Annotated in this window: 183 protein-coding genes, 1 tRNA gene, 22 pseudogenes and 1 other annotated feature (2 of these 207 only partly in view); of the genes and pseudogenes, 122 read left to right on the top strand and 84 right to left on the bottom strand. The window is 59.1% G+C overall.

The features are described 5' to 3' along the window. The 3 genes from AYM40_RS29980 to AYM40_RS29965 all read left to right on the top strand — a co-directional run. Positions 1-303: the final stretch of an IS630 family transposase gene (locus AYM40_RS29980; RefSeq protein ID WP_063499670.1), read on the top strand. Its footprint begins 792 nt before the window's first position; the window shows 303 of its 1,095 coding nt (coding positions 793-1,095); its start codon lies off the left edge, out of view; its stop codon occupies positions 301-303. Further along, a complete protein-coding gene (locus AYM40_RS29975; RefSeq protein WP_063499669.1) occupies positions 300-542 on the top strand; it encodes a DUF6429 family protein in 243 nt (80 codons plus the stop codon). Before AYM40_RS29980 ends, AYM40_RS29975 begins: the two co-directional genes overlap by 4 nt. A 94-nt stretch (positions 543-636) precedes the next feature. Continuing rightward, a protein-coding gene (locus AYM40_RS29965) for an IS5 family transposase (RefSeq protein ID WP_420488524.1) occupies positions 637-1,387 on the top strand; the annotation gives its coding sequence in 2 pieces (ribosomal slippage) (positions 637-965 and positions 964-1,387; 753 coding nt in all). Positions 1,388-1,559: 172 nt separating this feature from the next. On the opposite strand, the gene selD is transcribed toward AYM40_RS29965, so the two are convergent. Continuing rightward, positions 1,560-2,624 (bottom strand): selenide, water dikinase SelD, encoded by a 1,065-nt coding sequence (selD, locus tag AYM40_RS29960; RefSeq protein ID WP_063500804.1) that lies wholly within the window; start codon positions 2,622-2,624, stop codon positions 1,560-1,562. 256 nt (positions 2,625-2,880) lie between these two features. On the opposite strand from selD, the gene fdnG reads away from it, so the two are divergent. The 7 genes from fdnG (at position 2,881) to AYM40_RS29920 (ending at position 12,177) form a co-directional block, all read left to right on the top strand. Beyond that, a complete protein-coding gene (fdnG, locus tag AYM40_RS29950) occupies positions 2,881-5,949 on the top strand; it encodes a formate dehydrogenase-N subunit alpha (RefSeq protein ID WP_082855515.1) in 3,069 nt (1,022 codons plus the stop codon). A gap of 9 nt (positions 5,950-5,958) precedes the next feature. After that, entirely contained in the window at positions 5,959-6,891 is a 933-nt protein-coding gene (gene fdxH, locus AYM40_RS29945) for a formate dehydrogenase subunit beta (protein WP_063499666.1), read from the top strand. Further along, positions 6,878-7,552, top strand: a complete 675-nt coding sequence (locus tag AYM40_RS29940) for a formate dehydrogenase subunit gamma (protein WP_063499665.1) — start codon at positions 6,878-6,880, stop codon at positions 7,550-7,552. Before fdxH ends, AYM40_RS29940 begins: the two co-directional genes overlap by 14 nt. 118 nt (positions 7,553-7,670) lie before the next feature. Next, a complete protein-coding gene (fdhE, locus tag AYM40_RS29935) occupies positions 7,671-8,669 on the top strand; it encodes a formate dehydrogenase accessory protein FdhE (RefSeq protein WP_063499664.1) in 999 nt (332 codons plus the stop codon). Positions 8,670-8,685: 16 nt separating this feature from the next. After that, complete coding sequence (selA, locus tag AYM40_RS29930; RefSeq protein ID WP_181448440.1) at positions 8,686-10,116, top strand: L-seryl-tRNA(Sec) selenium transferase; 1,431 nt, start codon at positions 8,686-8,688, stop codon at positions 10,114-10,116. After that, on the top strand, positions 10,113-12,026 hold the full coding sequence (selB, locus tag AYM40_RS29925) for a selenocysteine-specific translation elongation factor (RefSeq protein WP_063499662.1): 1,914 nt from the start codon (positions 10,113-10,115) through the stop codon (positions 12,024-12,026). Before selA ends, selB begins: the two co-directional genes overlap by 4 nt. Positions 12,027-12,081: 55 nt before the next feature. Further along, positions 12,082-12,177: transfer RNA gene (locus AYM40_RS29920), tRNA-Sec, on the top strand. Between the two features lie 241 nt (positions 12,178-12,418). Here the strand turns inward: AYM40_RS29920 and AYM40_RS42015 are convergent. The 11 genes and pseudogenes from AYM40_RS42015 to AYM40_RS29875 all read right to left on the bottom strand — a co-directional run bounded on the left by AYM40_RS42015 (position 12,419) and on the right by AYM40_RS29875 (position 28,353). Then, the gene (locus AYM40_RS42015) at positions 12,419-12,562 is read right to left on the bottom strand and encodes a hypothetical protein (RefSeq protein WP_181448439.1); all 144 of its coding nucleotides are present in this window, start codon (positions 12,560-12,562) and stop codon (positions 12,419-12,421) included. A gap of 301 nt (positions 12,563-12,863) precedes the next feature. Continuing rightward, positions 12,864-13,175: a DUF4148 domain-containing protein gene (locus tag AYM40_RS29915; protein ID WP_063499661.1), complete on the bottom strand. Its 312-nt coding sequence runs from the start codon at positions 13,173-13,175 to the stop codon at positions 12,864-12,866. A 426-nt stretch (positions 13,176-13,601) separates the two neighbouring features. Beyond that, the gene (locus AYM40_RS29910) at positions 13,602-15,650 is read right to left on the bottom strand and encodes an FUSC family protein (protein ID WP_063499660.1); all 2,049 of its coding nucleotides are present in this window, start codon (positions 15,648-15,650) and stop codon (positions 13,602-13,604) included. 328 nt (positions 15,651-15,978) lie between these two features. Then, entirely contained in the window at positions 15,979-17,490 is a 1,512-nt protein-coding gene (locus tag AYM40_RS29905; RefSeq protein WP_063499659.1) for an acetyl-CoA hydrolase/transferase family protein, read from the bottom strand. 701 nt (positions 17,491-18,191) lie between these two features. Next, entirely contained in the window at positions 18,192-19,376 is a 1,185-nt protein-coding gene (locus tag AYM40_RS29900; protein WP_236720992.1) for an IS110 family transposase, read from the bottom strand. Continuing rightward, positions 19,367-21,151 carry a group II intron reverse transcriptase/maturase gene (gene ltrA / locus AYM40_RS29895; protein ID WP_236720991.1) on the bottom strand — a complete coding sequence of 595 codons (1,785 nt, stop codon included), beginning with the start codon at positions 21,149-21,151 and terminating at the stop codon, positions 19,367-19,369. The genes AYM40_RS29900 and ltrA (AYM40_RS29895) overlap by 10 nt, the downstream gene beginning before the upstream one ends. Before the next feature lie 213 nt (positions 21,152-21,364). Next, the gene (locus AYM40_RS39270; RefSeq protein ID WP_236720990.1) at positions 21,365-21,835 is read right to left on the bottom strand and encodes a tyrosine-type recombinase/integrase; all 471 of its coding nucleotides are present in this window, start codon (positions 21,833-21,835) and stop codon (positions 21,365-21,367) included. Positions 21,836-21,866: 31 nt separating this feature from the next. Next, positions 21,867-22,736, bottom strand: coding sequence for a tyrosine-type recombinase/integrase (locus tag AYM40_RS29890; RefSeq protein WP_063499658.1), 870 nt, complete (start codon positions 22,734-22,736; stop codon positions 21,867-21,869). Beyond that, complete coding sequence (locus AYM40_RS29885) at positions 22,733-23,977, bottom strand: tyrosine-type recombinase/integrase (protein WP_063499657.1); 1,245 nt, start codon at positions 23,975-23,977, stop codon at positions 22,733-22,735. The genes AYM40_RS29890 and AYM40_RS29885 overlap by 4 nt, the downstream gene beginning before the upstream one ends. Before the next feature lie 150 nt (positions 23,978-24,127). Next, positions 24,128-25,831 carry a group II intron reverse transcriptase/maturase gene (ltrA, locus tag AYM40_RS29880; RefSeq protein WP_063499656.1) on the bottom strand — a complete coding sequence of 568 codons (1,704 nt, stop codon included), beginning with the start codon at positions 25,829-25,831 and terminating at the stop codon, positions 24,128-24,130. Between the two features lie 1,395 nt (positions 25,832-27,226). Then, positions 27,227-28,353, bottom strand: a pseudogene (locus tag AYM40_RS29875) (IS110 family transposase). A gap of 215 nt (positions 28,354-28,568) precedes the next feature. Between AYM40_RS29875 and AYM40_RS42010 the strand changes: the two are divergent. Next, positions 28,569-28,682, top strand: a pseudogene (locus AYM40_RS42010) (IS6 family transposase); the annotation flags it as partial. A gap of 7 nt (positions 28,683-28,689) precedes the next feature. Here the strand turns inward: AYM40_RS42010 and AYM40_RS29870 are convergent. Next, complete coding sequence (locus AYM40_RS29870; protein ID WP_063500800.1) at positions 28,690-29,664, bottom strand: LysR family transcriptional regulator; 975 nt, start codon at positions 29,662-29,664, stop codon at positions 28,690-28,692. Positions 29,665-29,775: 111 nt separating this feature from the next. Between AYM40_RS29870 and AYM40_RS29865 the strand changes: the two genes are divergently transcribed. Continuing rightward, the gene (locus AYM40_RS29865; RefSeq protein WP_063499655.1) at positions 29,776-30,690 is read left to right on the top strand and encodes an intradiol ring-cleavage dioxygenase; all 915 of its coding nucleotides are present in this window, start codon (positions 29,776-29,778) and stop codon (positions 30,688-30,690) included. Positions 30,691-30,751: 61 nt separating this feature from the next. On the opposite strand, the gene AYM40_RS29860 is transcribed toward AYM40_RS29865, so the two are convergent. Continuing rightward, a protein-coding gene (locus AYM40_RS29860) for an IS5 family transposase (protein WP_420488524.1) occupies positions 30,752-31,502 on the bottom strand; the annotation gives its coding sequence in 2 pieces (ribosomal slippage) (positions 30,752-31,175 and positions 31,174-31,502; 753 coding nt in all). 130 nt (positions 31,503-31,632) lie between these two features. On the opposite strand from AYM40_RS29860, the gene AYM40_RS29850 reads away from it, so the two are divergent. After that, positions 31,633-32,588 (top strand): IS5 family transposase gene (locus AYM40_RS29850; protein WP_063494433.1). Its coding sequence is split into 2 segments (ribosomal slippage): positions 31,633-32,217 and positions 32,220-32,588, totalling 954 coding nucleotides; the frame shifts between segments, so codons are not numbered across the junction. Between the two features lie 382 nt (positions 32,589-32,970). Here the strand turns inward: AYM40_RS29850 and AYM40_RS29845 are convergent. Further along, the gene (locus tag AYM40_RS29845; protein WP_063499654.1) at positions 32,971-33,489 is read right to left on the bottom strand and encodes a Dps family protein; all 519 of its coding nucleotides are present in this window, start codon (positions 33,487-33,489) and stop codon (positions 32,971-32,973) included. Between the two features lie 632 nt (positions 33,490-34,121). Between AYM40_RS29845 and AYM40_RS29840 the strand changes: the two genes are divergently transcribed. Both AYM40_RS29840 and AYM40_RS29835 read left to right on the top strand, forming a co-directional pair. Further along, a complete protein-coding gene (locus AYM40_RS29840) occupies positions 34,122-35,120 on the top strand; it encodes an HlyD family secretion protein (protein WP_063500798.1) in 999 nt (332 codons plus the stop codon). After that, on the top strand, positions 35,117-36,541 hold the full coding sequence (locus AYM40_RS29835; protein WP_063499653.1) for an efflux transporter outer membrane subunit: 1,425 nt from the start codon (positions 35,117-35,119) through the stop codon (positions 36,539-36,541). Before AYM40_RS29840 ends, AYM40_RS29835 begins: the two co-directional genes overlap by 4 nt. Before the next feature lie 190 nt (positions 36,542-36,731). Here AYM40_RS29835 and AYM40_RS43875 read toward each other — a convergent pair whose 3' ends face one another. The 4 genes and pseudogenes from AYM40_RS43875 to AYM40_RS29820 all read right to left on the bottom strand — a co-directional run bounded on the left by AYM40_RS43875 (position 36,732) and on the right by AYM40_RS29820 (position 39,774). Then, positions 36,732-37,046, bottom strand: a complete 315-nt coding sequence (locus tag AYM40_RS43875; RefSeq protein WP_420488523.1) for a DUF3331 domain-containing protein — start codon at positions 37,044-37,046, stop codon at positions 36,732-36,734. Between the two features lie 240 nt (positions 37,047-37,286). Further along, positions 37,287-38,420 (bottom strand): FAD-dependent monooxygenase, encoded by a 1,134-nt coding sequence (locus tag AYM40_RS29830; RefSeq protein WP_082855389.1) that lies wholly within the window; start codon positions 38,418-38,420, stop codon positions 37,287-37,289. 155 nt (positions 38,421-38,575) lie between these two features. Further along, a pseudogene (locus tag AYM40_RS40805) lies at positions 38,576-38,689 on the bottom strand (cytochrome ubiquinol oxidase subunit I); the annotation flags it as partial. Positions 38,690-39,078: 389 nt separating this feature from the next. Next, positions 39,079-39,774 carry a dienelactone hydrolase family protein gene (locus AYM40_RS29820; protein ID WP_063499651.1) on the bottom strand — a complete coding sequence of 232 codons (696 nt, stop codon included), beginning with the start codon at positions 39,772-39,774 and terminating at the stop codon, positions 39,079-39,081. Positions 39,775-40,384: 610 nt separating this feature from the next. Here AYM40_RS29820 and AYM40_RS29815 point away from each other — a divergent pair. Then, a complete protein-coding gene (locus tag AYM40_RS29815) occupies positions 40,385-40,663 on the top strand; it encodes a YciI family protein (RefSeq protein WP_063499650.1) in 279 nt (92 codons plus the stop codon). 430 nt (positions 40,664-41,093) lie between these two features. Here AYM40_RS29815 and AYM40_RS29810 read toward each other — a convergent pair whose 3' ends face one another. Beyond that, complete coding sequence (locus AYM40_RS29810; RefSeq protein ID WP_063495529.1) at positions 41,094-41,900, bottom strand: IS5 family transposase; 807 nt, start codon at positions 41,898-41,900, stop codon at positions 41,094-41,096. A 466-nt stretch (positions 41,901-42,366) separates the two neighbouring features. Next, complete coding sequence (locus tag AYM40_RS29805; protein ID WP_063499649.1) at positions 42,367-43,518, bottom strand: IS110 family transposase; 1,152 nt, start codon at positions 43,516-43,518, stop codon at positions 42,367-42,369. 110 nt (positions 43,519-43,628) lie between these two features. Between AYM40_RS29805 and AYM40_RS29800 the strand changes: the two genes are divergently transcribed. From AYM40_RS29800 to AYM40_RS29785, 4 genes and pseudogenes are all read left to right on the top strand, one after another. Further along, a complete protein-coding gene (locus tag AYM40_RS29800; RefSeq protein ID WP_063499648.1) occupies positions 43,629-44,255 on the top strand; it encodes a c-type cytochrome in 627 nt (208 codons plus the stop codon). A 487-nt stretch (positions 44,256-44,742) separates the two neighbouring features. Further along, positions 44,743-45,810, top strand: coding sequence for a porin (locus AYM40_RS29795; RefSeq protein WP_063499647.1), 1,068 nt, complete (start codon positions 44,743-44,745; stop codon positions 45,808-45,810). A gap of 303 nt (positions 45,811-46,113) precedes the next feature. After that, positions 46,114-46,290, top strand: coding sequence for a hypothetical protein (locus AYM40_RS41580; protein WP_158515353.1), 177 nt, complete (start codon positions 46,114-46,116; stop codon positions 46,288-46,290). Further along, positions 46,259-46,714 (top strand): annotated as a pseudogene (locus tag AYM40_RS29785) (MFS transporter); the annotation flags it as partial. The gene AYM40_RS41580 and the pseudogene AYM40_RS29785, both read left to right, overlap by 32 nt. Positions 46,715-46,751: 37 nt before the next feature. On the opposite strand, the gene AYM40_RS29780 reads toward AYM40_RS29785, so the two are convergent. After that, positions 46,752-47,986 (bottom strand): IS3 family transposase gene (locus AYM40_RS29780; protein ID WP_420488449.1). Its coding sequence is split into 2 segments (ribosomal slippage): positions 46,752-47,698 and positions 47,698-47,986, totalling 1,236 coding nucleotides; the frame shifts between segments, so codons are not numbered across the junction. Further along, positions 47,592-47,708 (bottom strand) — a sequence feature (AL1L pseudoknot). It overlaps the preceding gene by 117 nt. A gap of 48 nt (positions 47,987-48,034) precedes the next feature. Between AYM40_RS29780 and AYM40_RS29770 the strand changes: the two are divergent. Then, a pseudogene (locus tag AYM40_RS29770) lies at positions 48,035-48,745 on the top strand (MFS transporter); the annotation flags it as partial. Between the two features lie 291 nt (positions 48,746-49,036). Further along, positions 49,037-49,342 (top strand): BON domain-containing protein, encoded by a 306-nt coding sequence (locus AYM40_RS29765; RefSeq protein WP_158515352.1) that lies wholly within the window; start codon positions 49,037-49,039, stop codon positions 49,340-49,342. A 91-nt stretch (positions 49,343-49,433) separates the two neighbouring features. Here the strand turns inward: AYM40_RS29765 and AYM40_RS29760 are convergent, their stop codons facing one another. Then, positions 49,434-50,351: a LysR family transcriptional regulator gene (locus AYM40_RS29760; protein ID WP_063499644.1), complete on the bottom strand. Its 918-nt coding sequence runs from the start codon at positions 50,349-50,351 to the stop codon at positions 49,434-49,436. Between the two features lie 15 nt (positions 50,352-50,366). Between AYM40_RS29760 and AYM40_RS29755 the strand changes: the two are divergent. The 6 genes and pseudogenes from AYM40_RS29755 to AYM40_RS29730 form a co-directional block, all read left to right on the top strand. Continuing rightward, positions 50,367-50,627 (top strand): annotated as a pseudogene (locus tag AYM40_RS29755) (transposase); the annotation flags it as partial. 231 nt (positions 50,628-50,858) lie between these two features. Continuing rightward, complete coding sequence (locus AYM40_RS29750; RefSeq protein ID WP_063495238.1) at positions 50,859-52,214, top strand: IS110 family transposase; 1,356 nt, start codon at positions 50,859-50,861, stop codon at positions 52,212-52,214. A 15-nt stretch (positions 52,215-52,229) separates the two neighbouring features. Continuing rightward, positions 52,230-53,153 (top strand): annotated as a pseudogene (locus AYM40_RS29745) (IS3 family transposase); the annotation flags it as partial. Between the two features lie 664 nt (positions 53,154-53,817). Then, positions 53,818-55,878: a winged helix-turn-helix domain-containing protein gene (locus AYM40_RS29740; RefSeq protein WP_158515351.1), complete on the top strand. Its 2,061-nt coding sequence runs from the start codon at positions 53,818-53,820 to the stop codon at positions 55,876-55,878. Positions 55,879-55,974: 96 nt separating this feature from the next. After that, complete coding sequence (locus tag AYM40_RS29735) at positions 55,975-56,445, top strand: hypothetical protein (RefSeq protein ID WP_148662347.1); 471 nt, start codon at positions 55,975-55,977, stop codon at positions 56,443-56,445. Next, positions 56,429-57,394, top strand: coding sequence for an AraC family transcriptional regulator (locus tag AYM40_RS29730; protein ID WP_063499641.1), 966 nt, complete (start codon positions 56,429-56,431; stop codon positions 57,392-57,394). The genes AYM40_RS29735 and AYM40_RS29730 overlap by 17 nt, the downstream gene beginning before the upstream one ends. A gap of 141 nt (positions 57,395-57,535) precedes the next feature. Here the strand turns inward: AYM40_RS29730 and AYM40_RS29725 are convergent, their stop codons facing one another. Beyond that, a complete protein-coding gene (locus tag AYM40_RS29725; RefSeq protein WP_063499640.1) occupies positions 57,536-58,570 on the bottom strand; it encodes a helix-turn-helix domain-containing protein in 1,035 nt (344 codons plus the stop codon). 184 nt (positions 58,571-58,754) lie between these two features. On the opposite strand from AYM40_RS29725, the gene AYM40_RS29720 reads away from it, so the two are divergent. Both AYM40_RS29720 and AYM40_RS29715 read left to right on the top strand, forming a co-directional pair. After that, entirely contained in the window at positions 58,755-59,576 is an 822-nt protein-coding gene (locus tag AYM40_RS29720; RefSeq protein ID WP_063499639.1) for an alpha/beta fold hydrolase, read from the top strand. Between the two features lie 53 nt (positions 59,577-59,629). Further along, entirely contained in the window at positions 59,630-59,959 is a 330-nt protein-coding gene (locus tag AYM40_RS29715) for a DUF4148 domain-containing protein (RefSeq protein WP_063499638.1), read from the top strand. A 298-nt stretch (positions 59,960-60,257) separates the two neighbouring features. On the opposite strand, the gene AYM40_RS29710 is transcribed toward AYM40_RS29715, so the two are convergent. Together AYM40_RS29710 and AYM40_RS29705 are read right to left on the bottom strand one after the other, a co-directional pair. Further along, entirely contained in the window at positions 60,258-61,472 is a 1,215-nt protein-coding gene (locus tag AYM40_RS29710; RefSeq protein ID WP_063499637.1) for an MFS transporter, read from the bottom strand. A gap of 95 nt (positions 61,473-61,567) precedes the next feature. Then, on the bottom strand, positions 61,568-62,221 hold the full coding sequence (locus AYM40_RS29705) for a DsbA family oxidoreductase (protein ID WP_063499636.1): 654 nt from the start codon (positions 62,219-62,221) through the stop codon (positions 61,568-61,570). A 119-nt stretch (positions 62,222-62,340) separates the two neighbouring features. Between AYM40_RS29705 and AYM40_RS29700 the strand changes: the two genes are divergently transcribed. From AYM40_RS29700 to AYM40_RS29675, 6 genes are all read left to right on the top strand, one after another. After that, positions 62,341-63,273 (top strand): LysR family transcriptional regulator, encoded by a 933-nt coding sequence (locus tag AYM40_RS29700; protein ID WP_063499635.1) that lies wholly within the window; start codon positions 62,341-62,343, stop codon positions 63,271-63,273. Positions 63,274-63,595: 322 nt separating this feature from the next. Continuing rightward, positions 63,596-64,285: a hydrolase gene (locus tag AYM40_RS29695; protein WP_063499634.1), complete on the top strand. Its 690-nt coding sequence runs from the start codon at positions 63,596-63,598 to the stop codon at positions 64,283-64,285. A 256-nt stretch (positions 64,286-64,541) separates the two neighbouring features. Continuing rightward, on the top strand, positions 64,542-66,410 hold the full coding sequence (locus tag AYM40_RS29690) for an amidohydrolase (RefSeq protein WP_063499633.1): 1,869 nt from the start codon (positions 64,542-64,544) through the stop codon (positions 66,408-66,410). 39 nt (positions 66,411-66,449) lie between these two features. Beyond that, complete coding sequence (locus tag AYM40_RS29685; RefSeq protein WP_063499632.1) at positions 66,450-67,949, top strand: mechanosensitive ion channel family protein; 1,500 nt, start codon at positions 66,450-66,452, stop codon at positions 67,947-67,949. A gap of 179 nt (positions 67,950-68,128) precedes the next feature. Further along, entirely contained in the window at positions 68,129-68,770 is a 642-nt protein-coding gene (locus AYM40_RS29680) for an HD domain-containing protein (RefSeq protein ID WP_063499631.1), read from the top strand. 104 nt (positions 68,771-68,874) lie between these two features. Next, entirely contained in the window at positions 68,875-69,126 is a 252-nt protein-coding gene (locus AYM40_RS29675) for a DUF1427 family protein (protein ID WP_063499630.1), read from the top strand. 108 nt (positions 69,127-69,234) lie between these two features. Here AYM40_RS29675 and AYM40_RS29670 read toward each other — a convergent pair whose 3' ends face one another. From AYM40_RS29670 to AYM40_RS42835, 6 genes and pseudogenes are all read right to left on the bottom strand, one after another. Continuing rightward, on the bottom strand, positions 69,235-71,499 hold the full coding sequence (locus tag AYM40_RS29670) for a xanthine dehydrogenase family protein molybdopterin-binding subunit (RefSeq protein WP_063499629.1): 2,265 nt from the start codon (positions 71,497-71,499) through the stop codon (positions 69,235-69,237). Then, positions 71,496-72,008 (bottom strand): (2Fe-2S)-binding protein, encoded by a 513-nt coding sequence (locus AYM40_RS29665; protein ID WP_063499628.1) that lies wholly within the window; start codon positions 72,006-72,008, stop codon positions 71,496-71,498. The genes AYM40_RS29670 and AYM40_RS29665 overlap by 4 nt, the downstream gene beginning before the upstream one ends. Continuing rightward, positions 72,005-73,288, bottom strand: coding sequence for a c-type cytochrome (locus tag AYM40_RS29660; RefSeq protein ID WP_063499627.1), 1,284 nt, complete (start codon positions 73,286-73,288; stop codon positions 72,005-72,007). The genes AYM40_RS29665 and AYM40_RS29660 overlap by 4 nt, the downstream gene beginning before the upstream one ends. A gap of 316 nt (positions 73,289-73,604) precedes the next feature. Beyond that, the gene (locus AYM40_RS29655) at positions 73,605-75,194 is read right to left on the bottom strand and encodes an MFS transporter (protein ID WP_063499626.1); all 1,590 of its coding nucleotides are present in this window, start codon (positions 75,192-75,194) and stop codon (positions 73,605-73,607) included. 506 nt (positions 75,195-75,700) lie between these two features. Next, positions 75,701-76,108 carry a DoxX family protein gene (locus tag AYM40_RS29650; RefSeq protein ID WP_063499625.1) on the bottom strand — a complete coding sequence of 136 codons (408 nt, stop codon included), beginning with the start codon at positions 76,106-76,108 and terminating at the stop codon, positions 75,701-75,703. 24 nt (positions 76,109-76,132) lie between these two features. Beyond that, positions 76,133-76,333, bottom strand: a pseudogene (locus AYM40_RS42835) (amidohydrolase); the annotation flags it as partial. 407 nt (positions 76,334-76,740) lie between these two features. Between AYM40_RS42835 and AYM40_RS29645 the strand changes: the two are divergent. Beyond that, a complete protein-coding gene (locus AYM40_RS29645) occupies positions 76,741-77,724 on the top strand; it encodes a hypothetical protein (protein ID WP_063499624.1) in 984 nt (327 codons plus the stop codon). Here AYM40_RS29645 and AYM40_RS29640 read toward each other — a convergent pair. The 8 genes and pseudogenes from AYM40_RS29640 to AYM40_RS29610 form a co-directional block, all read right to left on the bottom strand. Next, the gene (locus AYM40_RS29640) at positions 77,655-78,914 is read right to left on the bottom strand and encodes an efflux transporter outer membrane subunit (protein ID WP_082855387.1); all 1,260 of its coding nucleotides are present in this window, start codon (positions 78,912-78,914) and stop codon (positions 77,655-77,657) included. The two genes, AYM40_RS29645 and AYM40_RS29640, sit on opposite strands and share 70 nt — an antisense overlap. A 248-nt stretch (positions 78,915-79,162) precedes the next feature. Then, positions 79,163-80,284: an HlyD family secretion protein gene (locus tag AYM40_RS29635; protein ID WP_063499623.1), complete on the bottom strand. Its 1,122-nt coding sequence runs from the start codon at positions 80,282-80,284 to the stop codon at positions 79,163-79,165. 64 nt (positions 80,285-80,348) lie between these two features. After that, positions 80,349-81,965 (bottom strand): MFS transporter, encoded by a 1,617-nt coding sequence (locus AYM40_RS29630; RefSeq protein ID WP_236720989.1) that lies wholly within the window; start codon positions 81,963-81,965, stop codon positions 80,349-80,351. A gap of 143 nt (positions 81,966-82,108) precedes the next feature. Further along, positions 82,109-83,101, bottom strand: a pseudogene (cydB, locus tag AYM40_RS29625) (cytochrome d ubiquinol oxidase subunit II). Positions 83,102-83,107: 6 nt separating this feature from the next. Next, a complete protein-coding gene (locus AYM40_RS29620; protein WP_063499622.1) occupies positions 83,108-84,520 on the bottom strand; it encodes a cytochrome ubiquinol oxidase subunit I in 1,413 nt (470 codons plus the stop codon). Next, positions 84,517-84,690 carry a hypothetical protein gene (locus tag AYM40_RS41575; RefSeq protein WP_158515349.1) on the bottom strand — a complete coding sequence of 58 codons (174 nt, stop codon included), beginning with the start codon at positions 84,688-84,690 and terminating at the stop codon, positions 84,517-84,519. Before AYM40_RS41575 ends, AYM40_RS29620 begins: the two co-directional genes overlap by 4 nt. Positions 84,691-84,978: 288 nt before the next feature. Further along, the gene (locus AYM40_RS29615; RefSeq protein ID WP_063499621.1) at positions 84,979-85,959 is read right to left on the bottom strand and encodes a helix-turn-helix domain-containing protein; all 981 of its coding nucleotides are present in this window, start codon (positions 85,957-85,959) and stop codon (positions 84,979-84,981) included. Between the two features lie 191 nt (positions 85,960-86,150). Continuing rightward, positions 86,151-89,213, bottom strand: a complete 3,063-nt coding sequence (locus AYM40_RS29610; RefSeq protein WP_082855384.1) for an ATP-binding protein — start codon at positions 89,211-89,213, stop codon at positions 86,151-86,153. A gap of 330 nt (positions 89,214-89,543) precedes the next feature. Here AYM40_RS29610 and AYM40_RS29605 point away from each other — a divergent pair, with 330 nt between their 5' ends. The 8 genes from AYM40_RS29605 (at position 89,544) to AYM40_RS29570 (ending at position 106,074) form a co-directional block, all read left to right on the top strand. Beyond that, complete coding sequence (locus AYM40_RS29605) at positions 89,544-89,930, top strand: response regulator transcription factor (protein WP_063499619.1); 387 nt, start codon at positions 89,544-89,546, stop codon at positions 89,928-89,930. A gap of 460 nt (positions 89,931-90,390) precedes the next feature. Further along, entirely contained in the window at positions 90,391-90,873 is a 483-nt protein-coding gene (locus AYM40_RS40800; RefSeq protein ID WP_148662346.1) for a hypothetical protein, read from the top strand. 959 nt (positions 90,874-91,832) lie between these two features. Beyond that, positions 91,833-92,507, top strand: coding sequence for a response regulator transcription factor (locus AYM40_RS29595; RefSeq protein ID WP_063499617.1), 675 nt, complete (start codon positions 91,833-91,835; stop codon positions 92,505-92,507). 871 nt (positions 92,508-93,378) lie between these two features. After that, positions 93,379-95,844, top strand: coding sequence for an ATP-binding protein (locus tag AYM40_RS29590; RefSeq protein ID WP_158515348.1), 2,466 nt, complete (start codon positions 93,379-93,381; stop codon positions 95,842-95,844). 126 nt (positions 95,845-95,970) lie between these two features. Further along, positions 95,971-98,922 (top strand): ATP-binding protein, encoded by a 2,952-nt coding sequence (locus tag AYM40_RS29585; protein WP_063499615.1) that lies wholly within the window; start codon positions 95,971-95,973, stop codon positions 98,920-98,922. A 289-nt stretch (positions 98,923-99,211) separates the two neighbouring features. Beyond that, positions 99,212-104,737: a trifunctional serine/threonine-protein kinase/ATP-binding protein/sensor histidine kinase gene (locus tag AYM40_RS29580; protein WP_236720988.1), complete on the top strand. Its 5,526-nt coding sequence runs from the start codon at positions 99,212-99,214 to the stop codon at positions 104,735-104,737. Positions 104,738-104,961: 224 nt separating this feature from the next. Beyond that, positions 104,962-105,636, top strand: coding sequence for a hypothetical protein (locus tag AYM40_RS29575; RefSeq protein WP_063499614.1), 675 nt, complete (start codon positions 104,962-104,964; stop codon positions 105,634-105,636). A 51-nt stretch (positions 105,637-105,687) separates the two neighbouring features. Further along, positions 105,688-106,074 (top strand): BON domain-containing protein, encoded by a 387-nt coding sequence (locus AYM40_RS29570; RefSeq protein WP_082855383.1) that lies wholly within the window; start codon positions 105,688-105,690, stop codon positions 106,072-106,074. 168 nt (positions 106,075-106,242) lie between these two features. Here the strand turns inward: AYM40_RS29570 and AYM40_RS29565 are convergent, their stop codons facing one another. Then, entirely contained in the window at positions 106,243-107,049 is an 807-nt protein-coding gene (locus AYM40_RS29565) for an IS5 family transposase (protein WP_063495529.1), read from the bottom strand. A 150-nt stretch (positions 107,050-107,199) separates the two neighbouring features. Between AYM40_RS29565 and AYM40_RS29560 the strand changes: the two are divergent. Further along, a pseudogene (locus AYM40_RS29560) lies at positions 107,200-107,922 on the top strand (VacJ family lipoprotein); the annotation flags it as partial. A gap of 118 nt (positions 107,923-108,040) precedes the next feature. Here the strand turns inward: AYM40_RS29560 and AYM40_RS39240 are convergent. The 5 genes and pseudogenes from AYM40_RS39240 to AYM40_RS29540 form a co-directional block, all read right to left on the bottom strand. Further along, positions 108,041-108,340: pseudogene (locus AYM40_RS39240) on the bottom strand (heme-binding protein); the annotation flags it as partial. 30 nt (positions 108,341-108,370) lie between these two features. Then, positions 108,371-108,928, bottom strand: coding sequence for a porin (locus AYM40_RS29555; protein WP_063499612.1), 558 nt, complete (start codon positions 108,926-108,928; stop codon positions 108,371-108,373). Further along, positions 108,921-109,859 carry a tyrosine-type recombinase/integrase gene (locus AYM40_RS39235; protein ID WP_082855382.1) on the bottom strand — a complete coding sequence of 313 codons (939 nt, stop codon included), beginning with the start codon at positions 109,857-109,859 and terminating at the stop codon, positions 108,921-108,923. Before AYM40_RS39235 ends, AYM40_RS29555 begins: the two co-directional genes overlap by 8 nt. Beyond that, on the bottom strand, positions 109,856-111,103 hold the full coding sequence (locus AYM40_RS29545) for a tyrosine-type recombinase/integrase (RefSeq protein ID WP_063499610.1): 1,248 nt from the start codon (positions 111,101-111,103) through the stop codon (positions 109,856-109,858). The genes AYM40_RS39235 and AYM40_RS29545 overlap by 4 nt, the downstream gene beginning before the upstream one ends. A 183-nt stretch (positions 111,104-111,286) precedes the next feature. Then, positions 111,287-111,838, bottom strand: a pseudogene (locus tag AYM40_RS29540) (reverse transcriptase domain-containing protein); the annotation flags it as partial. A gap of 139 nt (positions 111,839-111,977) precedes the next feature. Here AYM40_RS29540 and tnpA (AYM40_RS29535) point away from each other — a divergent pair. The 9 genes from tnpA (AYM40_RS29535) (at position 111,978) to AYM40_RS29495 (ending at position 119,995) form a co-directional block, all read left to right on the top strand. Next, on the top strand, positions 111,978-112,391 hold the full coding sequence (tnpA, locus tag AYM40_RS29535) for an IS66 family insertion sequence element accessory protein TnpA (RefSeq protein ID WP_063499609.1): 414 nt from the start codon (positions 111,978-111,980) through the stop codon (positions 112,389-112,391). Then, complete coding sequence (tnpB, locus tag AYM40_RS29530; protein ID WP_201788172.1) at positions 112,385-112,732, top strand: IS66 family insertion sequence element accessory protein TnpB; 348 nt, start codon at positions 112,385-112,387, stop codon at positions 112,730-112,732. The genes tnpA (AYM40_RS29535) and tnpB (AYM40_RS29530) overlap by 7 nt, the downstream gene beginning before the upstream one ends. A gap of 65 nt (positions 112,733-112,797) precedes the next feature. Then, positions 112,798-114,321 (top strand): IS66 family transposase, encoded by a 1,524-nt coding sequence (gene tnpC, locus AYM40_RS29525; RefSeq protein ID WP_063499608.1) that lies wholly within the window; start codon positions 112,798-112,800, stop codon positions 114,319-114,321. Positions 114,322-114,335: 14 nt separating this feature from the next. Then, complete coding sequence (locus AYM40_RS29520; protein WP_063499607.1) at positions 114,336-114,827, top strand: hypothetical protein; 492 nt, start codon at positions 114,336-114,338, stop codon at positions 114,825-114,827. A gap of 140 nt (positions 114,828-114,967) precedes the next feature. After that, entirely contained in the window at positions 114,968-116,500 is a 1,533-nt protein-coding gene (gene istA, locus AYM40_RS29515; RefSeq protein ID WP_082855380.1) for an IS21 family transposase, read from the top strand. A gap of 9 nt (positions 116,501-116,509) precedes the next feature. After that, a complete protein-coding gene (gene istB, locus AYM40_RS29510) occupies positions 116,510-117,268 on the top strand; it encodes an IS21-like element helper ATPase IstB (RefSeq protein WP_063499605.1) in 759 nt (252 codons plus the stop codon). A 78-nt stretch (positions 117,269-117,346) separates the two neighbouring features. Then, complete coding sequence (locus tag AYM40_RS29505) at positions 117,347-118,069, top strand: tyrosine-type recombinase/integrase (RefSeq protein WP_201788171.1); 723 nt, start codon at positions 117,347-117,349, stop codon at positions 118,067-118,069. Beyond that, a complete protein-coding gene (locus tag AYM40_RS29500; RefSeq protein WP_063499603.1) occupies positions 118,066-119,007 on the top strand; it encodes a tyrosine-type recombinase/integrase in 942 nt (313 codons plus the stop codon). Before AYM40_RS29505 ends, AYM40_RS29500 begins: the two co-directional genes overlap by 4 nt. Beyond that, positions 118,973-119,995, top strand: a complete 1,023-nt coding sequence (locus AYM40_RS29495; protein WP_236720987.1) for a tyrosine-type recombinase/integrase — start codon at positions 118,973-118,975, stop codon at positions 119,993-119,995. The genes AYM40_RS29500 and AYM40_RS29495 overlap by 35 nt, the downstream gene beginning before the upstream one ends. A gap of 73 nt (positions 119,996-120,068) precedes the next feature. Here the strand turns inward: AYM40_RS29495 and AYM40_RS42830 are convergent. Next, positions 120,069-120,296, bottom strand: a pseudogene (locus tag AYM40_RS42830) (IS21 family transposase); the annotation flags it as partial. Between the two features lie 148 nt (positions 120,297-120,444). Here AYM40_RS42830 and AYM40_RS29490 point away from each other — a divergent pair. From AYM40_RS29490 to AYM40_RS29480, 3 genes and pseudogenes are all read left to right on the top strand, one after another. Continuing rightward, complete coding sequence (locus AYM40_RS29490; RefSeq protein WP_063499601.1) at positions 120,445-121,689, top strand: tyrosine-type recombinase/integrase; 1,245 nt, start codon at positions 120,445-120,447, stop codon at positions 121,687-121,689. Then, positions 121,686-122,645 (top strand): tyrosine-type recombinase/integrase, encoded by a 960-nt coding sequence (locus AYM40_RS29485; RefSeq protein ID WP_063499600.1) that lies wholly within the window; start codon positions 121,686-121,688, stop codon positions 122,643-122,645. Before AYM40_RS29490 ends, AYM40_RS29485 begins: the two co-directional genes overlap by 4 nt. Further along, positions 122,638-123,435, top strand: a pseudogene (locus AYM40_RS29480) (tyrosine-type recombinase/integrase); the annotation flags it as partial. The gene AYM40_RS29485 and the pseudogene AYM40_RS29480, both read left to right, overlap by 8 nt. Positions 123,436-123,555: 120 nt before the next feature. On the opposite strand, the gene AYM40_RS39225 reads toward AYM40_RS29480, so the two are convergent. Genes AYM40_RS39225 through AYM40_RS29460 form a run of 3 tightly spaced genes read right to left on the bottom strand, consistent with a single transcriptional unit; the run spans position 123,556 to position 126,613 of the window. Further along, positions 123,556-124,554 carry a site-specific integrase gene (locus AYM40_RS39225; RefSeq protein ID WP_063499677.1) on the bottom strand — a complete coding sequence of 333 codons (999 nt, stop codon included), beginning with the start codon at positions 124,552-124,554 and terminating at the stop codon, positions 123,556-123,558. After that, on the bottom strand, positions 124,551-125,495 hold the full coding sequence (locus AYM40_RS29465) for a tyrosine-type recombinase/integrase (protein ID WP_063499596.1): 945 nt from the start codon (positions 125,493-125,495) through the stop codon (positions 124,551-124,553). The genes AYM40_RS39225 and AYM40_RS29465 overlap by 4 nt, the downstream gene beginning before the upstream one ends. Continuing rightward, positions 125,492-126,613: a site-specific integrase gene (locus AYM40_RS29460; RefSeq protein ID WP_201788170.1), complete on the bottom strand. Its 1,122-nt coding sequence runs from the start codon at positions 126,611-126,613 to the stop codon at positions 125,492-125,494. The genes AYM40_RS29465 and AYM40_RS29460 overlap by 4 nt, the downstream gene beginning before the upstream one ends. Positions 126,614-126,887: 274 nt before the next feature. Between AYM40_RS29460 and AYM40_RS29455 the strand changes: the two are divergent. Then, positions 126,888-127,103 (top strand): annotated as a pseudogene (locus AYM40_RS29455) (tyrosine-type recombinase/integrase); the annotation flags it as partial. Positions 127,104-127,225: 122 nt separating this feature from the next. Here the strand turns inward: AYM40_RS29455 and AYM40_RS29450 are convergent. Further along, positions 127,226-127,705, bottom strand: a pseudogene (locus AYM40_RS29450) (IS21 family transposase); the annotation flags it as partial. A gap of 209 nt (positions 127,706-127,914) precedes the next feature. On the opposite strand from AYM40_RS29450, the gene AYM40_RS41570 reads away from it, so the two are divergent. Genes AYM40_RS41570 through AYM40_RS29425 form a run of 5 tightly spaced genes read left to right on the top strand, consistent with a single transcriptional unit; the run spans position 127,915 to position 133,714 of the window. Then, positions 127,915-128,205 carry a hypothetical protein gene (locus tag AYM40_RS41570; protein ID WP_063499595.1) on the top strand — a complete coding sequence of 97 codons (291 nt, stop codon included), beginning with the start codon at positions 127,915-127,917 and terminating at the stop codon, positions 128,203-128,205. Next, the gene (locus AYM40_RS29440) at positions 128,189-129,601 is read left to right on the top strand and encodes a site-specific integrase (protein WP_236720986.1); all 1,413 of its coding nucleotides are present in this window, start codon (positions 128,189-128,191) and stop codon (positions 129,599-129,601) included. Before AYM40_RS41570 ends, AYM40_RS29440 begins: the two co-directional genes overlap by 17 nt. Then, positions 129,598-131,478 (top strand): hypothetical protein, encoded by a 1,881-nt coding sequence (locus AYM40_RS29435; protein ID WP_063499594.1) that lies wholly within the window; start codon positions 129,598-129,600, stop codon positions 131,476-131,478. The genes AYM40_RS29440 and AYM40_RS29435 overlap by 4 nt, the downstream gene beginning before the upstream one ends. Continuing rightward, complete coding sequence (locus tag AYM40_RS29430; RefSeq protein WP_063499593.1) at positions 131,475-133,355, top strand: hypothetical protein; 1,881 nt, start codon at positions 131,475-131,477, stop codon at positions 133,353-133,355. Before AYM40_RS29435 ends, AYM40_RS29430 begins: the two co-directional genes overlap by 4 nt. Beyond that, complete coding sequence (locus AYM40_RS29425) at positions 133,352-133,714, top strand: hypothetical protein (protein WP_063499592.1); 363 nt, start codon at positions 133,352-133,354, stop codon at positions 133,712-133,714. The genes AYM40_RS29430 and AYM40_RS29425 overlap by 4 nt, the downstream gene beginning before the upstream one ends. 651 nt (positions 133,715-134,365) lie before the next feature. On the opposite strand, the gene AYM40_RS29420 is transcribed toward AYM40_RS29425, so the two are convergent. Next, positions 134,366-134,887 (bottom strand): reverse transcriptase domain-containing protein, encoded by a 522-nt coding sequence (locus AYM40_RS29420; RefSeq protein ID WP_063499591.1) that lies wholly within the window; start codon positions 134,885-134,887, stop codon positions 134,366-134,368. A gap of 581 nt (positions 134,888-135,468) precedes the next feature. On the opposite strand from AYM40_RS29420, the gene ltrA (AYM40_RS29415) reads away from it, so the two are divergent. Together ltrA (AYM40_RS29415) and AYM40_RS42825 are read left to right on the top strand one after the other, a co-directional pair. After that, a complete protein-coding gene (gene ltrA / locus AYM40_RS29415) occupies positions 135,469-136,875 on the top strand; it encodes a group II intron reverse transcriptase/maturase (RefSeq protein ID WP_236720985.1) in 1,407 nt (468 codons plus the stop codon). A 174-nt stretch (positions 136,876-137,049) separates the two neighbouring features. Continuing rightward, positions 137,050-137,205: pseudogene (locus AYM40_RS42825) on the top strand (transposase); the annotation flags it as partial. Between the two features lie 426 nt (positions 137,206-137,631). On the opposite strand, the gene AYM40_RS29405 reads toward AYM40_RS42825, so the two are convergent. After that, on the bottom strand, positions 137,632-138,783 hold the full coding sequence (locus AYM40_RS29405) for an IS110 family transposase (RefSeq protein ID WP_063499589.1): 1,152 nt from the start codon (positions 138,781-138,783) through the stop codon (positions 137,632-137,634). Positions 138,784-138,870: 87 nt separating this feature from the next. Here AYM40_RS29405 and AYM40_RS29400 point away from each other — a divergent pair. After that, positions 138,871-139,131, top strand: a pseudogene (locus AYM40_RS29400) (alpha/beta fold hydrolase); the annotation flags it as partial. 13 nt (positions 139,132-139,144) lie between these two features. Continuing rightward, positions 139,145-139,258, top strand: a pseudogene (locus AYM40_RS42820) (cytochrome b/b6 domain-containing protein); the annotation flags it as partial. A gap of 130 nt (positions 139,259-139,388) precedes the next feature. Here AYM40_RS42820 and AYM40_RS29395 read toward each other — a convergent pair. From AYM40_RS29395 to AYM40_RS29385, 3 genes are all read right to left on the bottom strand, one after another. Next, on the bottom strand, positions 139,389-140,249 hold the full coding sequence (locus tag AYM40_RS29395) for a fumarylacetoacetate hydrolase family protein (protein ID WP_063499587.1): 861 nt from the start codon (positions 140,247-140,249) through the stop codon (positions 139,389-139,391). 84 nt (positions 140,250-140,333) lie between these two features. Then, positions 140,334-141,290 (bottom strand): AEC family transporter, encoded by a 957-nt coding sequence (locus AYM40_RS29390; protein WP_063499586.1) that lies wholly within the window; start codon positions 141,288-141,290, stop codon positions 140,334-140,336. 102 nt (positions 141,291-141,392) lie between these two features. Beyond that, positions 141,393-142,268, bottom strand: coding sequence for an alpha/beta fold hydrolase (locus AYM40_RS29385; RefSeq protein ID WP_063499585.1), 876 nt, complete (start codon positions 142,266-142,268; stop codon positions 141,393-141,395). A 770-nt stretch (positions 142,269-143,038) separates the two neighbouring features. On the opposite strand from AYM40_RS29385, the pseudogene AYM40_RS29380 reads away from it, so the two are divergent. The 3 genes and pseudogenes from AYM40_RS29380 to AYM40_RS29370 form a co-directional block, all read left to right on the top strand. Then, positions 143,039-143,425: pseudogene (locus AYM40_RS29380) on the top strand (isochorismatase family protein); the annotation flags it as partial. A gap of 9 nt (positions 143,426-143,434) precedes the next feature. Further along, the gene (locus AYM40_RS29375) at positions 143,435-143,650 is read left to right on the top strand and encodes a DUF1427 family protein (protein WP_063499584.1); all 216 of its coding nucleotides are present in this window, start codon (positions 143,435-143,437) and stop codon (positions 143,648-143,650) included. 80 nt (positions 143,651-143,730) lie between these two features. After that, on the top strand, positions 143,731-144,372 hold the full coding sequence (locus AYM40_RS29370; protein ID WP_236720982.1) for a carboxymuconolactone decarboxylase family protein: 642 nt from the start codon (positions 143,731-143,733) through the stop codon (positions 144,370-144,372). Positions 144,373-144,375: 3 nt separating this feature from the next. Here AYM40_RS29370 and AYM40_RS29365 read toward each other — a convergent pair whose 3' ends face one another. Next, positions 144,376-145,197: an alpha/beta fold hydrolase gene (locus AYM40_RS29365; RefSeq protein ID WP_063500790.1), complete on the bottom strand. Its 822-nt coding sequence runs from the start codon at positions 145,195-145,197 to the stop codon at positions 144,376-144,378. Between the two features lie 514 nt (positions 145,198-145,711). After that, positions 145,712-146,665 (bottom strand): IS5 family transposase, encoded by a 954-nt coding sequence (locus AYM40_RS29360; RefSeq protein ID WP_063494433.1) that lies wholly within the window; start codon positions 146,663-146,665, stop codon positions 145,712-145,714. A 405-nt stretch (positions 146,666-147,070) separates the two neighbouring features. On the opposite strand from AYM40_RS29360, the gene AYM40_RS29355 reads away from it, so the two are divergent. From AYM40_RS29355 to AYM40_RS29320, 8 genes are all read left to right on the top strand, one after another. Continuing rightward, positions 147,071-147,766 (top strand): gluconate 2-dehydrogenase subunit 3 family protein, encoded by a 696-nt coding sequence (locus AYM40_RS29355; protein ID WP_063499583.1) that lies wholly within the window; start codon positions 147,071-147,073, stop codon positions 147,764-147,766. A gap of 75 nt (positions 147,767-147,841) precedes the next feature. Further along, entirely contained in the window at positions 147,842-149,620 is a 1,779-nt protein-coding gene (locus tag AYM40_RS29350) for a GMC family oxidoreductase (RefSeq protein WP_063499582.1), read from the top strand. A gap of 13 nt (positions 149,621-149,633) precedes the next feature. Further along, a complete protein-coding gene (locus AYM40_RS29345; protein ID WP_063499581.1) occupies positions 149,634-150,950 on the top strand; it encodes a cytochrome c in 1,317 nt (438 codons plus the stop codon). A gap of 39 nt (positions 150,951-150,989) precedes the next feature. Beyond that, on the top strand, positions 150,990-152,123 hold the full coding sequence (locus tag AYM40_RS29340; RefSeq protein ID WP_063499580.1) for an NADH:flavin oxidoreductase/NADH oxidase: 1,134 nt from the start codon (positions 150,990-150,992) through the stop codon (positions 152,121-152,123). Positions 152,124-152,297: 174 nt separating this feature from the next. Beyond that, positions 152,298-153,293, top strand: coding sequence for an LLM class oxidoreductase (locus AYM40_RS29335; protein ID WP_236720981.1), 996 nt, complete (start codon positions 152,298-152,300; stop codon positions 153,291-153,293). A gap of 66 nt (positions 153,294-153,359) precedes the next feature. Further along, on the top strand, positions 153,360-154,079 hold the full coding sequence (locus AYM40_RS29330) for a DsbA family oxidoreductase (protein WP_236720980.1): 720 nt from the start codon (positions 153,360-153,362) through the stop codon (positions 154,077-154,079). 186 nt (positions 154,080-154,265) lie between these two features. Then, entirely contained in the window at positions 154,266-155,522 is a 1,257-nt protein-coding gene (locus AYM40_RS29325) for an NAD(P)/FAD-dependent oxidoreductase (RefSeq protein ID WP_063499578.1), read from the top strand. A 35-nt stretch (positions 155,523-155,557) separates the two neighbouring features. Next, positions 155,558-156,250, top strand: coding sequence for a DsbA family oxidoreductase (locus tag AYM40_RS29320; RefSeq protein WP_063499577.1), 693 nt, complete (start codon positions 155,558-155,560; stop codon positions 156,248-156,250). Positions 156,251-156,280: 30 nt separating this feature from the next. Here AYM40_RS29320 and AYM40_RS29315 read toward each other — a convergent pair whose 3' ends face one another. Beyond that, on the bottom strand, positions 156,281-157,213 hold the full coding sequence (locus AYM40_RS29315) for a lactate/malate family dehydrogenase (RefSeq protein WP_063499576.1): 933 nt from the start codon (positions 157,211-157,213) through the stop codon (positions 156,281-156,283). Positions 157,214-157,642: 429 nt separating this feature from the next. Between AYM40_RS29315 and AYM40_RS29310 the strand changes: the two genes are divergently transcribed. After that, positions 157,643-158,614: a helix-turn-helix domain-containing protein gene (locus AYM40_RS29310; protein ID WP_063499575.1), complete on the top strand. Its 972-nt coding sequence runs from the start codon at positions 157,643-157,645 to the stop codon at positions 158,612-158,614. On the opposite strand, the gene AYM40_RS29305 is transcribed toward AYM40_RS29310, so the two are convergent. Further along, positions 158,615-159,565: a substrate-binding domain-containing protein gene (locus AYM40_RS29305; RefSeq protein ID WP_158515346.1), complete on the bottom strand. Its 951-nt coding sequence runs from the start codon at positions 159,563-159,565 to the stop codon at positions 158,615-158,617. It abuts the gene before it with no gap. Positions 159,566-159,765: 200 nt separating this feature from the next. On the opposite strand from AYM40_RS29305, the gene AYM40_RS29300 reads away from it, so the two are divergent. Further along, positions 159,766-161,853 (top strand): ATP-binding protein, encoded by a 2,088-nt coding sequence (locus AYM40_RS29300; RefSeq protein WP_063499574.1) that lies wholly within the window; start codon positions 159,766-159,768, stop codon positions 161,851-161,853. A gap of 166 nt (positions 161,854-162,019) precedes the next feature. After that, entirely contained in the window at positions 162,020-162,406 is a 387-nt protein-coding gene (locus AYM40_RS29295; protein WP_063499573.1) for a response regulator transcription factor, read from the top strand. Between the two features lie 644 nt (positions 162,407-163,050). Here AYM40_RS29295 and AYM40_RS40785 read toward each other — a convergent pair. Next, complete coding sequence (locus tag AYM40_RS40785; RefSeq protein ID WP_148662340.1) at positions 163,051-163,329, bottom strand: hypothetical protein; 279 nt, start codon at positions 163,327-163,329, stop codon at positions 163,051-163,053. A gap of 139 nt (positions 163,330-163,468) precedes the next feature. After that, entirely contained in the window at positions 163,469-163,750 is a 282-nt protein-coding gene (locus AYM40_RS29290) for a hypothetical protein (RefSeq protein ID WP_148662339.1), read from the bottom strand. Positions 163,751-164,083: 333 nt separating this feature from the next. Between AYM40_RS29290 and AYM40_RS40780 the strand changes: the two genes are divergently transcribed. Further along, positions 164,084-164,596 carry a hypothetical protein gene (locus AYM40_RS40780; protein ID WP_148662338.1) on the top strand — a complete coding sequence of 171 codons (513 nt, stop codon included), beginning with the start codon at positions 164,084-164,086 and terminating at the stop codon, positions 164,594-164,596. A gap of 361 nt (positions 164,597-164,957) precedes the next feature. On the opposite strand, the gene AYM40_RS29285 is transcribed toward AYM40_RS40780, so the two are convergent. From AYM40_RS29285 to AYM40_RS29275, 3 genes are all read right to left on the bottom strand, one after another. Next, positions 164,958-165,404: a hypothetical protein gene (locus AYM40_RS29285; protein WP_148662337.1), complete on the bottom strand. Its 447-nt coding sequence runs from the start codon at positions 165,402-165,404 to the stop codon at positions 164,958-164,960. 196 nt (positions 165,405-165,600) lie between these two features. Continuing rightward, complete coding sequence (locus AYM40_RS29280; protein ID WP_158515385.1) at positions 165,601-166,242, bottom strand: HAD domain-containing protein; 642 nt, start codon at positions 166,240-166,242, stop codon at positions 165,601-165,603. Continuing rightward, positions 166,175-166,633 (bottom strand): hypothetical protein, encoded by a 459-nt coding sequence (locus tag AYM40_RS29275; RefSeq protein ID WP_063500786.1) that lies wholly within the window; start codon positions 166,631-166,633, stop codon positions 166,175-166,177. The genes AYM40_RS29280 and AYM40_RS29275 overlap by 68 nt, the downstream gene beginning before the upstream one ends. A gap of 507 nt (positions 166,634-167,140) precedes the next feature. Here AYM40_RS29275 and AYM40_RS29270 point away from each other — a divergent pair. After that, positions 167,141-168,292: an IS110 family transposase gene (locus AYM40_RS29270; RefSeq protein WP_063499569.1), complete on the top strand. Its 1,152-nt coding sequence runs from the start codon at positions 167,141-167,143 to the stop codon at positions 168,290-168,292. A gap of 430 nt (positions 168,293-168,722) precedes the next feature. Here the strand turns inward: AYM40_RS29270 and AYM40_RS29265 are convergent, their stop codons facing one another. Then, positions 168,723-169,529, bottom strand: coding sequence for an IS5 family transposase (locus AYM40_RS29265; protein WP_063499570.1), 807 nt, complete (start codon positions 169,527-169,529; stop codon positions 168,723-168,725). Between the two features lie 466 nt (positions 169,530-169,995). Continuing rightward, positions 169,996-171,147, bottom strand: coding sequence for an IS110 family transposase (locus tag AYM40_RS29260; RefSeq protein ID WP_063499569.1), 1,152 nt, complete (start codon positions 171,145-171,147; stop codon positions 169,996-169,998). Positions 171,148-171,371: 224 nt separating this feature from the next. Here AYM40_RS29260 and AYM40_RS29255 point away from each other — a divergent pair, with 224 nt between their 5' ends. Beyond that, a complete protein-coding gene (locus AYM40_RS29255) occupies positions 171,372-171,632 on the top strand; it encodes a hypothetical protein (RefSeq protein ID WP_063499568.1) in 261 nt (86 codons plus the stop codon). 251 nt (positions 171,633-171,883) lie between these two features. Here AYM40_RS29255 and AYM40_RS39210 read toward each other — a convergent pair. From AYM40_RS39210 to AYM40_RS29240, 4 genes and pseudogenes are all read right to left on the bottom strand, one after another. Next, positions 171,884-172,141 (bottom strand): annotated as a pseudogene (locus AYM40_RS39210) (transposase domain-containing protein); the annotation flags it as partial. Positions 172,142-172,229: 88 nt separating this feature from the next. Further along, a complete protein-coding gene (locus AYM40_RS29250; RefSeq protein ID WP_063495242.1) occupies positions 172,230-173,225 on the bottom strand; it encodes a tyrosine-type recombinase/integrase in 996 nt (331 codons plus the stop codon). Then, positions 173,222-174,169 carry a tyrosine-type recombinase/integrase gene (locus tag AYM40_RS29245; protein WP_063495243.1) on the bottom strand — a complete coding sequence of 316 codons (948 nt, stop codon included), beginning with the start codon at positions 174,167-174,169 and terminating at the stop codon, positions 173,222-173,224. Before AYM40_RS29245 ends, AYM40_RS29250 begins: the two co-directional genes overlap by 4 nt. Then, the gene (locus AYM40_RS29240) at positions 174,166-175,254 is read right to left on the bottom strand and encodes a site-specific integrase (RefSeq protein ID WP_236720895.1); all 1,089 of its coding nucleotides are present in this window, start codon (positions 175,252-175,254) and stop codon (positions 174,166-174,168) included. The genes AYM40_RS29245 and AYM40_RS29240 overlap by 4 nt, the downstream gene beginning before the upstream one ends. Positions 175,255-175,700: 446 nt before the next feature. Here AYM40_RS29240 and AYM40_RS29235 point away from each other — a divergent pair, with 446 nt between their 5' ends. Together AYM40_RS29235 and AYM40_RS29230 are read left to right on the top strand one after the other, a co-directional pair. Continuing rightward, the gene (locus tag AYM40_RS29235) at positions 175,701-176,579 is read left to right on the top strand and encodes a tyrosine-type recombinase/integrase (RefSeq protein WP_063499036.1); all 879 of its coding nucleotides are present in this window, start codon (positions 175,701-175,703) and stop codon (positions 176,577-176,579) included. An 8-nt stretch (positions 176,580-176,587) separates the two neighbouring features. Continuing rightward, positions 176,588-177,793, top strand: a complete 1,206-nt coding sequence (locus AYM40_RS29230; protein ID WP_063499035.1) for an IS91 family transposase — start codon at positions 176,588-176,590, stop codon at positions 177,791-177,793. A gap of 382 nt (positions 177,794-178,175) precedes the next feature. On the opposite strand, the pseudogene tnpC (AYM40_RS29225) reads toward AYM40_RS29230, so the two are convergent. The 3 genes and pseudogenes from tnpC (AYM40_RS29225) to tnpA (AYM40_RS29215) all read right to left on the bottom strand — a co-directional run. Then, positions 178,176-179,537: pseudogene (gene tnpC, locus AYM40_RS29225) on the bottom strand (IS66 family transposase); the annotation flags it as partial. Between the two features lie 92 nt (positions 179,538-179,629). Then, the gene (gene tnpB / locus AYM40_RS29220) at positions 179,630-179,983 is read right to left on the bottom strand and encodes an IS66 family insertion sequence element accessory protein TnpB (protein WP_063499567.1); all 354 of its coding nucleotides are present in this window, start codon (positions 179,981-179,983) and stop codon (positions 179,630-179,632) included. Beyond that, positions 179,964-180,455: an IS66-like element accessory protein TnpA gene (gene tnpA / locus AYM40_RS29215; RefSeq protein ID WP_063499566.1), complete on the bottom strand. Its 492-nt coding sequence runs from the start codon at positions 180,453-180,455 to the stop codon at positions 179,964-179,966. The genes tnpB (AYM40_RS29220) and tnpA (AYM40_RS29215) overlap by 20 nt, the downstream gene beginning before the upstream one ends. Positions 180,456-180,694: 239 nt before the next feature. Here tnpA (AYM40_RS29215) and AYM40_RS29210 point away from each other — a divergent pair, with 239 nt between their 5' ends. Then, entirely contained in the window at positions 180,695-180,907 is a 213-nt protein-coding gene (locus AYM40_RS29210; protein WP_063499565.1) for a hypothetical protein, read from the top strand. Between the two features lie 983 nt (positions 180,908-181,890). Here the strand turns inward: AYM40_RS29210 and AYM40_RS41565 are convergent. From AYM40_RS41565 to AYM40_RS29195, 3 genes are all read right to left on the bottom strand, one after another. Then, positions 181,891-182,046 (bottom strand): hypothetical protein, encoded by a 156-nt coding sequence (locus AYM40_RS41565; protein ID WP_158515345.1) that lies wholly within the window; start codon positions 182,044-182,046, stop codon positions 181,891-181,893. A gap of 99 nt (positions 182,047-182,145) precedes the next feature. Continuing rightward, a complete protein-coding gene (locus AYM40_RS29200) occupies positions 182,146-182,424 on the bottom strand; it encodes a hypothetical protein (RefSeq protein WP_063499563.1) in 279 nt (92 codons plus the stop codon). Positions 182,425-182,963: 539 nt separating this feature from the next. Continuing rightward, positions 182,964-183,575, bottom strand: coding sequence for a hypothetical protein (locus tag AYM40_RS29195; RefSeq protein ID WP_063499562.1), 612 nt, complete (start codon positions 183,573-183,575; stop codon positions 182,964-182,966). Between the two features lie 248 nt (positions 183,576-183,823). Here AYM40_RS29195 and AYM40_RS40775 point away from each other — a divergent pair, with 248 nt between their 5' ends. Then, the gene (locus AYM40_RS40775) at positions 183,824-184,249 is read left to right on the top strand and encodes a hypothetical protein (RefSeq protein ID WP_148662336.1); all 426 of its coding nucleotides are present in this window, start codon (positions 183,824-183,826) and stop codon (positions 184,247-184,249) included. A 151-nt stretch (positions 184,250-184,400) separates the two neighbouring features. Here AYM40_RS40775 and AYM40_RS29185 read toward each other — a convergent pair whose 3' ends face one another. Both AYM40_RS29185 and AYM40_RS29180 read right to left on the bottom strand, forming a co-directional pair. After that, positions 184,401-186,053, bottom strand: a complete 1,653-nt coding sequence (locus tag AYM40_RS29185; protein WP_063499560.1) for a hypothetical protein — start codon at positions 186,051-186,053, stop codon at positions 184,401-184,403. Positions 186,054-186,284: 231 nt separating this feature from the next. Beyond that, positions 186,285-186,986 carry a hypothetical protein gene (locus tag AYM40_RS29180; protein WP_148662335.1) on the bottom strand — a complete coding sequence of 234 codons (702 nt, stop codon included), beginning with the start codon at positions 186,984-186,986 and terminating at the stop codon, positions 186,285-186,287. Positions 186,987-187,672: 686 nt separating this feature from the next. Here AYM40_RS29180 and AYM40_RS29175 point away from each other — a divergent pair. After that, the gene (locus AYM40_RS29175; RefSeq protein ID WP_148662334.1) at positions 187,673-188,212 is read left to right on the top strand and encodes a hypothetical protein; all 540 of its coding nucleotides are present in this window, start codon (positions 187,673-187,675) and stop codon (positions 188,210-188,212) included. A 106-nt stretch (positions 188,213-188,318) separates the two neighbouring features. Here the strand turns inward: AYM40_RS29175 and dcm are convergent, their stop codons facing one another. Further along, positions 188,319-189,665, bottom strand: a complete 1,347-nt coding sequence (gene dcm / locus AYM40_RS29170; RefSeq protein ID WP_063499557.1) for a DNA (cytosine-5-)-methyltransferase — start codon at positions 189,663-189,665, stop codon at positions 188,319-188,321. 1,197 nt (positions 189,666-190,862) lie between these two features. Here dcm and AYM40_RS29165 point away from each other — a divergent pair. From AYM40_RS29165 to AYM40_RS29125, 12 genes are all read left to right on the top strand, one after another. Continuing rightward, a complete protein-coding gene (locus tag AYM40_RS29165) occupies positions 190,863-191,141 on the top strand; it encodes a hypothetical protein (RefSeq protein WP_148662333.1) in 279 nt (92 codons plus the stop codon). A 344-nt stretch (positions 191,142-191,485) separates the two neighbouring features. Next, positions 191,486-192,193, top strand: a complete 708-nt coding sequence (locus AYM40_RS29160) for a site-specific integrase (RefSeq protein WP_063499555.1) — start codon at positions 191,486-191,488, stop codon at positions 192,191-192,193. A gap of 438 nt (positions 192,194-192,631) precedes the next feature. Continuing rightward, complete coding sequence (locus tag AYM40_RS29155; RefSeq protein WP_063494433.1) at positions 192,632-193,585, top strand: IS5 family transposase; 954 nt, start codon at positions 192,632-192,634, stop codon at positions 193,583-193,585. 575 nt (positions 193,586-194,160) lie between these two features. Beyond that, positions 194,161-194,394: a hypothetical protein gene (locus tag AYM40_RS40770; protein WP_148662332.1), complete on the top strand. Its 234-nt coding sequence runs from the start codon at positions 194,161-194,163 to the stop codon at positions 194,392-194,394. Between the two features lie 704 nt (positions 194,395-195,098). Beyond that, positions 195,099-195,581 (top strand): hypothetical protein, encoded by a 483-nt coding sequence (locus AYM40_RS29150; RefSeq protein ID WP_148662331.1) that lies wholly within the window; start codon positions 195,099-195,101, stop codon positions 195,579-195,581. Positions 195,582-197,841: 2,260 nt separating this feature from the next. Continuing rightward, positions 197,842-199,251 (top strand): TniQ family protein, encoded by a 1,410-nt coding sequence (locus tag AYM40_RS43870; RefSeq protein WP_148662330.1) that lies wholly within the window; start codon positions 197,842-197,844, stop codon positions 199,249-199,251. Positions 199,252-199,294: 43 nt separating this feature from the next. After that, on the top strand, positions 199,295-200,959 hold the full coding sequence (locus AYM40_RS39205; RefSeq protein ID WP_148662329.1) for a TnsD family Tn7-like transposition protein: 1,665 nt from the start codon (positions 199,295-199,297) through the stop codon (positions 200,957-200,959). Positions 200,960-201,018: 59 nt separating this feature from the next. Continuing rightward, positions 201,019-201,528 carry a hypothetical protein gene (locus tag AYM40_RS40760; protein ID WP_148662328.1) on the top strand — a complete coding sequence of 170 codons (510 nt, stop codon included), beginning with the start codon at positions 201,019-201,021 and terminating at the stop codon, positions 201,526-201,528. A gap of 59 nt (positions 201,529-201,587) precedes the next feature. Continuing rightward, positions 201,588-202,967 (top strand): hypothetical protein, encoded by a 1,380-nt coding sequence (locus AYM40_RS40755; RefSeq protein WP_148662327.1) that lies wholly within the window; start codon positions 201,588-201,590, stop codon positions 202,965-202,967. Positions 202,968-203,131: 164 nt separating this feature from the next. Further along, entirely contained in the window at positions 203,132-203,980 is an 849-nt protein-coding gene (locus AYM40_RS40750) for a hypothetical protein (protein ID WP_148662326.1), read from the top strand. Further along, positions 203,935-206,223 carry a hypothetical protein gene (locus tag AYM40_RS29130; RefSeq protein ID WP_063499550.1) on the top strand — a complete coding sequence of 763 codons (2,289 nt, stop codon included), beginning with the start codon at positions 203,935-203,937 and terminating at the stop codon, positions 206,221-206,223. Before AYM40_RS40750 ends, AYM40_RS29130 begins: the two co-directional genes overlap by 46 nt. Positions 206,224-206,294: 71 nt before the next feature. Then, complete coding sequence (locus AYM40_RS29125; protein ID WP_335341212.1) at positions 206,295-207,422, top strand: MFS transporter; 1,128 nt, start codon at positions 206,295-206,297, stop codon at positions 207,420-207,422. A 56-nt stretch (positions 207,423-207,478) separates the two neighbouring features. Here the strand turns inward: AYM40_RS29125 and AYM40_RS29120 are convergent, their stop codons facing one another. Genes AYM40_RS29120 through AYM40_RS29110 form a run of 3 tightly spaced genes read right to left on the bottom strand, consistent with a single transcriptional unit; the run spans position 207,479 to position 211,401 of the window. Then, on the bottom strand, positions 207,479-209,542 hold the full coding sequence (locus tag AYM40_RS29120; protein ID WP_063499549.1) for an ATP-binding protein: 2,064 nt from the start codon (positions 209,540-209,542) through the stop codon (positions 207,479-207,481). Further along, complete coding sequence (locus AYM40_RS29115) at positions 209,529-211,016, bottom strand: ATPase domain-containing protein (RefSeq protein WP_148662325.1); 1,488 nt, start codon at positions 211,014-211,016, stop codon at positions 209,529-209,531. Before AYM40_RS29115 ends, AYM40_RS29120 begins: the two co-directional genes overlap by 14 nt. Before the next feature lie 25 nt (positions 211,017-211,041). Then, entirely contained in the window at positions 211,042-211,401 is a 360-nt protein-coding gene (locus tag AYM40_RS29110; protein ID WP_063499547.1) for a HigA family addiction module antitoxin, read from the bottom strand. 337 nt (positions 211,402-211,738) lie between these two features. Between AYM40_RS29110 and AYM40_RS29105 the strand changes: the two genes are divergently transcribed. The 15 genes from AYM40_RS29105 to AYM40_RS29035 all read left to right on the top strand — a co-directional run bounded on the left by AYM40_RS29105 (position 211,739) and on the right by AYM40_RS29035 (position 223,264). After that, complete coding sequence (locus AYM40_RS29105; protein WP_063499546.1) at positions 211,739-212,704, top strand: LysR family transcriptional regulator; 966 nt, start codon at positions 211,739-211,741, stop codon at positions 212,702-212,704. Between the two features lie 173 nt (positions 212,705-212,877). After that, positions 212,878-213,369, top strand: a complete 492-nt coding sequence (locus tag AYM40_RS29100; RefSeq protein WP_063499545.1) for a hypothetical protein — start codon at positions 212,878-212,880, stop codon at positions 213,367-213,369. 37 nt (positions 213,370-213,406) lie between these two features. Beyond that, positions 213,407-214,399, top strand: coding sequence for a hypothetical protein (locus AYM40_RS29095; protein ID WP_063499544.1), 993 nt, complete (start codon positions 213,407-213,409; stop codon positions 214,397-214,399). Between the two features lie 95 nt (positions 214,400-214,494). Further along, positions 214,495-215,958 carry an aldehyde dehydrogenase family protein gene (locus AYM40_RS29090; protein WP_063499543.1) on the top strand — a complete coding sequence of 488 codons (1,464 nt, stop codon included), beginning with the start codon at positions 214,495-214,497 and terminating at the stop codon, positions 215,956-215,958. A 6-nt stretch (positions 215,959-215,964) separates the two neighbouring features. Further along, complete coding sequence (locus tag AYM40_RS29085; protein WP_063499542.1) at positions 215,965-217,023, top strand: maleylacetate reductase; 1,059 nt, start codon at positions 215,965-215,967, stop codon at positions 217,021-217,023. A 61-nt stretch (positions 217,024-217,084) separates the two neighbouring features. Beyond that, complete coding sequence (locus AYM40_RS42005) at positions 217,085-217,282, top strand: hypothetical protein (protein WP_181448437.1); 198 nt, start codon at positions 217,085-217,087, stop codon at positions 217,280-217,282. An 8-nt stretch (positions 217,283-217,290) separates the two neighbouring features. Continuing rightward, positions 217,291-217,644, top strand: a complete 354-nt coding sequence (locus tag AYM40_RS29075; protein WP_063499540.1) for a Rieske (2Fe-2S) protein — start codon at positions 217,291-217,293, stop codon at positions 217,642-217,644. Positions 217,645-217,655: 11 nt separating this feature from the next. Continuing rightward, positions 217,656-217,829 carry a hypothetical protein gene (locus AYM40_RS29070; protein WP_181448436.1) on the top strand — a complete coding sequence of 58 codons (174 nt, stop codon included), beginning with the start codon at positions 217,656-217,658 and terminating at the stop codon, positions 217,827-217,829. A gap of 229 nt (positions 217,830-218,058) precedes the next feature. Then, complete coding sequence (locus AYM40_RS29065; protein ID WP_082855510.1) at positions 218,059-218,901, top strand: dioxygenase; 843 nt, start codon at positions 218,059-218,061, stop codon at positions 218,899-218,901. Positions 218,902-218,915: 14 nt separating this feature from the next. Beyond that, positions 218,916-219,665, top strand: a complete 750-nt coding sequence (locus AYM40_RS29060) for an SDR family NAD(P)-dependent oxidoreductase (protein WP_063499537.1) — start codon at positions 218,916-218,918, stop codon at positions 219,663-219,665. Positions 219,666-219,682: 17 nt separating this feature from the next. Then, positions 219,683-220,564 carry a 3-keto-5-aminohexanoate cleavage protein gene (locus AYM40_RS29055; RefSeq protein ID WP_063499536.1) on the top strand — a complete coding sequence of 294 codons (882 nt, stop codon included), beginning with the start codon at positions 219,683-219,685 and terminating at the stop codon, positions 220,562-220,564. After that, positions 220,561-221,100: a gamma carbonic anhydrase family protein gene (locus tag AYM40_RS29050; protein WP_063499535.1), complete on the top strand. Its 540-nt coding sequence runs from the start codon at positions 220,561-220,563 to the stop codon at positions 221,098-221,100. The genes AYM40_RS29055 and AYM40_RS29050 overlap by 4 nt, the downstream gene beginning before the upstream one ends. A gap of 11 nt (positions 221,101-221,111) precedes the next feature. Further along, positions 221,112-222,089 (top strand): quinone oxidoreductase family protein, encoded by a 978-nt coding sequence (locus AYM40_RS29045; RefSeq protein WP_063499534.1) that lies wholly within the window; start codon positions 221,112-221,114, stop codon positions 222,087-222,089. Then, positions 222,086-222,436, top strand: a complete 351-nt coding sequence (locus AYM40_RS29040; RefSeq protein ID WP_063499533.1) for a cupin domain-containing protein — start codon at positions 222,086-222,088, stop codon at positions 222,434-222,436. Before AYM40_RS29045 ends, AYM40_RS29040 begins: the two co-directional genes overlap by 4 nt. Before the next feature lie 60 nt (positions 222,437-222,496). Further along, positions 222,497-223,264 carry an AraC family transcriptional regulator gene (locus AYM40_RS29035; RefSeq protein WP_063499532.1) on the top strand — a complete coding sequence of 256 codons (768 nt, stop codon included), beginning with the start codon at positions 222,497-222,499 and terminating at the stop codon, positions 223,262-223,264. Between the two features lie 18 nt (positions 223,265-223,282). Here AYM40_RS29035 and AYM40_RS29030 read toward each other — a convergent pair whose 3' ends face one another. After that, a complete protein-coding gene (locus AYM40_RS29030) occupies positions 223,283-224,596 on the bottom strand; it encodes a LacI family DNA-binding transcriptional regulator (RefSeq protein ID WP_335341210.1) in 1,314 nt (437 codons plus the stop codon). A 96-nt stretch (positions 224,597-224,692) separates the two neighbouring features. Here AYM40_RS29030 and AYM40_RS29025 point away from each other — a divergent pair, with 96 nt between their 5' ends. The 5 genes from AYM40_RS29025 to AYM40_RS29005 all read left to right on the top strand — a co-directional run. Continuing rightward, a complete protein-coding gene (locus AYM40_RS29025; RefSeq protein ID WP_236720979.1) occupies positions 224,693-225,691 on the top strand; it encodes a sugar ABC transporter substrate-binding protein in 999 nt (332 codons plus the stop codon). Between the two features lie 95 nt (positions 225,692-225,786). Further along, positions 225,787-227,298, top strand: coding sequence for a sugar ABC transporter ATP-binding protein (locus AYM40_RS29020; protein WP_063499530.1), 1,512 nt, complete (start codon positions 225,787-225,789; stop codon positions 227,296-227,298). Between the two features lie 3 nt (positions 227,299-227,301). Further along, positions 227,302-228,273, top strand: a complete 972-nt coding sequence (locus AYM40_RS29015; RefSeq protein ID WP_063499529.1) for an ABC transporter permease — start codon at positions 227,302-227,304, stop codon at positions 228,271-228,273. Then, entirely contained in the window at positions 228,270-229,277 is a 1,008-nt protein-coding gene (locus AYM40_RS29010; protein ID WP_082855374.1) for an ABC transporter permease, read from the top strand. The genes AYM40_RS29015 and AYM40_RS29010 overlap by 4 nt, the downstream gene beginning before the upstream one ends. A 536-nt stretch (positions 229,278-229,813) precedes the next feature. Further along, positions 229,814-230,686, top strand: partial view of a porin gene (locus tag AYM40_RS29005; protein ID WP_063499528.1) — the 5' portion only. 246 nt of this gene lie beyond the right edge of the window; the window shows 873 of its 1,119 coding nt (coding positions 1-873); the start codon lies at positions 229,814-229,816; its stop codon lies off the right edge, out of view.

The following is a 230,686-nucleotide window of genomic DNA, read 5'->3' as shown; positions in this document are numbered from 1 at the left end:
CACAAGACGGCCTCGATCAAAGCCTGGTTCGCTCGTCATCCTCGCTTCCATGTTCACTTCACGCCCACCTCGGCGTCGTGGCTTAACCAGGTCGAACGATGGTTCGCTTCGCTCACTGAAAAATACCTTCGACGCGGTACGCATCGGTCGACACGTCAACTCGAAGACGCGATCCGTCATTACCTGGATGTCTATAACGCGAACCCCAAACCGTTTGTCTGGAGCAAGTCGGCCGATGAGATCCTGGCCAGCCTCGAACGGTTTTGTGTGCGGGTCCGGAAGGCTGCGGCAGGAGCATCATGAATATCAATACCGATGCAATTGATGAAGTTTCCCTGGCGCTTCTCTACCTGACCCTGCATGACCGATACCGTGCATGGAAGGGCTTCGACCGGGACGTGCTGAACCGACTCCATGAACGAGGCTTCATCGAAGACCCTGTCAACAAGACGAAGTCCGTGATCTTTACGGAAGAAGGACTGCGCGAGTCCGAGCGACTTTTTAATCAGCACTTTGTCATTCCGGAAAGAACAGGGAATTGATTCAACGAACTTCTAACTCATGACACTAGTTGTGCAGAGCTTCCTTAACTTTGCCGGAAAGCTGTTTACATCCTGTCTTTTGGGCGAGACAGAGATGGTGCGGAAGATGTTGCGAGACGACCAATATGAGCGCGTTGCATTACAGCTACCGGGTAAATCCGGCGATCGAGGACGAACCGCTGCCGACAATCGGGATTTCGTCGAGGCGGTGCTGTGGATCGCCCGTACCGGTAGCCCGTGGCGCGATTTGCCTGAGGAGTTTGGCCTTTGGAACAGCGTGTACAAGCGCTTCAGTCGATGGTCACGTGCCGGGGTATGGCACACGGTATTTGCCGAGCTGGCCGCCGATGCAGATTTCGAGGAAGTCTTCATCGATAGCACCATTGTTCGCGCTCATCAGCACGCTGCTGGGGCTCCCAAAAAAAGGTGATCAGGCGCTGGGTCGCTCGCGAGGTGGACTCAGTACGAAAATTCATGCGCTGGTTGACGGCCTGGGCATGCTGGCGAAATTTCGTTTGACGGGTGGTCAGGCAGGTGACAGCCCTGAAGCTCTGCCATTGCTGGGCGATCTGAAGCCCGATAGTGTGGCGGCCGACAAGGCATATGACACGGATGCACTGATCGAACATCTGCACACGTTCGATGTTCAAGCGGTCATCCCGAGTCGCGCAAACCGGCTCGTGCAACGCCCTCTGGATAAGCATCTCTATCGGTCCCGTAACCTGGTCGAACGGTTCTTCGCGCGCATCAAGCAGTTTCGCCGCGTCGCCACGCGATACGACAAACTGTCTGAGCGATTTGCTTCGTTTGTCGCCTTGGCTGCAGCCTTCATATGGCTCGTCTAATGTCAACACACCCTAGGCTGATAAGTAGGTTTTTCAAGGGGTTACGGACGAAACGGAGCGGCGGGAAAAGCGAAATTATCGCATGCGCCGTCAATGCCGGCCGGCGAGCCGTTCAGCCCCGCTTCCAGGACCTGCGCCTCGCCCCGCCCCGCCGATGAAACCCGCCCGCGACTCAGATAACCTCGACTCGCTTGTCTCCGCTGACCATTTCGCCGATCACGCACGCCTCGTCGAAACCGTCGGCGCGGAACAGGGCGAGCACCTCGTCGACTGCCTCCGGCGCGCACGAAACCAGCAGGCCGCCCGAGGTTTGCGGATCAGTGAGCAGGGTCCGGGCCGTCGACGGCAATGAGGAAGGCAAAACAATGTCCTTGCCATAAGCGTCCCAGTTGCGCCCCGAAGCGCCGGTAAAAATGCCGGCTTCCGCGAAGCCGACCACGTCCGGCAGCCAGGGCAGATCCGCATAGCGCACGCGGGCGGTCAGATTCGACCCGCGGGCCAATTCCAGCGTATGACCCAGCAAGCCAAAGCCGGTGATGTCCGTGAGGGCATGCACGCCGTCGAGCGCGGACAGCGCCGCGCCCGGCCGGTTGAGCTTGGTCGTGGCCGCGATCATCGCGGCATAGCCGTTTGAATCGAGCCGGTCTTTTTTCAGCGCGGCCGACAGCACGCCCACGCCCAGCGGCTTGCCGAGGATCAGCACGTCGCCCGCCCGCGCATCGGCATTCCGTTTGACACGCCGCGGATCGACCACGCCGATCGCAACGAGGCCGTAGATGGGTTCCACCGAATCGATCGAATGACCGCCGGCGAGGGGAATGCCGGCTTCGGCGCAGACGGACTCGCCACCCTTCAGCACTGCCGCGATCACGTCGTGCGGCAGCACATTGACCGGCATGCCGACGATCGCCAGCGCCATGATCGGCTTGCCGCCCATGGCATAGACGTCGGACAGCGCATTGGTGGCGGCGATGCGGCCGAAGTCGAACGGGTCGTCGACGATCGGCATGAAGAAGTCGGTGGTGGCGACGATCGCCTGCTCGTCGTTGAGCCGGTAGACGGCGGCGTCGTCGGCGGTATCGTTGCCGACCAGCAGGTCGGGAAAGAACGGCAGCGGCGCGCTGCGCTTGAGCAGGTCGGCAAGCAGGCCGGGGGCGATCTTGCAGCCGCAGCCTCCGCCGTGCGACAGGCTGGTCAGGCGGGGCGAAGGGTTTGCGGTGGGAAGGGTGTCGGTCATGTGTGGCGCGGATTCCAAGCTTCGAATGACCACATTATGGCGGTTGTGCGCGCGCGGCGCAGGACAGCGGCCGCCCGCGGCGTTGGTCGTTGCAGACGCAATCAACTGACGCAAAAGGATTAATGCATGGTTCCGTCTAAATCGGCTGTAGTACTTCATATTTAACGACGTGAATGGGATGGATAGTCTCGCTGCAGAACTTCATATGGGCTTCTATAATCGTTATTGGTATCCCAAAAAGAGCCGAGGCCATTACATGACCCACATGTCCCGGCGACAATTTCTGAAGGTCTCCGCCACCACGCTCGCCGGATCAAGTTTGGCCCTCATGGGCTTCTCTCCGGCACCCGCGCTAGCCGAAGTCCGTCAGTACAAACTGTCGCGCACAACTGAAACCCGCAACACCTGCCCGTACTGTTCGGTGGGCTGCGGCATCCTGATGTATGGACTTGGCGACAACGCCAAGAATGCAAAGTCCAGCATCATCCATATCGAAGGCGATCCCGATCACCCGGTAAACCGCGGCACGTTGTGCCCGAAGGGTGCGAGCCTGATCGACTTCATTCACAGTCCGAGCCGGCTGAAGTATCCGGAGTACCGCGCGGCTGGATCGAATGAATGGAAGCGGATTGCCTGGGAAGACGCGCTCGATCGTATCGCCAGGCTGATGAAGGAAGACCGCGATGCCAATTTCGTCGAGACGACGGAAGACGGCAAGAAGGTCAACCGCTGGCTGACCACCGGCATGCTCGCCGCATCGGCCGGTAGCAATGAAGTGGGATATTTGACGCACAAGACTGTCCGCAGTCTTGGCATGCTCGCATTCGATAATCAGGCACGTGTTTGACATGGCCCGACGGTGGCAGGTCTTGCCCCGACGTTTGGCCGTGGAGCGATGACGAACCATTGGGTCGACATCAAGAACGCGGATGTGATTCTCGTGATGGGCGGCAATGCGGCCGAGGCGCACCCGTGTGGATTCAAGTGGGTCACGGAAGCGAAGGCGCACCGCAAGGCAAGGTTGATCGTGGTCGATCCGCGCTTTACGCGCACGGCCTCGGTCGCGGACTACTACGCGCAGATTCGGACCGGCTCGGACATCGTGTTCCTGGGCGGGGTGATCAACTATTTGCTCACCAACGACAAGATTCAGCACGAGTACGTCAAGAATTACACGGATATGCCGTTCATCGTGCGCGAGGATTTTTCGTTCACAGACGGCCTGTATTCCGGTTACGACGCGGATAAACGCAGCTACGACAAGAGTACGTGGGACTACGAGCGTGGCGACGACGGCTACGCCAAAATCGATCCGACGCTGCAGCACCCGCGCTGCGTCTATCAGCTGATGAAGCAGCACTACTCGCGCTATACGCCCGAGCAGGTCGAGAGGACCTGTGGCACACCGAAGGAAAAATTCCTCAAGGTGTGCGAGATGCTGGCATCGACGGCCGTCCCCGGGCGTGCCGGCACGATCCTGTATGCGCTCGGCTGGACGCATCATTCGATCGGCGCGCAGATCATCCGCACGGGCGCGATGGTGCAATTGCTGCTGGGCAACATCGGCATTGCGGGCGGCGGCATGAACGCGCTACGCGGTCACTCGAACATCCAGGGGTTGACCGACCTTGGTTTGATGTCGAACCTGTTGCCGGGCTACATGACGCTGCCGATGGAAGCCGAGCAGGACTTCGACGCCTTCATCACGCAGCGCGCGAGCCAGCCGCTTCGGCCGAATCAGTTGAGTTACTGGCGCAACTACCGCGCCTTTCATGTCAGCTTCATGAAGTCGTGGTGGGGCGATAACGCGACCGCCGAGAACAACTTCGGCTACGACTATCTGCCGAAGCTCGATAAGTCATACGACATGCTGCAGGTCTTCGAACTGATGAATCAAGGCAAGATGACCGGCTACATCGCGCAGGGCTTCAACCCGCTCGCCGCGGCGCCGAACAAGGCGAAGATCGGCGCGAGTCTGGCCAAGCTGAAGTGGCTCGTCATCATGGATCCGCTCGCCACCGAAACCTCCGAGTTCTGGAAGAACTTCGGCGAGTTCAACGACGTCGATCCTGTGAAGATTCAAACGGAAGTTTTCCGTCTGCCGACCACCTGTTTCGCCGAAGAACGCGGCTCGCTGGTCAGTTCCAGCCGCGTGCTGCAGTGGCACTGGCAGGGCGCGGACGGCCCGGGCGAAGCGAAGAGCGACCTCGAAATCATGTCGGGTCTGTGGCTGCGCATTCGTAAGGCTTATCAGGAGAACGGCGGCAAGTATCCCGATCCGATTCTCAAGATGAGCTGGCCGTACTCCGATCCGGAAAGTCCGACGCCTGAAGAAATCGCCATGGAGTTCAACGGCAAGGCGCTCGCCGACGTGACCGACGCCACCGACAAAACCAAGGTGCTCGCCAAAAAGGGCGAGCAGCTGGCGAGCTTCGCGCAGTTGCGCGACGACGGCAGCACGGCAAGCGGCTGCTGGATCTTCTGCGGTGCGTGGACTCAGGCGGGCAACCAGATGGGCCGCCGCGACAACTCGGACCCGACCGGCATTGGCAATACGTTGAACTGGGCATGGGCGTGGCCGGCGAACCGGCGGATTCTGTACAACCGTGCTTCGTGCGACGTCAGCGGCAAACCGTTCGATCCCACGCGCAAGCTGATCGCGTGGAACGGTAAGACGTGGAGCGGTGCGGACATTCCCGACTTCAAGGTGGACGAGCCGCCTGAAAACGGCATGAATCCGTTCATCATGAATGCGGAGGGCGTGGCGCGCTTCTTCTCGCGCGACGGTCTGGTGGAAGGTCCATTCCCCGAGCACTACGAACCGTTTGAAACGCCGCTCGGCTATAACCCGCTACATCCGGATAACAAGGCGGTCGTCAGCAGTCCGGCGGCGCGCGTGTTCCCGGACGACCGGGCCGCCTTCGGCACGCATGAGAACTTCCCGCATACGGCCACCACGTATCGTCTGACCGAGCATTTCCATTACTGGACCAAGCACGCGCGTTTGAACGCGATCGTGCAGCCGCAACAGTTCGTGGAGATCGGCGAGGATCTGGCGAAGGAGGTGGGCGTGGTCGCGGGGGATCGCGTGAAGGTGTCGTCCAACCGCGGACACATCATCGCCGTGGCGCTCGTCACCAAGCGGATCAAACCGCTGATGATCGAAGGAAAAAAGGTCCAGACAGTCGGGTTGCCGTTGCACTGGGGCTTCAAGGGGCTCGCGCAGCCGGGCTATCTCGTCAATACGCTGACGCCCTCCGTGGGCGACGGGAATTCGCAAACACCGGAATTCAAGTCGTTCCTCGTCAAGGTCGAAAAGGCATAAGGAAAAGAGATGGCACTGCAATCACTGGATATCAAACGCCTCTCGGCCACGACCTTGCCCGAACCGCAAGTGCGTGAGCCGGTGACGGGCACAGTCGCCAAGCTCATCGACGTATCGAAGTGCATTGGCTGCAAGGCGTGTCAGACGGCTTGTATGGAGTGGAACGATCTGCGCGACGAGATCGGTACGACGACCGGCATCTATGACAACCCGCGCGATCTGTCAGAGCATTCGTGGACCGTCATGCGGTTCTCGGAGTACGAGAACACCGAAGGCGATCTCGAGTGGCTGATCCGCAAGGACGGCTGCATGCACTGCGAGGATCCGGGCTGTCTGAAGGCCTGTCCGTCGCCGGGCGCGATCGTTCAATACACGAACGGCATCGTGGATTTTCACGAGGAAAACTGCATCGGCTGCGGCTATTGCATCACCGGTTGCCCGTTCAACGTGCCGCGCATTTCGAAGAAGGACAACCGTGCGTACAAATGCACGCTGTGTTCGGACCGCGTGGCTGTCGGTCAGGAGCCGGCGTGCGTGAAGACTTGCCCGACCGGCGCGATCATGTTCGGCACCAAGGAGGACATGAAGCAGCAGGCGGCGGATCGGATTGTCGATCTGAAGGAGCGTGGATTCCAGAACGCCGGGTTGTACGATCCTGCCGGCGTGGGCGGCACGCATGTGATGTACGTGCTGCACCACGCCGACAAAGCCAACCTGTATCACGGTTTGCCGCAGAATCCGAAGATCAGCGCGATGGTTTATCTATGGAAAGGTCTGGCGAAACCGCTGGCGTTGGCAGGTATTGCGTTTGCTGCGCTGGCAGGGTTCTTCCACTACACGCGTGTCGGTCCGAACGAGGTGACGGAGGCGGAAGAAGTCGAAGCCCAACATGAAGCTGACGAAGCACGCCGTTCGCGGGAGGCATCTGATGACGCACGCTGAGCACAATGAGCACGGTGTGCTCAAAGACGTGAAAGGCAACCGCCTGATCGAGCGTTACACGCCGAATGAACGGACGAATCACTGGATCACTGCCATCACGTTCGTCTTGCTGGCGCTCTCCGGCCTCGCCATGTTTCATCCGGCGATGTCGTGGCTGTACGCGATCTTTGGCGGCGGGCAATGGACGCGGATTCTGCATCCGTTTGTCGGTTGCGTGATGTTCCTGTCGTTCCTGATTCTTGCGTTGCGCTTCTGGCATCACAATTATCTGGACAAAGCCGACATCCAGTGGATGAAGCAGATCGACGACGTGCTCAACAATCGTGAGGAAAAGCTCCCCGCGATCGGAAAGTACAACGCCGGCCAAAAGCTGCTATTTTTCACTATGGTGATTTGCCTGCTGCTGTTGCTGGCGAGCGGCGTTGTGATCTGGCGGCGCTATTTCTCGTTCTATTTCCCGATCGAGATCATCCGCCTCGCGGCGCTGGTTCATGCTGCAGCTGCGTTCGTGCTGATCGTCGGCATCGTCGTGCATATTTATGCGGCGCTGTGGATCAAGGGCTCGGTCGGTGCGATGACGCGCGGGACCGTGACCTACGGCTGGGCGAGAAAGCATCATCCGAACTGGTTCAAGGAAATCATCGGCAAGCAGGATCGGTAAAGGATAGGTAAAAAAAGCGCGGCACAACTTGCCGCGCACCGCACCCCGAGCCGCCGCCCTTGTTCGACGAACAGCGGCGGCTCTTCAGTTTTCAGCGCAGTTTTCAGAGGTCGATACTTTGGTTCAACGCATTCTTGAAGCCGGCGATATCGAATCGCTCGATCACACGGCGATTCCCCGTGTCCGTACGCCGGAACGGCTGGCGGTCTTTTCGGCGCGCGCTGCGCGGCTGCGTCAACTGGCGGCGCTCAGTAATCCGATCGCCGGCTATTTGCGCCTGATGGCCGTGCTGGCGGACGCGCAGCAAGCCGTGATCACCGGCTTCGAGGCGAAGCCGCCTGGCGCCGAGTTGATCGCGAGTGCGCAGCAGCATTCCATGCCGCTGATTCCGGCGCTTTCCGGCGTGCGCGATCCGGCGTGGCACGACGTTCTGCTGCAGTTGGTCGACAAGGTGCAAGCCGCCGGCCCGCTCACACCGCCGCTCGAAGCACTGATTGAAAAGCTGCGAACGCTGGACCAGGCCACGCTCGAATCCCAGGCCGACGCGATTTTCGCGCAGCGCTTCGAGGAAGTCGATCCCGCGTGCGCGCCGTTCATCATGGCCGCGCTGCAAGTCGTATGGACCGACCTCGCTGCCGACATCGATAAGCGTGAGGTGCCGTACCTCGAGACGCTCGGTCTGTGTCCTGTATGCGGATCGCATCCGGTGGCGAGCATGGTGCGTGTGGGCGGTACGTATGACAATTACCGCTACCTGCAATGCGGTCTGTGTGCGACCGAGTGGCACATGGTCCGCGCGAAATGTTCGAACTGCGACTCGACCAAGGGCATTGCCTATCACGCTGTCGGCGCGCAGGACACCGACGAGGCCACCCGGGAAGCCGATTCCAGGAATGCAGTCTTGAAGGCGGAGTCGTGCGACGAATGCCATACTTACCGGAAAATCGGCATTCAGTCGAAGGACTACGATTTCGAACCGTTCGCGGACGATCTCGCCAGTCTCACTCTGGACTTGCTGATGGGAGCGGAGGGTTACCGGCGCGCGTCGCCGCATCCGTGGCTCTGGCCGGAACCGGCCGGCACCGCGGCTGATGACTCTTCCGACGAGTCAGACTGAGAAAGAGGATTGCCTCGTGAGCGATGTGACCGGCTCTGAATTGCGGGCGTTGATGGCGCGTGTGCCGTCGGTGGAAAGGGTGATGGCGTCGGCCGAGTTTGCGGCGTTGCTGACTGAGTTCGGCCGTACGCAGGTGTTGGGTGCCTTGCGTCACGCACTCGACACGTGGCGCGCCGACGCGCAGTCGGGCGATGCGTCGGTGAGCGCGCTCGATATCGCGCAACTGCAGGTCTCCGTCGAGGCCACGCTGCGCCGGCGCAACGCGGCCCGCTTGCGCAGCGTCTTCAATCTGACCGGCACCGTGCTGCATACCAATCTCGGCCGCGCATTGCTGCCCGACGAAGCGGTGCAAGCCGTCATGAAGGCGCTCACGCAACCGGCTAACCTCGAGTTCGATCTCGGCACCGGCAAGCGCGGTGACCGCGACGATCTGATCGACGAACTCATCTGCGAACTGACTGGCGCCGAAGCGGCGACCGTCGTCAACAACAACGCTGCGGCGGTGTTGCTCACGTTGTCCGCGTTGGCGTCAAAAAAAGAGGTGATCGTGTCGCGTGGCGAACTGGTTGAAATCGGCGGCGCGTTTCGCATTCCCGACATCATGAGCCGCGCGGGCGCCAGGCTGCGCGAAGTCGGCACCACCAATCGCACGCATCTGAAAGACTACGACGAAGCCATCGGTCCGCAAACCGCGCTGCTGATGAAAGTCCACACGAGCAATTACGCGATCAGCGGATTCACCAAAGAGGTCGGGGTCGACGCCATCGCGGCGCTTGCCCACGCGCGCGGTATCGCCGTTGCGGTGGACCTCGGCAGCGGCACGCTGGTCGATCTGACGCAATGGGGCTTGCCGCGTGAGGCGACCGTGCGCGAAACCGTCGAAGCCGGCGCCGATCTTGTCACGTTCAGCGGCGACAAACTGCTTGGTGGCCCGCAGGCGGGGTTGATCGTCGGCCGGCGTGATCTGATCGCAAAGATCAAGAAGCATCCCCTCAAGCGCGCGCTGCGCGTCGGCAAACTGACGCTCGCGGCACTGGAGACCGTGCTGCAGATGTATCGCGCGCCGGAAAAACTCGCTGAGCGGCTGACTACGCTGCGTTTGCTCACGCGCCCGAGCGACGACATCCGGCTCACCGCGGAGCGGATACAGCCTGCGTTGCAGCGTATGGTCGGAGAGCGCTACGTCGTGGTGGCCGAGCCCATGTTCAGTCAGATCGGCAGCGGCGCATTGCCGGTCGATGTGCTGCCGAGCTATGGCCTCGTCGTCAGGACCGCCGACGGCAAGCGCGGCGGCCGTCAATTGCTCGCGCTCGAGAAGCGCTTGCGCGAGATGGCGCGGCCGGTCATCGCCCGTATCGCAGACGATGCGTTACGTCTCGATTTGCGCTGTCTCGAAGCCGCCGATGAAGCGCAATTGATCGAGCAATTGAAGGACGTGCAGGCATGATCGTAGGTACGGCCGGGCATATCGACCACGGCAAAACGAGCCTGGTGAGAGCGCTGTCGGGCGTCGATACGGATCGTCTGAAGGAAGAAAAGGCGCGCGGCATTTCGATCGAACTGGGCTATGCGTACGTACCGCTCGAAAACGGCGACGTGCTCGGCCTGATCGATGTGCCGGGCCACGAAAAGCTTGTTCATACGATGACCGCGGGCGCGAGCGGCATCGATTTCGCCCTGCTCGTGATTGCCGCCGACGACGGCGTGATGCCGCAAACGCGCGAACATCTGGCGATTGTGGAACTGCTCGGGATCAAGAGCTGTGCGATAGCGCTGGCGAAGATAGACCGTGTCGATGCGCAGCGACTGCAGGAAGCGCATGACGAGATCGCAGCGTTTCTGAACGGCAGCGTGTTGCAGGATGCGCCCGTGTTCGACACCTGCGCGACGCATGACGACGATCCTGGTGTGGCTGCGTTGAAAGCGCATTTGCACGCAGCGGCAGCAGCGTGGCGCATGAAGCGCGACGACGGCCTGTTCCGTCTCGCGATCGACCGTGTCTTCACGCTTGCGGGTCAAGGTACGATCGTGACAGGGACCGTGGTGTCGGGACGCGTGACGGTAGGCGACACGATGCTGCTCGCGCCGAAAAATCAGCTGGTGCGCGTACGCAGCATTCATGCGCAGAATCGTCCGGCCGAGACCGGGCGGGCGGGCGAGCGCTGCGCGTTGAATCTGCCGGGCATCGAGAAGAGCGCGATTGATCGAGGTGACTGGATCGTCGATCCGCGGCTGTCGCAAGCGTCGGACCGCGTCGACGTCATGCTGACGCTGCTCGCCGATGCTCCGTTGACGCTGGAGCATTGGGCGTCGCTGCATGTGCATCTCGGCACGCAGCATCAGGTGGCGCATGTCGCGTTGCTCGATGGCGAGACGCTCGGCGCAGGTCAGTCGGCGCGCGCGCAGCTCGTGTTCGAACGGCCGGTGTGCGCGCTTCCTGGCGACCGTTTTGTCGTACGCAATGCGCAGGCTAATCGCACGGTTGGCGGCGGTCATGTGCTCGATCCGTTCGCGCCTTCGCGCAAGCGTCGCTCCGCAGAGCGGCTGGCGTGGCTCGATGCGATTCAGGTCATGCTCGACACCGGGGCGCTGGATTCGCTCCTCGCAAGGGCTCCGCATGGATTGTCCCGTTCGTTGCTGGAACGACTGACGGGCATGCGGGCGGCCGCGTTCGCGTTGCCGTCCAACACACGCGTTGTGGAACTCCCCGGTAACGATGCGTTATTGATCGCAGATGAGTCATGGCGGGCCTTGAATGCGCGGCTGACTACGACGCTAAAGCAGTACCACGAGCGCTCGCCGGATGAACTCGGCCCGGATGTATCGCGCTTACGGCGGATCGCGGCACCTCTCGTCGACAATGCATTGTGGCGCGCCGTAATCGACGATGCGGCGGCGCGTGGCGAGATCGTCAGACGCGGACCGTGGCTGCATCTGCCGGACCACTCGGTGACGCTCGACGACGCCGATCGCGCGCTCGCAGCGGCACTGCTGCCGGCGCTGAAAGAAGGACGTTTCGATCCGCCCTGGGTGCGTGATCTGGCAAACGCACATGGCGTATCCGAAGACCGCATGCGACAGTTACTGCGCAAGCTCGCGCGACAGGGCGAACTTTTTCAGGTTGTGCGCGACCTCTTTTATCACCATGAGGTGATTCGCGAACTGGCTTTGATTGCGGGTTCCGAAGCGCAAAAGAATGCGGGTACGGTAGCGGCCGCGCCTTTTCGTGACGTCACTGGTCTTGGACGAAAGCGCGCGATTCAGCTTTTGGAATTCTTCGACCGGGTTGGGTATACTCGCTTCCACCGTGGCCTGCATCTGATGCGCACGGATAGTCGTTGGCTCGATCTGAATTGATTCAGGGGTTGAGTCGCAATGCGTGGTTTTTTATCACTGTAGTTCAATCACCGTAGGAAGGCATTCGTATCCGGTGGTGCGGCTGGGCTTCAAACCCAGTTGAGGGCGTCAGACGCGCTCAGGTCGGTTCGACTCCGGCTGCCTTCCGCCAGACAAGGCTTCCCGGGCTTCCCGGGCATTCCGGTATCTTCCAACTGGTTGCGGGTTTCAATCCAGCGCGAACTGGCGGCAGTGAAGCGATGTAGCGTGAGCGCGCAGGGGCGGTTCATGTTGTGAAAAAGTCGGATTTTATGTTATTTTTAGCGATGGTTTGTCAGGATTGCAGATGAAGTTGACGTGACACTTCATGGCGCCGATCGCCATCGCCACGGTGCTCGCACCGGCGCTGATGGTCAGCCGTAGTGCCGCAGGTTGATCATCGTATAAGCGAGGGTCTTGAATGCATAGTGAACCGGGCTCAGACGCTCGAAGCGAAGCAGCAGGCGCCGGAACTTGTCTTCCTGGGCGAAGACCCGATGCAGCCATCGGCTTGCCATCGCCGCAACGCCCGATAGATGCGCGTGTAGTGAATTTCAGGGCGACCTTCGGCATTCCTTTCGATCGGCAGCGCCTTCCCCCGACATCCCATGTACAGCAACTGCAGGATGTAGTTGAAAATCCTGTGCAACCCCAGCGTCGGGGCCGGACCACGCCGACCCGTGCTCAGATGCGGCAAGACAAACTGCTCGAACTGCGCAAGGCTCAATTTCGTCGGAATCGTTTGCCAGCATTGGCTTCCGCGTCATGAAACCCCCAACCAGTTGTTAGCATCCTGCCGGCACGTCCGAAATCAACGCATTACGGGTGGTTGTACATCGCGTTCCAGTCGGCCTTCGACACTGCCGGGCGTCCTGCGTCCGATGAACCAGTTACAACACCGCCGTAACCGCTTGCCGCGCCGTTTTGTGCGACCACCTTGGCTTCGGCAGCCAGGATGTCTTCCGGGTAGTGCGGATCGGAACCAGCAGCCGGACGCCAGCCAGTCTGCTCAAGCTGAGCGAGCTCGGCACGCACTTGCGCACGGGTGAGAGGTTCGTTCGATTGAGCGAATACGGCAACCGGAGCAGCAAGGGCAGCGGCAACGACAACAGCTTGAATAAGGGACTTCATGGTACCTACCTCCAGACTTCGTTTTGTCCTGCTACGAACAGCCCTGTTCGTAAATCAGTAACCGCAGTATAGGTAAGCAGGTTCTTAAGATTAAGGCCGATGCCTGGAGAGGATTGTTGCAGAATTTGGGTAAACCCTGATTCGCGTGGGTGGCCGTCTGCGAAGCTACCGAAGGGCGAAGTGCCTGCGTGTTCCGTTTCATTCGAGGTGTGCACCGCGGTGGCCGGAAGCGGACGCGCGCCATCGTCCCACGAAGAGACCACGTAACGCATTAGAAGGCTGCCGCAAGTACTCCTTCCCCCGGCTTTGACGGCCAGCCTCGGCTACTCGTATATGCGCCTGATGGGCGCGGGCCACTTCAACCAGGCCGGACGCAAGCGTCGATTACCCGTTGAGCAAGCGCACCGCCGTCTATGCACTCGCGATCTACAAGGACGCGTCGTCAGGTGTCGCGCCTGGGAACAGCGACAGCCGGAGTCCGATGAGCGCATGCAGCGCACCTTTGCGCAGCTTGTAGCTAGGCACACCAGGGTCGGCCGCGAAGTCAGCCATGACCCGCGCTATGGCGGCATCGACGTCGACCGTAAGCGTCGGCGGTACGCTTTGGCGCTCGCCCGATTCGAGGCATCGTTCATAGTACGACCGCACGTCGTCGAGCACACGATTCAATACGGCCGGCAACTCTCCAGAAAACTTGCCCGAGAGTCTGCGCAGGTCAAGTGTATTGAGCGCAATGCGCATGTCGCGCAGGCTTTCAGTGGACGGGTGCTCGTAGTCCTCGCTCGGCGCGACGCGCGGAATAAGCTGCATGAGTCGGTCGAGCATGCGTGCGTTCAGATCACGCTGATGATCAATAGATAAATTAGACCCGCTTAAAACGACATCCCTCCAGCTTGACCGGGTCAGTCGTGCCGTCGCCGCATCCGTTCCGAACGGGCGGATGACCCCCGTCATCACCGAAGCGAACGTCACGCCGGCCAGCCCCGCGAGATTGCCATTCAGGAAGCTAAGGATGTTGGCGTCATAGGCGCTGCCGATACCGAGAAAGGTTGCGGCCGTCAACGCTACGAGCGTCGATATCAACGCCCATTTCGGACGTGGCATCAACAGTCCAAGCGGAACAAACGCGAACGAGAAGAAAATGACCAGCACAACGAAGTCCTGGCCACTCGGCAACACGACAAACAGATAGAGCGCCGAAATGACGACGCCCATCGTCGAGCACTTCAGGAAAGTAATCATCATAGGCACGGGCTCGTCCAGCGCGGCGAAAAAGCAGACGCCGATAGCGCCCAACGACACCGCCGCCGCACCATCCTGCCATCCGGAAGCGATCCACAGGCACGACGAAACGAAGATGACCAGCGCCGCCGAGCTGGCGGAGAATAGAGCAAGACCACGGTCGAGAAAAACGTGCCGCGTGCCGACCCGCCAATGACGAAACCGCGGCCGCCAGTGTCCTCTTTCGTGAACGATGATAAGACGTAAGGTCCGGCAATCGGCCCACAGATCGACCAGCTGCCGCAAGCGCCAGAGCGCGCTGGATAACAATGCCGCCTGCCATGTCGTCAGTTCGTTGTGCGCCGGATCCAGTTGCGCAATACGCTTTCGGATTAGCGGCGCCTCGCGCTCGGGGTCCTCGCTGAGCGGCGCGTCCATCCAGCGCCCGATATCGCGCAGCAGTTCGCCGAAACCCGCAGGAATGCCAGGGCCTGATTGCTGCGCGGCCGCGAGCACGTCTGCGAGTGCTGACGTAATGGGCAGTATCAGTTGCATCCGGCCTTGCAGTTGCTCGCTGCGAGCGAGAATCGCCGGACTGACATGATCGTAGGCCAACTGGCTCAACAGGAATTCGAAGCCGCGGGCACTCGACGCCATCCTCTGTCGGCTTCCCGAAACGAGCGCTCCAGCGACCCGGCCCGCTAGCGACTCGTTCGCGTAAAGAACGGCGTCGCGGAACCACGAGTCCGTTCGCTCGATTAGTGTCGGCGCGAGCCGGCTCGGAAAAAAAACGCTGCCGACGATGCTCGCGCAGACGATGCCAAGCGTGATTTCTTCGGTTCGTGCCACTGCCACGTCGAAGATGCTCAACGTGTCCGACAACGCCGGCAAAGCAATGACGGACAGCGAATAACTGGCGAGCAGAAAAACGTAATTGCGTGCGGCTCGCGTCGAAATCGAAATGTAGACGAACACGCCTGTCCATAGCGCTATCAGCGCGCTCAACAGATAAGGCGTCTCCGCGAAAGGCGGCACGAGGGCGACGGAGGCGACCGCGCCAAGCACGGTGCCGATCACGCGATAAAGCGCCTTCGAGCGTGTCGCACCGACAAACGGGTTCGACACAATATAGACCGATGCCAACGCCCAGTACGGCCTCGGAAGGTCGAAGTAGAACGCGATATAAAGCGCGAGCATCCCTGCGAGGAAGGTCTTTAGCGAAAAAATCCAGTCACGCAGCGAAGGGAAATTCATCGGAGCAAATCGCTTGGGAGATCAGTCTCTCGCCCGGCAGTTCGGCCGGGCTCGCAGTGGCACGACCAGCAGTGTGCCGTGTTTCGCCGAAACTGTGTTCACAAGCTTACATCGCATGGGCGCACTTCTTACTGCACGCCTCCTGGCCTCGTGTGCATCGCCGCATATTCAGGGAGTTTGATGTTCACCCGAATCAGATCCCCTATAAGGACTTCCCCGGCTTGGCAAGCTCGGTTCATTTCCTCGCCTACCGGAATCACTGAAAGGCGCCTGCCGGTCGTGCGACGGAAGGCGCCCACGCCCTCAATAAAAGGGATGGCGGCTACGATCAGGGCTTCATACGTCCGATTTCAGTGAACCGCTGGTGCCACGACAAGGCTTCGCCAAGCAGGTGCGGGGTGTGCTTCCCCACACTGTCACGGCAGGCGCGTTCGAAATAGTCTTGCAGAAGCGGTCTGTAATCCGGGTGAGCGCAATTGTCGATGACAACACGCGCTCGTTGCTTGGGCGACAACCCGCGCAGGTCTGCCAGTCCCTGTTCCGTGACGATCACGGTGACGTCATGCTCGGTGTGGTCGACGTGGCTGACCATTGGCACGATGCAGGAGATCGCTCCATTCTTGGCTGTACTCGGCGTAACGAAGCACGCAAGAAAGCCATTGCGAGCGAAATCGCCCGAGCCGCCGATGCCGTTGATGATCGAAGTGCCGGCCACGTGTGTTGAGTTGACGTTGCCATAGATATCGGCTTCAACCATTCCGTTGATGGCGATACAGCCCAACCTGCGAACCAGCTCGGCGTGGTTTGAGATCTCCTGGGGACGCAGAACGACGCGGCTGTGGTAGTGGTCGATATTGCGGTTGAATTCTTCGACACCTTCCGGGCTCAGGGACAGGGCCGTCGCCGATGCGGTGCGAATGGTATCGGTCCTGATCAGATCCAGCATCCCATCCTGAATCACTTCCGTAAACGCAGTAAGCCCTTCAAATCCGCCGTCGCGAAGCCCGCTCAACACCGCATTGGCGATATTCCCTACCCCGGACTGCAACGGCAACAACTGCTGCCCGAGCCTTTCCTTGGCGATTTCATGCCGGAAGAACTCTACCAGGTGATTCGCAATTCGAATGCTGCTGTCATCCGGCTGAGCGAATCGGCCCAGCCGGTCAGGACCGTGGGTTTCCACAACGGCGACCACTTTCGATGGGTCGACGCGCAGGTACGGCTCCCCAATACGGTCACCGGGACGGACCAAAGGAATCGGCTGGCGATCCGGTGGCAACGCCGTACCGTAGTAGATGTCGTGCATTCCGTTCAGACCGGCAGGTTGAGCCGAATTCACTTCGATGATGACTTTGTCGGCCAGGTCAAGCCACGTCTTGTTGTTGCCGACCGATGTCGATGGAATCAAACGTCCGTCGGGCAATATGCCGGAAACTTCAATGACTGCCACGTCGATCTTGCCAAGGAACCCAAACCAGGTGTACTGCGCGACCTGCCCCAGGTGGATATCCATGTACTCAATCTCGCCACGGTTGATCCGTGCCCGCAATTCCGGATCGGACTGGTAGGGCAAGCGAAAGTCGATGCCCCCCACTTTGGCGAGCGCACCGTCCAGTTCCGGAGCAGTGGAGGCGCCCGTCAGTATGCGAAGTGCGAACTTTTCTCCGCGGGCATGCGCATCTTCGATGCGTGCCGCCAACGCCAGGGGCACCGCCTTGGGGTATCCCGAGCCGGTAAACCCACTCATTCCGACGATCATGCCCGGAAGAATTTCCGCCGCCGCCCGATCAGCTGGCATCACTTTGGACGCGAGATATGAATTCTGGATGCGCTTTTCCATATCGATTCCCCTGTCTTTGCAGATTCCGACTCTTAACGAGTCACGCAAGATCGACTGACGACTGGCAAGGGCCAATGAAGTGCGCTTGCGCAACCCGTCCCTGTGCAGCAGGATCATTCTACTCGTCGGCGATATAGGCTGCTTCCAGCAGGGGCAATGGCGCAAACATCGGCCTTGCCGCGTTCGCTGGCGGACCGGGTCCGACGTTTCGTTGAAGAGATAAAAAGTTCAGACGTTGTCGCGTACTCTCCGACCCGGAATGGCATTGTCGGTGCTTCAGTCCGTCCGCCTGATATCCGGCCCTCAACGTCCGAGTTGCGTTACAAATGTCCCTTTCACAGCAGGCCGTTTAATAGAAGGAAGCGGCCGTTTGGTTCTCTCCGGCGAACCTCTGTTGATGGCCGACGGACTGATATGACTTTCCGTGTCAATCGGGATCGGTTTTCGTCGCTTTCGTTCCATAGGCGCGAGAATTTCCTGAGGGCGGCGTAGCAGTAAGTCTCGACGGTGGATCGCACTGATATCCGCGGGTTGGTTACGGCATTACAGAGGTCCGCCCCATGAGCCTGCCGCTATCTAAAGCCGCAAATCGGATGACATCCGTTGCATAGTCCGATCGCGGGTTACTCGGGTGCCGGGCTACGCCGCCTTCAGGAAACTCCTTCAGCTTGCTATTTGTCAGTCGCTACCAGGGCCCACGGCTACGATGCCTGGGGGTGGCTCGGTACGGCAAGCGACATGGCCAGCCGGCTGATGTCCCAGATGAATCCCGCGAGCTCGCGAGCGACGGCGACAACAGCGATATTCACGTTCTTGCCGCGTGCGGCGAGCTTGCGATATCGGCGGCACAGTCGAACCTGTGCGTCCCAGGCACGGTCGATGATGGGCTTGGGGATACCTTCATGCCGTCGCTGGATGTCAGGACTCACGCGTGCGGGGTAACGGTAGCTCCAGGCCGCCTCGACGAGCAGCTTTCTTGCATAGCTGTTGCCGTTCTTCGTGATGCTGCCCTGTCGGCGGCGCTCGCCCGAAGAGTGTTCTGATGGCGTCACGCCAAGCCAGGCCATCAGCTGGCGCGGGTGTTTGAAGCGTGAGAGGTCGCCCAACTCGGAGAGCATGCCGACGGCGGTGATGAACTTCACACCGCGCATGGTCTGCAGGCCCAGTACGGCCGGATAGAACCGCCAGTGGACGACGGCCTCACGCAGCGCTGCCTCGAGGCGGTCACATTGCGCGAGCCTGTCTTCAATTGTGCGGCGGCACTCGTCGAAGGCCAGTTGCTGCCAGTGGTTTGGGAAGGCAAATGTGCTCACCCATCGCCGGTGCGCGGGCCCCCAGTTGGCATTACCTGTATAGCGAACACCGTGCGCGAGCAGAAAGGACTTGAGCCGTTGGCGTGCCTGCCGGAGATCCGCTTTCGCTGCTGCCCAGGCACGGGCCAGATCGCGGAACGCCTCATCGTTGACGTCCGGTACGTGCACCGCTGACAGGTCACCGGCGCGCAGTGAGCGCACCAGTTTGAGCGCATCACGACGGTCTGTCTTGACGCGCTCACCTGGCTTCTTCGGAATCAGCGATGGCGCGCACACCATGCAGTCGAATCCTTTGTGGACGAGCTCCCGGTAAAGTCCATAGCCACACGGTCCCGCCTCATAGACAACGTGTACGTGCCGCGCTTTCGACTGCAGACGCTTGCACAGGCGATCGATATCAGCCTTCATGGTGCCGGTCTTGCCCAGCAGTTCCACGTCGCCCATGCCGACCGCGTACGCCACCGTGATCGACTCCTTGTCGGGTAGCAGCGACGCATCACTGCGCCGCCGCCCCCTAAGAACCGGACGTGCGAGTCGCCCCGCATCCGGCTCAAGCCATTCCTTCAGCACCATTGGGTGGCACCGGGCAGGCCGGCGGAACGTTTCGCGGTTCGACGGCGAGCAAAGTAAGTGGTCCATGCCGGATCAAACGGATTTGCCAGTCCCCGGATTTTGACGTGCCGCTGAATCACAACCGTCGTTGCGCGGAAGAGTTGCAGACCGCAGGTGTCACCCTCGGTTGAACCCTTTGTCGCAAAATCCCAGAACCGGTATCCGTCACGCCGGAAGTACCGTTGCCTGACCCACCGGGCTCCTTTCATGGGGTGTCGACGCTTCGCCCATTTCCAGAGCCGTCGCCAGATGTGTGAGTCGATTGAGGAGAAGGTCACTTTCGACACGACGTGACGGTGATACTGGGCCCATCCCCGGATCACCGGGTTGAGCTGGCGTATCAACGCCTCCTGCGTGGCGCTCGCGTTGTCCTTGATGATTCCCCTGACCTTGTCAAGCAGCGACTTGATGCTCTTGTTCGCTGGCTTGATTAGCAGCTTGCCGTCGTACTTGCGTACGTTCTGGCCGAGGAAATCGAAACCCGTCGCTATGTTCGTGATCCGGGTTTTCTCTTCCGAGAGCTCCAGACCCCGAGCCGCCATGAACTGCCTGACTGCCGGAAGCACCCGGGATTCCAGCACATCTTTCGACACGCCAGTCACCACAAAGTCATCGGCATAGCGGACGACGTTGAGCTGAGCCTTTCTGCGGACAAGTGTGGATGTTCCCACACTTGCATGAACTGCTGCTTCAAGCCCATCCAACGCCATATTCGCGATCACGGGCGAGATGACACCCCCTTGGGGTGTGCCCGCCTGCGACTCGAACAGGGTTCCCTCATCGATATATCCGGCTCGAAGCCACTTGCGCAGAACCTCCTTATCCATCGGTATGTTTTCCAGAAACCAGGAGTGACTGAAGTTGTCGAAACAGCCTCGAATGTCACCTTCCAGAATCCATTCTGGCGAAGCACGCTTCGCCAGAACGTTGAAGCACTGTTCGATGGCGTCGGCGGTCGAGCGTTTGGGCCGAAAGCCGTAGGAATTGGCGTCTGCCAGAGTCTCCGCGACGGGTTCCAGAGCGAGCTTCCATAAGGCCTGCATCGCCCGGCACCGCATACACTGGATTCCTAACGGACGCTTCTTTCCGTTACTCTTGGGAATGTAGACACGCCGCAGCGGCATCGCACGATAGCCACGATGACGGAGCGACAACATCCCTTTCCATCTGGCCGCCGGTGATGACCAGATCCTGCCGTCCACCCCCGGCGTTCTCTTGCCGCGATTCTCCGTCACACGCTTGACGGCGAGCATCTTGCCGCCATGCGAGCGGGTTAGCAGACGTTGCAATGCGTTCACCTTGCCCCATCGGCCTTCCCGAACTGCCTTGGCGACACGCGTCTGAAGTCGTTTCACCTCTGCTTCGATGTGTGACCAGTTTGCATGGTCCCACATCTGCGCAGCGCGCGAGGGCGCACCAGCGTCAGGCGCTTTCGCGTCCATTGCCGTCATCTGCTTTCCCCCGTATAACGATTGGTCAAGATTATCTCGCCATGAATGACCACGCGGAAGTCTGCCCGCTTTCGCGTCGGGCAATGTCTCAGCCCGTATCCCGTCCATTACAGCCGGGCGTTCGCTTTCTCCACGATCCTCTACCCACCGCGCCAACAGCGTTCCTTGCGGTTCGCCTGCCGTTGCCGGCGGCGCGATGGGCTTACCCTGTTCCGCATGAGTTTCCGAGCGGGGCGGACCCTTCCTATTCGCCGGCGGCTTGTCGTCCATGGTGGCCCAGTTCACGAAGGCCACTCCACACCGCGTACCGTTTGTCGGGTAAGGATGCGACGTTACCGTCGCATCCTCCCCTAAGAACTGTACGTGCGACGTTAGCCGCATAGTATGTTGGTAAACTCATACTATGCAAAATGTGGCGTTCGTCCATATGTGGCGGCGATCGATTGCGTACCGTTGCGATGGGCAGAATGTCGGATCGGCCACCACATATATTTTCAACTATAGTCCACGCAGGAACTTCATCAATTCTGGCTGTTCTCGCCAGTGCTTTCTGGATTTACCGCCATCAGAGGGAGCACAGGTGGCCAACGCTCTCGCTTTGGTTTCCAGATCAATTTCGGCGTAGATGTTCGTCGTGTTAAGTGATACGTGGCCCAGCCAGCCGCGGATCGTGTTGATATCGACACCGGCCCGAAGCAGCGCCGTCGCGGAGGAATGTCGAATCGTGTGTGGACTGACACGCTTACTCTCCAATGAAGGGGCTTGCGTACAAGCTCTGGATGCGGACCGCTCGACCAACGTATGAATACCAAAGCGAGTGACTGGCTGGCCACAGCGGTTCAGGAACACATGATCGAGTTGGCTGCGCCCAGCGATTAGCGGCATGAGCTGATCGACCGTCGTCGGCCACAACGGGCAAAGGCGCTGCTTGTTTCCTTTACCAATGATCCTGACGGACAGGCCTGGCAAGTCGACGTCCCGAATCAGAAGCTGTGCTGCTTCACTTGAGGTAGCGCTGCGTACCGGCAATGTGAACGTGTCCGAGATAGGTTGCAAGCTGAGGCAACAGACGCTGGACATCGGCCCCGCTGCGATACCAGGCAATGAGCCGATGAACTGCTGCGGCGTGCCTCAGATCATGAAGGCGTGGCTGATAGCGAGCCCCGTCGTGTCGCAGAACGCCAGCACTATCTCTTACACGTCGGAAAGCGACTTCAGCTGCGTTGCGGCTCAATGCCCTGCCATCTCGGAACGGAAACAAAGGCGCGTCGGGCCGGCAGGAATAACGCCGGTTGCGTCTGACGACGAACTGCCTGAGTGTCTCAGCGAGGTCGCTCCCCAACGGTACCAGCCGTGTCCTGTAGAACTTGCTCTCGCGGATGCACAGCACTGCTTGCTCCAGATCCACGTCTGCCATCGTGAGGGTCAGCGCCTCGCTAATCCGAAGAGCGGCGCCATACAACATCAGAAGCAGCATGCGCAATACATCGGGGTCGATGCGTGCCTGGGAAGGGGGTGTGGCTGAGGCAGCCTCGAGCAGGCGTCTGACTTCTTCGCGCGAGTAGATGTAAGGCACAAAGGCATGTGGAGGTTTGGGAACAATATTCGGCAGCGGAGACGTAGCTGCGTAGCCACGCGCGAAAGCAAAACGATAAAAGCCGCGCAGAACCGAGTGTTTGTTTCTCCAGAAAACCGTGACCGGCCCAGAACCCGCCAGGAAACTGTACACACGATCGGGCCTAACCCCGGCCATCGACACGTCGCCCAAGGCCCGACAAAAGGATTTGAGCGTACGGGCCTCAGTGTTGAATCTCATGCCGAGAGAGCGTTTGTGGCGAACATATTCGTCCACTGCAGCGCTGAGCTTCATAGCAGCCCCCTGAGATCAAACTCCGCTACCTGCCGCAATCCGGCCAGATCGACCTTCGCGTACACACGGGTCGCGTATGCGCTGCGATGACCCAGATGGTCACCGACTTGTTTAAGCGTGAGGCCCGAGGCGAGAAGATGTGTAGCGCACGCGTGTCTCAGGCAATGCGGGCCGCGATATGGACCCGAGACGCCCAGCACAGCGAGACGGCTTCTCACAAGCCGATACATGTCGTTCATCGACAGTGGGCGGAACGGAGCTTTGAGTGCCAGAAAAAGCTCCCTGCGGGTAGAGCGAGGCCGAACCTCCTGAAGGTAACGCAGGATGACGTCACCCACTACTGGTATCAGCGGATAGTCCTGTGTGCGCCGAAGTTTGGACCGTGTAACGCAAAGTACTTCATGTTCCCAGTCGACATCCTCCAGTCGCAACTGTGACACCTCGCTCCTCCGCAACCCATAGATGGCAAACAGCATAAGAATTGCACGATCGCGGATGTCCCGGGCACCGCAGCCACCCGTACTCGCGATGAGTTGACGCACCTGTTGCCAGTCCAGACTGCGGGGAAGTCCTTCTTCCCTGAATACGCGCGGACCTTCAATACCAGCAGCAATTCCTGATGGGCACCATCGCCGCATTTCCGCATAGGTAAAAAAGCTGCGTAACGCACTGGCCGCGCTAGCCATCGTTACTCGCCCCCAGCCCTGATCAGCCTTCATCGTCAGATAGTCATCCACCTCTTTGAGTGACAGGCGCGCCAACGAGTGCTTTGCGGTTTGTAAGCTGTCGAGAAGGTGACGCACCTGCCAGCATCGACCCGCGATGGTCTTGGCAGACAGTCCACGCTCATCGCGCATGAAGTCCGAAAATTCGTCGATCAGATGTGCGAAGGGTTTGGTCTCCTGTTGTGGCTGCTCCAGGCAATCGAGAAAGCGCAGCCATGAGCTGGCCGTTGAAACGAATCGCTGACGAGACCAACGACAATCTTGAATCCGCTGGCGTCGACGCTGAAAGCGTACCCAGCGATCAGCGGCGGCCTCTACGTCATGTGCGATGAACGTTGATTCACTGATATCGAAGTATTGGGCGACAACCAGGAGTTCAGCAGCGGTCTGTCGAAGTGTCGCGCGGGAAAAACCCTGTTCGGCACAATGCGCAAGAAAACGCTCACGCTCCTCTGCCCATGGTCCATCACGATGACGACGCAACACTTGCGGATAGCTATAAATGGCCTCAAACATGATCCACTCTCCCGTCTGGAGGATGAGTCGATCACTATGCGCTCATTTTTATGTGGCGTTAATTTGCCGAAAGCGACGCCACAGGCACGGAGATTGTGATGCTGCGCCACATATGGACGAACGCCACATTTCGCATACAGCTCAAGCCTTTCAAAGCCCATGTGCATGAGCCGGCTTTACAACTGAGAGTCCGAGAGCACGCGCGACCCGGTGACATTCCGGATGTAACATCGTCAGGTTGCCCGTCGTGTCCTTACCGCCATCGATTTTACGAACCACGTGGCAGAGACTCCAGCCACTGGTTTTCGTGATCATCTGCTGACAGACCGGACACGACCGAGCCTGATCAAGCCACAACCGGATCAGCTGCACCCGACCTTTGAGCGAGTCCAGCATCGCGAAGCGCAGTCGCTCTTCGAAATAGCCTTCCCACTGTAGATCGAACGGGTTTGCAGCCGCCTTGATTTTCCGGTGTCGCCGGATTGGCGTGCCTGCGATGTCATATAGCGTCAGGAGTTCCGGCTTTCCTGTGCTGAGCGTATTGCCAGTCTCCGTGCCAAAGACCCAATGCTGGAGTCCTACTATCCGGAAGTACTTCTGCCGGACCCAGCGCGAGCTCTTGTTCGGATGCCGGCGCTTCGCCCAGCGCCACAAACATCGCCAGATTTCGTGACTGACTCTGCCAAAGGTGTGCTTCGCCACGACATGCCGGTAGTAGTTCGCCCATCCGCGAAGCAATGGATTGAGTTCACGTATCAGTTGATCATGTCGTACCGTCGCACTGTTCTTCACGGTTTCCCGCAGCTTGCGCAGGAAGCGCTGAACGCTTGCTCTGGCAGGCTTGATCAGCAGCTTGCCGCTATATTTGCGCACGTTCATGCCGAGGAAATCGAACCCTTCGTCGATATGCGTGATCCGGGTCTTTTCTGAAGAAAGTGATAAACCGCGCTCCGCCAGAAACAGCTCGACCGTCGGACGAACGTCATCAGCCAGCACTTCACGCGTTGCGCCGGTAATGATAAAGTCATCCGCATAACGAACGATGTTGACCTTCGACGGATTGTTACTGCCTTTGCGATACTTTGCACGTAGCATTTTTTCTAGCCCGTCGAGAGTCATGTTCATCAACGTAGGCGAAATTATTCCCCCTTGCGGTGTACCCGCCTGCGTTGAGTGAAAGACACGGTTGAGAAGGTAGCCAGCCTCCAACCATCTTCGCAGAATCGCTTTGTCCGTGGGGATGTGGGCGACCAGCCAGTCATGTGAAATTTCGTCAAAGCAGCTACGGATATCGGCCTCAAGAATCCACGTTGCAGAATCGGCTTGTGCCAATGCCCGGAAGCATTGTTCGATTGCGTCGGCCGTGGAACGGGCGGACCGGAACCCATACGAGTTCGGGTCCGCCGTAGTTTCGGCGACCGGCTCCAGAGCGAGCAGATACAGCGCCTGCTGAGCCCTGTCGACCATACAAGGAATTCCGAGGGGCCGCATTTTTGTCCCGTTGGCCTTCGGGATATATATCCGTCTCAGTGGACGCGGCCGATAGCCGCGCCGTTTGAGTGACGACACTGCGTTGATTTTGGACTTCGGTGTGGACCAGGTGACGCCATCCACGCCCGGCGTCCGTCTGCCCTGATTCTCAGTCACCCGTCTGACGGCGAGCGCCTTGCCGCTGAACGAATGGGTCAGCAACCACTGCAGGGCTTTCACCCTGCCGTGTTTGCCATCCTGTATTGCCTTCACTATTCTTGCCTGCAGCCTTCGAACCTCACGATGGCACCCGGCCCAGTTAATGCCGTGCCAGTGTCTCGCGCGATCGGAGGACGCACCCGTGCCCGGTTGCTGCACAGTCATCTGCTTCTCCTCCTTGAAAGGTTGTTCAAGCTATCTAGTGACGAAAGACCATACGGAAGTCTGCCCGCTTTCGCGTGAGATGATGTTGTCTCGCGACGCAATCCCTATCTGCCCGATTACAGGGCAGCGTTCGCTTTCTCCGCTTTCCTCTACCCGCTGCACCCTCAGCTTCCCTTGCGGGTCGCCTGCCATTCCTGGCGGCACATCGGGCTTACGATGTTCCACGTATGCAACACGAATAGGGTAGGTCCTGCCTATCCACCGGCGGTCTGCATGTCCGTGTGTTTCCTGAACCAGGGGAAACATCCGACCGCGTACCATTTTGGTTCAAGCCACCAGCGTTTTGGGCTTGTTCAGGCTAACGATGTCTTTGGCAGTTCACTTATGTTGACCATACTATCCAGCCTTGCAGCTCACCCGCATCAACGCTCGCAGGCGTTACCTCTCCTCACGGAGACAGCTAGGCCAGAGGCCCGCCACGTTGTCCCGGTGGCTTCACACGTCGTCGTTGCCAACAACGCATGCACCGGTAGGCTACGGTCGACGGAACGACCGGTTTCCTGACTAGCCTTTCGGCTGGTTAAAACAATTGCATACGCGACTTCATGTCGCACTGGTCCAAGCCTGTCAGCACGTTTGGCTTGCTACTGGTGACGACGTTTATCGGAAGTTCACATATGTTGGTCGTACCCGCCCATCCCTTGCTCCTCTCCACCTTCGTGCTGGCAGATTCCGCCTCTCCTCGCGGTTCGACGTACCGGTTACCCGGCGGCTACGTTGTCCCCAAAGCTTCACACCGAGCAGTTACCAGTTCCGCATGTCCGGGTAGGGAACGGTTGATGGAACAACCGGTTTCTTCAGGTCATGCCTCCCCAGTGAAACAGAAACTCAAGCGACTTTCAGGTCGCACGTGAACGTCCAGACCGACGTACACCGTGCTATCGTTTTCCATGCTGGCCTCCGCGCTGGAAATCGCCGGGTGTGCCCCTGTGCACACCATGCGGCTCTGGCAGTAATGCTAACCCGCGTCTGATTCCTCGTGGCGGGCCAGCCACTGACTCACGGAAAGTCATACTGCCTTCTATGAGCTTCAATTCGTCAAGGCGTTTTTCGCATTTCGTTAGTGCACAGCCGTTTCTTCTGGATTCCTTTGTTTTGAAGCCATTCATTGCGCACGTAAGACTCCAACGTCTTACCACCTTCTATCCGCCGGCGCGTCTTCGCCAGGCCTTATCCTGATGCGCGTTACGCTGGAAACCATCACCAGGAACATGCCCCATCTAAGGAATCGGTTGCCTGTGCAACCCAGTCAGTATACGGGCATGGTCACTTCAAAGCTGTTCGGTATGTACTGCCTGACTAATCCTAATCTCCCTTCCTGCCAAACCTGAAGGCTCATATGGACTTTAGCTGTGCTCCTTTGGGTATCTCGCCGTCCCTCAAATAGCGCCACAGCGCAATTGTGAGGCGCCGCGCCACCGCGACGATCGCGATACGCCGGGCACGTCGGTTCGGTCCCGTGCCCTGCGTGCGCTGGTTGAACCACTTCGTGAGTGCGCTGTTGGGCTGGTAGCGCAGCCAGTTCCATGCGATTTCGATTAGCAGCGCGCGTACTCGCCGGTTTCGCTGTTTGCTGATGCCCTGGTCGGCCTGGCTGTCGCCGCTGTCATAGGGCTGCGGCACCAGCCCGACGCACGCACCGACTTCGCGGCGGTTGTTGAACTCCCGCCAGAAGAGCTCGAGGGCAAGGCGTGACGCGCCTACTTCTCCAATCCCGTGCAGGCGCTCCAGCGCATCGCAGCGCTGGCGCGCGAGTGCTGGTACGTCCGTCTGTCGCGTCTTCTCCAGTGCTGCAAGCTGCTGTTCGACGAGTGCCAGGCGTTCGCACTCGCGCAGTAGCCGCTCGCGCAATTCGCGCGGTAATGGCGCACCGTCGTGGCAGCACACCTCGTCGCGCTGAAGTCGGCCAGCGAAGGCACGGTGATTGACCGCATCCCAGCAGCCGAGGGTTGCCAACAGCTTGCGCATCCGGTCAAGGTGCTGCAGAACTTCCTTCTGCAGTTGTCCGCGCTCGCGCATCAACTGGCGCGACGCTTCGTCCTGCGGTCGCCCTCGCCACGCAGCCAGGCGCGCAGGTTGATGACGAGCTTGATGACATCGAGCCGGTCGGTTTTGGCGCGTCGCTGATGGCGTTCAACCGGAATGCTGGCCGGATCGACGACGTAGCACTCGATGTGCCGAGCTTGCAGCGCGCGACAGATCCAGAACGCCTCCTGGCCGGCTTCATAGCTGACGGCAATCCGTACGTCGGCGGGCAACGACCACTTCTCTTTATGGGCCTCGATCAAGTCCAGCACTGCCTGCAGACGCGCCGCGGCCTGCGGCTGTGCGACCGTGTGGACGGCCGGCTTGTCGCGCCGGCCGTCGTGGAGTGCGACTTTCCACTTGGCCGCCGCCAGTTCCAGCGACACTGCCAGCACCATTACGTCACCACTACCCGTGTATGCCTGCTCGGTACGCATGATCTTCTCCCGTGAGCAACCTCAGCACGTTGATTTTAGGCGTCAGCTTGTTGAGGGCCTCGCTTCATAGGATCTAAACCGCTCGCTCGGTAGGGGCTACGGTCAAACGCTGGTTCTGTCGCAATAACGATGTCGCGGTAAAGTTCGGGCTGCACTAACTTTGCATCGGCCCACGATAAAGAAGACTGCGACACCACGAACGGCCCTTGCTGCCGCGTGTCATTCTGAGAGGCATCGAAGTCATGCACATGATCAAGAAAGGGCAGATGAATTGCTCGCGCAAAATCCCACTGTCCGCTGCACAGCAATTCTATTCGATCGTCTCATAAGCAATACTCAGCATATCGTGTTTGCTTTCCCCTCTCGCCTTACCGCGACAGAACCGGAATGCGACCACGTCTGCGTCCAGCGCCGTTCATACTCTTCATTCCTGAAGTGGTCAGCGAGAAAGTCGATGAATGCCCGTACCTTTAAGGACAGGTACTGACGGTTCTGATACGCGAGAGTAATCTTGAGCCTTGGAAGATCCCAGTCATCCAGGATGGGCACGAGTCTGCCGGCGATCACGTCGTCATGAATGATGTAGGTCGGCTGAATGAGAATTCCCAAGCCGTTAAGCCCGGCTTGGCGGATGACTTGACCTTCATTTGAATCCAGCAACCCTTCGATTTTTATGGAGCGGCATGTAGACGCCTTCGTAAAAGCGAGTTCATACGGATTGTTTGCCAACGTATATATCAGGAAGTGGTGCCCGGATAGTTCATCGAGCGTTTTTGGCGTTCCATGCCGGTCCAAATACTCTGGTGAGGCAGCGAGGATACGCCGCGTCTCCGCAAGCCGCCGCGTAACAATCCCGGAATCTGCGTCGTGCTCACGCGTTCGGATGGCGACGTCAATCCCGTTCTCAATGATGTCAAAGTACCGATTCGCCGCAGTGATCGACACCGAAATATTCGGGTGCCTCCTGGTAAATTCGGGCAGCAGCGGGGCGATGATCTGCGCACAAAACGAAACCGACGCCGTCACCCGCAACGTGCCAACAGGGCTAAGCAACGCGGAACTCACCAGCGACTCTGCCTCCTCCATTTCAGAGGAAATGTTGAGGCATCTCCGATAGAACTCTTCACCTACTTCAGTAAGGAAGAGGCGCCGGGTGTTTCGCTCGACCAGGCGTGCGCCAAGCCGCTGCTCAAGGTTTACCAGATGCCGGCTTCCGGCCGACGACGACATCCCAAGTGTTTCTGCTGCCTTGGAAACGCTGCCGAGCTCGGCCGTTTGCAGGAACAGTTGCACCTCCATCCATTTGTCCACTCTTATCTCCTGTTTCCCGTCAGGCGGCATGATGTTTCCCGCTAGCGAGCTTTTTCATCAGTTTCGGAACAGCTATATTCTGACTCAAAGAAGACATTCATTGGAGACATCATGCAGAACGTTGATGAGGACACGATCACCCAGATTGTGCTGGCACGACATGCCAACGCCGCTGACGGTCGTCTCCGGCAGATCATGACAAACTTGGTGCAGCATCTGCACAGCTTTGCGCGCGACGTCGAACTGACTGAAGAGGAGTGGTTCAAGGGAATTCAGTTCCTGGCCGACGTCGGCCACATCACCGACGACAAGCGCCAGGAGTTCATTCTCTTGTCGGATACGCTCGGTCTCTCGATGCTCGTGACAGCGCTGAACAACCGGAAGCCGAAAGGCTGTACCGAGTCCACCGTGTTCGGTCCATTCTTTGTCGAAGATGCACCAGAGTATAAAAATGGCGACAACGTCGCTAACGGCGCGAAAGGCGAGTCGTGTTTCGTAAGCGGAAAAGTGACAGGACTCGACGGAAAGGCGGTTGCTGATGCGCGTATCGAAGTGTGGCAAGCCGATTCAGACGGCTTCTACGACGTGCAGTATGAGGGCCTAGCCGGCAGTCAAGGTCGCGGAATGCTGCGCAGCCAGGCAGACGGGACTTTCCATTTCAGGTCCATCACAGCGGAATCCTATCCTATCCCGCACGACGGACCGGTCGGGCGCATGTTGCAGGCTCTCGGTCGGCATCCTTGGCGTCCTGCGCACCTGCATTTCATGATCGAGGCGCCAGGCTATGAGCGCCTTATCACGCACGTCTTTCGCTCCGGCGATGAATACCTGAATTCCGACGCGGTATTTGGCGTCCGGTCGTCATTGATTGTCGACTGGGACCATCACGAGGCAGGTCAGGCACCTGATGGCAGCGAAAGTGCGACGCCGTTCAGCTCGCTCGACTTTACTTTCGTGCTTAACCGACTGAATGCAAACGCGGCCGCTGGCGCCGCTACGTCCAAAGTCGTGTCTGCAACTGCCTGACGCTCTGTCGTCTCAGACAAAAGCGGCCAGAACAAAACCATGCCGCTAGGGTGTGTTGACATTAGACGAGCCATATGAAGGCTGCAGCCAAGGCGACAAACGAAGCAAATCGCTCAGACAGTTTGTCGTATCGCGTGGCGACGCGGCGAAACTGCTTGATGCGCGCGAAGAACCGTTCGACCAGGTTACGGGACCGATAGAGATGCTTATCCAGAGGGCGTTGCACGAGCCGGTTTGCGCGACTCGGGATGACCGCTTGAACATCGAACGTGTGCAGATGTTCGATCAGTGCATCCGTGTCATATGCCTTGTCGGCCGCCACACTATCGGGCTTCAGATCGCCCAGCAATGGCAGAGCTTCAGGGCTGTCACCTGCCTGACCACCCGTCAAACGAAATTTCGCCAGCATGCCCAGGCCGTCAACCAGCGCATGAATTTTCGTACTGAGTCCACCTCGCGAGCGACCCAGCGCCTGATCACCTTTTTTTGGGAGCCCCAGCAGCGTGCTGATGAGCGCGAACAATGGTGCTATCGATGAAGACTTCCTCGAAATCTGCATCGGCGGCCAGCTCGGCAAATACCGTGTGCCATACCCCGGCACGTGACCATCGACTGAAGCGCTTGTACACGCTGTTCCAAAGGCCAAACTCCTCAGGCAAATCGCGCCACGGGCTACCGGTACGGGCGATCCACAGCACCGCCTCGACGAAATCCCGATTGTCGGCAGCGGTTCGTCCTCGATCGCCGGATTTACCCGGTAGCTGTAATGCAACGCGCTCATATTGGTCGTCTCGCAACATCTTCCGCACCATCTCTGTCTCGCCCAAAAGACAGGATGTAAACAGCTTTCCGGCAAAGTTAAGGAAGGTCTGCAAAAGTCCTGGCATTGCGTTGCTGCTGAGCTATCCTGGAAGCAGAGCCAATTAGGTGGGGAGCAGTGTAATGACGCAACTTGGTCTTGGTCTGGATCTGTCAACGAAGCGCACGCGCAAGCGGGAATTTCTCGATGAGATGCGACGCGTTGTGCCCTGGTTGAAGCTGATTGCGCTGATCGAGCCGCACTATCCCACGGGCAAAACCGGTCGGCCGCCGTTCCCGATTGCGACGATGCTGCAGATTCATTTCATGCAGCAATGGTTCGGTCTGTCAGACCCTGCCATGGAAGAGGCACTCTATGACGTGCCGCTGTATCGCGAGTTCGCGGGTCTCGACGGCGGGATGGTCCGCTTGCCGGATGAAAGCACGATTCTCCGGTTCCGCCATCTGCTGGAAACGCACGGTCTGGCGGTGCAAATGCTGGCGCTGGTCAATGAAATCCTGACGGAGAAAGGCCTGATGCTTAAGGCTGGGTCGGCAGTCGACGCCACCCTGATCGCCGCGCCCAGTTCGACAAAGAATGGCTCCGGCACGCGCGATCCTGAAATGCAATCAACGCAGAAAGGTGGCAACTGGTACTTCGGGATGAAAATGCATATCGGCGTGGACGCCGATTCGGGCCTGGTCCATACGGTCATTGGAACGGCGGCCACAATGTTCACGACATTACCGTAGCCCAGACGTTGCTGCATGGTGAAGAAACGGATGTGTACGCGGACGCCGGATATCAGGGTATCGAAAAGCGTTGTGAGCCTGAGGCGGTGCGTTGGCATGTTGCAATGCGACCGGCAAAGCGCAGGAAACTGGATCTGAGTGATTCGTTGGACGCGATATACGATCAGATCGAACGCCTGAAGGCGGGTATTCGGGCCAAGGTCGAACACCCGTTTCGCATCCTCAAGCGGCAGTTCGGTTACATGAAGACGCGCTATCGTGGTTTGCCGAAGAACATCGCCCAGATCACCACGCTGTTTGCTTTGGGCAATTTATGGATGGCTCGCAGAGCTTTGCGCAAAGCTTGAAACACCGGGCCGATGAAGGCCATATGTCTGGTTGGAGCGCTCCGGAGCGCGGAAAACCCCTCGCAATCAGCTCACCAACAAAGATCTGAACGCCGAGGTTGCGCTCGATGTGAAAGGTAACGCTTCAAAGCTAGTTGTGCAGAGCTTCCTTAACAGTGCGGCCTGAAAGGCTGTCGCTTAATGTCAACACACCCTAGGGGATTGCTCAAAGAGATTGACATCCCAGCCGACCGCGCGAAGCGCTGTCGTGGTGAACAGGCCGCTAAGCGAGCCGCCGATAACAGTAGCCCGAGGTTGGGCTGCATGGCCCATGTTGCGCTCCTGATAGCTTTGTCGGGGGCGATAGGGTGGCGCTCGACTGATTCCCTGCCCCCGCCGTCGCCTAACCCGTGCGCCCGGATTCGAAGAGAAACCACGTGCGGCGTTCGGCCTCGTCGATCCATTGCTCCAGCAAACTCGCAGTCGCCACGTCGCCATACTCGTCACACAGTGCATGCGTGCCTTTCATGTACCGTGCTAGCGACATGTTGTCCTCGCGTAGTTCAGCGAGCATATCAGGCGGCGTGACGAAATCGGCGTCGTTATCGAGGATGCGCTGCAGTTTCACGCTATGACCCATGGAGCGGATAGTCGTGCCGCCGATCTTGCGCACACGTTCGGCGATTGGGTCCGTAGTAGCGAAAATCTGGTCCGACTGCTCATCGAGCAGCAGGTGATAGTCGCGGAAGTAAGGACCGGACATGTGCCAGTGGAAATTCTTGGTTTTCATGTATAACGCCATCGTGTCCGCGAGCAGGGCATTGAGTTCGGCGGAGATGTCGCGTGTCGCCTCTTCGGAGAGGGCACTGGGCGTGTTCAGCGGTGCCTTTCTTCGTTCGGCAACGTTCGTGAGATCGTTCATGCATGGCCTCGACAAAAATTCGGGGTGGTCCCAGGCTCGCTGCGAAACTTTTCGCCTGAGCGGATGTGCAACTGAAACTGCGTCGACGCGGAACCGGCCTTTGCCGGATGTCACCGTACGAAAGCTCAACCGGATAGGCCCAGTGTATGCCTCGGCCGGCGGAAAGAAGCGGGGTTGGCAAGGTTAATTGTTCTGAAGAAGCGCACCGTTCTAGCGAGACGTTCCGCGTGTGCAACGATTTGATTTGTATGAAACGGCGAATCCGTCCGACGCACGGCCGCTCTACGCCGCTACATAGCGTGAACTCAGTCTCGTTCTCTTAAGAGAAATTAAGCTTTGGTCAAGAATTTTTATGGCAGAACTCGGTAGTATTGGGTGCACATAACCAGGGCAGGCAATCTCCTTGGTGCAGCGCGACGAAGATCGCAATAAAACCACGTGCTGCCGAGCAGCATGCCGGCATAGTCGCTGCGGATCGGCTCGCCACGAATCGCAGCGTTCGGCATGGTCATGAGCAGGCAGCCAGCTGAGCTGTCTCTGTATATCTGTAGGAATGCAGATCATGCAGCGGCGCGGGGAAATTCGCGTATTTGAGGAGTCGTTTCACTTTGGACAAGACCAGTGAAGAGCCGATGTTGTCCGCGCGGCCAAAGGTGATCGCGATTCTCGCGCTAGTGGCGTTTGCGCTGCTGCTAGCCGCCGTTCTGGCCTTTGCATTTGTGAAGGGTGAGCGCAGTACAGACGACGCCTACGTGACCGGTCACCTGCACACCATTTCGTCCCGGGTGAGCGGTACGGTGCAAGAGGTGCTGGTCGACGACAACCAGTTTGTCCGTGCCGGTCAGGTGCTGGTGCGTCTGGATACACGTGATTTTGACGTGCAGGTCGCACTGCAGCGCTCCCGGGTGGAGCAGGCCAGATCGGAGCAGGACAGCGCGCGTGCGCAGATCAGTCAGACTGAAGCCGCAATTGCCGCCGCCACCGCCGACGCTCGCAAGGGCGACCTGAATTTTGCGCGTGCCCGCGAGCTGACTGCAGAAACACCGCGGGGCCTCTCGCAGCAGGATTTCGATGCCGCGGATGCCGCGCGTACAACAGCGCATGCGCGCGTGCAACAGGCCACCGCTCAGCTCGAAGCTGCTCAGGCAGGTTTGCTGGCGGCGCGGGCGCTGGAATCGCAGAGCGGTGCCAACCTGCGCGACGCATCGCTGCAATTGACATACACCAACATCATTGCGCCGACCGATGGATACGTGGGAAAAAAGACTGTCGAAACGGGCCAGCGCCTTGTGCCTGGCCAGCCGCTGTTGACGGTGGTCGAGGCAGACGTCTGGGTAGTGGCGAATTTCCGGGAGACGCAGTTGAGGCATGTCAAGGTGGGCGATTCGGTGGATCTGCACATCGACGCGATGCCCGACACGCCTTTCCATGGACACATCGACAGCTTCGCACCGGCCACCGGCGCGCAGTTTGCATTGTTGCCGCCGGACAATGCGACCGGCAACTTCACGAAGGTGGTCCAACGGGTGCCCGTGAAGATACGCTTTGACAGCCTGAACGACCCAGGCTATCGGATCAGACCTGGGTTGTCGGTCACGGCAACGCTCGCGTCACAAGAGAAGTTGCGATGAGCGGGCGTGTCATGCTGCTGACCTTTTGTGCGCTCGCGGCATGCAGCGTTACACCGCAATCGCACACGCCGCTTGCGTTAGGCGACGCGCCGCTTCGCCACGCTACCGTCACGCAAACGGCTGCAATCCCAGACGGCGCCTGGCCCGCACTGTTCGCCGACCCGCTGCTGGTCAGCCTGATCGATGCCGCGCTGGCGAACAACTACGAGATTGCATCGGCCAACGCGCGCATTGCCCAGGCTCGTGCGCTGGTCATGGCCAGCGACGCCTACCAGACGCCGACGGTCGGTATCAATCCATCGCTTTCGCGCAATCGTGTCTCCGGCACAGTGGACGATGCGTTACCGAAGCGGATGCTGCGAACGTGGGCGTTACCTGTCGATGCCACGTACGAGGTCGACCTGTGGGGGCGTCTCAAGGGACAAGCCGATGTGGCGCGCGAGGATGCGCTAGCAGCACAGGCGGATGCGGCCGCGGTGCGCTTGCGCGTTTCGACGGAAGTGGCGAGCGACTATCTGACCTTGCGCTTTGTCGAACAGGACAGTGCCGAGTTGCGGCAGGCCATCCAGCTCAGACAGGCCGCGTTGCGACTGGTGCAGCGCCGCGTTAAGGCAGGTGCGGCCAGCGACCTCGACGCGCTGCGCGCGGCGACCGAGATGAACACGGCAAACGCGGACCTTGCCGAGAGCGAGCGTGAACGTGACAATCTCGTCGATGCGCTCGCGGTGCTCACAGGGCGCTCCGTTAATGATCTGACGATCGGCCCCGGGCTTGCTCCGATCGCGTTGCCGGATATTCCGGTCGGTTTGCCGTCGGCGCTACTCGAGCAGCGTCCGGACATTTATGCCGCGCAACGTCGGCTGGACGCAGCGTCTTTGCAGATCGGCATCGCCCGGACCGCGTATTTGCCGACCCTTACACTCACGGCGGACGGCGGTTTTGCAAGCCGCGACCTGAGCTCGTTCCTGGACCGTAACAGCTCAGTGTGGGGCCTCGCCATTAGCGCGGCGTTGACGCTGATCGACGGTGACCGACGTCGTGCCGTGGTTGAGTCCGCGCAAGCGGGTTATATGATCGCGGACGCCAATTCCAAAGCGCTCATGCTTGACGCCCTGCGACAGGTACAAGATGCGCTGAACGATGTCGCGGCGCAGCGGCTGCGCATCGCCGCTTATGAGCAGGCGGCCTCGACGTCGGCGCAAGCAGCCCGGCTGTCGCGTAGCCGCTACGAACACGGTTATGTCGACTATTTTGAGGTGGTCGACTCCGACCGCGAGGCGCTGTCCATTCAACGTGAGTTGATCCACAGCCGCCAGGCGCAGGCGGTCGCGACTGTCACTTTGGTACGGACGATCGGCGGCGGATGGACGCCCATTAGCGGAGCACGTCCGGGAATGGAGAAAGCCGCGCGGAGCGATTAAGGATGCCAGGTGACATCGGTGAATGTTGACTGGTGGTTTCAGCGTATCCAATCGCCCTCGCCCTGATCTTCGACCTGAACCTCCTGTGAATACTTCACTGTTCCTCGCTGGTCGGAATGACAGAATTAAGCGCGCTCGCCAGAATCATCGCGTCAGCGTTGGCCGGCGTTATCTTGCACCTGTAAGGTTTTTATATCTCATCCCCGCTGAGAATTGGCTTGCCACTTAGCGCGCATTCACCGCTTCGTCGCGCAACGCACGAACGCCATATTTGTCCTCCGCAGCAGCAGGAAGTTGGGGCTCGCCATTCAAGTATTGCGGTGTCATTTGTGGGGCGCTCGGAAATGCTGATCGTCACAGGACAGCGGGGGCCATGAGCAGCAGCGGATGTCCGCCCGCGAGCAGTCGCCGACGGCGGCAGGTTTGACACTGAATTTTGATCCTCTGGGCTCGCGATCGAATTCGCCTGCAGCAGTCGAATTGTTTCTAACCATGGATCGTGCATCATTCGGCTCGATAGCATGCTGGCGCCCCATAGGATGAGGAAAGAAATCGGCGCGTGGCCGTGCGTTCGACCGGGGTGTCATTGCGCGCTCAGTGACGTTCGTGCGGACAACTAATCAGCAAACGTCAGACATGACGTGTGTGTTGGCCTCCAATAAGTTTGATCGATAGCCACGCGTTACCCAAATTAAAGCTTGTTAAATTCCAGGAATTCCCAAGGGGCGGGGCAGAGATGCTTACGTCATCCGGGAAGTGGGCTGCCAAGCCCGAATCCGGCCGCGAGCTGTGGACCTTTCTGAAGCAGGGGCGCGACCGCGATGCTCCGGGCCGCGGCCCAGTCAGCGAGGTGTTGACCGACATCGCCGCTGTTTGCGGGCAGGAACTCGGCAAGGGACACTGCGTCGTCAGCTGCTTTGGACGTGCCTGAGCCTGTGTGCGGTCGAAGCGTGCAGGCTGCGTCGCCGACCAGCGCTACCCGGCCCTCGACAAAAGCGGGGCTTAGCGCATCGAAAATGGCTTGTACGAACGGCGCTTTCGTTGCGAGCACGAGTTGGGCCAAAACGGTGGGCAAACGTCGGGACGCGAGACTGGTGAGGTCGGCCAGCGATGCCGCCGCGAGCTGTCCTGCACTGACTGATGTGTGATGCTTGCGCCCGGCGTAGTCGGTCAAATGCCGTTGCAGTTCCTCGGCGTCAGGTTCGTTGCGATACCAGAGCCAGTTGAAGCGCCGCTTGCCCGGCGCCAGCGAGCCGTCGAGAGCAGGAATCAGGAATGCCATGAAGAGCTCGCCGGGCTGCCGGTGCAACGTCATGTTTTCTACCAGCGTCGAGATATCGGCGGGGTTAAAGGTGGCTTCATCGACAATGCCACGCCATGCGATATAGCCTGCGAACGACGCGTGGTAGTCGGGAAAGAGCAGGGAGCGCAGGCGCGAGCCGGTTCCGTCAGCAGCGATCAGGACGTCCGCACGCTCTGTCTGTCCATCGTCGAAATGGAGGTCGACACCGTGCTCGTCCTGGTCAAAGCCTGCAACTTCGCGCCCGTAGCGAATCCGCTCTGCCGGCAGCGTGCTGCACAGGGAGCGATAGACCGCGTCCCACGACGAGAAGGGCAACATCTCGGGTTCGTCGTGGGTGACGGAACCGCTGACATCGATCCAACGCCGGCGATGTGTTGGCACGCTGATCATGTCGCGACAGTAGTGACCGTGATTCTCGAGGAAGCGCAGCATGCGCCGCAACACCACCACACCGCCGCCCTGACCACGTAACGCATGCGCAGAGCGCTCGTAGACGAGCACGTCATGTCCGGTGCAATTCAGCGTGAGGGCTGCGGCAAGCCCTGAAATCGAACCGCCTGCGATTGCAATCTTCATGTCGGGTATCTTGTTCAATGTCGTCGCGTTAGCCCTCGATCTGCCTTCTTGTGCGGTCTAATGATACTTCGCGCCGGGTAAGGCGTTACCTCTGAAAACCCGATACCCGACGGTCGTATAGATGAGGATGATCGGCAGGATCACGACCGCTCCCACCAACGCACGGCAAGAAAGCGGGCAAGGCCGATGCTCATCGCGGGAAAGACGATGTGGAAAGAAACCGTGAAAGCAAATTGCAGTCTCGAGAGATCGAGCGCGCCGGGATTCACCGTCGTGGGCTTCGGTGGACGCGGGCCGGCTCGGTCGTAGGAGCGATACCGTTGCGCCTGTGCAAAGTGCACCTCGGTAGGGGTGTCGATGGTACGCATTTTTAATGCCTCCAACTTTGAACGGCGAAAGCAGCGCAGCGTAGTTGAACGTTCTGAATTTTGCGTGAAACGGCCGACCGGCTTGCTGTTATCGCCAGACGTGACTGGCGATGCCGCCTGCGATCGAGCAATCACAGGCGAAGGGGTCTAGCCTCTACATGCTGCGCGCGATTCTGAGCGGACGCGGCGATGAGACTGTCGAACTGGTCAAGACCAACCTGCGCTGAGGGGCGGCTAATGGACCGAGGGGAAGCCGTCGAGGCACGCAACGCGGCTTCGACGGCGTGGCCTCATGCGAGGCCGAGATGTGTCTTGAAGAAGCTGGCGGTGCGGCCGTTGGCCAGCGCCGCTGCCGCCGCATCGTATTTGGTCCCGTTGTGCCGCGAAAAAGCGTGTGCGCTGCCTTGGTAGGTGAATATCTCTACGTTGGGCATTCCAGCGACTGAGTCCTTGATTGCTTTCTGGGCGTCTCTGGAGATGTATTCGTCCTCGGTACCGAAATGCATGATGAGCGGTGCGGTCACATTCGGCGCTTCGGCCAGGAACTGTTCGGTTCTGCCACCGTAATAGCAAACCGCCGCATCGACGTTGGATCGCGCAGCGGTCAGGAACGTCATCAGGCCGCCAAGGCAAAAGCCGACCACACCGACCTTGCCTGTTGCGCCTGGGAGCGTTCGCGCTGCCTGCACCGTTGCGACGATATCCGGAACGCCTTGATTGACATCGTAGGCCTCGTAGAGCTTGCCCGTCTTGTCCCAATCGGTCTTGTCCGATAGCTGGACATTCGGTGCCTGGCGCCAGAACAGATCAGGACAGATGCCGACGAAGCCGAGTGCGGCCAGTTCGTCAGCAGTTTGTCGCAAGTCGGGATTGACGCCAAATATTTCCTGCAGGATCACGACTGCCGGTGCGGGTTGCCGGGCAGGGCGCGCAACGTACGCTGAAAATGTGCCATCTGGAACCGTGATAGAAAGAATTTCGCTCATTCTTATCTCCACTGTCGAGTTAGATGCCGGCGCGCGCACCGAGCAACGTGGCATGTATGCGCGATGTCGCGCTGAGCAATGCCAAAAAGCAGCGCGCAGTGGGTCATGTCATCACACTGAGCTTATTCAATCGCGTCTCGTCGGGCGCGATAAAAGATCTGAATCATTCTGAACGGGCACGAGCACGACGCAGATTGGTTCACAGAAAGTCTCCAGCCTGCGCACGTCCAGTCATGGTGGATGAACAACCACCGTCATAAAGTCTGGAAGCGGTCGTAGAAGTGAATTCCCTCCATCGCGGGGGGGGCCTCTCCCTTTTCGGCGGCTTCGAGCAGGCCCCCAAAAAATCGGATCATTCGGTAAGCCATAGGACGTGTAGCGCATCAAGTTACGTCGCAAGAGACTGATACTACATGAGTTTTCCGGCCGTAGAGGTCATTTCTGTATCCACGCTATTCGGAATTTGCGGAACGCAGAGCGCGAGGCGGCGCCAAAGCCGGCCAATACATTGCCCGCTTCAGGGCAATGAAGCGATTAACCCGACGGGATTCTTTGTGCAACCCAGCAAGTGCATATCAATCCTGCCCGACTTTGATAGGAACTGAAAATCATGCATTGGATCATTTTCTGCACCGATAAGCCCGGTGCCGTGGCCCTTCGCGAAGCCAACACTCCGAAGCATCGCGCGTATCTGGAGAGCGGGCCGATCACGCTTGTCACATCCGGTCCATTAGTGGACGACGCAGGAGAGAACAAGATCGGCAGCTTCTTTCTTGTGGAAGCGCAAACACGCGGCGAAGTCGAGGCATTCAATCGCAATGACCCGCTCTTCGCAGCCGGGCTTTGGGACGAAGTCAGGATTCACCGTTTTCATCGCCGGGTGGGTTAAACGATTGACAACCGGCGTGCGCCGATGAGCCGCGAGATGCGGCGCCCCCTGTTTGACGATGTCGTCCAATCCTGTAACGGGCGCCGTGCGGTGTCGAGCGCCTCCCGTATCGATTCATACCCACCTGCCGACAGAACCGGCGCTTGATACGTCTGATCCGTATCGAGAGAGGCGGAGTGCGCCTGTATGGCGTGCCAATCGTTCAAGGCGTCCCACACCATGTTGTGCGTGACTTGTCAAACACGACGGGATTAATCGGACTCAGCGGTAAATGCGCGGGCTTTCCGGCTATGGCGCTCGAGCGATATAGACGTAGGCCTCAGTTTGAGACGGGGCGAGCAGTCATGCCGCGCGGTAGCAAAGAGGAGACAAGGGTGAAAGTCAATATTCCGTTTCAAATTCGAGGAGACACACCAATGGCTAGAGGGTGTTAGGCACTTTTGTTAAGGGTTGCAAAGTGAACAAGCATAAGCACGGAGAATACGACGAAATGCAAACCAGCCAAGGTTTCGGGCAATCGTTCGTAGTCTCTGGCCAGTCGTCGGAACCGGTTGAGCCAGCCGAAGCTGCGCTCGACCACCCAGCGGCGCGGCAACAGCACGAAGCCCTTCTTCGCCTCCGGCAGCTTGATTACCTGAAGCTCAATCCCTTCGTCGAGTGCCGCCTGCGCAGGCTCTTCGCCGGTATATCCCTGATCGGCGAACGCCACCTTGACCGTCTGGCCCGTGGCCTGCTGAACCTGACGCGCCAGTTCTCCGACCTGCGCGCGTTCCTGTTCGTTGGCCGGCGTAACATGCACAGCAAGCAACTGCCCCAAAGTATCAACCGCCATGTGGACCTTACTGCCGCGTTTGCGTTTGTAGCCGTCGTAACCGGCGCGAGGCCCACTCTCGCATGTCGACTGCAGGGTCCGCCCGTCGAGAATGACCGCGCTGGGTTGACCACGGCGCTCCTGTGCGATCCGGATGATCGAACGCAGGTCATTCACCATCGCCTCGAAACAGCCTGCCTGAATCCAGCGTTGCGTCTGCTGGTAGACCAGTTCCCACGGTGGAAAATCATTGGGCAACAAACGCCACGGCGCACCCGCACGTACGATCCAGCGCAGCGCGTTGAACATCTCGCGCAGTTCGTAGCGGCGCTGCGGCGCGTCTTTGTTCATCAAGGTCAGGTACGGAGCGGCGAAGTACCACTCTTCATCCGACACATCCGTTGGGTATGGCCTGCGGTTTTTCATTCCGCCAGGATACCAGGTCTAACTCAAAGTTCCTAACACCCTCTTCTATGGGGAACCGAAAGTCAAGCCCGGTTCACGATAAACATTCTGTTATGCGAAGTAAACCTCCTTGTCCGGTCTCTACGGCCAGCCTGCGTGGTCACCTACCATGACCAGACGCAGGCTGGCCGTAGAGACCGTTGCGTAAAGGACGATATCGACGCTCATCGCGCACACCTTGTTGCAGCCTGGCATGTCAATGTCATTCAGGTCAGGGTGTCTGTTGACCGGTCAGTGCCAGGTCGACCTTCTATCCGTGCCGGCCTGACAGGCCGGTCACCTCATGCCGCATGCGCGAAGCGCTGGAGCTACCCTGTTACCGACGCGCCCCATCTAGGGAAACGGCCACCCGCAGTGGGTAGCCCGAGGGTGTTCCGGGCGCGTTGACCTTTACATGCTGTTGCTGCATCCGATGTCATTCAGTCATTCAGGCCCTCACGGTGTTGACGTCGCGCGGCTTGAGTATCGCGCCGACGGGGATCTCGCCGTGCTCGAGATAACGCCACAGGGCGATCGCCAGACGGCGTGTGAGCGCAACGATACCGATGCGCCGCATCCGCTTGCCGGTACCGGCAAAGCGCTCGTTGAACCAGTGGCTGAGCTGGCTGCCGGGCTGCAGGCGCAGCCAGCTCCAGGCGAGCTCGACCATCAGCCAGCGACATCGCCGGTTGCCCGCCTTGCTGATACCGAGTTCAACCTCGCTGGTGCCGCTGGCGTACGGCGTGGGCGTCAGGCCCAGACAGCCGGCCACTTCGCGGCGGTTGCGAAACTGCCGCCAGCCGAACAGTTCCCTGACGAGCGTCCACGCACTGCCTGCACCGATGCCGGCAAGCTGTGCGAGCAGCGCCATGCCGGGATGTGCGCCGCTACGCACCTGCCGCTCCTGCTGCACTTCGAGCAGGCGGATCTGCTGGTGCACCAGCGCGAGCCGCTCACATTCGCGGTCGATCTCGGCGCGCAGACCGGGCGCCAGCAACTCGCGCTGACGGGGCCACCAGTGCGTCCAGATGCGGCCGCCGACAGACCGGACCCGAAGGTTGTGCAGTACCAGCAGGGAGCGGATCCGGTTGGTGTGCGCGGTCTGCTCTTTGCGCAGGCGTTCGAGCTCGCGGTGCAGGCGCCGGTCGTCCTCCTGCCCGGGCGTGGGAATGCGTGCCACCGCCCACACGCGCCGCTCGCCCGCGTAATAGCGCATGAGCATCGACAGCAGCTTGTCGCTGTCAAGCCGGTCTGTCTTGGCGCGACGCGCACGGCGGTTCACCTCGATGCTGGCCGAATCCACCACGAGATTGACGATGCCCTGTTCAGCCAGCCAGCGGTGCAGCCAGAAACCGTCGCGGCCAGCTTCATAACAGCTGTAGACGGGTGCGTCGGCGCCGAGATGGCAACGCGCCCTGGCGTTGGCGATGGCGGTGAGAACCGCCGTGGTATCACCGGCGGCGACCGTACAGCGGCTGGGCGCGCGCTGGCCATCACCCAGTGAGAGCTTCCAGTTCTTCTCGCCCAGTTCAAAAGCCATGTACAGGCGGCCACCTGCCGTCGTATTCTGCCCACGGAGGGCTGTGTCAGGCGTATCCATTTGCGTACTCCTCCGGAGAAAACGAATGTGCAAGTCCCGTTTTACTCCAGTCGGGCTTTCTGTCGCTGCCCTCCCACATAGCATCTAGAAGCGCCTTCGAACGAGGCTTTGTGGGTCCGGTAGCGCGGGCAGTACTGGTCGTCGGCGTCCTGCTGTGCGCCGCGGTGATCGCACACGCCGACGACCTGACGGCACGTGTCACAACACTCACGACACAACGCTGCGCAGCCTGTCACGGCGTCGACGGAAACAGCACAGTCGGGACCTACCCACGCCTTGCAGGCCAGTATCCGGAGTATCTGTACAAGCAGATCACACAGTTCAAGGGCGGCCCGGGTGTACTGCCGTTGCGGCACAACGAGATCATGCAGACCATGGTGAAAGACCTCTCGCTGGACGAGATGAAAGCACTCGCGACCTTCTATGCAGCGCAAAAGCTCGCGTCGGGTGCGGCTTCAAACGCAGCGCTCGTCGATGCCGGAGCGCTTGTCTATACACATGGCGGCGCGAACGGCGCGCCAGCGTGTATTTCATGTCACCGTGCAGCGGGAGGCGGTATCGAGCCTGACTTCCCGCGTATCACCGGCCAGCATGAGGAATATGTCCAAACGCAACTCCACGCCTGGAAGAGCGGAGAGCGCGGGGGTAGGGGGAAGCTGATGAGTCTGATCGTTCCGCTGCTGAGCGACGACGAGATTGTCGCTGTGTCCGCGTATGTAGCAGCACTGAAGCAATGAAAATATGGACGATCTGACAAACCGACGCTATTTTTGATAAGGTGTCCTTCTGAAGTCGGCCATATAGTGAGTTCGACGATAGATGCAGGCGACGAAGGGGCCGTTGGCGAATTCAGGCAGATCAGTTCGGCCCGGTTGTATCTCAATACTTGACTCACGCTGAGCTTGTCAATTCAACGCTGTGGGATGTCCTGATGCCATACGCACGATAGTGACGTCCCCCGATGCGGTTTTAGAGTCCGTAAGCCGGGATTCAAGGCTTGTCAAGTGTCCGTATTCGATACAGGAAAGACAGGCTCGATGACGGAGAGTGGGGGCATCGGCTGGCCGGAAGAGATGCCTCTTAAGTTGCACGACTCGGATGGAATGGAGGTTCGGCCAACCAAACAAAAGCCATTCGATAGCTGGGATGCGACTCAAAATGATTAGTATTGCAAATCAAAACGGTAATGAGACTGTGCGATTAGCAGAACAATGGAGACCAGGAATGTACAAGAGGATTATTACTGTTTTAGCAGTTTCTCTCGTGATTGGCGAAGCGCATGCACAATCGAGTGTCACCTTGAGCGGGATCATCGACGGCGGAATCAGCTTCACAAATGGCGTAGGTGCAAATGACAAGAATCAGTGGGCATATGGTCAGGCGAATCTGGTCGTCAGCCGGCTGATCTTCTCCGGGGTGGAGGATCTGGGCGGCGGGATGGCGACGCTATTCAAACTTGAATCGGGTTTCTTGCCGGGTGCCGGGAAGAGCACCAACTCGGGCCAGCCGACCTCGGCGGGCAGTTTCCTGTTCGACCGTGGTGCGTGGGTGGGATTGAGAAAGGATGACTTCGGGACGATCTCGTTTGGCCGTCACTACACCCCATTCGTCGAAGTACTTTATCGCACGGATGCCAGCGGCTTTGAGAATTTCGGCTCGGTGGCAAACACGGTCTTTCAGACCCGCACTGGCTTCAACGGCTTTCAATATACCTGGGCTAACAACTCGGTCAAATATCAGACACCGACGATCTACGGCCTCAGTGCCAGCGTGTTGAACAGCTTTGGCGGAACCGCAGGCGATTTCCAGAACCAGCGTGAGGTGTCGGCTGCGCTGTACTACGCGCTAGGGCCCGTATCCGCGAGCGCCGGTTATATCTCCGGCAACGACCCGACCGGGGCGACCGATCACACGGTGGCGAGGGCCTACACCGTATTCCTCGCCTATACAGGCAGTGCCTACAAGGTCAGCCTGAATTTCCAGAACTTCAAGGATCCAGCAACCGGAAGCAGCCAAGACTATTATTCGATCGGCGGCCGGTACGATATCACTCCGGCGTTCAGGCTTGTTTCGGACTATACGTATCTGGCGGACAGGGTGAGCTCCGAGCGCAACGGTGCATTCTTCAAACTAGGCGTTCACTACCTGCTGTCGAAGTCGACGGATCTGTACACGGAGGCCGGGCTTGCCAGAAACAACGCCCAAGGCACGCTCGGTATTTCAAGCACTTCACCAGCTAGCGCAGGCATCAACCAGCGCTCGGTCGTTACCGGCATGATTCACTTCTTTTGACCGCGAGACGGAAACCGCCGCAGATGGTATCGACGTAGCGATAGAACGGAAGAAAGCTGACTCAGTAGAAAATCGCGGCATGGCGCCTGCGCCGACTACCCGCAATATCAGTTATGTCGCTACGTAACCTGCTCCATGAATCGATCGCTTAAGAGGAATTAAGCGTTCTACCATGCTTTTTATGAAACGACGGGGTAGCATCGGGTGCGTCTTGCTGCGCACTGGTTTTCCGGAGCATTGGGGAGCGCGCTCGCACAGAGCAGTGTGTTGTTTAATAACGTCATCGATGGAGGTGTGACGTACGTGAACAAGCAGTACGGCGGACTGGCAGGCGATCAATTCGGCTCGATCGCTTTCGGCAACCAGTCCGACTTCATGTTTGAGACGCTGACGCTCGGCCTGATCCCCGAAGCGGGTCCCATCGCGTGCTGGAATCTGGAGACTTGTGATGCCTATTCCACTCTTCGCGCTAGCGATTAGCGCCTTCGCCATCGGCACTACCGAGTTCGTGATCATGGGCTTGCTGCCTGAGGTCGCACATGACCTCGCGGTGTCGATTCCGTCTGCAGGGCTGCTCGTGAGTGGCTATGCGCTCGGTGTCGCAGTCGGCGCACCGTTGCTCGCGCTGATCACCAGAAAAATGCCGCGAAAACTTGCGCTGCAGTTGCTGATGGGGGTGTTCATCGTCGGCAATGTGTTGTGCGCGGTCGCATTGAATTACAGCGTGCTAATGGTCGCGCGCGTCGTGACCTCGTTCGCGCACGGGTCGTTCTTCGGCATTGGCGCGGTGGTCGCGGCGTCGCTTGTGCCGCAGGAAAAACGTGCTGGGGCGATCGCGTTGATGTTTACGGGACTCACGCTCGCGAACGTACTTGGCGTGCCGCTCGGCACGTTCATCGGACAGTTGTGAACCGCCCCGAGAATCGTGGAGGCTGGTTGGTTTAAGTTGATGCCGGCACAGCGATGGTATTGCTGAATTGCCGGTAGTAGTTTGCCTCAGCTTCAGCGGGCGGGATATAGCCGAGAGGTTCCATCAGCCGATGATGGTTGAACCAGGCTACCCATTCCAGCGTCGCCAATTCGACGGACTCACGCGTTTTCCACGGCGCACGACGATGAATCATTTCTGCCTTGTACAGCCCGTTGATCGTTTCAGCCAGCGCGTTATCGTAGCTGTCGCCCCTGCTGCCAACCGACGGCTCGATGCCTGCTTCGGTCAGCCGTTCGCTGTAGCGAATGCTGACGTATTGCGAACCTCTATCGGAGTGATGGATCAGTGTTCCGTCATTGTCCGGCCGTCGAGCGTACAGCGCCTGTTCAAGTGCATCCAGAACGAAGTCCGTGGTCATCGACGAGCTGACGCGCCAGCCGACAATGCGCCGAGCAAATACGTCGATCACAAATGCGACATAAAGCCAGCCCTGCCACGTCGAGACGTACGTGAAATCCGAAACCCAGAGCTGGTTCGGCCGGTCAGCCTTGAACTGACGGTTGACCCGGTCGAGCGGGCGTGGAGCCGATACGTCGGGGATCGTCGTGCGAACTCGCTTTCCACGCCTCACACCGCGCAAACCCTGTTGCTTCATCAGCCGCTCGACGGTGCAACGTGCCACCGCGATACCCTCCCGGTTCAACTGCTTCCAGACTTTGTCTGCGCCGTAGACCTGCATGTTGGCCTGCCAGACTCGCTTGATTTCCGGACTCAGAAACTCATCGCGTTTCGCTCGGGCACAGCGCCGCGACGGATCGCGAAGCTGTGCGGCATGACGCCGATAGCCAGACGGGGCAATCCGCAAGACCTTGCAGATCGACTCGACCCCGAAGGTGTCGCGATGCTGATCGATAAAGGCCTTCAGGACTTCAGGCGGCGGTCGAGTTCCGCCTGGGCGAAAAATGCGCTCGCCAGCTTCAGGATCTCATTGGCACGGCGCAGTTCCTTAACCTCACGCTCCAGTGCCTTGAGGCGCTCACGTTCCGACGTCGTGACGCCCTCACGCTCACCCCTATCAACTTCTTCTCGCTTGACCCATCCCAGCAGCGTCTGGCTCGTACAGCCGATCTTGGGGGCGATGGATTCGATCGCTGCCCACTGCGAGGGATACTCGCCCCGATGCTCTTGCACCATGCGCACAGCACGCTCGCGGACTTCAGCAGAAAATTTGTTCGACTTGTTCATAGCTCCATTTTCTCAAAAATTGGAGCCTCCACCAAATCCGGGGCGGTTCAGTTGTTCGGCTGGCGCGCGGCATTCTGGGTCGTAAGCGCGCTTGGTGTTGCGTCGCTTGCGGGTATCGCAGCACTGGTGCCGAACCGGCATGACACGGGACCGGTTGGGCTCGGCCATGAAGTGCGCGTACTAAAGGACCCGCAAGTGTGGGTGGCGCTCGGGATGACCGTGCTCGGTTTCGGCGGCGTGTTTGTCGTGTTCACCTACATCGCGCCGATTCTCGAGCAGGTGAGCGGTTTCTCGCCGCACGGCGTGACACTGATCCTCGTGCTGTTTGGCGTTGGGCTGACGGTTGGCAATACGATCGGCGGAAAACTGGCGGACCGCGCGTTGATGCCTTCGCTGATGGGGATTCTGGTGGCGTTGGCGGTGGTTATGGCAATCTTCGCGCGGACCAGCCATTCGCAGATCGCGGCGGCGGTAACCGTGTTCGTCTTGGGCATCGCAGCATTTGCGACTGTGCCACCGCTGCAGATGCGTGTGGTCGAGAAGGCGGCCGCGGCGCCGAATCTCGCTTCAACGTTAAACATCGGTGCGTTCAACGTCGGCAACGCAGGTGGCGCGTGGTTAGGCGGTCTCACGATCAGTCACGGCTACGGGCTCGATTCGTTGCCGTTGGTAGCGGCGGCTGTGACGGTCGCGGCGTTGCTGCTCGCCTGGTTCGCGGCGCGGATGGATGCACCTGCCACGACGGCGCAACGGGTGTGAAAATATGAATGAAACGAAAAAGCTTTGCGGTAATAGCCGCGCTGCAAGCAGATAGCAATGTGAAGACGCGAGGAGGCTTAGAGAACTTGGGAGATCAACGAGAATGATCACATTTTTTAATAAGGATTAGTTGGTGTAAGTCCCGTGTCCCTACCATCATTTCATGCGCAGTCTGTGCCATTGTTTGGCGCAGGTTTTCTGCGAGCCACTGTTAGTCATCAACGCATTCGGGGAAATATGATGCGACTTTCCATCTTTACCGTAACGTGCGGACTCGTAGCGTTACTCAGCATGAATCTGGCTTTCGCTCAGTCCGCCAGCGATGCCAATACAGCGCAACCTGCCGGCAGCACCAGCAAATCTGCGATCCGAGCACAGAACCGGCAACTGTCGAAAGCTGTCCGCCATGCGCTTTATGCGACGAAGGGTTTGACTTCCAGCAATATCGCCGTATTGGTTAAAGGCGGCGCGGTTTCTCTGGTAAGAACGGTGCCGGATAGCTCACAGATCCAACTCGCGGGTGATGCAGCCAAGCGGGTCCCTCAAGTGCAGTCGGTCGATAACCGAATTGTGCTAGAAGAAGAGGGCGCCCAGTAATCAAACGCGCGTCGCGATCTGGCGAGCACCAGATCCGCGACGATCGCGGGGCAAGCTTTGGATGTGGGCGCACCTCCCCATTGTGGACCGGCTATAGGGTCTTGCCCTGCAACACCGGGTTCTGTGCATACAGCGCAGCTAGCCAGTCGATGAAGATCTTGAGCTTCTTCGGTGGGTGCCGGTTCGGCGTGTAAAGCACCGAGATCGGGCGCGGTTTCGTATTGAAAGACCGTAAGATGTCCTGCAAGGTGCCGGCACGCAAGTGCGGTTCCACCAGGTACATTGACGTTTTCGCGAGCCCTAAACCTGTGAGCGCACAGGCGACGTAAGCGTCGGCGTCGTTCGCCGCGACGGCACCCCTCATCTGGACGGTCTTCGCCTCTCCGTTGACCAGAAAATCCCACATTCGCGCGCGGCCGGTATCGCTGGACACATAGTTCACCGCAGTATGCTGGTCCAGATCCTCGAGGGTTTGAGGCGTGCCGTGCTGGGCGAGATAGCTGGGAGACGCGCACGTGCATGTCGTCATGCTGCCGATACGCTTCGCGACCAGACCGGAATCCTCCAACGCGCCCACGCGCACGACGCAGTCGACTCCCTCGCCGACGATGTCGACCTGCCGGTCGGTGAGTCCCATCTCAACACTGATCTCCGGATACTGGGCGATGAATCCAGGGAGCGCGGGAATCACGATCCACTTGGCCATGGCAGTCGGAAAATTGACTTTCAGACGTCCTTTCGGAGCAATCCTGGCACTTGAAAGGCATGCTTCCATGTCGTCGATTTCGTTGAGTACAGCAACGCACCGTTGATAGTAGGCATGCCCGTCATCGGTTAGCGATACCTTGCGGGTGGTCCGGTGCAACAGCTTGCTTCCCAGATGATGCTCGAGCGTTTGCAACATCTTTGAGACCTTCGGCGGAGTCAGGCCGTACGAGTCCGCTGCCCGTGTGAAGCTCCCTGAGCTTGCCCCCGAAAAACGAATCCCTTGCTGAGCAGGTAAACTCAAGCAAGGAGAAGAACGATGACAGGCAAGGCAAAGCGGGCACAGTACACGCTCGAATTCAAGCTGGAAGCCGTGCGACTGGTCAAGGCCGGACAAAGCATGGCGGCCGTGGCGGCGACACTGGGTGTTGTTGAACAGACGCTGTACAACTGGATAAAGGCTGAGCGGGAAGGCAGGCTGGCGGGCGCTGGCACGAAGCCTGTGAGCCCAGAACAGATGGAACTGGCGCGGCTGCGTGCGGAAGTGGCTCGCCTGAAGATGGAGCGGGATATTTTAAAAAACCGCCCTACGCGCTTGCGCGCGCCCCTCATGAGTAGAAACTCCCGGGGAGTACACTCGATGCACGCAGAGACAGTGGCCGTAAGCTTCTTGGAGGTATGAACCCCGTCAAAAAACCTGGCCCAGGGGAAGCTGCGGACTCATCTGTGGCGGCGTCTTCGGGCGACCCCGTTTAGGAAATTGATCTATTCCGAGTCCCCGTCCTGCGCCTGATTATCCAGGAGGTGGGTGATGCCAAAAGACCGAACACGATCCAAGCCCTCAGGGTTGCCGATCATTCATCCGTTTGCAGCCGGTATTGATATCGGTTCACGGTTCCATGTTGTCGCCGTGAGTCCAGATCTGTGCGACGAGCCGGTGCAGACATTCCAGGCATTTACGAGCGATTTGCAACGCATGGCGGACTGGCTCGTCGCGACCGGCACAAAGACGGTTGTGATGGAATCGACCGGCGTGTACTGGGTCGCCGCCTACGAGGTGCTGGAGTCCCGGGGCCTTGAAGTCGTTCTTGCCAATGCACGCGAGGCGCGCGCAGTCCCTGGAAGAAAGAGTGATGTCAACGACGCACAATGGCTGCAGCGACTGCACGCGTGTGGGCTACTACGGGCAAGTTTCCGGCCTGGGCGCGACATCGCGGAATTACGCGCATACCTGCGTTGCCGCGAAAGGCATACTGACTATGCCGCCGCGCATATCCAGCACATGCAGAAAGCGCTGACCTTCATGAATATCCAGTTGCACCACGTGATCACGGATATCACGGGCGTCACTGGAATGCGGATCGTCCGCGCGATCGTCGCCGGCGAACGCGATCCAGACCGGCTGGCGGCGATGCGCGACGTCCGCTGCAAGGAAAGCCTTGAGACCATTCGTAGTGCACTGGTGGGCAACTACCAGCCCGAGCACGTATTCGCCTTGAAGCAGGCGCTTGCGCTGTATGACTTTTACCAGCGGTGTATCGACGAGTGCGATGTTGAGATCGAACGCGCTGTCGCGATTCTCAATATCGCTCACCCGATTCCGGATGCGCCGTTGCCGAAGGCGAAGCATCGCAGCAAGCTGCCCAGCGATCCCAACTTTGATGTGCGCACGGCCATGTACCAACTGGCGGGGACCGACCTGACGCAAATTCACGGCATCGGCCCATTCCTTGCACTGCGCCTGATTGGCGAATGTGGAACGGACTTGAGCCGATGGCCAACCGCCAAACATTTCACTTCATGGCTCACGCTTTCGCCCGGCTGCAAGATCAGCGGTGGCAAGGTGCTGTCATCGCACACGCGCAAAACAAGCAGTCGCATCACAGTCGCCCTGAGGCTTGCGGCGGTGACCGTTGGAAGAAGCAATACCGCGCTTGGTGCATTCTACCGGCGCCTCGCCGGGCGCATCGGCAACGCCAAGGCCGTGACCGCGACGGCGCGCAAGATCGCTGTCCTGTTTTATAACGCGATGCGCTATGGCATGGACTATCGCGACCCGGGTGCGGATCATTACGAGCAGCAGTACAGGGACCGCGTCATCAAACAGCTTCATCGCCGCGCGGCGCAATTTGGGTATTCACTGCAACCTCAGGACTCGCCAGCGTGAAGGTGTGTTTCTTAGGAAAGCCGCAGCGTACTTCGCGAAGGAGTCGATGTGAAGTGCGCGTTCATTGACCGGAATCGACACCACTGGCCAGTTTCAGTACTGTGTGAAGCGCTCGAAGTCAGCCCCAGCGGATATCATCAGCGCCAGCAACGCAGCGCCAAGGACAAGCCGCAAAGAGGCTACATGAGCAACGATGCCCTGCTCGCGCACATCAAGGCGATTCACGCGCAGGTCAAGGGCGAATACGGCTGGCCGCGCATGTGGAAGGAACTGCTCGCGCGCGGCGTGCGCGTGGGCAAGGAGCGGGTTCGCAAGCTGATGGCGCAGCATGGCATTCGTGCACGGCACAAGCGCAAGTACATCGCGACGACGAACTCGAATCACAACCTGCCGGTTGCACCGAATCTACTGGGGCGCGACTTCACGGCGTCGGCGCCGAATCAGGTCTGGACGAGCGATATTACCTATCTGGCGACAGCCGAAGGCTGGGTGTACCTCGCGGTCATCATCGACATGTTCAGCCGGCAGGTGGTGGGCTGGTCGATGCAGCCGCACATGAAAGCGGAGTTGGTCACAGACGCGCTACGCATGGCGTGGTTCCGGCGTCGCCCCGAGGCTGGTGTAATCGTGCATAGCGACCGGGGCAGCCAGTATTGCGGCGGCCTGTTCCAGGACACGCTGAAGGCCTACGGCATGCGCTCGTCGATGAGCCGACGCGGCGATTGCTGGGACAACGCGCCGACGGAAAGCCTGTGGGGTTCGCTGAAGGTAGCTCGTATGCATGGACGACACTTCACCACGCGGCGTGCTGCAATGGATGAGGTGATTGACTGGCTGAGCTTTTACAATGCACGCCGGTTGCACTCGACACTCGACTACGTCAGTCCCATGACATTCGAGAAAAACTGGTTCGCGGCTCAGCAGGGACGAGCCGCATAATTCCCTCGGTTATGGGATTCGCGGAACGGGGGCAAGGTCACCCCGCTTCGACGATTCGTACGAAGACTTTCATTGCGTTAAGCGTGTCCATATCTCCCGATCCTATTTGTCAAAGCATGGAAGCGCGGCAACGTTGTGACGGAGGGCACCCGAGGACAGGCAGTGCAAGCACGGTTAGCGTCTAGAGCATGATGATGTTCATGCTAGCGTCGCCGTCGATGGGTGTACTTAAGCGCTTCTAAAATTTCCTTAAGTTGCATTGCCCGCATCGGTACCACGGGCGTCTTGCAGAAAAAATGCTGCGGATTGCGAGGTAGCGAAGCAAGGCGAGAATGGGAACAGCCCACGCGTTGTTCCGTCTGAGGCAACTTTCTGTGGGACTCAATACAAGTCAACGTGAACTCAGCTCGTTAAGATGCACTGGACTGGTGCAGCGCAACCGGTGTGCAATCCAGCCATTGAGACGATGAAGATTAGGGTTCCGGGTAACTTCACTTAGGCCGGATTCGACGACCGGTGAATTACTTAGCGTGTCGTCTGGCACGTCTCGTTGGTCACCGCGTATGCATACGTTTGAAGACAGGAGGTTGCCGTGTTACGCATTGGTGATCTGGAAATTGACTTCGCACTGCGCGAAGTACGACGCGACGGCGCTCCACTTCGAGTGGGCTCGCGCGCTTTCGATATCCTGGAACTTCTGAACAACGCCAATGGCGAACTGGTGTCGAAAGATGAAATCCTGCGCGTCGTCTGGCCGAGAACCGTGGTGGAAGAGAACAATCTGCAGGTTCAAATTTCCGCGTTGAGAAAGGTCTTCGGTGCCAGCAGCCAATTGATCAGAACGGTTTCCGGTCGTGGCTATAAATTATTGCAATGCACCAACGTAGTCCGCGCGGAGCATGTGCGCGATACGCAGCCTGATGCTGCGCTGGTCACGTCCTTTGACGACTCGCAGGTCATATCAAACGGTAGCAACGTGCACCTCGTCGGGCGCGATCTGACGTTGGCGGAAGTGCTGACTGTGTTGAAACACCGTGAAACGGTGACGCTAGTCGGTACCGGGGGGATCGGCAAGACACGCCTCGCGATCGAAGCCGCCAGAAAAGCAGCCCCCGCGTTTCCCGACGGTGTCGTAGTGATATCGTTTTCATCGGTAACGGATGAACGATTTGCGCTCGACGCGGCGGCCGCCGGGCTGCGCATAAAAAACGCGAATGCACCGCTCTCGATCAACACAATCGTCGATGCAGTGCGCGGTAAGCGGCTGCTCATCGTGTTGGATAACTGCGAACACGTTGTTGGCAGCGCGGCGAACATTGCGTTGGCGCTGCGAAATTCCGGGCATGTCATCCTGGCGACGAGCCGCGAGCCTTTACGAATTCCCGATGAGACGCTGTATCCCGTGCCACCACTCGTTGTACCCGAGGCGGCAAGCACAGAAGGCGCCGTGCTGCTAACCGGTGCGGCACAGCTCTTCCTTGCCCGGGTGAAGGGCGTCGCGCCTGAATTCGCGGTGGACAAGAAAACCGTTCTATTGATAGGCGCCGTGTGTCGCGCGCTCGACGGCATCCCGCTGGCGATCGAACTAGCCGCTGCGAGAGCCGCCTTACTCGGCATTGAGGTGCTTGGCAATCGTCTCAACGACCGTCTACGAATTCTTACGGGCGGTTGCCGGACTGCACCGCCGCGACATCAAACAATGAGGGCCACGCTGGATTGGAGTTACCGGCTGTTGAGCGAGATCGAGCGGTCCGTGTTGCGCCGCTTGGGCGTATTCGTTGGCGGCTTTACTTTCGATGCTATTTGCTTCCTCACAGTGGACCAGGACGCATCCACTTGGGAGACGCTCGAAGCGTTCTGCGGTTTGGTGAGTAAATCGATGGTCGCGGCCCAACTCGATGGCAATGATCGGCGTTACCGCCTTCTCGAAACTACCCGCGACTACGCTTTGCAGCAGCTTGACGACAACGGCGAGCGAAATGCGGCTTCGGCTATGCACGCACGGTATTTGCTGACACTGTTCGGCGAGGCCCCTGCGAACGGGACCGAACGAACGGATGAAAAAAGGCTGGCGGACTTTTCCTGTGAGCTCGGCAACGTCCGCGCAGCGCTTGAGTGGTCGTTTTCGTCGTCTGGCGATCCGTCTATGGGCGTTGCGCTCGCGTCGGCGACTGTTCCCTACCTCTTCGATCTGTCACTTTTGAGTGAATGTTGTAGCCGTGCAAGGCAGGCACTCGCAGTTTATGACTCGACAATGGATTGTGAAATCCCGTCGGACTCCGTACTGAAATTGCGCGCCGCCTTGGCTGCTGGACTTGTTTATACGAACGGTCCTGGCCCAGAAGCCCGGCATGAATGGATGAACCTGTATGCCGATGCGGTGTTACAGAGGAACACCGAATATGAGGCGTGCGCGTTATGGGGCCTTTGGAATGCACATCAGTATGGCGGTGAACCGAGGGCCGCATTGCTCATGGCTCAACGTTTCTGCGACCTGGCGCGTGGGCGGGCAGATGTGACGCAATCGCTGCTCGGCATGGGCATTGAAGGGATCACGCTGCATTACCTCGGCGATCAACTACAGGCTCGCGCCAGACTCGAAGAGATGCTGGCTGCCTACGATCAATCAGCGCATCGCTGGAGCGCAACCGGGTTCCATATCGAACACGGAATCGTCGCACGCGCGACGCTCTCCCGTGTACTTTGGGTTCAAGGCTCGGAGTAAGGCGCCCTGGAATTGGCTCAGTCGACCCTCCAGGCCGCGATCGATTACGACAATGAGATGGTCACGTGCTACGTCCTGGTCGAAGCGGCTATTCCGTTGGCAATCCTGTCGGGCGACCTGGTGAAGGCGCGCGAAGCGATCGCCGGTTTGCGCGAGAGGGCCTCCCGGATGTCCTTTCCTATATGGATTGCGGTTTGCGCATGCTATGAACAATGCGTTGTCGCCACGGCATCGCCGAACCCCGGTCAACTGCGGGTTTTTTCGATCGCTATTGAGCGCCTGGCACAAACGGGATTCCGTGCACCGCTGACCTTCCTGTTGTGCCGGTACGGCCAGGCGCTTGCGAAGTGTGGCGACGCGATGAACGCACTGAAAGCTGTCGATCAGGCAATTGAACATGGCGACGTGACTGGCGAGCGTTGGCTTTACGCCGAATTGTGCCGCGTAAAGAAATTGATCCTTTCGTCCCGTGAGAATGGACCGTTGTATTGGGGAGTGAAACACATTTCCCCACCACGGACAGACACATTACAGCACGGAGATTCAGTACATGCGTTCGACATTTGACCTTGACGATCTTCCGCTCTCCGAGCGGTATGGGTACTGGCGGGATGTATCGGAAAGCTTGCATGTGCCGGTGTCTGTTAGCTGCGAAAAAACAGAGACCTTCACAGCGAAGTGGGATGGACGTCCACTCGGGAGGCTCTTCGTCGGCTCGGCGTTTCTGAGTGAAGCGCAACGTGTGTCCCGTACTTCATATCACATCGGCCGTTCCGCAGTGGATCCTGTCGGCATCTGGATGCCTTTAACCGGCGGAATCCATCTAAGGCAGGATGGCAAGGAGGCGCTGATTGGGCCCGGACAACTCGCTATCGTTGATCCTGCACGTCCTTATGAAGAGTTGACACTCAGGAACTGCAATTTCCTGTGGATGCTTGTGCCCCGGGAGGACGTCGTCGCCCGAATCGGCTCGACCCAAAAAGTGACGGGCCTCGCTCACTCCGTCGATCAGCCGCATGCGCGGCTTGCGATCGAGTTCGTTCGCAGCCTGTCGACCGTATGGGATGAGCTTTCCGGTCCCCGGTCCGACCAGGTGGCGGCGCATGCGTTGAGTCTTTTGGGGCTCGCATTTAACGCGTATACCGATGCGCCGGCTCTAACGAACGACGCGGATTCGTCGGAGTTGTTACTGTGGATCCGGCTCTTTATCGACGAGCGTGTGGCGGATCGCAGTTTATCTGCAGAGACAGTCGCGACGGCACTCGGCCTTTCGACACAGGAAGTGAGCCGCCTGACGGCACAGGCCGGTCTTGGATTCCAGGATTACGTGCAAGCGCGCAGACTGGCGCGATGCTTTTGTATGCTGTCAGATGCACGCTTCGCCGTCTACAGCGTACATGACATCAGCAATATGGGTGGGTGGTCGCATATCGACTGCTTTCGCAAGGCATTTGAAGCGACGTACGGCATATCTCCCGACGACTACATGCTGCGAAAGGGCCCAACCGACTCCTAATCCGTCCATGCATGTGTCAAGGAGAGTGGGGCGCTGCTTGCGCTGTTGCTCCGCCCCCGCACTGCGCGGCTTACCACTGTTGTTCAGAACGAGAGGTAAAGGGTTGCGCTTGAGCGGGTTGAACCGGACACGCAGGTAGAACTAGCGAGATTGATTTGACGCACGGTAGTCGCGAGGCGACATTCCGTAGAACGCCTTGAATGACCGACTGAAGTGCGGACTGTCGAAAAACCCCCACCTATATGCTATTTCGGTAATGGAGCTATCCAAGTTGCAGGCGACCGTCAGATCCTTGGCGCATCGTGCCAGTCTTTGCTCGAGCACATAGCGGCGGTATTTTAGGCCTCCCTCCGAAAGCAGTCCGCGCAGATAACGAGTCGAAAGCTGCATCGCGGCGGCGATTTTCTCGAGATCGAGATTCGCGTCTCCGAGATGCTGGTCGATGAACGCCTTGGCTCGACGAAACTGCGCGGATCGATGCGCCGTACTGTGAGTTTTCACCTCGTCCATGCGTTCCCACAATGCCATGGTGAACAAATCGGCAGCTATTGCGCCGGCTTGACTGGCAGCGGTCTGCTCAAATGTGTCAAGGACGGTGGAGAGACTTCGGGCGTAATCCGCCGCAAGCCGCGCGTAGGGGCGCTCACGATCGAAACCGGTCGCCGTGATGTTTTCTATTCGGCTGATTTTCGACGTCAATATGTTGCGCGGGAAAAGGAAGTAAAGGAACGTCAAGTCTTCAACGATACTTTCCTGGTAAGGTCTGGTGGGATCAGTGACGTAAAATTCACCCGGACGGATGAGTGTATTTCTGGAGTCCTGAGTGACAAAAATTGAACCCGACAGCGGTACGATGAGTTTTACCCGGTCATCTTCAGAGCGCGCGATATGCTCGGTCCTTCTATCGACGTCTTGCTCGCCGAGAAGCGCCGTGCCGGCCGTGACTGCACCAAGGTTAGTGCCGTTGATCCAGGCATTAAACCGCTCCGGGCGATTGCATTCCACGCTGACCGGAACATAGTATGTTTCCACCAGATCGCGGTAACGCGCAAATCGCTCTTTGACTGGTACAGAGTCAAGGCTGTAGACCGAGGGCATCGCGATCTCCCTGAGCGAGGAATGCCATTTGACGGACTGATGCCCGTAATGATGCTTAAGAATAATTAATCCGTCCATCAGGACTTTTATCGTCGTTCAAGCATAACCTGCGATTTTCCTAGGCACAGGGCGGAGTTCTGCGTCGCAATGTGCTGATGACCGGCGCGATCGCGGCGGCCACCTTCTCAACGGTTTCCAACGCTGCCGGCGCCGCGTTAAGCAAAAGCTCTGGCAATCATCTGCACATACAGGAGCGCACCCCATGAACTTTGTTACCACCAAGGACGGCACGCAGATTTTCTACAAGGATTGGGGCTCAGGTCAGCCGGTCGTGTTCTCGCACGGCTGGCCGCTTGACGCGGATGCGTGGGACCCACAGATGCTGTTTCTGGTACAGAAAGGTTATCGCGTGATTGCTCATGATCGCCGGGGCCACGGTCGGTCGGCACAACCCAGCCATGGCAATGAGATGGACACTTACGCGGATGACCTTGCCGCTGTCATTGAAGCGCTGGATCTGAAGGGCGCCACCCTTGTTGGTCACTCGACGGGGGGCGGTGAGATCGCGCACTACGTTGGCCGGCACGGAACGAAGCGCGTTGCGAAAATGGTGCTGATCGGTGCCGTGCCCCCGCTTATGTTGAAGACGGAGGCCAATCCGACGGGCCTGCCAATGTCAGTATTCGAGGGCATTCGTAGCAGCACGGCGAGCAATCGGTCACAATTTTTCAAAGAACTTGCTGTACCGTTCTATGGCTATAACCGGCCCAATGCAAAGGTCGAACAAGGCGTGATCGACGAATTCTGGCGGGAGGGGATGCTGGGATCGGTCCTCGGCCAATACGAGTGCATCAAGCAGTTTTCCGAGGTCGACTACACATCGGATCTCGAGAAAATCGACGTTCCAACGTTGATTCTGCACGGCGATGCCGATCAGATCGTCCCGATTGACGACGCCGGGCGTAAGTCCGCGAAAATCGTGAAGAACGCCACGCTAAAGGTCTACCCTGGTGCTCCCCACGGCATGTGCACAACCGAAGCGGATCGCGTGAATGCCGATCTTCTTGAATTCCTCCAGTCGTGAGGCGGTACGTGTCGCTTAGCCGAGCCAGGGTCATCTAAGAGGAGATTTCGGAAATGAAGCTATTCACCGCAAAAAATATCATCGTTGGGCTTGCGATCACAGCCACGGTGGCTGGGTCGTTCGTACCAGCCATGGCGCAAGACGCAAGCGGAAATGCAGCGGCCAATGGGGCCGTGGTCGTTAAACCCGACACTGCGTCGAGCGCAATGCCGTCGAAAGCCGAGCGTAAAGCAGCGCGAAAAAAGGCGCGGGCAAAGAAGAATGCGGAGTTGAAGAAACTTGAAGATGCCGGTTATCAACCGAGTCGGAACGACCCTAACTATCCGACCGATTTGCAGAATGCGGAGAAAAAGGCCGGCGTTGGTCAAGGCGCCAGCCAATAGCTTTCTTTCGGCTTTCGCTTCGCTGGACGCGCTCGCTCACTACATGGCAGGCGCGCCTCTGGCGAAGCGAGACTGATCACAGTGTTTCGTCGGCCAGCTTGCTCCAGGCTGGATGCGAAATATCATGATAATCGGCGATGTGGAAATCGTGCCTGACAAACGCCCTGTTCTGGCCTCAAATCAACCTTTCAAACTAGGGTCGCGGGCATACGAGTTGCTTGAATTACTGGCGAGCGCGCACGGAGACGACATGAAACCGGGCCACATGCGGGCCCTGTTTCATGAATCGACCGATTGCTTAACCAATGCGAGCGGCGTGCGCGCGGCCGCTCGCCAGATAGTGAATTAACGCAATGAGGGGGAACGCGGTGGCGACCCCGGCGACCAGCGGCCAGCCACCGTGTTCATAGAGCGTGCTTGCGAGCGCAGAGCCGAAGGCGCCGCCTACAAAGATGCTGGTCATATACAGCGCGTTCAGACGGTTTCTGCTCGCGGCATGCAACGCATAGATTTCCCGTTGCCCCAGCACCATGTTCATCTGTACGGCGAAATCGAGGACGATGCCGGTCGCGACGAGCCCCGCTACGCCCCACGCCGGATGGATCAATGCCGGTGTGTAGGCGAGCGCACCCACGACGAGGGCAATCAAGGTTGCGCGCACTGTATGACCGGCGTCGGCCAGCCGCCCGGCAACCGGTGCCGAGGTCGCGCCGATCGTACCGACCAGCGCGAAGATGGCGATGGCGGTTTGCGAGAGCCCATAGTGCCGGGTCAACTCGATGGGAATCGCGGTCCAGAAGAGACTGAACGAAGCGAACATCAGCGCCTGATACAACGACCGATGGCGCAGAACCGGCATGTTGCGGACCAGGTGGCCGAGCGAACCGATCAACTCGAAGTAGGTAGCCTTGTGATCCGGCTGCCGGCGCGGAATGGTCAGCGCGAGCATGCTGGTGACGATTGTCATCACTACGGCAGCGGAACCGAACACCGCGCGCCAGCCGAAATGTCCGGCGATCATGCTGGAAATCGGCCGTGACAGCAGAATGCCGAGCAGCAGTCCGCTCATGATGGTGCCGACCACCTTGCCGCGCGTTTCGTCCGGTGCGAGATGAGCGGCGAGCGGGATCAGGATTTGCACGGCCACGGAGCTAAATCCGACCAGCAGCGAGATCAGGAGGAACCAACCCGGCTGGCGCGCGAACGCCGCGGCGGCGAGACTCACGATCGACACCAGCGCGGTGGTGATCATCAGCTTGCGGTTCTCCAGCAGGTCACCCAGCGGTACGAGAAAGAACAGGCCGAAGGCGTAGCCGATCTGCGTCAATGAAACAATCAGGCTCGCCGTGCCGCCGGACATGTGGATGGCCGGCGCGATCAGTTCGGTAATCGGTTGCGCATAGTAGAGATTCGCGACGATCGCGCCGCAACAGAAAGCGAACAGCGCGATCAGGCCGCTGGTCAGCTTTGCCGGACTTGCACTGCCGGCAGTGGTGGACGTCTGGGTTGACATGAGAACTCCCTGAAATCAGAAAATGGATAGACGTGGACTCGAACGTGAACTCAGCGAGCAGCCGATCACGACGGCATGCGGTTTTTCGAGTGGTCTCACGCTGCTCTCCGTTGGACAGCCGAACGTAGTGCATGGGCAAATACAGCGGGTGGCTGCGCACCGCTAATGAGCTCGCCCTCTACCACGATGGTAGGAACCGATTGAATGCCAAGCCTGTCTGCCTGGTTGCGCGCCGCGTTGATTTCCTGATTGCCCGTCGCGCTCAGAAGATACGCACGCACCTGATCCGCATCGAAAGCGTGTTCGGCAGCGATAGCGACCAGCGTATCGAGCGAACCAATGTCGCGGCCTTCCGAGAAATACGCGCCGTAGACGGCTTGATAAAGCGCTGCAGTCTTCTGCGGTTCATGACGATCTTGGGCGAACTGCATCAGACGATGCGCGAGGCGCGTGTTCGGCGTGCGCAGCACCTTGTCGTAGTTGAACTGCGCGCCTGCGCTCAGTCCGGCGGCCGCGACCTGCGCGTCCATGCTTTGCGAGCGGGCCCAGCTGCCGAATTTGCGGGTTCGATAGCTGCGCCGCTCCGCGCCTTCGACCGGCATCGATGGATTCAACTCGAACGGCACGTAGTGGATTGAGACGGCCGCGCCGACACCCGAATCAGCGAGCGCTGCCGCGAGATTCCGTTGACCGATCCAGCACCACGGGCATATGAAGTCGTAATTGACCTCGACCTGAATGGCTTTCATGTTGCGCCCCTCACTAGGTAACGGACACAGCATATTCGTTGCGGGAAATTTACTGAATAGGTCTAAAATGCAATCCCGCATTGCGTCTGGCGCAACCAAGCCATCGTTGAGACCATCCATTGGACAAGCTCCTCGCCCTGAATACGTTGCTGGAAGTCGCTGACGCCGGCGGCTTTTCGAAAGCTGCCCAGCGTCTGGGCGTGGCCACCTCGTCGGTCACGCGTCTAATGGATTCGCTGGAATCCTCGTTGGGTACCGCGCTTCTGACCCGAACACCGAGAAAGGTCAGTCTCACGGACGCCGGCATTGCGTACGTCGAACAGGTCGGCAAGGTGCTCGACGATCTGGCCGAAGCCGACGAGAGTGTGTTCGATAGCGGCGCGTCGCCGGTCGGCGCACTGCGCATCGCGGTGCCGTCGACATACAGCAGGCTACGGCTCGCTCCGCACCTCGCGGCGTTCCTGTCCGACAATCCACGCGTGTTTCTCGATGTTGTCGTCGCCGATCACTTTGCCGATCTCGCGCTCGACAGAATCGACGTTGCGATACGAATCGGGCTGCCCAACCGCGACGCCAACCTGATCGTCAGAAAGCTGGCGGACAATCCGCGTTATATCGTTGCCAGCCACGACTACCTCGAACGCAGCGGCGTGCCGCAAACGCCGCAAGCACTCGATGCGCACGAGTGCTTGCGCGTGGCGTACGGCGGCGGCTATCGGACACGCCAGATCTGGACCTTCCGCCGTGAGGCCGCGGAGGAGCAGACTGAAGCCCGCGTTGAGGTGCGTGGCCACCTGTTGTCGAACAGTCTCGACATCCTGCTTGAAGCCGTGCTGGCGGGACGCGGCGTCGCATTGCTGCCCGAGTGGCTGGTTGCTGCCGAGATTCGCGCGGGACGCCTGATGCGCCTGTTCGAGAACTTCGATGCGAGTCCCCATAGCGGCGATGCAACTGTCTACGCGGCGTATCTGCCTAATCGCCGCCACTCCAGCAAAGTGCGAGCCCTCGTCCAGTTTCTCGAAGCGCGGCTTCACACTTCGCAGGAAGGCTGAGCCACGGCGCACTCGCGCTTCGCAAGGGCCGCCTCCCGCCAAATACAACGCAAGCTCATGAATCCGGCAAGTTGAAGTGTAGGAATGCGGCAGACATAAAGCCCTGCAAAAAATATGAAATGTTCTGAGCAGGCGTTCGCGTTGGACTGGGGCCAGTTCAGTCGCGATGCGCCAAACGGGTGCTTCTTTTAAGAACGATTAAGGGCTTTGCCAAGGACTCTGCGAAAAGCCGTCGATAGACTGGATGTCAGCGTTTCTCGCACTTCAGTGCAAGTGCGACATGTGTCCCCATGTTCACTAAATATTTAGGACGCACAAAGCCATGGCAAATCCGAAACTTGAAGTCCTGACACCTGCAAACTCGCAGATCATCTTCATCGACCACCAGCCGCAAATGGCCTTCGGGGTCCAGTCCATCGACCGTCAGGTACTTAAAAACAACGTAGTAGGACTCGCGAAGGCAGCGCGGGTGTTTAACATTCCTACCACTATTACGACAGTGGAATCCGAAAGTTTTTCGGGATATACGTACCCCGAGTTGTTGGACGTGTTTCCAGGGCACAAAGTGCTCGAACGCACGTCCATGAATTCGTGGGACGACCAGAAGGTTCGTGACTCGCTTGCTGCAAACGGCCGGAAAAAGGTCGTGGTGGCAGGTCTGTGGACAGAGGTTTGCAACAACACGTTTTCGCTATGCGCCATGGACGAAGGTGACTACGAAATCTATATGGTCGCCGACGCGTCGGGCGGCACGTCGAAGGAGGCGCATGATTATTCGATGCAACGCATGATTCAGGCCGGCGTGATTCCGGTGACCTGGCAACAGGTGCTGCTCGAATGGCAACGCGATTGGGCGCGCAGAGAGACTTACGACGCAGTCATGGCGATTGCCAGAGAGCATTCGGGTGCGTATGGGATGGGTGTCGACTACGCCTACACAATGGTGCACAAGGCTCCCCAGCGCACGGCGGGGCCGCACGCGGTTCTGGCAGCGGTGCCTGCAAAGAAGTAAACAGTTGCATGACGTCTCGTCCGGCGGGGCGGCTCGAACATGCGGGTCGCGTCTACCTCGGATCCATTGAGCATCGACCGGCACGAACGTGCCTGTCGATGTGGCGGGATTCGAGGTCAGTGCATCGGTATCGTGAATTCCGCATGCCGGCTGCTACCGGTTTTTGAATGCTTCATGGAAGCAATCGCGATGAGCGACCCGCTCCCCATGAATAGCTCCGTGCGTGAAAAGCGGAGCGCTCCCTATGAGGATCGCCATGACTTCCCATACTTCCGCGCCGACGCCGGCTGACGTTGTCTTCTTCAACGGCAAGATTGCCACCCAGGACGACAAGCGCTCTTTTGCCGATGCGCTCGCCGTCGCGAACGGCCGCATTATCGCTTCGGGATCTCGTGACGCCGCGATGCGGCACGTGAACGACAACACGCGGCAGGTCGACCTTAAAGGTCGCACCGTCATTCCCGGTCTGAACGATTCCCACCTGCACATCATTCGCGGCGGGTTGAACTTCAACATGGAGTTGCGCTGGGACGGCGTGCCGTCGCTCACGGACGCGCTCGACATGCTGCGCAAGCAGGTGGCCCGCACGCCGGCGCCCCAGTGGGTGCGCGTGGTGGGCGGCTGGAACGAATTCCAGTTCGCAGAGCGGCGCGCTCCGACGCTCGAGGAAATCAACGCGATTGCGCCGGACACGCCCGTTTTCATCCTCCACCTGTATGACAGCGCGCTGTTGAATGCGGCAGCGCTGCGGGCCGTCGGCTACACGAAGGACACGCCCAATCCTCCAGGCGGCGAGATCCAGCGCGACAAGCGCGGCAATCCAACAGGCATGCTTATCGCGCGGCCGAACGCCGGGCTGCTGTACGCCACGCTGTCGAAAGGCCCGAAGCTCGCGCCAGATGATCAGCGAAATTCCACCCGGCACTTTATGCGCGAGCTCAACCGCCTCGGCGTGACGAGCGCGATCGACGCGGGCGGCGGCTATCAGGCCTATCCGGACGACTACGCCGTCATTATGGACATGGCGAAGCAAAACGAACTGACCGTGCGGATTGCGTACAACCTGTTCACGCAAAACGCCAAAAAGGAGATCGAAGATTTCGCGAAGTGGGTGAAGATGACGAAGCCCGGCGAGGGCGACGATTTCCTGCGCGTCAATGGTGCCGGCGAAATGCTGGTGTTTTCGGCCGCCGACTTCGAAGACTTTCTCGAACCGCGGCCGGATCTGCCGGACACGCTCGAAAACGAGCTGGAAGCCGTCGTGAAGCTGCTGGTGGCGAACCGCTGGCCATTCCGTCTTCACGCGACGTACAACGAGTCGATCGAGCGCTTCCTGAATGTATTCGAACGCGTGAACTCCGAGATTCCGTTCAACGGGCTGCGCTGGTTCTTCGATCACTGCGAAACCATCACGCAACAGAATATCGACCGTGTGCGCGCGCTCGGCGGTGGGATTGCGATTCAGCACCGGATGGCATATCAGGGCGAATACTTCATCCAGCGATATGGTGAAGAGGCCGTGAAGCGCACGCCGCCTATTCGCCACATGCTCGATGCCGGACTGCCCGTCGGCGCGGGAACGGACGCTACGCGCGTCGCGAGTTTCAATCCATTCGTTTCACTCTACTGGATGGTGTCGGGAAAAACGATCGGTGGCACGGCAATGTATTCCAGCGAGAACCGTCTGGACCGGATGGAAGCGCTGCGCCGCTACACGGTAGGCAGCGCATGGTTCTCGAACGAGGAAGAGCGCAAAGGCGCGCTGGTGCCCGGCCAGTTCGCGGATTTCGCGGTACTCAGCGAAGACTACTTTACAGTCGAGGAGAGCCGCATCAAGTTCCTGACCTCGGCGATGACGGTGGTGGGTGGGAAGGTTGTGTATGCCGATGATGAATTCGCCCCGCTCGCCCCGCCCGACCTGCCGGTCAGCCCCACGTGGTCACCGGTCGCGGAATTCGGTGGCTATAGCCGTTACAAGCCGACCGCGGTGGCGTGCGTGGATGGCTGTGTGAATCTGTGCGGCGTACATGCGCATGCACATGGTTGGGCGTGGCGTAAAAACGTGCCTGTCAGCGATTCGAATGGCTTTTGGGGCGCACTGGGTTGTAGCTGTTTCGCGTTCTGATATCCACGGGTTCGTTCCACGAAGCGAGCGAGGACCACCATGCCGACCTTGACCGACGGTGTACTGTTTGGCACGGGCATACTGATCCTCGATTTCGTTGCCTGGCGCTTCATGGACCGGAAAAGCGATCAGATGCGGCTCGCTTTTCGTGGGCTCATGTTCGGGCTTTCGAGTTACGTGCTGTTCAGCTCGGGGATGAATCCGCTTCGCGCCGCGCCTAGGGCGGACGAGCCCTTGCGCCATCTGCTCGCGCAAGTGTTGGAGTTGGTGTGGTGGCTCCAGGGTACCCGTCTTGCAACCATCTTGCTCGATCGTCTCGTGTTGCCCGAAGCGTGGCACAAAGAGCGTCTGTTTCAGGATGTGTTCGGTGCGCTGGTGTTTCTGGCAGCAGCCGTTGGTGCCGTAGCGTTTGTGTTGCAACTTCCGGTCCGTGGCCTGCTCGCCACCTCCGGAGCGCTCGCGATCGTGCTCGGCCTTGCGATCCAAAGCACCCTTAACGACGTGTTTTCCGGTGTCGTGCTTAACGCGACTCAGCCGTTTCGCCTAGGCGATTGGGTCACGATCGGCGAGGTCGAAGGGAAGGTCGTCGAGAGCAACTGGCGCTCGACGAGCCTGGTTAACGGCCAGGGCAACATCGTCGTGATTCCCAACAGCGTGGCGGCGCGGACCAATATCGTCAATGCGAATCAGCCGTCGCATACTCACGGCATCAGTGTCGTCCTGCCCGTCAAGCCGTCGATCAGGCCGGCGCTCGTGCTGGAGGCGCTCGCCAACGCTGCCGCCAGTTCAGATGATGTCTTAAGCGAGCCCAAGCCGCTCGTGAGCGTACGTCGCGCGACGAACGATGCGATCGAGTACGAGATCGTCTGCTATGTCGATGAGTTGAGCAAAAAAATCGATGTACGCAACGATCTCTTCGATCTCGCGCACCGCCATCTGCTGTCGCGCGGTGTCGTCTTGCGACCTCTGTCCGTGGCGGAACCTGCTATCGAAAGCGTGGATGAGAAACACCGCCTGCTGCGCAATGTGATGATTTTCCGGACGCTCGAGGACGGCGAAATATCGGAACTAGAAGCGAAGCTGACGAAGCATGAGTTCGATACCGCTGAGACCATTTACGCCGCAGCAGATGAGAACGGCCACGAGTTGCATATTCTGGCGCAAGGCGTGGCGAGAGTGAGCGCGCCAAAGGATGAGGGCGAGATCGAACTGCGAAGGCTCGCGCCAGGTGATTCGATCGGCCAGTCAGGCATCCTGGCCGGCGTCAGGACGGATGTGATCGTGCGTGCGCTGACCCGCGCCACCGTATTCCGGCTGGACAAGACCGCGTTGACGCCCATCCTTGCGCGACGCCCCGAGGTCGTAAAGGAAATGTGCCGTCTGCTTTCCGAACACCATGCCACCCACGAGATGCTGCTTGCATCGCCAGTCAATATGGATCAGACGTCTGGCGGGTTGCTGCAATGGATGCGCGACGGCGTGCGGCGGCTCCACGAACTCACCATTCGAGCGGATCAGCGCAAATGCCCCGTTTATTAAGAGTTTTAAATATTCGCCGCAGTCTTTATCGATGAGTTCACTACGTTGCATGGGACAGTCGGCGCGCCGCATGCGGTCTGCATCACGCACAACGGGTCCTGGACGTCACCCGCTTGCGATGCGCTTCCGGCTTGCAGATCGATGCTTGCCGCAGGGGACGTCTGACACGGAGGGGTGACATGACGACAACCATTGCCGGAGTCGAGATTCCCGACAGTGCGATGACCCGGGCAGCAACCAATCAGATTCGCGGCACGACGTCTGTGTTGATGTTCCATCATGCGCTAAGGGTGTTTCTGTTCGGCGCGTTGACCGGCTATCGTGGGAATCTGACATTCGACGAGGAGTTGCTCTACGTCGGCGCGATGTTTCACAACGCCGGTTTGAATGTGCAACACCAACGTTCTGCATACCGGTTTGAGGTAGACGGTGCGAATGCGGCACGTGAGTTCCTGCGGCAGCACGGAGCCGCCGAGAACGTGATCGCCGAGGTATGGGAGGCGATCGCGTTGCATACGACGCCGGGCATTCCCGAGCATATGTCGCCGCTCGTCGCGCTGGTCAGCGCCGGGGTGCAAATGGATGTACGCGGCGCCGGCTACGACGAATTCACTGCACAACAGCGCGACGAAATACTGCAAGCCTATCCGCGCGAATGCGGGTTCAAGATGAAGATCATCGAAGCCTATGCACGTGGCATGGAGCATCGTCCGAAGACGACGTTCGGCACGGTGAACGCCGATGTACTGGATCGATGGGACCCGAACTATCGCCGGTTGAATTTCTGCGGACTGGTGCTGGGGTCGAACTGGCCGACTTGACGCGGTGCGCCGCGAAGTACAGGCGCCTGCCTTCGCGGCGGGTACCAACAGCGGACGCGAACCGCGTGCGCGATGAAGTGGTAGTGATTAAAAGGACAATCAGAATGGGCTACATCATTTCCATGGGAGTTGGCTTCGCGGTCGGAGTCCTCTACTGGTTACTCAAGGTGCAGTCGCCAGCGCCGCCGCTGATCGCGCTGGCCGGGCTGCTCGGCATGGTGTTGGGCGAGCACGCCATTCCGGTCGTCAAGGCCCAGCTCTTCGCGCAGACGTCGACGGCCCAGATTGCCGAGCCCATGAAGAGCGCTGAAGCAAAAAAACCGGTGGTCCCGGGCGCGACGAACGAGGGCGGCTGATATTGCTGGCGCATGTCGATCGTCTTGTGGGGAATCGCACCCGGCTCCGATCGGATATTGATCATTCAAAGATGGCTAACCCTGCGGCCATCTGGTCACTGATATCGATCAAACCTCGATCTGCCTGCGCAAGCTGTCGCCACCTAACGGCATCTGACGCAGACGCTTGCCAGTTGCATCAAACAACGCATTGGCGAGCGCACCTGCGGTTGGCCCCATCGAGGCTTCGGCACTGCCGAGAAACGGCATGCCGGGTCGGTCAATCAAATGTACCTTCACGCTGGCGGGTACTGCGGAGAAGCGCAGGATCGGATAGCTGCTCCAGTCAAAGCTTCGGATCTGTTTCGTGTCGAATTGCAGTTCTTCGTATAGTGTCCAGCTTGAAGACTGGATGATGCCGCCTTCAATCTGGTTGCGGACACCATCCGGATTGACGATCTGACCACAATCGACAGCGGCGACGGCATGCTCGACGCGCACCATGCCGGTTTCCCGCTCGACGGAAAGCTCGAGCGCAATCGCGACGTAGGCCATCAGATTCTTGTACTTACCAAACGCAAATCCCACGCCACGCCCAGACTGACGCGGCGGCCTCGGCCAGTCGAATTCCTTCGCCGCGAGCCGGACCACATCCTGCGCACGCGAATCCTGAAGATGTTTCAGGCGAAACTCGATAGGATCCATATGAGCGGCAAATGCCAGCTCATCCATGAAGCTCTCGATTGCAAACACATTGGTGTGCGCCCCCAGCGAACGCATGGCCGATGTGGACAGAGGCATTGTCGGCGAGAAGTTGTTCATCACGTGCACGTTCGGCAGCGTGTATAGCGGGATCGCATTGCGGTCCCCACCGCCTTCGGGCTGCACCATCGGCGTGGAGGGAGCGGATACGAATGGTTTGGCCAGCAAGGTGGCCGGCACAAGCCGTCCCGCGTTGACGATCCGCTCGTTATGGGAGCTGCTCCACAGTGCGTAATCCCAGTTGACGATATTGTTTTGCGCGTCAAGTGACGCGCTGACCTCGGTGACCATCGCGGGCGTGAAATGGTCCCACGTATGCTCCTGATCACGCATCCATTGCACGCGAACCGGCTGTCCGGGCAACGCCACCGCGATCAGTGCTGCGTGCGCGGCTGCATCGTCGGCGCCATTGTGCCCGTAACAGCCAGAGCCTTCGGTATGGATGCAGCGGATCTTTTCCTTCGGTATCGAAAGCATCTCCGCCAACCCGTCGCGCAGTGGATATACGCCTTGGGAGTGGGTCCATACCGTCAGTGTGTCGTTCTCGAACGCCGCGACCGAACATGACGGGCCGATCGAACCATGCATCAGATAGCGTTTGATATAGGTGGCGCTCAGAGCCTTGACCGGCTGCGCCGCGGGGGAATGCGCGTTAGCGATCTCGATCTGTTGAGTGGCAATTTTCTTGAGTTCACTGTGGACGGTATTGGGATCGGGCAGTGGGCGACCGGCGCTCCATTTGCTGCCGGCCGAGAGAGTCCGTTGCGCGAGGACCGCCTGCCATTCGCCTTTTGCCACCACGGCCAACATATTGCCGTTTCTGACGACCTTGACTACACCGGGCATTTTCGCGACCTCGGCTTCATTGGTGTCCAACAGGTTCGCTTGATAGGCCGGCGGCAGCACCACGCGCGCGTGAACCATGTTCGGCAGGTGCATGTCCTGCACGTAGCTCGCACCGCCAGTAAGCTTGCCTGGAATGTCCAGACGCGGCAGCGAAGTGCCGATCACCTTGAAAGTGTGCGGATCTTTTAGCGGCGAAGTGGGTGAAGCCATCCGATGCAGGTCGACGCTTTGCACGGCCTCGCCATAGGTCACGCGGCGTCCGTCTGGCGCGACGATGACGGCGTCTTTGACGACGAGCGTTGCGCTATCGACACCGAGGCGTTGCGCGGCCGCATCGACCAGAATGCCGCGCACCTGGGCTGCGGCATTGAGCAGCGCGGTGCCACTGTCGGCGATCGTATGGCTGCCTGCCGTCAAGCCCTCGTCCGGCGAGAGGCCCGTGTCGGCGGTGAGGAACGTGATGAGCGACGGCGCCATGTTCAATTCTTCAGCGGCCACTTGCAGTAAGGCCGTGCGTACGCCCGTGCCGAGCTCTACCTTGCCGGTGAAGACCGTCACCTTGCCGTTGGGCGAGATCTTGATCCACGCGTCGAGCAACGGATTGGTCTTCAGGCTACCGGCGAGCACTTCGGTTTTTTTGCCGATATGCACGGCTTTGCCTTCATCAGCAATGACTTCCTGGGCGAGTGCGCTCACACCGGGAACTAGGCTGAAACCCACCGCGAGGGCGCCGGACAGCATGAAGCGGCGGCGTCCCTCGTCGACTTGATCGTCGTGTGCGCTCATTGCGTGACTCCTTTACCCGATGCTGCGCCGGTCGAGGCATTTGCTTCCCCGCCTTCGGGAAGTCCGGCCACCTGCCGGATCGCCGCCAGAATGCGCATATGGGTGCCGCAACGGCAAAGGTTCGGTTCCATGTGCTCGCGCAGTTGCGCTTCGGTGGGACGCGGCGTACGGTCGAGGAGCGCCTGGGCGCGCATGATCATCCCCGCGATGCAATAGCCGCACTGCGCAGCCTGGTGTTCAACAAAGGCCTTTTGTAGGGCACCCGGATGTTCGATCGTGCCCAGGCTTTCGATGGTTCGAACCGCACGATTGCCGATAGCCGATACGGGCAACAAGCACGAAAATACCGCCCGATCATCGACAATCACCGTGCACGCGCCGCATTGTCCGAGGCCGCAGCCGAACTTGGCCCCGTGCAGTTGCAAGTCATTGCGCAGCGCGTAGAGCAGTGGCGTCGACGGATCGATGTCTAGGGCGTGCTGCACGCCATTCACTGAGAGCTGGATCATCGCGTCTCATTCTCCTTTCTGACCTTCGATACGGTGTCCTTGACCGCGTCCCATTGGACGCGCGTCGAGTAACTCGAGCGTAGATAGGTCGCCAGATCGGCAAGCTGGTCGTCGCTGAACACTTCGCCGAACGGGGGCATGTAGTTCAGTGCCTCCTCACCGTGCCAAGGCACACCGCCCATCATCATCTGGATCGCATTGCGCGGGGTAGCCGCGTTGACGGCGGTACTGAACGCAAGACCGGGCCGCGTGCCGATGGTTTGCATCGGCGAGCCGCTGCCGTGACAGGACGCGCAGGAGCCGTTGAACAGGATCGCGCCGCGCTGGGCGCTCGCTGACTGGGCATCCTGCGTGGCCGCAGCGGTTCTCTCGACGGCGGCCACGGCCGGCTTCTGAATCGATAGAAGATAGGTGGCGATCGCCTCGACGTCCTGTTGCGGCACCGTGGCCAGGTCGCGAGTCACCGGCAGCATCGGGCCGGCAGCGGCGCCGTGCTCGCTGGCGCGGCCGGTGCGCAGGTAGGTCACCAGCTGTTCCTGGGTCCACGGCTTCACAGCATTGCTCAACTGATTAAGCGGCGGGGCTTCCCAGCCATCGACCTGACCGCCATCAAACGCCTGGCCGGATTTCTCACCGCCGATTACGTTCAACGGAGAATGGCAGGCGGCGCAGTGTCCCAGTCCGTCGACCAGCAAATGACCCCGGTTCCACTCGGCGCTCTGCGATGCGTCCGCTGCGTGTTCGCCGGACCGCAGGAACAGCACATTCCAGAACGCCACCAACGGCCTGAAATTGAGTGGGAAGATCAGCTTGTTGTCGGGCGTCGTCACTTTGACCGGATCGCGGCTCATCAGGTACGCATAGGCCGCCGCGATGTCGTGGTCCGACATCCTGGTGAAGTGGATGTACGGAAAGGCAGGGTAGAGTTGATGACCGTCGCGCGCGATGCCACGACGTAGCGCTCGCGTAAAGGCTTCCTGCGACCACGCGCCGATGCCCGTCTCAGGGTCCGGGGTGATATTGGTCGCGTAGATAGTCCCGAATGGCGTGGCAAGCGGCAAGCCGCCGGCAAACGGCTTTCCGCCCCTGGCGGTGTGGCACACCGCGCAGTCGCCGAGCGCCACCACGCGAGCGCCCTCCAGTTTGAGTTGGCGGTCGAACGAGGAAGCAGCAGGGGGTTGCACCTCAGCGAGGCGGGGCTCCCACATGATGCCGACTGCGACGGCGCATGCCACTACAACAGCGGCAATTGCCGCGAGAATCATCGGCTTGCGAGTCATCGCAGCACCTTCCGCAAAAAAGGAAATTCCATCAGAGTCGTTGCGGACGCCCGACGGTCAAACGCACGGATGTGCACGGACTATTTGCCCGCCGGATCTTGCCCCGCGTTGAAGTGAGTGCCGTTGTGAATGGCTAATCCGTGTGGCCCAATTGGATAAAGCATATATAGGTCGTAACCAAAAGTCCTGTTGGATGCCTTAATAAAAATTAAATCCCGTGGTCTTCTCAAAGTGACGCATAGTCAAATTCATTGGTCGCGTCAGACGGGGAGACGGTAGCATCGGGTCGTTCGGTTTCTATCCGGCGCAGATGGGTTCAAGGCGTGGGAGCTCGTCGCAACAGTAACGTCAACGCGATGCCCCCTAATGCGCAAGCCGCCGCGAGCCGGTAATTGTCCGCGAGTGAAAGGGTTGTTGCCTGAACGCGAACGGCTCGATCCAGTAAGGCGATCGCACCGGCGGGCACCTCAGCAGTATTTCCGTTTAACGTCGTACCGAATAGCGAACTCTGTGCGGCCAATCGCTCCAGGGTCTCGCTGCTGAATAAATTGACATGCAGGCCGAGCAGGTTTGAGTGGATCTGCTCCATCACACGCTGAGTCACCGCGATGGACGTGGTGCCCAATTGGCCGCTGAAGAGGCGGGTGGTTTGCACAACCGCACCGAAAGTCAGCGCGTGTTCGGCGGTGACGTGTTTGGCGAAGAAGTAAATGATCGAAGTGAGTGCCATTGTCTGGCCAAGCGCTTGCAGCAGCTGCGACGGGATGAAGTTACCTTCTGCCCAGTCGGGCGTGAGTTGCGTTCCGAGGCCAAAGGCGAGGGCGACTGTAGCAAAGCCAATGGCGATGACGCGGCGTGCGTCGAGGTGGAGCAGCATGAACGCAACGCACGGAGCGAACAGTATTTGCGGTACGGCGACCCAGCGCAGCGTGTCGCCGACCTCGAGCGGTCGCAGTCCGTGCACGCTGGCGAGAAAAATGGATGGGATGAAGCTTGTGTTCAGGACTGTGAAGCGGATCAATCCGACCAACATCACCAGGAGCGCGACGTTAGGTTTTAGCAGGTACGAAAGGGCAATGCCGGGCGCTTCCGTCACCAGTTCACGTAATACAAAAGCCGCCAGCAATACCGTACCCAGGTAAAGCATGCCGGTGATGAACAGTGATTGAAGCCAGAACAGGCGTTCACCCTGATCCAGCGCGACGAAGAGGCAAGCGAAGCCGCTTGCACCAAGCAGCATGCCGGCATAGTCGCTGCGCGCGGGAGTTTGCCGGATTGCTTCGTTGGGCACCGACATGATCAGGCATAGGATGAAAGGGATGGTGAGCGCGGCGTTTTGCCAGAACAACCAGTGCCAGCTGAGATGCTCGCTATACCATCCTTCGAGCGTGGCGGAGATGTTAAGCGACATTTCCAGGTTCATGGCGTATGCAGCAATGCCAAAAGGAATCAGCGTGGGCGGAAGACTGCGGACAATGAAGCCGACAGTAATCGGCACGAACACGCCGGAAGCGAGCCCCGCAAGCGCCTGGATAAAGATGAAGCACGCAAAATTGGTGCTGAGGGGCAGAAGCGTTTCAGCGACCATAAAGATGACCGCGCCGGTTAGTAATACACGCCTCGTCCCGAGGACGAAGGCAGCCCAAACTGCAATAGGTCCGATGAACATCTGCGATGCGGTAAAGGCTGTGTTGATCCACGCACCTTCATCGAATCCGACGCCGAGCGCGCCGCGGATATCGGCGAGGCCAAGCGACGTAATGCGGGATGTCAGTGTTGAAATCATGGCCCCGAGCAGAACGGCGGCGATCGCAGGAAAAGGGCGCGAATTCGGAGATTGCAAAGGTGCGCGCGAGGCGGTCGAATCCAGGGTGCTCGAACCGCCCGGAATGATCGTGGGATTCATCAACCGACCCGCTTTTTAATGTCAGTAGGATTCCGTATCATACAGAAAAGATAAAAATTCTGGATGTTGGAAGGAGTGGCTTCGCATTGGACAAGTTCAGTGACGAGCAGGCACCGTCTCGACCGCCAAAAGGGATCCCCCGTGCTCGGGCCGGCCGAGTTGCGTTGCTGCTCGCCGGGCTGTCCGGCAGCGGAATCGCATATTTGGAGAGCCAGGTCACCCGCGCCAGTGCGAGACCAATGGGGTAAAGCGAGCACGTACGGGCAGGCGGGATCGCCGGCCCGTACGGATGTCGATGACCAGTATTAGTGACCTTCGCTGGCGCCAAACATCCTTTTGACATAGATCAACCCGAGGCCATAGCCCCTGCCTTGTGCGATGGATGTGGGTTTCGCCGCGTACCCAGTCGCTTTGCAGTTCGACCCGATAATGGAGCGAGGTCATAGGACATGCGCCCAACGAGATCATCTGCGCCATCGCACGCTCGTGCTCCAGACTGCGTTGTCTCAGCCGCCAACCAGCGCAAACAGGGTATAGCGGCCGGGGCCCGCGATTGCGATCGTGCCGAACAGAACCAGCAGCATCCACGCAAACTGAGCTTGCTGAGGCGTCCATTCCGGATGCACGCGCACCAGCGCGATAGCTGTGAGGACCATCAACGGCAGCGCTGCAAAACGGGTGAGGAGGCCGGCAATCACAAAGAGGGGACACACCACCTCCGCGAAGATCGCGAAGCAGATCGTCAGCGTCTTACCGAGATGAAACGGGTCTTCGATCGCCGCCGCTTCGCTCGTGAAGTGCCTCAACTTGGGCAAGCCGTGGATGATCATCACCACGAGACTCGCCCCGATCCGCAAATACAGCAGACCCAGATCGGTGGCGCTTGCGGTGAGTTGAGCCAAAGTTACTCCCATTGTCGATCGTCCCCGTATCCGGCATTAAAACGCGAAACAGCTGCACCCCAGAGCGCCCCAGAAACCGTTGGCGTCGCCGGTCGGTACGTTGCTGCGCCAAGCCCACAAATGTCCGTGGCCGTGTGCGCCGCACAAATTCGTGCAATCGTTGACGCAGGCGTTCAGCGAACCAGTCGGCGACTCCGCCGACGGCCGATACCGGCTGTGGCCGCCAAACCCGCCGACTACACGCGTGCCACGAGGGTTAATGGTTCGCGAGCAGCATCTAGGCCAGAATACACGTTACTCAATTCGAACCCTTAAAGCCATGAAACTGGCCTGAAATCTTATTAAGCGCCACGGGCAAGCGGAGCCTCCGTGCGGACTGACTCCGGTCTGAAGCACGGCACGCCGTTACGGCGCCAGCGACTCAAGCCGTGCGTCGCAAGAAGGTCACCGAAGCGATTCTGATGCAATCGGTGTCCCGCTCAGGGTAATTGAACGTCGTCGAACTTTTCCAGTAGTTAGGGTTAACTGGGACACGTGGTCCAACGTATTGTCGCTGGCGATCGCCGTCGGCGATACGGACTTCGAATCCCGAGCCTTGTCGGGGGCTCTGGAATGCGCACCAGTACGGCGGTGAAGCGCACGACGTGCTTCTGCTCACCCACCGCTTCAATACGCGTGCACAGCAGCACGGCGATACGACCAATAGGGTGATCGGGCGCCGTATTGAAGGCATCGTGCTGCATTCCGCAGGAGAACAGGCAGCGGCCCGCGAGCAGCTTGAAGGAATGCTTAACACTTATGTTCCTGCCGTGCACCGCTGGAACACACTCGGTTTCCGGATTGATCATGGCATCGTCGCTCGCGCGACACTGGCGCGGGTCCTGTGGGTTCAAGGGGAGACGGAGCGGGCATTGCGGCTGGCTGAGACTACCGCCAAGGCGGCCGAGGACTACGCACATGAGATGGTGACGTGTTATGTGCTGGTCGAAGCGCTAGTGCCGATCGCGCTCTTGATGGACGAACGCGATATCGCGGCCAGAGCGCTCGCGAAGCTGCGGGACATTTCTTCCCGGGTGGGCTTTTCGGTCTGGCTGAGTGCCTGTTCCTGTTACGAGGAGTATCTGTTTTCCGTCATGGCGGGTGAGCATCGGCAACGGCTTGCCCAGTTTCGTTTGGCGATCGACAAACTACGCGAGACGGGTTTTCTGGCGCCGTTGACGTTTCTCCTTTGCCGGTTCGCGCAGGCACAGGCGGATTGCGGACGTTTTGACGAGGCGATGACGGCGATCAACGAGGCGTTGCGACATTGCGAGCGGACCGGGGAGCGTTGGTACTACGCGGAGATTTGCCGGGTCAAGGGCGTGATCGTTCAGATGACAGGAGGGGGCGGCGATGCAGGAACGTGGTTTCGGGCCGGGTTGGAATCGGGCCGCCGACAAGGTACGGGGGCTCTCGAGCTACGCGCTGCGGGCGGCCTCGCGAACGGGCTTGCCGTGGAGGGGCGGCTAACCGACGCACTCTCACTCCTGCTGCCTGTGCGCACGCGCTTTCCTGAGCTTCAGGGTTGCTGCGTGGCGACGTGGGAGGCGTCGGTTGCCTCCTGCCAGCCGCCACCCAGCGCTTTGTAAAGCGCGACGAGCGCAAGCGCCGTATCGCGATCGCTTTGCGCCAGCTTGTCGTCGGCGGCGTACAACGAGCGTTCGGCGTCCAGCACGGAGAGGAAGTCATTGAGCCCCTGCCGGTAGAGCCGCGTCGCGATACACACAGCCTCGCGGTCGGCGGTGACCTCGGCAGTCAGCCGCTCATGCCGCACTTGTGACTGCGCATAAGATACGAGCGCAGTCTCGACATCGCGCAACGCTCCGAGAACTGTCCGCTGGTATACGGCCGCGGCTTGATCGGTCCGCGCCTCTTCGGCGCGCATCTCGAAGCGGACCTTACCCGCATCGAATATGAGCCAGCTGATGTTCGGACCGATCGAGAAATAGCGGCTCGGCGCGGTGAGAAACGTCGATGCGTTCAGACTCTCCAGCCCCGCAACGCTAGTCAGCGAGAAGTGCGGATAGAGATCGGCCTGAGCGACGCCGATACGGGCGTTCGCGGCGGCAATCCGGCGTTCGGCCGCCCGGATATCCGGCCGGCGGCGCAGAAGGTCGGACGGGAGGCCGACAGGCACGTCTACGACTGCCAAAGGAATCGCTTGTGGCGTATCCAGTTGGGCAAGCAGTTGTTCCGGCGGATGCCCGATCAGCGCGCCAATGTGATAAATGGACGCGCGTTCGTCTGCCTCGGATGTCGGGACGGCGGCTTCCGTATCGGAGACTTGAGCCTGCGCACGCAGTACATCGAGGCGCGACGCGAGGCCCGCGTCGAACTGCGACCGGGTCAGCGACAGCGAGTCATTCTGAATGGACAAAGTGTTGCGCGCGACGGCCAGTTGCCGCTGCACGCCGCGTAACTCGATGTAGTTGCGCGCGACCTCCGCGAGCAATGTCAACTCGACGTCGCCAAGGTCGGCTACGGTGGCCTGATACGACGCATCGGCTGCCTCGACGCCGCGACGTTTGCCGCCGAATACGTCGATCTCCCACGAAGCATCGAAACCGGCCTGCCATAGATTGCCGTTAGCGCCCGGACCGAGGCCGCCGGGCGGCACGCCAACCGGCACATTGGCGCTACCATGCGTGCGATCGTATTTGGCGCCGACGTCGGCGGTTGGGTATTGGTCTGCTCCGGCGATGCCGCGCAAGGCTCGCGCTTCGCTTATGCGCGCCTGGGCAACGGCCAGGTCGGGCGCGGATTGCAGCGCGTCGGCCATCAACGAATCGAGCGTTGCGTCGCCAAAGCTTTTCCACTAGGCGTCGTCCGAGGTTTGCGGTCCTTTGACCGCGCTCGTTGCCGCTCCGGTATGTTCCGTAAAGCTTGCAGGCATCGCTGGCTTTGGCGGCACATAGTCGGGCCCCATGGTGCAAGCCGCGAGGAGTCCAGCCGATGCAGCGACGGTAGCAGCAAGTATGGCGATACGCCGTCGCCGCGCATGATGATGGCTCGCCGGCTGCGCTGCTGCTAGTTCCCGAAGCCGAGCCATGCCGGGCGCTCCCTGACGAAGATTTCCGTTTCGACAGACATGCCTGGCGAGATCAATTTAAGGGCTTCCCCAGGGTTGTCGAGTTCGATTTTCACCGGCACGCGCTGCACCACCTTCACGAAATTACCCGTTGCATTTTCCGGTGGTAGAAGCGCGAAGTGCGAGCCGGTCCCGCGCTGGATGCTGTCGACATGGCCGCGCAGCCGCAAATCCGGAAACGCGTCGACGAGGATCGTGACTGACTGGCCGGGTCTAACGTGGGTCAATTGCGTTTCCTTGTAGTTCGCAATCACATAGAGCTTGTCCGGGACCACCGACAATAGCGTTTGTCCGGGCTGCACAAAGTTACCCTGTTCGACGCTCTTGTTTGCGACGCTGCCGGACTCGGTTGCATAGATCTTCGTGTACGAGAGGTTGAGCGTCGCTTGCGCGAGCATGGCTTGAGCCTGAGCGACCGAAGCCTGGGCCGTTTTCACCTGGGCGCGTGCAAGCGTCGCTTGCGCCTGTGATGCATCGACCTTGACCTGGGCCGCAGTCACGGAAGCCCGTGTCCCGTCAGCGGCCGCCTTCCCCTCATCGACGCGCTCCGATGACACGGCGCGCACATCGGAGACGGATTGCAGCCGCGCCAGATTGGCGACGGCCAGTTTCGCATTCGCGCGGGCAACGTCAAGTTCCGCCCTTTGCTGGCCGATATTGGCGTCGGCCACCGCGACCTGATTGCGCGCCTCCTCCAGCTTGCCAACGGTCGCTGCGACATTGGCGCGCGCCAGATCCACCTGAACGACATAGTCGCGCGGGTCGAGTTCGACGAGGAGATCGCCGGCTGTGACCTTGCTGTTGTCGTTGACATGAAGGGTTTGCACATAAGCCGGGACCTTGGGGATGACCGAGACCAGATGCGCGTCGATATAGGCGTCGTCTGTCTGCTTCTCGTACAGGCCTGGCACCAGAAAATACGCGGCGATCGCCAGCAGGACGATCAGCGCAAGCAGGCCGAGGATCAGCCAGCGTCGATTGTCAGGCAGCGGGGGCGCCGGAGGCGCAATCGCGGAGGGCGGCGTGGGGGCCGGCTTTTGAACCGGTGGCGCTTCGCTCATCGCTGCCTCCGGTCGGGCGAGTGGATAGGGTTTGGAACAGACAGGGTTTGCATGGCCGCGCTCCTTATTTTTTGACTACCGGGGTCGGCGGAATGATGGGGACGAGGCACAGTGCGATGACACCGACCGCCGCCATGAAGGCGAAAGCGTCCGCATAGGCGAGCGTGGCCGCCTGGTGCGCGCCTGCTTCGGCGAGAATTCTTACCGCTGCGCGCTGGCTCTCGAATGGAGAATAACCGCCGCGCGCGACCAACGTTGCGCTTACCGACGCGAGCCAGTCTTGCGTACCTGGATTGTCATGGCGCAGATGTTCGAACAGGCGCGATGAATGAAGTGTCTCGCGATGCCCGATGAGAATGGTCAGCAGCGCGACCCCGAGCGACGCGCCGAACTGCCTGAAGGTCATGTAAAGGGAGACGCCGTCGAGCAGCTTGTTCTGCTCGATTCTCGCTACCGTGCCGCTGCCCACTGCGGGCAACAATGGCGACAGGCAGCAGGCGTAAAGAATCAGCGGAACAACGTAGTAATAGCCGGGTGTGTCCGTCGTCAGCAGCCGATTGAACAGGACCATCGACGCGATCAGCATGACGAGCGCAATCACGATCGTTTTGCGTTGGCCGATTCGCGCGATAAGACCGACCATGAGCGGCCGGATGGCCGCCGCGGTCAACGCATAGACGCAAATGATCTGTCCGGTCTGGGTCGCGCTATGGGTATGGGTTGAAAGATTGCGCAGAAACTCGGGCAGAACGAACAGGCTGCCCGACAGGATCATGCCGGTGAAGACAGCAATCAGCGCGGACGACAATACGTAGCGGTCACGCAGCAGACCGAGCCAGAGGAGCGGCGTTCGATTCGCCGGACTCGCCTGCCAGACAATGAAGAGAAGCAGAGCCGCACCGCCCGTCCAGGCTAGCAGGCGAATATGGAAGGATCCGAACCAGTCGTCGATTTCACCGCGGTTGAGGATGATCTGAAGCGAAATCAGCGCCGTTGCGAGGAGGACAATACCGAGCCAATCGGTTTGGATCACGCGGTCGGAGGCGGGGGGCGGAAGTGTCGGAAAGTAGCGGGCCAGCAGCCATATCGCGCCGGCCGCGTACAACAGATTCGGCAGAAAGATCAGCCGCCAGTTGAAATGGTCCGTGATATAGCCGCTGACCAGAAGCCCCGCAGCGCTGGACAGATAGAGCAACGTGGATGCCTTCATCAATGACGGACTGCGCTGGGGTTTGGGCATCAGTACGTAGATGCTCGCGCGCCACCATACGACCAGGCCGGCCCCGGCCAGCCCCTGGATGGCGCGCCAGATCAGCATCGAGTCGAGATTCGGGGATATCGCACAACCCATCGATGCGATCGCGAACACGACGATGGTCGAGATTAGGAAGCGTTTGTAGCCGTAGTGCCCGGCCATCCAGACCGAGACAGGTACGCCGAGAAACAGCGCGCAGCTGTAGACCGTCAGCAGCCAGCTTGCTTCGTCTGCCGATACGCCTAGCGTGCCGGTCAGATCGGCCAGCACCAGGTTCATGCTGTCGAACGTATAGAACTCCATCCCGGTCGCGAGACCAAGGCCCATGAGCAGAAGGCGCGTATGCGCCGGCGACATGGTGAGTGCCGCCATGGGCGGAGGCGAAGGCGAAGCCGGCATCGAGGTCGGCAGGGCAGTGTCACTCATTGCAACGGCCTATCCGTATTTGACAGGTGGCGATCACGTGACGAGCCGCAAGACCACATGCATCACCGCGGTGACGAGAAGCAGCGTAATCACGGCTGCCAGATAGAGACCGCCGAACCAGCTCAGACGTCGCGCGCGGGGGCTCATGTTTCCCATCCCGCCTCGGGCGTCTTGCCGCGAAACGTGCTGTAAGCGAAGGCAGAATAAGCCAGCACGACCGGCGTGACAATCAGCGCGCCCACCAGTAGGAAGACATGGCTGAGGGTCGACGATGCGGCAGCCCAGAGCGTGAGACGGAAAGGCACGATGTCCGGGAAGATGCCAAAACCCAGGCCCGCCAAGCCCAACACGAACAGAGCCAGCGCCAGAAAGAACGGACGTCCGTCGACGCGGCCGCCGATCGCCCGCAGAAGGGCGGCAGTCGTGGCGGCAAACAGAACGGAGATCACGGTCAGCGCGATCGTGTGCGCCGCCCAGGCCGTGCGGATGCCGGGTTGAACCCACGCGGCAGTGGCACAGGTCGCGACCGCGAGGCAAACAAAGGCCGGCGCCGCCAGGCGCAGGCAGCGCTGCGCAAATTCACGCAGCGGTGCGGTCGCCTTCAAATGGAGCCAGCCGGCGCCAAGGACAACATAGCCGGCGAGCAAGGTGATGGCCGTCAGCGCGGGGAAGGGCTGGAAGACATCGAATACGCTGCCGCTGAAATGCTCACCATCGACGGCCACCCCCTGGATGAGTCCGCCGACGATCACCCCCTGCATGAGGGCGGCCACGATCGAGCCGACACCGAACGCAACATCCCAGAAGCTTCGGCCGTGCTCGACCTGATAGCGGAACTCGAACGAAACGCCGCGCAGCCCCAGCGCGAGCAACATGACGATCAGCGGTATATAAAACGCCGGAAGCAGCACGCCATAGGCGATAGGGAAGGCGGCGAGCAGCGCCACACCGGCCATGATCAACTAGGTTTCGTTGCCGTCCCAGGTGGGCATGATCGAATCGACCATGCGGTCGCGCAGCCGTTCGTCGGACTGTGCAAGGAGCAGTGCGCCCACGCCCAGATCGAAGCCGTCCAGCAGGACATAGAGCAACAGTGCGAAGGCGGTGAACAGCGCGGAGAGCAACGGCAGATTCATGGCGGGCTACTCCACGGGTGCCGGGTTGCGGCCGGCGGGATCATCCATCACAGCGGGCTTCAACGCATGCTTGAGCGAGCCGGTGGACACCGGTTCAGACGGTGCCGTCTGCGGGCCGCGACGAATCATGCGGAAGGTGAAGATCAGGAAAGCCGTCATGAAAAGCGCGTAGATGCAGACGAACGCGATCAGCGTCGAGAGTAGCACGCTTGGCGGGACAGGCGAGACGGCGTCGGCCGTGCGCAGGATGTTGTAGATCACCCAGGGCTGACGGCCCGTCTCGGCAAGGTACCAGCCGCCGAGTGTCGCGATCACGCCGGATGGCGTCATCACCACGAGCGTGCGCAGGAACCAGCGTGTGGTGAAGAGCCGGCCCTGCCAGCGCAGCCACAGCGACGCGATACACAAGCCGAACATGATGATGGCGAGGCCATACATCGTCCGGAAGCCATAGAACACCCAGCCCATGACCGGCTGCCGGTCGCGCGGCGTGTTTTTCAATCCTTCGACTCGACCGTTCAGAGTGTGGGTCAGCCAGATGCTCCCGAGGTAAGGCGTGCCCAGCGCGAAGCGATTGCGCTGGTTCTGCTGATCGGGGACGATGAACCAGTAATAGGGCTCGGGCGATTGCGACTGTTTCTCCCAGAAGCCCTCAGCAGCCTGCATCTTGGCAGGCTGATGCTCCAGCATCTTCCCGTAGAGCATATCGCCGACGAACACCTGGCAGCCGATCAGCACGGTGGCGAAGGTGAGGCCGATCGAGACTGTCCGGCGCCCGAATGCCTGATGCTCGCCGCGCAGGAGATACCAGGCGCCCACGCCGGCGACAAGGAACGAGCCTGTGATGTAGGCTGCGATCAGCATGTGCGGCAGGCGGTAGGGCCAGGATGGGTTGACGATCACTTTCAGCCAGTCGGTGACCACTACCCGGCCATGTTCGATCGCAATGCCGTCGGGCGTTTGCATCCAGCTGTTGGCCGACAGAATCCACGATGCCGACAGCAAGGTGCCGAGCGCGACCATGCAGGTGGCGAAGAAGTGGAGCTTCGGTCCAACCCGGTTGAGCCCGAACAGCATGATGCCAAGGAACCCGGCTTCCAGGAAAAAGGAGGTGAGAACCTCCAGTCCGATCATTGGACCGATGGCCGGGCCGGCCATCTGTCCGAACTTTGCAAAGGCGAGACCGAATTCGAACGAGAGGACGATACCGGTGACGACACCCACACCGAAGCCCATGGCAAAGATGCCGAGCCAGAAACGGTAGATCTGCAGATAGAGCGGGTCGCGGGTCTTCAGCCACAGGCCTTCCATAATGGCCAGAAACGCAGCAAGTCCAATGGAAATCGTCGGAAAGATGATGTGGAAGCTGACAGTGAACGCGAACTGGATGCGAGCAAGGATGGTGGGATCGAAGCTCACGGCTGCCTCCGTTCGGTTTGGCCGTGCCGTGAGATCGCCAGGGTGAGGGCGATAAATAGTGCGAGCGCGACAACCGAAGCGAGCTGGCCGAACACGCCGATGATGAAAAAGAAAAAGGCGACGCCGAGCGCTCCCAGCAGGCGCCCCGCGGATCTGGACAGAGCGCTCATGGTTGCGTGTCTGGGCGGCGCGATCCCGCGACCACGCTGGCAACGGGCGAAAATGAGCCGTGTGGCATAAAAGACTCCTCGATGAATGGGCGCGATGCCGGCACCACAAATAAGTTCACGATGGAGTGCATGTTGACGCAGGTGGACCTTAAAAGTCCTGAGTGCTTTCTGAATCCTGCTAAAGGTGGAGCTACAGCACGGGCGAGTTTCGCGCTGCGATCGGCTCTTCAGAGGGTGATGTAGAAATCTAAACCTTCGATATGCTGCTTATTTTTTCGGTTTAACAAACTATGCGCCGTTGTGCTCGACATTCCCAGGCAGTTTCAATGCACGATAGGCACGAGGCGACATCCCAAACGCCATCTTGAACGTTCGACTGAAATGCGCGCTGTCGAAAAATGCCCATGAGTAGGCGACCGCTGTAATCGTACGATGGGCGAGGCGTGGATCGCCAAGATCTTTCGCGCAACGAGCCAGTCTCTGCGCAAGGACATAGCGGCGGTAGGAAAACCGTTGCTCGCTAAAAAGGTAGCGTAAATAGCGAGTTGAAACACCAAGTGTGGTGGCAATCATGCCGGGCGAAAGACGTGCGTCATCGAGGTGAGCGTCGATGAACGCCCTGGCCTGTTGAAATTGCGCTGACCTGTAGATGCTCTGCGGAGTATTCGTTGGATCGCATCGCTCCCACAGGGCCGCCATGATCAGGTCTGACGCAACCGAACTGAGATGCGCAGCTGATGTATCTTCGATGCTGTCCCATACCGACGCTATGCTCAGCAGGAAATCTCTCGCCAACCTGCTATGGGGCAACTCCGTCCCAAATCCGATTGCGAGTATTGAATCCAGGTCGCCAAGCCTCAACGCGACGGCATCGCGCGGAAAGTTAACCGTAAGATAGGTCAGGCTATCGATGACCCGTTTCTCGTAGGGGCGAGTCGGATCGTCGAGATAAAATTGGCCGGGCTTAACCAGCGCTTCGCGTTTGTTCTGACGAAACACAACTGAACCCGCCAGGGGTACGACCAGTTTCATATTGCCGTCGCATTCCGCGCGGACAACATCCCGCGCGGTTCGCGTGAACATTACTTTGGTCATCATCCCCGACACGAACGACAGATCACCAAGCAATTTTTCACTACGCGAGTAGCGGAACGCTTCGGGTGCTTCGCTGGTAACAGTGACCGGAACGTATAACCTGTTCACGATGTCGCGAAAATGATGAAACCGGCTCTCAGCGGGGAAATGATCAAGACTGACGTGTGTGCCCACGGCGATCCTCTTCAGTAAGCGCTACCCGCGAGCTGACGGATCATTGCATCGGCAACTCGTTGCTGATCGGAGCTCAGGTCTTTCTCTGAAGCGCGAAAGGAACCGATTGTACCGGAAGGCTTGCCTTGTTGACCACGTGGTCACAACTGGAACGTCTGCAGGCTCGCGCGTCGACGGGCGTCGCGGGCTGATTATTGGCAGGCGGAGTCCTCGCTGAATTGAGCGTTGCGCGGACGTGCGAATCCATCATGGGACCGAGCAGCTTCCGTTTCTGCGTTAATGTCCTTTAGCTTGACCAGCAGCGCACAGCCCGTACGCACGTCGAGACTCGCCCCCGGATGAGTGAACGTTGCGCAAAGCGGATCCAGGAGTTCGATTGCTTCTTTGTGGCGCTGCTGTGAGATCCAGAGTTGCGCGAGGGGAATCGCCGCACGCAATTCCCACATTCGCGCGCCTTGTTGCTGCGCAAGCTCGATCGCATGCAGAAACGAGGCTTGCGCTTCCGTTTCGTGTTCGATGGGCGACGCCCCCCGCGCGGCGGCAGCGCAAGCTTCGAGCGAAGAAACCAAACCCAGTATCCGCCAGAAGTCGGGGCTGAATAGATGATTACCGTTTTCGTTGCAATAGGCCAGCGTCTCGACGAGTACCCGCCGTGCCTCGACGGTGTCTCCGGCGTGGGCCAGCGCTTCCGCCCACGAGCCAACCATCGATATCTGCATGGTGCGGAAGCCGCGCATCTGTAACGCGGCGAGACCGGCATCGAGCATCGGCAAGCCTATCTCGGGTCGGCCGTTTAGAATGTCGAGGTGTCCCGTCAGGCAATCACAGCATTCTTGCCAGACTTCGAGCCGGTGCACCGTTGCCTGCTTGCGAAGCATGTCGAGGTAGTGGGCCGCCGTCGGCAGGTCTCCGGACAACAGTGCAAGTGGGATTGCCGACCCGCCGAGTACCTGGCTAAGCGACGGCTCCTGCATATCGCTGCTCACCCGCTTAATCGTTGACTCGATCAGCGCCATAGCCTGCTCGGGGTGACCTTGTACCCATAAGACCCTTGCGAGGGTTCCGTTTGCAACAACCATAGGATCGACGCGAAATCCCTCCGACTCGGGTTTTGTTTGTCTTCGTGAGCGGAGGTGAGCCAGTCCGCCCTCGACAAGGGCTCGCGCATCCGCGTGCTCGCCTAGCCAGCAACGCGACACGCCGACCATCTGATCAGCGAGTGTTCGCTGGGAGTCCTCGCCGCGCTCGTTGGCAAACGTCTGCAGCAACATGGCGTACCTCAATGACGTATGGATACGTCCCGAGGAGAGCGTCGCATTGAATAGGCCCCATAGTGAGTGCGCCTGAAACGGTTCGTCGTGCTGTTCAGTGGCGAGCGACAGCACGTCGATCCATAAGTTGGCCGCCTCGCTCACCGGCCCGCAGGTAAGCAGGAGTGCCGAGGCAAGCGCCGCGCGCAGTCGCAGTTCGCATGCCACGTCGACCGTTTCTGCGGGTAGTTGTTCGAGGACCGCTACGGCGCGGCCCGCGCGCGTACAGCATTCCTGTATCAGCGACCAGGCCAGCAACGGCTCGACCAACATGCCTGTCAGTTCGACGCCGAGCAGCTCATCGCCTTCTGGCGATAATGCCCAGTCAAGCGCACTACGCGCGTCGTCGAGTGCATCACGTAGATTGCAGTGTGCTTCACCCGTCAGGGCAATGGGCACGTGCCTGCGTTCCCGTCCGAAGCGCTGCTGCAGCCAGCGCGCATGCGCTGCTGCAACGCTTGGGTCCTCACCTTCATCGTGCAGCTTTTCCCTTGCATACGCTCGTGTCGATTCGGCCAGCCGGTATCGCGTCAACGCGCTTCCAAACTCTATGCCCAGCAATGACTTTTCGACAAGTTCACTAATGCCGGTCACCACCAGCGTCGGGCTGATCCTATTGTCTACTGCAATGGCACAGGCATCTTCTACAGAGAAGCTGTCGGCGAACCGACTGAGGCGGCGAAATACGGCTCGAACTGCGGGATCCAGCAGGGCATAGCTCCAGTCGAACGTGGCACGCAGGGTTTGATGACGCGGCAGGGACGTTCTGCATCCACCGGTCAATACCTTGAGCCGATCGTCGAGCCTGCGGTGCAGGCCATCGATTCCGAGCGTCGCCGCGCGTGCAGCGGCTAGCTCAATGGCAAGGGGGATGCCGTCGAGCCGGCGGCATACTTCCGCAACCAACGATATGCTAGCCGCGTCGCGGCCAAAACCGGGCTGCAACGCTCTCGCGCGATGCAAGAATAATCGAACGGCTGAGTGCGTAAGAACTTCCTCAAGCTGGGCGTCGCTCGCGGGCACTTCGAGCGGTTGCACGCGGTACACCGATTCGGCTGGCACCCGCAGCGGTTCGCGGCTGGTCGCCAGCACGCGCAGGAGCGGATTGTGGCGAGTAAGGACCTCGGTCAGATTGGCGACAACGTCGATCACGTGTTCGGCATTGTCAAGCACGACGAGGCAACGCTTGTTCGCGAGTGCGAAGGCGATGCGTGCAGCGGTTACCTCTCCGCCGGCGAACGTCAGGTGACATGCATCGGCCACCGCCACCAGGACCGCTGACGCGTCGGACTGTCCCGCCAGCCCTGCGAAATATACGCCATCCTGGAAGCGGCTCTTGAAATGCAGCGCCACGGCGGTCGCAAGGCTCGTTTTGCCGATTCCGCCAGCGCCCACCAGCGTGACTGTCTGAGTCTGCAGCAGCATCTCGGCGATATCTTGAAGCACCGCCTTCCTTCCGAAAAGTTCGGCGGCATGCAGCGGCACGTCGTCGGTAGCACACGGGAAGGAGGCCTGCGCGTGCCGGATCTCGAACTCCCCGGGCGGCAGCGTGTTCGCCGGACGGCCCGCCAATTGGTAACCGCGCCCGGTCAGCGTCACGATTAGATCCCGGTCGGCTCCCAATGCCTTGCGTAGTGCCGACAGATGCACCTGCAGGTTGTTTTCTTCGACAATCGTGTCTGGCCAGACGTGGCGAATGAGCTCGTCTTTGGTCACCAGTCGGCCACGTTTAGAGGCCAGTAACGCGAGGATTTCAAATGCTCGCACGCCGATGCATGTTCGAACACCCGCGCAACTTAGCCTGCGTAGTTCCAGATCGAGTTCAAACCGACCTATTTGAATCATCAGCGGCACCCGGGAAAGGTTGGGACTTCCGTCATGTTTCGTTTCACTGTCTCCGAGGGCGCTACGCGGTCCGTGGCGTCGCGACACCGGCGGTCCCATTTCGGCAATTGGAGTAGCCTGAACTCATTGATAGATTGGTCGGTCTCACCGGGCGGAACGTCTGTTCCGCGTGGTTCGATGTTAGGCGCGCCGCTTTGAGCAAACTTGTATTTAATGGCACAGACATTTGACTTAAACGGCAGAGCATCACTAGCCAGCCGATGGGCGTGACCGTCCTGGGTTGTTGTCATTGAAGTACGACGTCCCCTCGAGGGCCTATACATCCGTATGATTTCCGCACAACAACTCTTGAATTAGTGTTGACAGGTTAGACGCACAAGACGAACAGCCGCGTCTTCGCTTCATCATTTAAATGCTGGGGCTCCCTGCGTGAATTCCACCACGTTTGTTTCGATCGTCGACGACGACGAATCTGTTCGTCTGGCTACCGCGAGCCTGGTAAGCTCGTTAGGATGGCAGACACGCGTGTTTGCGTCGGCCGAAGAGTTCCTCCGGTCCCCACAGATCGGTGAAGCTTCGTTCCTGATCTCTGATGTTCGCATGCCACGCATGTCTGGCGTGGAAATGCACGATGAACTTCTGAAGCGAGGGCACGCGCCGCCGACCATCTTTCTCACGGCTTTTCCCACCGCCGCGCTGCAGGCGAAGGTCCACACGAACGGTGTGCTGGCCGTCCTCGCAAAGCCTATCGGCGCTGCCGCCATGGCACATTGGTTGAGCCTCGCGTTGGGTCCACCCGGTCAAACCAAGGTATGAAACGCAGAAACCTACGTGCAAGCCAAGTATCCGCTTGTAGCATGGTATGGCCGCAGTGCGTGACCTACCTTTAAGACAACGCCGCGCGGATTGGCGAAAACCTGGGCGCATCATCATCGCGTGGCGATCAAGCGGCAGCATCCGTATTCAGGCGAAACAACGACTCTAAAGGAATCAGAGAGCGTTGTTCGATAGCACGTGCCTCTTGACGTATCAACTACCTGTTGAGGTTGATGACATGTCTACGTCAATTGCACTTCTGGCAAATGGATATCTTGAGATTTTGTGCCTTGATCCATGGCTACCGAGCCTCTACCGACATTACCTGGTGCGACGGACTGTCGACTACAAGGTGATTTGTCTTCAATAGCAGTAGAAAGGCGTCTTCCGACGAAATCTGCAGGACTGGATATCAAGGGCGTCAATTGACTGACTGTTGACAAGAGGGGAGGGCTGCAACGTGACTATCGATCGATGGACCCTAGGCAATGTCAGAGAGCAGCGCGTCGAACCCTATTGCTCGGTGATATGGAATTCTCGTCGGCACACCTACGAGGCTCATGAATCCGGGCGGAATGCGAGTCCACCGCTCGGTACGCTTACCCAAACGGTTGTGGTTTTCGCAGCCATCTGGTCTCTATGCGAATTGCCGTTCGAATTGCTCTTTACCCCGACGATCCTGGAGGGGGCGGCATGCATCGCTGGAAAACTGCTTTGGCTCTCGTTAGGACTATGGGCATTGTCCGGCGCCAGACTCGCGAGATTCATTTTTGCATTTTTCTGTGCAGCAAGCGTTATGGCAATCGCGCCTGGATTTCTCGATTACCGGCGCTTTTCCACAGGGTTGATGTGCGTGTCGATTATTGAATGTACGCTCAAGGTGGCAGCATTTTCATGCATTGTTTTCGCCAGCCGCCGTGCCGCTAAACGCTGGACGGCGTAGCTGTCGAATCGTAATCGAATATTCTGGTGCTTTGCTCGAACCAGATGACGTCACCGCTCGACGCGTTCCGCCCAACGCTGTCAGTGAGGCGCAGCCTCTGCGCTTCGGTCAGGTACTGCGTCTAACTTCGGCGCAGCGGGTCCTTGGCACGCTTACGCTCTGAAATATCGTTGGTGGTCACGAGCGTCCCAAGCGGGCGACCGCTTTTGCTACGCTGCGTGGGCCAGCAGCTTGCCACCGCGACTTGCAAACTGTCGCTACCTTTATGGGGCAGATCGCCTTCGCAGCGGCCGGTGCGCAACAGGATTTCCTCGATCTCGTCACGCGGGATTGAAAAGATCCTGTATGTAAGCTGTTAGAAATATAAACGGCGGCTCGGTAAAGAAGAAGTTAAAACAAGAGGCGGCGAAGGCAGAGAAAATGGAGGCGGAAATAGCGCTGTCGAGGAAAGACAGCAGAACGACGGCAATCAAATAGACATCTCAGCCACCGCCATGCTGCAGTGAAGCTGGAAGCACACCATGGTGAGCGCGTCCAGCGCAATGCATCCGACAGTCAAAGCGCAATCAGATAACGCGGCCGGTCGATCCGGTCGACGTTCATGCTCACGCCGAAGGTGAAGACCGTCGGCGGATCCTCTTCCGCTCAGTTCCCTCGACAAGCTCCGTGGATAGCGTTGTGGTGTAGGGAGGAGTTCAATCGAGTTTGGCTCACGCAAAATTTTCGCATTTAGCGTTCTGTTGCAGGGCAGCAGCACCTCGGGCAGCAGAAGCGGCGGCTCGATATTGCATTCGCACGGACTATACTCGTTGTACGGCGCGATGGGCTGAAGACATCGGCGCAGGTTTTGGATGAAATGAAGCGATGTCCGGCGCGTGGCAGGGACGAAGCTGTAGATATCAGGCAGGAATCGTCACCTCGATTTCGCCGCGGATTTGGTCAGTTCAAAGGGAGGCGGGATGGTTTCAGGCTTGCATTCGCACGCGAACTCGGCTCAGTGTGACAGCGAAGGCAAAGTATCCGTCGTCTATGTGATCGACGATGACGAGTCGATGCGCTACGCGCTTAGCGGCTTGTTGCGCTCAACAGGGCTGCATGTCGAGACGTTTGCATCGTCGAGGGAATTTCTTGCCTTTCCGAAATACGACGCGCCCAGTTGCCTGATTCTTGATGTCCGCTTGCGTGGCGAGAGCGGCCTGACGATTCAGGAAGAGGCGGCAAAGACCGATCTGCGCCTGCCGATCCTGTTCATTACGGCGCATGGCGACATCGAAATGTCGGTCAAGGCAATGAAGGCTGGTGCGGTCGACTTTTTTTCGAAGCCCTTTCGCGATCAGGACATGCTCGACGCGGTCGCTCATGCGCTAAACCGTGATAGCGCGCGTCTTGCGGCCGAAGAATCGATTGCGCTGCTGCGCAGCTCGTACGATTCTTTAACGCCGCGCGAGCGCGAAGTAATGGGGTTTGTCGTGGCTGGTCTGATGAACAAGCAGATTGCCTCGGCAATGCATCTTAGCGAAATCACCGTAAAAATCCATCGTGGGCAGATGATGAAGAAATTGGCATCGCGCTCGGTAGCCGATCTCGTGCGAAAGGCCGAAGCGCTGGGCGTCGACGCTCACTATTCCAGGTAGCGGCGGCCGCACGAGGCCGGTGTTCACACTCGATTCAACGCCGTCGTGCTTCCTCGCGCAAGCACGCAGCGCGCGGCATTCCGCACGCCTTCCACTGTTTATTGAACGCCCAACGCCCAACGCGCAATTCGTCCAAAGGTGGTACGCGAATACGCGGTCTACCGCGTACAAGACTACTGCAATGAGACTAGCTTGCACGGTAGCGGACGGGAACCATACAAACGTATAGCTTTGAGCGCGTTATCGATTGTGCGAGAGTTGCTCGCTCGCTCGTTGCCGGTTGGATGCCGTAGCGAGACGAGCGAGGATCTCGACCAGGTGTCGCGAATCCATGGGCGGCTACGACTATACGAACGTTTGCATTGCTCAAACGATGGTTAGCGACTAGCGTCTCTTTGTAGGTTTGTATTCGCAAAGGCCCTGCTATACCTTTAATGCGTCAGGCATGTTCCACGATACTACGACGAGAGTTGAGTGGGCGACGTCGTACTACTGCATGTATCGCGCCATCCATGCACAAGCGCCCGCGCTATCCCGGTTCCCTCAATCGAAGGCAGAGACCATGCGCCAAACCCTGTTAGATCTGAAGCGCACGCGAAGCGAGCAAGTCGTGGACAGTCGCACTGGAATGTCAGGGCGCAGCGAAGCAGACCTTCTTGGTCTTCTTGTCCGCGGCCAGGAAGCATTCGTCACAACGGACGATCTCATGCTCGAATTGTTTCCTGACACAGGCGCGAATGAGAGCCGTCGACGCTTGCACCTCGCCACACTACGCAGGACGTTGCAGGACGGTGGCGAATGTGTCGATGTGGTAGCGGCGAGTGGCCGCCGGCCCAGGCAAGCCGCGCGCGGCAGATCCGAAGGGTCTGCCTTGCAACGCGACGGGCACGCCGTGGCCGAGCCACGAGGACGCACGTTTTTGACTGGAGCCATTCCCGAGCCGAACCTGCCGCTGATCGGCCGTGCGCGCGACACCGAGGCGGCGAGCCGGGGCATGTTATACGGGCAGTGCGTGACGGTGACTGGCGCCGAAGGTGTGGGAAAGACGCGACTGGCCCTTGAAATTGCTCAAAATTCAGCGTTCGCAGACGGTGTGTGCTGGGTATCCCTGGAGGCTACAAACATGCCGCAAGCCATGCTGGACGTGGTTGGCCTCCAGCTGTGCGGGGACTTGTCGGCCGGGCGCGGTGTATTTGTTCAACTGAAGGCACAGCTTGCGGACAAGGAGATGTTGGTCATTCTGGACGGCGTCGACGGTGCTCCGTTGACTGCGGCTGAGCTCGCCGAAGCGCTACTGGATGCAGGTGACGGCATTCGAGTGCTTGCTACCGCACGTAGGCCCCTGAAGACTCGAAGGGAAATGGTGGTGCAACTCGCGCCGCTCGATGTGCCTGCACGCGAGGCTTCACACGGCGAAATCCTCTCTTCCGCCGCTGTACGGCTTTTCGTTGCGGCGACACGCTCTGCCGGCTCACGATTCGCGGCGGAGGAACAAAATCTCGCCGCGGTTGCCACGCTTTGCCGAGAACTTGGCGGAATTCCATTGGCCATTGAACTAGCCGCTGTGCACGGCGATCCGATGGACGGCCTGGTACGATTCGCAGAGACCCATCAGCAGCCCCTTTCAGCGGGCGCTAATGACGACACGCCTACTCCCTGCCGCGGTGAGTTGGCGGCGATAATCGATTTGAGCGTGCGTGCACTCAACGATCCGGCGCGCATCGCGCTTCGCTGGCTGGCGATTTTCGATGCGAGCTTTTCAGCTGACGGCGCTTGCGACGTGCTCGCTGCCGTAGGACTCGACCGACCGTGCGCCGCCAAAGCGCTCGCGGATCTGGTAGCGCGCTCACTCGTCATCCGAGAGTCTCCTGCACAAGCACCGCGCTATCGGCTCCGCAACGCCGTCCGTCGGTGTGCCCTGGAAATGCTCGACGCAAGCGCTGAGCGCCCAGCAGCGACGCACGCGCATGCGAGCTATCTGTGCATGCACTTCGACCGGATGCGTAGCCACTGGCGCGATACGCCGATCGTCGAATGGTTGCTGGATTTTCAACGTGAATTGGCGGCGTTTCGCAGCGCGTCGGCCTGGGCGCGCTCCATATCGGGCGACGCAACGCTCGCGGTCAAACTGGCGGTAGTGGCGACACCTTATCTTTTCGATCTTTCGCTGGTCGATGAATGCCGGACGTGCGCGAGTGACGCATTGAATATTCTGGAGTCTGGTGCACATACACTCGAAGAAGCTTGTCAGGAGAAGTTACAGCTTCTCGCGGCCCATGGAGCCAGTATTGTCTATACGCATGGGCCCGGTCCGGATGCACGCGCCGCATGGCTGGATGTACTTGCGCTCGCGCGCAAGACGGGCAATCGCGAATTTGAACTGCGCGCCCTGTGGGGACTCTGGATCATTCATCGCTACGCCGGCGAGGTCCGCGAGTCGCTCGCCTGCGCCAAAGAGTTCAGCGAGCTGTGCGGCGAGGCGTCCACCGTGCCGCAGAAGCTGATCGCTGCTCGCATGGAAGGAATCTCTCTTCATTACGCTGGCCGTCAAGCAGAGGCGCGCACGATTCTCGAGCCGATGATTGGTGCCGACGCAAATGAACATCTACGCTGGAATATCGTGGGCCAGCAGATAGAGTGGCGCGTCGGATCGCTGGCTACGCTTGCTCGAATTTGCTGGTTGCAGGGCGATGGCGCGAAAGCACTTGAATTAGCCGAAGATGCGCTAAGGGCGGCGTTGCAGCATCAGAACGCCATCAGCGTTTGCTATGTTCTCGCCGAATCGCTGGTTCCCATGGCGCTTCTCTCGCGACAATTCGAAGCGGCGCAATGCGCTTTGACGACGTTGAGCGAGATGGCTTCCAGGTTTGGTTTTTCCTTTTGGCTGGTGTGCTCGAAGGCATACACCGAGTTTTTGGGTCTCGTTCGGGAGGGAGATGCACGCGCGATTTCGAGTGCCCAGACGACGTTTAACCAGCTCCGCGGTGTCGGCAATATGGCCGGATTTTTAACGCTGGCCGGGCAGCTAGCGCATTCGCTGATGGATGCGGGGCGTCACGCCGAGGCACTGGCTATTGTTCAGGAAGCGCTGAAGCGGGCCGAGGCGAACGGTGAACATTGGTACACCGCAGAGCTATTGCGGATTAAAGGTGAGTTGTGTGCTGCAGCCAATCACAAGGTCGATGCTGCCTGCCTCTTCTCAATCGCACAAGACCGGGCCGGCCTACAGACCTCGCATGCGTTCAGCCGGCGGGCTGCGCTCAGTCTGGCCACGCTCTGGCATGAGCAGGGCCGTACGGAGGCCGCGATCAGATCGTTAGAGCCGTTTTGTATTTGAACCGCTACCACAACCTGCAATTCGCCCGTTGAGCAGCGAACGCGTCCTCGGTGTGCAGTGCCGCCTCGTGCATTCAACCCGGCCGCACTCAATGACTAGCAGTTCAAAAAAGATTGGGAGTTGTTGATGGTTCAGATTGGTCACTTTGAGCTCGATACGGAGATGCGCACGCTCAGGTGTGGAGCGGGGCGGGTACGCATTGGTGCACGCGCGTTCGACATTCTGGCCTATCTCGCGGCCTTCAGTGGTCGTCTGGTTACCAAGGACGAACTGATCCGTCATGTCTGGCCGGATACGATTGTCGAGGAAAACAACCTGCAGGTGCACTTGTCGGCGTTACGCAAAGCGCTCGGTGTGGACAGGGACTTGATCATTACGCTAACCGGGCGTGGCTATCAACTGGCGGGACGCCAGGAACAACAGCCGCAAACAAATGCTGACATCGAAGTTCGGCCCCAGGCAATGGGCGAACTGTTCGGGCGGGACGTGGCGTTTCGGGAGATTGCCAACCTGCTAGGGCAGGCTCGCGCCGTGACGTTGGTGGGTGCGGGTGGGATCGGCAAGACAAGCCTCGCAACGGCAGTTGCCAGGAACGTCGCGGACCGGTTCGCCGATGGCGTGCACTTTGTGGCGCTGGCGGCCCATGCGGACGCAGCGACCGTGCTGGTTGCTGTCGCCGAAGCCTGTGGTCTGGTATTCGCGGGCGGCACGATAACAGCCGCGCGCATCGCCACGGCGCTTGCGGGAAAGCAGTGTCTCCTCATACTCGACAATGCAGAGCACGTGATTGACGCGGTGGCCTCTCTGACCGACGTTTTGACTCGCCATAGTCCCATCTTGCGAATCCTGACCACCAGCCGGGAGCCGTTGCGAGTAGCCGCTGAATCAATATACCGTGTGCAGTCGCTCGACGTTCCCGCGAAGGGCGACCATTGCGAGGACGTGCTGGCTCACTCTGCAGTGCGGCTTTTTCTGCACCGAGTCCGAATGTTGCAGCCGCGCATTTCCGAAGACGCAGCAAGCGTATCGCTCGTCGGGGAGGTATGCCGCCGCCTGGACGGCATTCCTCTGGCCATTGAACTGGCCGCCGCGTGTGCGGCGACGCTAGGCATCGATGGCCTGCACCGGCGGCTCGACGACCGGCTGACGGTGTTGACCGGCGGCTGCAGAACCGCACTACCACGTCACCAGACGCTTCGCGCCACGTTTGACTGGAGCTACGCAACGCTGGACCCAGTGGCCCGCGCAGTGTTTCGCCGGTTGGGCCAGTTCGCCAGCACCTTTCTGATCGACGATGCATGCGCGGTCGCCGCAGATGACGCCATCAATCCGATGCTGGTCGCGACGAGCGTCGGCGAGCTAGCCGAGAAATCGCTATTGGGGGTCGAGTTTGAAGACACCTTGACCCGCTACTGGTTGCCCGAATCGACCCGCGCCTATGCGCGGGAAAAGTTGCAGGATGAAGGGGAAACCCCGGCTATCGCCGCCGCCCATGCGCGTTGGCTGCAGCGGCGCTTTGGAGAGTCGGGCGGGCTGTTGACGACGCACGTCTTGACGCGCGAAGCGCCGGACCATCTGCGCGATGCATTGGACGATGCACGCAGCGTGCTGGAATGGGCATTCTCGCCGGAAGGCGATCAACTGCTTGGCATCGAACTCACCGGGACACTGGTCGAGGCGTTGCTGGCATGGTCGTTGATTGAAGAATGCTGTACGCGCGCCGGCCGTGCCGTGACGGCTCTTGAAACGCTGCCCGCCGGTACGGTCGATGCGGCCTGTGAGCTACGGTTGCGTTCGGCACTCGCCTCTGCGCTACTGCTTACACGTGGGCCGGTGAGCGAGGCGAACCGCCTGTGGCTCGAGGTGCTGTCGCTCGCTGTCCAGCAGCACAACGATGAGTTTCAGGCTCGCGCCCTGTGGGGTCTCTTCAATGCGACACTGGCTGCAGGACGCATTCGGGCATCGTTAAAGTACGCGACGTTACTTCAGATGCTTGCCGGCGAAAGTGGCGACGATTTGCAGGCGATGCTCGCGGATCAACTGGTTTGCGTGTCGCTTTGCTGGCTTGGTGAACATACGTATGCCCGCACGCTGGTGGAGCGGGGGCTCACGCGCCTTGGGGCACATCAACAGGAGATGTCCCATACGGTGGGCTTTCGCGTCGATACGGTGGTCGTGGCCACCGCCAACCTCGCGCGGATCTTATGGGTACAAGGCTATCCCGACGAGGCCATGGCCTTGATCGACGCGATGGTCAATTCGGTTCGCAGCGACATGGGAGCCCGGTCGCTGAGTGACCTGCTCGGGGATTCGGCGGTTTCCCTTGCTTTGTTGTCCGGCGATCTGCCAACCGCAGCTCGCTACCTTGACATCCTGCGCACGCAGGCGACCCAACATCGGCTGGAAATCTGGCAGGCGTGCTGCGATTGCCTGAGTGGACGCCTGGACATCCTGAGCGGGCGCACTGAACGGGGTTTGGAGATGCTCGAAACGGCGCTCGCTGCCCTGCGGGCAGGTGGCTTCAGCAGGATAAGTACCTCGATGGCAAGCGCGTGGGCCGAAGCTCTGGCCCATGCGGGAAGCACGACCGAAGCACGGCGGATACTCGACGAGACGCTGGCGTACTGCAATGAGGGTGGTAACCATCTGTTCACCGCGGATATCTGGCGGGTTTTGGGCGTAATTTCGATGTTGGAGGCGCGCGCGGCTGTATTGAGGCGGTCATCGCCAACCGAACATGAGACTCGTGCACAGACCGCATTGCTGCATGCTATCGAGATCGCCCAACGGCAGGGGGCGCGGATGTGGGAATTGCGCGCGGCGATCCCGCTCGCACAACTGTGGCACTCGCAGGGACGCGATGAGGCAGCACGCCAGGTGCTGGGTTCACTCTGCGCATTGTTTCCCAAAACGTCGGTGAGTCTCGACGTCCGCACAGCTCACGCGCTGCTAGGAGAACTTGATACTTCCGGTGCAAAGGGCGATTCTGATGTGCCCGACGTAACGCAGCCGAAGGTTGCCCAATACGACGGCGGGCTTACATGGTTCGCCAGCGCCGCGCAATCGGACCGCTTCTAGGAGTACTCGCTCACGGGCCAATGACGCAGCCGGCAGGCAAGCGCCCCAACGCAGGCATTCCTGCGCCCAAATCGTCTGCCCGCCGCCGGGCTGCACGCGCCGCTAGTGCGTCGAAATGGCTTCAGCTCGCTGATTAGATTGAACCGGAAGATGGCTTTTTGAGTATGATGGGCTCGCACACGTTGCGAGTCCAGCCTGCATGCCGAATCCTGGATGTTGTCCAAAGCGGCAACATTGTTACGTCAAGCCTCTGGAACGCTGCGCGGCTACTGACAGTGGAGTCGTACCAGTGAAATTCTGCGGCATTACTCTCGGCGCGGACAGCGGCTTTGAGGTGGTATGGCAGGACGGTCACCGCGTTTTCTGCAGAGGCTGGGCGGATGGCGATCACGACTGTATGCCCGCGCTGTTTGCGGCCGAAGTTCACGCGACACCCGATGACCTGCGTCGACTCGCGCACGAGTACGGGCTAAAGGACGAGTTGAAGGATGCCTGGGCGGTACGGCCCTTGGCGCTCGTGCGGGGGGCGGGCGGCCAAGCTATCCTCATACTTGAGGATCCAGGTGGGGAGCCGCTTGAACGCGTGATCGGGCCGCCCATGGAACTGGGCAGATTTCTGCAGCTCGCTATCGGCTTATCGGCCGCGCTTGGAAAGCTGCATGAGCGTGGGTTTATTCATAGGGACATCAAACCGGCTAATGTCTTCGTCAATACGGAGACTGGACAGGTCTGGCTCACTGGCTTTGGGATCGCGTCGCCTCTTCCGCGTGAGCGCCAACTGCCGGAATCGCCTGAGACCATAGCCGGTACGCTCGCCTATATGGCGCCTGAACAGACCGGAAGGATGAATCGATCGATCGATTCCCGCAGCGACCTTTATTCTTTGGGCGTCACACTGTATGAAATGTTGAGCGGAAGTCTGCCGTTCACCGCTTCTGATCCGACAGAGTGGGTGTATGCCCATATAGCAAGACCGCCTGTGCCACTCGTCGAGCACTTGCCGGAGGGTGCGGCGGTTCCGGCGACAGTAACCGGCATCGTCATGAAGTTGCTCGCCAAAACCGCCGAAGAGCGGTACCAGACGGCTGCCGGTGCCGAGGCCGATCTTCGCAAATGCCTTGCTCAATGGGAGGCTCACAAATATATTGACGCTTTCAGACTCGGCGGCCACGACGCGTCCGATCAACTTCTCATTGCAGAGAAGCTATATGGTCGCGAGCGCGAGCGAGAGGCTCTGCTCAACGCATTCGATCAAGTGGTGGCGAAAGGCACGCCGATTCTAGTCCTGGTCTCGGGATACTCGGGTGTCGGCAAATCCTCGATGGTCAACGAGCTTCATAAAGCGGTCGTGATTCCGCGCGGCATTTTTATCTCGGGAAAATTTGACCAGCACAAGCGTGACGTCCCCTACGCGACACTTGCCCAGGCGTTCCAGACACTGATACGCCAGATCCTCGCTCAGCACGATGCAGAGGTCGGCCGTTGGCGCGATGACATTCGCTCGGCATTGGGGGCGAACGCGCAATTGATTGTCGAACTGATTCCCGATCTCGAGTTTGTTGTCGGCAAACAGTCGGCGGTTCCTGAGCTTCCGCCAGCGGAAGCTCAGACACGCTTCCACATGGCATTGCGCTCATTCGTGGGTGTATTCGCACGAAAGGAGCACCCACTCGCGCTCTTTCTTGACGATCTCCAGTGGTTGGACGCAGCGACACTCAGGCTGCTCGAGGAGCTGACCAGTCACCCGGATGCACGTTACCTGCTGCTGATCGGCGCGTTCAGGGGGAACGAGGTAGGGCCGTCTCACCCGCTGACGCACACGCTCGACACCATCCGAGGTGCGGGGACGATTGTTCGGGATATTGTACTGACACCGCTGTCGATCGACGATTTGCTCGAGTTGGTCGCCGACACGCTTCACTGCGACCACGCGGTCGCCATGCCGCTTGCGCGGCTTCTGCATGACAAAACGCTGGGCAACCCGTTCTTCGCGATTCAATTTCTAAACTCGTTGTGCGACGAGCACCTGCTGAGCTTCGATGCGCAAGATGCCAGATGGAACTGGAATCTGGCAAGCATCGAGGCCAGAGGCTTTAGCGACAACGTCGTCGATCTTATGGTCGAAAAGCTGAAGCGATTACGGCCCGCGACGCTGGAAGCACTCAAGGATCTGGCTTGCCTTGGAACCACGGCGGGCATCGCGGCGCTGTCGATAGCACGCGAAAAAACCAACGATGAAATCCGGAAGGACCTTTGGGAGTCCGTGCGGTTGGGGCTCGTCACCCATCAGGACGAGTCGTTCAAGTTTGCGCATGATCGTGTCTGGGAGGCGGCGTATTCGCTCGTTCCTGTGGAATCGCGGCCCAACACCCACCTCCGCATCGGCCGGAAGCTCTTCAGCGGAATAGGGCCTGCCTCGATTGCAGAGCGAATATTCGATGTCGCCAATCAACTCAATGCCGGCATGTCACTCGTGACCGAATGGGCCGAGAAGCAGCAGATCGCCGACCTCAATCTTCGCGCCGCCAGAAAAGCAAAAGCGTCGGCGGCCCACAGTTCCGCGTGCCTGTACTTATCGAAGGCAATGCTGATCCTTGGGGACCAGGCCTGGACGCGTTGCAATGGTTTCGCCTTCCGAATCAGACTTGAAAGAGCGGAATGCGAATTTCTGAGCGGCCATTTCGAAACAGCGGAAGTACTCATCGAGGAGCTCCTGACACGCTGTACGTCGTTGATTGACAAGGCAGCCGTGTACCGCATCAAGATCGATCTCCATGTGGTGAAATCAGAGAATGCGCTAGCCATAGAGAGCGGGCTCGAATGCTTGCACCTTTTTGGCGTCGACATGCCGATGCATCCCACGCGTGAGCACGTAGAGGCGGAATACGACAACGTCTGGAAAACCTTGGGCGAAAGGCCAATTCAAGACTTGATCAATTTGCCCCTTACATCGGACCCCCAGATCGGAGCGGCCATACGCCTTCTTTCCGTCCTCTTCGCACCATCGATCTTCACCGACTTCAATCTGACCTGTCTTGTACTGTGCAAGATGCTCGATATCAGCGTGCGGCGGGGCAATACGGACGCCGCGGCGGTCGGCTATGCGTGGTTCGGCGTGTTCCTGGGACAGGTCTTTCACAGATATCCAGAAGGCTACGAGTTCGCCAGGCTAGCCGGCGCACTCGTGGAAAAGTACGACCTGACCTTATACCGGGCCCGCACGTATTTCGCTATGGAGATCGCGTCGCTCTGGACGCAACCGATCGCAACCGGGCTTCGCCATCTTGCAACGGCGATTCGTATTGGAGTGGAAACAGGAGACCTGACCTTTGTCTGTTTTAGCCGCAACCACGTCATCACCGACCTGTTCCTTCGAGGCGATCTTCTGGAGGAGGTTTGGCAGGAGTCCGTGCTTGGACTCGAATTCGCGCGTGCGGCGAGGTTTCGAGATGCAGCCGATATTATCGTCAGCCAGCAACGATACATTCTGAATATGCAGGGCAAGACATCGTCGTTCTCTACATTCAGTGACGCCGAATTTGACGAGGATACATTCGAAGCACAGCTCGATGTCAATCGCATGAACACGATGGTCTGCTGGTATTGGGTTTTGAAACTGGAAGCACGCATCATCTTTGGCGATAACCGGGCCGCGATCGATGCACGTCAGAAGGCTGAACAGCTGCTGTGGAGTTCGGCTGGCCATATTCAATTGTTGAACTACCATTTCTTCGGAGCGCTTGCTGTCGCGGCAGCGTGGGACGACGAGGTGTCTCCAGCCGGTCAACGAAAATGGTGCGAGATGTTACACGTGCATGCCGCGCAACTGCGGGAATGGGCCGAAAAAGGTTCGCCAACCTTCCGGGACAAATTTGAACTCGTGGCGGCCGAAGCCGCGCGCATAGACGGCCATCACCTGGAAGCGATGCGCCTCTATGAAAGCGCGATCCGTGCGGCGCATGATGGAGGCTTCGTCCATAACGAAGGCATTGCCAGCGAGTTCGCCGGCCGGTTTTACCTTAGTTTCGGTCTTGAGACAAATGCCTACGCCCATTTGCACAATGCACTGTCCTGTTTCGCCCTCTGGGGCGCCAACGGTAAGGTCCGCCATCTGGAGTCGTGCTATCCGCGTTTGTCGGTAGCCTATGCTGAACACGCCGGAACGACCACTGTCTCACCTGTCCAGCAACTGGACGTTGCTACTGTCGTGAAGGCGTCTCAAGCCGTTTCCGGTGAGATCGAATTACCCAGACTGATCGAGCGGCTAATGACGATTGCGCTGCAAACTGCTGGCTCCGATCGAGGGTTGCTTATCCTGCCGCAGTCCGATGAGTACCCCATTGCAGCCGAGGCACGCGCCGTCGGCGACGAAATCGTCCTGAGTCAAGGGCCGCTCGCGAGCCATGCGGCCCCCGAATCGCTGTTGCGCTACGTTGCCCACACGCAAAAGAGTGTCATTATCGATGACGCCGCCAAACCCAACAGCTTTTCCGGCGACGAATACATCACGCACCAAAAGCCACGGTCGGTCCTCTGCCTTCCTCTCGTCAGGCAGGGAACTTTGGGTGCCTTGCTTTACCTTGAAAATACGATGGCCTCACACGTCTTCACGGCTGGCCGGATCTCTCTGCTGGAAGTGCTGGCATCGCAGGCGGCAATCTCCCTGGAAAACACCCGTCTTTATAGCGATCTTCAGGAACGTGAGGCGAGGTTTCGCCGGTTGGTCGAAGCGAATATCATCGGGATATTCATCTGGAACAAGACAGACCTGATCACTGATGCCAACGATGCCTTTCTTCGTATCGTGGATTACGACCGGCTCGATCTGCTTTCCGGAAACGTACGATGGACGGAACTGACACCGGAGGACTGGCGCGATCGTGACGAAGCCGCGCTGTTGGACCTGGAGGCAACCGGATCCGCCCAACCCTACGAGAAAGAATATTTCCGTAAAGATGGTACACGAGTGCCCGTGTTGATCGGCGCTGCAGCGTTCGATCAGCGACGCGATCACGGCGTGGCGTTCGTCCTTGATTTGACCGAGCGCAGGCAGGCCGAGCAGGAAAACCGCGAAAACGAACGCCGCTATCGCGAGGTCCAGACGGAACTGGCGCACGCCAACCGCGTCGCGACGATGGGACAACTTTCCGCGTCGATCTCCCATGAAGTCAGACAGCCCATTACGGCGGCAGTGGTGAATGCAGACGCCGCGTTGCGCTGGCTCAGCGCACAGCCACCCAACTTGCAGGAGGTTCGCCAGGCGCTCAGCCGTATCAGCGCAGACGGAAAACGGGCCGCCGACGTGATTGGCCGGATCCATGCATTCTTCAAGAAGGCGCCCCAACGAAAGGATCCCCTGGATATAAACGAGACGATCATTGAAGTCATTGCGCTCGGTCGTATTGAAGCCGAGAAGCACGGCATCGATGTACAACTACGCCTCGTAGAGGGGCTGCCGCAGATCGAAGGGGATCGAGTGCAATTGCAACAAGTCGTTCTCAACCTGATGGTCAACGGCGTAGAGGCGATGAGCGGCATGGGCGAGGGCAGGCGAGAACTGCTGATTAGCACCTGCAATGCCCAATCGGCGGGTGTCGCTGTCGCCGTGGAGGATTCAGGAAATGGACTCGATCCCGCGGACCTCGAACGCATCTTCGATGCCTTTCACACGACGAAGCCCGACGGTCTGGGAATGGGTCTTTCGATCTGCCGCGCGATCATTGAAGCCCACGGCGGGCGATTGTGGGCAACAGTAAACAGGCCCCATGGGGCCACGTTCCGGTTCACTTTGCCTGCACGGGAATCCGCTTCATAGCGATTCATTGGAACAGGTGCGCCTGCCGCAGTGCCCGTCAGATACCGTTAATCGCTGAGTCGCTAGCCGTTCAGGAAGATTAACTGACAAATCAGGACTTTTATTTCCTTCCAGTCCTACTCTTTCTCACATCGAACGACTTCTCGGAATGACGAATTCGATTCGCTCGGTGATTTATCGAAAACCACCGGTTCGCCATTTGCACATTCCTCTGGAGCGGCATAGTGGAGCCGAAGGACCCATCGCAAGACGGAGCTTCGTCGCAGTGGATTAGCGGCATCGCGATACCCGAAGGTAATCTTGCATGCGGTGCCCGCGAAACTGCAGAAATATTGTTACCGGATGTGTTGAACCTCCACGCGCAACGAGTATTCGTCTTTGCTGCGCTGGCAGCGCAGCAGAAGGCGTTGGTGGTCGATGCGGAATTGCTATACGTGGCGGCGATGTTTATGAACGTTGGCCTCACTGGTGCATACGCTTTTTCCCAACGACGTTATGAGCTCGACAGTGCCAGTGCGGCCCGGCAGTTTCTCGTGAGTCATCGCGTTGCTGATGCGACGGTGTTGGAAGTCTGGTATGCGGTAGCACTGCACACGACAAGCGAAATCCCGGATCACGCATCGCCGCTCGCCGCCTCGCTCGCTGCCGGTGTGCGCACGGACCTTTTCGGCGACAAGGCAGCCAACCTCTCGCGCGAGTCGAAGGCAGAGATACTGAAGGAGTTGCCACGCGGCAAGCAATTCAAGGAACGGTTTATTGAAGCGATTAGTCACGGTGTCGCCCATCGGCCTGCGTCTACGTTTGGGACAGTGAGTGCGGATGTGCTTGAGAGAGCGGATCCCGACTACCGCCGTCTCAACTACTGCGGCTTGATCCTGGGTGCAAAGTGGAAAGACTGACAGCGCGTGGCGGCGCGGCAAAGTACGAACAATTTTTCAAGGGAGTGGAACATGAGCAAGTACCTTTGGTCGATGATTGCCGCAATTTCCCTCACCGTGGCGATGTCGTCGGCATATGCCGACGATGGCATGAAGTATCCGGCGTCCGATGAGCCGCAACAGGAGCAACCGGCGAACCCGTCGAGCCACGCTGTGGCCCACAAGGCGATGAAGTCCGCCGATCGCAAGCTCTCGCGGGACGTGCGCAAGGCCATTGCGAGTGGGGGCGCCGTGGACATGTTGCACCTGGGCATTGTTGCGCGCTCGGGCAAGGTCACCTTGGTAGGGTCGGTGCCGGAGGAGGGGCAAATTGATCTCGCAACGCAACTCGCCCAGTCTGTCTCGGGGGTGACTAAAGTGGCAAACCGGCTGAGCGTCGACGTACCGGGTGGAAATTAAGTCTGCCGATGCCTGATGAATGCCACAGCTGCCGGCCATCGAACGGACCGGCTAAATCCCGAAGCCGCGGTTTAGCGACCGCAAATACGCCGTGAGGAAAACGAGATGAGCTCACAGATAGACGAAAAATTCACTTCCGCATCGCGCCGCAACAGATGCTAGAGGGTGTTAGGCACTTTTGTTAAGGGTTGCAAAGTGAACAAGCATAAGCACGGAGAATACGACGAAATGCAAACCAGCCAAGGTTTCGGGCAATCGTTCGTAGTCTCTGGCCAGTCGTCGGAACCGGTTGAGCCAGCCGAAGCTGCGCTCGACCACCCAGCGGCGCGGCAACAGCACGAAGCCCTTCTTCGCCTCCGGCAGCTTGATTACCTGAAGCTCAATCCCTTCGTCGAGTGCCGCCTGCGCAGGCTCTTCGCCGGTATATCCCTGATCGGCGAACGCCACCTTGACCGTCTGGCCCGTGGCCTGCTGAACCTGACGCGCCAGTTCTCCGACCTGCGCGCGTTCCTGTTCGTTGGCCGGCGTAACATGCACAGCAAGCAACTGCCCCAAAGTATCAACCGCCATGTGGACCTTACTGCCGCGTTTGCGTTTGTAGCCGTCGTAACCGGCGCGAGGCCCACTCTCGCATGTCGACTGCAGGGTCCGCCCGTCGAGAATGACCGCGCTGGGTTGACCACGGCGCTCCTGTGCGATCCGGATGATCGAACGCAGGTCATTCACCATCGCCTCGAAACAGCCTGCCTGAATCCAGCGTTGCGTCTGCTGGTAGACCAGTTCCCACGGTGGAAAATCATTGGGCAACAAACGCCACGGCGCACCCGCACGTACGATCCAGCGCAGCGCGTTGAACATCTCGCGCAGTTCGTAGCGGCGCTGCGGCGCGTCTTTGTTCATCAAGGTCAGGTACGGAGCGGCGAAGTACCACTCTTCATCCGACACATCCGTTGGGTATGGCCTGCGGTTTTTCATTCCGCCAGGATACCAGGTCTAACTCAAAGTTCCTAACACCCTCTAAGCACGAAGTCAGGACCGGTTCACCGATCCGACATGTATCATCGAAAGGAGGCTCATATGAAGCCAGCCCGGGAAGCAACGCGTGCAGCGATCGAAATCGCGATAATGACAGTGGTTATCGCTATTGGTGTGACTGGCTGCGCGACCGGATCCGACCGTCAGCCCGGCGATCCATTGGAGCCGATGAACAGGGCCATATTTTCTTTCAACGACGGACTAGATAAGTATGTCGCGCGGCCTGCGGCCGTTGGCTATGTCAGGATAACGCCAAGTCCGCTGCGCACTGCGATCAGCAACTTCTTTTCAAATATCGGCGATCTCGGCAACTTTGCGAACGACCTGTTGCAGCTAAAGATAACCGATGCGACTGAAGATATCTTGCGGTTCGCGTTCAACTCCACATTTGGGTTAGGGGGGGTGCTCGATTGGGCGTCGGCCGCGGGTTTACCCAAGCACCATCAGGACTTTGGTCTGACGTTAGGACACTATGGCGTTCCGGCTGGCCCGTACCTCGTGCTGCCGTTGTTTGGGCCAAGCACGTTTCGAGATTCGACTGGGTGGGTGTTCGCCTACTTCACCACACCGACCACTTACCTGCCAGCTGACGTTAGCGTGCCGTTGTTCGGAGTCAACTTTGTCAGCGAGCGCTCGGAACTGCTCGGCGCCACCGACCTTCTGTCAGTGGCGGCTCTGGACAAATACGCCTTCGTGCGTGATGCCTATATGCAGCGGCGTCGGTCCTTATTGAACATGGGAGCCTCACTTCCGGATTACGGAGACCAGAGCCCCGGCACCGATGCGCCAATGCCCCCGCCGATGGTGCCTTCCACCCCACCGTCTTCACCCTAATCGCTGTGGCGCGAGATGTCGATGCACTGCGGAGTGCGGTGGACCGTGCATCATATCCGTTGGATGAAATGCAACTCGCTTCTAGTGCAGACCGCTTGGGTACTCCACCTTCCAAAGTGGCTAAAAGCGGGGTACTCAGAAAGGCAAATCGCCCACCATTGATCATGTCTTCAAATGCCTTCGACTCCCGGCGCCCGATCGCCGACGTGCGCGCCTTTTCAATCGCAATAGAAGCGCTGACGGGTGACGCGCCATCCTGTCGAGAGAGCCCCAGCAGGTGACCTCCGTCATCAACCACCGCGATCGTGACCGCCCAATTTTTTTTGGTCGCCCCGCTTCGTGCTGCGGCCAGGATTTCGTCAACTTCAGCGAGGGTGAGAACGTGTTTGGTTTTCATGGCTTTACTCCAAAGTCGAATTGGAATTTCCTAGAATGCATGCCTGATCCCGACACCGAAGTTGTTCGCAGTTCCCGCAGTACTTAGCTTGTCGTAAAGGTAGCTCGCGTATACGTCCGTTTTTTTGGTAAGACCATAGTCAAATGTCACGCCGGCGGTATTGCGGTAGTGCTCGGGCGTGCCACCCCCTATTCGCGTATTCGTCCTCGAATAGGCCATTTCCAGCGCCAGGTGGCCGAATGGAATCGACACGCCACCTTGATAGGTGTTGTCAATTGCACCGTTGTTTGAATCGGCATTGTGGGCGTAGGACGCATACAACTTCGCATACTGGAGATTGTAGGATCCACCAAAAAAATAGGTATCCTGACGGTTGATGGCCGGGGTAATACCGAGTCCGTATTTCACGTGCTGCACCAGGGCGGCCAAGTAGAGCGGCCCCCGGTTATATTCTACGGCCGCCGACTGGTTATGTGCGCCACTGCCTGGTGCTGTTTCCGTTACGGAAAACTTGAAGCCGTAAATCGACGGGGATTCGTAGAGGATAGAGCCGTCCCAACCCGTGTCACCCAATACAGTATCACGCATGATGAGCCTCCATGACGTAGCGCTCAAAGCGCAGACTCGCTTCGCGAAGAAGTTCGGGAGTAAGGCTCAGGTACCGTTGAGTGGCAGCGATGTGAATATGACCAAGATAGGTTGCCAACTGAGGCAACAGGAACTGTACGTCAGCCCCGCTGCGATACCACGCGATGAGCCGGTGAACGGCAGCGGAGTGCCTCAGATCGTGAAGGCGGGGTTGATAACGGGCATTATCGTGCCGCAAAACGCCGGCACGATTCCGCACGCGCCTGAAGGCGTTCTCAGCAATGCGGACGGTGATCGGACTACCATCCCGGCAGGGAAATACTGGCGAATCTGGTTGGCAAGAATACGTCCTGCCGCGATCTGCGATGAACTGGCCAAGAGCCTTGGCCAAGTCCGGTCCCATTGGGACCAGCCGCGTCTTATAAAACTTGCTCTCGCGAATGCACAACACCGACTGCTCGAGATCCAGATCAGCCATCGTCAGTGAAAGTGCCTCGCTTATCCGAAGAGCGGCGCCATACAGGAGCAGAAGCAGCGCACGCAGGACATGAGGATCAATACGAGTACGTGGATGGTCAGTAGCCGAGGCAACATCGAGCAATCGCCGCAGTTCCGCGCGAGAATAGATATAAGGCACGAATGCCAGCGGTGGCTTAGGGACACGCGGAGGCAACGGTGAGAGTGTCGCGTAGCCCCGTGCGATGGCAAAGCGGTAAAAACCACAGAGCGCCCCATGCTTGCGTTCCCAGAATGAAGTGATGGGTCCGGTGCCGGCTAGATATGCAAGTACCTGATCAGGCCGGACTTCTGCCATTGGAATATCACCCAGAGCTTGACAGAATGACTTTAGCGTACGGGCTTCCGTGTTGAATCGCATGCCCGCTGAACGCTTGTAGGTCACGTACTTCGCCACAGCGTTGGAGAGTTTCATAGCAACCCCCGCAGATCAAATTCTGCGACCTGCCGCAGTCCTCCTAGATCTGTCTTGGCGTAAATACGGGTGGCGTAAGCACTCGGATGTCCAAGATGGTCACCGATTTTCTTCAGCGAAAAGCCGGAGGCAACAAGATGACAGGCACAGGCGTGACGCAGGCAATGCGGGCCGTGACCCGGACCCTGCCAACACAACAAGTCCAGGCGGCTCTTTACTACATGGTACATACCGCTGGGCGACAACGGCCGAAGGGGAGCCTTAAGAGTCAGAAACAACTCTCTTCGGGGACACGAAGGCCTGACGTCCCGAAGGTACCGCAGAATCGCCTCGCCTACCGCGTATGTCAGGGGATAAGTCTGGATTCGGCGCTGCTTGGGACGCGTTACGCGAATGATCTCGTGTTCCCAATCAATGTCCTCCAGTAGCAGATGAGGCACTTCACCACTTCGCAACCCGTATATGGCTAAGAACATCAAGATTGCGTGGTCGCGAATGTCACGCGCCAAGTCGCTTTCGCCGGTGGTGGCGATGAGGCGCTGGACCGCCTCCCACACAGGTCCGCGAGGTAGCCCTTCTTGCCTGAACATGCGTGGGGCGCTGATTCCCTCGGCGAGCCCACCGGAGCACCACTGCTGGTGTTCGGCGTACAGGAAGAAACTGTGTAACGCGTCGACTGCTGAAGATACCGAAACCCGGCTCCAGCCATGGTCGCCCTTGCGGGCAAGATAGGTGTCAATCTCTTCCAGGGATAGGCTGTTTAACGAGCGCTTATGACTGGGCAGCGAATCGAGAAACGTCGCGAGGTGCCAGCATCGATGACGAATAGTAGCCGCCGCCAGGCCACGCTCGTCTCGCATGAATGCAACGAATTGCTCCATCTCGTCCGCGAACGGCCCCGTCTTGTGCGTGGACAGCTTCATGCGTCCAATGAAGCGCAACCATGAAGCCGCAGTTGCGATAAACCGCTGCCGCGACCATTTGCTCGTCCGAGCGCGTTTGTGCCGCGTCTGATGCCTAGCCCAACGGTCGGCGGCAGCTTCAATCTCCTGAGCACTGACCTGGCGCCTGCCCATATGCAAGCGCTGCGCAACGACCAGCAACTCACTGGCGAGGTACGCCAACGTCGCGCGAGACAATCCCTGCTCTGCGCAATGCAACAGAAACCTCTCGCGTGCGTCAGCCTGTGGCCCGTGCCGATGGCGCGCCACGACCTTGGGGTAAGAAAACAGGGTCTCAAACATGATCGGACCTCCTTGCTGGATGCGGATCCGACCAGTATGTGGATAGCGTCAAGCAGGAAGTCCGGTTTACCGACAAACATCTTGGCCGGTCGGCCGAGGTGATTGTCGCTGCGTCAGGGGGTCATGGTTGTCGCTCCGTTCGGGTTGTCAGTGGGTAATTGACGGCGGCGCTCTTTCTGTTTGTCGCTGGCTGCGCCGCCGAAGCGTGCGTCGCCATAGATCGGTGACGTGGTAGCGAAATGCACCGAGTGCCCGTGAGTTCGTAGGGACCGCGTGATACGCGAAATACCCTCGGACCACCTGCCTGAGCCACTTCCCTTGTTCAGGGATCGGTTCGTGCATGCGCTTTCGTAGTGCCTCCTTGATCTCCCTGAGCTTCGTCTGCATGCGATCACCGCGGGACTTCCTCTGTAGCAGGAAGGAACCGCGACGGGAACGGCCGCAGATAAAGATGAAGCCCAGAAACGCGAAGGTTTCCGGCCGGCCAAGGCCACGGCTCTGGCGATTGACCGCTGCGTAGCGGCCAAATTCCAGTAGCCGGGTCTTGTCCGGATGAAGCGCAAGCGAGAATTCCTCCAGCCTCAAACGCATCGCCTCCCAGAAGTGCCGCGCGTCAGCTTCGTGCTCGAAGCCGACAACGATATCATCCGCGTAGCGCAGAATGATCACGTTGCCTTTGGCTTCCTGCCGTCGCCACCGATTGGCTGCGTATTTCACACCAAGCTGGACAAGGATTTCGCGGCAAGCTGGACAGGCTTTTCACACGAAGGTGGACGCGGATTTCACGGCAAGCTGGTATCCGTCAGCGCATCCCGTCTTGAACGCACGTAAGCGCGGTGCGAAGGTGATGCCATCGTAACGACGGAGCAAGGCAATGGACGACGCAACGGGCGAAGCCGTATCGACGCGCGCACGACGCCCCCGGCAAGGCGAAGCATTCTGGCGCGAGATGGTCATGGCATGGACCACAAGCGGACTGGGCCTTCGACGTTTCTGTCGTGAGCAGGGGCTCGCCGTCAGTACCTTCGGCCTGTGGCGCAAGAATCTCTCTGGCGAGGCACGAGCAGACGCGCACCCGCTCGCTGTCACCCCGGACGCGGCATTTATCGTTTCCCATCCGGACACCGCACCAGCCACTCCTGCACCACCGTCGACGGCGGACGCTTTGTCGTCTTCGCGTGATCGGGTGACGTTGTCGCTCGCCGGTGTTCGCATTGAACTGACCGGTGCTCATGCCGAGCGCATCGTGCGTTTCGTGCTCGGACAGCTCGGCGGTACACGGTGCTGATCGCAGCCGATGTTCGTGCGTATATCTGTCGCGATCCGGTCGACATGCGCAAATCGATTGATGGGCTATCGTATCTGGTCGAACCACTACTTGCCCAGAACCCTGCCTCGGGCAATCTGTTCGTGTTCGTCGGCCGGGACCGCTCGAAAGTCAAATGCCTATACTGGGATCGCACCGGCTTCGCGCTCTGGTACAAGCGCCTTGAACGGGGCCGCTTTCCGTCACCGTTGGCGCTCGCGCAACGCGGCTTCACGCTCGCCGAACTCAACGCCTGGCTCGAGGGCATTGAGATCCCGGCGCGCGAGCCGCATCGCGCCGTCGCGGTGACGCGCGTGAGTTGACTTTGCTCTCGCCTGCGCAGATACAATGCACCCCGATCTTGTAAACGTCGCGCGAGTTGGGCATCATGATAGCCATGCCGCCCACCGCCATCACTGTCGCGGAATTGCCGGTCGAGCCCGATGCGCTGCAAGCCTTCGCGCTCGAACAGAACCGGCTGGCATGCGTGCTGTGGGAACAGCTGGAAGCGCTGCAGCACCAGATTGCCCAGGCGAACCGCGCGCGCTTCGGCGTCAGTTCCGAGCGGCTGGCGGGCCAGGCGGAACTGTTCGATGCCGCCGTGGAGTTACCTGTTCCGCCCGAGCCGGCCGAGACTCCGGTCGCGGGCCATACCCGCAAGGGGCGTCCGGCCCTGTCGAAGGACCTGCCGCGCACGCGCGTTGAATATGATCTGAGCGACGAACAGAAGGCAGCATTCGATACGCTCGAGCGCATCGGCGAAGAGCGCAGCGAGACGCTGCACTACGAGCCGTCCACGCTCACCGTTATTGAGCATATCCGTTTCAAGTACGCGGCGAAGAAAGATGGCGAGTCGACTATCGTGACCGCAAGTGCCCAGCCTTCGCCGCTGCCGAAGAGCAATGCGAGCGCGAGCCTGCTGGCTAACATCCTGGTCAACACCTACGTCGATCACCTGCCTTTGAACCGGCAGGAGATGCGCTATGCACGACGTGGTGTGCACCTGCCCCGGGCAACGCTGTGCGAATGGAAGCTGGCGGCAGCCGAACTGCTCGAAGTGCTGCTGCCACCGCTACGGGCTCACCAGTTGCAGGCCCCCCGCATGCACGTGGATGACACGACGCTGCCGTTGCTCGAGAAGGGTCGTACGGCGACGCGCACCGCGCGATTATGGGGCTATCTTGGCGCCGGCCAACGCGAAGAGAACGGTGTCTGGGTCGACCACCCGCCAGCGGTCGTGTTCGAGTTCGCGGAATCGCGCTCCGGTTCGCATCCGCTGCGGTACCTGCAGAAGTACAAAGGTTACCTGCAGGCGGACGCGTACAGTGGACATAGCGCACTCTACGAAACCGGAGACATCGTCGAGGTCGGATGTTGGGCCCATTGCCGCCGACGCTTCTTCGAAATCGCGAAGGCGCAGAGCAAACCGGGACTTGCGGCGCAGGCGCTGGAGTGGATCGCCCGACTGTATGCGATCGAGTCGCGGATCCGGGACCAATCACCTGATCTCAAATATGCGGCGCGGCAAGCCGAGGCGCTGCCGATACTTGCGCGGTTCCGGCAATGGCTGGAAGGCAACGTCATCGGTTTGCCGGCTCAGGCGCCGCTCGCGAAGGCGTTCGGCTATGCGTTACGTCATTGGCCGGCACTCATTCGCTACACCGGGAGCGGTATCCTGCTGCCTGATAACAATGCTCTCGAGCGTCAAATTCGCCCTATCGCTCTGGGGAGAGCCAATTGGACATTCGCGGGCTCGCCGCGTGGCGCCAGGGCCGCCGCCACGATGTACTCGCTGCTCGGCACGGCTCGGCTGAACGCCTTCGAGCCCTATGCATGGCTCAAGGACACACTTGAGAAGCTGCCGTCGTATCCTGTCAATCGCGTGCACGAACTGTTGCCGCTCGCCCGATAAACACCTCACCGCCTATGGACATTCTCGACTCGCTTCGGCAGGCGCCCAGCGCCGAGTTGTATCGCCTCTATCTCGCCATCGGCAAAATGCTGGACGACCCGCGACGCGTTCTCGAAGTACGTCAACGCTTGCACCTGGGAATGGAGGTCAGTTATATCGGGAGCGATCCGCTCGCACCACCTTCGCACGGAACGGTGGTGGAGCTGCGGCAAACCCAGGCGGTGATTCAGGACAACCAGAGTCGTCAGCGTTGGTCGGTACTATACGCGGCGGTTATCCCTGACACTTCGCGCGGCCCAACTCACGCGCCTCCGTCACCGCCACCGCGAGCACAACGTGAGGAATTCTTCGTTGGCGACACCGTTGGCTTCACCGACAAACATCTGAGCGAGCGAGTCGGCATCATCGTCAGGCTCAACGCAAAAACCGCGTCCATCGCTGTGAATGATTCGGAAGGCCATTGGCGCGTCTCATACGCTTTGCTGCGAAAGATTGTCGACATCTAACCGCACGACACCGTCAACACGGGTTCCGCTGACGGATACGCAAGCTGGACAGCGATTTCGCGCCAGGCTGGACAGTAAGGTCGTAAAGTAGCGACGCAGGTCAACCGTGGCACCCTTGACGATTTCGTCGGGGCGTCTACATGGCATTTCCAAAGTTGACCATGCGTAAAATTCGAGAAGCGCTGCGCCTACATTTCGAATGCGGCTTTAATCATCGGGAAGTCGGTCGGGCGTTGGGCACGTCGCCCACAACCGTTGGGCAATATGTCCGCCGTCTGGAACGGGCAGGCTTACGCTACCCGCTGCCGCTAACGCTCAGCGATGATGAGCTCGAGGCACGCCTGTTTCCGCCGCCGCCGCGTGTGGAAGGAGAACGTCCCGCACCGCACTGGCCGACCGTGAGGCGGGAGCTTGCCCGCAAAGGCGTGACGCTCGACCTGCTCTGGAACGAGTACAAGGCCGAGCACCCCGACGGTTACGCGTACACCTGGTTTTGCACACGATACAGCGAATGGGCGAATGCGCTTCCGCTAACCTTGCGGCAAACACACGCTCCGGGCGAGAAGTTGTTCGTCGACTACTCAGGCGACAAGGTTGCGATCATCAATGCGGATACGGGCGAAATCCGGGAGGCTGAGTTGTTCGTGGCCGTGCTGGGAGCCTCGAACTATGCGGAAGCGACCTGGACCCAGCAGAGTTCTGACTGGATTGGCTCTCACATTCGAACATTCGAATTTATGGGCGGTTGTCCTGAGATCGTCACGCCCGACAACCTTAAATCGGGTGTGCACAAGCCGAGCTTTTACGATCCCATTATCAATCGAACATACGGAGAAATGGCCTCGCATTATTCCCTGGCTGTCATCCCGGCCCGGAGTAAAAAGCCCCGTGATAAAGCCAAGGTCGAGCAAGGCGTACTCCTTGTCCAACGCTACATTCTCGCCCGACTTCGCAAGCACCGTTTCTTTAGCCTGGCCGAGGCAAACTCTGCGATCGCGTCACTCCTGGTCGATTTGAACAACAAACCCTTCAAGAAGCTGCCGGGATCGCGCCGCAGCACCTACGATGAATTCGAACGCTCATCGCTGAAGGCGCTTCCATTGCTGCGCTATCAATATGCTGACTGGAAGGTGGCGCGCGTCGGGCCCGATTACCACGTCGACATTGACGTTCACTATTACTCTGTACCGCATCGCTTTGCGCGTCAACAGGTCGACGTTCGATATACGAACGGGACAGTCGAGATCTTCCACCGAGGCACGCGTATCGCCGCCCACGCGCGAAGCACTCGACGTGGTCACCACACTACGGTTAATGCGCACATGCCGCCTCATCATCAAGAGGTCAGCGGATGGGGATCACAGCGCCTGTACGACTGGGCCATGCGTATCGGCCCGCATACTGCCGCCGTGATCCAGCACTTGCTCGGCGGCCGGCAGCATCCTCAACAAGCCTATCGAGCCTGCCTGGGCGTGCTTCGCCTTGGCAAAGACCACGGCAATGCGCGGCTGGAAGCCGCGTGCTGCCGCGCCATCGATCTGAAGGCGCCAAGCTACCGTTTCATTAGCTCGACGCTTAAGAACGGTCTGGACCAGTCGCCTCAGACAGAAACGGATCAGGCCAGCTTACCGCTCACACACCCCAATGTGCGCGGCCCCGACTACTACCATTGAAGAGGACGCATGCTCAACCATCCGACGATCGACAAGCTTCACGCGCTGAGGCTGAACGGCATGGCAGCCGCCTTGGCGCAACAGCAGAATAACCCCGATATCGAAGCGCTGGGTTTCGAAGAGCGCTTGGGCTTGCTTGTGGAGCGCGAAGCAAGCGAACGCGAATCCAGGCAAACCTCATCGCGCCTTCGGCGCGCCAAGCTGAAGTTCCCCGATGCCGTGGCCGAAGACATCGACTACCGCACCCCGCGCGGGCTCGATCGCGCACTCATGGGCCGCTTGCTGACCGGCGAATGGATTCGGGAGAAGCACAACACGCTGATTATCGGCGCGACCGGCCTCGGTAAGACATGGCTCGGATGTGCGCTTGCCAATCAGGCATGCCGCTTAGGCTACACGGTGGCCTATCTCAAGATGCCGCGACTCACAGAGGAACTCGCTATTGCGCACAGCAGCGGCCGATACGCGCGAGCGCTCACGCAGTGGGCCAGGACGGACGTACTGTTGATGGATGACTTCGCGATGGCACCAATGCCTGATAGCGCCCGGCGCGATCTGCTCGAAATACTTGATGACCGCCACGGTCGCCGTTCAACCATCGCGACGAGTCAAATTCCTGTTGAAAACTGGCATGGCGCGCTCGGTGATCCGACACTTGCCGACGCCATTCTCGACCGGCTTGTTCACAACACGTATCGGATCGACATGAAGGGCGAATCGATGCGAAAACGAAAAATTAGTTTGACCGAAAACCTGCAGTCAGAGTAAAAACAGAAAACCCCTGCGTCGCTGCGCTCCGACTGTCCAGCTTCGCGCGAAACACCTGTCCGCCTTCACGCGAAACGCGTGTCCAGCTTCCCCGAAATACGCACCAGAGCCTCGTTACACGCACTTGCGAGCACGCTCCGCAATTTCTTCCGGTACGTAGAAGGACAAGGGTGGGCTACCAACGTTGCGTCCGGCATTGAAGCACCGGTGGTTTATAGGGAGGAGGGTTTGCCGCTCGGGCCGGATTGGGAGGATGTGCAAAGATTCGTCGCCAGTTTTGTCGGCGACAGCACGATCGATCTGCGCAACCGTGCGATGATCATGCTGCTGGTTGTCTACGGACTGCGGCGCGGCGAGGTGGTGCGACTCCGGCTGGAGGATATAGACTGGCGCGGCGAGATCCTTCATGTCAATCGTCCCAAGCAACGTTGCACTCAGCAATACCCGCTGGTGGCAACCGTTGGAAACGCCATTCTGCGCTACCTGAAGGAAGCGCGTCCGCGAAGCGCCCATCGCGAGCTGTTTCTGTCGGTCGAGGCGCCGATCCGACCGCTATCACCCGGATGCGTAAGCGGCATTGTCCGCTCGCGTCTCGCGACGCTTGGTATCGATATCCCGCGGCGTGGCGCACATTGCCTGAGGCACGCCAACGCCCGGCATTTACTCGACGCCGGTTTTGCGCTGAAGGAGATCGGGGACCATCTCGGCCATCGCAGCGCTTCGTCGACGAGAACCTATGCGAAGGTTGACCTCACCGGACTGCGGAGGGTGGCAGAAATCGATTTGGGGAGTCTGCTATGAAGCTCTCCGAACTTGTCGCCCAATACGTGAGCCACAAACGGGCTTTGGGCATGCGCTTCAATTTTGAGGCGCAAACACTTGCCTCATTCTGCCACCGGCTGGATGGCAACATTGATGTGGAGTCGGTCACGGTCGAACAGGTACAGGACTTCCTGACTGGTAATAGACCGCTGACCAACCATTGGGGTAAGAGAAGGTCGGTACTTGACTGCCTGTTTCGTTTCGCCCTTTCGCGTGGGTATGTCACGGCTTCTCCGCTGCCTCGCCATAGTCCGAAATTGCCGCCACCGCTGACGCCCTATATTTATTCGAAGGAGGAACTAAAGCGCCTGCTCGACCTGACATCGGCGGCATGCAGTCCACACGTTCCGCTGGACGCATACGTTATGCGCGCACTCATTCTGATTCTGTACGGCGCTTGCCTTCGGCATGGCGAAGCCTTGCGGCTGACCATGCAGGACGTCAATCTCGACGAAGCCGTTCTTCACATCCGCGAGAGTAAATTTTTTAAATCGAGGCTGGTTCCGCTAGGAGCAGATCTGAACGGTGCGATGCAAAGTTACGCCCGGCAACGCAATCAGAAATTTGGGCAGGCACCAGATGCGCCATTCTTCTGTTTCCGCGATGGTCGCCCCCTGAGCCAGACTGCTGTGCGCAGGGTCTTTCAGCGACAGCGCCTCCTGGCAAATATCCAACGCGAAGGCGGTGTGTCCTGCCAGCCCAGGTTGCATGATTTGCGGCACGCAGGCGCAGTGCACCGGCTAATTTCCTGGTATCGCAGCGGCGCGGATTTGCAGCTACTGTTGCCGCATCTCGCCACCTATCTCGGGCACATCGATCTCGCCGGTACCCAACGGTACCTTACCCTGACGCCCGAGTTGTTGCGTGAAGCGAGCGCGCGCTTTGAAGCCTACGCCCTGGAGACGCATCATGAATAACTCATCCTTGCTGGGTCCGTGGATCCGGCGCTTCCTGATCGAGCATCTGGTAGGCGAACGTAACCTTGCCATCAATACCCAGAAGAGCTACCGCGACATGCTCATGCTGTTGCTGCCGTATCTGGCCGCCAAGGTCGACAAGCGGATTGACCGCCTGACTGTGGATGATCTCTCCCCGCAAATGGTACGCCTGTTCCTGACGCACATGGAAGAACAGCGCCACTGCACGGTCAGCACACGAAATCAGCGGCTCGGCGGCATTCATGCGCTGGCCCGCTTCGTCGGCGAACATGCACCGGAATACGTCGACTGGTGGGCGCAGATTCATCTGATCCCCGTCAAGAGAACCAGTCGGCCGGAGATCAGCTATCTTAGCAAGCAGGAAATGGACGCCCTGCTTGCTGCCACCGACGTGAATACGGCGCAAGGGCAACGCGAACATGCGTTACTGCTGTTCATGTTTAACTCCGGAGCGCGTGCAAGCGAAGCTGCGCAGCTCAAGATTGGCGACGTTGACTGGCACACGCGCTCGGTCAGCATCGTCGGCAAGGGGAACAGACATCGGCGCTGCCCGCTCTGGAAATCGACGCTCGATGCGTTGTGCTTACAGACCGAAGGAAGGGCCGCAACTGCGCCGGTGTTCCTCAACCGATTCCACCAGACGATGACGCGATCCGGCATTCATGCACTGGTCAAGCGCTGTGCTATCCGTGCCGCCGCCAGCGCGCCGTCACTTGCCGGCAAGAATGTGCACCCACATGTGATTCGACATACGACCGCCTCGCTACTACTTCAGGCCGGTGTCGACATCAATACGATACGCGGCTGGCTCGGGCACGTTTCGTTGGAGACGACCAACATCTATGCCGAGATCAATCTGGAAACAAAGGCGCGGGCGCTGGCGGCATGCGAAGTAGACAGCGGTGCGGGAGAACAAAAGCAGTGGCGCGACCAGCCCGACCTGATGGCCTTCCTGCGCGCTCTTTAGCCGAATAATATGTGCTGTTCGCTTTCCGCAAAGACGCTGCCTTGGCCCAGTTTGTTATCGAGCAGCACATATTTTTTACCACGCCATACTCGTTTCCTCTGGCGACTGCCACGGGACGGGGCTCGAAGCGATGATGAGCGGCGAACGCCAGAAGCGTCGGGTTGAAGCGGATCGCATCACCCTGACGCTCGAGCACGGCGCTCCTGAGATTGTCGTAGAGGAGGATCCTCGGCAATCCGAACCACGCCGCAAACGCGCCGGCGTGGCCCGCCAGGAAGCTGTCCATGCGGGCATCGAGGAATTATGCGAAGCGACGGCTTATGCGAAGTGGGGGCTCCAGCGGAGTTTCCGAGCCCTGTGCAACGCGCGATCGATGGCGGCGATGCAGCAATGGACTTCGCATTACGTAAATGGTGTCCTCCAGTGGCAATCCAACCACAGGAGGTTTTATGGATGCACTCGCTTCAATCCGTCCAGCAGCAACTTCATGGCTGCTCCGCAGCAACATCGCCGAACTCGTTCAACCGTTCCGGGAGCGACTGGTGAAGCGTCGCTATGCCTGCAAGGTTGTGCGCTCCTATACGTACTGCCTGGCCCACTTTGCGCATTGGGCGCAGCGACGTCCCGGTGGCGCAATCGCGTCAGCCGAGCGTTCCGAACTCTTCCTTGACCGACATCTCGCCAAGTGCTGTTGTCCGCCAGAGGTGTCTCGTGATCGGGGTCATCATCATGCAGCACTAGCGCATCTGAGGGCACTACTTCACGAGCAAGACATCCCGATCACCGAGGGACGCAATGACATCGTTGACGAGGAGTTGCGGCATTACGACGACTATATGCGCCTGGCAAGAGGGCTCGCTCCGACCACGCGTGCCTTGCGCCTGCGCACCTTGCGGCCATTCATTGAGCAGCGCGTGAGCGCCGATCGAACCGATCTGCTACCGCTTACTGCAGATCATCTGCGCCAGTTCTTCTCCGAGATGCTTCAGCGATGGAGTGTCGCCAGCGCCGGAACGTTGGCCGGCGCGCTGCGCAGCTACCTCCGGTATCGCGCCACACACGGCGACGCTGTGAATCACTTGATCTCGGCGATCGCTCGCCCGCCGAACTGGCGACTGGCACCGTTACCACAAACGCTTACGGCGGCCGAGACGGCCAGACTGCTCGGTGCATTCGGCCCGGGCGTTGCTTCGGCGCGGCGCGGTTACGCGATGGTCCGGTGTCTCGTGGACCTGGGTCTGAGATCCAGCGAAGTCGTTGGCCTGAGCCTCGATGACATCGACTGGAAGAGCGGCACCGTGAGGCTGTGCCGGAACAAGTCGCGCCGAGTCGACATACTGCCGCTGCCGCACAGCACAGGAAGTGCGATTGCCTCCTACCTCCAGCATGAGCGGCCTTCATGCGCAGGTCGTCACCTTTTCGTGCGCTGTCGCGCCCCGGTGGAGCAACCGGTCGGGGCGGCAACGGTGCGACGTGTCGTTCTCGAGGCTTTTCAACGCTGCGGGCTACCTCCAGTGCGGGCGCACGCGTTGCGCAACACGCTCGCGGAACGCCTGCTCGATCATGGCGGAACGCTCAAGGACGTGGCCGACATCCTGCGTCATCGCGAGCTCAACACCACGATGATCTACGCGAAGGTGAACAATTCCTGCCTTGCTGAAGTTGCCATGCCATGGCCGGGGAGCGCGTCATGAGCATTGACAACACCACCATCCTCGCTACCGTGCAACGGTATCTGGATGAGCGCCGCGGACTCGGTTTCAAGATGCGTTGCGGCAGCGAACTGCTACGATTCGCGCGTTACGCGGATGCCCGTGGCCATCGGGGCCCGTTGACACTCGACCTCCAGCTCGACTGGGCACAAGACGGGGTGCTGGCCTGCGGCCCAGCGACGTGGCACCGGCGGTTGAAGGTCCTGCGGCCGTTTTCGAAGTACTACCGGCAGTTCGAGCCAGAGTCGGTCGTTCCCGATGCTTTCACGTTTGAACGGGGCCATCAACGGCTAGCGCCACACATCTATTTCGAGTACGAGATCGGCGCCTTGCTGCAGGCAGCAGGCCAGCTGACACCGATCGGCAGCCTGCGACCCGTCACGTATCAGACGTTGTTCGGACTGCTTGCGTCGACCGGGATGAGGGTGTCGGAAGCACGCAACCTGCAAGCCGACGACGTCGACTTGCGCAACGGCTGGCTTGTTATTCGGCAGACGAAGTATCGGAAGTCGCGCCGCTTACCCTTGCATGCCAGCGTGGTGCAAGCCTTGCGGGAGTACGAGATCATTCGCGATTGCACCGTGCCACGTACTGCCGGCATGGCCTTCTTCCTGAGTCAGGCAGGAACCCCGCTTACTCAATCGATCGTCAACCACACCTTCGGACTCCTGCGCCGCAAATTGGCCTGGGTGCCTCGCGGTGGGCATCCGATGCCTCGCATCCATGACATGAGGCACACGTTCGCCGTCAGGCGCATGCAACGGTGGCATGAAGACGGCACCACGATGGACCAGTGTCTCTTCTGGCTGTGCACCTACCTCGGCCACGCCAAGATCTCCGACACGTATTGGTACCTGACCGGTACGCCACAGCTCATGGAGCAGGTAGGCATCAAGTTCGAGCGCTTCGCTCTGGGCAAGGAGGCTAACCATGCGTAAGTCTGGCTCCGCTTCCTTTCCCGCCCTCGTTCAGGAGTTCTTCACCGAGTACATGACAAATCAGCGGGCACTGAGTCCACGCACCGTCGCGTCTTACCGGGACTCGTTTACCTTACTCCTGGCATTTGCCGAGGCACGCCTGGGTAAGCCGCCTACGACGTTGCAACTGGCCGACCTGAACCACCGCCTGATCGCCGAGTTTCTCGATCACCTAGAGCAAGAGCGCGGCAACTGCGTGCGCAGCCGTAACATTCGCCTGGCCGCGATCCGGTCATTCTTGCGGTTCGCCGCGAGGCGCGATGTTACAAGCATGCACCTGGTCGAACAAGCGCTAGCCGTGCCCATGAAACGCTATGAGCGGCCGATGCTCGGATACCTCACTCGTGATCAGATGCTGGCCATCATCGACGTGCCGGCGACTTCATGGCTTGGCCAGCGCGATCGGCTGCTCCTTGCCATGCTGTACAACACGGGGGCACGCGTGTCGGAGATTGTTGGCATGCGCGTCGGTGACGTGGTTCTTGGCGAGAGTTCTTGCGTGCACCTGCACGGCAAGGGTCGCAAGCAGCGATCGGTGCCACTGTGGAAGACGACCGCTCGGGAGGTCCGCGCTTGGTTGCGCACGAACGGCGAACCCAGCGCGGATGCTCCGCTGTTGCCCACGCGCGACGGCCGGCATATGACCCGAGCGAACGTAGCCCAGCGTCTTCACCTGGCCGCGCGGGATGCAATGGCGCGAGGCACGGATCTTCAGCTCGGCGCTGTGTCGCCGCACGCCGTGAGGCACTATATGCCCTTCCGAATTATGTCGGGCGGCACGATTGAACTTCGACGATCTACCCGAACGGTGCGTGTCGAAAGCAGATGTGCCAGACGTGCCCAAGTTATTACCCGACATAATTTCAGGCCGCTAAAGACTGCTCAGAAAGTCGAGAAGCTCGTCTGTCGGCTTGAAGCGTCCAGGCTTGCCGTGTCGCGGAGTTGCCTTCTCAAGGGCCTGTTCTTTCATCGCAAGGGTCGCTTCGATATAGATCTCCGTTGTCGCAACCGATTCATGCCCGAGCCACAACGCGATGACCGAGCGACGAACGCCTTGTTGCAGAAGGTCCATGGCCATGGTGTGTCTCAAACAGTGGACGGTGACCCGCTTTTGCTTCAACGACGGGCAGACTTCACAGGCGGTCTTGCGGTGCTTGTTTAGCAGGTACTGCACACCATGGACGCTGAGGCGTTCACCCCGCGCGCTGGGAAACAGAACCGTGCCATCACCACGTTGTGGTTCTCGCAACCACGCTTTCAGTACGGCGCGTGTGGATCTCGCGATGGGTGTACAGCGCTCTCTCCGACCTTTCCCGATCACCCGCACGTGAGCGCCTGCGCCAAGGATCAGGTCCTCACGTTTGAGACCGGTCATCTCGGACAGGCGAAGGCCGGTCTGTACGGCGACCAACATAAAGGCGTGATCGCGCCGACCAGACCAGGTGCCTTGATCAGGCGCGGCTAGCAAGGCGTCGACTTCAGGGCGCGTCAAAAAGTGGACCAGTGTACGCGTGAAGCGTTTGCTAGGGATAGCAAGCACCCGCTGGATCTGCGCCGAATGAGTCGGAGTTTCGAGGGCTGCGTAGTGAAAGAAGGAATGAATTGCCGCGAGGCGTAGATTGCGAGTGCGAACGCTGACACCCTGGTGCTTCTCGAGTTCATCGAGGAACGCGACAATCAAAGGCGCATCGATGTCTTCGAAGTTAAGCCGGGACGGCGGTTTATGCAAACGCTGCTGCACGAACTTCAGAAGTTGCCGAAAGGTATCGCGATAGGAGGTGATGGTGTAAGGGCTCGCCTGACGCTGCTGCATCAGGCGCTGCGTGAAGAAGAGTTCCAGTAGTGGAGCGAACGTCGCTGAAGTAGTCATTGCACGTCCTCCCAGCGTTGTTCGAGTCGACGCATCGCCTCACGCATCAGTTCGGGCGAGGCGCTTAAATACCACTGCGTATCCTCAACGTGGACATGACCGAGGTAGGCCGACAGGATTGGTAGGCGACGCTCGGGATCCTGATCGGACCGGTACCAGCGTACAAGTGTGTTGGTTGCGAACACGTGCCTCATATCGTGCAGACGCGGCCCGTGACGGTCTGACTCACCGCGCAAGCCGATCTGCCGCGACAACGCATAGAAAGCGCGATGAATCTGACCGCTGTCCAGCCGGTTGCCCCAGCTCGACACGAACAGGTACGAGGATACCGGTCGCCCCGCCCAATGACGTTGGCGTTTTGCGATATAGTTTGCGAGCACCTCGCAGGTCGAGGCATGCAAAGGAACCAATCTCGTCTTGCCTAGTTTCGCTCCGCGGACAGTCAATATCCCCGCGGTCAGATCCACGTCCTGTAGCTCGAGATTGCGCGCTTCACCCAGACGCATTCCTGATACGCTCAGCAATCCGAACAGGCAATGATAGGTCCACGGCAGCAGGGCACCCCGTTCATAACGATATGGCATTTGGAGTGCAGCCTGCAATAATGCGCAGATCTCGCTGGTCGAATATAAGTACGGTCTAGCCCGCTTCGGTTGAAACGGTAACAAGCCTGGCGCTGGTATCTCGGTGCGAAGATCGGTAGCACTGCGATGGCGCGCAAACTGTCGTACATAGCTCAGACGTTGCGCCCATTGCGCGGGCCGGACATCCGATGGCTGTTGAGCCCACGCGAGAGCCAATGCCTGGGTAACGTAGGGAGCACGATGCCGTTCCATAAACGCGACGAAATCTGGTAGCGCATTGCCTGCCTCTCTCAGCTTGAATCCCAGGCTTCGCCTCAGATCGATGTACTCCTTAACGGCTTGTCGAAGTGTGTTCATCGCACACCTCCCGGCCAGGGCAAAGCAAGTGTGCGCAATGCCTTGATGTCTACCGACGTATAGATCTTCGTTGTTTGTGGATGATGATGTCCCAATACCTCGCCGATCTCGCTGAGCGAGGCCCCACGGCTCAACATCTGGGTGGCCAGTCCGTGGCGGAACTGATGGGCACCCATCGTGGGTGCGTCGATGCCAGCGCGCTGAAGCGAATTCCGGACGAGGGAGCCGACGCCACTTTGCCCACGAAAACCTGTGATGGGCGCCTTTGCACGCAAAAATACGCGGCGACTGGCGCTATGAGGACGCCCGTACCGCAAATATGCGGCAATCGCCTTGCCGACGTCGGCGGGTAAGGGTAGCTCGCAGCGTTGGCCGCCCTTGCCGCGGACGCTCACCTGGCCCGCGCTCCAGTTGATGTCGTCGAGTTCGAGAAAAGCCACCTCACCAGCGCGTAACCCCAATCGCGCGAGCAGGAGCAGGATGGCGTAGTCACGACGCCCAACCGAGGTCTGTCTATCGATGCTAGCCAGCAGCTGCCGCGTCTGCTCAGCAGAAATCGCTCGAGGAATTGACGGCATCGACCAGTTGGCGACGACCGGAACGGCGGCAGCCAGATCCAGCGTAACGTCGCCGCGATAGCGCGCATAGCGTAGAAAGGAGCGCAGTGCAGTGGTCATTAGCTTGGCTCGCTTCAAATGCAAACTTGGTGCATGGAACTGCACGAAGCTCACGACATCCACGGCACGTAGGCGCGATAAGTTGACCCTCCCGTCACCGAAGCAATGGTGGAGAAAATCGCGGATGAATGGCACGTAATTAATGACCGTCGTTGCGGCAAGAGCCTTAGCGTCGCGCAAGTACTCTGCGTATGCCTGTGCACAGATCTCCGCAGGTGGCGCCCGACGTGTTGCTGTCTTCTCGACGGGAATCACGCCCTCACTGCGCATAAAATCGATGAGATGACGGAGTGCAGCCCGATCTCCAAGGTAAGGTTGCACATGTCGGGCGCGATAGCGCAAATACCGTGTCGCGTGGTCGTAGCAGATGTCCTGTACGCTGACGCCTGTCTTCTTAAGCCATCGACTAAAGCATGCGGCGATACGTACCTGCTGCTTCATGGACTGTGCGCTGTATCCCTGGGAGCTGATCGCATCCGCAAACACGATACCAAATGGGCTGCAAGCGGCCCTTCTGGCGCCTGAGAGAGCGTGACCTGATCATGAATGGCGTACTTCACGATGACCTCCTTCCCCGGCGTGGGGAGCGGCTGGAAGGAGTAAAGATTATCTCTATCCGGCATCGGCCATTTGGCCTAAAAAGCGCGCCGTCACGCGATTACAAGACATAATTCGGAAGGGCATATAGTGGCGGCTATCTCTTGATAGAAATAGCCGCCATTCCACGGCAATGCACTTGCTTCAGTCTGGTGTTGACATCAGCGTGATCGCGTTGTGGCTTGGCCACGAGAGCCCTGCGACAACACACGCGTACGTGGAAGCGAATCTGACGATGAAGGAACAGGCGTTGGCCAAGCTCGAGCCGCCGCAATTCGGACGCAAACGCTATCGACCGCCCGATGCTCTGCTGCGCTTTCTGCAGGGCCTCTGATTATGCGAATCGGCCGACACGTCTTTGGCACAGGGTGTGCCGTGCCGGCCGACTTCACTGCTATACCACTTCGCATAAGCCGTCGCTTCGCATAATTCCTCTCATGCATATAAGAGCCATGAGAGGAAGAAGCGCAGATAGATCTGCCGCGACCACGACAGCACCATGACGAAGGCCATCAGTGGCCGGCGCGCGCGCCCGATCTGCAGGTGATCGAAATGGGCCCAGTCAACCTGGCCCTGCTCTCCGGGCAAGGTGCGCAGCCGCAGATAAGCCTCTGGCGTAGGACGCGGACGGTGTACCGCGATCAGGTGGCGGAAATGATGAGGGTTGCCACGGTAGCCGCGCTCGGTGACCATCGCATACAGCCGGCTGGCCGTGAGCGACGGAAACCTCTTGAGCGTGTCATGGATAAACGGCAGGTAGGCATCGATCTGCGAAGGTCTGAGCATCCCGCCGACGCGGGGCAGACCGGCCTGCGCCAGCACGCGCTGGACCGTGCCACGGTGCACGTGCAACTGCCGTGCGATGGTGCCGCAGCGCCACTTCTCGACGTGGTAGTAGCGCAAGATCTGCGCCTCCAGTTCAACTCCAATGGTCATGGGTCACTTCCTGTGTAGTAGGTAGCAGTCCGAACATCACGGAAGACCCGACGGCGAAGTGGACCCAGGCGTAGGAAGCCCGCACAGACGCAGTGGCAGAAGTGGCAATGCTCAGGCACAGGTGTGGTGTGCGTGGATACCGCTGCGGTGGCCGATGTCGTCGAAGTCGGTATCAGTAAAGCATCGGCGGCAGGCTCAGCGGAACCCTGATGCGTCACTTTATTGTTGCGGCTGCGATAGCGGCGCATCCGTTCGGCGTGCGCAAAACGGCCGTGGCGGGTGCGCTGGTAGCGTTGACCGGCCACACGCATGCTGGTTTGATGGGCGAGCAACGAACAGTCGCCGTCGCAATAGATCTGGCCTATGCGCAAGTGAAGAACGATTTTCTGGTACTCGCAGGCTGTGTTAAAGCGGACATCCCCACAAACACAGCCGAGGACCTGCATGATGACAGCAAGACGAACGACCATCCGGCGACTCCCGTTGACCGAGGTCGTTGACCGCGACACACCCGGCGCAACGCCGGTCAGTATCACCACGCCCGATGGCGGCACCATCTATCACACGGCCCCGCTCGCGGCCCCCGACACAGGCAAGCGACGCGACGCCCGCCCGCAGTGGATCGCAGACACCTTCCCTCTCTTTCCTGTTGTCCGACTCGCTGACGGTGCGCCGTGGGCCGAGGCGAACGTCTGGCTCATCGATATGATGGAGTCGAAGTCGTCGCCCAACATGCTCACGTTCGCCAGCATCGCAGACGACCTGGTGGCGTTCCGTCGTTATCTGGATGACGAGGGCGTCGACTGGCTGACGTTCCCCGCGAACAAGCGGCAACGTCCGACCTACCGCTACAGCGCCTCGATCAGGCTGGCCGTGCAGGCAGGCGAACTGTCTCCGGGCGTCGCCAGGCGTCGTATGGGCGCTGTGTTGCGCTTCTATCGCTGGCTCATGACCGAGGCAGGCTTCAGGCCTGCGAACGCGCCGTGGGTCGAATCTGACCGGCTCATCGAGTTCAGGGATCAGAAGGGCTTCAGCAGCGTGATCGCGGTCAAGACCACTGACCTGTCGATCAGCGGTCGGCGCGCCGAAGACCCGTGGGACGATCACATTCAGGACGGCGGCCGCCTGCGCCCACTGCCCTCGTCAGAGCAGTCGGTGCTGCTCGAATCGTTAGCCGCTCTCGGCAACACCGAGATGACGCTCGTTCATCTTTTCGCGCTGTTGTCAGGCGCTCGCATCCAGACAGTATTGACCGTGCGCGCGAAACACGTGATGCGCAAGCCGGGCGAGTTTCACGGTGACGACATCCGGCTCGCCTGTGGGCCAGGTACGGGCATCGACACGAAGGGCGGCGTTAAAGGCGTGCTGCACCTGCCGCGCGGTTTCTACGAGCGGCTGTACGTCTACGTGCACAGCGATCGTGCACGCAAGCGTCGCCAGCTGGCAGACGGCGGTGATCATCCCGACCAGCCGATCTTTCTGAGCCATCGCGGGGCGCCGCTCTACGAGGATCGCGCGTCGCGCGGCCCGCTCACCACTGGCCCGCGCGTGCGCCGTTACGTCAAGACCGGGCAGGCCGTGCGCCAGTTCATCAGGGACGAACTGTTGCCCATGATGCGCGTGCGGCTCGACAACCCCAGGTACGAGTTCAGCTTCCACGACCTGCGCGCGACCTTCGGGTTGAACATGGTCGACGCGATGACAGCGAACGGGACGAAGTACACACGGGCGCTCGATCAGTTGCGGCAGTTGATGTGGCACGTACAACCGTCAATGACTGAGCGCTATATCGCTTACCGCGAGAATCGCAAGCTGTTCGACGCTGTGCAGGATGGCTGGGGCGCGCACCTGTCGACGCTGGTCGCGCGCACGCTCGACACGGTGGAGGCAGCATGAGTCGCCAGTACGAGGAAGTGTGCATGCCGCTCGCGGAAGGCACGCTGCTGCTGCACCCCGAGCGCGCGCTGCTCAGGTGGGAAGGCATGAGCAGACTTTCCGATATCGGTCAGATCTGCTATCTGACGCGCGACACGTCGAACCCGCAGCGCACGCGACACACTTTCGACCACACAAGCTTCTGCAGCGAACGCGCCAGGGTTGTACGTCTGCTGGTGACGCAGCTTTCCGCGCAGGTGACCCCCGGCGTGATGCGTCCGAAGACGGTCTACGGTGCGCTACGCGACGTGCTTGACTTCGTGAACTGGGCCGACAGGCAGGGCCTGCATCAGGTGCTCTGTGACGAGAAGCCTACGACGGAGGCTGTTCATCGCTACTTCGGTGAGAAGCGCGAACAGGTCTCGCAGGGCAACCTGAGCCGCAATACCGTCGCCAGCTATCAGCGTAATCTGTTGTCGATGCTACGCGAGCTCTTCCGAAACGACGAGTTCTGCGCCGATGCGCGGGTGCTGCGCTGGCGACAGGAAGCGGCTGTGCCGACAGCTGTGCCTGACGCCGAAGCACAGGCCGCCCTGCTTGCGTGGGCTGATGCGCTCTTCAGCAGCATCAGCATGCTGGTGCTCGACTTCAAGCCGTACCCGATGCACGTGAGCACGGCGCGATGCGAGAGTCTTTGCCTTGTTCCGCACAGACACAACCGCCGTGAAGGCAACGACTCGCCTGGCCTGGCTGGCTGGAATCTGGAAACAGGCGAGCTGCGCACCCGGGAAGAACTCATAACGCGCATGGCTGAGGCTGGCGCTAAAGATCCTCTTAACCGTTCACGGGGCGTTGCCTGGTTTGCCGCTAAACATCTTGCGGCGGCGAACAAGAACGCACAGTCGGCTATCCGTCGCTTGCACGCTTCGATGGCGGTCTATTGCTTCGCCGCGCTGTTTCTGGCCGAAACGGGCGTCAACCTCGCACAATTGCTGGCCATGAAGTGGAGTCCGGAGCTTGCCGCGAGCTTGCAGGATGCGTCGGTTGCGCGTCAGAAGTTTCGCGAGGTCAAGTACCGTGCAGGTGCGAAAGAGATTACGTTCACCGTCTCGCTGGGCTTCCTGCCAAAGCTCAAGGCATACCTGGCGTTGCGCGAGTATCTGATGCAGGACGCAGACCGGGACGCGTTGTTCGTCGTAGTCGGACACCATGCCCAGCCGGGGCGGCTAACCGATCTCTCAATCAACTTCCTGGATCTACTTTACCGTCGACTCGACACGCTCGGGATCGTGCTGCCGCGCATTAGCGCACGCCAGTGGCGTGCGGCAAAGCAGGATTGGGCGGTGAGCAACCACGACCCTCTCGTCGCAGCGAGGCTGATGGGGCACTCGCTGGCCACGGCGCTGCGTTCGTACTCGACTGGCACGGATGCCGCGCACAAGGCTGAGATGGGCGCATTCCTCGCTTCAGTCGAGAAGACCGTGCTGAAGCCCGGCAACGACCCGGCGGGCAGCATCAGGAGCGCGGTGGGCATCTGCATCGGGTTCCACAAGCCTGCGCCGATCGCGGCGTCGGTTACCGTACAGCCTGACTGCCGCTCGACCGAAGGGTGCCTCTTCTGCGACCAGTACCGCGTACACGCTGACGCTGCCGACGTCCGCAAGCTGCTGAGCTGCCGCCACTGCGTCAGGCTCGTGAGCGGGCGTGCCGACTCGATCGAACAGTACGACAGCTCGTTCGGGGCCGTGCTGCGGCGCGTTGACTTCCTGCTGGATGAACTGCGCAGGCGCGACGCCGCGCTGGTCGAACAGATCGAGCAGGACGTCGATATCGAAGGGAATCTGGACGCTTTCTGGTCAGCCAAGCTCGACCAGCTTTACGAATTGGGAGTAGCATGAATAACACGTTGATCGCGCCGATGGCTGAGCGCCCCAACTGGTATCGGGTCGAAGACGATACGGTGGTTACGCACGACAAGGCCGGGAATGCCGTTTCGCTGTTTGGTGACGACGCCTGGGACATCCGGGCATATACGATTGGACCGCGCACCCATATCTACTTCAGGGGCCACCTGTCTGACGGCGTGTGCCGCGCCCGTTCAGAAGCGACTACGCGTCAGTGGAAGCAGGTGATGTACTTTCTGATGCACGAAGCGACCGATACGGTACCGGCGTTCGGTACGTTTCTATCTAGTTCAACCTGCCTGAAGGAATTCACGTTCTTTGCTGCCGAACGTCAGCTTACGCTCTACGAGGGGTTGTCCAGCGCTGCCGTTGTTCTGGACTATGTGGCGCATGCCGGGAGGGAGAGAAAGGCCAATCCTCTTCATTCGCTTCTCGTAAAGCTTCACCGTCTGGGCGTCGGGACCACGGGGCTGCGCGTACCGCTGGCCCAACTGCACAAGCCTCTGCTTGAACGCTACGCGCAACGTGCTGGAAGCTCACAACACCCTGTCATCCCGACGCGGATCTACCAGCACTTCCTGTCGACCTGTGAGCACGACCTCAGCGTTGCTGAGGGTGTCGCTGGCATCCTGTCGGACTACCTCGCACGCAGGTACGCCGGCGAGATTCCATGCATCCCTGATGAACTGGTAAGAATTGCTGAGTACTTCGCGTGCAAGAACTCCCCTTTCGTCGTGTTGTCGCTTGTGGCGTCGATCGGTGCGCTATGCCAGCTTGTCATCCTGTCATTCACCGGCATGCGTGCGATGGAAGCGGAGACCCTGCCGTACGACTGCCTGCGCGAGACCCGTCTGGATGGCGTGACCCACTACACCATCGAGGGCGTCACGACCAAACTGTCGGGAGGGCATCCCAGGCGCGCATGCTGGGTGAGCAGCCCGCTCGCCGCCCGTGCCGTCAGGCTCGCGCAACGCCTGTCGGGCGAGGCACACCGTGCGCACGGCGAGCAGGGCTACGCCGAATCGACGGACGGTTCGCACCTGCTGTTCTGCCGGATGGGTCTGCATCTTAAGTACGTGGCAAACCGGGCGGCGAGTAACGTACATCACGAAATCGAAGCCTTTCGCGAGCGCGTCTTCCCGACGATCGCGGCGGAGGATATTGCTGAACTGAAGCGTGTTGACATGCACCGCGCGTGGGAAGACGAGCCGAAGTACGCGCTCGGGCAGCAGTGGCCGTTCACTCGGCACCAGCTTCGCAGGACCCTGGCCCTCTTCGCCCATCGGAGCGGCCTCGTGACGCTACCGACGCTCAAACGTCAACTGCAGCACCTCACGCAGGAGATGAGCACCTACTATGCGCGCGGCTCGGCGTTCGCGAAGGGCTTCATCGACACCGACAGGACCCACTTCGCGAAGGAATGGGCCGAGACGCAGGGCCTGTCCGAATATCTCGCGTACGCCGAGCAGGTGCTGTTCGCTGACGAGCGGCTGTTCGGCGGGCACGCAGCGTGGGTGCAGAGCCGTGCCGTGCAGGCTTCGCCGGTGTCGGTTTATTCGCGCGAGCAGACGGTGAGAATGTTCGGGAAGGGCGAACTGGCGTACCGAGAGACGGTTTTGGGCGGCTGCGTCAGCGTCGAGCCGTGCAAGTCGACGCCACTCGACTGGATGCGTCTGGATTGCCTTGAATCGAACTGCCGCAATCTCGTCGTCGTGCCGTCAAAGCTTCAGCGCGTGATCAAGGCGCAGCAGGTTACGGTCGCGAAGCTGCGCGCGGTCGATGAGGCGAGCGTCGAATACCGTATCGAGGCCCAGACGCTGCAACGACTGCTTGACGCGCAGAAGAAACTGATCAAACCGGAGGCAGCATGAGCGACGCCATGACCGACTACTACGCCGCCCTTGAGCGGCTGAAGAAACGCAAGGGTGCACATATCAACAACGACACCGTGGCGATCGAGGCGGGCCGCAAGAAGGGCAGCATCAAGAAGTCGCGCCCGCAGTTCACCGAACTGATCGCAGCGATCGACACGGCCAACGTGGTAACCGCGCGCCCGAAGCTCGAGCTGAACGAGCGGCTGAACCGCGCGAAGGACGACGCGAAGGATCTGCAGGCACAGCTTCACGAGTCGCTGGCTCGTGAACTCGCTCTGCTGCGTCAGGTGTTCAGCCTGCGCAAGGAACTGGCCGCGCTGCGTGGCGGTAGCGTCCTGCCCTTGCAGCCGCGCTAGATCGGGGCGAGCGTCTTCGCTCCAGGCGGGCTGGCGAAGCCCGGCAAAGTGAACCCTTCACGCGCGATGGCTTGACGCGCTCCAGCATGGTCGGAGGCCCGGCTTTATCGGGCCACCGACCATGCGAAACTTGCGGCGGAAGATGGACATCAGCACAGTTGTTCTGTCCATTTTTTCGGCTAACCAAATGGACATCCTGCTGACTGCCGAACCCTGTAATTTCAAGGCGCCGGCTGATGTCCATTGTTTTTCTCTTGCGCATACTGGCCGCGGTCGCAACGGCGGCAAACGATGACCTGCGCCCGGCAGCGGGCGCACACAAACAGGCGGCCGGTGGCCGGCATCGGCAATCCCCGTCAATGCCGAAACGCTATCGACGGGACTGGTGGGCCGTGCCATACTGGACGGGCACCCGTGCCCCATACGCGTGTGGGGCTCGACATCGGAGTGAACTTGGCGGTTTGAGCCGGTGTCGGGCCTGTTTCTTCGGCGGTAAGCCTTCTTCTACCGCATCTCGACCTGAGCGTCACCACTTCCTGAAACGAGCCGCGTCGGGTCTTCGCGCAAACCATTCCCAAACCGCTCAGCAGAGCGTGACCACTCCGTATCTCTGATTGACGCCGCCGACTAGTGTCGGCTTCTCACAGCCGTTCACAGCATCCACTGATGATTGACATGAGTGAAGTATCCCCGGATATCCGCCTCGTAAACGTGGCTAACCTTCCCGGTCACGATCTGCACGCGCAGGGCCTGCAGCGCGTGGTGGGGGTTTCGCCCCGGCCGATATCCGTAACTGAAATCGCAGAAGTCCGCTTCGAAGATAGCTTCGAGAATGCGCGCCACCGCCCTCTGTAACAGGCGGTCCTCGACCGTTGGAATTCCTAACGGACGAGTCCCGGTCTTCCCCGGTCCCTTGGGTATCTCTACCCGCCGCACCGGAGGAGCCCGGTAGACGCCGGCTCTAAGCCGTGCGCAAATTTCTCCTACCCGTTGTTCCAGCTCGCTTTCAAACTGCCCGGTGCTTTCCCCGTCGATTCCACTAGCGCCACGCCGGTTCATCTTGCCCCAAGTTTGCTTGAGGAACTCCGGCGTAAGCAGGTGGGCGAGCGAGGTAAATCGCACCTTCCGATCCAACTGCGCCTTCTTGGCTATCTGAGCCAGTTGTGTTGACATCTTTGTCCGTCTCCGTGTGTACGGTTGATGTTTCCCCGACCCAGTCTCAATCTGCCCCGTCCCTTCCCCATGTACGCGGCTTTCCCGCGCTCCGAGTACGTATGGGCGAGTCCGACTTCCATCGCAGCATTTGCTTCCCTCAGGAATGATCCATTTCGGTAGGCATACTCGATCCGCTTGCGGCCAGACCAAGACCACGATGGATCTCTCAGGTTCCTCGACGCTTCCTGTTTCCGAACATGCCGTGCCCTCTGACCCCGCCGCAGTCTCCAGCCCCCATCGCCCATTGCGGTGGCCTACTGTAGCCTTCCGGGCACTACGATCCCGTCGGCCTGCGGATTTGTACCTTAACGAGGCTCCACAGCTTCACTTGCGTTACGGCCTGCTCGTCGCTCTGTCTACGCTTAACTCCTGTCGTTGCCTTCAGAAGCCCAAGACTCGATTCCCGGTGGGGCGGCTCATTCCCCTTTCCGGGGCGGGAATTTCACCCGCTGGAAGCGCCAGGCTTGTCCTGACGCACCGTAGTGCAGGTACACGTTGGCGAGCAATGGCGACGCCACTGATCCCTGGGGCGTCCTGCGGTGGCGGATGCGGTGGAGGGAAGGCGGCTGGCCAAGGGCAATGCAGTCGCGGCGCGCATGTCCCGCAGATTGGGGCGGGAATACGACATGGGAGCGGCGCTCGACGGCATACGACAGACGGCCAAAGGCCGACCGGGTGCGAAGTTCACCACCCTGATGCATCACATCTACGCGGTCGACCGCCTGCGGGCAGCCTACTTCGCGCTTAAGCGTAAAGCGGCTGCCGGGGTGGACGGCGAGACGTGGCAGTCGTACGGACTGGACCTTGAAGCGCGGCTTCTGGACCTGTCCGACCGGCTGGCCCGAGGGGCTTACCGGCCCCAGCCTGTGAGGCGCGTGTACATCGACAAGACCGACGGGAGCAAACGCCCGCTGGGCGTGCCGGCGCTGGAGGACAAGCTCGTCCAGCTCGCCACGGTCGAGGTACCCAACGCGATCTATGAACAGGACTTTGTCGGGTTCAGTTACGGCTTCCGTCCCGGCAAGAGTGCGCACAACGCGCTCGACGCCGTGAGCGTGGGTATCGAGCGCAGGAAAGTGAGCTGGATACTCGATGCGGACATCAGCAAGTTCTATGACACGATCGAACACGACTGGCTGATCAGATTCATCGAGCACCGGGTGGCGGACACGCGGGTTGTGCGGCTCATCAAGAAATGGCTGCACGCTGGCGTGCTGGAAGACGGCAGGTTGACGCAGAGCGAGGTGGGTACAGTTCAGGGCGGTAACATCTCGCCGCTGTTGCCGAACAGCTATCTCCATTATGCATTTGACCTGTGGGTGAAGCAGTGGCGTGCGCGGTACGCCGAAGGCGACATGATCGTCGTGCGATATGCCGACGATTGGGTCGCGGGGTTTCAGCATCTTCGGGACGCGGAGCGCTTCCAGCGCGAAGTGACCGAGCGGCTGGCTCACTTCGGCCTGAAGCTGCACGAGAGCAAGACGCGGCTGATCGAGTTCGGACGCTTTGCGCGCGAGAAATGCCGACGTCGCGGCGGGGGCAAACCGCAGACCTTCGACTTCCTGGGTCTCACGCATTGTTGTGGGAAGACCCGCAAGGGAAAGTTTGCGGTCCTGCGGTTGACCAGTGCCAAACGAATGCGAGCCAAGCTTCTGGCAGTCAAGGAACAACTGCGACGACGCATGCATCAGACTCTCGCGGAGCAGGGGAGGTATCAACGCGCCGTGGTGACTGGGCATGTGCGGTACTTTGGCGTGCCACGAAACGGATCGCGCCTCTGGGGCTTCCGGGGTGGTATTGCTCGCCTGTGGTACCGCACGTTGCGCCGTCGTAGTCAGAAGCATCGCCTGACCTGGCAGCGGGTGACCCGACTCGTAGCACTTTGGTTGCCCCTAGCTCATATATGTCATCCATATCCGAACCAACGTCTGATCGTTACGACCTAGAGCGTGTTAGGCACTTTCGGTCAGACCTGGTAACCTGGCGGGATGACAGAACGCAAGCCATACCCGACGGATGTTTCGGACGAGGAATGGAGTTTCGCCACTCCCTACCTGACCTTGATGAACGAAGACGCACCGCAGCGCCGATACGAACTGCGCGAAATGTTCAACGCGCTGCGCTGGGTGGTCGAGCGCAGCTTCGGCTGGCTCAACCGCTTCAGGCGGCTGGCACGCGACTACGAGCGCCTGCCCGAAACCTTGGCCGGCGTTCACTTCGTCGTCTTTGCCATGCTTATGCTCGTTCATGCCGGACCTATTATGCAAAGTTCCTAACACGCTCTTCTATGGGGAACTAAAAGTCAAGCCCGGTTATAAACATTCTGTTATGCGAAGTAAAGTTCCTTGTCCGGCCTCTACGGCCAGCCTGCGCGGTCACCTACCATGACCAGGCGCAGGCTGGCCGTAGAGGCCGTTGCGTAAAGGACGGTACCGATGCTCATCGCGTAAACCTTGTTGCAGCCTGGCATGTCAATGTCATTCAGGTCAGGGTGTCTGTTGACCAGTCAGTGCCGGGTCGACCTTCTATCCGTGCCGGCCTGACAGGCCGGTCACCTCATGCCGCATGCGCGAAGCGCTGGAGCTACCCTGTTACCGACGCGCCCCATCTAGGGAAACGGCCACCCGCAGTGGGTAGCCCGAGCGTGTTCCGGGCGCGTTGACCTTTACATGCTGTTGCTGCATCCGATGTCATTCAGTCATTCAGGCCCTCACGGTGTTGACGTCGCGCGGCTTGAATATCGCGCCGACGGGGATCTCGCCGTGCTCGAGATAACGCCACAGGGCGATCGCCAGACGGCGTGCGAGCGCGACGATACCGATGCGCCGCATCCGCTTGCCGGTACCGGCAAAGCGCTCGTTGAACCAGTGGCTGAGCTGGCTGCCGGGCTGCAGGCGCAGCCAGCTCCAGGCGAGCTCGACCATCAGCCAGCGACATCGCCGGTTGCCCGCCTTGCTGATACCGAGTTCAACCTCGCTGGTGCCGCTGGCGTACGGCGTGGGCGTCAGGCCCAGACAGCCGGCCACTTCGCGGCGGTTGCGAAACTGCCGCCAGCCGAACAGTTCCCTGACAAGCGTCCACGCGCTGCCTGCACCGATGCCGGCAAGCTGGGCGAGCAGCGCCATGCCGGGATGTGCGCCGCTGCGCACCTGCCGCTCCTGCTGCACTTCGAGCAGGCGGATCTGCTGGTGCACCAGCACGAGCCGCTCACATTCGCGGTCAATCTCGGCGCGCAGCCCGGGCGCCAGCAGCTCGCGCTGACTGGTCCACCAGTGCGTCCAGATGCGGCCGCCGACAGACCGGACCCGAAGGTTGTGCAGTACCAGCAGGGAGCGGATCCGGTTGGTGTGCGCGGTCTGCTCTTTGCGCAGGCGTTCGAGCTCGCGGTGCAGGCGCCGGTCGTCCTCCTGCTCGGGCGTGGGAATGCGTGCCACCGCCCACACGCGCCGCTCGCCCGCGTAATAGCGCATGAGCATCGACAGCAGCTTGTCGCTGTCAAGCCGGTCTGTCTTGGCGCGACGCGCACGGCGGTTCACCTCGATGCTGGCCGAATCCACCACGAGATTGACGATGCCCTGTTCAGCCAGCCAGCGGTGCAGCCAGAAACCGTCGCGGCCAGCTTCATAACAGCTGTAGACGGGTGCGTCGGCGCCGAGATGGCAACGCGCCCTGGCGTTGGCGATGGCGGTGAGAACCGCCGCGGTATCGCCGGCGGCGACCGTACAGCGGCTGGGCGCGCGCTGGCCATCACCCAGTGAGAGCTTCCAGTTCTTCTCGCCCAATTCAAAAGCCATGTGCAGGCGGCCACCTGCCGTCGTATTCTGCCCACGGAGGGCTGTGTCAGGCGTATCCATTTGCGTGCTCCTTCGGAGAAAACGAGTGTGCAAGTCCCGTTTTACTCCAGTCGGGCTTTCTGTCGCTGCCCTCCCACATAGCATCTAGGATCGGTGCTGGGCGAATATGAGTGCGTCAAGCAGTTTTCGGAGGTTGACTACACGTCGGATCTCGAGAAAATTGACGTACCGACGTTGATCTTGCAGGACGATGATGATCAGATTGTCCCATTGGACGACTCGGGGAGAAAGTCCGCGAAGATCATCAAGAACGCAACGCTCAAGGTCTACCCGGGTGCACCTCACGGAATGTGCACGACTCACTTTGATCGCGTAAATGCCGACCTTCTTGCGTTCCTGGAGTCGTAAGAAGGGCTGCCACTTGCATACGATGCTTGCGTACCTGCTGTTTGCCACCATCATGGTCCATCATGCAGCAGCGCTTTTCCATGGGCTCGTTCGGCGTGACGGGGTTCTTGAGAGCATGGCCTCTGGTGGAGAAAATGAGTTGGGACGCGTGGAGTTACATCGCCCTCAGGTTGATTCGGCTGTACATACTGATCACCCGCGAACGGTGTACCTGGAGGCAAGATTGTTCATCTACGGGCTAGTCGTGATTTTCATGGCTAATCCTTCTCAATCGGGTTGCGCAACACGCCGATCTGCTCGATTTCAACCTCGCAAACATCACCCGGTTTCATCCAGAGCGGAGGTTTTCTCGCCATCCCGATTCCCGACGGCGTACCCGTCACGATGAGGTCACCCGGTCGAAGTGTCATCGCATCGCTGATTAGCGCGATTAGCGTTGCCACGTCAAAGACCATCTGGCTTGTGTTGGCATTCTGGACCACCACATCATTGAGTCGGGTTTGAATCCGCAGGCCGACCGCACCTGGCGGCAGTTCGTCAGCGGTGACAAATTGCGGCCCTATCGCGCCCGTTTCGTCGAAGTTCTTTCCCATAGTCCACTGTGGTGTTCGAAACTGATAGTCGCGCAGGGTCGCATCGTTGAAAACCGTATATCCCGCGACATGGGCCAACGCGGAACCTTTGGGAATTCGTCGGCCCTCCCGACCCACAACGGCGACCAACTCGCCTTCATAGTCGAGCTGTTCGGACTCGTTTGGCCGCCGGATCGGCGCGCCGTGTCCGATCAGACTGCTTCGGAATCTCGCGAAGAGTGTCGGATAATCAGGCACCTCGAATCCCGCTTCGTGCGAATGATCGACGTAGTTCAGACCGACACAGATGATTTTTTCCGGTTCGGCGATGGGTGGCAAGAGGATGCAATCAGTGAGGTCGAGGGGGAAACCATGTGTTTCTAGCGACCGTCTCGCAGCAGTCAGTGCTTCACCGCCGGACTTTATGAGTGAGGTCAGATCGCCCGGAAATTTTGGGTTGGTTTGGTCAAGCGCAAGGTAGACATCGTTTTTGCTTTTAATTGCGATACCGGAAACGTTGTCACGAGCAAAGCTGATGAAACGCATGTGAGACTCCTTAGCAATGCATTCCCGACATTGGACAGATAGTATGAACCGTGGACGTCGTTTGATACGGTCGGGTAGTGATGGTCACCATCTGTGATTGAGGAGCAATATCGTGACACTTAGCGTCACGGCAGAAAGGATGCTGGAAACAACCAGTGTCGTGCCAGCCGTTGTATCTCGAACGTTGTATGAGAGGCCAAATAGAATGCCGAATGAGCCGCAAGGAATAGCAGAAAGAAGAATCGCCTCTCCGGCTATGGTCTTTGGGAGCGCTAGTGCGGATGCCATAAGCAGGGCAATCAGTGGTTGCAAGACATTGCTAAGCGCGACGTCAACCCACACCTCGCCGCACAACCGGAACGGCTGCGCGGCGAGTATGAGTCCAGTGGAAAATAATGCCAGCCCTGCTGTTGTGCTGCCGATGATGTTGAGCGACTGGGCAAGCAGGCGTGGAAGTGGCCATCCCAGAAGCGCTATGAGAATCCCGGCGATCGGGGCAATCACAACAGGCTTTAAAAACGTGTTGAGTAGCCCTTTGATAAGTTTGGATCGTTTGTCTGGGGCGACGTCGGCTGCGTCCGCTTGAACTTTGGAATGTTCGAGTAGGATCAGCGCTGCCGGAGACATGACAACCGATGCACTCGTAATCGCGAGTGCGACGGTCAGGTCGCTCTGCTCACCGTAAACCGCGTGAAGTAGTGGCAATCCAATAGCAGCGAAGTTCGGCATGCCGACGGTGACAGCCCGTACTGCAGCGTGAGCAAGATCAACATGAAATAGAAAGCGCGAGAAGAGCAAGGAGAGAAAGTATGGCGCGAGCATTACCACGACCAGGACCACAACGAGAAGAATGTGGCTAGAGAAGCTTTCGCGATGCATCTTTGCCGTGTAGACGAATAGGGCGAAAGGCAGTGCGTAATCGACGAGCATTGTGTTGATCGATGCAAGCGCCATTTTTCCCTTGTTGACCTTGCCCGAAAAATAGCCGGCTCCCATCGAAAAGAAAAAAGGGATCAAGGCGTACGAAATCTCATACAGCATCGGTTACCTCGGTATTTCCGCCGCGTGTATTCGTCGGCAATCGCGCAATGCCTTGAGACCCTATGAATCAGGCAGTCGTAGTTGCGCGTTTGCCTTTTCGCCTTAACCTCTCCATGTTTCCAGAAAGTCGAGCAGGAGGGCATTGACGCGCTCGGGCTGTTCCTCTTGCGGCAGATGTCCGCACTGGTCGATCGGTTCAGCACGTAGATGGGTGGCCATTTGTTCCCAAACGACCTTCATATCGAACATTCCGCCCACCGCATAGAAGTCTTTGCCCCAAATGGCCATGGTGGGACAGGTGATTTTGGTATCCGCATCGTCGAGGTCCTGCTTAACGTCCTCGGCATTCGCCCGATAGTCGGACATCGCGCCCCGCACTGCGCCTGGGCGCTTGTAGGCCTTGACATATGTGTCGAAGGCATCGCCGTCTATTGCATGGGGGTTGTAGCACCAGTCTGCGAAAAAATGATGCAGCCACTCCGCTTCCTTACCACTGATCAATGTTTCGGGCAGGTCCGGAACGAGATGGAACAGGAAGAACCAGTACGCGCGCGCGGTTTGGGCGTTCATGTTCTGGGCCACGACGCGTGTTGGCACGTTGTCCATTACAACCAGCCGGTCCAGGCGCTGCGGATGATCTTTGGCGAAGCGCGTGGCGACACGTGCGCCTCGGTCATGGCCGACAAGTGCAATCCTGTCAATTCCGAGGTCGTCGAGCAATGCGATCAGATCCTGCGCCATATTGCGCTTGTCATACCCGCTTGCTGGTTTATCGGTTTCACCATAGCCCCGCAGATCAGGCGCAATGACGCGGAATTTCTGCGCTAAAGCCGGAATCTGGAAGCGCCAGGCGAAGCTGGTTTCGGGAAAGCCGTGTAGTAGAACAACGACCGGGCCGCTGCCTGCTTCAAGGTAATGTTGGCGAATGCCGTTTGCCCGGCGGGTGTGATTGACGATGGTAGGCGTGGACGTTGTCATGATCTATCTCTTCCTGTTCAGCATGATGATTTGAATCGGGAAGGCCTTCGAATGAAACGCTCAAGGACCCGACCGCTTGTTTCGGCGAGCCTGATGCTTGCCGGGATCTTCGTAGTTCACCGGAATCCAATCGTAGGCATTTCCGCAGACGCGTATATGTCCGAGTCCCGGAAAGGAAATATGCGCGGCACCGATTAGAACGTGTCTCGTAGCGGCGAGATTTAGCATCGGCCGCCGTGAGCGTTGCGCGGCTTGCATATCGCTGTCGTACGCGGCCTGACGGCAATTCCGTTTAACGTGGAATCGTCAGCGTTCATTGAGCTTACTTGAGCGCATCATTTGCGGAACGCTAAATCTTATGAATCTTTGTGAAACGACCCGGCTCGTGTGAGTTTGGAAGAATCGCGCCGACGGTATCCGTTGTTCAAGTTGCCTGCAGTAGTTGAGGATCGGCCCACCTTGGGAACCGCCTGACGAAACTCGCGCGTTGTTGAGCCATTGCAATCGGTCAGGCAAGGCCAAGATCGCTGGGCGAAGAGTTGCGGTCGTTAAGAATGATTAATCCATTAATCACGACTTTTATCAGCGTTCTGCCGTAACGTTTCATCCAACGGGAGCGAAAAAATGCCCGCTGATAGCGGCAGGGACCGGATGTGTGTCTGGACATTTTGCGCCTCTCTCGCCCGTAAGCCCTTTCTTGCCTACTGAAGCTATCCATGGCCTACGAGCTATTGACCCCTGATTCATGCGCTCTCGCGTTGATCGACTAGACGCGGCGCAAGAAGATCGTGGTTGCCGGGCTGTGGACTGAGGTATGCGTCGCGTTTTCAGCCATACAGATGCGCGCCGCGGGATACGAGATTTACGTCGCTACCGACGCGTGTGGCGACATCACGGAGGAGGCGCACGAGCGGGCTGTGCAGCGGATGATTCAGGTCGGCGGGGTACCGATCACCTCGCTCCAGTTCATGTGCGAATTTCAACGTGATTGGGCGCGTGCCGAGACCTACGATGGCTGCATGGACATATTCAAGGCCCACAGCGCGTATGGCATCGGCGTGCGCCATGCCAAGCAGATTCTCGGCGAGCATGCGAACGAGGGCGGTCACCGAGCGCAGGTAGGCCCGCGTGCTGCACGCGCGACAACGAAGGTCTGACGCAGACGCATCGCGGGTCTGGTCGTGGAACTGCTTTACTCGCTCGTGCGCGTGCATTCACCTGCGCCTCCGTTGATCGCACTGGCGGGGCTGCTCGGCATCGTCATCGGCGAAGGTGCGGTGCCGTTCGTGCAGGCCCACCTGTGGCACGTCGACGGGCAAACGAGTGTCACGCCCTGCGTATGTGAGCAAAACCCGGAAAGCGCGATCGATTCGCACAAGTAGAGCTGATCGTCTGCCGCGGGCGTTGTTCAGTTTGCTTCCCAACATCTAGCTGGGTGTTCGGTGCGAAGATGAACTATGGTTTGGCGCTCGCCAGTTACTTCACACCCGAACTGGCTTCGCCTATCCAGCACTGCTTCCTGTCTTTTGGAACCAACGCCATGCGCCTTGCCCCAATTGCCCCGCAAGATCTTACGATCGACCAGCGGCCTCTGTATGAGGACATGAAATCTGGCGTCAATGCGAAGTACAGCCTCTTTACGACGATGCGCGACGATGGCGCAATGTTGGGTCCGTGGAATGCCTGGCTTCACGAGCCCGAAGTCGGCGCTGCAATCTGGAATACCACCAAGGCCATGACGCGTTTCGCCGTCATCCCCGACCGCGTACGTCAAGTCGCCATCCTCGTGGTCGGTACTCGTTTTGATGCAGGTTACGAGTTGTATGCGCACGGCGAAGTGGCAAGAAAGAATGGTTTGAGCGATCAATTCATCTCCACGCTCGTATCCGGTAACCGTCCGGAAGGAATGACCGACGAAGAGGGCCTCGCTTACGACGTAGCGCACGTTCTGAGCGCGGGCCGCAGGTTACCCGAGGAGACATATCGCCGCGCCGTTTCCCTGTTTGGACAGCGCGGCACGAACGAGCTGATCTATCTTGTCGGACACTACTGCTTCGTCTCAGTCACATTGAACGGGTTCGACATTCCCGTGCCGCAAGGTTAGGACTCAGGTCTCGAGAAAATTCAGGATTTCGGCGTTGACTTCGTCGGGCATGGTTTGCGGCAGACCATGCGGAGCACCGGGATAGACCTTTAAAGTCGAGTTCTTGACTAGCTTCGAAGCTACCATCGACGAAAGTTCGAGTGGAACAATTTGATCGTCGTCTCCCTGAATGAAGAGCGTTGGCACATCAAATTTTTTCAGATCCTCCGCAAAATCGGTTTCGGAAAGTGCCTTGATGCATTCGTATTCCGCGTTGATGGCGCCCATCATGGCGGCGGCCCAGAGCGAATCGATGAGCCCCTGCGAGACTTTGGCATAGGGTCGGTTGAATCCATACACGGGCACCGCGAGTTGCTTCAGGAAATCGGAACGATGCTGGGCGGTGTTTTTCCGGATCCCATCGTACACGGCCATCGGGACACCGTTCGGATTGTCCGCGGTCTGAGCCATTAATGGCACCACTGCACCGATGAGAACCACCTTCGAGACCCGGCGCGTGCCGTGTCGTCCGACATAGCGCGTCACTTCGCCGCCGCCGGTCGAATGTCCGATCAAGGTTGCATCCTTGACATCCAGTTTATCCAGCAAGGCGGCGAGATCGTCGGCGTACGTGTCCATGTTGTGTCCTTCGCTAGGTTGACTCGAGCGGCCATGGCCGCGTCGGTCATGCGCAATGATCCGATAGCCGCGCTGAAGCAGGAACAACATTTGTGGGTCCCAGCAATCCGCATTGACCGGCCAGCCATGAGAGAACACCACTGGTTTTCCTTTACCCCAGTCCTTGAAGAAGATCTGAGTGCCGTCGCTGACGGTGTTGAAATTCATCATGTCGACTCCTTGATTCACGAAGATTATTTGACTGGGTGATGCGCATGCCGCTGCGCGCAGCTGCTGAAGCGGACTGCGTGACAGGTGTAAGTGAGACGGCGTTTATGGCCGACCATTCCGTAAAGACACGTGGCGTGGCCACGTTCCGGGCGATTTACCGTGAGACGATCCAGGCTTTTGAATAGAGCGCGCCATATCGAGCGGTCCACTTCATGATCGGGTGACTGGCGATAATTCCTGAGCAGACTATGCCACCATAGAACGTCGCCCGGTACTGCATTCCGTCACTCAGACATGTAAAACATACTATGACGTATGCGTCTTTACTTGAGTTAATAGATGTGAAACGACGAGTGTGTTAAGGAAGCTCTGCACAACTAGCTTTGAAGCGTTACCTTTCACATCGAGCGCAACCTCGGCGTTCAGATCTTTGTTGGTGAGCTGATTGCGAGGGGTTTTCCGCGCTCCGGAGCGCTCCAACCAGACATATGGCCTTCATCGGCCCGGTGTTTCAAGCTTTGCGCAAAGCTCTGCGAGCCATCCATAAATTGCCCAAAGCAAACAGCGTGGTGATCTGGGCGATGTTCTTCGGCAAACCACGATAGCGCGTCTTCATGTAACCGAACTGCCGCTTGAGGATGCGAAACGGGTGTTCGACCTTGGCCCGAATACCCGCCTTCAGGCGTTCGATCTGATCGTATATCGCGTCCAACGAATCACTCAGATCCAGTTTCCTGCGCTTTGCCGGTCGCATTGCAACATGCCAACGCACCGCCTCAGGCTCACAACGCTTTTCGATACCCTGATATCCGGCGTCCGCGTACACATCCGTTTCTTCACCATGCAGCAACGTCTGGGCTACGGTAATGTCGTGAACATTGGCCGCCGTTCCAATGACCGTATGGACCAGGCCCGAATCGGCGTCCACGCCGATATGCATTTTCATCCCGAAGTACCAGTTGCCACCTTTCTGCGTTGATTGCATTTCAGGATCGCGCGTGCCGGAGCCATTCTTTGTCGAACTGGGCGCGGCGATCAGGGTGGCGTCGACTGCCGACCCAGCCTTAAGCATCAGGCCTTTCTCCGTCAGGATTTCATTGACCAGCGCCAGCATTTGCACCGCCAGACCGTGCGTTTCCAGCAGATGGCGGAACCGGAGAATCGTGCTTTCATCCGGCAAGCGGACCATCCCGCCGTCGAGACCCGCGAACTCGCGATACAGCGGCACGTCATAGAGTGCCTCTTCCATGGCAGGGTCTGACAGACCGAACCATTGCTGCATGAAATGAATCTGCAGCATCGTCGCAATCGGGAACGGCGGCCGACCGGTTTTGCCCGTGGGATAGTGCGGCTCGATCAGCGCAATCAGCTTCAACCAGGGCACAACGCGTCGCATCTCATCGAGAAATTCCCGCTTGCGCGTGCGCTTCGTTGACAGATCCAGACCAAGACCAAGTTGCGTCATTACACTGCTCCCCACCTAATTGGCTCTGCTTCCAGGATAGCTCAGCAGCAACGCAATGCCAGGACTTTTGCAGACCTTCCTTAACTCTTGAAAGGGCAACTCCCCCTATTTAGAAATGCGGCGCTAAAAACCAGATCACACTTCCATCGGCATTAAGGAATTCGCTTCAGTCAGTCAGTTTTCTGCACGATTGAGTGCTGTACCGGAAGACATTTACCGTGTGCACCAACTTAACAATAATTAAGCGTGGCTTCTGCGAATTCAAGGACTTTTCAGCCCCCCCGGCTCATATCATGATGTTCGGAATAGAACGCCGCGTGTGCTTCCGGCGGGCCGAATCGAAAGACGGCTTTTCTGCCAACGCAAAGCGAAACTTGCAAGGCGTGACCCAAGAGGGCAATGGCTATGAAAACTATCGGTGTCTCGCCTTCGCGGCGAGCGTTTCTGCGTACCGTGACGAGCGTTGCACCGGCCGCGGTGGCCGTGGGCGGTTCAATGATGGTATCGGTAGCCTGTCGTCAGGATGCAGGCGACGTGCCATATCGGCCAAAGTTCTTTGCCGCCGATGAATGGGACACACTGGTCGCCCTCGTGGACCGATTGATTCCCGCGGATAGCGAGGGGCCAGGCTCGGTGGAGGCGGGTGTCGCGGAGTTCATCGATTTGCAGATGAATACAGCCTATGGGTACGGTGGACTCTGGTACATGCATGGCCCGTTCATCAAAGCCCCGCCGACGATGGGCTATCAACTGCCGTTTAGTCCACGGGACATGTATCGGAACGCGCTTAGGGGTCTGCAGGAAGCGATGCGCAAACAATACGGGAAACGCTTCGAGCAACTCGAGAATGAGGAAAAGGATCAGGTCATCGGCGAACTGGAGACAGGCAAGATCGATATCGGCACAGTGCCGCCTCACGACTTCTTTACTCAATTGCTGCAGAACACGCGGGAAGGCTACTTCTGCGATCCGAAACACGGTGGCAACAAGGGGATGGCGGCTTGGCGAATGATCAATTTCCCAGGTGCACGCGCTGACTACATCGACTGGGTCGAGCAGTATGGCCGACGCTACCCCCTTGCGCCAGTCTCGTCCGCATGAATCTGAGAACCGACAACGCGGCCAGCGCGATGCCACCTGCCGCATACGCGGCCAACTGGGCGTGAGGAGTGAACTATGACCGACCGGACGATGAGACCCGTGGATGTGGTCATTGTCGGCTTTGGATGGGGCGGCGCGATCATGGCGAAAGAGTTGACCGAAGAGGGGCTGCAGGTGCTGGCGCTCGAGCGCGGCACCTATCGGGACACTTATCCGGATGGCGCTTATCCGTCGACGCTTGACGAACTGACGTACTTGCAGCGGTTCAAATTGTTTCAGGATATGTCCGCCAGTACATTCACATTCCGTTATGACGTCAACAGCGTGGCAGTGCCATACCGTCAGATCGGGGCATTCAAGCCAGGCACGGGCGTGGGTGGCGCAGGGCTGCACTGGGCTGGGCAACACTGGCGCATGTTCCCGGAAGAGCTGAGGCTGCGTTCACATTACGTTGAACGATACGGTGCGAAGTTTATTCCAGAAGGCATGACGATCCAGGATTTTGGCGTCAGCTATGAAGAGCTCGAGCCGCATTTCGACTTCGCAGAGAAGGTGTTTGGAACCTCAGGGCAGGCCTACCGTGTGAAGGGACGAATTGTGGGCGACGGTAATCCGTTTGACGCCGACAGGTCCGATGCCTTTCCATTACCTGCGCAGAAAGTGCCCTATGGACCTCACGTTTTCATGAAGGCTGCACGCGAGCTGGGATTTCATCCGTTTCGCGCGCCTGCCGCTACGGTCTCCGCGCCGTATACGAATCCGTATGGCTGCCAGATGGGACCCTGCAACTTCTGCGGTTTCTGTTCGGGCTACGCGTGCTACAACTATTCGAAGGCCTCGCCGAACGTAAACGTGTTGCCTGCACTACGCGACTTGCCGAATTTCGAGCTTCGGCCCAACTGCAACGTTCTGCGCATTCTGCTCGATAGCTCGCGTAAGCGGGCGACCGGCGTCGAATACGTCGACGCAGCGGGCAATACGGTGGTGCAGCCGGCGCAGATTGTGATCGCAAGCACCTTCGCTTATAACAACGCTCATCTGTTCATGCTGTCGGGCATTGGACAGCAATACGACCCGGCCACTGGAGAGGGAACCGTCGGAAAGAACGTGTCATATCAGATGCTGTCGAATATCCAGACGTTCTTTCCGACGGACACTAACAGCAATCCGTTCATGGGAGCGGGTGGAAACAGTGTCGCATTCGACGATTTCAATGGTGACAATTTCGATCATGGTCCGCTCGGCTTCGTGGGCGGCTCGGTGCTCTGGTGCAACCCGGCGGGTGCGAAACCTATCTCAGGTATTGCGGTGCCAACCGGAACACCTCAGTGGGGCTCCGCATGGAAGAAGGCCGTGAAAGAGAATTACACGAACACGGTTTCGATCGACTCCAACGGGGCCAACATGGTGTACCGCGATTGCTATCTCGATCTCGACCCAACCTACAAGAATAAGTTTGGGCAGCCGCTGTTGCGCTTCACCTTCGACTGGAAAGACAACGATATTCGCATGACGCGCTTTGTCACGTCGAAGCTTGAACAGGTCGCGAAGGCAATGAATCCCAAATCCTATACCATCACCCAGAAGAATTTCGGCGATCACTTTGATTTGCGGCCCTATCAAACCACTCATTGGGCCGGCGGACTGATCATGGGACCGGACAGGCCGACGAGCGCGTTAAACCGCTATCTGCAAAGCTGGGACGTTCCTAACGTGTTCGCCGTCGGATCTGGCGTCTTTCCTGTGGGGCTTGGCTACAATCCGACGGGCGCGGTCGCAGCGCTGGCGTACTGGTGCGCGAAAGCGGTCAGACAGCAGTACCTCAAAGACCCGCGGCCGCTGGTCGATGCGTAGGGGTGGCGAAATCATGAGTCGCCACTATCGCGTCGCCGTCAGCGCTAGCCTTCTTCTGTTCGCCATCCAGGCGCGTGCGGCCGATCCCCAACAGATTGCCCGCGGGGAATATATCGCGCGTGCCGGCGATTGCGCCGCATGCCACACCGCACGCATAAACGGTAAGCCGTTCGCCGGTGGGTATCCGCTAGGCACCCCCCTCGGTATCGTCTACTCGACGAACATTACGCCCGACAAGGAAACAGGCATTGGGGACTGGCGCTACGAGGACTTTGCGACGCTGATGCGCACCGGAAAGACCCGTGAAGGACATACGGTCTATCCGGCGATGCCTTACCCTTCGTACGCCCGCATTACGGATGACGATATGCGAGCGCTATATGCATTCCTGATGAACGGCGTTACGCCGGTGAAACAGCAGAATCGCGAGAACGGGATCCCCTGGCCGCTTTCGATACGGTGGCCGCTCAAAGTATGGAGCGCGATATTCGCACCGGACCCATCACACGTAGCCGACGCATTCCGCGACGAGGGTGATGGAGCTGCACAACTGGCGCGCGGTGCGTATCTGGTTCAGGGCCTGGGACATTGCGGCAGTTGTCATACGCCACGCGGCCCTGCTTTGCAGGAGAAAGCGCTGACGGACGTGGGCAACACCGTGTATCTTTCGGGCGGTGGCTCGATCGACGGCTGGATTGCGCCTTCATTGCGCAATGAGGCTGCCGACGGGCTCGGATCCACGTCACCGGAAGATATCGTCATGTTCTTGCGAAGTGGCCGTACGACGCGCGTGGCATCGTTTGGCGCAATGAACGACGTGGTGGCGCATTCGACTCAGTACATGACAGATGCTGACCTGAGGAGTATTGCTGCCTACCTCAAGTCATTGCCGCCGCACAAGACAGGAGCGGGGCCGTTCGCATACAGCGCAACCGTCGCGACAGCACTCTATAACGGGCGCGTGTCCACGTCTGGCGCGCAGATCTATCTTGACCGCTGCGCGGGTTGTCATCGGTCGGACGGCAAGGGCAACGACAAGGCCTTCCCGGCGTTAGCCGGAAATCCTGTGCTGCAAACGGCCGACCCCACGTCTGCTATCCATATCGTCCTTTCAGGCGCGTCCATGCCTGCTACGCGAACAGCGCCATCTGCGATGACGATGGGTTCTTACGAATCGGTGCTCAACGATCAACAGGTTGCCGACGTCGTGAGTTTTGTGCAAACGGGCTGGGGAAATCAAGGTGCGACAGCCACCGCCGGCCAGGTCGCAAAAGTACGCAAATCATCCAGGCCGGTCGATCCGCAAGGGTGGACTGCCAAAACCCCTTGACCCCGCTGTTTCGCCTATTTTTTCGATCAGGAGAAACGTATGTCGTCAGCACTGTTTTCCCCCACCGCGGTCGGCTTGACGCAACTGCCCAACCGGATCGTCGTGTCTCCGATATGCCAGTACAGCGCAGACGATGGTTGCGCGAACGACTGGCATCTGATGCATTTGATGCAACTCGGCATTTCCGGCGCCGGGCTCATCGTCCTCGAGGCCACCGCCATTGAGCGGCATGCCCGCATTACGCACGGATGTCTGGGACTGTACAGCGATGCGAACGAAGCCGCGTTGGCACGCGTGATGGTTGCGGGCCGCCGGGTCGCGTCGCAGGAGACCCGCTGGGGCATTCAGATTAATCACGCAGGCCGCAAGGCATCGGCACAACGTCCTTGGGAAGGACGAGTTGCACTATCCGGTTCGGAGGATCCGTGGCAGACGGAAGGGCGCTCCGCTTTGAGAGCCGGCGACGGATGGCATACCCCAACGGAAATGACGCTCGATGCCATGGCGCGCGTTCGCGAAGGGTTTGTGGCGGCTGCGCGCCGCGCGCAGCGCCTCGGTTTCGACGTCGTCGAAATTCATGCGGCTCATGGCTACCTGATACATCAGTTTCTTTCGCCTGTCGCCAACCAACGCAAAGACGATTACGACGGTTCCCTTGAAAATCGCATGCGATTTCCCCTCGAGGTTGCCAAAGCGGTGCGCGAAGCAATTTCCCGCTCTGTATCGCTAGGCTTGCGAATTACCGGATCAGACTGGATCGCTGAGGGCATTAGCGTGGCGGAAGCGGTCGTCGTTGCCTCCGCCTTGAAGGCGCTCGGTGCGGACTATGTGTGCGTAAGTTCGGGCGGAATTGCGAATGTCCGAATTCCCGTGGGACCAGGCTATCAGGTCCCGTTTGCCGCCGAGGTTAAAACGCGCACGGGGATTCACACCTGTGCGGTCGGCATGATCGTTGAACCGGAACAGGCTGAGTCGATTATCAGTGATGGAAGGTCCGACACCGTCGCGCTTGCCCGTGCGCTTCTAGATAATCCGCGCTGGGTTTGGCATGCGGCCGAAAAGTTGGGCGCGGAGGGTTCAATAAAGTATCCGCCGCAATACGAGCGCAGCAAGCGATCGTTATGGCCGGGGGCGCAACTTGCGCGTCCCGATGCAATGCCAACGGCACCGTGAAGCCCGCAACGCCTCCTTGCGGCCATCACCCATTCCGAGCAGAAGTTCGGCGCGGCAAACACGGGAAAGGCGCAGTTTGACTGTACCGCTTCGCCAGATCCGGCACCTCAGGGCGCAGGCGTGAGAGCTGCGCAGGGAGTCGCGAAAGCGGGGCTCTATTTAAAGGAGCGCATCGTGGTCACAGTACAACGCTTTGAAAATCATCCTTTTGCCGGCCTGAGCGGCTATTCCCGGGTGTTTGCTCCGGGCCAACTGACGCTCGGATTTATACTGCCGCTCGAAGGTTATCCGGATGGCCCGGCTCCCACCATGAAGGATCATGCAGTTGTCACCCGGCTAGCGGATGAACTTGGTTTCGGTGCACTATGGGCGCGCGACGTGCCGACCTATGATCCCCACTTCGGGGACGTCGGGCAGGTCTTTGACCCGTTCACCTACCTCGGCTTTCTTTCCGCGAATACGAACCAGATCGCGCTCGGAACCGGTAGTGCGGTGATGACGCTGCGCCATCCTCTGCTCCTTGCCAAACAGGCCGCATCGATCGATCGTCTGTCGAATGGACGTTTGCTGCTCGGCGTGGCGTCAGGAGATCGTGCGGTCGCGTACCCGGCTTTCGGTACCGGAAATGACTTTGAGTCACGCGGCGAACGCTTTCGCGAGGCATTCGCGATGTTCCGCGCTTCGACTGAAGAGGACTTTCCAGTTGGACTCTTCCCGCGATTCGGCGAATTGGGAGGCAGGGTAGACACCATCCCGAAGCCGATCGTCCGCAAGATCCCGACATTCGTGACTGGACGCAGCAGGCAGGACGTGGAGTGGATAGCAACCCATTCGGACGGGTGGTTTTTTTATAACGTGGGTCTCGAACGGGTCGACATGATCACGCAGACGTGGTTTGACGCAGTCAGGCGCACCTGTGGCGAGGATACCTTCAAACCTTTCTTTGAAGGCCTCTTTCTCGAACTGGAAGAAGATCCAGATTTTCCGCTCACACCCATCCCGGCAGGCCTGCGTGTTGGGCGGCATGGTTTGCTCCACTATCTCGAGGTCCTGAAAAAGGTGGGTGTCAACCACACCGCCTTCAACCCGAAACCATCGCGGCGTCCGTTTACGGAGATACTGCACGAACTGGCTGAATATGTGCTGCCCAGGTTCCCTTCGCTGACGTAGCACTACTATGGGTTGAGTAAGTTCGCCGGACCTTCCACGCGCCCCAACGCAAAGGTGCATTGCCTCATGTTGCCATTCCGATCTACGGCGATGCCCCTATCTACTGTAAGCAAATATCCCTTTTTGAGGTGTTCGATGGAAAAGCTGAATATCGAGGTCACATACGATTTCATTTGCCCATGGTGCTGGATCGGCGAGGAGAAACTGAAGACGGCGATTAGCCAGGCGCATGCCGGCGCCGAAACGAAAATTGTGTTCGTTCCGTACGAGTTGAATCCCGGTATGCCCGCAGAAGGTCTGGATCGCAAAGAATACAGATCAGCAAAGTTCGGCAGCTGGGCGCGCTCGCAGGCGATGGACGAGCATGTCACGGAGGCCGGGAACGAAGTCGGTCTGGCGTTCAACTACGCGCTGGCAAAACGCACGCCGAACACGCTCGCCGCTCATCGATTGGTGTGGATGCTGCAACAGAAGCACGACGTGACGGCGCTGGTGGAGTCTATCTTCCATGCGTATTTTTCCGCCGGCAGTGATATTGGCGATGTTGCAGTGTTGACGGAGCTCGCCGTAGTTGCGGGCTTTGATCGACCGGAAGTCGAATCGTTTCTTTCATCGGACAGGGGTGTCGACGAGGTGCGCGCGCTTGAAGTCCGGGCGACTGAGCGCGGCGTCAATTCGGTGCCGTCCGTGAAGATTGGTGACAGCATTATCAGCGGCGCGCAGTCTGTCGCTTTGTTTCGAGCGACGCTTGAAGACGCCCTGAAATACAGCGCCACGCCCGCGTAAGCGGAATAGGCGTGTTCATTGGATGCCGCCCCAAAAAATTGGGGCGGCATGCCGGCCGACGCCATAAATTCAGAAGAATAAAGTCGACCGCGAAATCGTATTGAGTCAGCATGCGAGAGAGTGCAGAAATGCCGCCTTCGGGCGGCAATCTCATCTGGTGAGGCGTGTTCGTAAGGGAGACTGCTGATGAACGGCGCAAAGGTGGTCAGGGTTCTTGGGGTGGCGCACAGCAAAGAGGCGTATGCGATCAGGGACTTCCTCGCCCGAGGCGTCGTCGAGTATGAGTGGTTCGAAGTCGCATCAGACAGCGATTGTGTTCGCGAGCTAGGCGTGTCTGGATTTGACGACATTAGCTGGCCCGTTGTTGTGTTTCCAGACGGCTCCAGGTTATACGCTCCGACTTTAGCCGAGATCGCCGAAAAACTTGGCTGGGTCTCACGTCCGCGTTATCGGGAGTACGACCTGTCAATTTACGGCGCAGGACCGGCAGGACTATCCGCCGCGGTCTATGCTGCGTCGGAGGGGCTGCGGGCTGTGGTCATCGAACGGGCGGCGGTTGGAGGTCAGGCGGGAACCAGTTCGCTCATTGAAAATTATATGGGTTTTCCGGAGGGCATCGCCGGCGCAGAATTGGCGGAACGCGCGCGGCAGCAGGCAGTCAAGTTTGGTGTCGAACTTCTTATGATGCGCGAAGGCGTGCACGCCACGTTTGTGAACGGAAAAATCGAAGCCAATCTGGCGGATGGGACGCTTCTCAGGGCCCGCGCCAACATTTGCTCGACGGGCATAGAGTACCGAAGTCTGGGCGTTCCCGATGAGCAGCGGCTGTTGAATGCAGGGCTGCATTACGGCGCGGGCGCCAGCGAAGCGCCCATGTGCTCCGGGAAGAAGGTCTTCATCGTAGGCGGTGGAAATTCGGCCGGACAGGCAGCGATGAATTTCGCGCCCACGGCAGAAAGTGTCACGCTGATCGTTCGTGGCCCCTCTCTTGCCGCGACGCTTTCTCATTATCTGCTGGATCGCATTACCCACACACGCAACGTCCGTGTGGTGTTTGAGTCGTCCGTCTCGGATGTCTATGGCGACACCCGACTTGAAGCGCTGCAACTCACGAACACGGAAGGAGGAACACAGGTTGTTCCGGCCGACCGGCTATTCGTGTGTATTGGCGGCGCACCCAACACGGAGTGGGCAAAAGATACCACTATCGTGCGGGACAGCAATGGGTACCTGGTGACAGGCGCCGATCTGAGCGACTTTCCGCAGTTCGAAAAATGCTGGCCGCTCAAGCGGCGCCCGTACTTTCTGGAAACAAGCGTTCCCGGCTCGTTCGCGGCCGGTGACGTTCGCCACGGCTCAGTCAAGCGGGTCGCGTCGGCGGTAGGGGAAGGGGCAATGGCGGTCACGTTTGTTCACCGTTACCTTGCGGAATCGGCGACGTGAAGCTTTATCGGCCGGATTCGCAGTGAGGAGCGCAAATGAATATCGACATAACAGTTACCTTCGATTTCGTGTGCCCATGGTGCTATATCGGATTCAAACGGTTAATGAGGGCCATTGATTCACTCGGTGACGATTTCGATTGGACAATTGGCTGGCGGCCTTTCGAGCTCAATCCCGAACTACCCGCTGGTGGGCTGGATCGAGCTTCTTATCGGACGTCGAGGTACGGCGAAGCGCATGGCCGAATGCTGGACGCCCAGATTGAAGCACAGGCACGGTACGATGGGATCCATCTCAACATGAGTTCGATAAAGACGATCGCAAACTCGCGACTTGCTCACCGACTGCGCCTGCTTGCCGAAAAAAACAATCTTGAGCGGCCGTTTATACGTGCCGTCTACAAGGCTTACTTCGAACAAGGCGTCAATATTGGGCTCACGCAGGAGTTGCAGTGCATCGCCGAGTCCGTTCACCTGCCCGCAGATGAGGTGCGTGCCTGCCTGGAGGATCCGTCATCAGAAGATCGCATCATCGAGCTCGAAGAGCATGCGCGCGAAAGCGGCGTGCATGCCATTCCGAACCTCCTGATTGGCGCGATAACGGTTGCCGGTGCCGTTCCGTGGACCGAACTCCGGGAGTCATTGGTGCGAGCCGCGGAGTCAGACGTTCCGCCGCCGGGACAAGGGTTTTGTGCCCCGGATGACGAGGACTGCGCGGGAACGCCTTAAATGAGTGTCACCAACGCGCGCCTGGTTCGCCTACAAATACTTGCCGACAGCGGCGCGCAGCGTTTCGGCGCTTTGCTCCAATGCTTGCGTCTCGTCTCCCGACATTTCTGGCGATAACACGTCCACGACGCCTTGCGCGCCGACCACGCTTGGCAATGACAGGGCGACCCCGTAGCGCGGTTGCCAGGAACTCACTGGAAACACAGCGTACTCGTTTCGCAGCACCGTTTCGGCGACTCTCGCCGCCACCATGCCGATGCCATACTGGCTGGCGCCAAGGCCTTCGATAATGGCAATATTGGCGTAGCGAACGTCACGCTCAACTTCCTGGCGTATCAGGTTGACGTCGCTCCGTCGATGCGCCAGCAGGTCGGCCACTGAGGTTCCGCCAACACGGGCGGACGACCACAGGAATACGCTAGACGTACCGTGCTCACCGACGACATTTGCTTCGACACAGGCAGGGCTAACACCGAGGCGTTCGGCAAGATGCACCCGGAAGCGCAGGCTATCGAGATACGTGCTTGTGCCGAGCACGCGATCGTGACCGGCAAAATGCCGGGCTATATCGACGAGGGGATCAGGCGGGTCGGTAACGACAAGGATCACCGCCTGCGGTGCCGCTCTCACCAGTTGCGGAATGACGTCCTGGTATACAGCGAAGTTGGCATCTAACAATCGTAGGCGGCCGGCGGGATCGTTCCGATCAACCGCGCCGCCGGCTCTTTCGTTGATTCCTGCCGTGATGATAACGACCCCTGCATCAGCAAGGTCTTCGTAGCTACCTTCCTTGATTGCGACAAAGGGTGAAAGTGGCACTCCGTACGTCATGTCGGTCGCGACAGCACGAGCGCGCGATCGATTTTTGTCGACGAGCACGAGTTCACGCACTCGTGCCCTCAGCACCACCGCAATCGCGGTAGCTGCCCCTACCGCGCCTACGCCAACAATGCCAAGTTTCATATGGCCTTCCGATTCGGTGATGCCTATCCGCGAAGGCGCCTCATGGGCGCAGGAGAACGCAGCAGCTGAACCGCACGTTCAGGCGGCCCGCTTCCGCGCGCGGGCATTTTTCGCGATCGCAAGCGTTTCGCAACGCTGATCGTCCCGATATGCTAAAACGAGGTAATTCAAGGATATCGAGGGCCGGACTAAATGTCCTTTAGGGTAGGTTAAGAAACCTGAAAGCCATGGGGGTCGTCGGAAAATGACACGCATAGGCGATGCCCTTCGTCTGCCGCGCAGGCGGCGTTGCGCTTGCCGCGCCACGTAAAGTGCTATCACTGCCGAGGCTTTAATGGATTAGAATTTATGAAGTGGCTTCAATCGGCAGCGCATTGCAGGTGGAATTATGCGTCTGCCTCCTTCAGCACTTACTGAATGAGGTTTGCGATGGGTGCGCAGATCAGCCTCGATCATCTTCCAGCACGCAGTCGTTTTCAACACTTTCGCGATATCGTGAATTCGCTGTACGTTCCCGTCAGCGTTACCAGTGAAGACCCTAAAGCGTTTCGCTACACTCGGAACGAGGCAGTGCTCGGCGGTGTAACTTTTGCATCGGGGATGCTGACAAAGGTGATGATCAACCGAACGCCGCGCGAAGTCGTTCGTTCGGAATCCGACGGCTACATGAAATTAGTCTTACCCTTGTCGGGTTCAGTCGTGTTTCGTCAGAACAAACGCGAAGCTTTGATTAAGCCGGGATATTTTTACGTCGACGATCCGGCGCGCCCCTACGAGGAGAAGGTCGTCGAAGACCTCACGTATCTCTCCGTTCTCCTCCCGCGGCACTTTGTTGCGTCGAGACTTGACGGGTTAGAGTCCGTAACCGCTGTGGGATTTGGACCGGATTTGCCTCACAGCAAGCTGGCGAGGGATTTTATTATCAGCTTATCGGCGGTATGGGATTCTCTCGAAGAGACATCCGCTGCACACCTTAGCTCGGTTGCGCTAGACCTGATCATCGCGGCTTTGTGGGAGAGAAATATTCGAAAGGCTCCTCCACGTAACATCTACAGGTCAGCGCAATTCCAACGAGCCAAAGCATTCATCGAAGCCAACCTCGATGACCCGCGTCTTTCGTTAGATATGGTTGCTGGTGCGCTTTGCGTTTCGACCCGCTATCTCCGCTACCTTCTGAGTGAGCGAGGATTTTCCTGTCCCCGTTATGCCCTTGAACAGCGACTGGCGCGTTGTGCAAAAGATCTCGCCGATCCTCGCCTCGCTCATCGTTCAGTAACAACCATCGCCTACGCGTGGGCATTCTCCGATGGTGCGCATTTCAGTCGCTCGTTTAGGGCGGCATTTGGGATGTCGCCTCGCGAGTACCGTGCGTCGAAATTGACGATCATGCCGGCAGGCTGACTACTGCTCGTATTGCTTTAGTTTTGCGAGAACTGTCGGATCGTCAATATTCGCGCCTGTCACAACGATAGTTTCAATGGTCTGATTGGTGAGGACCTGCTGGTGTGCGCGAAACTGCACCAGCGTTTGCACGGCCACATACCCCATACGGTAAGCATCCTGCACCACGAACGCGTACAACTCGCCCGTGTGCAAATACTGCCTGAAAATAGGCCTGTAATCGAAGCCTACGAGTTTTGGGCGTTTGCTTAATGCCAGTTCGTCGACAGCGCGCACGGCGGCGACGGTCGTGAAATCCGTCGGCGTGAAGATGGCGTCGATGGGGCGCCCATATGCCTTGATGGCGTCTTCAGCGGCGACTTGCGGTTCATGGATGCCATGCCCGATAAAGGTGTCGATCACCACCTCGAAACCCATCTGTCTCGCTGCATCGATAAACCCGTTCTCGCGCGACGTCGTGGAGACGACGTCCGGCGAGAGGCGCAACACAGCGACTTTCGCGCCCGGTGCGAGGTGGCCCTTCAAGGTGAGAGCGGCGGCCCGGCCGGCGGCATAGTTGTCGGTACAGACCGTTGAGATTGCGTGGAAATCGTTGCTAGGGCGATCGATAAAAACCACCGGCACCGGCAGTTCGACTGGCGTTTTCAAGCCGATAACAGGAATGGGCGCGAGAACAATCGCCTTCGCTCCAGACGCGATGAGCGAGCGCACCATCTTCAACTGCACGTTTTTTGCGGCGGTCTGCGGGTCGTCATCCATTGGGCTGCGCACGAGAACATTTACCCCCAGGTCGGTTCCCGCCTGCGCAATGCCGTTTTCCATCGCCTTCCAGAACTCGCTTCGCGTCCCAGCGAGCGTTGCGCCGATATCTGTTGCCCGCGCGCCGCCCGCGCCCATCAGGAGGGCAGTCGCAATCAGGAGCCATTTGAACAGGGTACGGTTGCAGCGCATGACGCCACCTCTTCTTCGTGATCCTTGCACCTGCTGGAGTTGCAAGCGGATGACGAGAGGGCGGTCATCGCTTCCCGACCGCCCGGTGCGTCCCATGCTGGAGTCTGGCACCGATCGCAGCCAACGACTGGAGTATTCTGATATCTTAAGCTCAGCACTATACTTTAGGATACTTCCCGTTGATCAGTGGGAGGTCGCATTTGCCGCAAGATCAAGGCGAAGCTCAGGCCGAGGCACGAGTCAAAGAAATCGGGGACGAGAATGACAGGAGGGAAGGCGTGCCCGATGTCTATACTCCGGTGCCGGCTGCCACAGCAGCGGAGCCATGGACCGCGCTGTTTGCGCGCATGCGCCGGGGCATCGCGGCGCGGCTCCTCATCGGAGTTCTGCTCTTTAGCTCCGCCGTCACGCTGCTTCTCACAGCAGGCCAGCTCTATCTGGACTATCGCTATGATGTCAATCTCATCGAACAGCGGCTAAAGGAAGTTGGAGCCGGCTACCCAGGAATTATCGGGGAGAGTCTATGGGATCTGGATCGGACCCATCTGCAAATCGAACTCGAGGGTATCCTGAAGCTGCCGGATATGCGGGCGGTCGAGGTGCGCGAGACCGGTACTGTCGATCCCCTCGTTGTCACAGTCGGGCGCAGGCAGACTGGCTCGGTGCTCACCCGCGAGCTGCCGATCACTCACGTCATCGACGGTGCCCCTCGGAAAATCGGCACGCTGTACGTCGAGGCGACGCTCACAGGTGTGTATCAACGCCTGCTGGACAAGGGGTTGATCATCCTGGTTAGCCAGGCCGCGAAGACCTTCCTCGTGTCGCTTTTTATCATCTTCATCTTCCATCGGCTCGTCACTCGCCACCTGGCCGTAGTCGCAGCATTCGCCAGCGGCTACGATTTCCACCGGCCGTCCACTGCGCTGCGCTTGCGGCGCCGTCCGCCCGCGATAGCGGATGAACTCGATCAGGTCGTGACGTCGTTCAACGAGCTGTGCGCGAGTTTGCAGACGGCCTATGGCAATCTGCAGAAGGCCAACGCCGAGCTCGAGCGCGATATTGCCATACGCATAAAGAATGAAAACGCACTGCGGGAGACCGAACAGCGTTATCGACATCTGTTTCACAACATGCCCGTGGCGTTGCTCGAGATGCGCGGCAACTTCGACATGTACGACGGATTGCGTGCTCAAGGCATATCGGATTCGGGCGCCTATCTGGATCAACATCCTGAGCTTTTTCGCCGCCTCGTCGATGCTATTACGATTGAAGAGGTCAATGACCGCTCGGTCGAGCTATTCCATGCACGCGACGCGAAGGAACTGGTTGGGTCTGCCGCTCGCTTCTGGAGCGAAAGTCCGGGCACCTTGCGCCGTGCACTGGAGAGCCGGTTCCGCGGCGAATCGAGGTTCGAGGAAGAGATGCGAGTGGCCACGCTGGATGGGCACGTGATAGACGTACTCTGCACGATTTCGCGTCTCCAGCCGATCAGCGGCAACAGCCCGACACTGTTTGGTCTTGTCGATATCACAGAGCGTGTCCGGGCACGGGAAAAGCTGCAACAGCTTGAAGCGGATTTCGCGCATGCCGCCCGCGTTTCGATGCTCGGCGAGCTGACGGCTTCGATCGCACATGAAATCGCCCAACCTATTGGCGCCATTGCAACCTGCGCCGAAGCAAGCTTGCGTTGGCTGAATCGGCCCGAACCAGAAGTCGCCGAAGTTCTGGAATTGACGAGGCGCGCACTGGCCGACACGCAGCGAGCCACAGCAATTATCGCTCGCATCCGGGCCATGGCGGTCAGGGAAGCGCCACATCGAACGCTAATATCGCTCGATGAAGTGATCCGCGAATCTCTACTCTTTTTGCGGTACGAGATTCAGTCGAACGACGTAACGGTCTCTCACACCTTTAATCCGGGCGCGCCAAAAGTCCTTGCAGATCGCACGCAGATCCAGCAAGTGATCGTCAACCTGGCGATCAATGCCATGCAGGCCATGGCCCACGCCGGAACGGTGAGTCGCAAGATTGCCCTCAGCGTGGCCATTCCGGAGCCGGGTATGCTGCGCTGTACCGTCGAAGACAACGGTCCGGGTATCGGCCTTGAGAATTTCTCCGGACTGTTCGACCGCTTCTTCACCACCAAGGACGGCGGCCTGGGATTGGGTCTGTCAATCAGTCGATCTATCATCGAGGCTCATGGTGGCCGCATCAGTGTGGACAATGAAACTATCCATCGCGGGGCGCGATTCTACTTCACTCTCCCGACCACCAACGCGGCGGAGTGATCGTCCGTCGCGCTTCTTGCGCCGGTATGATCCCGCAATGAAGCCTAAACGCGGCGCTAGCCAGCCGCTCATACATTCGTATGATTTCCGTACAGTAACTTGTGACGTACTGTTGAATTTTTAAATGCGCACGCCATGAGCGTGTATGTTTGTGGAGCATTCTTGAATGCCGGAGCCGTGCGTACAAGCCACTCAGATAGTTTCTATCGTCGAAGACGACGAATCCGTTCGTCTGGCTACGGCGAGCCTGGTTCGCTCGTTGGGATGGCAGACACACCTGTTTGCGTCAGCGGAAGAGTTCCTGCAATCCCCATGGCTTGGTGAGACGTCGTTTCTGATCTCGGATGTACGGATGCCGGGCATGTCGGGAATCGAAATGCACGATGAACTTCTGAAACTCGGGTACGCGCCACCGACCATTTTTATTACGGCGTTTCCGACCGCCGCCCTTCAGGCGAAAATGCAGACGGACGGCGTGCTGGCTATCCTCGCGAAACCTGTTGATGCGAGCGCCATGGCGCACTGGCTGAGTTTCGCATTGCGCACGCCTTAGCCGGTCATCGTTGCTCAACCGTTCCACGTGTCAGTAAATTCACGTCGATCCTCGATGAGGAATCTGCATGTGCGCGCCCGTTCGAGCGGGCGAGGCTCAACCTGGGTATTAAGCGGAGAAACGTGGTAGATGCACCGCATCCGCTTTTAGCATAGCTTTCAGACGGATTGCAAATTGTCTTGTTAGACGACGGCGCGCATTGAAGAAACCCCAGCACACCATCATCACGCCGCGGTCAAGTCCCGGCTTACGTATCGAAGCGAGAACAACGACGCGAACCTGACCACGGGGCGATGTCGTTTCCGAGCCCCCTTAGCGTAGCAATTGCACTTCTGGCCAATGATTACCTTGAGATCCTCTGTATGGGCCCGTGGCTTGTGCCGATTCACCGGCATTACGTCGTTCTGCGCACCGTCGACTACAGATTCGTTTGGCCGCAGTAGCGGTGACATGGCATCTTCTGACGAAAACGGCGCCGCCAGAGACAGGGTAACGGATTGACTGGCTAGTGATGATAGATAGAAAAATGTATACCGACCATCAAACAGGAGATCGCTAAATTCAGATCCGATACAGAAAGAAAGGAAACTGTTGTCGATCGTGGCGTCGAATTCAGCGAAATCTACTGGCTAAATGGCCATCAATTATTGTGGAAACGGTGGTGGACTCACATCTGCATGCCGTAAATTTTCCTCTGCGTCGGATTGTGTAGCGGGCAGCTTAAATTCGCCTCTGGAAACACCATCGCGCCAGAGTGTCAGGATCCGACGTGCAAAAGGTGTAACAGCACGCGCGAGCGCCTGCTCGAGTACCGCGACATCATCTGCACCCAGGTGGCGGGCTACCATCCGTACAAAAGACCAGAATAGATTTGCTTCTGCCTCGGGCCAGTCTTCGATTTGAGCGATGACGTTGGTCACCATGGCCAGTATCCCGTCATTCCAACATGCGTCTACCGGACGGTTCCAGTTGTTATCCAGCCGGTACTTGACGGGTCTTGCTAGGGCAGGACAGCGCCGTCGATTCAAACTGTAGCGAACGCGCCTCGTCCTGTCCGCGGCATCAAGCGACAGCTGCGGTGAGGTAGTCGTAGTGCCGGTGCTGTACTGAAAAGAGAAGCACCGTTGAAACCACTGCGACCGCCGCAATCTTGCGATTTGTTTTGAACGGCAGCACCGACAATAGGACGTGCGTGGACGCGAGGTCTTCAACGATCGGGGGGGCAGCATCAACCGACTGGTGACCGATACGATCGTCGGTCTGCATAATTTCGTTTTGTCGTTCGCGCGACGTCTGGGCTGGATTCAAATGTCCGGTGCCAGCCGCGATAACATCGGTTATCACGGCAACTGCAGGCTTGGAAATTCATACCACAAGATCGGACGTTTTATTCGATTAAAACATGCGGCGCTTGTGACTACGACCTGGCACGGTTCCCGTTTTCAGGGGCGGTATGTCGTCGTGGAACGATGCGCAATATCGCGCATGGTCTGCATCGCCTAGAATATAAACCGTTCGGACGCAAACTAATGCTGTTCTTATAGTGTGCACTGTTTCGTTGGGGAGGAGAGTATGAGAGTTGCTTTTCACTTTGACGCAGATTTTGAGTCGATCTCCCCTGACTACGGAGAGCGGATTCTACGAAGGTTGCTTCGTGTTTTGGGTCAGAAGCACGGATTGAAGATCAACTCCTTCATATTTTCCGGCGACTTCGCGCTCCGTGAACTTTGCCTAAGAGAGGAGGCAACGCCAAGCGGTGTCACGTGTCGCTTTGACAGGGATGCTTATGCCTCAGCAGTTTGCGAATGGTCGAATAATCCTAATTTTGCGTGGCGCACGTTAACTGAAGAATCCATTGGAACTGTCAAAAAGAGGAACATTTTTGTTATTTTATTTGACAGTCTTGATATCGTCCAGGCGAGATGTGTCGATAACGCTTTGTGGAAGCTGCCTTACTATATTGGTGCCATGGATGTCGGTTATCGTAGCTCAATGAATGTGGCACTTTACGAGGTGTATTTAATTAGAATATATAGATTAAATGGTCGAGGAATTGACGTACTCGTCGACGAGTGTGCCGGGGACGATCCAGGTTATGAATCCATCAAAAAAATACGACGTTGTGGTCTACAACCCGTGCGAATAAAGAAATTCCACAGTGAACTTGATTGCGTCGAATTCGTGCCTTAATTATATAAAAAATGTTTTCAAATATCCTTGAGTTCGGTATCTAAATGTCGGTTTTCAGACATCGGTGGCCAGACGATACGACGTCAAATTGTCAGCATGCTCGTCTGTACGAGCTTGTTCTCTCATATTCTTTACTGACTCATTGTCTGCCTTAGCTTTCCATAAGGCCGATGAACCGCCCGCCGCGACGACGTCTCCACCGTTCGTTGTTTTTTTCGAGCAACCTCGCCCTTGGCCTGATTCTCGTAATCTTTTGGTTAAGCAAACGTTAATTCTGCGATGGCGCCTGTCCGAAGCTGAGAAGTGCCGGCGAGATTTTTTGGTATCACGGACGGCCATCGTGCGATAAAGATACGGTTTCCTAATCCGTTTGCAATTCTGCTGCATATGCGAAGCACTGTTGTGCCAGGCGTTCTGGCGATGCACTCGGAATTTCCCTGGAACAACTGCGAATGGCTGGATGTGACCGGTACGCGACAACTTTTCCGTTGTGCCATAGCCACCCGTATGCCTGCGGCCAATACCCGGAACCCGAGTATGAGCGTACCTCTGCCTGAAGGAGCGTCGGCACCTCATCTCTGACGTCGAGCCACACATTTTCGGCCAATAGTGCCGGCCATAGTCGCGCAGCGATGATTGCGGGATTCGCGCGGTCTTCGGCAGGAACGTCGACCCGGAACGAAAAAATGCGGTCACCTGCATTACTGACAGTCACATACCATTGATCGGTTCCGTCATAGTGTACGAACCAGTCGAGGGCTGTGTCGAGCGCGCCATACCGGGACATCACCATTTCTACACGATACATGGACTCACCATCCTTGCAGGACCGCGTTGAGGGAAGCATGTCGTGACGACAATATGTATTGGGACCACGCGGTGTTGACCCGGCACTAACTGTGCTACTGGCCGGTCTTCATGATTGTCATTCTTCTTGGCAGCAGGCCGCGTGATCAATGGATCGGCGGAGTGTTTTGTCCGCAGAGAGGCGTCGCCATTCGCGGTCAGGCGTTGTGCATTGCCGCCAGCTTCTTCTTCAGTTCCACTAGGACATCGGGCGCCGCAACGCCGCAGATTTTGTGGGTAAGGATCAGGTTGTGCCGACACCATGGAGGCCATCCAGAATCATCATCGTCCAAGGCGACCCATTTGTCTGGGCGCCGGCGCAAAACGTCGGACCAGACTTGCATTCCGCGCGGCGCGCCGTCGAACGAAGCTTTGTCCATCCTCGAGTGAAATGTTGCTCCAATGATCCTTGATCTCAGATTGTGAGGCAGCCACCGGGCCGGCTTTGCAACGCTCCGGTAGAAGGGCACCCAACTGGTAGACAGGACGATACGCACGTCTGGATAGGACAGTAGAACGCGCTCAAGCAGGTCCGCATGCTCGAACAGTTGGTGTCCCGGCGGATTGGCAATGTAGGGTCCTTTGCCCGGCCAGTAGTAAACGCCTTCCGGGTGCAGTACGCCGTCGAAGTCCAGGTAGAGGATGAGTCCCCCTGTATGCCGCGGTGGCGGTATTCGGAAGGTTGGTCCGGGCAGTCCTGTTAGCACGGTCCGAACTGTCGCCTCATCATCATTATCGCCACCCGGCAAGAAAATCCGTCCAGTCCGACAGGTGCGCGCAGTCCATCGGTTCAGGGTCATCTTCGACAAGAGGGCACGTCGAGCCTGCAAGGCTGCGCTGAAAAAGCGTTCGTGCGGGCTCAGGGATTTCTCGTAATCGTACGTACGGTGTGCCTGAGCTGCTGTCACTTCTGTGGATCGGGACCCTAGGCGATTGGGGGCGTGGCGGCAGCTCTTCCAGGCCGGACAGCACGACAGTGATGCATCGCGCGACGAGGTCCCATACAGTCGCCGCCATCCGTGGATAACCTGTCAGAGACGCGGAGCCAATATCGCCGAGCACATCGTCGTGCAGTTCGATCTCGTAGTCCGCCAGTGCGCCGGATTTGACGTTCGATATTTCGGCATGCGCGAGTGTCCTTTTTCCACCTTCGCGGCCGCCCGGCAGCAACTCCACAGTGATGCGAAGCATTTTCGTCCTCATTTTGCGTAGGTGGAATTCAATCCTGCCAGCGATATACCCCTCGCGCATCGCGCCGATGCTGGATCCGTCGTGTGTCTCAGGATCTCCATTTCTGAAGCCTCAATCCCTGTGGCATTACGCGCAGCGACGGTTGCACCAACCCGACGACTGGATCCCGGAAGTTCAATCACGGCTGCCCAGGCAAAGAGACAGATGAAACGGGTCAGGTCGAGCAGCAGATTTGCAACAATCGTAAGACGAAGTCAGGTGGGCATCCCGGTCTGCATTCGTTATCCGTTAAGCGATATTATGTATCGCTTATAATAAACACGTACATGCGTGGATAGATCGTTTATTTTTATGAATTGTTGTTTGATGATAGCGGCGTGGATGGCGAAACATGTTGTTCGGCGATCTTGTGATTGAGCTTAGATGCTATGTGGGAGGGCAGCGACAGAAAGCCCGACTGGAGTAAAACGGGACTTGCACATTCGTTTTCTCCGAGGGAGCACGCAAATGGATACGCCTGACACGGCCCTCCGTGGGCAGAATACGACGGCAGGTGGCCGCCTGTACATGGCTTTTGAACTGGGCGAGAAGAACTGGAAGCTCTCACTGGGTGATGGCCAGCGCGCGCCCAGCCGCTGTACGGTCGCCGCCGGTGATACCACGGCGGTTCTCACCGCCATCGCCAACGCCAGGGCGCGTTGCCATCTCGGCGCCGACGCACCCGTCTACAGCTGTTATGAAGCTGGCCGCGACGGTTTCTGGCTGCACCGCTGGCTGGCTGAACAGGGCATCGTCAATCTCGTGGTGGATTCGGCCAGCATCGAGGTGAACCGCAGTGCGCGTCGCGCCAAGACAGACCGGCTTGACAGCGACAAGCTGCTGTCGATGCTCATGCGCTATTACGCGGGCGAGCGGCGCGTGTGGGCGGTGGCACGCATTCCCACGCCCGGGCAGGAGGACGACCGGCGCCTGCACCGCGAGCTCGAACGCCTGCGCAAAGAGCAGACCGCGCACACCAACCGGATCCGCTCCCTGCTGGTACTGCACAACCTTCGGGTCCGGTCTGTCGGCGGCCGCATCTGGACGCACTGGTGGCCCCGTCAGCGCGAGTTGCTGGCGCCCGGTCTGCGCGCCGAGATCGACCGCGAATGTGAGCGGCTCGCGCTGGTGCACCAGCAGATCCGCCTGCTCGAAGTGCAGCAGGAGCGGCAGGTGCGTAGCGGCGCACATCCCGGCATGGCGCTGCTCGCACAGCTTGCCGGCATCGGTGCAGGCAGTGCGTGGACGCTCGTCAGGGAACTGTTCGGCTGGCGGCAGTTTCGCAACCGCCGCGAAGTGGCCGGCTGTCTGGGCCTGACGCCCACGCCGTACGCCAGCGGCACCAGCGAGGTTGAACTCGGTATCAGCAAGGCGGGCAACCGGCGATGTCGCTGGCTGATGGTCGAGCTCGCCTGGAGCTGGCTGCGCCTGCAGCCCGGCAGCCAGCTCAGCCACTGGTTCAACGAGCGCTTTGCCGGTACCGGCAAGCGGATGCGGCGCATCGGTATCGTTGCGCTCACACGCCGTCTGGCGATCGCCCTGTGGCGTTATCTCGAGCACGGCGAGATCCCCGTCGGCGCGATACTCAAGCCGCGCGACGTCAACACCGTGAGGGCCTGAATGACTGAATGACATCGGATGCAGCAACAGCATGTAAAGGTCAACGCGCCCGGAACACCCTCGGGCTACCCACTGCGGGTGGCCGTTTCCCTAGATGGGGCGCGTCGGTAACAGGGTAGCTCCAGCGCTTCGCGCATGCGGCATGAGGTGACCGGCCTGTCAGGCCGGCACGGATAGAAGGTCGACCTGGCACTGACCGGTCAACAGACACCCTGACCTGAATGACATTGACATGCCAGGCTGCAACAAGGTGTGCGCGATGAGCGTCGATATCGTCCTTTACGCAACGGTCTCTACGGCCAGCCTGCGTCTGGTCATGGTAGGTGACCACGCAGGCTGGCCGTAGAGACCGGACAAGGAGGTTTACTTCGCATAACAGAATGTTTATCGTGAACCGGGCTTGACTTTCGGTTCCCCATAGAAGAGGGTGTTAGGCACTTTTGTTAAGGGCTGCAAAGTGAACAAGCATAAGCACGGAGAATACGACGAAATGCAAACCAGCCAAGGTTTCGGGCAATCGTTCGTAGTCTCTGGCCAGTCGTCGGAACCGGTTGAGCCAGCCGAAGCTGCGCTCGACCACCCAGCGGCGCGGCAACAGCACGAAGCCCTTCTTCGCCTCCGGCAGCTTGATTACCTGAAGCTCAATCCCTTCGTCGAGTGCCGCCTGCGCAGGCTCTTCGCCGGTATATCCCTGATCGGCGAACGCCACCTTGACCGTCTGGCCCGTGGCCTGCTGAACCTGACGCGCCAGTTCTCCGACCTGCGCGCGTTCCTGTTCGTTGGCCGGCGTAACATGCACAGCAAGCAACTGCCCCAAAGTATCAACCGCCATGTGGACCTTACTGCCGCGTTTGCGTTTGTAGCCGTCGTAACCGGCGCGAGGCCCACTCTCGCATGTCGACTGCAGGGTCCGCCCGTCGAGAATGACCGCGCTGGGTTGACCACGGCGCTCCTGTGCGATCCGGATGATCGAACGCAGGTCATTCACCATCGCCTCGAAACAGCCTGCCTGAATCCAGCGTTGCGTCTGCTGGTAGACCAGTTCCCACGGTGGAAAATCATTGGGCAACAAACGCCACGGCGCACCCGCACGTACGATCCAGCGCAGCGCGTTGAACATCTCGCGCAGTTCGTAGCGGCGCTGCGGCGCGTCTTTGTTCATCAAGGTCAGGTACGGAGCGGCGAAGTACCACTCTTCATCCGACACATCCGTTGGGTATGGCCTGCGGTTTTTCATTCCGCCAGGATACCAGGTCTAACTCAAAGTTCCTAACACCCTCTTCTATGGGGAACCGAAAGTCAAGCCCGGTTCACGATAAACATTCTGTTATGCGAAGTAAACCTCCTTGTCCGGTCTCTACGGCCAGCCTGCGTGGTCACCTACCATGACCAGACGCAGGCTGGCCGTAGAGACCGTTGCGTAAAGGACGATATCGACGCTCATCGCGCACACCTTGTTGCAGCCTGGCATGTCAATGTCATTCAGGTCAGGGTGTCTGTTGACCGGTCAGTGCCAGGTCGACCTTCTATCCGTGCCGGCCTGACAGGCCGGTCACCTCATGCCGCATGCGCGAAGCGCTGGAGCTACCCTGTTACCGACGCGCCCCATCTAGGGAAACGGCCACCCGCAGTGGGTAGCCCGAGGGTGTTCCGGGCGCGTTGACCTTTACATGCTGTTGCTGCATCCGATGTCATTCAGTCATTCAGGCCCTCACGGTGTTGACGTCGCGCGGCTTGAGTATCGCGCCGACGGGGATCTCGCCGTGCTCGAGATAACGCCACAGGGCGATCGCCAGACGGCGTGTGAGCGCAACGATACCGATGCGCCGCATCCGCTTGCCGGTACCGGCAAAGCGCTCGTTGAACCAGTGGCTGAGCTGGCTGCCGGGCTGCAGGCGCAGCCAGCTCCAGGCGAGCTCGACCATCAGCCAGCGACATCGCCGGTTGCCCGCCTTGCTGATACCGAGTTCAACCTCGCTGGTGCCGCTGGCGTACGGCGTGGGCGTCAGGCCCAGACAGCCGGCCACTTCGCGGCGGTTGCGAAACTGCCGCCAGCCGAACAGTTCCCTGACGAGCGTCCACGCACTGCCTGCACCGATGCCGGCAAGCTGTGCGAGCAGCGCCATGCCGGGATGTGCGCCGCTACGCACCTGCCGCTCCTGCTGCACTTCGAGCAGGCGGATCTGCTGGTGCACCAGCGCGAGCCGCTCACATTCGCGGTCGATCTCGGCGCGCAGACCGGGCGCCAGCAACTCGCGCTGACGGGGCCACCAGTGCGTCCAGATGCGGCCGCCGACAGACCGGACCCGAAGGTTGTGCAGTACCAGCAGGGAGCGGATCCGGTTGGTGTGCGCGGTCTGCTCTTTGCGCAGGCGTTCGAGCTCGCGGTGCAGGCGCCGGTCGTCCTCCTGCCCGGGCGTGGGAATGCGTGCCACCGCCCACACGCGCCGCTCGCCCGCGTAATAGCGCATGAGCATCGACAGCAGCTTGTCGCTGTCAAGCCGGTCTGTCTTGGCGCGACGCGCACTGCGGTTCACCTCGATGCTGGCCGAATCCACCACGAGATTGACGATGCCCTGTTCAGCCAGCCAGCGGTGCAGCCAGAAACCGTCGCGGCCAGCTTCATAACAGCTGTAGACGGGTGCGTCGGCGCCGAGATGGCAACGCGCCCTGGCGTTGGCGATGGCGGTGAGAACCGCCGTGGTATCACCGGCGGCGACCGTACAGCGGCTGGGCGCGCGCTGGCCATCACCCAGTGAGAGCTTCCAGTTCTTCTCGCCCAGTTCAAAAGCCATGTACAGGCGGCCACCTGCCGTCGTATTCTGCCCACGGAGGGCCGTGTCAGGCGTATCCATTTGCGTGCTCCCTCGGAGAAAACGAATGTGCAAGTCCCGTTTTACTCCAGTCGGGCTTTCTGTCGCTGCCCTCCCACATAGCATCTAGGTGCGCTCAAGGCTGGTTGGGACGCCGGGTGACAGTGTGTGTGCGCTAAATCCAGCACACCTTGAGGGGGTCAGTCGTTACCCAGTAACGTTTCCGAACGGAGTGTTACCGGGTAACGATATTGAGGAGTTGCAGGATGGCGCAGACGACGGCACAGCGGCAGGCAGCCTGGCGGGCAAGGCGCGCGACGGCGGGCAAGGACGGCAACGGAGAGCGGCGGCTGGACATGTGGGTCAGTACAGAAGCCGATCTTGCTCTGGCTCGGCTGGCGCGCCGTTCCGCGGTCACGAAGCGTCTGATACTGGAGCAGCTGATCGCGCGAGCGGACGGCGCGATCGTGCGCAGGCTCGATCCGGATTCGGAGCAGTGGGATCTCTATTTCAAGGCTCCCCGGTAGCACCTCGTCGTTACTGCGTATTCCGGTGAACGTGACCGCGGATTCCGGCATTGTGACCGCCGATTCCGGAACGCCCGCCAGGTCGGTTGGGCCGGAATACCCGGTTACCCGGTAACGGACTTTTTTTGGGGGGATAGCCGGGTGCTCAGCGTGGACACTCGATCGAGCGCCGCCGCATCACGGCGATCGTGATCGATCAGGGATGTCCAGATGGAGGCGGACCGGTTCAGTTCCGGCGCGCGGTCATGGCATCAGTTCGCGGTTGTTTCGGCTTGCCGTTTGGCGAAGTTGAATGGCAACAGGTCGCTGATGTCGGCGCCGGGGGCACGCTGCGGCAACTCGGTAAGCACATGGAGCAGATACGTGTAAGGCTCGACCCCACAGGCGCGGCACGTCAGCATCAGGCTGTAGACCGTGGCACTTGCCTTCGCGCCGGCAACGGTGTCACTGAACAGCCATGCGCGCCTCGCAGTTGCAAACGGGCGGATATCGCGCTCCAGAACGTTATGCCGATTCCCGGATTATGCCGCGTCCCGAAGCCACGGGCGCATCAGTTGGGCGGATCCCTGTTCCGGGTCGCTCGGATTGTCGGCATTATCAAAGGCCCTCCAGGAAGGCAAGCAAGGGGTCGGGAGGTTTGTAACGCGTCGGCGCAATGCCGCTCGCATTGGCGTGCGCAAGCGCGCGTTCCTTGAGCCGCATGTCGGCGTGCAGGTAGATCTGGGTCGTCTCAGATGATTCATGTCCGAGCCAGAGCGCGATCACGGTCAGGTCTACGCCGTGATGCAACAGGCTCATCGCGGCCGCGTGCCGAAGCGTGTGGGGCGTTACTGATTTTTTCTTCAGCGAGGGGCACGAGAGACGCGCGATTTCGACGTTGCGTGACACGAGTCGCTGAAGAGCATCGGCACTGAGATGACCGCCGCGCGAACTGGGGAAGACAGGATCATCTGGTTCGCCTGGTTGATACCGTAGCCATTCTTTCAGGACGGCAACGACATCCGGTCGCAGCGGAGTGCATCGCATCTTTCTGCCTTTGCCGAGGCAACGGACGTGGGCGCCTGTGCCGAGCACCACATCCTGACGCCTGAGAGAGGTCAGTTCGCTGTTGCGCAGACCCGTTTGAACCGCTACAAGAAGCAGCGTTCGGTCGCGGTTGCCGATCCATGTTCGTACATCGGGTGCAGCTACCAGGGATGCGGCCTCGCTCTCGGTGAGAAACTCGACGGGGCCGTGTTCACAGCGTTTGGATGGAATCGCAAGGATGCGCTGACATTGCAGGAACAGCGCGGGCTCGCTGACCGCGACGAACCGGAAGAAGGCATGCACAGCGGCGAGGCGCGTATTACGTGTCCGCACTGAATTTCCCCTGTCCTGTTCAAGGTGCTGAAGGAATTTCTCGATCAACGACGCGTCGAAGTCTTCGATCCGCAGTTTTGACGGCACGCGCCCGATATGCTTCATGGCGAACGCCAGCAGCAACCGGAACGTGTCGCGGTAACTCGCCACCGTGTGCGAACTCAGACCTTGCTGCTCGAGCAAGCGCTGGGTAAAGAAACGCTGGACGAGGGATGGAAGGCCGGCGGCGTTCATGGCCACTCTCCCGGACAGTTCCTGCTGAGATAGCCTGCCGCAAGTTCAAGCAACTCCGGAACCGCTTCGATGTACCAGTACGTAAGACCAACGTTGACATGTCCAAGGTAGGCGGCAAGTTTCGGCAATTCCCGGCTCACGTCCAGTCCGGCGCGATACCATGCAACCAGCCTTCCAGTCGCGAAACTGTGTCGAAAGTCCTGGAGCCGTGGGCCGTAACCTGCCCGGCCATCCTTTGTCGCTGGCCGTAGACCGACCGCACGCGACATTCTGACGAACATGTTGCGCACAGCGCTGGCGTTCAGTCTAATACCACGCTCACCCACCAGGAACGCTTCACTCACCCGTAGAGGGCAGAGTTGGTCGCGACTCTGCGCGTAGCGTTCGAGTGCCTCGCGGGTCGACTCTTCGACAGGAACAAAGCGCGATTTGCCGAACTTCGATTCCCGAACGGAGAGTATTCCGTTCACGAGATCAACGTCGCACCGGTCGAGCGAAAGGGCTTCGCCTGGTCTGAGGCCGGTCGCTGCGAGAAGCCCGATGAGCGTCGTATAGGCCAGTGCTCGCAAGCCTGTGCGCGAGCGTAGCCGCGCAGCATGAGTCATGAGCAGGGTGATTTCCTGTTCCGTGTAAATATGCGGAGGATTGCGCCGTCGGCGGGCACTCAGGAGTCCTGCTGGAGGAATCTCATTCCGACTGTCGATGGCGTTCATCCACTTGGCGAATCCTCTCACCTGGGAGAGACGCCGCCCCCAGGTAGCGCGTTCGACGAGTACGGGCGTCGTCGCCCAGCGAAGAGCCAGATCGGTGGTGATGAACTCGGCACCTTCGTGTTCCAGAAGATCAACGAAATGACCGAGTGCCAATGCAGGTTCATAGAATTTCGCCCCGAGCGCCCGGCGCACTGCGACGTACCGAGCGAGGGAGTCACGGATCGCAGTCATATTGCACCTCCCGTCGTGGGCCACGGGCGTGCTACCCTGCGCAGATCCTCAAACGCAACCTTTGCATAGATCGCGGTACTGTCCTGTGAGCGGTGCCGTAAGACCTCAGCGATTTCCGCGATCGACGCACCATGGCGAATCATCGTCGTCGCCAGACCGTGGCGGAATAGATGCGCGGCGCCACGGCACGCGGGACGGAATCCGGCACGAGCGAAAGCCAGACGAACAATGTGGCCAATCGCCGCCGGTCCCGCCAGACCGACGCGCGGTGCCCACATGCGAAGGAAGACCCGTCGCGATGCGCTCGCACCTCGATCGTCGCGAAGGTACATGGCAATCGCCTCTCCAACCTCGGATGGCAGCGGGAGATGCTCGACCATTTGCCCCTTACCATGAACGACGAGTTCTCCGGAACGCCAGTGGATGTCGCCTAGTTCAAGCGCGACGATCTCTCCGGCACGCAAACCGAGCCGCGCCAGCAACAGCAGGACGGCATAATCACGGCTCCCGCGTGGAGTCGACCGATCAGCAGTTGCAATCAGGACCTCTTCCTGCTCAGGCGTGAGGAACGTTGGCACAGTTGACTGCCGCCACTTGCGAACCGAAGGCACCGACTCATACAGGTCTCGTGCCGTCTCGCCATGCAGAAAGAGGAAATGGCAAAACGAGCGAAGGGCCACCGTCATCAGCCGCGTGTACTCCGCCGACCGGCCTTTGCTGCGGGTAAGGATGTGATTCCGGATCGTCATGGCGTCGAATGCATCGGGCAATATGTCGCCGTCGCCGACATCCTGGCTGTTGAGGAAGTCGCGAATGAAGGGCCCGTAGACGAGCACCGAGTTCTTCGCAAGTCCACGATCCTGCCGCAGGTAGTCCAGGTACCGCTCGTAGATATGGGTGATCGCAGATTGGTCGCCCAATGTCGACGAGAGCACGATGGCTTCGTCACGCAGATAGGCAAGAAACGACCGTAACACGGCAAGCTCGAACTGAACACGCGCTTCAGGAGCGTCGGTCAGGCGCTCCGTGAAACAAGCCGTAGCGGACTCATCAAGGTCAACCAGTCCGACGTTCGTGCTCTTCATCCACCGAGAGAAGGCAGACAAAACCCTTCGTTTCTTGAGAAGCGTTACTTCGGAATAACGTGCCGTCCGTAGACGATCAAGGAATGTATCAATGTGACGGGCGGGCAGCCCGCCCGATGCGCTGACTGTGTGTATCGCCTTCATTTGATTTCTCCTGGCCAGCGTAACAGCCAGCCTGAGAAATCATACGGATTATGCCGGCTCGACAATCACACAGGGGCGTGTTCGATGCTCTTTGGGACCTTGACGCGGCATAATCCGGGAATCGGCATAACGTGATTTGTACTAAACCGCTGACGCGGTAGGGGGAGGAGTGCGAGAGCTGATGGCTGACGTTCATTGCGGCGGTGAGCTGACGCAGGATCCCAACGAGGGGACGCAGATACCTCCAGGAGCAGTATGTGGATGCCCAACCGGGCTCCACCACTGCTTCCAGGAGGTTAGTCATGACGCCGCTGCGCCAACGCATGTTGCACGACATGGAGATCCGCAATCTCGCCGATAACACACAGAAGTCCTATCTGATTCAGGTACGCAGTTTCGCCCGGCACTTTCACCGCTCGCCCGAACTGCTGGGTCCCGACGAGATCCGGGCCTGGCTCGTCTACCTCCTCGAAGAGCGCAAGCTGGCACCCGCCAGTCTCGGCGCAACGATCGGTGCACTGCGCTTTCTTTACCGCGTGACGCTCAAACGCGACTGGAGTGACGAGGACTTTCCGTTACCGAAGAAGCCGTTCCGACTGCCAGTCGTCCTCAGCCTGGAGGAGATCACCGCCTTCTTCGAGTCGGTCGCCAGTCTCAAGCACCGCACCATCCTGATGACCGCGTACGCCGCCGGACTGCGTGTCTCCGAAGTCGTGCATCTGAAGGTCACCGATATCGACAGCAAGCGCATGGTTATTCGTGTGAACCAGGGGAAGAACCGTAAGGATCGCTATGTAATGCTCTCGCCGAGGCTGCTCGAGATCCTGAGGCTGTACTGGCAGGACGCCCATCCGAAGGAATGGCTCTTTCCAGGCAACATTCCGGGGCGGCCCATCACCCGCCATGCCGTCGGCGACGCATGCGAGCTTGCACGCAAGCGCAGCGGCATCCCCAAACCCGTGACACCCCATTCTTTGCGCCACGCGTTCGCCACGCATCTGCTGGAAGCCGGTACTGACGTACGCCGGATCCAGCTGCTGATGGGCCATAGGTCCCTTGCGACAACGTCCCGGTACTTGAAGGTGGCCACCAGCACCGTGTGCGCCACCACCAGTCCCTTCGACCTGCTGCCGCATCCCGCACCCGTTCCATCCCCGCCACCTGCGCCCGACTACTTCTGAGCGCAGTCATGCGGCCGGCGCTCGAAGTGGCGGACATTTTCCGCCAGTGTGGGCCCAGTTTTCGGCTATCCCATGCCGAGGGGCTCAGTCGTGTGCAGCGACGCGCGATGAGTGCCATCGAGCTGTGCCGCACCGCGGCCCTCGGCGGCCATGTCGAACAGTGCGACGCCTGCGGTCACCAGCGCATCACCTACAACTCGTGCCGGCATCGGGCCTGCCCGAAGTGCCAGTCGCTCGCCCGCGCGCAATGGCTCGAACGCCGGCATGCGGAGCTCCTCCCCTCGACCGAGTATTTCCATGTCGTCTTCACGCTTCCCGAATCCATCGCCGCTCTCGCGTTCCAGAACAAGAGGACGCTCTACGATCTGCTGTTTCGCGCCAGCGCCGAAACGTTGCGCACGATCGCCGCCGATCCGAAGCACCTGGGCGCCGAGATCGGCTTCCTTACGATCCTGCATACGTGGGGACAGAATCTGCAGCATCACCCTCATGTGCATTGCGTTGTGCCGGGCGGGGGCATCTCCCCGGACGGCGAGCGCTGGATCGCCTGCCGTCCGGGCTTCTTCCTGCCGGTGCGGGTCCTGTCACGGCTCTTCCGGCGGCTCTTTCTCGACCAGCTGCGCCGTGCGTTCGATGCCGGCGTGCTGCGCTTCCATGGCCAGCTCGAGCCGTTGCGTGACCCGCGAGCGTTCGCCGCCTGGCTCGCGCCCGCTGCTCACGCCGAGTGGGTGGTCTACGCCAAGCCACCCTTTGGCGGTGCCGAACACGTGCTCGATTACCTGGGCCGCTACACCCACCGCGTCGCCATCTCCAACAACCGGCTGCTCGCCTTCGACGGGCACACCGTGCAGTTCCGCTGGAAGGACTACCGGCACGAGTCCCGGCACAGGACCATGACGCTCACGGCCGACGAGTTCATCCGTCGCTTCCTGCTGCATGTGCTGCCTGACGGCTTCAAGCGCATCCGCAGCTACGGGTGGCTCGCCAACTGCCACCGTGCCGGCAAGCTCGCCACCTGCAGGCAGCTGCTCGGTGTCCAGGCTCCCGCCGCTGCCCCAGCCGAGCCCCGGGAAGACTACCGTGACCGCTACCAGCGACTCACCGGCAAGTCACTGCGCGACTGCCCCGTATGTGGCAAGGGACACATGCTCCGCATCGAAGACATGCCCGGCAGCCTTCCACGAGCCCCGCCAGGTCCCACCCATGCGCGCTAGTTGCCACCGCACCTGTTTCCGTACACGTTCACCTTTCCTGACGAGGCCAACGCGGCTGCACTCGTGCCTTCGATCTGCTGGCGCACCAGCGTACTCCAGAACGGCGGGTGATTTCCCGGTTCACGCGCGCATTCCCGCTTCCTTTACACGTGATGCTTCCCACTCTCGCCGGAAGTCCGTGTCTGATCGCCACTGCAAGACATCACAAATTACCGCGGCGGTCATTCAATGCCCATAGCCGCCACCGCCTGTGGAGCGGTTTAGCACAAACATTTTTTTGATTACCGGTCGCGGATCAGGTCCGACGACATGGCGATGCGCTGGTTGCCGCGACCGCCAACCAAAAAAATCTCTGCCTCATGCCGCTAGCGGCATGACACCAGTTGTTGTCGATTGGCGCACGTCCATCGTCGACGTAACGGCGCAGGTATTCCCACTGGTTGCGCGTGTAGGCGATGGCCTTGCCCAGCAGACTCTCGGGCAACACCAGCGGCTCGTGTTCGTCCAGCCACGCCTTGAACGCATCCAGCAGCGGTACGCTGTGCTGCTGTCGCAGCCGGTACGTGAAGTCAGCCCGTGCCTCGCCCTCGGGCAGGTCGCCCCGCGCGAGCGTCTCGACCTGGTACAGCGCCTTGAAGTAATCGAGCGCCTGACGGGCACGACCGCCGGGTTTGTTCTGCCCCTTGTGCGCGTCCACATACATCCGCCTGGCGTGCGCAAAACAGCCGAAGTGGGTCACGCCGTCGAGCGTGCGCCACGCGCTGTACCCGTCGGTCATCAGCATGCCCTTGTAGTCCGCCAGGAACGCCTGCGGATATTCCTGGCCGCGCCCCGGCTGGTAGTCGAACAGCACCGCGGGCTGTTCGCAGTCCTCTGCGCTGCGATAGGTCCACATGTACGACTTGCTCTGCGCGGTCTTGCCCGGTTCCTTGAGCACCTGTACCGTCGTCTCGTCGCCGTGGATCAGCGGCTGCGACAGCAGCGTGCGGCGCAGCGCCTCGTACAGCCGGCTGTAGTGCAGCTCGGCGGGCCGGATGATCCAGTTGGCCAGTGTGCCGCGGCCCACCGGAATGTCGGCGCGTGCCAGTGCGTCTTCCATCCGGTACAGCGGCGTGCCGTCCACGTACTTTCCGGTCGTCACCGTTGCGATGAGCGCCGCGCTCGCGTTGCTGCCCGGCAGCGGCTGTGCGGGCATCGGCGCCGTGATGACCGGCGTGCGCTCCGCGTTGCGCTCGCAATGGCGGCACGCATATTTGAACCGCGCGTGCTGCAGCACCGAAGCCTTCACCTCGATGTGCAACTGCTCACTGACTTCCTCGCCGATCCGGTGTAGCGCGTTCTGGCAGCACGGGCAGACTTTCTGTTCTTCGGACAGGTCGTACTCGATGCGTGTGCGCGGCAGATGTGCGGGCAGGGGCTTGCGTCCACGCTTGCGGTGCGCGGGCTCATCCGTCTGCGGCAAGGCCGTGTCAGGCAGCGAGAATGGGTCATCCGGATCATCCTCGTCATCGGACGCTGCCGCGGCCATCTGCTCGGCTTCATCGAACACGCAATCCTTGAGCTTCTCGCTGCCTGGCGCAAAGCGCTTTGACTGCGCGAGCCGGAACTGCTCCTCGAGCTGGGCGATCCGCTGCGCGAGCTGGTGGTTGCGGTTCTCAAGCTCGAGAATGCGCGCGATCAGCGCATCGTGCGGGAGGTGTTTGAGATCGTCCCCGAGGGAGCGGTTGGGTTTGTTGGCATCCATGCCATCCAGGATAGCGCCGGGCCGGGATGGCGGCCAGGTCACCATTGCCTCGTCGTTGTTTACAGGCAACGACCGCAGCGCGGTGCGAACCGTCAGCCCGTGTATCGGTACTGCCGTTCCGGGTGGCGGCGCACCGCGTCAATGTCGATGCCATCGAGCAGCCAATGTAGCTGCTCGCTCGTCAGCTCGACCACCGTCTGCTGCCGGCGTGGCCACACGAAATGGTCTGCCTCCAGGCGCTTCATCATTAACCAGAAACCCGAGCGGTCATAGAAGAGCAGCTTGATGCGGTTGGCCCGCCGGTTGCGGAACGCAAAGACGGCACGGGCAAACGGATCAAGCTGCATCGACTGTTCGACCCGCGTGACCAGACCGTTAATCCCGGCCCGGAAATCGACCGCATCGCGGTGCAGGTAGACCCGCAGGTCAGCGTCGAGCCGGAACATGGCAGCGTCCCAGCGTTTCGATCATGGCCGTCACCAGTGCGGCATCCTGTCCCGTGCATTCAAGCTCAACGCTTACGCCGTTTGGCAACTGCGCTACCACGCGCGAGGACAACGGCGGACGTTGCGACGCACGTACCGGCTGGCGGGGCGCGGGCAGCGGTTCTGGCTCCGCGGGCGGCGCGGGTCTCGTCGCAACATCCTCCACCTCGACGACCGGAATGAACGCCGCCGGCACACCGCCGGTTACCGGCGCCGCCGCGGCGGCGTCGCGCTTCGCCCGGTGCTTGCTGACCCACTTGCGCAACAGGTTCGCGTTCACGCCGGCCTTGAGTGCCAGGCCCGCCAGAGATACGCCTGGCTGAAGGCAGGCCTCGACCAGCGCCTGCCTGGCCTGCTCGTCGTAGTAGTGCCGCTGGCCATCACCGCTCGTGCCGATGGGCTCAAGCTTCGGGACATCGGGAGTCTGTGTCATGAGGTGTCCACCTGTTGTTGAGGTGGACACATGCTGCGCCTGCTGGCATCAGGAATCTATGTGCGCCGAAATCACCGCTTACGACAGTGTGGCTCCCTGACGGGACCACCGTCAGGGAGCGATAGAGTCAGTCTGTCTTGCATTGAACGCAGTGCGCATCGATTGAAAGCTGGTAGCAAGTGAAAACTCCTTGCTGCTCGCGTTCGCCGCCGTCGTCAAACACGTCATAGGAGCCGTCAATGACCCTTCCTGAGCTGGCGCAGCGACTTAATGTATCGTGGACGTACGTGCGCAAGCTTGTCTCACAGGGTGATATTCGTGCGTCGGCGGCCCCGAACGGCGAGCCACTGTTCGATGATACAGAAGCGGAGGCGTATGTCTCCGCTGCGAAAAAAAGACAAGCAAGGGCGATGGAGGAGTACATGGAGGTCTCGCAAAAGCAGAGACGCTAGACATCATGTATGGACGCTGCCGCGTACCTTGAGGTGCGGCAGGTCCATACATGATGTCTAGGTAGTGCTCACATTGTTGGGTGACCCGGAACGAGCAGGCAAGCGATGCAAACACGTCTTGCACAGATGCCTAACCAGCTCTGCGGCAGACCAGATATCAGCTACCACGGAAAAAATCGTAGAGGCTGTGCGTCCGTTCGACCCCTGACAGCCTGGCCGGGCAGAGGCCTTTACTTCGTCCTGTCGGGCTTTTGCCTGCTGTACTGAACGCGCCAATCCTCCAACAGATCGTTTGTGCTTGCTGTGCACGTTGCCTGCTGAATTTCTGGCTGATTTAGTAGCTCCTCCATGGACTTGAGGCATTGTGCAATGGATGGCATCAAGGGGACGGACTTGTCCAGAAATGATGCGGCTGGACGGTTACACGCAGCACCGGTGGTTACGAGCGCATGCAGAATCCTGACGTGATCCGTAACCAGCACGTCTCGCGATGAATGCAGGCGAGCCAGTTCCGTCAATTCATCCTTTACCCGACTGAAAGTTCGATTTTCAAGGAGATGCAGACGGAGACATTCCGAGCGCGCGATATCAAAGACAAACAGAAGATCTGCGTCGGCAGCGCCAATGACTCGGGACACCCCCCTGCGTAACAAACCATGCGCAACTATCGTTTTGAAGGCTTACGGAGTTCCACGATCGCGGGGAAGACTTCTGCATCATTACCTCCGTTCAGAATCACGCCGCTCGGCAACCAGCATGAATACTGTGGTACGGGCGAATCAAGTGGCCATGCTCTCTGACCTGTGAGCCGCTTTTCATGGATCCGCCGCATGCTGCCCCAGCGTTGCTGAGTCGGTTCACTCTAACTGCTCATCCGTAAGGACGAACGGCTTTCGCCCGGCCTGTTCGTCGGCTTGAGCGAGGCGAGCTGCGCACACCTCCAGCAGTGACTCGCGACCACTTTGCCGTAAAGCCTTACGGCGTTACTGGCGCGTAATTTTCCGGCACTTTGGCACCACTTTCCTGAACACCAGGCATCGAAATGCGCGCCGTAGCCCCACCACCAGCAAACCGGCGAGCAATACAACCGCGAACGGATACGTCAGCAGGAAGGCTTGATGCGCAGTTATGTTCTTCAAAGCGTATGCCTCCTTTTCGCGAGGTATTGAGCGGGCTTTCGGCCGAGTCGCAGCCGTCATTGGTGGGTATCGCCCGTAGGACGTTTATGTTCGGCGCTGTCAAATCGAATGCAGCGGCGTGAGCAGCGCTGACAAAACCAGTCGGGCGACGTCCCATATCCCGTCCTCCGGCTTGTAGATGAGCGGTTCAATATCGAAGCGGGGAGAATCAACCAGCAGAACGCTTGCGTTCAAAACACCCGATCGCAGCACGACATCGAAGCGCGCGATTGGCACACGTCGGCTGTTGGACCGGTGTACGCCAAGGTGAACGAGATAACTGAAAAGCTCGCCGTCGTCGGATTCTCTTCGTAGCGGCGCGGGACCATCGATCAGCATCGTTCTCCTGACCGCCTCCAGTGTGCGCATGCTGCTGTTCCCAAGGATTTGCCCGGGCCGCCCAGGCGACCCCGGGTCCTGCTGCTCAGCGACACACGGAAGGGCCTCACTACCGCACTGCCACTCGCCCGCGTGAACCTGCAGGTGCCAGCCGTTTCGTATCAGAGGAGCATTGTCTTCCTGCAATTTCAATCTCCATCGATTGCGCACGTCAATGCTGGAGCCGTGTCGGAACTGTACGCTGTTCGTGATTCACCCGTCTAGCGAAGTACGGACAGCATGCAGACCGCTCAGTCATCATCGAAACAATAAGCAACCTGTGTTATCGCTTATATATTAGCCTGCGAGCTGGCGTCATTCATTGTTTCTGCGCATCGGAGGTCCCGCGCGATAGGGACGCCCTTTTGCATGCGGCGTGCCTTGGTGTTTTACGTATGAAAATGCATCTTCATGCGATCAGGGCGTTCTTATGCCTTCGCGGAAAAGTCATCTGTAGAATGAACAGAGCCCTGCACAGCAAGCCGCTGGTTGCTTCCTCGCTACGGCAGCACTTCCGGGAGGGCCAAACAGCGATATCGGGTGAGATTGTCAGTGCCAATCTCCTGATTCCACACCCACAACCACGCGCTCACATATGCTCCGTACGCGGATTCGGAAACAATGGGGTCTGCATCGAAGCACACCATGCCACGCGCATATGGGCATTGTCTGCGCGCGCTCGCGACGTAATGGAGGTTGCATTCCCGCAGCCCGAAATAATCGATGCACATCTGTGCCGTGAGCCCGTCCTCTTGCATTTCTCGTAGCTGTTCGCTGAAGTCCCGCTGGCGCTGATACGGGCGACTCTCCGGTTCTGTACTCCAATCTATCAAGTCCGGGTCCTTGTCGACCCAAACCCAGGCGCTGACATACGCGCCGAATTCGGACGCGTGGACCAGCGGCGCCGGGTCGAAGCTAATGGCCCCCGTTCCGTGGTTGTACAGGCGGTCAGCAGCCCCGATAAACGGACTATCCTCATATTGTTTTCCGAAAAAGTCCAGAAAATCGCTGGGTTTAAACCCGTTGCTCACCATATGTGAAAGGACTGATTCAAAATCGGACAGGCTACGGAAACCCAGCGCATGAAAATCGACAACACCGCCTTGCAGCATGGGTATCCGTTCAAGACTGGTCGATGGCTTTACGAGAGAGAAGTTCATTGAATGTTTATGAGATGGTTAGGAAAATTTCGTGAGTGAGTAAGCTCTGTCTGTATAGGGCCGCTTTTTATTCCCCTGCGTCATCCCTCTGGACAGAAAGCCAACGGGTTAGATGGCGTGCGAAGTTCCGCAGGACTTTTCGACCCTCTGCTGTCGAGAGGCGGCAGTCGATCAGGAAGTAGCTTGATGCGCTATCTTTTGTGGTTCGTGATCTGTCCAGTGTTGTTTGCAGCTCTGCCCGACAGCGCTGTGAGCGTAATGTCCTCGTACCGAAAAATCTTGCGCGCAACGCACCATTCTTTCCACAGACCTTCAGCCTGATGATCGAAGTCGGGTTCGCCTTCCAGTTGATATATCCGTTTGGACTGCGTGACACCACGCCGCCGGTCTGGGTCGAAGCTAATGATTGGGCTGCTAACGCGGGCCGTTTCTTTGTCGGCGCGAGCCCCGACAAAGTACATCTTTCCCGTTTCGGTCCGCATGATCCTCCACCTGACGAGGGTGACCTGCGGTACCTCGGATACGGGTCGGGCATTCCGGATTTCCATGACGTTTCTGCTCCAGCCGTGGTGCGACCACGCGCAGCCTTACGTTTTCTGACCCGCCATGAAATACATGGCAACTGACCCGCAGCGTTAGTAGAGCACACGCACCGGGCCACCTTAAAACGACAATATATATCGTTTATTGTGAGTGTCGACTGACAATTTTCCCTGATGTCTACGGTGCGGCGATAGTCGACGAAGCGTGTCGTGATCGCGAGCCAGGATAAAGTACTTACTGAGAGCAGTCTGCTTCGTCCGCCCCGACGGCTGATCTGATCAGAAACACCGTCGATTGTTTGACGGTTAATGAAGGATTGGCACGCTCATACACATCGCAAAGTGTTCTCGATGACCTGAGTTTTCTCAGGTCCTTGACATGCCCGATGATTTTCGGCCGGAGTCGCGTCCCGCCTGGCAGGACCTTGATGTAGTCAGGCAGCTTTCCCGGGAAACCTTCATTGTCTTCCCTGTGCCACAACATGTGCCTCATGTCGTAATCCACGACCCAGCGTAACTCGAGGAAATGGTTGAATTCGTATTGCACGAGCAGGCACGCATCCCCGAAAACGTAGAGAACGGGAACGTGTTGTCGAAATGAGAAAAGATTTGGCCATAGCGCGCTGTGCTCACACCAGAACGCGTCGTTCAGCGCCAGAATGTGATAGTGGGCGCTGTCGTTTCTGGCGGAGAAACCGAACATATCCAGCCTTCCTTTTGAGAGTTCCGGTGTCAGCAACAGATAGTCATCTGCAAGAGTCACGGCGATACATTGTTTCTCGCTTACTGTGTTAGCCATATTCTCGGGCAACGCAGACGTGTCGATGAGATACGCTGTGTCTGCGGCGCTTGGGTCCTTCAATATGCCAGCCAGCGTGTCCGGAATCTCCGGGCTGAAAATAGCCGGCACACTGGCACCATTCTGGCGACCGCATCGTCGGCGCAAGAGCATGACCCAAACGCGTTCAAGATGCTGAGCGTCACCTCTTTCAGGTTCTTCAATCTGGTTGCTGTCGCCAATCACGCGGCGAATTTTTGCCTTTGCTTCCTCGGGGAAGTGTGCGATTTGCTCGAGATACGCGCGGAACGGTTCTCCCAGACAACTCCAGTGACCTTCGACCCGGATCATTTCTCTCCGGTATGCGTGCAACGATTCGAAAAAGCTGTTGGCCTCCTTAACCAGGGCGGGGGCGAGATGGGGGAGGTCCTCCTCAACCCATTCGCCGACTTTCTGGGCGTAGACGGTTTCCCAGAAGGATCGATACCACTTGCCATCATCCAACTCTTCCAGAATGCTCGCTGCACGTGAGAGCGCAATTTCCATCGGTGTCGCTCCGGGAACAGAGAATTCCCGCACAGGTGCGACATCTCGATCAGGTACGGGACTAGGGAAGTGTGCAGGCGCAGCTGGATCCGGGGACACCGCCGCGTCGCGAGTCTTGTAAAAAGGTACAAACCCGCTCAGTTGGGCACTGGCGATGTGCGCTGCTGCGAGCAGTGGGCTATAAGTGCTGTCTGCGAGGAATTCCTCCGTTAACTCGAGCCTCTCTATCATGTAGTCGATGCCGGGGTATTCCATCGGCACGTCGGGTGAGTCCGAATACCAACAGTGCTCTATCCAATGGTCGTTGGATGCAGACCGGAGCCGTTCCAGTCGCGCCAGCGATTCGCCCAGTTTGGCAAGCCCGTTGCGCTCCCTGATGGCATCAAGGAGCCTGGGATTCTGATGTTCAAGCAACCACAACAGGATATCTGGTGTCTGGAAAGCAACGGTTGCATTCCAATCTGGCTGGAAATGCACCAGCAGACAGAATGCATCTGCTAGTGCCAGTTGGAGGAGGTCGCAAGTGTTGTTCGGCGCGATACCGTCAAGCGTGGACGTGTTCATGGATGTGTCTGTTCGATCTTTATGTGTCTATTGAATTCAGCAGTCTGTTCGTGTGACGAGGCGAAGAAGGGCGTAGCACATTGGGCCACACAATGTGTTGTGGCGCGTCTGAATGAGGAGCGCACCTTTGCTGCGCTGAGGGGGAATCCGTGTGTAGCGCCCCCGGCGGATGCATAAACTCTTGTCCTTGCCTCGCAGGGGCGTGCGGGGGCGCATCGCGTCAAAAGTCAGTCAGTGGAGCGAGGTGGCGTCGCCCGCATGAAAACCGCTGCAATGGTCCTGACTGGTCGGATGTGAATGAGTTTTGGGTACCGTCGAAAGGAGGCTCGTCCGTGTGACGCTGTCAATCACACTTGGCGTCGCCATCAGATTGACCTCGACAACTGGGTGCGGCATGCCGGTCTCCGTTTTGGACAGGACATAGAGCTCGGGCGCACGGTTGTCGAGAAAGCGCACAACAGCCTCCATGAACCCCGAACGGTCCGGGATATCAAGTTCGGAACGGTATCCTGCGAAACCGGTGAGGTCGCCAACCGGAAGCAGTTCCCGGTAGATATTCAACCCTACGATGACCTCTACAATCGCGCATCGGGACTCGGCCCAGAAATCCAGAAGTTTCCAGAGATCCGGATCGCCATAGTCAGCAAACACGAATAGCCAGCAGTTGGCAATGCGGTATTGAATGGTCAGCAACGGACCCAGCGGCGTTTGGTGACCCCCTAACGTCAGGGAAGCTGGTTCGTTCAGGCACTGCCGCCACTCTTGTGAATCCGTGTGGATTCGCAAGGTTGGTATGCCAGCCAATCGCTTCATGAAAGTTCCGTCCTGTTCCGCAGGGGCGAAGGTTCTGATTTCGGCGCCCCGTAACATGAAGTTATCCTTATTGTATGTTGTGGTGTTGACTTGCGTTTTTGAATGCTTGGCGATTTTCATTGTTTGAGAGGTATAAATATTTAATGCGGGAGAACGTATAAAAACGGTTAAAAATCATGCGGTTAGGCGTCATCTGTTGAGCGGATGTTAACGCGGGTTTTGAGGCCTTGCAACAGCTTTTTTTTATACGGTCCACACTCAAAAGACGCCGCTTGGGAGCGGCAAGTGTGGTGGTCCATGCCGTCAGGACAACGGCCGAAAGTTAGCGGTCGTCCCTGGGCAGCCGGGTTCAATTGTTCGATGCGAGACGCGAGTCGTGCTGGACTTGCAGATGGATAGAACGCGACACGTCAGCCAGGGTAACGCCGTGATTGAATTCTCTGCGTTCATCGCTTCGGGACAGGTGACCGGCGATGTGACGTGATGACTGCACGCGATGCGTCGCCCGGAACGGGCGTCGCAGGAGACACCTTGTCAATTCAGAAAGCAGGACACATCCCACTGCGATGGACCGTTCTGTTTGTCAAGACATCGCGAGGCATGAACAACGCGGCTTCAGCGCCGCCGCCGGTGCGAGCCGGTAAGCCCGCGTGCGGAGCCCGACGGGCCAGTGCCTGGGACATACAGGTTTGATGGCAGGTGCATGCGGGGCAACGGCCGTTCGCTGGTGGCGTACCGCCTTTACTATACAATTCGCTGATACAGAACATTTACTGGCCGTTCACAGGCGCTCCCGCTATCTTCCTATGCCCCGACGAAATCGAGATGCCGAATACGTTTCGGCGTTGCGGGAATACTGGCGCACGCACAAGACGCTGCCGCCGTTTGGACTTGTCGGGTCGCTGTTCGGCATGAGTTCAACCGCTTCTGTCTGGACGGCCGTGCGGAGGCTGGTCTCGGCGGGTTATCTCGTCAGGCTGGAGGGACACTCGCTCGCGCCCGGGCCATTGCTCCTCGAAGCGGAATTGCCCTCGACACTCTCATCAGCAGTCACATCTTCCAATCGGTTCCTTACGCAGACTCAACTTACGTCTCTCGTTCGAGGCGTGGGTGACAGATGCATCGGATACGCTATTGATAGCGACGAATTTGGTGACTACGGGTTGCCCAACGGAACGGTTGCCGTTGTCGACCCGCTATTAACCTCGAAGGCCAACGATGTTATTGCGACGATGTCCGGAGAAAGTTTGGGATTTCGTCGCGTACCGAGAAACGGGCGGTTGCGAGCCGACGTGGTCGTGCTTGGGGTGGTCGTGTTGACTATCAATTTCCTGCGTCCAGCGTGAGTAGCTGCGATATCGAGCGCAATCACAAGGACTTTGATACCGGCGCGTCGCTGGCATCAGGACGACGGGAGTGCTCCTGCCGTCCTGACCTCGCCAGCAACATCGCTTACGCGAACGGGTGCTGATCCCGTGCAATGGTCTGGACCAGCGCGTTGCCAATCCGGGTCACCAATCCAACCACGAGTGCATTACCCATAAGCATGGCACGGGCGATGTCTGACACGCCTTCGCGGTCGGTGAAGCCGCGTGGGAAGCCGTTTAACTGCTCGAGCTCCTCGGGTACCAGCCGGCGTAGCAGGCCAGACGCCTCCCGCACGACATGCTTGGTCCGGGTGGCGCTTGCGCCGCCTTCTGAGGTGATAATCGTTCTGGCCGGCCGGTCCAGCCTGTCAGGGTAGGGCATGGCGCCCTCCGAATAGGTGTATGAGAAGCCATTCCTGTCTCGGGGAATATTCTTCGCGCCTTTTGCGAGCCGCCATCTTTCCTCGGACTCGCCCCGGACGTAGAAACTGGTCGGAACAAGCGAGGTTTTGCTGATGACGTTACCGAGTGTCTGTGCGGTGGCGGCGCCAGTGAATTCGGTATAGTCACCCGGGATTTCGGAAGCCACGCGGCAGGACCAGACCTGCCCTTCAGCCATGAAACCTGCGTTCGAGAACCTCGATTTGCCGTTTGACAGGGGCGTATAGCTCAATTGCTGCGCAAATGGCTCATTGCGGACTGTCATGCAGGGGTTGACGGCATCGGGCGGCGCTACCAGCGTGGCGGGAAACGCCTTCGTCAATACTGCCGGCCTGTGCCAACCGCCGTCCGTTGCCAGTTCCCTCATCATGCGTCCATGGACGCCGGTCGACTGGTGGTACGCGACGATGAAAATGCGTCGCCGGCTTTGTGGGAGGCCGTATTCAGCGGCATTGACAGTCCGCCACTCCACGGCATAGCCCAGTCCGTAGAGCGTCGAAAGGACGACGGAAAAATCACGTCCGCGGCAGGATGCGGGAGACGAGAGCAGGCGGTCCACATTTTCGAGCACGAGATATTTCACGGGTTGGCCATCGTCAATCCGCTGCCGGAGCAGGGTCGCGATTGACCACCACAGCACGCCCCGCTTTCCATCGAGTCCCTTCGAGTGCGAAAGCGGCTTGGCCACCGAATAGTCCTGGCAGGGGAAGCCGCCGACGACCACGTCCGGTGCCGCAGCGCGGATAGCCCGTTGACCTTCTTCTGACGTTAGGACCGTGGCGATGTCTTCGTTCAGATGCACGCCATCGGGCCAATGACTCCGGTAAACGTTACTGGCGTGTTGGGCTTTCCGCGCGGGCTCGTACTGGTTGCTCAGGGTGATAACGAATGGGCTGGCGTGGACCGCCTCCAGCCCCAGTCTGAATCCGCCGACCCCGGCGAACAGTTCAACGACATTGAGTTGGGCACTTTTGAATTCTTCGAACGGCATCTTGATTCCGGATTGATGTAGGAACCAAGTGCAGCGAAATACTTTTAGCCGAGGCCTTGCCGGATCGGCCCAAGGCGATTTTCCTTTGGTTTTTTCTGGGTAAATCGGCGGTTGGTTCGTGCTTTCTGCCGGGACTGACGACCGTGGCAACCGACGGGATGCGGTTCATTGAAGGCAGATCAGGGGGGAGCCACGCAGGGAGCATTCGCGAAGGCCAGGGCTGGCACCGCCTCATCAGATTGACCGACAGGTTGCGGTGCCGCTAATCAGTTGCGATGTTGTGGGACGGGGAGCGGTCCTGACCAGGCTGTCGCGTTACGCGGTCCGCACGCAGGTGCGAGTCCTGGGTGACGGCGCAGGTGCGCGGTCTGGATGCCTGCGGGCGACTCAGCCCGACTGGAGGAAGGTGGCCTGAACCCGCGAATTGAGCGACGTGGGTTGCGCCCTGGCGCGGCCGCCACAATAGCTGCAATCGCACCTCTTAAGCCCGGTTTCGGCTCGTAACAGCTGCATTTCCGGCGATTGGCGTGCGTGGGTATGGGCGGCCTTTCGCGCGCCGTGTACGCGCGGCGCCATTGCGCAAGTATCCTGGCAGTGGCCCGCCGGGATGCCCGGCCGCGGGTTCTGAAAGAGCCCGTGAGGTGCCCGATACCCTCGATGCGGGCAACGAAGAGGCGGTCCGGTTGTTCGTGGGTGGCGAGCGTGATCAGGCTCAGCCTGCGAGGCAGTGGCAATATGAGGGCGCTCGCCCGGTCGGCTTCATCCGTGACCGCACACAGTCGGGTACGGGTGAGGTACGCCCTCCCAGCTGCTCTCATCGCGGCAGCAAGGCATCGCGTGCGGACGGGACCAGGCGCGATACATAACCCGGATGAACCACGTTGAGTATGGCCTTTCGTCTCCGCCTGCGAAGCGGGCGAAATCACCCGGGTCAACGTCGACCTGACCGTCATGATGTGACCGGGTTGCGGAAACGTAACGGCAGTGAGCTCACGTGCAGCGGACCGCGTGATTCCGTCGGCGTCGATGGTCGGATAGGTGGATGGCTAAAAATGCTCCATATACCGGATAACGCACCGGGACTGTTTCAAGGTGCTTCTATAACCGACCGGAGTTTGCATGAACAGCCATCAGAACATGGAGGTCTAGATTGAGTTGCTGCCTTCCGACGAAGCGCGCGCGCGATGCACGGGCGAGATGCTTCTTGAACTCCTACGCCTGAAACGTCGAGGCCTCACGTTTGACCATTGCCTGAAGTTTTTTGGTGAGGATTGGCGCGGCAATCCGCTTATCGAAGAGGCACGCCGCATCTGTGACCGCGGAAGCGGGGATATCCACTTCGACAACGACCCGCTCGTGTCCGAGTTTGCGGACGGCGCGTATGTCAGTGCGTGGGTATGGGTCGACGATTGCGATGGCGCACTCCGAAGAAGCGTAGTGGTACCCGAACGATGGCAGCTGCTGTCGACCGCATGAGTCATGGCCAGGGGGGGCAAGCAGGTACGCCTGGCAGGTCGCTATCCAGCTCCGGGATTCGAGAATGGGCTGCATCAAGGTTGCTCAAAGCCCCGTTCAGGCATGGTCCGGTCGATGTCGTCGATGGTTTCCATGGCGCACACTGCGCGAAACTCACCTGGGGAGGGGGCGACGGAGGATCTGCCCGGGAGGGGGCAGGCCACGGCGGGCCGGGGAGCACACCGCGCCGCCGATTTTTCCGAGGACCTCAACGGATTCGCGACCTCCGCCGTTTCAGGCTCAGCTCCGAATACGTCATCGGAATACAATCGCCAGTCGTAACATTCCGATACGAGTCGTCACTTATGACCAATCATGCCGTGGTGCTGCGACCGTCGCAGATACGGCATCTGCTGCGTGTGACGGAAGCAACAAGCCGACACCCAGAGCGAGACGTGCTCATTTTGCTGCTGGGCATCACTTGTGGCATGCATGTCACAGAAATTGCGCGCGTCGAAATTGCCGATGTGATGACGCAATCGGGTGCCATTCGCGATGAAGTCAGCCTGCGCGCGGTGATTACGAAAAGCTGTCGCCAGCGCTGCGTGTACCTCACTCACGAGAAGACTCGAGCGGCGCTCGAACGGTATCTCACATTCCGTGTCAGGCGGCAGTTGGGAACATCCTTGGACGAATGCGCATATCGCGGGCTGATTGCGTCCAATCGCCTAATCTTGACGCACAACGGTACAGCCTACGAGCTGAGTTTGAAGCGACGGACAAATGGCGAGGGCGGGCAAGTGGGCTATTGGGCCGCTGACAGCCTTCAGAGCTACGTTACCAGCCTGTACCGTGCGGCAGGCCTGCAGCGTGGCTACAGTTCCCATTTTGGCCGCCGGACCTTCGCCAACCGTCTTCTTGCTCAGTGTGAATCCTTTGAAACGGTGCAAACCTTGCTAGGTCACGCGGAACTTGACCATGTCATATCGTACCTCGACGACGACCCAGCACGCATTCGCGCGGCGTTGGAGTCGTTCAGCGCGGACTTCATGCCAGACCATGACGACGCCTAAAGCGCAGGCCCTCTTTGGCCGATAACCTGTGATGGCTCACGAAAACATCGAAGTTCGGAGCGTCGGCGCCGCTATGTCCCGTGTGGCGACAAGTACCGATATGTGAATACACGCTGCGCGGTAACGGGATCACAAAGCTGAACGGAAAATGCGTCTGGGAAAAATGGAATATGCGCTTTTGGCTGTAGCTGTATTGTCTGTCGTGTGCTTCGCCAATTGGCTTCAGAAGGAGATTGACGGTCCTGCTCGAGCCCGCGGTCAGTTGGAAGGCGGAAACTCGCGCGGCAACTGCACGGAGGAAACTGCGGCTGTCACGGCACTAAGAAGCTGTTGCGAAATTACGTTTTGGGTCTGTTAAGGAAGGTCTGCAAAAGTCCTGGCATTGCGTTGCTGCTGAGCTATCCTGGAAGCAGAGCCAATTAGGTGGGGAGCAGTGTAATGACGCAACTTGGTCTTGGTCTGGATCTGTCAACGAAGCGCACGCGCAAGCGGGAATTTCTCGATGAGATGCGACGCGTTGTGCCCTGGTTGAAGCTGATTGCGCTGATCGAGCCGCACTATCCCACGGGCAAAACCGGTCGGCCGCCGTTCCCGATTGCGACGATGCTGCAGATTCATTTCATGCAGCAATGGTTCGGTCTGTCAGACCCTGCCATGGAAGAGGCACTCTATGACGTGCCGCTGTATCGCGAGTTCGCGGGTCTCGACGGCGGGATGGTCCGCTTGCCGGATGAAAGCACGATTCTCCGGTTCCGCCATCTGCTGGAAACGCACGGTCTGGCGGTGCAAATGCTGGCGCTGGTCAATGAAATCCTGACGGAGAAAGGCCTGATGCTTAAGGCTGGGTCGGCAGTCGACGCCACCCTGATCGCCGCGCCCAGTTCGACAAAGAATGGCTCCGGCACGCGCGATCCTGAAATGCAATCAACGCAGAAAGGTGGCAACTGGTACTTCGGGATGAAAATGCATATCGGCGTGGACGCCGATTCGGGCCTGGTCCATACGGTCATTGGAACGGCGGCCAATGTTCACGACATTACCGTAGCCCAGACGTTGCTGCATGGTGAAGAAACGGATGTGTACGCGGACGCCGGATATCAGGGTATCGAAAAGCGTTGTGAGCCTGAGGCGGTGCGTTGGCATGTTGCAATGCGACCGGCAAAGCGCAGGAAACTGGATCTGAGTGATTCGTTGGACGCGATATACGATCAGATCGAACGCCTGAAGGCGGGTATTCGGGCCAAGGTCGAACACCCGTTTCGCATCCTCAAGCGGCAGTTCGGTTACATGAAGACGCGCTATCGTGGTTTGCCGAAGAACATCGCCCAGATCACCACGCTGTTTGCTTTGGGCAATTTATGGATGGCTCGCAGAGCTTTGCGCAAAGCTTGAAACACCGGGCCGATGAAGGCCATATGTCTGGTTGGAGCGCTCCGGAGCGCGGAAAACCCCTCGCAATCAGCTCACCAACAAAGATCTGAACGCCGAGGTTGCGCTCGATGTGAAAGGTAACGCTTCAAAGCTAGTTGTGCAGAGCTTCCTTAACAGCCCCCTCGGGGTCTTTTTGAAATGGCCTCTAAGCGCTTTTAAACGGTTGGTTGCGGCTGCTCGCGAAGGCACCCGTCGGGAAGAGTGAGCCTGTCCGGGACCGGCAACTTATACATTAAGGCAGGCAGGGAGGCTTTGACGTCGGAATCATTTAGTTCGCGATTCTGCGGTAAATGGTTCCCGCGCACTACGTTCTCGAGGACCGCCGCGCGAATCTACAGCGCAGACGCAGTTTGATTGTTGGCGAGTCGTCCGCTCGCCGGGTGACACAGGAGACAGGCGACCCTTAGACCGCTTGGCAGCGGGTTTCAATATACACCGACCAATCGCGAATCGGATGACCCGGCTCACCGCTCCTGCGGATGTTGTGGCGCCGACGCCGTGTCCGGCGCTTATCAGCGATACCCATGTCGTGAGAAATGGCCTCGCATGACTATTTAAACGCCCGCCTCAAAAAATTAAGTGACCGCCTCAAAAATGAGCGTCCCCAGAAAAAAATTTTCTGCGGTATCGCATCGAGCACTGTCAGGATTGTTGCGATTCGCGAAAAGGTGTGGACACCTGTGGCCGGCCAGCATTATGCAACTGGGTTCCCGGGCGTGATTGGCGCGCATGCGGATGCGCGACGCAGGTCGTTGATGCGCAATCTATGATTTGTCACTGCCGTCGCCAAGGTGATTTGTATCGAACAGGAGGAAAGCCGCCGCGTTGTATTTAAATAAATAGGAATGCTTATGATGTGGGAGCGATGCGGCTCCCAGATTTGTCAATTCGCTACCTCTCCACCATTCTGGCTACGAGCACAAGGATTTTTGTAGCGATACATGGCGTGGTAAGACACATCCGTCGACCCTATTTGTATAGTGGCGGATGCACATCTGCTGGTGGCGTCGGAGGCGGGCATGAATGATGCTGTTGGGCGCCGCCTTGTAGGGTTGCCGCCGTGACCAACAGCGCGTCACCCTTCCGAAACATGCCACCACCGGACAGCTGCGCCTGAGTTTTCCCGACGCGTCGTCCTTGGAATTTGCAAACCAGTGGCTACTATCCCTTTCTGCATCTCCAGAGGGGAGGTGCGGGCGGACGCAGATCAGCGGACCCGACGGGTTTCCAGTCGGGTGTCGCGGGGAGAGTGGCCATGGGCTTCAGCGATGGAGGGTTGACGTCGGTCAGACACAGCCTATGCGCCGACGGCGCGCTATCTGTTGTCGGCGTGCCAGTCGGACCTATATCGGGTACTCGATCTACCCGGCTGACGGGCCGTGCCGTTCACTTGGGTATGCGCCGCGCCCTCCGCATGATGCTTGGGGCGGCAACCTCATCGAGTGGCGCTGTTCGCTTGGCTGGGAGAGAGCTGGTGGCCGAGGAAACGGCCGCTTTTTATGGCCCCTTCGCAAGCCATATCATTGTTGGCATGGCTTGCATACGGGTCAATGAGCATGAAATAAAACCCGGCTGGCGATGCTTGGTGATCGACTGTGATCGCCGCCATACGTTGCAGTTCCAGTTGTCGAGAGCAGGTGCAATGGCGCAGTCAGACTTGTGTACATCCGACATGTCATTTGTCTCGGCGCAATTGCTTGCAGACGGAGTGAGCGTCGTCATGTTTACTCGCGCGCACAACCTGCCGAGCACGGGTGCGCTACGGGATTTCGCTGGTTGTTTTGTGCGGCAGGGCGGTTGCATCGTGGTGACAGCCGACTCGGCCAATCCGAGAACCTTGCGCCTGAAGAGGTCGCTGCCGGCACTCGGATTTGCATGGCTTGAGGCCGCTGATGGGACGCCCGCATCTGGCTGGGCCACCAGCGTTGGTGGATTTTTCAACGTAGGGAGGGATTGATCAAGGACTTCGATCGTTAGGTCCAAACTGGCGACGTCTGTCCATGGCTGCCGGGAGGACCTGCAATTCCGAAAAGGATAGTGTCCCTACCGTGCGACGCGGAGTGAAGAGGGATAACGCGACGATGCCGACTTCGGCGTTCAAAGGAGATTATTGGCGAAAAAACGGAACTAGGTGAAATCAGGTGACCCTGACGACACGAGTCGCCGAAGGATTGGCGTGGCCGGATGAACCCGCGCAAAAGAAAACGGATGTCCTGTCTGGTAACGGGACATCCGTCATTGTCGGCTCATGCAGCGAACCGTTCTGCTCACGCAGGACAGATGCGTCGCGCTGGGAGGGCCGTTTGTCAACCATTCTCCGAAGGAAAACGAAATGCTTTCGTCTAACGTTTCTCAACCGATCGGCCGTACGAGCGAAGTTCCTGAAGCGGTCGGGGCAATGGCGTCGCGGTCTGTGATGGCGAGTGGACGCCCACCGTATCGTGTCGGGTCTTTCTTCCCTCGCCCAAACGTGCGCGCGTTGAGGGCTTACGCTTCGAGGCACGTAGAGAAATGTCACAACGATGCCTCTTCCGACCGCGTCGCTGATGCGGTCATTGGCACTTCACCCAGTACTTCGTGCGCGACTAAGAAGCTGGCTCCTTGCGGATGCCGGCGCGAGGAACCGCAACGGAGTGCTGACAGGTACGCAGTGAATAGGGGCGCAGTCGTTGCCGGTGATGACGTCGGTTTCCCCGACCTGACGCAGCGAGCGTGCTGCATAGCCGCTTACTGGAATGCCTTCGTAGTTGGACGTCTGTTTCAGGAGCATCGCCTGCGATAGGAGGATGCTCCGTATGAAACAGATCCTCGCCGCCCTGGCTCACTGGTTCTCAGTAAGCGGGGCCGCACGCTGCGCTTGCTCAGCAACCGTCGCAGCATTTCATGCTTGCCGGCGGAGAATACATTCGCAACCCGTCGGGCGTGCCTGCATAACGCGACCCTTCTATTCGACAAGGAGTTTGCAATGGACTCATCTATAACCCACGCCGAACGCCTCGCATGCCCCAACCTCATGGCGCGGCGACAGGACGTCTGTGATCGTAGCGGCAGGCCGCGACCCAGAAAGGCGGGAATCTCCGAGGTCCCAACTGTTGGCAAATCGCTTGAGCGTACGGGACCGTTGATACCCGAATACCAAGTGCTACCCGGGCGGGACTACCCTGGAGTGTTTGAGACGTGCTGGCCCGATGCGCCCGCTAACAAAACTGCGCTATACGGACCGACTCGCACGAAGTGCGCAGACGGCTCGGTGAACGATTTCTTCGAGCTTTATCTTTCATCCACACGCTTCTGGGGCACGGCAATACACGGTCCGGTAGGCTTCAGACTTAAGAAGGGAGATCCATCTATCGTTAGAAGGAAACCAACCATCGAATTGGCAAAAGAGGTCGTGAGAGTAAGCCTAGTGTTCAAGGTTAACGACGATACGGGAGTAGTGAGCCTTTCTCGCGCGCCACTCGGATCGCTGAGCGGGAGCAGTATTAGTACGCCCGGCATTGGAGTGGCGGTCCTCCCCAATCCACAGATTTTCTACGATCGGCCTGACGCGGTTGCCGCCCTCGCCGATGCACTTAGATGGCAGGTTAGGACCATCGAGTGCGCTGTCGACCGCGTCAGTCCACAGCCGCAGAAGATCTGGCAGGCTGGCATAAAACGTCGCTTCCAAGTTGCCGCTCAGTTCGTCTACGGTAAGGAATGTGCTCAGGGCACTATAACCACAATGGTGGATGGGGTATATGACTCCACGCGGCTTAGGGTGCGGCAAACACCTTATGACGTGCCCAGCTCGAATCGACGTTCGAACAATCTCGCCAAATTCGCGCGCCTCCACTTGGACTTTCTCGGGGGATGTGAGCTCTCTGAGGGGCGCACGCCCTCGATGATTAACACGGAGAACACGCCCGGTTGCAGTGCCCCTGAACCTCGTTGTCTTGAACCTTACCGGTCGCCTTGCTTGCCTGACCGGGTTCGGCGCATCAACGTCCATGGATATTCAGTGCCTGCACAACAGCGCAGTTGGACGCGAGGTCACTGATGTTCGAACTACCGTTGTGCGACAGGTCCATGAAGTATGAGTCGTGGGCTTGCCTAACATAGACGCCATCTCCGCGTTGCTGGAGCATACTGCCGCATGACCGATGGGGACGCAAAGAGATGTACGAACTCCACCAACCATATTTAATTTGTAGTACGTATCGATTGGAAGAAGATCGAATATGCTAATTCCGTTCATTATGGATTCGGAGTCGGTTTCCGGCTTTACAATGCGGCGCGCGTCACTTCTGCTCGACCGTTCGATCGCATCTATGGCGCGGAGGAATCTTGGCGTCAGTCGGCTTCTTGTCGGACTGCCCGCGGGTAACCTTGCGCAATTGGCATTGGAGACTGCCGGTGTCCTGGGATCCGTGGACGACATTGTTGACCAGCACACTACGATCCCCGCTGCAATGCATCTCATGCTGCCACAGCCGGATCGTCATCACATTCTCGCACGCATTAGGCGAGGGGCATGCTTTGACCGTGAACTAAGCTATGCAGCCTTGGGAAAAGGTTTGTACCGAACTCGGCTGGGAGGTGCCTACTGTCAGCGCTGCGCATGCGACGACGAGGCGAAGTTTGGATTTCCTTACTGGAGGATTGAGTGGGAGTACACCGGCGTTGGCGCCTGTCCTATTCATAGGGTCTCGCTAACTAGAGGATGCGGGCGCTGTAGAGAAAGCCAAGCGTTCAATGAGCTTATAAGATCTCCCTCTGCCGAGTGTTTTTGCGGGAGCTTGGCGAAGCCGTTGTTGCCAGAAAGTAGCAGCGAATTAGAGACACACATCCGGATAGCGACGCTTTTGACGCTAGCGCGCCGCTCGAATCGCTACTATGCCGACGAGTGTTACTTAGGCGCTTTGTTCCGTCAACGTGCACGTGACTTGGGATTCAGGCGGGGCGCCCGGTTGGATCGCGCCTCGCTATTTGAGCAGTTCCGGTTTCGATACGGAGACAAACTTTTAAATGACCTTGGCCTGAAAGGGGCGGGTGGCCCTCCCTCGTTTGTGCACTCTCTATCAGAAGGGGCAAAACAGGCTGGAGTGCTGCGGGTTGCATATCTGATTGACTTCCTTTGGGAAAGCTTTGAGCAGTTCGAGGAAAGCGTTTCCGCGTTCGCATTAGCGGGCGAAGAAACGAAGTGTCGCTTGCGGTCGCCAAGAGGTCAAGCATACTCATCGGAAAAATTGGAGTCGGCAACCGCTCGCGTCCGAGAGTATGTGCGAGGGAACCCGGATGCGACGCGAAGCCAACTTCTCGCAAAGTGCAGCTATGCGGCTTGCTATTTGATGCTACATGACCGGAAAACGTACGAGGCCGTTGCACCACCAAGTCGCAGGCGCACTGGTTACGCCGCTGGCCGATCAAGTCGAATGGCTCAACTAGACGACGTTCTGGCGGAGTACGTACAGATGAGGTGCGAGACATTGCGATCCGGTCCGGAGCAGGAGTGGCGCAGGTTATCTGTACGGACATTGCTATTAGGTCATCCCGCGGAACGTACGTTTTATACGTTAAAAAGTGATCTGCCAAAAACGAGCGCGTTAATAACCGGCATACAGAATGATCCGCGTTGGACAGGAAAATAAGGGTGCTATGGAATCATCGAAGTCTTATTTTATTTAATAAGGAGTGAGAATTAAAAATAATATGAGAAGACTGAAAATAAATTATGTTTATCCGTTTTGTAAATTACTTGGCTTCAATCGCGATATTAAATCAATTTTATGGTTTGAAAATTGTGAGGTAGAAATGGATGAATTAAACGTGATTTTACCATGCTTGTTGGAGGACGAGACAATTATGTCTTTCATCACCCGTGCCACCTTCCTATCTGGTATCGGTTGGATTATGGATCTCTGGAGGTTATTCTGTGGCTCGCTGTCGTTTCCGCCGCTTGCGTACCCCACTGGCCTTGATAGACTCGGGCTGGCATTGGGTATGAACGGAGGAGAGGTGCTCGTCCAGAAGCACACGGGTTTGCCTGCGTATAGATTGTTTTCGAATAAACGAATTTATGCTAATTCTGTTCTGAAGATGAGGGACCAAAGCAGCTTGCGGCAGGGTATTGCAACAGCATTTTCCAAAGATGGAAATCGATACGCTGCCCGGTATTGCAAATTATGTGCGATAGATGATTTTCGAAAGTTCGGGACTTCTTATTTTCGGAGATTTCACTGTCTTCCCGGAGTATTGGCATGTGATGTTCACGAATGCTCGCTTACGGCGGGTTGCGGTCGTTGTGCGTGGACCAGCGGCAAATCGCATCGATCATGGCTTCCCTCTATCGACTGCGTTTGCGGGGGACTAACTGTACCTTGTCTACCTCGGAGAACGAATATTGAACCCTATATCCGTATAGCGAAAATGATCCGATCTTTTATTTTGGTTTCGGATTTTGATGTAATTACCCGGGAAATTGTGGGGGAGGCGTATAAAAGTAAACTTCTGAGTCTTGGAATCGAAAATGGAGAGTGTTTAAGAAAATATGTGTGCGGTGCGTATCGCGACAGCGTACTAACTCGTCTGAATATCGGGTTGGACGGAGGTTGGTTGGAACAAATTGTAAAATGTGGAACTGTGCCAATTGGTTTGGCAAAAAATGCCATAATAATGAATTTACTTTTTGGATCTTATAAAAAATTGCAGAATTATGCAAAAAACATCGACGTTGGCATGTCGGGTGAAAAATTGACGTCCTGTAAAGAATCTATATTGATGGACATCAAAAATCATACGAATGATGGGCTCCGTGAGATACGCCGACGATTACCTGATGAATACGCCTATGTCGAGAATTTCGATAGGGCGTGGCTTGAAGAGCATCTTAGACATATATATCATGGGAGTGATTCGGTTCATTATTTTTCGAGAAGAGCAGAGATCGATATAAAATTGCTTTCGCATGTAAAAAATAAACACGCCTCTCTATGTGACGAGACACGTAGACCTGTAAAAATAACCAAGCGAAAATTACTCGATGGATTCCCAGCGTATTCGATGATTTCGAAGAATCTTAATCTATATCCCCGCTCGGCTGCTTTTGTAAATAAAGTTTCTGAAACTCCTGAGCGGTATATGTGTAGGCTTGCCAGATATTTATGGACGTACGGCAATCCTGGGACTTCTACCATGAGCGTTTATATCAAGTTGCTCACTGGCTTGTCGGCGCCAGTCGCCGCTCGGTTGGCGCGCGGTTCCCTTCCTAGGAACGGGGAGGAGCCCCCGCAGGTTCGGCAGTTAATGCGCGACCGCCGTCGCCAGAACGCAGGTAAGCGCAGGATCTCCGCTAGCTAATGGCGGCGAGAAGGGTGGGGCCGAAATTCGGGTGTTTAATATCGTAAGGAGAATGATTCATGAAACAACCATGGATACGCGATCGGCTAATAGATGGACTGATTGAGATGGCGCATTGTCGAACCGACGAGTCCAACCCGAGGTTCAAAAACAATCCTCTCGTGACCTGTCTTCCGGGCCCTCTGTCTAGGACAGAAGCCCAGGAATTTTTGGTCGTGGAACCTGAGAAACGACCTCGTGGATTCAGCTCGCTTCCACTTGAAGTTCGAATGGAATTTGCCGGAGAGATCAAGCACGTGTTTGTGCCGGCTGTCGCGCATATTCGGGCGATCCAACGATTTGTGCAAATGTTGTCCGGGTCATATAGATATCGTAATCCGCATGATCCTGAATTCCAGCAATTTCTTTGGACAGTAGTCAGAGCAAGTTCTCCAGTCATCGCTCCTCGGATCGCGGGATCGATTGGTCCGGCAAGCGGCGGCGTCTTGATTGGTCCAACCGGTATCGGGAAATCGTCCGCCATTACTCGCGTCCCCAACGCAGGTAAACGTGGCGCTGTCCCTAAGTGATGACGACGAAAGGGCCAGGGTCGAAATTTGCGTGTTTCATATCGTAAGGAGAATGATTCATGAAACAACTGTTAAGCGAGGCGGATCTTTTGCGTGCTCCATGGATACGTGATCGGCTGATAGATGGACTGATTGAAGTAGCGCGTTATCGAACCGACGAGTTCAACCCGAGGTTCAAAAACAATCCTCTCGTGACCTGTCTTCCGGGCCCTCTGTCTAGGACAGAGGCCCAGGAATTTTTGGCTGTGGAGCCTGAGAAACGACCTCGTGGATTCAGCTTGCTTCCACTTGAAGTTCGAATGGAATTTGCCGGAGAGATCAAGCACGTGTTTGTGCCGGCTGTCGCGCATATTCGGGCGATCCAGCGATTTGTGCAAATGCTAAGGGAGTCATATAGACATCGTAATCCGCTTGATCCTGAATTCCAGCAATTTCTTTGGACAGTAGTCAGAGCAAGTTCTCCAGTCATCGCTGCTCGGATCGCGGGATCGATTGGTCCGGCAAGCGGCGGCGTTCTGATTGGTCCATCCGGCAGCGGGAAATCCTGCACTATTGCTCGCGGGCGTGTCTATATACGCCAATGTGCAAGAATCCACATGGAATTCGGTGGTAAGCCATGCATATGGCCACAGATTCCCATTCTTTACGTTAGCGCAGCTGGAAGAACGTCGCCTAGGCAACTCGCCGTAGCGATCGCGGCCGAAGTGGATTCCATGCTTCCATCTCACTTCGAAGATATGATCAAGAAAAATTCGGATCATGTTCTGCAGCTCTCGAAGATTTTGAGTTCGAATCTTGTTGGATTCGTCTTTATCGACGACTGCCAACTTTGGAGTCGCGTCGACCAGCGATTGCGCGACGGGATGTTAGGTTTAATCGTTGGTACGATGGAAACGTCGGGCGTTCCGTTTATGTGCTCCGGTACCATTCTTCTGCAGGATGTGCTGCAAAGGCACCGGTCGCAATCCGAGAAACTGTTCGCACAAGGGACGCTGGAAATACCGCCGGTCAGGAACGGGCAGGAAATTCACGATATCTGCGAAAAAATGTGGCAGCGTCAGGTTACACCTTGGCAAATTGAAATGCCTTCGTGGTTCCCGTTAGAGGTATATCGCCGTACCGCTGGTCTGCGCCGCTATATAGCCGAATTTCTTGAACCGCTGTTCGCGCAGATTGCGGAGGACAATTTGCGAAAGATTTCGGAGAAATACGTGCGCGATTTCGCTGACCGAGAGCTGGCCGGGATCGCCCCCGGCGTGGAAATCATGCATTGTGCATATAAAGGGCAGGGTGTATCAATAGAGCTGTTGAAAAAGTACGAAGAATATATTGATACTGATAAATATCGACTTGCGGTGCTTAGGCGTAATGCGCGGCTAGCGCACATCTCAGAGAGGCGCGCAAATAAAGAAATTGCGAAGCGAAAAATAGCTAAATAAAATTCCGAGGCGACGTCGTAGTAATCTAGGTTTGATGGATAAAAATCGATCAAGGGCGTAGCAGGGTGTGTCGGCAATCGAGATCGAGAATGCGATAGCTCTTGTGGAGTTACCTAAATCGTTAGGATGGGGAAATTTCGAATTTTCCTCCGGGAGGTAGCTTTATGATGCACGATTTGGAATTCCCCTGTGTCAACCTTCCGGATGACCCGCTCGGAATACCTCACGGAGCTGATTATGTTCCAGTGATTCAGGCAGGTGTAAATTCTACCTATACGCTGGACTACCTGTTTAACAGTAGGAAGAACGGGCGAACTTGTGATTGTCTCGGTATGGGTGAAAAAGGAATGGCTTGTCTTCTCGAGATTTCGCCATTTGTTCTAGCGTACCGCTGCCAGTATCCGCTGTTGTTGCAGCCGGCACGTGTCGCCTTGGACGAGTACGTTTGTGGGTTGCGATCTGAAAAACCGGAGATACGGCGTCGAGATGTTTTGAGTTTGGATATCGTTGTTACTGCGACGACGCAAGGGGGGCAGCTTGACTACACAGTTCTTTCACACAAAACTGAACACGACCGGCTGAAAACAAAGGTAAAGCGCAGGCTCGCTCGCGAACGAAGAGATAGCGAAATCGTTGGTTATAATCATGTTGTCTTTTCTCGTAGCCGTGTTCTTGACGAATGTGGTAAATCTGCTAGGCAAATTAGCTTGTGGGGGAAGGGACTCGATTTCAATTCGGAATTGGCAGCAGCCCGAGATGTGGGAGAATTTTTCTATCGCGAATACGACTACGGTGCACTTGATGTATTTTTGCGTAAGCTCGCAAGGCGCCTCAATTTAGGCATCGACCAAACGTATAAATTGTTTTCTGCAGCCGTAAATTTCGGATTCATTTATATTGACCTCTCTCATCCGGTGCGAACCGCATATCCTGTTTGCTTAATTCAACCCAACGAGGCGGTGCCGCCATGGATCTCTTATTGTGGGAAGGTCAGCAGCTCTTTGGCAGCCTAAAGGGTGTCCGGGGGAAGAGGTACTATCGCACGGTGTGGGTTGATTCAAAGAATGATACGGTTTTCATACGGCAGGTATATTCTGATGTACCGGCTAATAGCTCACTCGCAAAAAAATACTCAATCAAGGAGGTTGAGGCGCGTCTAAGATCTGGAAAATTAATTGAGCAAGAGGAAAGTATTCGACCTGCTGTTATGAGTCAGTTGCGAGATGATCCCGAAGATGAATTTAAGGCGCGTGCGACGCAAGCGTATAGACAACGGTTACTGGGTAATTTAATTACAGCAGAGGGACGCAGCAGGTTCTACAGTGACATTCACGAGCGCTCTCGGCTGCTTCGCGAGCAGGCTAAGAGGGCGGGGGTTTCCGTTCAGCGCCTTTTGATGTTGCTCACATTCTACGAAAACTTCGGCTGCGACGTGGTCGCATTGCGGCCTTATCCGTCGGCTGAAACTCGTAAAAGGGGGGCAGTGTTGAAGAAGAGAGGTGCGAAGAATGTGTACGAAAAGGGTAACAGTAGAAGCCCGCTAAAGAACTATCCGGTTACGAGATGGGCGTTGCGCCACATACAGTGGGCAGTCTGGCATCTGGTGATTTTGTTGGGCTTTACCTATGAGGATGCACGCGTAATCATGCATCGACGCTTCTGGCACCAAGACAACGGTGCTAAGTCAGAGGGGACAAGAACGCGTTACCCTGTGAAAATGTCGAAAATGGTTACGGCCGCTCAATTTGCCGCGTATGCTCGACGATATAAAAAAAATCCGGAGAAGCTGAGGCACCTCGTTGGCGCCCGCGAGTGGCGGGACCGATACGCGGCGGGCCGGGGAACCGCCGCAGACCTCGCATTGGGCCCAGGGGATATCCTTGTCATTGATGGGACCATCGCGAAGTTTGAGATCGTCTCTTCTATCTCGCGTCGCCCGATTGGCCGTCCCACTCTTATGGTAGTAGCGGACCTTTGGACCGGGACCATTTTGTCGATCCATATAACCACGAATCCTGAAAGCGCAAATACGTACAGGTCGGTGTTATTTAGGGCTTGCACGTCGCAGGGTCGCCTGATGAAGCAATTGGGGCTTCCAGAAAATCTCTTTGACTTCAAAGTCAGACCAAATGATATTTTGGTCGATCGGGGATCAGCAAACTCGAAGAGATTTCGCCAACCATTAACATCTCCGGACGGTGCTGATATAGGGCTAATGATCGCGCCAATCGCCTGTGGTCGCGCCAAGGGAACCATAGAAAGTCTGATAAACGTTCTCACCCGGCGTCTAAGAAACCTGCCAGGCGCTTTTACGAGAGAAAGGACAGAGCTCGCAAAGGACGGCCGCCGGCGGTCGAAATTAGTTGCAAAAGTAACACGCAAAGAGTTGCTTCGTTATGCTTACGAAGCTGCAAAAGAATATAACGAGCAGTTGCTTCTTAAGCGACACTTTCCTGAGACTCGTCGGGCGAGCGAACCGAAAGCCAATCCTTCGCGCGAAGAACTTTTCAGGCACGCGGTGTCCGGCAGAAGGGGAGGGGAGAATCGTCAATTTGCCGAAACCGATGTGTATACCGCATTGCTGCCGCGCTTACGGCCGCGCAGGATGTCGAAAGAAGGCGTGAGCCATCAAGATGCGGATTTCACGAGTGAGCAGTATCGACTGGCATATGAAATAGAGATTTCAAAGTGTCTGGGAGATCCAAAAAAGCTGCCGATGATCACCCCACTTCAGGACCCCGACGATCCGACGGTGTTGTATTGGAAGCGAAGTCCAGGTGACATTGTACTTCTGGAGTGTTCTCCGACGGATGCTCAGCGTTGGCGTGGATTAGTTGTGGAGGACGTGGAACTCGATCTTGGAGTTCAGGATAGCAAAACGAAGATAAGGCACGAGAGAAAAAAAACGTTCTCGACGCCTCTGCCGGGCCATGTTGTGGATTCTTTCATAAATTCACGACATACAGTGCGCAATCGCCTGTCCTCAGGGGAGCAAGCCACGGCACGCGCAGCCGAGGGAAAGCTTGAAAAGTACGAGGCAGCCGAAAGAGCTAGATTGCACGCTGGGAAGGTGGCAGCTAGAAGTGTGAGTGGTCATGAAGGTGCCGACAGGCAGCCTGTCCAAACCGCCTCGCGTGATACTCAAACGAGTGCCGAGGATCGCGAAGTCGAGCAGCAGGTTCGCGCCGCACGAGATCAAGCGAAACGAGACCTCCGTGAAGGGATGGCTAAGATCATTAGCGGACGCGGTTCCTAACCGGTCGACCCCGCTTTGATTTTGTCAAAACTGACGTTTCGCAGTCGTCTCAACGTTAGGGGGTTAAAAACTTGACTTGGCGATCGAGATGTTCAAATGATCGAAGACGATTGGGGTACCCTCCAAAAGGTTGTTCGGCAATATGCTGCAGTGCCGTAAGCGCTTCTAACGCTATTTTTTTAACGGGCTTATTTGTAGACCCACAGGCGGGGATCGGCATCGGCGTCGAGCTCGTGACGATCGGCACGTATATCTCGGAGCTGGTGCCCAAGCAGATTCGCGGCCGCGCTTTCGCGTGCGAGCAGGCTGTCGGTTTTACGGCGGTGCCGGTGGTCGCGTTTCTGTCCTATCTGCTGGTGCCGCGCACGCTGTTCGGACTCGACGGCTGGCGCTGGGTGGTGCTGATCGGCGCGCACGGTGCGCTGTTCGTGTGGTGGATCCGGCGCGCGTTGCCGGAAAGCCCGCGTTGGCTCGCGCAACAAGGGCGTCTCGCCGAAGCCGAGCGCGTGATGAATGAACTGGAAGCGAAAGTGCGCAGCGAATACGGCCGCGAACTGCCGCCGCCCGCACCGCCCGTGCCGGTTGCGCCGCGCGGCCGCTTCCGCGATATGTGGGTGCCGCCGTACCGCCGCCGCACGCTGATGATGACGATCTTCAATATCTTCCAGACAGTCGGCTTCTACGGCTTCGCGAACTGGGTGCCGACGCTGCTGATCAAGCAGGGCATAACGATCACCACGAGCCTGATGTACTCGAGCGTCATTGCGCTGGCCGCCCCAATCGGTCCGGTGATCGGCCTCTTTATCGGCGACCGCTTCGAGCGCAAGACGGTGATCGTGACGATGGCGGCCGTGAATATCGTGTGCGGTCTGTGGTTCAGCCAGGCGTCCGGCGCGGTGTTGCTGGTGAGCCTCGGCGTGTGTCTGACGCTCGCGGGCAATATCATTTCGTACAGCTACCATGCGTATCAAACCGAGCTTTTTCCGACCAGCATCCGTGCACGCGCGGTGGGCTTTGTCTACTCGTGGAGCCGTTTTTCGGCGATTTTCACAGCGTTTCTGATTGCGGCGGTGCTGAAGCACTTCGGCACGACCGGCGTGTTCGTGTTTATCGCCGGTGCGATGCTGGTCGTCATGCTGGCGATCGGTTTGATGGGACCGCGGACGAAGGGCATTGAACTGGAGAAAATCTCTCAGTAGCCCACGGACTCTGAGTGGTGCCGAAAGCTGTCGACCCCGTGCGGCCCGCAAAGAAGCTAGTCAGAGCGCGCGTTTCGAAGAGCCCGGGCTATCTCTGCCACGAGCTGATGCTGTTGATACGGTTTGCGCAGCCTTGGGATGTCCAGGCTCGCCCCCTGTGGCAGATCGGCGTAGCCTGTGGCGAGGAGAATCGGAAGGTTCGGTCGCAACTCGCGTGCAGCGATGGCCAACTGCACTCCGGTCATCTTTGGCATCGAGTAGTCGGTAATGAGGAGATCCACTTTCTGCCCGTTCTTCAGTACTTCGAGTGCCTTTGCGCCGGAGTCCGCTTCAATGACCTCGTGCCCCATGTCCTCAAGCAGGTACGCCGTGCTTGTGGCAATCAAGGCGTCGTCATCGACGACGAGGATGGTGGCATGTATGGAATCGATAGGATTGCCTTGAGGCTTAGGTTCTGTCAGCCGTGGCGCAATCGGCTCCTGTGAAGTAACCGGCAGCCATAACGATGCCCGGGTGCCACGCCCCAATTCACTTTCGAGCCGTAGCGAGCCGTTCAATTGCAGCGCCAGTCCGTGAATCATCGACAGGCCCAGTCCGGTGCCCTTGCCGAGTTCCTTGGTCGTAAAGAAAGGCTCCGTCGCCTTGGCGAGCGTTGCGGCGTCCATGCCTTTTCCCGTGTCGCTAACGGTAAGGCACAGATAGTCACCGGCTGTAAGTTCATCTCGCCCCGGCGAATTAGCCACGTCAACGCTAATTGATAATGTCCCCCCGTCCGGCATCGCGTCGCGGGCGTTGACGACAAGATTGAGCAACGCGAGCTCGATCTGGTTAGCGTCCACCAAGGTAAGCGGCAACGTATCGGGTAGGTCGAGCTTGAGTTCTATCTGCGACCCGATCGACCGTTCCAGCAAGTCAGTGATCCCGCGAATCAGATGGGAGAGATGCGTCGGTTCAATCTTGAGGTCCTGTTGCCTTGCGAAAGCCAGAAGACGTTGCGTCAGGGCGGCACCCCGTTGCGCTCCCTTAAGGGCGCCGTCGATCAAACGCCCCGTCTTCGGATCGTCCGGAATCTGCTTGCGCAACAGTTCAAGATTGCCCATCACCGCCATCAGCAGGTTGTTGAAGTCGTGGGCCACACCTCCGGTTATCTGGCCAATCATTTCCATCTTCTGACCCTGGCGCAGAAGTTCTTCTGTGCGCTCGCGTTGCCGGATCTCATCCAGGACAACCTGATGGGCACGTTCGAGTTCCGCGGTCCGCTCGGCAACTTTCGTTTCAAGCGTCTCATTGACACGGCGCAGGCTGTCTTCGGTGGTTTTGCGCGCGGTGACATCGGATGCCACGCCGACAAGCCGCATACCATTCCGTGATCCGTCGCGTACCAGGCGGGCGCGAAGTTCAGCCCAATGCAGGGTTGCATCGGGCCAGACGGTGCGGCATTCAATCGTGAAATCGCAGGCTGTTGCGTAGCTCTCGCTCACGGCGTTCCGCATCCGGTCACGATCGTCGGGATGGACGCTCGCGACGAGTTGCCCATATGAGAAATCCGCGTACGGCACACGTCCGAAGACTGCCTTGCAGGTGGCCGACGTAATGAGGCCGGAGGTCGACAGATCCAGCTCCCAGGAACCCAGTTGGCCAGCCGTGAGCGCGGTGTGCAGGCGCGCCTCGCCCTCATGCAACTCTTCAATGCGGGAGCGGGCCTCGAACTGTCGAAACCGGCCGCGCAATGCGGTGCCTACCACGCTAATAAATGTCGTCGGGTGAAACGGACGCTCGAGAAAGGTCACGTTCCCGAGCATCGTCGATAGCTCGGCGAGTTGCCCATCTCCATCCGGCGTGCCGCGACGCTGGGTCAGCACGATAAACGGGAAGTCTGACCATGCGGGTTGCGCCGCTACCCAGGCCGCTAGCGCACGGAGGTCACCACCGCGGAGCGCTTCTTCGGTGACGACCGCGCAACTGATCTCGTCGCTCAGCATGGCAGAGAAACGCACGAGGTCCGGGCACACAATCGCTTCCGCTCTCGCTTCGCGCAGAAGGGCAAGCGCCACGGAGGCGTCCCGCCCTGCCGGCGTGAACACTAATGCCGGGCAGAGGGTGCGGTCAGTGGGGTTCATTGCCGGCCGCACCCGGGGTCAGCAGCGGTCCGGTAGTGCCGACAAAAGTCGGCACGCCGCGCAGCACCCCCTGAAAATCGTCCAGAGGTGCGCCAAGGATCAGGCCGCTCTGGCCGATGCGAAACTCCCGGATGGATTCTTCGTGGTGACCGGTGCGTTTCTTGATGATGGAGACCGCGCGCCGCACCCGTCCCAAGGCCTCGAAATAACGCAGCAGGATGACTGTATCCGCGAGATAAGTCACATCCACCGGCGCCTTCATATCGCCGACCAGGCCGTGCTGCGCCACGGTCAGAAAAGTGGTCGCGCCTTGCCTGTTCAGATATTGGAGCAACTCATGAATATGCAGCACCAGCGCGTTTTCCTGGGGCATCGCAGCCTGGTAGCCGTTCAGGCTGTCGATGGCCACGGTCTTTGCCTGCGCATGGTCGACGCGCTCGCGTACGCGATGAGCGAACTCGCCAGGAGACAGTTCCGCGGCATCAACCTGCTCGATAAGCAGTTTGCCCGCGTCGCGCATGGCTTCCAGATCAAAACCCATTGCGAGGGTTCGGTCAAACAGCAGTCCGAGTTCCTCGTCAAAGACGAATAGCGCCGCTTTCTCGCCTCGTGCGATCGCTGCGGCAATAAACTGGAGCACGAAGGTGCTCTTGCCTGTACCAGCTGGACCAAGAACCAGCGTGCTGGACCCTTGCTCCACACCACCGCCAAGGAGCGCGTCCAGTTCGGCGACGCCGCTGGCTATCTGCCGGCGCTCGAACTTCGTCCGATGTTCTGACGCGACGAGGCGCGGGAACACTGAAATGCCGCCCTTCTTGATCGAGAAGTCGTGATATCCGCCACGAATCGCGTGGCCGCGGTACTTCGCGACTCTGAGCCTGCGCCGCTCGGCCCCATAGTCGGGCGCGAGCTCCTCAAGCTTGATGACACCGTGGGCGACGCTATGAACGGTTTTATCCGCAGCGTCCGAGGTCAGATCATCCAGCAACAGGACTGTCGCACCATGGCGCGAAAAGTAATGCTTGAACGCGAGAACCTGGCGGCGATATCGCAAAGAGCTTTGAGCGAGCAGACGTATTTCCGACAAACTGTCGAGGACTACGCGCTTTGGCTTCACCCGCTCGAAAGCGCCCAGAATCAGCCTGGTGGTCTCACCGAGTTCGAGGTCTGAGGAATACAACAGGCTTTGCTGCTGGTCGGCGTCAAGCAGGCTTTCCGGCGGCACGACCTCGAACACCTCGATTTTGTCGTTGAGACGCCAGCCGTGAGAAGCCGCACCGCTGCGCAACTCCTGTTCTGTTTCGGACAAGGTGATGTAAAGACCTTGCTCGCCGGTCTCCGCGCCCGCCAGCAGGAAACGCAGAGCGATAGTGGTTTTCCCGGTCCCAGGTTCGCCTTCGAGAAGGAAAAGATTTCCTTGAGTCAGGCCGCCGCTCAGAACGTCGTCCAATCCCGGCACGCCGGTTGGGGCCATGGGTCTCGTACCTGTGATGCCTGTCTCAGCGTCCATTGAGCGCTCCCAGTTCCTTCATGATTTTGTGGGGAAGAGTGCGTCTTGGGATTCGGAGCAGAGCGTCCGCCAGTGAAACGCGAGCTCGCTGGAGGTCGTACTCGCACTGAATACGCAACCAGAAGATAGGGGGTAACCCGGCGAGCACCCCAAGGCGCGTGGCCATCTCCGGGGTGATCGCAGTGCTGCCGTCGAGGATCCGATGCAACGTTTGGCGCGAAATTCCGAGATCGCGAGCGGCCTGGCTCACCGAAAGCGTCAAGCCGGGTAAAACATGGTCGCGCAGGAAGGTGCCCGGGTGGGGTGTTTCGACGAGTCTTGAAGACCCTTTAGCGGCCGCCGCTTTCATATCGCGCTGTCAACTCCCGTGTGACACTCGGTCCAGAGTATCACAGGATGTTCTGCCGTAAGCGCGCGCTATTTATGCGTCACGGCTCCCCATGAGACTACGGCCTCGTGTCGACGGACATTTCGCCCTGCCTATGCCAGAGCTTCTGCTCTGAGAGCGGGGCGCCCACGTATCGGTGTGGCGCGATCCCCTGATTGCGTCGCTGTCCGGTTTGACCCACGGTCGCAAACGATCCTGCCTACGCAAGCGGTGCCCCGGCCCAGACTCCCGAAGCGGACTACACTTCCGTTAACAAGGCCAAAGCGGCCTGCAGGCCACGGTGACCGGAGGAGACAGCATGGACCTGTTCATGTCGATGGAGGCGTTCGTACGAGCCGCGGAAGCGCAGAGCTTCGCTGGCGCCGCGCGCCAGCTGGGTGTCGCCAAATCGGTGGTGACCTCGCGGGTCAAGCAGCTCGAAGACCATTTCGGCGTGCCGCTGTTTCATCGTTCGACGCGGGCAGTGCGCCTGTCGGAGCTCGGCGAGACGTACTACCGCGAATGCGCCGAACTGGTCAACAAGGTCCACGATCTGTCCGGACGCTCGCGCGGCGATCCGCAGGCGCTCGCCGGCACGCTCAATATCCACGTTCTGCCGGGTTTCGCGCTTGGCCATTTTTCGCAAACGCTGATCGAATTCCGCGCCGCTTACCCACGCGTCGAGTTCGTCGTGACCGTCAACGACCGGGTGATCGATCCGGTGCAGGAAGGCTTCGACCTGGCCTTGCAGATCTATCCGCCGGCGTCGAATCTGCTGGTGGAGCGGCGTCTGTTTCCCGTGCGTGGCGTGCTGTGCGCCGCGCCCGGTTATCTGAAGGAAGAGCCGGTGATCGAGACGCCGCTCGACCTGCTGCGGCACGATTTCGCCCGTTATTCGTACTATCCTTGGGGCGACAAGTGGCCGCTGATGCGCGGCAGCGAGTGCTTCGAAATCGCACTGAATCCCGTGCTCAAAACCAATAGCGTGCACCTGCTGCTCGAGTTCGCGCGGGCCGGTGCGGGCGTCGTCTATCTGCCGACCATGGTCGCCGCGGCCGATCTGCTCGAGCGGCGCCTTGAACGGGTGCTGCCGGAGTACGCAGCGCCGCCGCTGTGGCTGTCGGCGGTCTATCCCGCCTCACACCGCTCGACCACCAAGGTCAAGGCTTTCGTCGACTTCCTGCGCACCCGCTATCTGCGCGAACCGCAGTGGGACAGGGCGCTCGGCATCACGCCGCCGGACGACGAGACCAAAAGCGTCGGCGAGGAGCTGGCCGAGGACTGAGAACCCCCCGCAGGGCTCTCGGGGTTCGCCACCAGGTAGTTTCCCTGGCGCGATTTTGAAGCACCCAGGGTTCGCGTTTCCCGACCCTCAGAACATTGCTGTTGCGCCTGCCGCAACTTAATCTTCAATCCAGGCAACGCATTCGTGGATTCGTAGATTAACTGGAGGCAGACATGCAACAGACCTGGTTCGGCAGCCTGGACAATTTCCGCAAAGGCTCCATCGAAATCATCAAGGGCAAACCGGAGCATTACGCGATGTCGAACGTGTTCGACGTAGCGAGCCGTGCAGCGCCCTACGAGAAAATCGTCGTCGGCAAGAATCTCAAGTACGTGATCGAGACACTGCGCGCGGAAGGCTCATCGCCGTGGTTCGCTGCGTCGCACGATGAATTCGCGGTCGTGCTCGACGGCGAGATCGACGTCTATTTCATCAAACCGTCGGACGGACCGCTGGTCGACGCGCAGACCGAAGGCAGCGTGCGGCTCGACGGCCAGCCGTCGGGCCAGTCGATGGGTTTTGTGCGGCTGCGCCGCGGCCATCAGGCGCTGCTGCCCGCGGGCGCCGCATATCGCTTCGAAGCGAAGACGAAGGGCGTGCTGCTGGTGCAGACGATCCTCGGACGTTATTCGGTCGAGAAGTGGGCCGACATCTGCATCCACTGATTCCCTCTACACGATCGATCTTCTCCTGGAGCCCATCATGGACAAAAGCACCCTGCAAAACGTCACCGCGAGCGAGGCCGACGCGGTGTCCGGTTATCGCACGTTCCGCCTCGGTGATTTCGAATTCAGCCGCGATGCTTATTTCGCTACCGTCAAATGGCCGGCCAAAGGCGAGACCCGCTCGCACCAGATGCATGCCGACGACTTCCTGCGCGCGATGATGCGCGACGTGGCCTGGGGCTTCTTCTACGGCTGGGTCAATTTCGACGAAGTGATCGGCACGCGCAATCACTACGGCAAGGTCGACATGTACGCCGGTGCGTACAACGCGAGCTTCAAGGAAGCGGGTATCGATCACGCGCAGCAGTTCGATACGCCGCTCATCATGGCGACCTTCAAGGCCATTCTGAGGGACTGGGTCAACGAAGGCTTCGACCCGTTCGCCGCACCCGAAGAAACCGGCTCCGCGTTCGGCACGAAACATGGCGACAACATCGCCGCGATCGAGCGCACGCGGATCGCCACCAAGCGTATGCCGGGTCTCGAAGGCGATTCGCCGTTGCGCGACGACTTGCCGGTCAACCGCCAGTTTGCGGACGTCGGCCAGGACGAACCGGAGATTCACGCGGAGCCCGGCTTTGAAGGCGCACTGCATGCGTTCAGTCTCTTCAAGTACCTGTCGCGCTCGGACGTGACGTGGAATCCGTCGGTTACGTCGGTCTGCCAGCAGAGCCTGTTCTGCCCGACCACCGAGGAATTCGTGCTGCCGGTGTTTCATGGCAACGACCGTGTGGAGTGGTTCCTGCAACTGTCCGACCAGATCATCTGGGACGTCGCCGACAAGGACAGCGGCGAGCCGCGCGCACGCATCACGATGAACGCGGGCGATATCGCCGCCATGCCGGCTGACATCCGCCACAAGGGCTATTCGCAGAAGCGCTCGATGCTGCTGGTGTGGGAGAACGCCACGCCCGATCTGCCCAGGCGCTACGAAAGCGGCGAACTGCCGCCGTATCCGATCCAGATGTAACGCCCCGGCATTCCCTCCGATCGTCGATCGAACGGCGCCAGACCGCTGGCGCCGCGGGGAATGTCACGCCCCGCTTTTACTTGCATAGGACTGACATGCAAACGCAACTCTTCATCGGCGGCCGCTTCGTGCCGGCTGCAAACGGCGAGACCCTCGCTTCCCTCAATCCGCACGACAACTCGGTGATTGCCGACGTCGCGATGGCCGGACCCGCCGATGTCGATCGCGCCGTGGCGGCGGCGAAAGCGGCGTTTCCGAAGTGGAGCAATCTCGCCGCGATGGAGCGGGGGCGCTTGCTGCTCAAGCTAGCCGACGCAATCGAGGCGAACGCCGACGCGCTGGCACGTCTCGAATCGCTCGACACCGGCCACCCGATTCGCGACACGCGCAATCTCGACGTGCCGCGCACGGCGGCTACGTTCCGCTATTTCGGCGGCATGGCCGACAAGTTCGAGGGCTCGGTGATTCCGGTCGAGCAGGGCTTTCTCAACTACATGACGCGCGAGCCGGTCGGCATTGTCGGACAGGTGGTGCCGTGGAATTTTCCGCTGATGTTCACGAGCTGGAAGATGGCGCCCGCGCTCGCCGCAGGCAACTGCGTGATCATGAAACCCGCCGAACTCACGCCGTTGTCGAGTCTCGCCATCGCGGAACTGATGGCCGAAGTTGGATTTCCGGACGGTGTCGTCAATATCCTGCCGGGCCTGGGTCATGTCGCCGGCCAGTACATTGCCGAGCATCCGGAGATCAGCAAGGTCGCCTTTACCGGCTCGACTGCGATCGGGCGCAAGATCGTGCAGGCGTCGAGCGGCAATCTGAAGAAGGTACAGCTCGAACTCGGCGGCAAGGGCGCGAACATCGTATTCGGCGACGCGAATATCGATGCCGTCGTGCAAGGCTCCGCATTCGCGATCTTCCATAACCAGGGGCAGGCTTGCATTGCCGGCTCGCGGATGATCGTCCACGAATCGATCGCTGACGAAGTGCTCGAGAAGTTCACCGCGTTGAGCCGCACGATCCGGATCGGCAATCCGCTCGATCCACTGACCGAAATGGGCCCGCTCACCTCGCGTCAGCATCGCGACCGCGTGCTGTCGTTCGTCGACGTCGCACGCGAACAGGGTGGCCGCGTGCTGGCTGGCGGCAAGGCGCCGGACGATGCCGCGCTGGCGAATGGCTGCTATGTCGAGCCGACCATCGTTGAAGCAAAGCCGGAACATCGGGTATCGCAGGAAGAGGTGTTCGGTCCGTTCATGACCGTCACCACATTCCGCACGGACGAAGAAGCGCTCGCGATTGCGAACGGCACCGAGTACGGTCTCGGCGCGGGTCTCTGGACCCGCGACCTGCAACGCGCGCATCTCGTGGCACGTGAGATTCGTGCTGGCATGGTGTGGATCAACTGCTACAAGCGCGTAAGCCCCGCGTCCCCGTTCGGCGGTGTCGGCGCGAGCGGCTATGGCCGCGAGATGGGTTTCGAAGCGATGCGCGAATACACGCAGCCCAAGTCGGTCTGGGTCAACGTGGATGCGCAGATTCCCCCTTACTACCCGCGCTGAACCACCATGGAACCGTTTATCTATAACGGCCTGCCGTCCCGCGTGATCTTCGGCGCGGGCAGTCTCGACCAGCTCGATCGCGAGATCGGTTTGCTCGGCGCAACGCGGGCGATCGTGCTGTCCACGCCGCAACAGCGCGCCCAGGCCGAAGCGCTGGCTGCAAGCCTTGGCTCGCGGGCCGCGGGCGTCTATGCCGAAGCCGTGATGCACGTGCCGATCGAAACCGCTCGCGCGGCCCGCGACTTTGCCACGCAGGTCGGCGCCGATTGCGCGATCGCGATAGGCGGTGGCTCGACAACCGGACTCGGCAAGGCGATCGCGCTCGAAACCTCGTTGCCGATCATCGCGATTCCGACCACCTATGCCGGCTCCGAAATGACGCCGATATACGGCCTGACCGAAGACGGCGTCAAAAAGACCGGCCGTGATCTGCGTGTGCTGCCGAAGACGGTGATCTACGACCCGTCATTGACCACCTCGCTGCCGCCCGCGTTATCGCTGACGAGCGGCATCAACGCAATCGCGCACGCGGCGGAAGGGCTTTACGCGCAGGACACGAACCCGATCGTCGCGCTGATGGCGGAAGACGGGATCCGCGCGCTCGGCCAGGGCCTGCCTCGCGTGATGCAGCAGCCGGACGATCTCGCTGCACGTGGCGAGTGCCTGTATGGCGCATGGCTGTGCGGCGCGGTACTCGGCAGCGTCGGCATGGCGCTGCACCACAAGCTGTGCCATACGCTCGGCGGCACGTTCAATCTGCCGCATGCGCAGACGCACACGATCGTGTTGCCGCACGTGCTTGCCTATAACCGCGCGGCCGCACCCGAGGCGATGAAGCGCATTGCTCGCGCGCTGCATGCCGACGACGCCGCGCAAGGCGTTTTCGATCTGGCACGCGATCACGGCGCGCCGACCGCACTGAAAGACATCGGTGTGAGCGCAACCGATCTCGACGTCGCGCTCGATCTCGCGCTGAAAAATCCGTACTGGAATCCGCGGCCAGTCGAACGAACGCCGCTACGCACGCTGCTGGAAGCTGCCTTCGAAGGCAGACGGCCGGATTAGCGCGAACGACCCCACTCATACAAAAAAATTCAGGAGACGATCATGGACGCACATTCCTTCGATGCCAAACGCCGCCGCTTCGTCACGCTCGCAGCGGGCGGCGCTGCCGTCGCCGATCGTCACGTTCGGATTGTCGATCGTGATCCAGAACGTGTTGCAACAGGTGTTCTCCGCGGATCCGCGTTCGGTCGCCACCGGCAGCTTCGAGTCGCAGAGCATCACGCTTGTCGAAGCGCCGTCGACTCCCCACCGTGCATGAGGTCGGCCATGAACGCGGCGAATCCCGAACCTCTGGCGGTCTTCCTGTGCGCGCTCGACGACATTCCTGACGGCGGTGCGCTTGAAATTCCGGCTCAGCAAAGCGGCGCGCCAGGCATCGTCGTTGTGCGCCGCGGCGACGACGCATGGGCCTACCGCAACGTATGCCCGCACTTTTCGATTCCGCTCAATTACGAACCGAATACTTTCTGGGCCTACGACGCGGAATTGCTGATGTGCGCGCATCACAGCGCGATGTTCCGCTTCGAAGACGGTCAGTGCATCGACGGCCCATGCGAGGGCGCGGCGCTCACGCGTGTTGCGATCCGTATCGAGCAGCGAAAGATATTCAATGACGAGTGAAGAAGACGGGCATGAAGGAGACGAAATCGAAGCGCACCACCGGTTACGTCGAAGCGATTTATCAGCGCGCGGGGGGCGATGCGGAGGTGACGCGGGCGTGGATCAACGGCTTGTTGCAGCCGGACGGCGCGGCGAGCAACCGGTCGCAGACGCTCGCGCGCATTGGTTTGCGCACGAGTTTTTGAGCGGGAAGCCATTCGTGCGCAATCGGTTGCGTAACTCGCGAATGTCTGAATCGCCCTGCCTGACTGGGTAATCAGGGTTAACTATGGCATCTTTAGGCTTTGACATCGGCAAATTTGCAATTTATTATGCAAACGATTGCACTGATGGAGATGCCCCGTGGAAGATTCAAACCATCTGAAGAACATCGTCGACGACGCCGCTTCGATCACCGCGGTTGTCAAGGCGGCCATGAGCCAGACTGACAATCCCCGGCTCAAGGAGCTCCTCGACGCGCTGGTGGAGCATGGCCACGCGTTCCTGAAGCAGGTCAAGCTGACTGATGAGGAATTCGAGAAGGGCCTTGATTTCGTGAGGGCGGTCGGCCTGGCTTGCAACGACAAGCACAACGAGGTCGTTCTGCTCGCCGACGTGCTGGGTCTTTCAACCCTGGTTACGTTGCTGAACAACTCGGACGCAAGCGGTCGCACACCGGGCGCCCTGCTGGGGCCGTTCTACCGGGGTGATTCGCCGCAATACGCGAATGGTGAAAGCATCGCATGCGAGAACTCGCCCGGCTCCCCGCTCATCGTGAGCGGACGCGTGCTCAACACCAAAGGCGAGCCTGTTGCCAACGCCAAAGTCGACGTCTGGCAGGCCTCGCCAGTCGGCTTGTACGAAAACCAGGATTCGAGTCAGCCCGACAAGAACCTGCGCGGTCACTTCTACACCGACAGCGAAGGGCGGTTCACCTGCAAGAGCGTGCGCCCCGCCGGCTATCCTGTGCCCACTGACGGGCCGGTAGGCGTGCTGCTTGAACAGCAGAATCGCCACCCGTTCCGGCCAGCGCATCTGCACTTCGTGATCATCGCGCAAGGCTACGCAACGCTGGTCTCGCAAGTGTTCGCCGATGACTCGGAGCATCTGAATTCCGACGTCGTGTTCGGTGTCAACCGCCGTCTCGTCGGCACGTTCCAGCGCCACGATTCCAGCACGGGTCCGAGGCAGGACATAGACAGGCTGTACTACACGCTCGACTACGACTTCGTTCTTGCCGAAGGAACGCCGACCTACCCAACTCCCCCCATCAAGTAAAGAAGAGGTCTCACGTGTCGAACACACTTTCAGGGAAGGTTGCGGTCATCCTCGGCGGAACCGGCGGTATCGGCGCTGCTGCGGCTCACCGTCTTGGGCAAGCCGGCGCCCGCGTCGTGGTGGTCGGTCAGCGTGACCTCGCCAAAGCGCAGCGGGTAGCCGACGATCTGCCGGGTGAGGGCCATACCGCGGCGCTCGCTGCCATTACCGAGAGCGAGAGCCTGAACGCGCTGGCCGGGTTGGTGCGCGACCGGTATGGCCGCGCCGATATTCTCGTGAACACGGCGGGTTTCACCCAGCCCGTCAAGCATTCCGACCTGAATGCGCTCACCGACGAATTGATCGATGAGATTCTGAAGGTCAACTGGCGCGGGCAATTCGCGGCCATCCGCGCTTTCCGCGAACTGCTCGATGCGTCGGGGGACGGCCTGGTCGTCAACGTTTCCTCGATTTCCGGCACCACGGGCAATGGCAGCAACATCGCCTACTGCGCGGCCAAAGCCGGGCTTGATGTGATGGCGGCCTCGCTTGGCCGTGCGCTTGCACCTCGCATTCGTGTCCTGAACGTGTCCCCGGGGGTGGTCGACACCTCGTTCGTTCCGGGGCGTGGCGATGACTTCAACGACAAGGTCGCGGCCACCACGCCGCTAGGCCGCATCGCGACGCCGGACGATATCGCGGCGGCCATCGAGGCCTGTGCCACACATCTGAAATTCAGCACCGGGGTGACCATCGTCGTCGACGGTGGCCGTCGCCTGAACTAGTTGCAGCGAGGCCCACCATGCATTCCCGCAAGACCATCATCACCTGTGCTGTAACAGGCAATATCACCAAACCGGAGCAGCACCCGGGGCTGCCGATCACCCCCGGGCAGATTGCGACCGCCTCGCTCGATGCGGCACGCGCCGGTGCGGCCGCCGTTCACATCCACGTGCGCGATCCCGAGACGGGGCGGCCCTCGATGGAGGTGGCGCTTTACCGGGAAGTCATCGAGCGCATCCGCGCGGTGAATGCCGACCTCATCATTAATCTCACCACAGGCCCGGGCGGCCGCTTCATCCCGAGCGACGACGACCCCAGGGTCGCGGCGCCAGGCACCACCTTGCTGCCACCGGAAAGGCGCGTCGAGCACATTCTCGAACTCAAGCCGGACATCTGCAGCCTCGACCTGAATACGATGAACTCCGGCGGCGACGTTGTCATCAATACACCTAAGAATGTCACGCGCATGGCTAACGTCATCCGCGAGGCGGGTGTCAAGCCTGAACTTGAGATTTTCGACTCCGGCGACTTGCACCTCGCGTTGGACCTGATCAAGGAGGGCGTTCTCGACGGGCCGGGGCTTTGGACCCTGGTGATGGGCGTCAAATACGGCTTCTCGGCCAGTCCGGAAACGCTTCTCTACGCGCGTAACCTGCTACCCCGTCAGGCCGTCTGGTCGGCCTTCGGTGTCGGCCGTTCCGAATTCCCGATCGTCGCCCAGGCATGGCTGGCGGGCGGCCATGTCCGGGTCGGACTTGAAGACAACATTTACATCGCCAAAGGCGTGCTCGCCGAAAGCAATGCGGAGCTGGTCACGCGTGCGCGCGACATCGTGCATTCGCTGGGCGGCGAACTGGCGAGCAGCCAGGAGGCGCGCGAGCTGCTGGGGCTGAAACGATGAGCGCGCTTCAGGACGCGTCGGTATTTGGCGCGCCACAGGTGGATCCGAGCGTCTACATCGGCCATGGCACGACACTAGTCGGCGACGTGAGCATCGGCCGCCAGTCGTCCGTTTGGTACAACTGCGTGCTGCGCGGCGACGTCCAGAAAATTGTGGTCGGCATGCGCACGAACATCCAGGACGGCACGGTCATCCACGGCACGACCAACGGTCTGCCAGTGATCATCGGGGATGACGTGACCGTTGGCCATGGCGCGATTTTGCACGCCTGCACCATAGAAAACATGGGGTTTGTCGGGTTCGGGGCGCGCGTACTCGATGGGGCCGTCGTCAGGTCGGGCGGCATGCTGGCCGCAGGGGCGGTCCTCACGCCGCGCAAGGTGGTAGGGGCGGGTGAGTTGTGGGCGGGAAACCCGGCGCGGCTGTTGCGCACGCTGAGTGATGAAGAATTCGAGGGCATGGCAGCGTCAGCTGTCCGCTACGCGACACTTGCCGAGCGTTATAAAACCGCTCGACCTGTCATCTTGACCTTTTAGGAAATCAAACAATGAAAACAGTTCGTGTATTGGAAAAGAGCGCCGACATCGAGTCGCTCGATCTGCAGATTGGCGCGCAAGATGCGCCGGACGTCGACTTTGCCGAGTGTCTCGTGCGCGTGGTGAGCGCCGCGGTGAATCCGAGCGACGTGAAGGCGGTGCTGGGCTTCATGCCGCATGCGGTCTGGCCGCGCACGCCGGGCCGGGATTACGCCGGCGTTGTTGTCGAGGGGCCGCAGGAGATGCTCGGCAAGGAAGTGTGGGGCAGCGGCGGCGAACTGGGTATCCGGCGCGACGGCACGCATGCCGGCTATCTCGCTGTGCCCGTGGGCAGTGTGCGCGCCAAGCCGGCCAATCTGAGCATGGAGGAGGCGGGCGCGATCGGCGTCCCCTTCGTGACCGCTTTCGAAGGACTGCAACGAGCGGGCGGCGTGAAGGAGAGCGACGTCGTCCTCGTGCTGGGCGCAAACGGGAAGGTGGGGCAGGCAGCGATCCAGCTTGCGACCCAGGCCGGGGCGAAGGTGTTGGGTGTCGAGCGCACGAATGAACCGTACATCGGCCATGCGAACGCCGACGTCACCATGATCGACGCCTCGTCGCAAAACCTCGACGAGGTGGTGCGTCAATTGACTGACGGCCACGGCGCGGACATCGTGTACAACACGGTTGGCAGTCCATACTTCGAAAAAGCCAACAAGGCCATGGCGGTGCGAGGGACGCAGATTTTCATCTCTACCATCGAACGTCCGGTGCCATTTGACATCTTCACGTTCTATCGGGGGCAGCACACCTATGTCGGCATCGATACGCTCGCGCTCGACAGCACGGAAGGCGCGCTCATTCTCGACGCGTTGCTGCCGGAATTCGAACGTGGCACGTTAAAGCCGTTTCCGATCGTTGAGGATTTTGTCTTCGATCTCTCCGACGCGGCGCTCGCGTATCAGGCCGTTTTCCGCGGCGCGGCTAACCGGGTTCTGCTCAAGCCATGAACGTAACCCGCTTCGAAGAGGCGCCGGAATATTTTCCGCCCAACCACTTTTCAATGCGGTGCGTCCGGCTTCAAGGCCATGAAGCCGGACCGGCGGAATCGCTGTGGCTAGGCGTTTCGGCGATCGAGCCGGGCGGCTACACCACATCGGATGCGTCGCCCGTTGAAAAACATTATGTGGTGCTGGAAGGTGAGGTCGTCGTGGTGACCGATGAAGGTGAGGCTATTCTCACGGCCTTCGATTCGTGCCGCATTGCACCGGGAGAACGGCGCGCATTGCACAACCGTTCCCGCAGCCCGGCGAAGATTCTGCTGGCGATGCCGTTTCTGCGGCCTGAGCAATGCTGATACGGCGACGGCAGCGATGACCGCCCGCATGCTTTCCATGGCGGCCCGCAAAGGTTGCGCATGATGCATTCCAGCTGTGTTGCGACAGATATGCGGCTTGGCGCGGGTGAACAGCGGCATGCCCAGGCCGCCGCTGCCGGCTGCTTTCTCTATGTGCGGCAAGGCGGCGCATGGATAACGGCGGGCCGGCGCGCGTACTGTGTGACCCAAGGCAATGGCATCTGGCTTCCGCAGGCTGTCACCTATTGCGTCCTGGCCGTGTACAAAGCCGATATTTGCGCGCTGCGAATCGATACCGTCCCGAGTGCCGATTTTGTACCGGCGGCGCGCGTTCTGAATTGCTCCGACGTATTGATCGCGATTTTCTCGGCGACGCAACGATCGACTATCGAACGCTCATATGCAGCGGTCGTGGCCCTGTTAGCCGACGAGCTGCGCGCGGTGCCTGAAACCGCGGGGCATTTTGCTGTCCGCATGCCGTCATCCGGAAGCCGTGTCGCGGCGCTATGCGAGGCGCTGCTCATGCATCCAACCAGGGATATGGCGCTCAAGGACGCGGCAAACCGGGCGGCAGTCAGCTGCCGCACCTTGAGCCGGATTTTTACCAGGGAACTGGGCGCCAGTGTCGGCCGATGGCGCCGGGAGGTGCAGATAGGGGCGGCGATGTGCGCCCTTGTACATGGGATTTCCGTGGCGGAGACGGCCCGTGTTCTTGGCTTCACATCGAGCGCGTTTTCGACGCTCTTTAAATTGCGGATCGGCCATTCACCACGCGAGTGGCTCGCGCTTCAGTGCATCCGCTCACCTGAACGAAGCGCTTCAGGCTGAACCTGAGCGCTTCTATGCTCACTCGGCAGAAGCGGGCGCGGTTTTCGATGTTCTCGTTCGCAACGGCGTGTTGCGCGGCGCGGCGGTCGAGCCGCGCACCATCAGTTCGGGGGGGAGCGTAATGCGGTGTGGGGCCGCGCCGGGTGCGGCAATCATCCCGAGCAGCAGTCTGGCGGCCTGGCGGCCCATTTCCCGGTGCTGGATGCGCAGCGAGGTGAGCGGCGGATGGAGCATGTCGAGAAGCGGCATGTCGTTGTGGCCGATGAGCGAAATATCGTTTGGGCACGTCAGATGTTGTGCTGCAAACACGTCATAGCACCCCAGCGCGATCAGGTCATTCGCGGCAATGATCGCAGTCACGCTTTTGTGCTCTTTCAGCAGCTGGTCGCAGGCCACCCGGCCCGCTTCCCGCGTGAATTCGGCGGCTTCGAGGATGACTGTCCCGCTCAGGCGATGCTGCTGCGTCGCCATCTGGAAGCCCTGGATTCGCGAGAGGCCGGTTGCGAGGCGCTCAGGGCCGGCGAGATGCGCAATCCGCTTGTGCCCTAGCTCCACCAGGTGATCGACCGCAAGCCTCATGGAGAGGAAGTCGTCGTTAATCACTTCCGGCACCTGTCCGCCTTCCTCCGCGCGATTCACCAGCACGACGGGTATGCCGTCGAGAATGCAGCGGCGCACCAGGGGGTCGTGACGGGCCGCGGTTGCGAGGACCAGGCCGTCCACCTGGCGCTCGAGCATCTGCTCAAGCATGCGTTCCTGGTCTTTCAACGTGCCGACGGTGTTGGCGATCAGGACGCCATAGCCAACGGCTGCGAGTTCTTCTTCGATGCCACAGACAATTGGCGGGAATACCGGGTTCTCGATATCGGGCAGGCACACCCCGACCACCCTCGACTGGCCCCCGCGAAGCGCCGACGCGAGCTTGTTCTGACGGTAGCCCAGCGATTTCGCGGACGCCAGCACCCGGCGGACGACTTCGTCTCCGATCAGGTGACGGGTTGCAGGATTGAGGGCGCGCGAGACCGTCGACGCGTTGACAGATGCATGCAGCGCGACTTCGCGAATCGTGACGCGGCTCGTTGCCCGGGATTCTGATGTTTTGGCCATGGAAGTCATTGTATAGGTGCAAAGGGTTGCTCTCAATGTTGCAGGTACAAACCCTATGTGCTGGGCGTCATAAATGAATTGACAAGTGTATCTATCGGGATAGTATATGCATACGTTTGCATAAAGATTGTTGCATAGTAAAAAGGTAAAAACTGCATTCGTGACACAGTAAAAGATTACTAATTGATTTGCTTTAAAGCAAACGATTGCATTGATTGTGCGCAAGATTGAATGTGCTTCCCGGGATGCATTCCTGCAACCGGGCTGGCGTACCGGGCACTCGCTTGAGGGCCGCCGAAAAACAGTTAAACGGAGACGACCTTGAAACTGACGACAAAACTCACGAGCCGACTGGCGAAAAAACGCATTCTCATCACCTGTGCGTTCGCACTGGGCATGGCCGCGGGACCCAACGCGTTTGCAACAGGCGAGACCGTTGCGGCCTTTTACAAGAATCAGGTCGATCCGCATTTCGCGCTCGTCCACGCCGGCGTGGACGCAGCAGCGAAGGATCTCGGCGTTTCGGTAACCCATTACGCGCCGACGCGTCCCAATGATCTTGGCGAGCAGCTCAGCGAGCTCGAGGACGTCAGTGTCAAGAAACCCAGCGTCGTGCTGTTCATGGGCGTCAACCCTCATGGCGTCGTTCCGGAGATCGAGAAGGTCAATGCGATCGGCATCCCCATCATCAACTACAACGATCGGGTCGCAGGCGGAAAATTCGCCTCCGTCGTCGTTGCCGATGACTTCAATCTGGGGCTGGACGTCGGCCGTTATCTGCTGAAGAGCATGGGCGGGACAGGCAATGTCGTCATTCTCGAAGGTGTGAAGGGTTCCACCACGAGTGACGAACGGGTGCGCGGTTTTCACAAGGCGCTGGAGGAATTTCCGAACGTCAAGCTGCTCGCCTCCCAGCCGGCGAACTATCAGCGTTTGCAGGCGCTTCAGGTGATGGAGAACCTGATTCAGTCGAATCCGAAGATCGACGGTGTTCTGGCGGCGGCGGACGTGATGGCGATGGGGGCCATCGAGGCATTGGAGGCGGCCGGCCAGAAGCAGGTCAAGGTGGTGGGTATCGGGGGCGTGCCGGAGTCGGTCAAAGCGATCAAGGACGGCCGGCTGCTGGCGACCGCGGAATTCAACGGCTACAAGATGGGCTGCATTGCCACGATGGCTGCCGTGAAGACGGTGCGTAAGGAGCCCGTTCCGCAGACCATTCTGATCAAAGGCATCGTCATCGACAAAACGAACTATGCGCCATTCGAAGTGCCGGGCGACAAACGGCAGTGCCCGAAATGGGGCGATGTCGTGAGTAACTAACGCGCCACGCGTTCGCGCTGTCGCGCTGCCGGATATCGCTCGAACGATACGCCGGCACCGCCAGTGACTGCTCAAGCCACACAATGAAGGCAAACATGGAAACAACGATTCCGACCCTCGGCGTGCCTCTTCTGGAATTGCGCAAGATCTGCAAGAGCTTCCCGGGTGTGCGCGCCCTGACTGACGTCGACCTTCAGCTGTATGCCGGTGAAGTGCATATGCTTCTCGGGGAGAACGGCGCAGGGAAGTCGTCCTTGATGAAGGTACTGTTCGGCGCGTATCGAGCCGACTCCGGCGAGTTCTTCAGCAACGGCCAGCCGATCACAATCGAGTCGCCTGCCGACGCCAAACGACTTGGCATTGCGGTGATCTTCCAGGAGTTCTCCCTCGTACCGCATCTGAACATCGCGCAGAACATCTACCTGGGGCGTGAACCGCGCAATCGCTTTGGCCTGATCGATCATCGCAAGATGCATCTCGACGCGAGAGCCGCGCTCGAAGAACTTGGACTTGCCTACGATACCTACGCGTACGCGGCCGACCTCGGCGTTGCGCAGCAGCAGATGGTGGAGATCGCGAAGGCGCTCTCGCACCATGCCCGCGTGGTGGTCATGGACGAGCCGACGGCGGCGATTTCCGATCGCGAGGCCGAGGCGCTGTTCAGCGTCGTCAGGAAGCTGCGCGAGTCCGGTGCTGCGATTGTCTATATCTCCCATCGCATGAAGGAGGTGTTCGACCTCGGCGATCGCGTCACGGTATTGCGTGACGGCCGTCTGGTCCAGTCGATGCTGGCCACCGCGGCGACACCCGATGAACTGATCGCATTGATGGTGGGCCGGTCAGTCGGGACGGTGTACAAGCGCCAATATTTCGGCGAGCCGGGCAAGGTCGCGCTCGACGTGCGCCAGCTGACCACCACCACCGGCGTTCGCGGTGTCGACCTGCAGGTCCGGTGCGGCGAGATCGTCGGACTCTCGGGACTTGTCGGCGCCGGGCGCACGGAGGTCGTGCGGGCGGTCTTCGGCGCGGACCCGATTGAAACCGGCCAGGTCACCGTTTTTGGGGAGGCGGTGACCGGCGGTCCTCACAAAGTCGCGGCGATGGGCGTGGGGCTGATTCCTGAGAACCGGAAGCAGGAGGGGCTGGCGCTGAAGCGCTCCGTGCATGAAAACCTGCTCACTGCCAGCCTGTGGAAACTTTTCCCGAGAGGATGGTATCAAGCGGAGAAAGCAAGGAGTGCGACTAAAGCGCTCATTGATTCCTTGCGGATCGCACCTGGTGACCCCGGTAAGAGCGCTCGTGTCCTCAGCGGCGGCAATCAGCAGAAGATCGTGATTGGCAAATGGCTCAGCGCCGGCTGCAAGCTGTTCATATTTGATGAGCCGACGCGCGGCATTGATATAGGCGCAAAGACGGAAATTTTCAATCTGATCGAGAAACTGATCAAAGACGGTGCCGCCGTTCTGCTCATCAGTTCTGAATTGTCGGAGATTGTTCATGTTTGCGATCGCGCATACGTCATGCGCGAAGGCGTGGTCTCGGGTGAATTGCCCAGAGAAAGCCTGAGCGAACAGAACATTCTTCGCCTGGCGATGCACGGGAGCTAAATCATGGAAGCAACTGTTGAACGAGTCGGTGTGATACGAAAGCGGCGGCCTGTGCCGTCGATTGTCGCGGCGAGCGGCATACTCGTGGTGGCGGCGATGCTCGGTGTGCCCGGGTTTGCATCGAGTGGCAACATCGTCAACATCGGACTGCAGGTCTCGATCCTGCTCATGATTGCCATGCCGATGACGCTGGTCATTTTGAGCGAGGGGCTCGACCTCTCCGTGGGTGCGCTCCTCAGTCTCTGTGCGGTCGTTTTCGCCCAGGCTCTGGGGTTGGGGTGGGGCATCGCGCTAGCGTTATGTGCTTCAGTAGCGGTGGGGATGCTGACCGGTCTCTTCAACGGCGCACTCATCGCGAAGCTGGGGCTTCCTCCCTTTGTTGTCACACTCGGTACGCTCGGTATTGCCCACGGTGTAGCGCTCGTTCTGACGGACGGCAACGCGGTTGTCGTCGCGAACCCCAGCGTCGCTCAGCTCTACGCGTGGACCCTTCTCGGCATTCCGCTTCCGGTGATCTTTGCGCTCCTCGCGTATGCGTTCACGCATCTCCTGCTGTATCACACCCGGTTCGGCACCTATGTGTTCGCCATCGGCGGTAATCGGGATGCGTTGCTTCTCGCCGGTATCAAGGCCAAAGTCTTTCACATTGCGATCTATGTCTTCGGCGGATTGATGGTCGGATTGGCGGCATTGGTGCTGGTCGGCCGGATGAATTCTGCCGAGCCTAACTCGGCAATCGGCATGGAGTTCGATGCGATTGCGGCCGTGGTCCTCGGTGGCACGTCTTTCGAGCGTGGCGAAGGATGGTTGTTCGGCACGGTCATGGGCGTATTGACGATCGGCGTTTTGCGCAATGCGTTGAACCTCCTTGGCATTGAGTCTTCTCTTCAGGTGGTGTCCGTCGGCATGCTGGTACTCCTTGTCGTTGTCATCGATAGTGTGCGCAAGTCCAGAGTCAATGGAGCGAAAGCATGAGTATTCTGAACAACTCCCGCTTCGTATGGTCCCGCGTCAGCCAGCTGGATGTGCGTCATCATGTCCGCGAGGAAACGGCCACGCTGATCTATCGCGGCGTACTCATCGTTCTGATTGCGATGGCACTGGCTTTCGCGACGTCTGCGTTCTCCACAGCCCCCAATCTGCTCAACGTTCTGCGTCAGGCCAGCCTGATGTTCCTGCTCGCTTCCGGCCTCACGCTGGTGATCCTGTCCGGCGGCTTCGATCTCTCGATCGCGGCCAATCTTACGCTGTCGGCCTGTCTCGCGGCGGGCGTCATGAAGACCGGCGGGTCGCCGATTCTGGCCGCCGCAACCGCGCTTTCATGCAGTACGCTGATCGGCCTGCTCAATGGTCTCGCCGTGACGTTGCTGCGGCTTCCACCGTTTCTCGCCACCTACGGGATGCTGTGGGTCGTTCAGGGGCTCGCGTTCCATTACATGGGCGGTAACGAAATCTACGGCTTTCCGACGGGGTTCAGAACACTGGGCACAGGATTCCTCGGCGGCATACCGTTGCCCGTGTACATGATGGTGTTCGTGCTGGTTGGCGCGACGATCGTCACGGGAGGGCTCAATTTCGGCCGGGAAATCTATGCGATTGGCGCCAATAGCGAGGTTGCGAGGCTCTCAGGCATACCGGTGCGCCGCCGCAAAATTGCTGTTTATACGATCAGTGGCTTGATGTCCGGGATTGCCGCGCTCATCTATCTGGCGCGGGTCAACGCAGCAGATTCGGCCATGGGCGAGCCGCTTCTGCTTCCCGTTATCGCGGCCATATTGATTGGCGGCACGTCCCTGTTCGGTGGCGCGGGGAGCTTGCTGGGCACTCTGTCCGGGTGCCTCATTCTTGCGCTCGTGATCGACGGGATGAACCTCCTCAACCTCAACGCAAACTGGCAGCCACTGATCATTGGCGCCGTTCTGCTCATTGCCGTGCTCGCGGACGTGCTGGGACGGGGCAGAAAAGAGCGGATCGGCTGACTCTGCCGTTGCCGGGCGGCAAACGACCTCAGGGTTGTTTGCCGCCTGTTGTTTTGTTCGTCTTGCATACACCTTTGCCGCCGTTGCCGCTATGTCAAGTAACCGTTAGTCACGAAAACGGACTCTTTGATAAGCGGCGAGACTTCGAGGTCAAGGACTTTAAGACGATGTTCCGTATTATCTGCATAACGATCCGGTCGACACAAATGCAATCGATAGCCAGATCGGTCTGATTGAAATGCCAGGGGAAAACGTGAGTCGATAAATTCTTTGGCCAGCGAGGATCGCGTAATACAATGCAAACGATTGCATATGTATTGCAGAAGTAGGGCTTGAGGAAGGATTTGGCGTGGTGGTGGGGGGAGAGCCGGCTAAGGCGGCGACCGCGGCAATCTGGTTGTCTTGCAGGTGCGTCGTGCGTTTTTTTTAGCCTGTCTTTCCTGCCTGGACGATTCGTAGAACGAATATATAAATGCGAGCTGTGGAGTCGGAAGCGGCTGGCTGTGAATCCATTACTAAGAGCGAGTGAGGAAGACATGAAACGAAGGACGATTGCCGCAGTCATTGGCGCGGGGCTGTGCAGCGCTGGTCTGAGCTGTGCGAGCTTTGCGCAGAGTAGCATCACGATGGCGGGCAAGCTGGACGACGGTATCACGTTCGTCGACAACGATGGCGGTCACCACAATTACAGGGCCGACAGCGGCGTGCTGTTTCCCAATCTGTGGATATTGACGGGCGTAGAGGATCTGGGCGGTGGCGTCAAGACAGTGTTCAAGTTGTCGACTTTGTTCAACCTGAACAACGGCCAGCTCAATCAGCCGAATACCTTGTTTGGCCAGCAGGCATGGGTGGGTCTGCAAACCGACTACGGTACGCTGACCATGGGCAATCAGTTCGATTTCAGCGCGGATTTCTTTGGCCAGTTCAACGTGGGCGCTTCCGGCAGCGGCTACGCGATCCACCAGGGCGACTTTGACCACACCAACAATGACCGCATAAAGAACTCCATCAAGTACACGAGTCCTGTATGGGGCGGCTTCACGTTTGGCGCGATGTACGGCTTTAGCAACGTGGCGGGAAGCTTCCATGACGGCAGCGGTTGGAGTGCCGGTCTGCAGTACGCCAACGGACCTTTGACTGTGGGGGCGGCTTACACCTACCAGGCCAAGCCCACGCTGGACCCCTATGCGCAAATCGGTGTCCATTCGTTCTTCAATGTGCCTGTCGCCACTGTGTCGAACAATACCGCGACCGATCTGATGCCCGAGTTCCAGATCAGTTCTCTGGGAACGTTCGGAATCGGCGCATCGTACGCGATTGGAGACTTCACGCTCTATGGCGACTTCAGCGACACGGTTCTGAAGTACCAGGCCCAGACCTCGGTCATGCATGTCTATGAAACCGGCGCG

Origin of the sequence: Paraburkholderia phytofirmans OLGA172 (assembly GCF_001634365.1) — a bacterium.
Lineage (GTDB): Bacteria > Pseudomonadota > Gammaproteobacteria > Burkholderiales > Burkholderiaceae > Paraburkholderia.
Note: the sequence above shows the minus strand (reverse complement) of the source record. Positions and strands in the feature narration are given on the sequence as shown.

Excerpts from the sequence above, each read along its gene's own strand:
- selB (WP_063499662.1), top strand. The coding sequence starts at position 10,113 with ATGATCGTAGGTACGGCCGGGCATATCGACCACGGCAAAACGAGCCTG.
- AYM40_RS29795 (WP_063499647.1), top strand. The coding sequence starts at position 44,743 with ATGTACAAGAGGATTATTACTGTTTTAGCAGTTTCTCTCGTGATTGGC.
- AYM40_RS29975 (WP_063499669.1), top strand. The coding sequence starts at position 300 with ATGAATATCAATACCGATGCAATTGATGAAGTTTCCCTGGCGCTTCTC.
- AYM40_RS29715 (WP_063499638.1), top strand. The coding sequence starts at position 59,630 with ATGAAGCTATTCACCGCAAAAAATATCATCGTTGGGCTTGCGATCACA.
- AYM40_RS29765 (WP_158515352.1), top strand. The coding sequence starts at position 49,037 with ATGAATCTGGCTTTCGCTCAGTCCGCCAGCGATGCCAATACAGCGCAA.
- AYM40_RS29165 (WP_148662333.1), top strand. The coding sequence starts at position 190,863 with ATGCTTCTTGAACTCCTACGCCTGAAACGTCGAGGCCTCACGTTTGAC.
- AYM40_RS29020 (WP_063499530.1), top strand. The coding sequence starts at position 225,787 with ATGGAAACAACGATTCCGACCCTCGGCGTGCCTCTTCTGGAATTGCGC.
- AYM40_RS29810 (WP_063495529.1), bottom strand. The coding sequence starts at position 41,900 with ATGAAAAACCGCAGGCCATACCCAACGGATGTGTCGGATGAAGAGTGG.
- AYM40_RS29940 (WP_063499665.1), top strand. The coding sequence starts at position 6,878 with ATGACGCACGCTGAGCACAATGAGCACGGTGTGCTCAAAGACGTGAAA.
- AYM40_RS29155 (WP_063494433.1), top strand. The coding sequence starts at position 192,632 with ATGACGCAACTTGGTCTTGGTCTGGATCTGTCAACGAAGCGCACGCGC.
- AYM40_RS29460 (WP_201788170.1), bottom strand. The coding sequence starts at position 126,613 with ATGAAGCAGCAGGTACGTATCGCCGCATGCTTTAGTCGATGGCTTAAG.
- AYM40_RS29325 (WP_063499578.1), top strand. The coding sequence starts at position 154,266 with ATGAACGGCGCAAAGGTGGTCAGGGTTCTTGGGGTGGCGCACAGCAAA.
- AYM40_RS29040 (WP_063499533.1), top strand. The coding sequence starts at position 222,086 with ATGAACGTAACCCGCTTCGAAGAGGCGCCGGAATATTTTCCGCCCAAC.
- ltrA (WP_063499656.1), bottom strand. The coding sequence starts at position 25,831 with ATGACTGTGCAGCAACCGGGCACGGGTGCGTCCTCCGATCGCGCGAGA.
- AYM40_RS29865 (WP_063499655.1), top strand. The coding sequence starts at position 29,776 with ATGCAGAACGTTGATGAGGACACGATCACCCAGATTGTGCTGGCACGA.
- AYM40_RS29110 (WP_063499547.1), bottom strand. The coding sequence starts at position 211,401 with ATGAAAGCGGCGGCCGCTAAAGGGTCTTCAAGACTCGTCGAAACACCC.
- AYM40_RS29260 (WP_063499569.1), bottom strand. The coding sequence starts at position 171,147 with ATGGATACGCCTGACACGGCCCTCCGTGGGCAGAATACGACGGCAGGT.
- AYM40_RS43870 (WP_148662330.1), top strand. The coding sequence starts at position 197,842 with ATGCTAATTCCGTTCATTATGGATTCGGAGTCGGTTTCCGGCTTTACA.
- AYM40_RS29315 (WP_063499576.1), bottom strand. The coding sequence starts at position 157,213 with ATGAAACTTGGCATTGTTGGCGTAGGCGCGGTAGGGGCAGCTACCGCG.
- dcm (WP_063499557.1), bottom strand. The coding sequence starts at position 189,665 with ATGCCGTTCGAAGAATTCAAAAGTGCCCAACTCAATGTCGTTGAACTG.
- AYM40_RS41570 (WP_063499595.1), top strand. The coding sequence starts at position 127,915 with ATGCGTCACTTTATTGTTGCGGCTGCGATAGCGGCGCATCCGTTCGGC.
- AYM40_RS29265 (WP_063499570.1), bottom strand. The coding sequence starts at position 169,529 with ATGAAAAACCGCAGGCCATACCCAACGGATGTGTCGGATGAAGAGTGG.
- AYM40_RS29065 (WP_082855510.1), top strand. The coding sequence starts at position 218,059 with ATGAGCCAGACTGACAATCCCCGGCTCAAGGAGCTCCTCGACGCGCTG.
- AYM40_RS29195 (WP_063499562.1), bottom strand. The coding sequence starts at position 183,575 with ATGCTGCAAGGCGGTGTTGTCGATTTTCATGCGCTGGGTTTCCGTAGC.
- AYM40_RS29915 (WP_063499661.1), bottom strand. The coding sequence starts at position 13,175 with ATGAAGTCCCTTATTCAAGCTGTTGTCGTTGCCGCTGCCCTTGCTGCT.
- AYM40_RS29385 (WP_063499585.1), bottom strand. The coding sequence starts at position 142,268 with ATGACAACGTCCACGCCTACCATCGTCAATCACACCCGCCGGGCAAAC.
- AYM40_RS29015 (WP_063499529.1), top strand. The coding sequence starts at position 227,302 with ATGGAAGCAACTGTTGAACGAGTCGGTGTGATACGAAAGCGGCGGCCT.
- AYM40_RS29555 (WP_063499612.1), bottom strand. The coding sequence starts at position 108,928 with ATGCGTGATACTGTATTGGGTGACACGGGTTGGGACGGCTCTATCCTC.
- AYM40_RS29485 (WP_063499600.1), top strand. The coding sequence starts at position 121,686 with ATGAGCATTGACAACACCACCATCCTCGCTACCGTGCAACGGTATCTG.
- AYM40_RS29675 (WP_063499630.1), top strand. The coding sequence starts at position 68,875 with ATGGGCTACATCATTTCCATGGGAGTTGGCTTCGCGGTCGGAGTCCTC.
- AYM40_RS29595 (WP_063499617.1), top strand. The coding sequence starts at position 91,833 with ATGGTTTCAGGCTTGCATTCGCACGCGAACTCGGCTCAGTGTGACAGC.
- AYM40_RS29075 (WP_063499540.1), top strand. The coding sequence starts at position 217,291 with ATGAACGCGGCGAATCCCGAACCTCTGGCGGTCTTCCTGTGCGCGCTC.
- AYM40_RS29090 (WP_063499543.1), top strand. The coding sequence starts at position 214,495 with ATGCAAACGCAACTCTTCATCGGCGGCCGCTTCGTGCCGGCTGCAAAC.
- AYM40_RS29235 (WP_063499036.1), top strand. The coding sequence starts at position 175,701 with ATGACGCCGCTGCGCCAACGCATGTTGCACGACATGGAGATCCGCAAT.
- AYM40_RS29465 (WP_063499596.1), bottom strand. The coding sequence starts at position 125,495 with ATGAACACACTTCGACAAGCCGTTAAGGAGTACATCGATCTGAGGCGA.
- AYM40_RS29650 (WP_063499625.1), bottom strand. The coding sequence starts at position 76,108 with ATGGGAGTAACTTTGGCTCAACTCACCGCAAGCGCCACCGATCTGGGT.
- AYM40_RS39235 (WP_082855382.1), bottom strand. The coding sequence starts at position 109,859 with ATGAAACTCTCCAACGCTGTGGCGAAGTACGTGACCTACAAGCGTTCA.
- AYM40_RS29680 (WP_063499631.1), top strand. The coding sequence starts at position 68,129 with ATGACGACAACCATTGCCGGAGTCGAGATTCCCGACAGTGCGATGACC.
- AYM40_RS29845 (WP_063499654.1), bottom strand. The coding sequence starts at position 33,489 with ATGAACGATCTCACGAACGTTGCCGAACGAAGAAAGGCACCGCTGAAC.
- AYM40_RS29320 (WP_063499577.1), top strand. The coding sequence starts at position 155,558 with ATGAATATCGACATAACAGTTACCTTCGATTTCGTGTGCCCATGGTGC.
- AYM40_RS29160 (WP_063499555.1), top strand. The coding sequence starts at position 191,486 with ATGACCAATCATGCCGTGGTGCTGCGACCGTCGCAGATACGGCATCTG.
- AYM40_RS29565 (WP_063495529.1), bottom strand. The coding sequence starts at position 107,049 with ATGAAAAACCGCAGGCCATACCCAACGGATGTGTCGGATGAAGAGTGG.
- AYM40_RS29305 (WP_158515346.1), bottom strand. The coding sequence starts at position 159,565 with ATGCGCTGCAACCGTACCCTGTTCAAATGGCTCCTGATTGCGACTGCC.
- AYM40_RS29395 (WP_063499587.1), bottom strand. The coding sequence starts at position 140,249 with ATGCGTTTCATCAGCTTTGCTCGTGACAACGTTTCCGGTATCGCAATT.
- AYM40_RS29640 (WP_082855387.1), bottom strand. The coding sequence starts at position 78,914 with ATGGCCGACGCGCTGCAATCCGCGCCCGACCTGGCCGTTGCCCAGGCG.
- AYM40_RS29175 (WP_148662334.1), top strand. The coding sequence starts at position 187,673 with ATGCCCCGACGAAATCGAGATGCCGAATACGTTTCGGCGTTGCGGGAA.
- tnpA (WP_063499609.1), top strand. The coding sequence starts at position 111,978 with ATGGACGACGCAACGGGCGAAGCCGTATCGACGCGCGCACGACGCCCC.
- AYM40_RS29910 (WP_063499660.1), bottom strand. The coding sequence starts at position 15,650 with ATGAATTTCCCTTCGCTGCGTGACTGGATTTTTTCGCTAAAGACCTTC.
- AYM40_RS29085 (WP_063499542.1), top strand. The coding sequence starts at position 215,965 with ATGGAACCGTTTATCTATAACGGCCTGCCGTCCCGCGTGATCTTCGGC.
- AYM40_RS29390 (WP_063499586.1), bottom strand. The coding sequence starts at position 141,290 with ATGCTGTATGAGATTTCGTACGCCTTGATCCCTTTTTTCTTTTCGATG.
- fdxH (WP_063499666.1), top strand. The coding sequence starts at position 5,959 with ATGGCACTGCAATCACTGGATATCAAACGCCTCTCGGCCACGACCTTG.
- AYM40_RS29115 (WP_148662325.1), bottom strand. The coding sequence starts at position 211,016 with ATGGCCCCAACCGGCGTGCCGGGATTGGACGACGTTCTGAGCGGCGGC.
- AYM40_RS40750 (WP_148662326.1), top strand. The coding sequence starts at position 203,132 with ATGATGCACGATTTGGAATTCCCCTGTGTCAACCTTCCGGATGACCCG.
- AYM40_RS29435 (WP_063499594.1), top strand. The coding sequence starts at position 129,598 with ATGAGTCGCCAGTACGAGGAAGTGTGCATGCCGCTCGCGGAAGGCACG.
- AYM40_RS29835 (WP_063499653.1), top strand. The coding sequence starts at position 35,117 with ATGAGCGGGCGTGTCATGCTGCTGACCTTTTGTGCGCTCGCGGCATGC.
- AYM40_RS40755 (WP_148662327.1), top strand. The coding sequence starts at position 201,588 with ATGAAACAACTGTTAAGCGAGGCGGATCTTTTGCGTGCTCCATGGATA.
- AYM40_RS29570 (WP_082855383.1), top strand. The coding sequence starts at position 105,688 with ATGAGCAAGTACCTTTGGTCGATGATTGCCGCAATTTCCCTCACCGTG.
- AYM40_RS29095 (WP_063499544.1), top strand. The coding sequence starts at position 213,407 with ATGGACAAAAGCACCCTGCAAAACGTCACCGCGAGCGAGGCCGACGCG.
- AYM40_RS29585 (WP_063499615.1), top strand. The coding sequence starts at position 95,971 with ATGGTTCAGATTGGTCACTTTGAGCTCGATACGGAGATGCGCACGCTC.
- AYM40_RS29180 (WP_148662335.1), bottom strand. The coding sequence starts at position 186,986 with ATGAAAATCGCCAAGCATTCAAAAACGCAAGTCAACACCACAACATAC.
- AYM40_RS29885 (WP_063499657.1), bottom strand. The coding sequence starts at position 23,977 with ATGTTTGAGGCCATTTATAGCTATCCGCAAGTGTTGCGTCGTCATCGT.
- AYM40_RS29355 (WP_063499583.1), top strand. The coding sequence starts at position 147,071 with ATGAAAACTATCGGTGTCTCGCCTTCGCGGCGAGCGTTTCTGCGTACC.
- AYM40_RS29890 (WP_063499658.1), bottom strand. The coding sequence starts at position 22,736 with ATGAAGCTCAGCGCTGCAGTGGACGAATATGTTCGCCACAAACGCTCT.
- AYM40_RS29840 (WP_063500798.1), top strand. The coding sequence starts at position 34,122 with ATGTTGTCCGCGCGGCCAAAGGTGATCGCGATTCTCGCGCTAGTGGCG.
- AYM40_RS29830 (WP_082855389.1), bottom strand. The coding sequence starts at position 38,420 with ATGAAGATTGCAATCGCAGGCGGTTCGATTTCAGGGCTTGCCGCAGCC.
- AYM40_RS29730 (WP_063499641.1), top strand. The coding sequence starts at position 56,429 with ATGCGTTCGACATTTGACCTTGACGATCTTCCGCTCTCCGAGCGGTAT.
- AYM40_RS42005 (WP_181448437.1), top strand. The coding sequence starts at position 217,085 with ATGCCAAACGCCGCCGCTTCGTCACGCTCGCAGCGGGCGGCGCTGCCG.
- AYM40_RS40760 (WP_148662328.1), top strand. The coding sequence starts at position 201,019 with ATGAAACAACCATGGATACGCGATCGGCTAATAGATGGACTGATTGAG.
- AYM40_RS29210 (WP_063499565.1), top strand. The coding sequence starts at position 180,695 with ATGACCCTTCCTGAGCTGGCGCAGCGACTTAATGTATCGTGGACGTAC.
- AYM40_RS40770 (WP_148662332.1), top strand. The coding sequence starts at position 194,161 with ATGGCCTCGCATGACTATTTAAACGCCCGCCTCAAAAAATTAAGTGAC.
- AYM40_RS41575 (WP_158515349.1), bottom strand. The coding sequence starts at position 84,690 with ATGAGCGCTCTGTCCAGATCCGCGGGGCGCCTGCTGGGAGCGCTCGGC.
- AYM40_RS29330 (WP_236720980.1), top strand. The coding sequence starts at position 153,360 with ATGTTGCCATTCCGATCTACGGCGATGCCCCTATCTACTGTAAGCAAA.
- AYM40_RS29520 (WP_063499607.1), top strand. The coding sequence starts at position 114,336 with ATGGACATTCTCGACTCGCTTCGGCAGGCGCCCAGCGCCGAGTTGTAT.
- selD (WP_063500804.1), bottom strand. The coding sequence starts at position 2,624 with ATGACCGACACCCTTCCCACCGCAAACCCTTCGCCCCGCCTGACCAGC.
- AYM40_RS29695 (WP_063499634.1), top strand. The coding sequence starts at position 63,596 with ATGGCAAATCCGAAACTTGAAGTCCTGACACCTGCAAACTCGCAGATC.
- istA (WP_082855380.1), top strand. The coding sequence starts at position 114,968 with ATGGCATTTCCAAAGTTGACCATGCGTAAAATTCGAGAAGCGCTGCGC.
- AYM40_RS29725 (WP_063499640.1), bottom strand. The coding sequence starts at position 58,570 with ATGGACGGATTAATTATTCTTAAGCATCATTACGGGCATCAGTCCGTC.
- istB (WP_063499605.1), top strand. The coding sequence starts at position 116,510 with ATGCTCAACCATCCGACGATCGACAAGCTTCACGCGCTGAGGCTGAAC.
- AYM40_RS29665 (WP_063499628.1), bottom strand. The coding sequence starts at position 72,008 with ATGATCCAGCTCTCAGTGAATGGCGTGCAGCACGCCCTAGACATCGAT.
- AYM40_RS29365 (WP_063500790.1), bottom strand. The coding sequence starts at position 145,197 with ATGAATTTCAACACCGTCAGCGACGGCACTCAGATCTTCTTCAAGGAC.
- AYM40_RS29805 (WP_063499649.1), bottom strand. The coding sequence starts at position 43,518 with ATGGATACGCCTGACACAGCCCTCCGTGGGCAGAATACGACGGCAGGT.
- AYM40_RS29405 (WP_063499589.1), bottom strand. The coding sequence starts at position 138,783 with ATGGATACGCCTGACACAGCCCTCCGTGGGCAGAATACGACGGCAGGT.
- AYM40_RS29185 (WP_063499560.1), bottom strand. The coding sequence starts at position 186,053 with ATGAACACGTCCACGCTTGACGGTATCGCGCCGAACAACACTTGCGAC.
- AYM40_RS29635 (WP_063499623.1), bottom strand. The coding sequence starts at position 80,284 with ATGAGCGAAGCGCCACCGGTTCAAAAGCCGGCCCCCACGCCGCCCTCC.
- AYM40_RS29035 (WP_063499532.1), top strand. The coding sequence starts at position 222,497 with ATGATGCATTCCAGCTGTGTTGCGACAGATATGCGGCTTGGCGCGGGT.
- AYM40_RS39225 (WP_063499677.1), bottom strand. The coding sequence starts at position 124,554 with ATGACTACTTCAGCGACGTTCGCTCCACTACTGGAACTCTTCTTCACG.
- AYM40_RS29705 (WP_063499636.1), bottom strand. The coding sequence starts at position 62,221 with ATGAAAGCCATTCAGGTCGAGGTCAATTACGACTTCATATGCCCGTGG.
- AYM40_RS29050 (WP_063499535.1), top strand. The coding sequence starts at position 220,561 with ATGAGCGCGCTTCAGGACGCGTCGGTATTTGGCGCGCCACAGGTGGAT.
- AYM40_RS29230 (WP_063499035.1), top strand. The coding sequence starts at position 176,588 with ATGCGGCCGGCGCTCGAAGTGGCGGACATTTTCCGCCAGTGTGGGCCC.
- AYM40_RS29720 (WP_063499639.1), top strand. The coding sequence starts at position 58,755 with ATGAACTTTGTTACCACCAAGGACGGCACGCAGATTTTCTACAAGGAT.
- AYM40_RS29200 (WP_063499563.1), bottom strand. The coding sequence starts at position 182,424 with ATGCTGATCGATGGTCCCGCGCCGCTACGAAGAGAATCCGACGACGGC.
- AYM40_RS29545 (WP_063499610.1), bottom strand. The coding sequence starts at position 111,103 with ATGTTTGAGACCCTGTTTTCTTACCCCAAGGTCGTGGCGCGCCATCGG.
- AYM40_RS29820 (WP_063499651.1), bottom strand. The coding sequence starts at position 39,774 with ATGAGCGAAATTCTTTCTATCACGGTTCCAGATGGCACATTTTCAGCG.
- AYM40_RS29500 (WP_063499603.1), top strand. The coding sequence starts at position 118,066 with ATGAAGCTCTCCGAACTTGTCGCCCAATACGTGAGCCACAAACGGGCT.
- AYM40_RS40785 (WP_148662340.1), bottom strand. The coding sequence starts at position 163,329 with ATGGTGACCAACGTCATCGCTCAAATCGAAGACTGGCCCGAGGCAGAA.
- AYM40_RS29710 (WP_063499637.1), bottom strand. The coding sequence starts at position 61,472 with ATGTCAACCCAGACGTCCACCACTGCCGGCAGTGCAAGTCCGGCAAAG.
- AYM40_RS29630 (WP_236720989.1), bottom strand. The coding sequence starts at position 81,965 with ATGAGTGACACTGCCCTGCCGACCTCGATGCCGGCTTCGCCTTCGCCT.
- tnpC (WP_063499608.1), top strand. The coding sequence starts at position 112,798 with ATGATAGCCATGCCGCCCACCGCCATCACTGTCGCGGAATTGCCGGTC.
- AYM40_RS29905 (WP_063499659.1), bottom strand. The coding sequence starts at position 17,490 with ATGGAAAAGCGCATCCAGAATTCATATCTCGCGTCCAAAGTGATGCCA.
- AYM40_RS29240 (WP_236720895.1), bottom strand. The coding sequence starts at position 175,254 with ATGAAGAGCACGAACGTCGGACTGGTTGACCTTGATGAGTCCGCTACG.
- AYM40_RS29490 (WP_063499601.1), top strand. The coding sequence starts at position 120,445 with ATGGATGCACTCGCTTCAATCCGTCCAGCAGCAACTTCATGGCTGCTC.
- AYM40_RS29660 (WP_063499627.1), bottom strand. The coding sequence starts at position 73,288 with ATGACTCGCAAGCCGATGATTCTCGCGGCAATTGCCGCTGTTGTAGTG.
- AYM40_RS29105 (WP_063499546.1), top strand. The coding sequence starts at position 211,739 with ATGGACCTGTTCATGTCGATGGAGGCGTTCGTACGAGCCGCGGAAGCG.
- AYM40_RS29900 (WP_236720992.1), bottom strand. The coding sequence starts at position 19,376 with ATGGTGCTGAAGGAATGGCTTGAGCCGGATGCGGGGCGACTCGCACGT.
- AYM40_RS29360 (WP_063494433.1), bottom strand. The coding sequence starts at position 146,665 with ATGACGCAACTTGGTCTTGGTCTGGATCTGTCAACGAAGCGCACGCGC.
- AYM40_RS29310 (WP_063499575.1), top strand. The coding sequence starts at position 157,643 with ATGGGTGCGCAGATCAGCCTCGATCATCTTCCAGCACGCAGTCGTTTT.
- AYM40_RS29340 (WP_063499580.1), top strand. The coding sequence starts at position 150,990 with ATGTCGTCAGCACTGTTTTCCCCCACCGCGGTCGGCTTGACGCAACTG.
- AYM40_RS29130 (WP_063499550.1), top strand. The coding sequence starts at position 203,935 with ATGGATCTCTTATTGTGGGAAGGTCAGCAGCTCTTTGGCAGCCTAAAG.
- AYM40_RS29045 (WP_063499534.1), top strand. The coding sequence starts at position 221,112 with ATGAAAACAGTTCGTGTATTGGAAAAGAGCGCCGACATCGAGTCGCTC.
- AYM40_RS29345 (WP_063499581.1), top strand. The coding sequence starts at position 149,634 with ATGAGTCGCCACTATCGCGTCGCCGTCAGCGCTAGCCTTCTTCTGTTC.
- AYM40_RS29285 (WP_148662337.1), bottom strand. The coding sequence starts at position 165,404 with ATGTATCGTGTAGAAATGGTGATGTCCCGGTATGGCGCGCTCGACACA.
- tnpB (WP_063499567.1), bottom strand. The coding sequence starts at position 179,983 with ATGTTCCGGCTCGACGCTGACCTGCGGGTCTACCTGCACCGCGATGCG.
- AYM40_RS29270 (WP_063499569.1), top strand. The coding sequence starts at position 167,141 with ATGGATACGCCTGACACGGCCCTCCGTGGGCAGAATACGACGGCAGGT.
- AYM40_RS42015 (WP_181448439.1), bottom strand. The coding sequence starts at position 12,562 with ATGGCAAGCCGATGGCTGCATCGGGTCTTCGCCCAGGAAGACAAGTTC.
- AYM40_RS29120 (WP_063499549.1), bottom strand. The coding sequence starts at position 209,542 with ATGAACCCCACTGACCGCACCCTCTGCCCGGCATTAGTGTTCACGCCG.
- AYM40_RS29010 (WP_082855374.1), top strand. The coding sequence starts at position 228,270 with ATGAGTATTCTGAACAACTCCCGCTTCGTATGGTCCCGCGTCAGCCAG.
- AYM40_RS29670 (WP_063499629.1), bottom strand. The coding sequence starts at position 71,499 with ATGAGCGCACACGACGATCAAGTCGACGAGGGACGCCGCCGCTTCATG.
- AYM40_RS29655 (WP_063499626.1), bottom strand. The coding sequence starts at position 75,194 with ATGAATCCCACGATCATTCCGGGCGGTTCGAGCACCCTGGATTCGACC.
- AYM40_RS29255 (WP_063499568.1), top strand. The coding sequence starts at position 171,372 with ATGGCGCAGACGACGGCACAGCGGCAGGCAGCCTGGCGGGCAAGGCGC.
- AYM40_RS29750 (WP_063495238.1), top strand. The coding sequence starts at position 50,859 with ATGCCAAAAGACCGAACACGATCCAAGCCCTCAGGGTTGCCGATCATT.
- AYM40_RS29280 (WP_158515385.1), bottom strand. The coding sequence starts at position 166,242 with ATGACCCTGAACCGATGGACTGCGCGCACCTGTCGGACTGGACGGATT.
- AYM40_RS29815 (WP_063499650.1), top strand. The coding sequence starts at position 40,385 with ATGCATTGGATCATTTTCTGCACCGATAAGCCCGGTGCCGTGGCCCTT.
- AYM40_RS29430 (WP_063499593.1), top strand. The coding sequence starts at position 131,475 with ATGAATAACACGTTGATCGCGCCGATGGCTGAGCGCCCCAACTGGTAT.
- AYM40_RS29610 (WP_082855384.1), bottom strand. The coding sequence starts at position 89,213 with ATGGGACCGCCGGTGTCGCGACGCCACGGACCGCGTAGCGCCCTCGGA.
- AYM40_RS29100 (WP_063499545.1), top strand. The coding sequence starts at position 212,878 with ATGCAACAGACCTGGTTCGGCAGCCTGGACAATTTCCGCAAAGGCTCC.
- AYM40_RS29070 (WP_181448436.1), top strand. The coding sequence starts at position 217,656 with ATGAAGGAGACGAAATCGAAGCGCACCACCGGTTACGTCGAAGCGATT.
- AYM40_RS29250 (WP_063495242.1), bottom strand. The coding sequence starts at position 173,225 with ATGAACGCCGCCGGCCTTCCATCCCTCGTCCAGCGTTTCTTTACCCAG.
- AYM40_RS29275 (WP_063500786.1), bottom strand. The coding sequence starts at position 166,633 with ATGCTTCGCATCACTGTGGAGTTGCTGCCGGGCGGCCGCGAAGGTGGA.
- AYM40_RS43875 (WP_420488523.1), bottom strand. The coding sequence starts at position 37,046 with ATGCACGATCCATGGTTAGAAACAATTCGACTGCTGCAGGCGAATTCG.
- AYM40_RS29295 (WP_063499573.1), top strand. The coding sequence starts at position 162,020 with ATGCCGGAGCCGTGCGTACAAGCCACTCAGATAGTTTCTATCGTCGAA.
- AYM40_RS29690 (WP_063499633.1), top strand. The coding sequence starts at position 64,542 with ATGACTTCCCATACTTCCGCGCCGACGCCGGCTGACGTTGTCTTCTTC.
- AYM40_RS29425 (WP_063499592.1), top strand. The coding sequence starts at position 133,352 with ATGAGCGACGCCATGACCGACTACTACGCCGCCCTTGAGCGGCTGAAG.
- AYM40_RS29245 (WP_063495243.1), bottom strand. The coding sequence starts at position 174,169 with ATGACTGCGATCCGTGACTCCCTCGCTCGGTACGTCGCAGTGCGCCGG.
- tnpA (WP_063499566.1), bottom strand. The coding sequence starts at position 180,455 with ATGACACAGACTCCCGATGTCCCGAAGCTTGAGCCCATCGGCACGAGC.
- AYM40_RS29055 (WP_063499536.1), top strand. The coding sequence starts at position 219,683 with ATGCATTCCCGCAAGACCATCATCACCTGTGCTGTAACAGGCAATATC.
- AYM40_RS29420 (WP_063499591.1), bottom strand. The coding sequence starts at position 134,887 with ATGTCAACACAACTGGCTCAGATAGCCAAGAAGGCGCAGTTGGATCGG.
- AYM40_RS29685 (WP_063499632.1), top strand. The coding sequence starts at position 66,450 with ATGCCGACCTTGACCGACGGTGTACTGTTTGGCACGGGCATACTGATC.
- AYM40_RS29350 (WP_063499582.1), top strand. The coding sequence starts at position 147,842 with ATGACCGACCGGACGATGAGACCCGTGGATGTGGTCATTGTCGGCTTT.